This window comes from Xanthobacter aminoxidans (assembly GCF_043193615.1).
Taxonomy (GTDB): Bacteria; Pseudomonadota; Alphaproteobacteria; order Rhizobiales; family Xanthobacteraceae; genus Xanthobacter; species Xanthobacter aminoxidans.
Genome location: NZ_JBAFUS010000005.1, coordinates 56755 through 283257, shown reverse-complemented (window position 1 = coordinate 283257; position 226503 = coordinate 56755). Strand labels below are relative to the sequence as shown.

The window sequence follows — 226503 nt, the reverse complement described above, 5'->3', positions numbered from 1 at the left end:
GGAACATCACGCGAACGAATCGCGTGCGAATCGGACCGCGCCGGATCTTCCCCTTCCGTTCCTTCGGCGTGCCCCCGCCTTGCCGCCGCCCCCTTCCCCATGGCCATATGCGCCACCGGCCGCAGGGGGCCGGCTGAGGGGCGCCCCATGATCGAGATCGGTCCCAACCTGTTCGTGCTGGTGCTGCTGGTGCTGGCCGTGGCGGTGGTCTTCTCCGGCGTGAAGACGGTGCCGCAGGGCTACCAGTACACGGTGGAGCGCTTCCGCCGGTACACCAAGACGCTCATGCCCGGCCTCAACCTCATCGTCCCGTTCATCGACCGCATAGGCAACCGCGTGAACGTGATGGAGCAGGTGATCGACGTTCCGAGCCAGGAGGTCATCACCAAGGACAATGCCACCGTGACGGTGGACGGCGTGGTGTTCTTCCAGGTGTTCGACGCCGCCCGCGCCAGTTACGAGGTGGCGCGGCTCGACACCGCCATCCTCGCGCTGACCATGACCAACATCCGCACGGTCATGGGCTCCATGGACCTCGACCAGCTTCTCTCCCACCGCGACGAGATCAACGTGCGCCTGCTGACGGTGGTGGATGCGGCGGCCTCGCCCTGGGGCATCAAGATGACCCGCATCGAGATCAAGGACATCGTGCCGCCCGCCGACCTCGTGAACGCCATGGGCCGCCAGATGAAGGCGGAGCGTGAAAAGCGCGCCGTCATCCTGGAGGCCGAAGGCCTGCGCCAGTCGGAAATCCTCAAGGCGGAAGGCCAGAAGCAGGGCCAGATCCTGCAGGCCGAGGGCCGGCGCGAGGCGGCGTTCCGCGATGCGGAGGCGCGCGAGCGGCTGGCGCAGGCGGATGCCAAGGCCACCGAGATGCTGTCCGTCGCGGTGGCGAACGGCGATCCCGCCGCGCTCAACTATTACATCGCCGAGAAGTACGTGAAGGCGTTCGAGACCATGGGCGCCGCGCCGAACCAGAAGGTGGTGCTGATGCCCTATGAAGGCACGGCGCTGCTCTCCTCCCTCGCCGGCATCGGCGAGATCGCCAAGGGGGCATTTGGATCGGGCGCATTCGGGACCGAGGGCGCGCCCGCGCCGCGTTCGCCCGGCCGCCGGCCGACGGGGCCTGCGACAGTGCCGCCGCGGGAGGGCTGAGCCCGTGCCCCTTCTCTCCCAACTCGGTCCCTGGGCGTGGTTCGTGCTCGGCGGCGTGCTGCTGGTGGCGGAGATCGCGGCGCCGGGGGCCTTCCTGCTGTGGCTCGGGCTCGCGGCGCTGGTCACCGGCGCCGTCGCCTACACGGTGGCACTCGCGTGGCAGGTGGAAGTGCTGGTGTTCGCCGCCCTGGCGGTGGTGGCGGTGCTGGTTGGCCGCCGCGTCAGCCCGGCGCCGGGCAAGGCCTCCGACCGGCCGTTCCTGAACCGCCGCCCGGAAGGCTTCGTGGGGCGGGTGTTCACCCTCGATGCGCCGATCCTCGGCGGGGTCGGGCGGGTGCGCATCGACGACACGGTGTGGCGCGTGGAAGGCCCGGATATCGCCGCCGGCCATGACGTGCGCGTCACCGGCACCGATGGCGCGACACTGAAGGTGGAGCCGGTCGAGGCCTGACGCCTCCGCCCCCGCCTCAGAGCGTTTCCGAGCGAAGTGGGCACCGGTTCGCTCGGAAACGCTGAAACGCTCTAGTTCAGCCCGCGCAGCAGCCGCTCCAGATAATCGAGCTCGATCTGCGGACGCTCCGGCTGCTCCAGCCGGCGCCGCAGTTCCTCCAGCACGCGGCGGGCGCGCTGGGCGTCCACCTCGTCCGGCACCTTCACGGTGAAGTCGTCGCCATAGTCCTGGCTGCGCAGGGGGCGGCCGAGGGGATCGGTGCGCTGGGCGCTTTCCTCGCCCGGACCGCCGGGGCCCTGTCCCTCCTGCTGGCCGCGCTGCGCCTCCGCCATGGCCTGCGCACCCTGCCGGAGCGACTGGAGGGCACGGCCCTCGGCGTCGAGCGCGCCCTGGCCCTCGCCACGGCTGAGGGCTTCCTCCGCCTCGCGCATGGCCTGCTCCGCCCGGCCCATGGCCTCGCCGGCCCGGCCCATGGCGTCGCCTTCCCCGCCTTCGCCGTTCTGGCCCTGCTGACCTTGGCCCTGCTGTCCCTGTCCCTCTTGCATGCGGCGCATCTGGTCGAGCATGCGGCCGAGGCGTTTGCGCAGTTCCTGCTGTCCCTGCTGCAAGTCCGAGAAGCCGTTCTCGCCGGGCTGCTGGCCCTGACCCTGCTGTCCTTGCTGACCCTGGCCCTGTTGTCCCTGCTGGCCGCGTTGGCCTTGCTGACCCTGTTGCCCTTGCTGGCCTTCCCGGTTCTGGCGCCAGGTGCGGTCGCGCAGGCGCTGCTGCTCCTGGATCATCTTGCCGATTTCGCTCTGCTGCTGCTGTCCCTGCTGCTGGCGGCCGGCCTGACGGCTGCCGGGGCGCATGTTCTCCATCATGGCCTGGAGCTGGTCGAGCAGCTCGCGGGCCGCATCCTTGTTGCCGGAGCGGGCGAGATTCTCGATGCGGTCCAGCATCTTCTGCAGGTCCTGCGGGCGGACGATGCGGGTGTTGGGGTCGAGCGGGCGGGCGTCGGTCCCGCTGTCGCGGCGCGCCTGCTCGGCGAGCTGCCGCATCATCTTTTCCATGGCCGCGCGCAGATCCTGCGTGAGGCGCTTGATCTCCTCGTCGCTGGCGCCGCGCTCCAACGCCTCGCGCAGGGCCTCCTGGGCGGCGCGCAGCTCGCGCTCGGCGTCGGAGAGGGTGCCGTCCTCGATCAGCACCGCCACTTCCCAGAGATAATCCACCAGCGACCTGAGGTCGTCGTCGTTGCGAGCGTTCTTGGCGCGGGCCAGCGCGGTGCGCAGGCCGAGATATTCGCCGGCGCCAGGGGCGAACTGGGCGGGGGCGATGGTGAGGCCTTCCAGCACCGTGACCAGCCGGCGGCGGTTGCCGGCGTCGAAGGCGAGGCGGCGGCGCTCGTCGATGAGCGCCTTGGCGAGGGGCTTCGAGAAGGCGCGCGCCGGCAGGCGGACGGTCTTTGTCTCGCTGACGCCTTCGTTGCCCGCGTCGTCGCGGGCCTTGAGCTGGACCTCCACGCGGGCGCCGGCCCAGGGATGGGCGACAAGATCCTTTGTGGTCTGCGCCGCGCCGGTCCGACCGCCGGCCGGCAAGGTCAGCTTGAAGTCGGGCGGCGGCACCAGCGGCTGCGCCATCTTGCGCGGGGATGCGCCGGGGCGCGGGAAGAGAGGCGGCTCGGGCGGAAGGGGCGTGAACAGCGCCTCGGCTTCCTTCACCCCGTAGTCGTCCTCCATCCGGTAGGCGAGCACCAGAGCGTTGCGCTGGCCGGTCTGCGGGTCCTTGGCGAAGCTGATGGTGGGCTTCTGGTCCGCCAGCACCTTGAAGTGCCATGCGAGGCGGCGCTGGTCGGGACCGAGGAAGGTGACGTCGGAATCCTCGCGGATCACGTAGCGCTTTTCGCCGGCGGTGGTCGGCGCATCGGCCTCGGGCTTCGCCTCGACGATGCCGCCGTCGAGCTTGAGGGCGGCGGTGTCGATGCCGGAGCCACGCACCACGAGCGTGCTGCCCACCGGAACCTGCAGCGCGGCGGCATTCAGCGAGGTGGGATCATCCGAGCGCAGGCCCGGCAGCACCACGGGCGGGCGGCCGGTATAGGCGGGCGGATCAATCCAGGCATCGAGTCGGTAGGGCGGGGGCGGGACGATGGTCTTCCAGTCGAAGGCCGCGCCGATGCGGGAGAGATGCTGCCCCGGCGCCATGAAGACAGTGGCCGCCAGCGCCAGCACCGCCAGCGCGCGAACGGCGCGTGGATCGAGACGGGCGAGGCCGGGCGAGGGCGTGCCGGCCTTCAGCGAACGAGCGGCCGCCAGCGCGCGGGCGAGGTGCGCGCGCCACAGGGCGGCGCCGACCGGATCGTCCGGGCGGGTGGCGAGGCTGTCGGAAATGGCGGTGGCGGGGCGGTGGGCGAGGGCGCTCTTCGCATCGAGGCGCGCCACCGCCTCCTCCCGGCTCGGCCAGCGCAGGGCAAGCAGCGGGCGGGCGGCAAAGAGGATGGCCAGCGCGAACAGCACCACGCCGGCGATGCGCGCCCACACGGGCGCCGACACCCAGACACCGGCGAAGGAGACGGCGAGGAACAGGGCCAGGGGAACCCCGACACGCGCGAAAGCGGGCCAGGCCCGTTCCCAGAATACCGTGAGGCGGGCGCGGCCGATGGCGCGTTCGAGCAGGTCACGCGCGGTCTCTTCCGGCGTGCGGTCCTGGGGCCTGCGTGGGAGCTTTCCGTCGCGAGATACGCTCACACCCTCTCCCTTTCCTGCCCTTCGTCAGCCAGCTTAACACGGAGCAAGTTCCGGGCCAGATTGCCCCAACGGAACCCGCTTCACAAATGGGTCAGGCCTTGCTTACAGCCGTCCCGAGCTTGGCGAAGGCGACCTGATCGGCGGCGGTGCCCACGGCAACCGGATCGAGGCCGAGATGAGAAAGCGTCTCGCACATATGCGGCGGCAAAGGGGCGCTCACGTCCACCGGTGGAGCCCCCGCCTTGAGGGGAACCACCACGCGGCGGGAGTGCAGGTGCAGCTTCGGTCCGCCGGGCAGGCGCGAGGCGCCGCCATAGATGGCATCGCCGAGGATGGGCGTGCCGAGATGGGAGAGGTGCGCGCGCAGCTGGTGGGTGCGCCCCGTCACCGGCGATAGCGCGATGACCGTAAGGTCGCCGGCCCGGTGCAGCACCTGGAAATCGGTGATGGCCTCCTGCGCCCCAGGCGATCCCTTGGGCACCGCCTGCATCCACCAGCCGCGATGGGGCGAGCGTTTGGCCAGGGGCTGGTCGATCCGCCCCGCGTCCGCCGCCGGGGCGCCGAGGGTGACGGCCACATAGGTCTTGCCCACCGCGCCGCTGGCGAACAGCTTTCCGAGCTGCGCCAGCGCCTTGGTGTGGCGGCCGAGCACGAGGCAGCCGGAGGTGTCCTTGTCCAGCCGGTGCGCCAGCTCGGGCGTGCGGGGCAGGCCGAAGCGCAAAGCGTCGAGATGATCGGCCAGCGTCTCCCCGCCCTTCGGCCCGGCATGGACCGGCAGGCCGTAGGGCTTGTCGATGATGAGCATCAGCCCATCGCGGTGGAGGATGGGGAGGTCCCGCCCGGTCTCAGGGGCGGGGTGCGATGCCGTGGGCGCGGAGGGCGTCATGATGGAGGTCGGCGGAGCCTTGCGAGAAGCAGCAGAAGACCACGCGGGTCACGCTGCCGGGGCCTCCAAGATGGGCGAGGACGGCGCCGACCGCCAGTGGGGCGGCCCGCTCGGGCGGAAATCCATAGATTCCCGTGGAGATGGCGGGGAAGGCGATGGAGGCGAGACCGGCCTCGTCCGCGCGCCGCAGGCTTTCCCGGTAGCAGGAGGCGAGCAGCGCATCCTCATCCGCGCCGCCGCCTCGCCAGACGGGACCGACCGTGTGGATGACGTGGCGCGCCGGGAGCCGGAATCCCGGGGTGAGGCGCGCTTCGCCGGTGGGGCAGCCGCCCAGCGTCCGGCAATGCGCCAACAGCTCAGGCCCGGCGGCGCGATGGATGGCGCCGTCCACGCCACCGCCACCGAGCAGGGAGGCGTTGGCGGCGTTCACGATGGCGTCAGTGGCGAGGCGGGTGATGTCGGCGACGATCACCGCGCAGTCCGTGGCGCCGCGCGGCTCCGTGCGGTGAGAGGCGGGTGTCTCGTTCATGGCTGGCGGTCCTGCGGCAGTCTCACAATCCACATAATCGGCGGCCTAGCCATAGGGGTCGGAAAACAAGAAGGAGATCCGCCCCATGGCCCATCCCCGCAAGACGGAACGCCGCCTTCTCACGGATTCGGAAGTGGAGCTGGTGGAGAAGTCCCGCCAGCCCGTGGTGAGCGCACTCGGCGACGGCGAGGTGAATGACCTCGTGGCCCAGCTGCGCGAGCGCCGTGATCGCGCCGTCACCATCGCGAACAACCAGCGCCGGGCTCTGCGCGGCAAGGGCGGTCGCGGCGAGGTGACGTTCGACAAGGCTGATTCCGGCAATCGCCAGAAGGCCTCCGTCCTCACCGATGCCCTCACCCGCGCCCGCCGCGAGCAGACCCGCCGCCGCACCCAGGCGGCCCGGGCCGAGCTGGTGGAGAGTGCGCACAAGGCACTGGAGCTGAAGCGCGATTCCAAGCGTGCCAAGCGCCCGGCGAATCTGCCGCGCCCCAATACGGGCATGACCCCGAAGGAGCGCACGCGCCTTGAGCGCATCGGCTCGGCTTCCGGCGAGGCCGGCCGCGTCACCAAGTTCGTGGCGGTGGCGCAGGCCAAAAAGGATTCGCGTGGCTAAGGCCCCGCGCAGCTGAGGACGCTTTCGACAGGCCCGCTCCGGCGGGCCTGTCTCAATCCGCCAGTTCCAGCCTCAGATCCAGCGTCGAGCGACGGCCGAGGTCGTCGAAATGCTCGGCGAGGAACGTGTCCGCCGCCGCCCGTCCGAGGTCGCGCAGGTGCTGGAGGAAGGACCATTCCGCGTTGAGCTTGGAGGTGGCGTCCAGCGCCGCCAACTGGTGCTCGCCGCCGATGCGGTGCAGCCGCACCCGACGGAAGGGCGAGCCGCCCAAGGTCCAGCGGCTGATGAGCCCCTGTTCGATCAGCTTCGCCGCATTGTCGATGGCCCGCAACTGGGCGAGCAGCGAGGCATTGAAGGTGATCTCGTTGATCCGGTTCTGGATTTCGCTGGCGGTGCGGGGCGTGGTCTCGCGCACCACCGGGTTGATCTGGACCAGCAGGATGTCGTCCGCGTCCGCCATCTCGTAGAGCGGGAACAGCGGCGGATTGCCCATGTAGCCGCCGTCCCAATAGGGCACGCCATCGATCTCCACCGCCTGGAACAGGAAGGGCAGGCAGGCGGAGGCCATCACCGCGTCCGCCGTCATCTCCTCGTGCCCGAAGATGCGGGCGCGGCCGGTGTGGACGTTGGTGGCGGAGATGAACACCTTCACCTGCGCCTTCCGGATGGCCTCGAAATCCACATGGGCTTCGAGAATCTCGCGCAGCGGGTTGATGTTCAGCGGATTGAAATCGTAGGGCGACAGAAAGCGCGAGGCCACCTCGAAGGCGAGATAGACCGGGTTCTTGGCGAGCGACCAGTTGCCCATGAGCCGGTCGAAGGCCGAGCGCTGGATGGGCGACATCCGCCCGTCGCGCGACACATCCTTCCAGAACTGCGACAGGGCGTGGCGCGCCTCCTCCGGGTCGCCCTTGGCGAGCCCGGCGGCGAGCACCACCGCGTTCATGGCGCCCGCGCTGGTGCCGGTGATGCCGGCGATGGCGATTCGCTCGTCCTGCAGCAGGCGATCGAGCACACCCCAGGTGAAGGCGCCATGGGCGCCTCCCCCCTGGAGCGCGAGGCTGAGCGGCTTGACGCCGTCGCGCCGCGTCACGGCCGGAGCCCCGGCGTCACTCCGCCACCCAACCGCCGTCGATCTGCTGCATGGAGCCGGTGATGGAGCGGGCGTTGTCCGAGGCGAGGAAGACGGCATAGGCAGCCACCTCTTCCACCGTCACGAACTCCTTGGTGGGCTGGGCGGCGAGAATAACGTTCTTCTTCACCTCTTCCTCGGTGATGCCGCGCGCCTTGGCGGTGTCCGGGATCTGCTTCTCCACGAGGGGGGTCCAGACATAGCCGGGGCAGATGGCGTTCACGGTGATGCCGAAGGTCGCGGTCTCGAGCGCCGCGGTCTTGGTCAGGCCGGCGATGCCGTGCTTGGCCGCGACATAGGCGGACTTGAAGGGCGAGGCGACGAGGGCGTGGGCCGAGGCCGTGCTGATGATGCGGCCCCATTTGCGCGCCTTCATGCCGGGGATGGCCGCGCGCATGGCGAAGAAGGCCGCCGACAGGTTGATGGCGATGATGGTGTTCCAGGTGTCGATCGGGAATTCCTCGATCGGCGCCACGTGCTGGATGCCGGCGTTGTTCACGAGGATGTCGCAGGCGCCCAGCTCGGTCTCGGCGAGCTTCACCATGCCTTCGATCTCGTCCGCCTTCAGCATGTTGGCCGGCGAATAGAGCGCCTTCACGCCGAACTCGCTCTCGATGGCGGAACGCTCCTTCTCGATGGCGGCGGCGTCGCCGAGGCCGTTGATGACGACGTTCGCGCCTTCCTTGGCGAAGGCCCGGGCATAGGCAAGCCCGATTCCGCTGGTGGACCCGGTGACGACGGCGACCTTCCCCTTGAGCATGGCTATTCCCCGAAAAGGCGGCACGGCCCCTGCGGAGCCGGCGGCACGGTGTAGCGGAACGGTGTGACGCTGCTGTCACGCGGTGCCTGAGCGCCGCGCTGGCTCGCAAGACCATCACACGCAGGCGTGCCTGCGGCCGGCACATTGCAACGCCGTCCGCTGCGGTGCAATCCGGCCGGCGAGACTTCCCGTCCTCCCTTCGTTCACCCGACCCGTGGCGGAAACGGGGGACATCCACTAGATTTGCAGGGTGACCCGCACCGACGCCCATACCAAGGACCACGACCACGGCCAATGCGTGGCAGGCGCCATGTCGCGCGTGGAGGAGTGCTGCGCGCGCAAGGGCCTGCGCATGACGCCGCTGCGGCGCAACGTCATGAAGGCCTTGGCGGAGAGCCATGTGCCGCTCGGCGCCTACGAGATCGTGCAGAAGCTCTCGGCCGCCGGAGACCCGGCGCCGCCCATGTCGGTCTATCGGGTGCTCGATTTCCTGGTGGCCGAAGGCCTCGCCCACCGCATCGAGAGCCGCAATGCCTTTCTCGCCTGCGCCCATCCCCACGATGATACCGACGTGGTGGTCTTCCTCATCTGCGAGCGCTGCGGCCTGACGCGGGAGGTGGCCTCCCATGCCATCGGCCGTGATCTCGCCTGGGCGGCGCGCGCCGCCGGCTTCGAGCCCCGCCAGCGGGTGCTGGAGGTCGCCGGCACGTGCGCGGATTGCCGGGAGGCGGCGTCCGCCGCCCCTGCGCCTGCGGCCAAGGGGGCGGCCAAGGGCGCGGCCAAGGAAACCGCCGGCGGTTGATTCTTTCCTGCCCCCGGCCTACTCGAAACCCGGCCGCATCGACGTCCGTAATGCGGTCCACGCCTGCCCCGGCGCCGTACACCTGCGGATCGCCCGTCGTTCGAGGACCAGACCCATGACCAGCGCCGAAACCCTCACCAGCGCCGCGCCCGTGGTTCCCGTCGAGCTGCTTGAGGCCGGGCCGGCCCGCCGGCACATGACGGTGGGCGTTCCCGTCGGCCGGGTGATGGTTGGCGGCGGGGCGCCGGTGGTGGTCCAGTCCATGACCAACACCGATACGGCCGACATCGCCGGCACCGTGCGTCAGGTCGCGGCGCTCGCCCGCGCCGGGTCCGAGATCGTGCGCATCACGGTGGACCGCGACGAGGCGGCCGCCGCCGTGCCGCACATTCACGAGAAGCTGCTGGCGCAGGGCATCGACGTGCCCCTCGTGGGCGATTTTCACTATATCGGCCACAAGCTGCTGGCTGATCATCCCGCCTGCGCGGAAGCGCTGGCGAAATACCGCATCAATCCCGGCAATGTGGGCTTCGGCGACAAGAAGGACCGGCAGTTCGCCGCCATCGTCGAAACCGCCATCAAGCACGACAAGCCGGTGCGCATTGGCGCCAACTGGGGCTCCCTGGACGGCGAACTGCTGACCCGCTTGATGGACGAGAACGCCCGCCTGCCGAAGCCTGCGGAAGCGCGGGCGGTGACGCGCGAGGCGCTGGTGCGCTCGGCGCTGCTCTCGGCGGCGCTGGCGGAAGAGATCGGCCTCGGCCGCAACCGCATCATCCTCTCCGCCAAGGTGTCGGCGGTGCAGGACCTGATCGCGGTCTATTCCGAGCTGGCGCGCCGCTCGGACTATGCTCTCCACCTCGGCCTGACCGAGGCGGGCATGGGATCGAAGGGCATCGTCGCGTCCACGGCGGCCATGGGCGTGGTGCTCCAGCAGGGCATCGGCGACACCATCCGCGTGTCGCTGACCCCCGAGCCCAACGGCGACCGCACCCGCGAGGTGCAGGTGGCGCAGGAAATCCTGCAGACCATGGGCCTGCGCACCTTCGTGCCGCTGGTGGCCGCCTGCCCGGGCTGCGGCCGCACCACTTCCACCGTGTTCCAAGAGCTGGCGCAGAGCGTGCAGGACATGATCCGCACCCGGATGCCGGTGTGGAAGGCGCAATATCCCGGCGTCGAGACCCTGAATGTGGCGGTCATGGGCTGCATCGTGAACGGGCCGGGGGAATCCAAGCACGCCGACATCGGCATCTCGCTGCCCGGAACCGGCGAGACGCCCTCCGCCCCCGTCTTCATCGACGGCAAGAAGGTCGCGACCCTGCGCGGCGCCAACATCCAGGAAGAGTTCCGCCAGATGGTGGAAGCCTATGTGGAGAAGCGCTTCGGCTTCGGCGGCGGGGCGAGCGCGGCGGACAGCGGCACCCCGGCCGACGCGGCGGAGTGACCCTGCTCCGCTACCGCGGCGTTACAAAAATTTCATGCGGGGAGCCCTTCCCCGGCCATGCTCGTCTGCTCATATCCTCGCCATCCACTCACCGGAGGCGGAAATGACCCCCGAGGAACGTGCCCTGATCGACGGCCTGTTCGATCGCATGCGCAGTGTTGCCAGCCAGCCGCGCGATGCGGAGGCCGAGGCGCTGATCGCGCGCCGCGTCGCCGAGGCACCCCACGCCACCTATGCCCTCGCCCAGAGCGTTCTGGTGCAGGAGCACGCCCTGCAGCAGGCCTATGGCCGCGTGCAGGATCTGGAGGCCCAGCTTGCCGATGCCGAAGCCCGCGCGGCCGAGGCGCAGCAGCGTTCGTCCGGGTCGTCCGGTGGCTTCCTTGGCGGCCTGTTCGGCGGCGGGCGTTCGTCCGTTCCGTCCGCGGGCGCGCGGGACAATGGCCAGTATGCAGGCCAGCCTTCCTCCGGCCAGCCTTGGGGCCAGTCTTCGACCCAGCCGCAGCCGGGCCAGCCCATGGGATTGCCCGCCGGCTACGGCCAGCAGGGTTATTCTCAACAGGGTTACGCCCAGCAAGGCGGGTATCCGCAGCAGGGCTATCCCCAGCAGGGTGGTTACGGCCAGCAGGGCGGACCTTGGGCCCAGCAGGCCGCGCCCCAGCCGCAACGCAGCGGCGGCGGCTTCCTGCAGGGTGCGCTCGCCACGGCGGCGGGTGTCGCTGGCGGTGCGCTGCTCTATGACGGCATCAAGAACATGATGACCGGTGGTGGCGGCGCGGTGGCCCATGCGGCCGCGGCCGAGCTCGGCAAGCCCGAGACCCCCGGCACCGGCAATCTCGGCCAGGACGCCCAGGCGGCGCTGGGCGGTCAGAACGCCGGCACCGACAATTTCTGGAACGGCTCGAGCCAGCAAGAAGCGGGCTACGAGGAGGCCGGGCCCGAAGACACCGGCTATGACGACATCGGCGACGAAGCCGGCTGGGATGACGGCGGCGGCGACGACAGCAGCTGGACCTGACATCCCGACAGGATCGATGCGTGAACGAACGGCGGCGCTCTGCGCCGCCGTTTTCGTTTGCCGGCAGGCTTTCCCGTGTGCTTCCCCATGGACGAGCCGCGGGTGATGGGGCTATCCGGTCTGATGTGTGGGGCGCGGCCTTCCGGCTCGCCCCTGCACCACGAAAATGGGTGGAACCACAAGGATCCCGGCATGACGCCCTTCGGACGCCGGGTGCGCGACCTGCGCGCCCAACGCGGCGTGACCCTCACCGAGATGGCGCGGGCCATCGGCGTCACGCCCACCTATCTCTCGGCGCTGGAGACCGGAAAGCGCGGCAAGCCCACCTGGGCCCTCACCCAGCGCATCATCGCCTATTTCAACGTGATCTGGGACGAGGCGGAGGATCTCCAGCGCCTCGCGGAGCTGTCGCAGCCGCGGGTGGTGGTGGACACCGCCGATCTGTCGCCGCAGGCCACCGAGCTGGCCAATCTGCTCGCCCGCGAGATCGGCCACTTGCCGCAGGAGGCGGTGGCCGAACTGCTGGGGCGCCTCAAGATCCTGCGACGCCGGGGTTGAGCGGGTGGCGTCGCACCCTCACGGCTTGAGGCAGACCGCCACCACCTGCTTCACCGGATGAAGGCATTCCACCTCGGTCTTGTCGCCGCGTGCCGAGAAGACGGCGATATGCTGCATGCCGCGGTCCACGTTCACGCAATAGCCGCCGATCACGCTCTCGCCGGTCTCGCAGGAGGCGAGGCAGCCGGCCTCGGGACACGCCGAAGCGCGGAGCGTGATGTTGGCCGAGGCCGCGGCGCCAGCAGCGCCAGCCGGGCCGACCGGACCTTGCGCGCCCTGCGGACCGGCCGGACCTGCGGGGCCAGCCGGACCAGGCGCCCCCGCCGGGCCGGCGGGACCGGCAACGCCCGCGGGACCCTGTGCGCCCGCAGCCCCTGCGGGGCCGGCCGGGCCGGGCTTGCCCTCGAAGCAGGCGGCAAGGCTGAGGGCCAGCGCGAGACCCACCACGGCTTTCACCATCTTCATGTGTGTACCCCCCATGGACCTTTTCGTTGGTGATCCATGGTGGCGTCTTACCTTGCGGGATGCAAGCGGCCAGAGCGTCGGCGTGGCGGTGAAAAGATGATCCGGCTCAGAGGTTTGGGAGCCGCCACCGACATGGCCGAAGCCGTCGTCAGCCCCGCGCCTTCACCAGCGCGCGCGTCGTCTCCTGAAGCCGCAGCGCGAGGTCGCGCAGCACGGAACGGGCGAGGGAGGGTGTCTTGTCCAGCAGCGCGAGGAACAGGTCCGTTTCCATGCGCAGCACGCTCATGGGCTCACCCGCGCGCACCGTGGCGCTGCGGGCTTCGCCGGTGAGGACGCCCATCTCGCCCACCACCGTATCCTTGGCGAGGCGGGTGATCTCATGGGTGGCACCGCCGGCCGTCACCTCGATGACGGCGGTGCCGTCGAGGATGACATAGGCGGCGTCGGGCGCCTCGCCCTGGTGGAACAGCACGTCGCCCGGCGCCACATCGAGCCGCGTCGCGGAGAAGGCGAGCAGCCGGAGCTGGCTCGGCTCGAGATCGCGGAACATGGGGATGCGGGAGAGGACGCGGGCCTCGTCTTCAATGCTCATGACCTGATCCTTGTGGGTCCCTCACGTCCCGGTGGCGGAGAGTTCCGCCCCCTCGATGCGCTCCACCTGCCCGTGGGCGAGCACGATCACCTGCGCGAACAGTTCGAGCGGCTCGGCGGAATCGAGCACCACCAGCGTGGTGCGCCCTTCGCGGTGGGCGAGCACGGTCTCGATCAGCCGGCTCTGCTCGGACGGCGCCAGCGGGGCCAGAGCGTCGTCGATGATGAGCAGATCGGGCTCCGCCACGAGACAGCGGGCGAGGGTCAGCTTGCCGCGCTCGGCGGCCGAGAGGGGCAGGCCGCCCTCGCCCAGCGCCACGTCGAGGCTCAGGCGCTCCACCTGGGCGATGAAGCCGTCCTGTTTCAGGCATTCGCGCACCAGATCGTCCACCGTGGCGGCGGCGCCGGCGCGGTCTGCGGCGATGCGGCCGAACAGCAGATTGTCGCGCACGGTCAGCGCCCGGCAGTAGCTGTCCGGCTGGTAGCGGGCGAGGGGTGTGCCGGACACCTCCTTCAGATGGGCCAATTGCGCGCGGGTGGCGAGCGCCCGCTGCTGCCAGTCCTCATCGATGAGGCCGAAGCGGTGGCGCGGCTCGCAATAGCGTCCGGCGACACGCAGCAGCAGCGCCCGCTCGTCCGGCGCCAAACCGACGCCGGTGCCGGCATGGGCGAGGAGCGTGCGCGCGGCGGTCATCTCCTCCGCGCGCAGCAGGCCCTTGGTGTCGATGTCCGCGATGGCGTCCTGTCCGCCGGCAAGCTCGGCGAGGGTGCGCAGGGCGCTGAGCCCGAGGGCGGTCAGATCGTCGGCGACGCCGAGCCGCTCCAGCTCGGGCATCAGGCCGGGATCGGAGAGCAGCGAGGCGGCGCCGCGCGTGTCGTTCAGCGGCGCCGCGAACAGGATGTTTTCCGCCAGCGTCATGAAGCGGTTGAAGGCGGCGAAGCGGAACGGCTCGATCAGCACGCGTCCCGTCTCCTGCTGGCGGCGGGCGATAGCGTCGGTGACGGCGGCGCGGGCGGTCACGATGCGCTCGGCCAGCGCGGGGCTCGCCTCGGGATCGAGCCGGCGTTCGAGGCCGAGCCGCACCACGAGATCGCCGAGCCCCGCAAGGCTCAAGGCGGCGAGGATCGCCCGGTCGAGCTGGGCCGCATCGTCGAGGCCGGAGGGCTCGGGCTCGGTGGCGCCGGGGGCCGGCCGGCCGGGGTGGCGCTCCAGCGCGCACAGCATGTTCTCGCGCAGGGACGCGTTGAGCACGATGGGGTCGCCGCCGGCATAGGCCACGTGCCGGCCGATGACGGATTCAGGGACACTCGAAAGATCGTGCCCGCCAATGCGCACCGAGCCGCTGTAGAGCGAGATGGCACGGCCGCAGACGCGCGCCACCGCATGCTTGCCGCCGGCGTCCGGTCCCTTGAGCGCCACCGCCGTGCCGGCGGGCACATCGAGGCTCACGCCATCGAGGAGAAGACTGCCGGCGGGGTCCACCACGCCGAGGTCGGCGATCTTCAGCGCGCCGTCGAAGGGTACGCCCTCCCAGCCGGTGTCGTCCTGCGAGCCCTTGGGCCAGACTTCCTGTGTTTCGAGATAGTAGCGGGCGAAATCGTAGCGCACCTGCGCGACGACGCGCTTCTCGTCCCACTCGATCAGCTCTTTCAGCGGCTCGGGGATCTGGCCGTAGGCCGCGACCACCGCCACGAGCTGGCCGATGTTGATGGCGCCGGTCAGCGCCAGCCAGCCGCCGACGAAATAGAACACCAGCGTCGGCACGTCCGACATGAGCAGGTTCAGCACCCGGTCGGTGAAGTTCTGCCGCTTGAGATCGAGGCTCGCCTCGGACACCACGGCAAGGCGCCCGTCCACCGCCGCGCGCTCCCACGGGCTGGTGGCGAAGCCATGGACGAGGGGCAGGCGGTCGATGCCGGCCATCACCCTTTTGCCCAGCGCCACCGCCTCGCGCTGGTAGATTTGCAGCTTGTGGGCGTTGTCGCGCCGCTGGATGCCCAGCAGCACGTAGTTGAGCGCGAGGATGCCGATGGCGCAGCCGCCCAGCGTCGCATTCTGGGTGAAGATGAGCAGCGTCGCCGAGCCGATGAGGCCGGCGGACTTCAGCGGCTGCGCGAAGGCCATGCCGGCGAAGGGGGAGATGGGCCCCACCTCGAACCGCAGCATGTTGCCCACTTCCATCGCCTTGCTTTTCATCGGCGCCTCAGGGCGCAGGCGCTGGATGACGTCGAACAGCTGGCGGCGCAGCCCGACGATGATCCGCTCGCCGAGCCGGGCCTTCGCCATCTCGATGAGGCGGGAAATGTGCTGCTGGATGAGCTGCAGCGCGAACAGCAGCGCCGCAAGCCCGGCGAGCAGCCCGAAGGCGGACACCTCGAACCCGGAGAGATCGATAATGACGCCGCCGCCGAGAAAGTCGGGCCAGGCGAGATCGAAGTCGAACAGCTTGGGCACCGTCCCGCCGATGGAATCCGTCACGCCGTTGACGATGAGGCGCGGCAATTCCAGCGAGGCGTAGTTGAACGGCAGCAGCAGCAGGACGAGGGCGAACAGCTTGATGTGGGACAGCGGCTCGGCGCGCCAGAGATAGGTGAGCACGTCGCGCGGGAGCGCTTCCCGCGTCGCCGGGGTCGTTCCACCGTTCGGGGAGGCTCGATCCGTGCCGCTCATCACGACTTTTCTGCAGGCGGTCTAGCGTGTTGGCAAGGGGTAAGACTGGTGGCGGGAGCGTTCAGGCCGGGGCGGCCGGCGCATCGGTCTGGTCCGCCGCACCCCGGCACCGCTCCACGTAGAGGCCGTAGAAGCGGGCCAGCCGCGCCGGCGCGCTCGCCGCCAGCGCCTCCGCCAGCGCCTCCGCCTCTCCGAAGCTTCCCGCGCCATAGGCGGTCATCAGTGCGCCGTGCCGCTCTTCCAGTCGGGAGAAGGCGTCGGACCGCGAGAAATCCGGGTCGCCGGCGAGGAGATAGAGCTGGCTCGCCTTGGACTTGCCCTTGAGCATCAGGAGATCGGCCTCGAGGAAGGCGAGGTCGCCCGCCGCCTCGCGCGTCGCCTCGGAGACGAGGATGTCCACCCGCATGGACTTGGTGGCGCCCTCGATGCGGGAGGCGAGGTTCACGTCGTCGCCGAGGCAGGAATATTCGAGCCGTTGCGCCGAGCCGAGATTGCCGACGCAGCAGGGCCCGGTGGCGAGCCCGATGCCGCAGCGCACGGGGTGCCACGGCCGCCCCTGCGCTTCCGCCGCGCGGCGCCACTCCGCGTTCAGCGCCTCCAGCCGGGCCGACATGGCGAGGGCGCAGAGCGCGGCGTTGCGGGCGTGGGCCGCATCGTCCACCGGCGCATTCCAGAAGGCCATGATGGCGTCGCCGATGTATTTGTCGATGGTGCCGCCATGGGCGAGCACCACCTCCGTCATGGGCGTGAGATAGGCATTCATGAAGCGGGTGAGGGCCTGCGCGTCCATGGTCTCCGACAAGGAGGTGAAGTCGCGCAGGTCGCAGAACAGGATGGTGATCTCGCGCGTCTCGCCGCCCAGCACGAGGCGTTCGGGGTTCTCCGCGAGGCGCTCCACCACCTTGGGCGAGACGAAGCGGCCGAACACCGAGCGCACCCATTTCTTCTGCCGCTGCTCGTCGCGATAGAGGGCGAGCACGCCCATGCCATAGACGCCGAGCACCGCTGCCCCCGGCCCCATGGGATCGAGCAGCAGGTCGAAACGGGTGAAGGCCAGCCACGCCCCCGCGCCAAGCGCCGCCACCACGGCGAGGCCGAGCACCCCGGCGACGGGCGCGGACACGCGGGGCAATGCCAGCGCCAGCAGGAGTCCAAGAACGCCGGTGAGCACGATCTCCGCGCCGCGCGCCCAGTCCGGCCGCACGAGGCGGGCGCCGGCCACGATGTGCTCGATGAGCTGGGCCTGGATTTCCACGCCGGGCACGGCAGCATCGAGGGGTGTTGCCCGCGTGTCCATCAGCCCCGGCGCGCTGGAGCCGACGAGGATGATGCGCCCCTCCACTTCGGCGGGCGGCACCTTGCCGTCGAGCACGTCGGCCGCGGAGAGAAAGCGGCGAGGGTCGGTGGCGGTGAAGCGGACCCGTACCTCGCCCGCGGCATCGGTCGCCACATCGAGGGCGCCGATCTTCACCGCCGTGATGCCGGACTTGGTGCCGAAGGCCTGATCGCCGTTGGCGTTGGAGGCGCGCACCACATAGGTGGACGCGCCCTGCGCCACGCGCAGCGCCTCCGCCGACAGGCTCGGCACCAGCTTTCCGTCGAGGCCGAGGAGGATGGGCACGCGGCGCACCACCTGGTCGTGATCGGGCAGCCAGTTCAGCGCGCCGATGCCCCGCGCGGCGGCAGCCAGCTCCGGCAAAGGTACGACGGCGCCGGAGAAGCGCGGCACGAAGGCGCGCGGATCGTCGCCCGCGCTGGCCATGCCCCATTTCTCCGCATAGGCGCCGCCTGTGCCGTGGGTGAGGATGGCGCCGAGCACGGACGGGCTGGCCTTGAGCGTCGCAGCGAGCTGCTGGTCGGAGCTGTCGCGGCCGGCCAGCGCCGCCTCGGCCGGGGCACGGGCCTCGGCGGGCAGTAGCTTCACCACGCTCGCGGGGTCGAGCCGGTCCGGCTCGGAAAACACCATGTCGAAGGCGATGGCCGCCGCGCCGAGGGCGGCCAGCTTCTGCGTCAGCTCCGCCACCGTCGTGCGGGGCCAGGGCCATTGGCCCACGCGGGCGAGGGAGGCGTCGTCCACGTCCACCACCCGCACCGGCAGATCAGGGTCGTAGGGCCGCGGGGCGGCGCGCTGGTAGAGGTCGAACAGGCCGTTGCGCAGATCCTGCAAGGGCGCGGGATCTGCCCCCATCACCAGAAGGCCGGCTGCAAGGGGGCCGCCGACGGCGAGCCAGTAGAGGCGGGACCACATGCGGCAGGCGATTTCCGTTGCGACGACGGGAGCCTAGCGCGGCAAAAGACGAGGCGGAAGGCGGGGTGAAAGGCGGCGGCTCAGCTCGCCAGTCGCCGCTCGGCGATATAGGCGCGCAGCGCTTCCTCGGTCATGGGGCGGCCGAGATAGAAGCCCTGCACCTCGTCGCAGGAATCGGCCTTGAGGACGGCGAGCTGGCTTTCCGTCTCCACGCCTTCCGCCACCACCTGCATCCCGAGCGCCCGGCCGAGGCCGAGGATGGCCTGGACGATGGCGAGCGCGCCCTTGCTCTGGTCGAGGTCGCCGACGAAACGGCGGTCGATCTTGAGCGCGTCGAACGGGAAGGTGCGGAGATAGCCGAGCGAGGAATAGCCGGTGCCGAAATCGTCCATGGACAGGCGGACGCCGAGCTTCTTCAGCCCTTCGAGGATGTCGAGCGCCTTGTCGGTGTTCTCGATCAGCACGCTCTCGGTGATCTCCAGCTCCAGCCGGTGGGCCGGCAGGCTGGTGGCCCGGAGCGCGGATTCCACCGTGCCCACCAGTTCGCCATTGCGGAACTGGACCACGGAGACGTTCACCGAGACGTTCAGCTCGGGCAGGCGGGAGATGGTGTCGCAGGCCTTGCGCAGCACCCATTCGCCAAGCGGAATCACCAGCCCGCTTTTCTCGGCGATGGGCACGAACTCGTCCGGGGCGAGGCGGCCGAGCTGGGGGTGGTCCCAGCGGATCAGCGCCTCGACGCCGAGCAGCTCCAGCGTGCGCGCGTCGCAGCGCGGCTGGAACAGCAGCACGAATTCGTCCGAAACGATGGCGCGCCGCAGGTCGCCTTCCAGCGTGCGGCGCCCGGCCATCTCGTCGTTCATGTCGGCCGCGAAATAGCAGCAGGCGCCGGGGCCCTCGTCCTTCGCCCGGTTGAGGGCGAGTTCGGCGCAATGGATCAGGCTGTCGGGCTCGTGGGCATCGAGAGGCGCGAGGGCGATGCCCATGTCGGCCTGTGGATAGGCGACGGCCCCCGAGGGAAGCGCCACCGGCACGCTCAGCGCGGCCTGCAACCGGCGGTGGAGCCCGTCCACGGCTTTCGAATCGGCGAGGCCGGTGGCGACCAGAATGAACTCGTCGGCGCCGACGCGGGCGACGAGATCGTTGTCGCGGACGCAGCGGCGCAACCGTCGCGCGGTCTCCGCGAGGATCAGGTCACCGGAGGCGAGCCCGTACATCTCGTTGAGCTGGCGGAAATTGTCGATGTCGAGCGCAAACACGGCGAGCGTGCGCCGGCCTTCCTGCGGCGAGCTGAGCGCGCCGGCGAGGAACTCCATCATCAGAAGGCGGTTCGGCAGACTGGTTACGGGATCATGCAGCGCAAGATATTCCGATTGCCAGGGGCCTCGCGCTACTTCATTGGCATCGCTCACGATTCACTCTTGCCGGTCATGGCGACGGCGTTCCCGATCCCTGCCACCAAGGGGGTGGTCGGGCGGCCTCCGGCGCATCTTTTCCTCCCCCGAACCCTTCCAGCGCTCGTCGTCGCCGGTTGTCCGAGCTCGGAAACCAACGGCATCGTGGAGCCTCCCCCGAGCGGTGGCAATAGGGATATCGCCGTAAGGTTCACGAGCGTCAAGCTTCCTCTGGTATCTCGACACCAACATTGGACGGCACGTCAAGGTTGAGGACCACGCGCATCACCGAGGGGTCGTCACTGCCCGGCGTCGCCTTGAAGCCGAGATCCTCGGCGAGGCGCAGCATGGGGCCGTTCTCGCGCATCACGTCTCCGAACACCTGCCGCAGTCCTCTCTTTCTGGCGTGGGCGAGAATCTCGCTCATCAGCTGGAAGCCGAGGCCTTTGCCCTTGAAATCCGACCGAACCATGATCGCGTATTCGGCGGCGTCGTTGTCGGGGTCCGCGATGATGCGCACCACGCCGCAGATGTCCCCGTTGTCCTCCTGCGCCACGAAGGCCATCTCGCGATCGTAGTCGATCTGCGACAGGCGGGCGGCCATCAGGTGCGGGAAGTCCTTCACCGAGCCGAGGAAGCGCATTCGCACGTCCTGCGGGTCGGAGCGGTGCACCACGTCCACGAGGCCGGGCTCGTCCTCCGGCCGGATCGGCCGCAGCGCCACGGTCGAGCCGTCGGTCAGCTCCAGCGTCTTCGACAGGTCGGAGGGGAACGGCTTGATGGCGAAGCGGTCCGTACCTTCCACCCGCGTCGGATGCACCACGATGCGGGCGTCGAGGGCGAGGACGCCGTGCTCGTCGGCGAGCAGCGGGTTAATGTCCAGCTCGGCGATCTGCGGCAGGTCGGCGAGCAGCTCGGCCACCTTCACCAGCGTGCCGGCCACCGCATTCATGTCGGCGGGCGGATGGTCGCGATAGCCGGCGAGCAGCTTCGCCACCCGCGTGCGCTCGATCATCTCGCGGGCCAGCACCCCGTTGAGCGGCGGCAGCGCCACCGCCCGGTCGCCAATGACCTCCACCGCCGTGCCGCCCTGGCCGAACAGCACCACCGGGCCGAAGGTCTTGTCGTAGCCGATGCCGGCGATCAGCTCCTGGGCATTGGGCCGGCGGATCATCGCCTGCACCGTGAAGCCCTCGATGCGCGCGCCGGGGCGCTTCTCGGCGACGGAGGCGACGATGGCCCGGCAGGCGTCTTCGACCGCTGTGGAGGAGCGCAGGTCGAGCCGCACGCCGCCCACGTCGGACTTGTGGGTGAGGTCGTGGGACAGCACCTTCACCACCACCGGGAAGCCAATCGCCTCGGCAAGGCGCCCGGCCTCTTCGGGGGTCGTGGCGATGCGGGTGTCCACCACCGGGATGTCATAGGCGGCGAGCACCGCCTTCGCCTCCACCTCGGTCAGGGCCGAGCGGCCGGCGGCGAGAACCCCCTCCACCAGCCGGCGGGCGGCGGGGCGGTCGGGCTCATCGAAGGAGCGCGCGGGCGGCGTCTCCATGAGAAGGGTCTGGTTGCGCTGGTAGGCGACCAGATGGCCGAAGGCGCGCACCGCCTCGTCCGGCGTGTCGTAGGTGGGAATGCGGCGGCCGGCAAAGCGGCGGCGGGCGTTGGCGGCGGCGCTCTCGCCGAGCCAACAGGTGAGCACGGGCGCGCGCTGGCGCGCCTCCAGCACCGCCATCACCCCGTCGGCGGCGGCGCTGCTGTCGGAGAGGGCGTTGGGCGCGTGCAACACCAGCACGGCGTCGGAGCCCTTGTCGGCCAGAAGCGCCTTCAAGGCGGCGCCGTAGCGCGCGCCGTCCGCATCCGCCTGGATATCCACGGGATTGGAGCGCGACCACGTGCGGGGCAGCACCTTGTCGAGGGCTTCCACCGTCGCCGGCAGGAGGGTGCCGAGCCGGCCGGCGCTGCCCTCCAGCGCATCCACCGCCACCACGCCGGCCCCGCCGCCATTGGTGAGGATGGCGAGCCGCTCGCCGGTGAGACGGATGCCAGCGGAGAGCGTCGTCACCGCCTCGAACAGTTCCCGCATTTCGTGCACGCGCAGCATGCCGGCGCGGCGCAGCGCGGCGTCGAACACGAGATCGCTGCCGGCGAGGACGCCGGTGTGGGAGAGCGCGGCCTGCGCCCCGGCCACGCTGCGACCGGCCTTGATGACGATGACCGGCTTGGCGCGCGCCGCGATGCGCCCGGCCGACATGAACTTGCGGGCGTCGGCGATGCTCTCGACATAGAGCAGGATGGCGCGGGTGGTGTTGTCGAGGGCGAGATAGTCGAGCAGGTCGCCGAAATCCACGTCGGCCTTCTCGCCCAGCGCCGCCACATGGGAAAAGCCGAAGCCGCGGGCGTGGGCCCAGTCCAGCACCGCCGCGGTCATGGTGTCGGACTGGCTGACGAAGGCGACGTCGCCCTTGGCCGGCATCAGGTGGGCAATGCTGGCGTTGATGTGCGGGCGGGTGGAGATGAAACCGAGACCGTTCGGCCCGATGATGCGCAGGAGATGCGGACGCGCCGCATCCAGGAGCGCCTGACGCTGTTCCGCCCCCTCGAACTGCTCGCCCGGTCCGTAGCCGGCCGGAAGTACCACGGCGGCGCGGCAGCCCTTCTCGCCGAGCTGCGAGATCACGCGGGGCGCCTCGTCGGGCGGCGCCGCGACGACGGCGAGGTCCACCGGGATCGGCAGATCTGCCACCGAGGCGTAGTTGAGCGAGGAGCGGATGGCCCGTTCCTTCGGATTGACGGAGAGGATGGGCCCCTCGAACCCAGCCTCGAACAGGTTGCGCGCGGCCAGCGCACCGACGGTGCCGGTGCGGTTGCTGGCGCCCACCAGGGCAATGGCACGGGGATGGAAGAGGGCGTCGAGATTGCGCGTGGTCATGGCGGCCTCGATGCTTCGGACCCCGCCTCAGGTTCGGCGCGGCGGTCCGTCGGTAACGCTAGGGAAAATGGGGCAAGTGGGAAAGGCGAAATCGTCTCAGCAGGGGCGGGAGCGAACGAAGCTGTCGCGCACCGCCTCGGCCAGCTGGTTGCCGAGGAGCGGCTTCTCGATGATCGCGACCCCCTGGTCGGTGGCGCGCCGGCGCACATGCAGGGCCGGGTTGCTGGTGATGAGGAAGGCCGGCAGATGGACGTGGCGCCGGTCGAGCTCCCGCAGCAGGTCGAGACCGTTGATCCCGGGGAGATTGTAGTCCACAATCATGCAACCGCCACAGGACAGGTCGGCCGCAAGCACGTCCTCCGAGCGCGCATAGGTCTGCACGTTGAAGCCGTCCACCTCGAGGGCGAATTTCAGTGAATTGCAGACCGCCGGATCATCGTCAACGATATGGACGACGAACGCGGGCGGCTCTTCCAACGCCATCATCCCAACGATTCTCCCACGACCCGTTCGCGGGTCCGCGTGGTCGGTGCCTATAACCTACTTTGGGAGGGGGCTCCGGGGCCTTGCGTTAGATCAAGCGGGCTGAGGAGCGCAGTTCGATGCCGGAAGGGCGGTTCAGGTCGGACGCGGCGCGATACCGGCGAGCAGCGCCATGCGCACCAGTTCCGACAGGCTCTGCGCCTTCATCTTGGTCATCACGTTGGCCCGGTAGACCTCCACCGTGCGGGGGCTGATGCCGAGTTCATAGGCGATGGTCTTGTTGGCCTGTCCGGCAACCAGACACTCCAGCACCTGCCGCTCGCGCTGGGACAGGCCGCCGATGCGGTCCACCACCTGCTCGCGCAGGGCATCGTGCTGGCTGGTCTTCTGGCGGCGGTCGAGCGCCGACTTCACGGTGTCGAGGATGGCCACGTCGTCGAACGGCTTCTCCAGGAAATCGGCGGCGCCGAGCTTCATGGCCTCCACCGCCAGCGGCACGTCGCCATGGCCGGTCATGACGATGACCGGCACGCTGGACCCCTTGTCCTTCAGATGCTGGAGCAGATCAATGCCGGTCATGCCCGGCATCCGCACGTCAGTGATGATGCAGCTCGTGGCCGGGTCGGCGGCGGGCAGCCCCGCCTCCACGAACAGGCGGGCGGATGCGTGCTCGTGCACCACGTGGCCGGCGGTCGAGAGCAGGAAGGCGAGGGATTCGCGCACCGCATCGTCGTCGTCGATGACGTGGATCACCGCTGTCTCCTCAATCATGCACCGCCTCCGCATCGCCCACGGCGCGGAGGGTGAATCGGAATACGGCGCCGCCGCCGGGATTGGGCTCGGCCCAGATGCGGCCTCCGTGCGCCTCGATGATGGTGCGCGAGATGGAAAGCCCCACGCCCATGCCATGCCGCTTGGTGGTGACGAACGGCGTGAACAGCTGCGCACCCATCTCCGCTGAGATGCCGTGCCCGGTATCCGAGACGCTGATCATCACCATGTCGTCCTCTACCGCCTCCGTCCTGACCAGAAGCTGGCGACGCGGTGTCTCCATCATCGCCTCCAGGGCGTTGCGCATCAAGTTCAGCAGCACCTGCTGGACCTGCACCTTGTCGGCGAGGACGAGGTCGCATTTCGGGTCGTAGAGGAAGCGCACCTGAATGCCGTGCTCCTTCGCCCCCACCAGGGCCAGGGCGCTCGCCTCCTCCACCAGCTTGGCGAGGCTCTCCACCCGCCGCTCGCTCTCGCCGCGGGAGACGAAATCCCTGAGGCGGCGGATGATCTGGCCGGCCCGCAGGGCCTGCTCGCCGGCCTTCTCGAGCGCGCCCTGCAACAGCTCGACCCTTACCGTGCCGGCATCCAGAAGGCGGCGCGAGCCCTTGATGTAATTGGCGATTGCGGACAATGGCTGATTGAGCTCGTGGGCCAGCGTCGAGGCCATCTCGCCCATGGCGGTGAGGCGGGAGATGTGGACCAGCTCGGCCTGAAGCTCCTGCAGGCGGGCCTCGGTCTGCTGCCGCTCGGTCAGGTCGCGGATGAAGCCGGTGAAGAAGCGCTCGGAGGTGGAGCGCATCTCGCCCACCGCCAGCTCCATGGGAAAGGTGGTGCCATCCTTGCGCTCGCCCACCACCACGCGGCCGATGCCGATGATCCTGCGCTCGCCTGTGGCAAGATAGCGCGCGATATAGCCATCGTGCCCCTCGCGATGGGGCGAGGGCATGAGCACAGAGACATTCAGCCCCACCGCCTCGGTCGCGGTGTAGCCGAACAGGCGCTCCGCCGCGGTGGAGAAGGAGCGCATGATGCCGCGCTCGTCGATCACCACCATCGCGTCGGGCACGGTGTCGAGGATGGAGGAAAGGTGCGCCTCGCGGGCCAAAAGGTCGCGGTCGCGCGCCGCCGCATCGAGGCGGGTGCGGCGCAGGCGCTCGCCGAGCACCGCGATGCCGAGCCCCACCGCGAGGAACAGCGCCGGCGCGGCGAGATCGAGCCGCGCATCGATGCTGGAAAGGCCGCGCAGCGCGACGCCGCCGACAAAGGCGACGGCGACCGCCGCGCCGCCCGCCACGAGGCCGCGTCCGGACACCAGGATGATGACCGCGAGCTGCAGCAGCAGCGCTTCTCCGCTCAGCGGCTGAAGCCCGGCAAGACGGCAAAGCAGAAGGGCGACGAGCGCCGCGGCAGAGCCGCGCGCAGCGTCGCCGAGCATCTGCTTGTTCCCGTGCGCCACTGGGCCCTCCGCCGCCACCAATGCCATGCCAACCGCCACTTTATGCGACGTCCCGCCGCTACGTAATAGTACCTAAGGGGACCGACTTAAGTGTTCGATCCGAATTTTTCCCGTGCGTTCCGCCGGTTATCCCTTTCTCAACTCCGATGGAAGGGTCAACCGATGCCGAGCCCCGCAGCAGCGATCGCCCACAAGACCTACGCCCAGCCCCGGGCTTACGACAGCAAGTCTTTCGCCGAGCCCCTGTCTTCTGCACGGCCCGCCCATCGCTGGACCGAGGAGGCTGACACGCGAACCCCCACTGAAGTGGTCGCGCGCCTCGGAGTGGTTGCGAGCTATGCCCGCAACGCCGAAATCTTCGGCGAGGATCAGCCGGCCGAAAATCTCTACATCGTTCTGTCCGGCGCCGTGCGCATCTGCAAGCTGCTCGGCGACGGCCGGCGCCAGATCGAGACCTTCTGTCTCCCCGGCGACGTGTTCGGCTGGGAGATGACCGGCCGCCATCGCTTCTCCGCCGAGGCGGTGAGCGAATGCAAGATCGTGCGGGTGAAGCGCTCGATCCTGTTCTCCCGCGCCTCCGACGACGCGGAACTCGCCCATGCCCTGTGGGCTCTGACCGCGGCCGAGCTTGGCCGCGCCCAGGATCACCTTCTCGTCCTCGGCCGCAAGACCGCTCAGGAGCGGGTCGCCACCTTCCTGCTCGACATGGCCGAACGCGCCGGCGCGGGCCAGGGGCCGAACGGGATCGAGGTGACGCTGCCCATGTCGCGGCAGGACATCGCAGACTTCCTCGGCCTCACCATCGAGACGGTGTCGCGCACCCTGACCCATCTCGAAGAGATTTCCGCCATCGCCCTGCCGTCCTCGCGCCGTGTGCTGCTGCGTGACGGCGCGACGCTGAAGCGCCTGAACTCCTGAAGTTCTTCCCCCGGCACGCTGCGCTCTCTCCGATTAGCAGCGTTCCCCCTTAGGCCCGCTCCGGCCCCTGGCCTCGGCGGGCCTTTTCTTTTGTGCCCGTGCGTTTCGGTGTGTTGGCCCGGCCGGGAAGCTCAGCTTAGACGGCGGCGGCGTGCCGCTTCTTTTCCGGCGCCGCCGCCCGGCTGGCCACCAGGCGCGCGTCGAACACGGCGCACACCACCCGGGTGAACGGGCGCGCCGCCTCCGGCACTTCCACTACCGCGCCGCGCCGCACCGCCAGACCGTCGGCGATCAGGGGCTTCAGCGCCTCGATCTCGTCCGCGAACGTCTCCGGCGGGAAGCCGAAGCTCCTGCAGGCGTCGTCGAGATCGACCGCGAGGTCGCACATGAGGCGCTCGATGACATGGCGCCGCAGCCGGTCCTCGTCGCTCACCGCGATGCCGCGGGCGATGGGCAGCGCGCCGGCCTCCACCGCCTTGTGCCACTGGGGCGTGGCGGCGAGATTCTGCACATAGCCCTGGGGCAGGGCGCCGATGGCCGAGGCGCCGAAGCCGATCAGCACCGGCGCGTCGTCCGTGGTGTAGCCCTGGAAGTTGCGCTTGAGCGAGCCGTCTGCCGCGCGCTGGGCCATGGGGTCGTTCGCCTTGGCGAAATGGTCCAGCCCCACCGCCCGATAGCCGTGGCCCGCGAGGATGTCGGCCACCAGCTCCGCCTGGGCGAGGCGCTCGGCGGGGCCGGGCAAGGCGTGCTCGGGAATGAGCGCCTGATGCTTCTTCATCCACGGCACATGGGCGTAGCCGAACACGGCGATGCGGTCGGCGTCGAGCGCCAGTGCCGCTTCCACCGTGCGCCGCACGGAGGCCTGATCCTGATGCGGCAGGCCGTACATGAGATCGAGGTTCAGCGCGCAGATGCCCGCCGCCCGGAGCGCGTCGGCGACCGCCCGCGTCTCCTCCAGCGACTGGTGGCGGCCGATGGCCTCCTGCACCTTCGGGTCGAAATCCTGCACGCCGAGGCTGGCGCGGTTAAAGCCCTCGCGGGCGAGCACCGCCACCTTGTCGGCATCCATCACCCGCGGGTCGATCTCGATGGCAATCTCGGCATCGTCGGCGAAGGCGAAGACATCGCGCAGCGCCAGCATGATCGCGGCGAAGTCCTCATCCGCCAGCATGGTGGGCGTGCCGCCGCCGAAATGCAGGTGGCTCAGCTTCATCCGTCCCGGCAGGTGGCGGGCGACAAGGCCGATCTCGTCCACGAGCCGGTCGGCATAGGCCTTCACCGGCGTGCGGCTGCGCGCCACCGCGGTCTGGCAGCCGCAATAGAGGCAAAGCTCGGCGCAGAACGGAACGTGGATGTAGACCGAGACAGTGCCGTCTGGCCGCAGCTCCTTGAGCCAGCGGGCGTAGGTCGCGGCATCGACCTCCGGGGAGAAGTGCGGCGCGGTGGGGTAGCTGGTGTAGCGCGGCACCGGTTGCCCGTAGCGGGCGAGAAGGGTGTTCGTATCGGGACAGGTGATATCGGGGCAGGTCATGCCGGCGACCATGCCGTCGGCTGCCGGCCTGCGCCTTGATGTGGCGCAAGCCCTTGTTCCCTCAGGCGCTTGTTCCGTCTCTCCGCTCAGTAGGAGAGGAAGGCGCCGGCGAAGATGCCCTGGGCCCGGTCGTCGCCCGCAAGCTTCCAGCGATACTGGAGCGTGAAGTCGAGGTAGGAGCGCGGAGCGGTGTATTCGTCCTCGTTGAACCAGTAGCGGGCGGTGATGCCCGGACCGATGCCCATGGCGAACGGTGTCGCATAGGCGGTGTCGTAGCCGCCGCCGATGGCGAGGTAGGGCCACAGCACCAGATGGTCGGAGATGGCGTCCATCCGGAAGGCCTGGCCGTAGCGCCCTTCGAAGGTGGCCACCGTCTCCGGCAGGCTCACGAAGTAATTGTAGTCCGCATAGATCTGCCAGGCCCGCCAGTTGTCCACGTCGACCCGAAGATCGGTGCCCTCAGCCTTGGAATAGGCGGCGCGGAGCAGCAGATCGTTGCGGGAATACTGGCCGACCGGGAAGAGATAGGAGATTTCAAACACCAGGTTCTCGGTCGAGAACGGCTTCCAGCGTGCACCGACGGAGCCCTGGATGGTGTCGAAGCCGGTGGCTCCCCCATTGTCCGCATAGACCGTGCCGAAGCCGCGCACGAACAGCTCGAAGATCGAGCCGTCGCGATAGCCGATCCCCGGCGGGCGCCAGTAGATTTCGCCGCCGGCACCCACCGTGTGGTTGGAGCCGTTCGAGGTCTGCGGGACGAGGAAGGAACCGGGCGCCACGCCCACCGGGCCGTAGCTCACCGAAGCGTAGGCGCCCCAGGTGCGCGTCAGCTCGGCCACCTCGCGCCTGAGGCCGAAGAGATATTGCGGGTCGAGCTGAAGCTTGCCTTCGCGCGCCTCGTCGATGGCCGACTTGAAGTAATCGACCGCCTCCGCATTGTGATAGGTGCGGCGGGCATTGTACGCGGCATTGATGAGGTTGGTGCCGCGCAGCCGCCAGCGGCTGTTCGCCTCGGAGAAGTATTCATAGGCAAGCTCGTCCTCGCCCGCCTGGCTCGCCAGCACCGCGAGGTCCACCGCCTTCAGGCCGCGCAGGGCACCGCTGTTGTAGGCGCTCTGGAACAGCGCACGCGCCTCGTCCTTTCGGCCGAGCTGAGACAGCACGCCGATGCGGGCGGAGAGCATCGCCATCCGCTCCTGCGGGGTGCGCGCCCGGGCCGCGGCCCGCGTGAAGGCCGCAAGCGCCCCTTCCTTGTCGTCGAGCGCGAGGGAGGCGAAGCCGATGCGCGCCTGGACCTCGTAGCTGTCCTCGTTGGCGTAGGGCTCGAGCGCCCAGATCGCGATTTCCGGCTGCTTGGCGGACAGCGCCGCGTCGGCGAGGCCGAGGCGCACGATGCGCACCTGGGCCGGCGGCAGGTTGGGGGAGCCCAGCGCCGCCCTGTAGTCGGCGACGGCGCCAGAGAAGTCCTTGGCCTGCATGCGCAGGTTGGCCCGCTGCACCAGCAGGGTGGCATCGCGCGGGCTCGTCGCGAGCAGACGGCTCGCCACTGCCTCGGCCTCGCCGTAGCGGCCGGCCGACGACAGGGCGTTGAGGAGCAGGGTCTGGTAATTGCGGTTGCCGGGCTCGGCATTCACCGCGCGGCGCGCCTCGGCGATGGCGGTCGCATAGTCCTTGCGGCCGAACGCGGCATAGGCGGCACTGGCGGCGGCATAGCCGGGGGAGCCCGGATTGAGGCCGGCGACGCCCGGCGCCTGCATCTGCGGATTGGCGAACACCGAGCAGATGACGCCGTAGCTGGTCGGCTGGCACAGCACGGCGGGCTGCTGGAGGGACGGCTTGGTCGCGTTCGGCGCCTTCACCTGCGCCTCCGCCTGCTTGCGCAGGACGCCGACCTCCTTGTTCTTGTCGGCGTCGAGCGCTTCGAGCGCCTTCAGCGCCTCCTCGGGCTTGCCGGCCGCCATGGCGGCGTTCGCGGCGATGAGCCGGTAATTCAGCTCCTCGAGGTCGGTCAGCAGGTTGCTGTTGAGCACGGTGTCGAATTCGCGCGCCGCCTCGTCGCGCTGGCCGGTCTTCTGCAGCAGCCACGCGCGCAGGATGTGGGGCAGCGGCTCGTTCGGATTGTCCGCGACGGCGCCCGAGGCCGCCGTCTCCGCGTCCTTGAACTGGCCGGCGGCCATCAGCGCATCGATGAGGACGATGCGGAAGATGAGCGCGTCCGGCGCCCGCTCCACCGCCTGCCGCGCCGAGGTGACGGCGGTCGAGGCCTTGCCGCGGCCGATGTCCTTGATGGCCTGCACGGCCATCGGCTCGGCGAGGCGCTTGTCGTTGGCCGCGCGCAGGGCGATCAAAGAGGGGTCGTTGTCGCCCTGGCTGATGGCGTCGCGGATGGCGACGTCCAGCTCCTTGTACTTCTTGGAGCGATCGAGCGAATCGATCAGCAGGCGCCGCCACTGGGCATTGCCCGGATTTTCCTTCAGCGCTTCCCGGATGCGGGCCTCGGAGAGGTTGTCATTACCCTCGCGATAGGCGCCGAAGGCTTCGAGCGCGGCATCGTAGCCGGGGGTGTCGCTGACCCCGCCCCCGGGCGGCGTGGTCGCCGGGATGAGGCTGCAGGATGGGCCATAGGGCGTGTCGGTGCACTTCTGGAACGGCACCGGCAGCGTCTGGGTGGCGTTGGCGGGAACGATCTTCGGATTGCGCTCCTGCGCGCGGGCGACACGCAGGCGCGCCTGCACCGCCGCATCGGGCTCCACCGGTTCCAGAAGCTTGATCGCCCGCTGGGGGTGGCCGGCGGCGATGGCGGCATCCGCCATCACGAGGCGCGCATCGTGGGCGGTGGGCCCGGTGAGCACCTCGTCCTTCAATGCCGTGTCGAAATCCTGTTCCGCCTCCGCCACCTTGCCGAGGCGCAGCCGGACATAGCCGCGCAGCGTGCGCGGCAGGAAAGACTGCGGATCCACCTGGATGGCTTCGCTCGCCGCCCTGTCGGCCGCCTCCAGCTGGCCATCCGCGAGCAGCGTGTAGACGAGCAGCACGCGATAGCTGAGGTCGTCGGGCACCAGCGCGACGGCCTTGCGGGCCTGCTCGATGGCGGCCTTCGGATTGGATGCCTCCAGCGCCTTGTTCGCGGCGACAGAGGGCTCCTGCGCCAGCACGCGGCTCTGCGCGCGAACCCGGGCCGTGAGCGCCTGATCGGTGATGCCGGCGGCGATGGCCGCGTTGCCGGCGACGACCGCTTCGGCGGTCTTGCCCTGGGCATCCAGCGCATCCATCAGCAGCAGCCAGAGCCGCGGCACGTCGGGGCGCAGCTTGAGCGCCTCGCGGGCATTGGTCACAACGTCCGCATATCTCTTCTCGCGTTGGGCCGCATAGGCGCGATCCGCTGCCGCCCACGCCGCTCCGGTCAGTTCCGGTGGCTGCGGCGCCGGGGTGGCTTGCCGGGCCTGCGGCGCCTGCTGAGCCTGCGGCACTTGCTGGGCCTGCGGCGCTTGCTGGGTCTGCGGTGCTTGCGACGGCTGGGGCGACTGCGCCCATGCCGGTCCCGCCGCGAGCGTCAGCGCCGCGATCGATGTCGCCAGCACGTGGCCGAGAGCGATATCGCGCAGGAGCCTCTTCCGATCCCGGTCGAGGGTGAGCGCAGGGGAGGTGCGGAAGTGAATGGCGGTGGTCATGGGGCCACCTTGGCATCGATTACTTAAATGGCAGTTAACCTTAACAGGCAGGGTTAATAATCAGATGCCGTAAAGGGATCATTTACTTTGATGGCGCGTTTGTTGCCAAAGCGTAAACGAAAACGGCGCGCGAGGAGGCGTTCCGCGCGCGCCGTTAACACTTCGGCAGGAGACCTTAACGAAATCTCTATCGGCGAACCGCTGCCAGCATCCGGTCGCGCCAAGTCTGGGGCGGCATGATGGAGGGCACGTCCCACTGGTCCGTCGCCTGCGGGCCGCTGTGGAACGGTCCCTCGTTGAACTGCCAGAGCAGCACCTGCGGCGGGCTCTTCGCGAAGTCGGGCGAGGTCACGTATTGCAGGAAGGTCGCCCACGGGCCGACATTGCCCGGGTTCCAGGTGAGCGACACCGGCCGGTCGAGGGCGTTCGACAGCTTCTGCGGGAAGCCAAGATAGGGCTGGACGAAACTGTTGCCGATGATGTGCACCGGCGCGGGAGCCGAATCCACTAGCGAGGTCTTGGCCGGCGCCGGCGTGCGCACAGTGTAGAGGTCCGGCCCGATCTGCTTCTGCTGGTCCGGTGTGAGGAAACGCTGGGCAAGGTCACCGAGATGGCGCTGCGTGACCCATTCGCCAAGCTTGTCGCCGGGCGGGCTGCCGGCGAGCTTGCCGACCTTGGCCTTGATGGCCTGCGCCACCGCATCCGCCGCCGCCTCGGAGGCCCAGGAGGTCCAGTGGTAATCGGCGCGGTAGAAGCTGGTCTGCTTGCCTGTCTGTACCGACTTCAAGGCTGGGCGCAGGTCCACGGTGTCGATGCCGGCCTTCCTCAGCTGGTCGATGATGAAGTCGTATTGGCCGGCGACGTCGGCGGAAACCGTCGTCCCGTCCGGCAGCTTCTCCTTGTAGAACGGCGCCTTCATGGGCACGACCATGACCATCAGCGTCACGTTGCGCGTCGCAAGCGCCGCCTTTGCCTCCTGCAGCAGCGCGACGTTGGCGGTGATGCCGGCGCGGTTGAGGACGGTGATGCTCTCCCAGCCGGGAAACAACCAGCCGTCCTTGCCCGAGATGATGCCGCTGTTCTGCGCCGCCGCCGGGGTGGGCAGGCCGGCAATGCCCGCTGCTAGCAGGCCGCCCGCCAGCATGGTTCCAGCCAGGAAGCGGCGGCGGGTGAATGCGCGTCCAGCACCGGCGACCTTCGTCATTTCGCATCTCCCAGAAAGCGGCGCTCGACATCCGTCAGCGGCCGGGTGAGCGCCCGCATGGGGAATTCCCACACCACGAGGCGCGTTTCAGTCAAAATCTGCGGCTCGTCCATCAGAAGTTCGAGAAGCTGGCCGGCAAAGCCGGAGCCGTCGCGGCTCTTCTGCGCCACCTCATAACCTGAGGCGGCCTGGAGAAAGTCGAGGAAGCCGGAATTGCGCGAGAAGGACGAGCCGGCGAGCACCACCTGCGGTCCCGGTACGTCATCCAGCAGCCCACCGGTGCGGGTGATGGCGGCGGACACCTCCGGCTCCTCGTCCGGCTGCGGGCCGGACCAGCGCCAGGTGCGCTCAAGTCCGGCGAGGCGCATGAGGTCGCCGACGCGCGGCTGGGGCGGGCTCTCCGAAAGGGTGATCTTCTGCGTGCCCGCACCGATGCGCTTGCGCACCGCCTCCGCCACCCGGTTGGCGGCAAGCTTCGCGCCGGCGACGTTCCAATGGGTGTCGGTGCGCAGGAAACCGTCTGCGCCGGGGAAGCCGGGCGCGATCTCGACCTGATCGAGCCCCAGCGCGCGGCTCTGCGCCCACCATGCATCAAACCGCCACCGCGACTCGCGGGAGACCGAGGCGCCGCACAGATGATCCGCCGCCAGAAGCGCCTTGTCCGGAACGGGGAGCACCACGAGGGCGACGTTTCGCGCGGCGAACCGGTCGCGGATCTTCGCCGCGATCTTCAGCCGGGTTTCGAAATTGGCCCGCGCCTGCGGCGTCTCGATCATCTCCTCGCGGTAGAACAGCCAGCCGGGGCAGCCGGCGCGCACTAGATCACCGGCATCTCCCAGCACCTTGTAGCCGAGGCCGGAGACCACATCCTCCAGCCCCGTCAGCTTGGGGAGTGCCGCGGTGATCTGTTTGTCGAGCACCGCGGTGAAGCGGCCGGTCAGGACATTTTCGGGGGACGCCGCTGCCGCGAGCGCCGTGCGCGCCTCCTCGCCTTTCAGGTGCACGGCGACGAAGCCGAGGCCGGTCAGCATCAGCGCGAGGAAGGCGAGGGTTGCGAGGGCGCGGGCGAGATGCGGCATGGTCGCTTGATCGCCCCCTCAGAACTGGAAATAGAGGAAGGGCACCACCATCCGCCCCTGCAGCACCAGCACGGCGAACAGGAACAAAGGCAGCGCCGTCCAGGCGCGCAGCCAATGGCCGGGATTGGGCGCGGAGGGATCGATGCGCATGAGCTTCGGCAAATAGACGAGGCCGATGCCGAGCACGACCGTCGCGATCTCCACCGGCCGGATGGCCGCGCCCATGGCCGGGCTCAGTGGGATGCCGTTGGCGCCGGCGAGGCCGGAAAAGATCACCCCCGCCTCGGCCCAGCTCTGCGCGCGGAACAGCGCCCAGCCGACCATGACGAAGGCGAGCGTGAGGACATGCCCCGCAAGCGCCCCCGTTCCCGGCAGGCCGAGATTCTTCCACACCCGTCCGACCATGAGCCCGAACCCATGCCAGAGGCCCCAGACGAGGAAGGTCCAGCTCGCCCCGTGCCAGAGGCCGCCGAGGCCCATGGTGATGAGGAGGTTGGTGGACACGCGGCCCGTGGACCCGCGATTGCCCCCCAGGGGAATGTAGAGATAGTCCCGCAGCCAGCTCGACAGCGAGATGTGCCAGCGCCGCCAGAACTCGGCCAGCGAGGTGGAGAGATACGGGTTGTCGAAATTCTCCGGGAATTTCAGCCCCACCATCAGGCCGAGGCCGATGGCCATGGCGCTGTAGCCGGAGAAGTCGAAATAGAGCTGGAGCGTGTAGCCGGTGACGGAGAGTAGCACATCCGCCGTGGTGGGATGGGCGATGGCGTAGCCGGCATCCACCATGGGGGCGAGCGTATCGGCGATCAGCACCTTCTGGGCGAAGCCGAGCATGAAGCGCTCGACGCCGAACATGAATTCGGCGCGGTGGAAGGTGCGCTCCTTCAGGCGCTGCGCCACCCATTCGTAGCGCACCACCGGGCCCGCCACGAGGTGGCCGAACATGGACTGGTAGGTGGCATAGTTCACGAACGAGGGCTCGGCCTTCACCGTGCCGCGGAACACGTCCGTGGAATAGGAGATGGCGCCGAACACGAAGAAGGACAGGCCGATGGGCAGCAGCACGTCCGGCCAGCCCCAGACCGAGGCGGTGAGCACCTCGGTCGAATGCACCAGCATGTTGGCGTATTTGAACCAGATCAGCGACGCGAGCGGCCAGACGATGCCGACGAACAGCGCCCAGCCCCGGGCCCGCCCTTCGGTGCGGGAGATCCACAGGCCCGTCGCCCACGACCAGATGGCGATGGAGACGATGAGCGGCAGGAAGTCCGCCCGCCACCAAGCGTAAAACAGCCAGGAAAAGGCGAGGATGGCGACGTTGCGCGCCATGCCCGGCGTCAGCGCATAGACGATGAGGAAGACCGGGAGGAACAGGAAGAGGAAGCTGTCGGAGGCGAAGACCATGGGGCCGGATCAGTTGCCCGGCCCGCGATAGGGCTCCGTCTCGTCGCGCTGGCCCGTCAGCTTCGGCCCGTTGGCACCGGGCAGGAGGAACAGGCTGTAATGGTCGCCCGCTTTCAGGGGCGGTAGCTTCAGCGGCTGCGACACCGCCGTTCCGCAGCTTGCCGCCAGAACCGCCTCGATGGGATTGATGGCGCGCTGGCGGGTGTCGTTGGTGGCGACGCCCTCGAACACGACGGGGCCGCCATCAGCCACCGCCACGCTTGCCGTACAGCCGGGCACCAGATTGTAGACGCGCAGCTGCGCCTTGAGGTCGTTGCGGCCCTCGGTGGGGTCGGCAATCACCACGGCCGGGCCGGTGGCCGGGACGATGACGGTGGAGAAGGCATCGGCGGGCGGAACGATGCCGCCCTCGGCCGGCTTGCCGGCAATGCTGACGGCGAGCGGCGTGCCACCCTTCACGATGCGGTAGATGGTGGCGGTGTCTCCGGCGGGAACGGCCGCAGCCGCCGCGCTGCCGATTGAGATGGGCGCGCCGCTCGCGGCAAGGTCCACCACCCGGACATAAGCGGAGCCGGTGGGCGGCTTCGGCGCATAAAGACGCGTCAGCTCCTGCGCAGCCGCAGGAGCAGCAAGAGCAGCAAGCGCAAAGGTCGCCAGCGCGAACCGCCGCATGGCGCGGCCCGAAACGGTCAAAGCGGCATTGGACGCGGGCATGAGCGCGATCCCGAACTGACCGGCAGACCCTGCGCCGGTTTCACTTGGCGACAGTTAGGGGTTGCATCCCGTCAAGGCAACGGAGCGCCCCCTTCAACTGCCGTTAAGGTTACGGGATAAGGGCGACCGACGCCACCGGCTCCACCTCAGCCGGGCGTCACGCACATTTGGCCGCCAGCGCCTGCGCGACCTTGGAGGCCGGCGTGCGGCCGAGCGCTGCGGTGATCGCGCGGCCGGCGGCGGCGAGGCGGTCGAGATCGACGCCGGTCTCGATGCCGAGGCCGTTGAGCATGTAGACGAGATCCTCGGTGGCGAGATTGCCGGACGCGCCCCTGGCATAGGGACAGCCGCCGAGCCCCGCCACGGCCGAATCCACCGAGGCCACGCCGATGTCGAGGCAGGCCAGCACGTTGGCCAGCGCCTGCCCGTAGGTGTCGTGGAAATGGATGGCGGTGCGCTCAAGGCCGATGCGTTCGGCCACGGCCCCGGTCACCGCCTGCGCCTTGTCGGGCGTGCCCACGCCGATGGTGTCGCTCACCGAGACCTCGTAGCAGCCCATGGCGGTGAGGGCTTCCGACACCTCCACCACCTTCGCCACCGGCACCTCGCCCTGATAGGGGCAGCCCAGCGCGCAGCTCACATAGCCGCGCACCGCGACACCGCGCGCGCGGGCGAGATCGATGAGCGGGGTGAAGCGCTCCAGGCTCTCGGCGATGGTGCAGTTGATGTTTTTCTGCGTGAACGCCTCCGAGGCCGCGGTGAACACCGCCACCTCCTCGATGCCGCAGGCGAGCGCCAGCTCCAGCCCTTTCAGGTTGGGCGCGAGCACGGTGTAGCGCACGCCGGCCCGGCGGTTGATGGCGCCCAGCACCTCGGCGGTGTCGGCCATCTGCGGCACCCATTTGGGCGAAACGAACGAGCCGGCCTCGATCATCTTCAGCCCGGCGTCGGCGAGGGCGTCGATGAGCGCCACCTTGGCGTCGAGGGGCACGATGCCCGGTTCGTTCTGCAGCCCGTCGCGGGGGCCGACCTCGACGATGCGGACGGAAGCGGGGCGGGCCATCAGGCGTCCTCCAGAACCAGAAGCTCGGCGCCCTCGTCCACGAGGTCGCCCACGGCGAATTTCAGCGCCTTCACCTTGCCATCGCGCGGCGCGGCGACGGTATGCTCCATCTTCATCGCCTCGACCACCACCAAAGCGGCGCCCTTCGTCACCTCCTGCCCTTCCTCCACCGCGATGCGGATGATGGTGCCGGGCATGGGCGCGACGAGGCGGCCGGCGGTGCCGGTGGCGGCCTGCGAGGCGAGGCGGGGGTCGATGAAGTCCACCGCATATTCCCCACCGCGCACGAATACGGTGAGGCGGTTGCCGGTGCGGATCACCCGCGCCGACAGGGCCACCCCGTCGAGGCGGGCACGCAGGCTGCCGTCCGCTTCCGCCTCGCCCTCCACCGCCATGTCGCCGCCGGGCAAGGCCAGGATGAAGCCGTGGGGGCGGAAATGGGCGCGGATGTCGATGCGCCGTTCGCGGTCGGCAAAGGTCAGGTCCACATGGGCGTCGCGATTGAGCCGCCAGCCGGGCGCGAGGCCCCAGGGCGACCACGGATCGGCCGCATCCACCGTCTCGGCCGACTGGCGCGCCTCCTCCTTCAGGATGGAGAGGGCGGCGAGGGCCAGCACCATGTCGTCCACCGGCGCCGGGGCGGGCAGCAGCACGTCCTGGTGGCGGGCGATGAAATTGGTGTCGAGTTCGGCCGCTGCAAACGCCGGATGGGCGGCGATGGCCTTCAGGAACACCCGGTTGGTGGCGAGCCCCACCACTTCCGTGGCGGCGAGCGCCGCCTCCAGCCGCCGCACGGCTTCGAGCCGATCGGCGCCGGAGACGATGATCTTGGCGATCATCGGATCGTAGTGGATGGAGACCGTATCCCCGGCCCGCACGCCGGTATCCACCCGCGTGTGGTCGAGATGGGAGGGCAGGACGAGATGGTCGAGCCGGCCTACCTGGGGCAGGAAGTCCCGCGCCGGGTCCTCCGCATAGAGCCGCACCTCGATGGCGTGGCCCTCAAGGGGAATCTCCTCCTGCGTCAGCGGCAGGGTCTCGCCCTGCGCGACGCGGATCTGCCATTGCACCAGATCCTGCCCGGTGATGGCTTCCGTCACCGGATGCTCCACCTGCAGGCGGGTGTTCATCTCCATAAAATAGAAATGCTCGCCCTCGGCGATGAACTCCACCGTGCCGGCGCCGCGATAGCCGACTGCCTTTGCCGCATCCACTGCCGCCTTGCCCATGGCGGCGCGGCGCTCCGGCGTCATGCCGGGGGCGGGGGCTTCCTCCACCACCTTCTGGTGGCGGCGCTGGATGGAACAGTCACGCTCGTGGAGATAGACGCAATTGCCGTGGCTGTCGGCGAAGACCTGCACCTCGATGTGGCGCGGGGTGGTGAGATATTTCTCCACCAGCACCTTGTCGTCGCCGAAGGCGCTCTTCGCCTCGCGCTGGGCGGAGGCGAGGGCCTCGGGGAAGTCTTCCGCCGAGCGCACCACCTTCATGCCCTTGCCGCCGCCGCCGGCCGAGGCCTTGATGAGCACCGGGAAGCCGATGCGCTCCGCCTCGCGGGCGAGCAGGCCCGCATCCTGATCCTCACCGTGATAGCCGGGCACAAGCGGCACGCCCGCCTTCTCCATCAGCGCCTTGGCGGCGCTCTTGGAGCCCATGGCGCGGATGGCCGAGGCGGGCGGGCCGACGAAGACGATGCCGGCCTGTTCGCAGGCATCGGCGAAGGCGGCATTTTCGGAGAGGAAGCCGTAGCCGGGATGGATGGCATCCGCCCCGCTCTTCTGCGCGGCGTCGAGAATGGCGTCGATCCTGAGATAGCTCTCGCGCGCCGGCGCCGGGCCGATGGGATAGGCCTCGTCCGCCACGGCCACATGCAGCGCGTCCGCGTCGGCCTCCGAATAGACGGCGACGGTGCGCAGGCCCAGGGCCTTGGCGGTGCGCATCACGCGCACGGCGATCTCGCCGCGATTGGCGACGAGCAGGGTGCGGATCGGACGGATCATGCGGCCCCCCAATTGGGTTTTCTCTTTTCGAGGAAGGCGGTGACGCCCTCGCGTCCGTCGGCGCTGGCGCGCTGGTCGGCGATGCGATGGGCGGTGTCGGTGATGACGTGGTCGTCGAGGGGCTTGTCCACGGCGGCGACGAGCGCCTTGGTGGCGGCAAGCGCGGCGGGGCTCGCCGCCTTCAGCGCCTTGAGATGGCGGGCGATGGCGGCGTCCAGCTCCTCCGCCGGCACCACCTCATGGACGAGGCCCAGCTGCAGCGCCGTCGCGGCGGAAAACCGCTCGGCGGTGAGGAAATAGCGCCGCGCCTGACGCGCCCCCATGGCCCGCACCAGATAGGGGCTGATGACCGCCGGGATGAGGCCGATGCGCACCTCGGTGACGGCGAATTCCGCCTCCGGCACCGCCACCGCGATGTCGCTCGCCGCGATGAGGCCGGTGGCCCCGGCGAAGGCCGAACCGTGGATGCGCACGAGGGTGGGCTTGGGCGAGAGATCGATGGTGCGCATGAGCTTCGCGAGGCCCAGCGCATCGGCGAGGTTCTCCTCCTGCGAATAGGAGGCCATGCGGCGCATCCAGTTGAGATCGCCGCCGGAGCAGAAGACCGGCCCATTGGCGCGCAGCAGGATGGCGACGGCCGACGGGTCCGTGATGGCCGCCTCGTAGGCCTGCGTCAGCGCGGCAATCAGCGCGTCGTCGAAGGCGTTGCGCACCTCGGGCCGGTCGAGGGTGAGGATGGCGACGCCATCTTCGACAGTTGTGGTGAGGCCAGTGCTCGGGCTCATGGATTTCGCCTTTCGCGCCCGTCCATCACATGCGGAACACGCCGAAGCGTGTCTCCTGCTCGGGGGCGTTGAGGGCGGCGGACAAAGCGAGAGCCAGCACCATGCGGGTGTCGGCCGGGTCGATCACTCCGTCATCCCACAGCCGGGCCGAGGAATAATAGGGATGGCCCTGCACCTCGTACTGGTGGCGGATGGGCGCCTTGAAGGCTTCCTCCTCCTCTGCCGGCCACGAGCCGCCGCGACCCTCGATGCCGTCGCGCTTCACCTGCGCCAGCACCCCCGCCGCCTGCTCGCCGCCCATCACCGAGATGCGGGCATTGGGCCACATCCACAGGAAGCGCGGATCGAAAGCGCGCCCGCACATGCCGTAGTTTCCGGCGCCGAAGGAATTGCCGATCACCACCGTGAACTTCGGCACGGACGCGCAGGACACGGCGGTGACGAACTTCGCGCCATCCTTGGCGATGCCGCCCGCCTCATATTTCCGCCCCACCATGAAGCCGGTGATGTTCTGGAGGAAGACGAGGGGAATATTGCGCTGGCAGCACAATTCCACGAAGTGCGCGCCCTTCAGCGCGCTCTCGGAGAAGAGGATGCCGTTGTTGGCGATGATGCCCACGGGATAGCCGAAGATGCGGGCGAAGCCTGTCACCAGCGTCGGCCCATAGAGCGGCTTGAACTCGTCGAACTCGGAGCCGTCCACGATGCGGGCGATGATCTGCCTCACGTCGAACGGCTGCTTGGGATCGGCCGAGACGACGCCGTAAATCTCCTTCGCATCGTAGAGCGGCGCGCGCGGCTCGCGGATGTCGAGGGAATGGGCTTTCGTGGTGTTGAGGTCGGCGACGATGGCGCGGGCAATGCCGAGCGCATGGGCGTCGTTCTCCGCCATGTGGTCGGCGACGCCGGAGGTGCGGGTGTGGACGTCCGCCCCGCCCAGCTCCTCGGCGGTGACGACCTCGCCGGTGGCCGCCTTCACCAGCGGCGGGCCGCCGAGGAAGATGGTGGCCTGGTTCTTCACCATGATGGACTGGTCGGCCATGGCCGGCACATAGGCGCCGCCGGCGGTGCAGGAGCCCATCACCACCGCGATCTGCGGGATGCCGGCGGCGGACATGTTGGCCTGATTGAAGAAGATGCGGCCGAAATGCTCGCGGTCGGGGAAGACCTCGTCCTGGTTCGGCAGGTTCGCGCCGCCGGAATCCACGAGGTAGATGCACGGCAGGTGGTTTTCCTGCGCGACGCGCTGGGCGCGCAGATGCTTCTTCACCGTCATGGGGAAATAGGTGCCGCCCTTCACCGTCGCGTCGTTGGCGACGATGACGCATTCGCGGCCCGAGACGCGGCCGATGCCGGTGATGATGCCGGCGGCGGGCACCTCGTCGTCATACATGCCGTAGCCGGCGAGCTGGCTGAATTCCAGGAAGGGCGAGCCGGTGTCGAGCAGCGTGCGGATACGGTCCCGCGGCAGCAGCTTGCCGCGCTTCAGGTGCCGCTCGCGGGCGACGGCGCCGCCACCCTCCGCCACCTTCTCCACCACGGACCGAAGCTCCGCAACGGAGGCTTCCAGCGCCTCCCGGTTGCGGCGGAATGCGTCGGAGCGGCGGTCGACCGCATCCTCGATGATCGCCATGAGCGCTCTCGCCCCCAATGCCCGGGCGCGTGGCCGACCGGACCGATGATCGGCCGGAGCGCACGCCCTTTCGCCTCAAGTGAAACGACCTCCACAAGGACCGACGATCCTCGAGGAGCCCGGCTCTCGCGAACCGGCAGCGGGGCAGCCGGAGGCAAAGCGCGCCGATGCCCGCGCAGCTGGGCGCAAGGCGGCTCGGGCGTCTCCCTCGGCGCCGGTCGATGCCGGCTTGGAAACGATCGTACGTTTTTTTATTGGAGGCGCAAGGGCTTTCGCGCGGTCATTTTCGTTGGACGGCGCGCCGTCCCATCACGTCCGCGCGGCCTTGGGGAGAGAGGCGGGCCGGCGCGCGGGCTTCTCGCGCTCCGGCAGCTCGGCCGGGGCTGCGAGGGGCTGAAGCGGCGCCCCTCCGGTGACGCCGCCGATGACGAGCGCGGTGTAGGTGTCCACGATCTCGTCCTGGCTCAATCGGCCGCCGGGCAGGTACCACATGCAGATGCCGGTGAGCATGGAGATGATGGCGTAGGTGGCGACCTTGGGCTCGCGCACCTCGAACACGCCCTGCGCCGCACCTTGGCGCAGGATCCCCTCCAGCAGCCCCTCATAGCGACGGCGCAGGCCGACCACGACGGCGCGATGCGCCTCGTCGAGGCTGCGAATCTCCATATTGGCGATGAAGACGTGGGCGAGCCGCGTCATGTGGTAGCGCAGGTGGAAGGCGCAGAAGACCCTGAGACGCGCCAGCGGGTCTTCGATGCCGGCGAGGTCCGCTTCCGCCTTGCCGAGCAGATCCTCCATGTGGTCGCGCACGATGTCGAACAGCAGGGTTTGCTTGTTGTCGAAATATTTGTAGAGCGAGCCGGACTGCAGGCCCACCTCGGCCGCCAGCTGCCGCAGGCTCATGGCCTCGTAGCCATGCTTGTAGATGAGCTTGACGCCCGCCTGCCGGATGGCTTCGGCGGTGCGTGCGCCGTTGGAACCGATGGTGCGCGCCATTGCCTTTTAACGTTCGATGTCCCGGCCCTTCAAAGGCCCGGCCCGGGTGTCTTCATTGCGCGAGCGGACTGCGCGAACGCGCGATCCGGCTGCGATCCGCGTGGCAGAGTGCGAGCCCAGCCCCCGCGATGCAAGATCATCTTGCGACACGAAATGCCGCTTGACCACAATAAAAAAGAACGCTTGATTGTTTAACCAACCCGGCGAAACGACCGGGCCGAGAAATCGGACAAGGCACCCGGTCCGCCGCACAGCGCGGGGTGCCGGATAGGGAGATGACGACATGGCCACCCTGCGGGCGTGACCTCTCAATCCTTGTGCATCGAAATGGCGTGGGATGCTTCTCCGGCGTAGTGGACGCAGCCGTCTGCATCCACGTGGCCGGTATCCCCGGTGATGTAATAGTCGCGGCCGAACCGAAATCTGGCCTCAGTCGCCGTTTCATCCTGGCTGTAGGCGCGAAACCAGAAGAGCGGCGAGCGCGGAACGTGGATCGCCAGTATTCCCTCCGCGCCCACGCCCAGCTCGGAGCCCGTGTCGTCGAGGACGACGAGGGAAAATCCGGGCGCGACCCGGCCGACGGACACACGATCGAGGGAGCGGGGATCATGCGGGTCATGCTTCATGCCGACGATCATGCCCGCTTCGCGGTGGCCGTACTGGTTCACCAGCGGCACGCCGAGCTTCTGCGTGACCCAGGAGATGATGTCCTGGGGCAGGGGCTCGCCGCCCACGGTGACGATGCGCAGCGCGAGGCGATGCGATGCCGCGACAGGATCGCCGCGGCGCCAGGCCCTGATCTGTGATGGGGCGGCGGTGAGGTTGGTGACGCGGAACTTCGACAGGACACGGTAGCCCTGTGAGACGTCGTAGGGCCCGTCACAGAACAGGATGGACTTGCCGATCAGGAGCGGGCCGACGAGACCGTAGAAAACGCCGTACTCCCAACCCTGGTCGGTCATGTTCCAGAATACGTCCTCGTCACGGACGTCGAGCCCGTGGCGCATGTATTGCTCGATTTCGGCCAGGGCGCGGACGGGGGTCAGGATGCCGTATCTCGGTTCCACCACCTTGGCCGAATAGGTCATGATGAACGGGTCGTTTTCGCCATAGGTGGCGGCTTCGGCCAGCGGCTCCGCCTCGTAGATCGACGACCAGAACTGCGTGAGGCGCCCTTCTATGCGGTTGATATGGTCTCCCTCCACGAGAAAGACGGGAGTGGATGGCGTGATGTACTTGCGGGCGCGCTCGACCAGCACGCGATCTGCGACGATCGCCTTCGCGCCGCCCGCCTCCAGGCGGGCGTTCACCGCCGATGCGGAATAGGTGGAAAAGAGCGGCATGTAGACCGCGCCGACCCGCCAGATTGCGAGGGCCGCAATGATCAGTTCAACGCCCTTGGGCAGCATCACGGCGACGCGGTCGCCTTTCCTGATGCCGACGGACGTCAGGACACGGGCAAACCGCGATGAATAGTCCGACAGCCTGCCGAAGCTCAGTTCCGAGGTCTGGCCCGATACCGATTCGTGGATCATGGCCGGAAGGGCGCGCTTGCCCGGCAGGTGCCGGTCGCAGAGCAGGTGGGCGAGAGATATGGCGTTTCCGCAATATTCCGGCCGTTGGTACAGGCTCGGATGGGGCGCGGGATCAGGCTGCGGCGCGTCCGACGCGGCCGGAGGTTTCCCGGCCCGATTGCTCATCTCCAGGAAGAATTCGCCGAAGGTGTAGAACCGGCTCGCCGCGTCATAGGCCAGCAAGCCCTCGTGAACGAGAGCCGCGGCAAGACGATGGGCGGTGGCCTTGGAAAGCCCGGTGCCCTCGACGAGTTCCGCGAGGCGCGCGCCATGGGACGGCGCGCCGGCCACGGCCCGCAGGACCGAAATGGCCCGGGACAAGCTTTGGGCGCCCTTGGGGCCCGAGTCCGGATCGGAAGACGCAAGCATGTCTTATTATGTGAGACGAATTCAATTCGACCGCAATATTTTTCGCGATCGCCTTAAGTCTCGCTTGAAAGATTCAAACGGTCGCTCGATAATGAAATCAATCAGCGTCTCATAATATGAGATAGCGGCTCATAGAAGCCAACCCGCGATGCGGGATAGGGAGGGGACCATGTCGCTACCTGCCGCTTCGGCCGGAGCTGCCACGGGCGTGTCTGCCCTGCTTGATGTGCAGAACATCTCGCTCCGCTTCGGAGGCCTCAAGGCGCTGTCCGATGTGAGCTTCCATGTGCGCCCCGGCGAGCTGTTCTCCATCATCGGCCCCAACGGCGCCGGCAAGACATCCATGCTGAACTGCATCTCCGGCCGCTACACGCCGAGCGACGGACGCGTGGTGTTCGACGGCGCCGACGTGACCAAGCTGAAGCCCAATCGCCGCGCCGAGATCGGCATCGGCCGCACCTTCCAGAACCTCGCGCTGTTCAGCCACATGAGCGTGCTCGACAACATCATGGTCGGCCGTCATCACCTCCTGAAGAACAACTTCTTCACCGGCGCGCTCTACTGGATCGGCGGCGCGCAGAAGGAAGAGCTGGAGCATCGCCGCAAGGTGGAGGAGGTCATCGACTTCCTCGATATCCAGCATGTGCGCAAGGCCACCGCCGGCACCCTCTCCTACGGGCTGCGCAAGCGCGTGGAACTCGCTCGCGCGGTGGCGCTGGAGCCCAAGCTCATTCTCCTCGACGAGCCCATGGCGGGCATGAACCTCGAGGAGAAGGAGGACATGGCCCGCTACATCGTCGATCTCAACGAGGAATGGGGCATGACGATCATCATGATCGAGCATGACATGGGCGTGGTGATGGACATCTCCCACCGGGTGATGGTGCTCGATTTCGGCCGCAAGCTGGTGGAGGGCGAGCCCGCCGCCGTTCTGGCTGATCCGCACGTTCGCAAGGCCTACCTCGGCGAGGAGGATCTTGAGATCGAAGAGGCGGCGCCCGCCGCCGTGTCCGCATGATGCGGCAAGGCTGAGGCGCACCATGGCTCCCATTCCCGCCTATCCCGACGTCACGGTCCACGACACCCTGCCGAAGCTGCTGCGGCTGAACGCGAAAGCCCACGCCGGCGAGACGTGGCTGCGCGAGAAGGACCTCGGCATCTGGATTTCCTACACCTGGGGCGAGGTCGCGACCCGCGTGCGCGACATGACCCTCGGGCTCACCACGCTCGGCGTTTCCCGCGGTGACGTGATCGGCCTCATCGGCGACAACCGGCCGGAATGGCTGATGGGCGAGATCGCCGCCCATGCCATCGGCGGCATGAGCCTGGGCATCTATCGCGATGCGCTGGGCGACGAGGTGGCCTATCTCGTCACCTATGCAGATGTTGCGGTGGTCTTCGCCGAGGACGAGGAGCAGGTCGACAAGCTGCTCTCGCTCGACGAGAAGATCCCCACCGTCCGGCACATCGTCTATTCCGACCCGCGCGGCATCCGCAAATATGACGATCCCCGCCTCATCTCGCTGAAGGAGCTGGAGAAGCGCGGCGCCGAGGTGGCCGCGCGCGATGCCGGCGCCTACGACCGCCTCGTGGATGCCGGCAAGGGCGAGGATGTGGCCATCCTCTGCACCACCTCGGGCACCACCTCCCACCCCAAGCTCGCCATGCTCACCGGCGGCGCGCTTTTGAGGCATTGCCGAGCCTATCTGGACATGGACCCGCGCCTGCCCACCGACGAATACGTCAGTGTTCTGCAGATGCCGTGGATCATGGAGCAGATCTACGCCTTCGGTCAGGCGCTCATCTCCCGCATGAAGGTGAACTTCGTGGAGGAGCAGGAGACGCTGATGGCCGACATGCGGGAGATCGGCCCCTCCTTCGTGCTGTTCGCCCCCCGCGTGTGGGAGCAGATCGCCGCCGACGTGCGCTCGCGCATGATGGATTCCTCCGCCCTGAAGCGCGGCATGTTCGACCTCGGCATGAAGCTCGGCCTCAAGGCGCTGGACGAGGGGCGGCGCTCGCCGCTCGCCGACTTCATCCTGTTCCGCGCGCTCAGGGACCGCCTCGGCTTCTCGCACCTGAAATCCGCCGCTACGGGCGGCGCGGCATTAGGGCCGGACACCTTCCGCTTCTTCCTCGCGCTGGGCGTGCCCATGCGCCAGCTCTACGGCCAGACCGAACTGCTCGGCGCCTACACGCTGCACAAGGAAAAGGACGTCGATTTCGACACTGTGGGCGTGCCGTTCGAGGGCGTCGAGATCCGCATCGACGATCCCGATCCCAACGGCCTCGGCGAGGTGGTCACCCGCCACGCCAACATGTTCACCGGCTACTTCCGCAACGACGAGGAAACGAAAAAGTCCTTCGCCGAGGAAGGCTGGATGCGCACGGGTGATGCCGGCTTCTTCAACGGCAAGGGCCATCTCGTCGTCATCGACCGCATCCGCGACATGGCGAAGACCTCGCACAATGATCGCTTCTCGCCGCAATATATCGAGAACAAGCTGAAGTTTTCGCCCTACGTGGCCGAGGCGGTCGTGCTGGGCGACGGGCGCGACAGTCTCGCGGCGCTCATCTGCATCCGCTTCTCCATCGTCTCCAAGTGGGCGGAGAAGAACCGCATCTCGTTCACCACCTATACGGACCTCTCGGCGCGGCCCGAAGTCATCGCGCTTTTGAAGAAGGAAGTGGAGGGGGTGAACCGGACGCTCGCCGAGAAGCAGCGCATCGGCCGTTTCCTCCTGCTCTACAAGGAGCTGGACGCCGACGACGGCGAGCTGACCCGCACCCGCAAGGTGCGCCGCGGCGTCATCAACGAGCGCTACGGCACCATCATCGATGCCATGTACGAGGGGCAGAAGGTGATCGACGTGGACACCACCATCACCTTCCAGGACGGCACCCGCCAGCGCATCAAGACCAAGCTAGACGTCATCGACCTCGGCGCTCCGCCGCCGGTGAAGGATGACGGAAAAAGGAGGGCGGCGTGATGCAATCCCAGCTCCTGCTTCAGCTCATCATCAACGGGCTCATCATCGGCACGCTCTATGGCGTGGTCGGCATGTGCTTCGTGCTCATCTACAAGGCGTCGCAGGTGGTGAACTTCGCTCAGGGCGAGTTCCTGCTCATCGGCGCCTGGACCTGCTGGTGGCTGCTGACCGCCTGGAACATCCCCTTCTTCTGGGGCTTCCTCATCGCCGTCTGCTTCATGATGGTGTTCGGAATCGCCGTGCAAATGATCGTGCTGCGCCCGCTCATCGGCGAGCCGATCATCTCCGTCATCATGGTGACGATCGGCCTCTCCATTTTCTTCCAGGCGCTGATGAAGTGGATGTTCGGCACCTTCGCGCAGCCGTTCCCGCCCATCTTCCCGGTGGCGCAGGTGAACATCCTGGGGCTGCAGGTGCAGACGGCCTATCTCATGTCCACGGGTGTCAGCCTCGCGATCATGGCGGGCTTCGCCTGGTTCTTTAAGTATTCGCGGCTCGGCCTCGCCATGCGCGCCACCGCCTTCTCCCAGCAGGTGGCACAGTCCCTCGGCATCTCGGTGCGCCAGGTGTTCGCGCTCTCCTGGGGCATCTCGGCGGCGGTTTCAGCGGTGGCCGGCGTGGTGGTGGGCATCGTCAACGGCGTGTCGTCGGCCCTCTCCTACTTCGGCATCAAGGTGTTTCCGGCGGTGATCCTCGGCGGCCTCGACAGCGTGTTCGGCGCGGTGGTGGGCGGCCTCATCGTCGGCCTCTTGGAAAACCTCGGGCAGTACGTGGACAGCCAGTATCTGAAGTGGGGCAACCTCTACGAGATCATCCCCTTCTACGCCCTGATCATCATCCTGATGATCAAGCCCTACGGGCTGTTCGGCACCCGCGACATCGAGAGGGTCTGAGGTCATGGCGCTCACCTCGCTCCGGCCGTGCGGCGACTATCGCACCAGCTACAAGGCCGACCAGACCATCTTCCAGACGCGGCTGACGCTGATCTTCGTCATCCTCGCCATCGCGGCCCTGTGCTGCGCACCGCTGTTCGCCTCGCGCTACGTGCTGAGCCTGATGATCCAGATCGGCTATCTCGGCATCGCCGCGCTGGGACTGAACATCCTGGTCGGATTCTCCGGCCAGATCTCCATCGGCCACGCGGTGTTCTTCGGCTTCGGCGGTTTCGCTTCCGCTTATCTGGCCAACAAGGGCGTGCCGGTGCTCTTCGCCATCGTGCTGGCGGGGCTGTGGACCACGGTGGTGGGTCTCATCTTCGGTCTGCCGGCGGCACGGGTGAAGGGGCTCTACCTCGCCATCGCGACGCTCGCCGCCCAGTTCATCCTGCAGGACTTCTTCGTGCGCGCCGAATGGTTCACCGGCGGTACCCATGGCGCCATCGCCGCGCCCTTCACCCTGTTCGGCTACGACATGTCGGGCGATGCGCGTTATTTCTACGTGGTGCTGTTCTTCGTGGTCATCGGCTACATCGGCGCCACCAATCTCATGCGCAGCCGCGACGGGCGGGCGCTGATCGCCGTGCGAGACCATTATCTCTCCGCCGAGATGATGGGCGTGAACCTCACCAAGTATCGCACCATGGCGTTCGGCATCTCGTCCTTCTACGCCGGCATCGGCGGAGCGCTCTATGCGCACTATGTGGGCTTCATGTCGGTGGAGGGGCTCGACATCCTCTTCTCCATCCAGTTCCTCGGCATGATCATCATCGGCGGGCTCGGCTCCATCATGGGCTCGCTGATGGGCACCGTTTTCATGGTGCTGCTGCCCGAGGCCACCGGCTGGCTCGCATCCGCGCTGCAGGGCTCGGCCATCGACCAGGCGCTGCACCTCAAAGACGGCATCACCTACATGCGCGAGATGCTGATCGGCCTCACCATCATCCTCTTCCTCATCTTCGAGCCGGACGGCCTCGCCCACCGCTGGCGCCTTATCAAGGCCTACTGGAAGCTCTATCCCTTCTCCTATTGACGCGTTCAGGTCCCGACGAAACCCGAGCCGAGGCGGCGCAGACCGCCCGGCGCAAGAGGAAACCCAAGGAGCCACAGATGAAGCGACTGACCCTTTCCCTCGTCTCTGCGCTGGCGATTGCCGCAGCGACGCCCGCGCTCGCGCAGTCGATCAACATCGGCCATCTCGCCGATTATTCCGGCGGCACCTCGGACGTGGGCCAGCCCTACGGTCAGGGCATCCAGGACACCATCGCCTGGATCAATGCCAATGGCGGCGTCAACGGCAAGAAGATCAATTCCGACTTCAACGAATACGGCTACCAGGTGCCCCGCGCGCTGGCCGCCTTCAAGAAGTGGGTGGGCACCGACAAGGTGGTCGCCATCCAGGGCTGGGGCACCGCCGATACCGAAGCCCTCGTGGGCATGGTGACGAAGGAGGAGATCCCCTATTACTCGGGCTCCTACTCCGCCTCCCTCACCGATCCCGTGGGCAAGGTGAACGCCAAGAGCGAGCGCGCCGCGCCGTTCAACTTCTTCTACGGCCCGTCCTATTCGGACGCCGCCCGCGCCATGGTGCAGTGGGCCGCCGACGACTGGAAGAAGAAGGGCAAGCCCGGCAAGCCCAAGTGGGTCCATATGGGCGCCAACCACCCCTACCCGAACTCGCCCAAGGAAGCGGCGGCGGAATATGCCAAGTCGCTCGGCTTCGAGGTGCTCGATCCCATCACCTTCGCCCTCACGCCGGGTGACTACACGCCCCAGTGCCTGACGCTGAAGCAGTCCGGCGCCAACTACGCGTATCTCGGCAACACCGCCGGCTCCAACATCTCGGTGCTGAAGGCGTGCAAGACCGCCGGTGTGGACGTGCAGTTCCTCGGCAACGTGTGGGGCATGGACGAGAACGCCATGAAGGCCGCCGGCGAGGCCGCCAACGGCGTCGTCTTCCCGGTGCGCACCGCCGTGACCTGGAACGGCTCGGCGCCCGGCCTTGCCACCGCCAAGGAGATTTCCAAGATGTCGGATGCCTCGGGCGCGGCCTATCGCCCGGTGCACTATCTCGCGGCCATCTGCACCGCCCTCTACATGAAGGAAGCCATGGAGTGGGCGGACAAGAACGGCGGCGTGACCGGCGTGAAGATCCGCGACGGCATGTACCAGAAGAAGGACTGGGTGCCGAAGGGCATGGACGGCGTGTGCAATCCCTCCACCTGGACCGCCACCGACCACCGCCCCACCACCCGCGTGGACCTCTACCGCTCCGTGGTGACGGGCCCCACGGACGCCTCCGTGGCCGACCTCGTGAAGGCCGGCACCATCAAGCTCGAAAAGGTCGCCACCATCGACCTGCCGCGCAAGACGGAACTGCAGGGCTGGTGAGGCTTTAACAGGGCGTCATGGCCGGGCTTGTCCCGGCCATCCACGTGGGACGGCCGGGCGCATCTGGCGCGGTCGGCTCCTGCGGGACGACGTGGATGCCCGGGACAAGCCCGGGCATGACGGTGCGATGAGGATGAATGCCATGGCCGAGGCCGCACTGAAGTTCGAACCCGCCGCCGAGACCGCGCCCCCGCTCCTGTCGGTGGACAATATCGAGGTGGTCTACAACGACGTCATCCTCGTCCTGCGCGGCCTTTCCCTGAAGGTGCCGAAGGGCCAGATCGTCGCTTTGCTCGGCTCCAACGGCGCCGGCAAGTCCACCACGCTGAAGGCGATCTCCGGCCTCCTGAAGACCGAGGACGGCGAGATCACCCGTGGCGACGTGACCTTCATGGGCGAGCGCATCAACGGCATCGAGCCGGACCGGATCGTCCGCCGCGGCATCTTCCAGGTGATGGAAGGCCGCCGCATCATCGCCGACATGACCTGCCTCGAGAACCTCCGCCTCGGCGCCTTCACCCGGCGCGACAACGAGGTGAAGAGCGACATCGAGCGCGTCTACGAATACTTCCCCCGCCTGAAGGAGCGCACCGGCCTTGCCGGCTATCTCTCGGGCGGCGAGCAGCAGATGCTGGCCATCGGCCGGGCCATCATGTCCCGCCCCAAGCTCATCCTCATGGACGAGCCCTCCATGGGCCTGTCGCCGCTTCTGGTGAAGGAGGTGTTCTCCATCATCAAGAAGCTGAACCAGGACCTCGGCGTCACCATCCTCCTGGTGGAGCAGAACGCCCGCGTGGCGCTCTCCGTGGCGGACTACGGCTACATCATGGAGCAGGGCAAGATCGTGCTCGATGGCAGTGCCGAGATGCTGGCGACCAACGAGGACGTGAAGGAATTCTACCTCGGCCAGGGCGGCGGCGAGGAGCGCAAGAGCTTCAAGAACCTGAAGAGCTTCAAGCGCCGGAAACGGTGGCTCTGAGGCTAGCGGGGGCGCCGCGATCTGAACAGCACGGCGTCATGGCCGGGCTTGTCCCGGCCATCCACGTGGAGCGGCCGGGAACACTACCAACCATTTCTCCGGCGGCCCGACGTGGATGGCCGGGACGAGCCCGGCCATGACGGCACCAAAAGGGACAGGGCGCGGGACAGGAAGACACCATGACCGATCCGAACCGCCACTACGACGCCAGCGAGACCCGCGATCCCGAAGCGCGCGAGCAGGCGCTGATGCAGGCGCTCGCCGCGCAGGTTGCCCACGCCAAGGCGAAGGCTCCCTATTTCGCCGCACTGTTCAAGGACGTGGACCCGGCCGCCATCACCACGCGGGCGGCGCTGGCGCAGCTGCCCGTCACCCGCAAGTCGGATCTGCTTGAGATCCAGCCGAGGAACTATCCCTTCGGCGGGCTGAACGCGACGCCGCCCGGCAGGCTGGCCCGCATCTTCATGTCGCCCGGCCCCATCTATGACGTGGAGGGCCACGGCCCTGATTTCTGGCGCTTCGCCCGTGGCCTGTTCGCGGCCGGCTTCCGCGCCGGCGACATCGTGCACAATTCCTTCTCCTATCACCTGACCCCGGCCGGCTCGATGATCGAGAGCGGCGCCCATGCGCTGGGTTGCGCCGTGGTGCCGGCCGGCGTCGGCCAGACCGACCTGCAATTGCGCGCCATCGCCGACATCCGCCCGCAGGGCTATGGCGGCACGCCCTCCTTCCTGAAGATCCTCGTGGACAAGGCACGCGAGACCGGCACCGACATCTCCTGCCTCACCAAGGCACTGGTGTCGGGCGAGGCCTTCCTGCCGGTCCACCGGGCGGAGCTGAAGGCCGCCGGTATCTCCGCCCGCCAGTGCTACGGCACGGCGGACCTCGGCCTCGTCGCCTATGAGAGCGAGGCCGAGGACGGCATGATCGTGGACGAGGGCTGCCTCGTGGAAATTCTGCGCCCCGGCACCGGCGATCCGGTGGAGGCCGTGGGCGAGGTGGGCGAGGTGGTCGTCACCCTGTTCGAGCCGGATTATCCCCTCGTGCGCTTCGCCACCGGCGACCTCTCCGCCGTGATGCCGGGCACCAGCCCCTGCGGGCGCACCAACATCCGCCTCAAGGGCTGGATGGGCCGCGCCGACCAGACCACCAAGATCCGCGGCATGTTCGTGCATCCCGTGCAGGTTCAGGCGGCGGTGAAGAAGCATCCGGCCGTGGCGAAGGCCCGTCTCGTGGTGGATCGCGCGGGCGACCAGGACGACATGGCCCTGGAGATCGAGGTCGCCGACGCCGCCGCGCTCTCGCAGGATGCGTTGCTGGAGGACATCCGCTCCGCCACCAAGCTGCGCGGCCGGCTGGTCGTGCTCTCGCCCGGCACGCTGCCCGCCGACGCCAAGACCATCGAGGACCGTCGTCCGGTGTGAGGCGGGAACTCTTCCCTCTCCGACTTTCTTAAATTCCTCTCAGAAAAGCCCTTTTGTTTCAGATCGTTATGGACACTTCTTCCCGGCGTCGCCACAGTGGCGGCGCATCGGGCGGGGTCGCGGGCGCGGCGCCGGCCGGAGGATTTCGGGAGGAAGGCCATGCTCACGCGCCGCCGCCTGCTGGCGCTCTCGGGCGCCGCGCTGTCCGGCGCTGCCGTCGCGCTTGCCGGCGGGCCACTCTCTCCCGCGCATGCCGCGCTGCCGCCCACCCGCCTCGGCATCCTGCAATTCGGCTCGGCCGCCTGGGAAATCGCGGCCATGGGCGCGCTGGGGCTCGATGCGGCCAATGGCGTGACGCTCGATGTCACCCGCTATGCCAACAATGACGCCGGCCGCGTCGCCTTCATGGCGGGGGCGGCGGATGCCATCGTCAGCGACCTGCTCTGGGCGGCGCGGGTGAAGGCGGACGGGCGCGATCTCGTCTACATCCCCTTCTCCTCCTCGGAAGGGGCGGTGATGGTGCCCAAGGGCTCCCCCATCCGTTCCGTCGCGGACCTCGCCGGCAAGAGGCTGGGGGTCGCCGGCGGCCCGCTCGACAAAAGCTGGCTCATGCTCAAGGCGACGGCGCAGGAGAAGGCTGGCCTCGATCTCCAGACCGCCGCACAGCCGGTGTTCGCCGCGCCGCCTCTGCTCGCGGCCGAGCTGGAGGCAGGCCATCTCGACGCTGCGCTGATCTACTGGACTTTCGCCGCGCGTCTGGAGCCCAAGGGCTTCCGGCAGATGCTCACCGTCGAGGAGATGGTGAAGGGCTTCGGCCTCGCTCATGAGCCGACGCTGGTAGGCTACGTGTTCGACGGCACCTTCGCCCGTGCGAACCCCGGTACGGTCGCCGCCTTCGCCGCCGCCTCCCGCGCCACCAAGACGGCGCTGGCCGATCCTGATCCCGCCCGCTCCGGGCCCGGCTGGGCGGCGGCGCGGGCGCAGATGCAGGCGGGAGACGAAGCCACCTTCGAAGCCTTGCGCCGCGGCTTCCTCGCCGGAATCCCCCGGCTGTCGCTTGCCGAGGAGCAGACGCTTGCCGCGCAGCTTTATGCCGTTCTGGTGAAGCTCGGCGGAACGAAGCTGGTGGGCAGCGCCACGCGCCTGCCGGCGGACCTCTATTTCCAGGCGCCGGCGGCGCGATGAAGCTGCTTTCTTCGGGCACCGCGGCGCGGGCGGCCTCGCTCGTCCTGCTGCTGCTGGCATGGGAGACCACGGCCACCCTGGCGCACAGCCGGTCCCTTCCGGCGCCCCATGCGGTGTTCGCCTTCATCGCGCGGGAGGCGACCGGGGGCGATCTTGTTTCCAACATCGCCATCACGCTGGCGCGGGTCGTGGTCTCCTTTGTGGTGGCCATGGCGCTGGGCTGCGCCATCGGCGTCGCCCTCGGCCGCTCGCGCAGGCTCGATACGGCTTTCGATACCTGGGTGATCGTGCTGCTCAACACGCCCGCCCTCGTCATCACCGTGCTCTGCTACATCTGGCTCGGCCTCACCGAGGCGGCGGCGGTGCTCGCCGTGGCGCTCAACAAGATTCCGACCGTGGCGGTGCTGATGCGCGAGGGCACCCGCGCGCTCTCCCCCGAGCTCGACGAGATGGCGAATGCCTTCCGCCTGTCGCCCATGGACCGGCTGCGCCACGTGCTGATCCCGCAGTTGCAGCCGCATCTCGCGGGGGCGGCGCGCTCCGGCCTCGCGCTGGTGTGGAAGATCGTGCTCGTGGTGGAGTTGCTGGGGCGCCCCAACGGCGTCGGCTACGCCATCTCGGTCTATTTCCAGCTGTTCGACGTGACCGCCGTGCTCGGCTATTCGCTGGCCTTCATGGCGGTCATGCTGGCCATCGAATACGGCGTGCTGCAGCCCTATGAAGCCCATGTCCGACGCTGGCGCCTCTCCGCTCATTGAGGCGGTCATCCGCGCCAAGACCTACCGGCGGCCCGACGGGACCGGGATGGAGGCCGTGTGCGGCATCACGCTCGCCCTTCGCAGGGGCGAATTCGTCTGCCTCATCGGCCCCTCGGGCTGCGGCAAGACGACGACGCTGCGCATCCTCGCCGGGCTCGACCGCGCCTTCGAGGGCGAGGTGAAGCCCGATCCCGCGACCCTTTCCATCGGCGTCGCCTTCCAGGAACCGCGTCTTCTGCCGTGGCGCACGGTGGAGGAGAACATCCGCCTCGTGCTGCCGAAGGCGCGCCGGGCCATGGACCTCGCTCCGCTGATCGCGCGCTTCGGCCTCTCGGCCCATGCGGCGCGCTATCCCGGCGAGCTGTCGCTGGGCCTCGCCCGGCGGGTGTCGCTGGCGCGCGCTATGGCGCTGGAGCCGGACCTTCTGGTGCTCGACGAGCCCTTCGTCTCCCTCGATGCCCAGGCCGCCGCAGAGCTGCGCCGCTACGTGGCGCTGGCGGCGGACGGCGGGACCAGCGTGCTCATGGTGACGCACAATGTGCGCGAGGCGCTGGAGCTGGCCGACCGCGTGGTTATGCTGGCGCCACGGCCCACCCACGTCGTCGAGGAGGTGTGTCTCGCCTTGCCGCGAGCCATGCGCGATGGTCCATGGATCGAGGCTGAGCGGGCGGCGCTGGCTGCGCGCTTTCCTCTGCTGCGGGAGGGGTGAGATGGAGCGTTCCGGAGCCCATGGCTGCAAGCCCCAGATGGTGCCGCGCGTGGCCGCAGGCGTGGCGCTCGCGGCGCTGCTGGTGGGCGCGATTCCGGCTGCAGCGCAAGCGCAGCCGGAGCCGTTCGCGGTGAGCGAGATCGCCCCCGGCGTCTTCGTCCATCAGGCGCCCTATGCCCTTGCATTGCCGAAGAATCTCGGCTTCGTCGGCAATGCCGGCTTCGTCGTCGGCAAGGATGCCGTGGCGGTGATCGACACCGGCGGCAGCAAGGCGGCGGGGGAGGCGCTGAAGGCGGCCATCCGGGCTCGGACGACGCTGCCGATCCGCTATGTCATCAACACCCACATGCACCCCGATCATGTGCTCGGCGATGCTGCGTTCGTGGGGCCGGGCGTGACCTTCATCGGCCATCACAACCTGCCGGAGGCGCTCTCCGCCCGCGCCTCTTCCTACCTTTCCGCCACCGAGCGCCTCATCGGGCCGGAGGCGGCGGAGGGGACGCAGGTGATTCTGCCCGACGAGACCGTGGACAAGGTGCGCAGCATCGATCTCGGGGAGCGTCCGCTGCGTCTCGAGGCGTGGCCGACCGCCCATACCGCCACCGACCTCACGGTATTCGACGAAAAGACAAGCACCTGGTTCCTCGGCGATCTTCTCTTCCTGGGGCATGTCCCCGCCCTCGACGGCAAGGCCCTGGGCTGGATCGCCCTCCTGGAGGAGATGAAGCGCCGGCCTGCGGCCCGCGTGGTGCCGGGCCACGGTCCCGCCTCCGCCCCCTGGCCGGACGCTGCGGCGCCCACCGAGCGCTATCTCAAACGCCTCGTCGCCGACGTGCGTGCCACGGTCAAGGCCGGCGGCACCATGGCCGAGGCGGCCCGCGCGGCTGGTCGCGAGGAGGCGCCGGACTGGAAGCTGTTCGACGACTTCAACGCCCGCAACGCGACGTCGGCCTATCACGAGCTGGAATGGGAATAGGGCCGCGCAGCCGCTGCCGAACGCGAATATTGCTGCGCTGCAAAATTACGTAGGGCAACTTCGCGCTTGCAGTATAAATCGCCTCGTCAACCGGACATTTGGCGTATTGCCTTGGGCGAAAACATTGCTTACGTTCCTCACAGCTTCGGCTTCAACAGCTCCGTGCGGGGAACGCGGGGTTGGTTCGCAGGCCTGCGGGACGCACTTGTCACCGCAAGGCTTCAGGGCATCACGCCGGTCGTGACACGCTGCCGAAGTAGATGGAGTCCCCCAAGGCGAAAACAAACGCTCAGTGCGTTTCCCGCTCCACATGCGCGTGGAGGCGGACCCGCATCCATCGGAGGAAGCCCGGATGAGACGTCTTTTGGTTTTGACCGCCACGGCGGCGGCAACCGTATTTTTCGGCGCGCCCGCCAGCGCGAATGACAGTGTTCTCAAGCTTACCCAGGACCCCAACCAGTGGGTTCTCCAGACCGGCGACTACGCCAACACCCGCCATTCCAAGCTCAAGCAGATCACGACCGACAACGTGAACAAGCTCCAGGTCTCCTGGACCTTCTCCACGGGCGTGCTGCGCGGCCATGAGGGCTCTCCGCTGGTCGTGGGCGACATCATGTATGTCCACACGCCCTTCCCGAACATCGTCTATGCCCTCGACCTCAACAACGAAGGCAAGATCATCTGGAAGTACGAGCCGAAGCAGGACCCCACCGTCATTCCGGTGATGTGCTGCGATACGGTGAATCGCGGTCTCGCCTATGCCGACGGCAAGGTGTTCCTGCATCAGGCCGACACCAAGGTCGTGGCGCTCGACGCCAAGACCGGCAAGGTGGCCTGGTCGGTGGTGAACGGCGATCCCAAGAAGGGTGAGACCAACACCGCCACCGTGATGCCGGTTAAGGACAAGGTCCTCGTGGGCATCTCCGGCGGCGAGTTCGGCGTGCAGTGCCACGTCACCGCCTACGACATCAACACCGGAAAGCAGGCGTGGCGCGCCTATTCCGTCGGCCCGGACAGCCAGATCCTGTTCGACGAGAAGACCACTGCGCTCGGCAAGCCCGTGGGCAAGGATTCGTCCCTCGCCACCTGGCAGGGCGACCAGTGGAAGACCGGCGGCGGCTGCACCTGGGGCTGGTATTCGTACGACCCGCAGCTCAACCTGATCTATTACGGCTCGGGCAACCCCTCGACCTGGAACCCGAAGCAGCGCCCGGGCGACAACAAGTGGTCCATGACCATCTTCGCCCGTGACGCCGACACCGGTGTCGCCAAGTGGGTCTATCAGATGACGCCCCACGACCAGTGGGACTATGACGGCATCAACGAGATGATCCTCGCCGACCAGCAGATCGGCGGACAGACCCGCCCGACGCTGGTGCACTTCGACCGCAACGGCTTCGGCTACACGCTGGACCGCAAGACCGGCGAGCTGCTCGTGGCCGAGAAGTTCGACCCGGCGGTGAACTGGGCTTCGAAGGTGGACATGGACAAGAACAGCCCGACCTATGGTCGTCCGCTGGTCGTGGCCAAGTATTCCACCGAGCAGAACGGCGAAGATGTGAACTCCACCGGCATCTGCCCGGCGGCGCTCGGCACCAAGGACCAGCAGCCTGCGTCCTACTCGCCTGACACCGGCCTGTTCTACGTGCCCACCAACCATGTGTGCATGGACTACGAGCCGTTCCGCGTCAGCTACACCCCCGGCCAGCCCTATGTGGGTGCCACGCTCTCCATGTTCCCGGCTCCCGGCAGCCATGGCGGCATGGGCAACTTCATCGCGTGGGACGCCAAGCAGGGCAAGATCGTGTGGTCCAACCCGGAGCAGTTCTCCGTGTGGTCCGGCGCTCTCTCCACCGCCGGCGGCGTGGTGTTCTACGGCACCCTCGAAGGCTACCTGAAGGCGGTCGACGCCAAGACGGGCAAGGAACTTTACAAGTTCAAGACCCCGTCCGGCATCATCGGCAACGTCATGACCTACACCCACAAGGGCAAGCAGTACGTGGCTGTGCTCTCGGGTGTCGGTGGCTGGGCCGGCATCGGCCTCGCGGCCGGACTGACCGACCCGAACGCCGGCCTCGGCGCGGTGGGTGGCTATGCGGCCCTCAGCAACTACACCGCCCTCGGCGGTCAGCTGACGGTCTTCGCCATCCCGCAATGATCGGGCGGCGTTAAGGCCAGGCGCATCTCGCATGCGCAGTCGGGCCGGCTTGGGGAGACCCCCGCCGGCCCGATCCTTTTCACAGCAGGCAATGCCCCGCCGGCCAGAGCCGGAACGGGTACCTGCGCCCGGCGCTCGCGCCCGCCGATGCGGGATTTTCGCGGCCCGGCCCCTTGCGAAACCGGAGACGGATGCGCCCCAGCCCCCCAGGGCCCGTCTTCGCCCTTCGTCAGTCGTTTTGGAGAGATCGTGTGGTTTCCTCGCTCACCCTGACCCGCGCCGGCGCATTCTTCCTCGCCGCCTTCTCGCTCGCCCTCGGCAGCACCGCCTCGCGCGCCGAGACCACCAAGCCGGCGGACCCCAAGCCGGTGAAGGAGGAAGGCGGCCGCTATTACGATGTCGACGGCGCGCCCACCTACAACATCAAGCCCGATGGCCAGGTGGACTGGCTGACCTATTCCGGCTACCGCCGCTACCACGCCGAGTGCCACGTCTGCCACGGCCCGGACGGCATGGGCTCCACCTACGCCCCGGCCCTCGCCGACTCGCTGAAGACGATGAACTTCGACCAGTTCAGCGAAGTGGTCGTCGGCGGCCGCCAGAACCTGAGCAACGGCAACGACCGGGTGATGCCGTCGTTTGGCCTGAACAAGAACGTGATGTGCTACCTCGACGACCTCTACGTCTATCTGCGCGCACGCTCCACCGACGCTCTGGGCCGCGTCCGCCCCGCCAAGCGGGACGACAAGTCGAAGGAGATTGCCGATGCCGAGAAGGCCTGCCTCGGCGAGTAGGGAACGGTTCGCGCCCCTGCTGGCGTCGCTCGCGACGGCAGCCCTCGCCGCCATCCTGCTGCTCAGCCCTTCGGGGGCCGGTGGGCAGCAGATTCCCGACCAGGTCTCGGCGGATGCCCTCCGGGTGTGCGCCGATCCCGCCAACATGCCCTTCTCGAATTCCGCCGGTGAGGGATTCGAGAACAAGATCGCGGCCATCGTCGCCGACGAGCTCAAGCTGCCCCTGCGCTATTATCTGATGCCGCAGGGCCCCGGTTTCGTGCGCAACTCGCTGGGCCGTCGCCTGTGCGACGTCATCATCGGCTATGTGGCCGGTGCCGACCTCGTCCTGCACACCAACCCCTATTACGAATCGGTGTTCGTGCTGGTGGTGAAGGCCGGCGGTCCGCTCGACGGCGTGACCCAGTTGTCCGATCCGAAGCTCAAGACGGCGAAGCTCGGCGTCATCGCCGCGACCCCGCCGGCCGACCACCTTCTTGAACTGGGGCTCATAGGCAATGCCCGCACCTATTCGCTCCTCGTGGACCGGCGCTATGCCTCCCCGGCCGAGGAGATGCTTGCGAGCCTCAATGCCGGCGAGATCGACGGCGGCCTGCTCTGGGGGCCCTCGGCCGGCTATTTCGCGGCGCGGTCAGCGACGCCGCTCAAGGTGATCCCGCTGGTGAAGGAGGCGCCGCGCCCGGCGCTGGCCTACCGAATCACCATGGGTGTCCGCCCCACCGACCACATCTGGAAACAGACGCTCAACACCGTGCTGCGCAAGCGCGCCGACGACATCGAGAAGGTGCTCGTCGCCTATCACGTCCCGCTTCTGGACGAGGACGGCCAGCCCATCGCGCCGCACGCCGGGACGCCGGGCCAGTGAGCCGGACGATGCAGGGAGCGGGCCGGAGCAGCCACCTTGCGATCGCTGTGCTGGGCGGGCTCTGCCTGCTGGTGATGCCGGCCCTTGCTCAGCCCGTCGCCGCACCTTCGGCGCCTTCCGCCCCGACTGCGGCTCCACCGGCAGAGCCCGAGGGCTACCGGCTGGATGCCTATCGTGCGCCGGTGCCGGCGACACTCCATGGCGCCCGCGTGCTCGATGCTGCCGCTGCGGCCGAGCTGTGGCGCAAGGGCGGAGCCGCCTTCGTGGACGTGCTGCCGCGCCCGCCCAAGCCGGCGGGCCTGCCGGCGGGAACGCTGTGGCGGGACCAGCCCCACTCCACCATTCCGGGTGCCATGTGGCTGCCCAATGTGGGTTTCGGCGCGCTCAATGCGGAGACCGAAAGCTATTTCCGCGCCGGCCTTTCCGCCGTCACCCGCGGCGATGTGAATGCGCCGCTTGTGATTTTCTGCCAGCGTGATTGCTGGATGTCGTGGAACGCCGCCAAGCGCGCCCTCGCCTATGGCTACACGGACGTATCCTGGTTTCCCACCGGCGTGGACGGCTGGGGCGAAGCCGGGCTTCCGCTGGAAGCGGCGCAGCCGCGCCCCTAGGCGGAACCCGACCCGTGCGTCGCCGGCAGACGCGGCGCGGACAATAAGGCCGACACGGCCATGACCGACTCTTGGGAGGCAATGCCATGAAGCGCTTATCCCTGCGCTGTTCCGCCGGCACCACGGGAGCCGTGCTCGCAGCTCTGATCTCCGCAATGCCGTTGGCCGGGATGCTGGCCAGCCCCGCCGCCGCCGAGTCCGCGCAGGCCGACCCTGACAGGCCGGAAGCCACATGGTCGTCCATTCGCGGCGACATCTTCCCTTCGGCCAAGATCACCGACGCCGGCAATGCGGTGCGGATCGACGCACCTGGCCGGGCGGAGGATGCTGCCCTCGTGCCCCTCACCCTCGCGCTCGAACTGCCCAAGGACGATCCGCGCACGCTGAAGGCTGTGACGCTCATCATCGACGAGAACCCGTCGCCTGTGGCCGGCAGATTCGCCTTCGGCGACGGCATCCGCACTTTCTCGCTCTCCGTACGGGTGCGGGTGAATTCCTACAGCTGGGTGCGCGCCGTGGCCGAGACCAGCGACGGTGCCCTTATCATGACGAAGGCCTATGTGAAGGCAGCGGGCGGCTGCTCCGCGCCGGCCACCAAGGACACGGCGGAGAGCATCGCCAAGCTCGGGGAAATCCGATTCCGCTCCTTCGCCGATTCCGGCCGCCCGGAGGCGCAGGTGCAGATCCGCCATCCCAATTTCTCCGGCCTGCAGATGGACGAGGCGACGCGCGGCTACACGCCGGCCTGGTTCGTGCGCGAGGTTCAGGTGAAGCAGGGCGCCAAGCTCATCTTCGCCATGGAGGGCGGCATCTCCATCAGCGAGGACCCCACCTTCCGCTTCAGCTTCACCCCCTCCGCAGCCCCCGTCTCGGTCCGCGCCGAGGACACGGAGGGCAAGATCTTCGCCCGGACCTTCCCGGGCAACGGGAGCTGAGCCGCAACGTTTCAGGAATCCCGCAGCGCAGGCCCCCTCGCTCGCCTTGCCGGCGCCGCATCCCTGCTCTAGCTCCGCCGGAGCGGATGCGGAGGATCAGGTGGCTTACGGTCTCATCGGCGGGGCAGGTGTGGGATTTGCGCTGGGGGGGCCGCTCGGCGCCCTGCTCGGGGCATTGGCGGGCCATGTGATCGACCGCGTTCTGCTCGCTCCCGCGCCCAAGCCTGCTGCCTTCTCCATCGCCCTCATTGCGCTGTCCGCCAAGATGGCCAAGGCCGACGGCGTGGTGGTGCCGGCGGAGGTGGAGGCCTTCCGCGAGGTGTTCGACATCCCGCCCGAGGATCTCGACGCGGTGGCGCGCCTCTACAATCTCGCCAAACAGGATACCGCCGGCTTCGAGGCCTACGCCCATCAGGTCGCGGACCTGTTCGCCGACGCGCCGGACACGCGGGAAGACCTCATGGACGCGCTGTTCCACGTGGCGAAGGCGGACCATGCCTTGCACGAGAAGGAGCTCGTCTTCCTCGCCGAGGTCGCCCGCATCCTCGGCTTCGAGGGGCTGGCCTATGAGCGCATCGAGGCGCGCCATGTGCGGCGCCCGGGCGATCCCTATGCCGTGCTCGATCTCGACCCCGGCGCCAGCGATGACGAGGTGAAGGCGCACTGGCGCGCGCTGGTCTCGACCCACCATCCCGACCGGCTCGCCGGCCGTGGCCTGCCACCCGCCGCCATCAAGCTCGCCAACGATCGGGTGGCGGCGCTCAATGCCGCCTATTCCACCATCGCCCGACAGAGGGGCCTGTGATGGACGCGCCCGCTTCCCCCGAACTTGTCGCCTCCGATTCGGCGCTGGTGGATACGCTTGTTCCCTCCCCGAACTTCGGCGAGCGCCGCTCAAGCATCGACATGCTGGTCCTGCACTACACTGGCATGGGCAGCGCCGATGCGGCCATCGAGCTGCTGCGGACGCCGGCGGCCGAGGTCTCCTGCCATTATGTCATCCGGGAGGACGGCAGCATCGTGCAGATGGTGGCGGAGGGCGCGCGGGCCTGGCACGCGGGGCTGTCCTCGTGGGAAGGCATCACCGATACCAATTCCCGCTCTATCGGCATCGAGATCGTCAATGGCGGCCACGATTTCGGCCTGCCGCCCTTCCCGGACGTGCAGATCGCGCGGGTGATCGCCCTGTCCCAGGACATCATTGCCCGCCACGCCATCCGCGCAGACCGGGTGCTCGCCCATTCGGACATCGCCCCGGCGCGCAAGCGCGATCCCGGCGAGCGGTTTCCGTGGCAGGCACTGCACGTGGCGGGCGTCGGCCATCTGGTCCCGGAAGCGCACATCACCGGGGGGCGGTTCTTCATGCCGGGCGATGCGGGGGAGCCGGTGGCGGCGCTGAAGGCCATGCTGGCGTGGTATGGCTACGGCATTGCTCTCGATGACGCGTATGACGCCGCGACCGCCGAGGTTGTGGCCGCCTTCCAGCGCCATTTCCGTCCCTCGCAGGTGGATGGGGTGGCGGATGCCTCGACCCTGCTCACCCTGCGCAACCTCATCGCCACCCGGCCGGACAAGGCGATCCCGGTGGCCTGAGCGAGGCGGTATATTGCTTCGCTCAATCGCCGCGCGGGCTTGAACGGGCGCGTGCCCGTTCGGTCAGGCGATGCCGGTGAGCAGCAGATCGTGGATGTGCAGCACGCCCACCGGCGCCCTGTCCTCCACCACCAGCAGCGCGGTGATCTTGCGCGCGTTCAGGATGTTCAGCGCCTCGGAGGCGAGCTGGTCCGGCCGCACCGTGCGGGGCGCCGGGGTCATGATCTCGTCCACCGTGCGGGCGGCGAGGTCGTTGGCCATGTGGCGGCGCAGGTCACCGTCGGTGACGATGCCGGCGAGCGCCCCGTCCTGAGCCACCACGCCGACGCAGCCGAGACCCTTGGCGCTCATCTCCACCAGCGCCGCGCCCATCTTGGTGCCGCTCTGCACCAGCGGCAGGGCCTCTCCCGCGCGCATCACGTCGCGCACGAATTTCAGGCTGGCGCCCAGCTTGCCGCCGGGATGGAGCTGGCGGAAATCGAGCGCGGTGAAGCCGCGGCTCTGCAACAGCGCCACCGCCAGCGCATCGCCCAGCGCCAGCTGCATGAGGGTGGAGGTGGTGGGGGCGAGCCCGTGCGGGCAAGCCTCCTGCGCCACCGGCAGGTTCAGCACCACGCTGGCCGAGGAGGCGAGGGCGCTGGTGGGATTGGACGTGAAGGCGATCAGCGGCACGTCGAAGCGGCGCGAATATTCCACGAGGTCGCGCAGTTCCACCGTCTCGCCGGACCACGACAAAGCGACGATCACGTCGTCGGTGGTGATCATGCCGAGGTCGCCGTGGCTGGCCTCGGCGGGATGGACATAGTGGGCCGGCGTGCCGGTGGAGGCGAGCGTCGCGGCGATCTTGCGCGCCACGTGCCCGCTCTTGCCCATGCCGGTGATGATGACCCGGCCATGGGAATTCTGGATGGTCGCCACCGCCACGTCGAAGGCGGCGCCGAGCGGGCCGGCCATGGCCTTGGCCAGGGCCTCGAGCCCGGCCTTTTCGGCATCGAGGGTCGCCAGCGCCGAGACCACGGACGCGGGATGGATATGGGGGACGGGCGGCATGTCGGAACCGCCGGGACCCTCGGGATCGCCGTCGGCGGGAGTCTTGTTCACCGGAGAACGCATCATCGGCGATGATTAGCACCCTTCCGCGCCGAAGGGGAGCGGTGGGGCGGCGGCGGTATCGGGTTGGCCAAAGGCGCGGCCTTCAGCCCTCGTATTTCTCGAGGAAGGCCTCGATGGGGAGGCTGCGGAAATCCGGCAAGGCGGCGCGGAGCTGCGCGTGGGTCCAGTCCCACCAGCCGAGCGCCTGAAGGCGCGCGGCGATCTCCTCGGGAAACCGCCACTTCACAAGGCGCGCCGGCACGCCGGCGACGATGGCATAAGCGGGCACGTCTTTCGACACCACCGCGCCCGCCGCCACCACGGCCCCGGTGCCGATGCTGCGGCCGGCCAGCACCACCGCGCCGTGGCCGATCCACACGTCATGGCCCATGGTGAGCTGCTGGTCGCGCCGCCACTGGAAGAAATCCGTCTCGTCTTCCTCGCCGGGGAAATAGGCGGAGGCGCGATAGAGGAAATGGGATTGGGAGGCCCGCCACGTCGGGTGGTTACCGGGATTGAGGCGGGTCATGGCGGCGATGGAGCAGAACTTGCCGATGCGCGCATAAGCGATGTCGGAATCGTTCACCACGTAGGAGTAATCGCCCATCTCCACTTCGAGCAGCTTGGTGCGCGGACCGACCTCGGTGTAGCGGCCGAGGGTGGAGGCGCGGACCTGCGCCGTGGGATCGATGAGCGGTGTCTCACCGAGCTGCTTCATTGGGTGGCTCCCAGCGGATACCGCCGCAGGAGCCGGAACTGCGGCGCCCCGGGCTCCTGCACGTAGAGCGCCGTGTCCGTGATCGTCGCCGGCACGTCCGCGCCGCTGGCGGCGAAGGCGGCGGTGAGTGCGTTCAGCGCCTGAACCCGCTCCGGCTCCGGCAGCGGACCGGTCAGCGTCATGTGGAAGCGGAACTCGTCGAGCACGTAAGGGTAGCCATAGGTTTCCAGATAGCCGAGCTGGCGGGCCGAGAGCCGGTCGGGCCTGCGCCGCGCGATCTCCGAGGCCGAGAGCGGGGCGCGCAGGCCATCCAGCTCCAGCACCGCCGAGCGCGCGAGGTCTTCGAGCTTGGGCGATGGAACCGCCGGCACCAGCGCCACGAACGGCCCGATGGCGCGGACCTCCAGCGGCGGCATCTCGAAGGCATGATGGCCGGCGGCGCAGCGGGCCATCAGTTGGACCAGATCGTCCTCAGACGCGCCGTCCGCGAGCCGGAACGGCGCCTTCAGCGTGCCGTGGAAGCCATAGCGTCGGGGCTCGGCGGTCGCCTGATGCCAGGCCGCCGCGTCGAAGCCGGCGATGTCGGGAGCAGCCAGCGCGGCGCCCGTCTCCGCGTCATAGCCGAGCGCCGCCGAGCCGAAGCGCCAGAGGGCGCCATCGGAGGGCGGGGCGAGGTAGACGGCGTAGCGCCGGGCGGCAGTCACGGGCGGTCTCCTGAAGAGTGGGTGCTGGGATGGTCAGCGCAGGAAGGGATTATGCGCCTTCTCGTCGCCGATGCTCGTGACAGGACCATGACCGGGAAGGCAGACCATATTGTCGCCGAGCGGTAGCAGCTTTTCCTTGATGCCCTTGATGAGCAGATCGGGATCGCCATAGGGGAAGTCCGTGCGCCCCACCGAACCCCGGAACAAGGTATCGCCGACGATCGCGAGGCCCACCGGGCGGTGGACGAACACCATGTGTCCCGGCGTATGCCCCGGCACGTGCAGCACCTCCAGCGACACGTCGCCCACGCTCACCGTGTCGCCTTCTTTCAAATAGAGATCCGGCGTCACCGAACGGGCGCCCTCGATGCCGTATTTCTCGGCCATGCGCGGGATGTCATCGATGATGAACTGGTCCGCCGCGCCCGGGCCTTCCACCTTCACGCCGAGGCTTTCCGCCAGTTCCGCCGCTCCGGCGGCGTGATCCACATGCCCGTGGGTGAGCAGGATCTTCTCGATGGTCACGCCGGTCTCGGCGATGGCGGCGCGGATGCGGTCGAGATCGCCACCGGGGTCGATCACCGCGCCCTTCATGGTCTTGGTGCACCACAGGATGGAGCAGTTCTGCTCGAACGGCGTGACCGGCACGACGGCAATCTGGATGGGCTGCATGAAAGGTCCGTTCTGGCGTGTCGTGTTCCGGTCACTGGGAGATGGCGCGGGCCATCTCCACCAGCCGGCGCACCATGTGCGAGGAGGGATCAGCGAGCGTATCCACCACCGTGAAGTGGTTCGCGCCCGGCACGTCGAAGGCCTGCGCGGCCACGCCCTTGGCGCGCCAGCTCGCGGCGAGGTCATGGGCCTGCCGCAGGAATTCCGCGCTCTCGGCCCCGCCGACGAAGGCGTCGAAGCTGCGTCCCGCCGGCACCGGCCAGGAGGCGGGGGAGAGGCGCCGGGCCTCCTCCGCATCGAGGCGCAGCGCCTTGTTCATGGAGGTGGGGACGAGCGGCTCAAGCTCATAGACGCCGGAGATGCCGAGACCGGACGGGATCAGATTGTCCGGCGTATCCACATCGATCTCCCGCCAGGAGGTGGCGGCCAGCGCTGCGGCAAGGTGGCCGCCGGCGGAATGGCCGCACACCACCAGCGGCCGGCCGACGAGGCGGTAGAGGGTAATCGCCGCGGCCCGCGCCTGGGCGAGGATGGTGCCCACCGGCACCAGCGGCGCGAGGTCATAGCCGGCGAACGCCATGGCGACGCCATGGGCGAGGCACCCGGCCGCGGCAAAGGTGAAGTCCCGCGGGTGCAGGGACTGGAAGTAGCCGCCGTGGAGGAACAGCACCACCGGCGCCTGCCGGTCGGTACCCGGCCAGATGATGTCGAGGATCTGCCGCGGGCCGGAGCCGTAGGGTACGCCGAGGTCAGCCGCCACCGCTGCCCCGCGCATGGCGGCCGAGCTGTGCGCCCAGCGCTCGAAGATGGCGGGATGGTCCGGCACGCGGGCACGGTTGTTGTATTCGACCTCGTGGTCCATCAGCCCTCCCCCTAACCTCTTTTGGATCCCCGTCGTTCAATCCCCGTCGCCGTGGGCGCTGCGGATGCGTCGCACCACGGACCACACGCCCAGGAGCGCCAGCGGCACGGCGGCCGCCGTCACCAGCCCCACGTCGATGTGGATGCCGAGCATCCTGGCGTCGACGCCGCTCTCGTGGATGCCATCGGCGAGGTGGTGCACGAGGCTGACGACATAATAGGAAATCGCCGCGACGGACAGGCCCTCGACCGTCCGCTGCAGGCGTAGCTGCAGGCGGGTGCGGTCGTTCATGGAGGTGAGCAGGTCGCGGTTCTGCTGCTCCAGCTCCACGTCCACGCGGGTGCGCAGCAGGTCGGCGGCGTTGGCGAGCTTCTGGGCGATCTTGTCCTGCCGCTCCTCCAGCGTGAAGCAGGTGCGCATGGCCGGCGCCATGCGGCGGTCGAGGAACTGCTGCCAGGTGGGAAAGCCCGGCACCGACATCTCGCGGATGGTGGCGAGGCGCAGCCGCACGATCTCCATGTAGGCGCGGCTGGCGCCGAACCGGAACAGGGAGGCGGTGGCGCCCGCCTCAAGCTCGGCGGCGAGCGCCACCAGTTCGTCCAGCAGGCGGTTGTTGTCGGAAAGGCCCTTGGCCGACATCATCTCGGTCGCCGAGCCGGCGAGCCGCTGCTCGATGCGCGCCACCTCGGGCGCGAGGCGCTGCGCCTCCGGGAGGCCGAGAAGGGCGAGGGTGCGGTAGGTCTCGATCTCCAGCACCCGCTGCACCAGCGCGCCACACGCATCGGCGCCGAGGCCGCGGTCGCGCACCAGGATGCGCACGAAGCCGGAGGGATCGGCCATGAAGTCGGTGGCGATCTCGGCGAAGCCGTCGCTCACGTCCGCGCGGGCGAGGCTGGAGCGGTCGAACACCTTTTCGAGGAAGAAGTCCTCGGCGGTGTCCCGCAGGAGGTGCAGATCCACCGCCACCAGCAGCGGACCGGGCTGCGGCACTTCGCCGAAGGGGCTGGCGAGGGTGGTCGCCGGCGGCTGGAACGGCAGGCCCCCCTCCGCAAGGTCAAGGGAGGGCAGGTCCCAGGTGTAGGTGCAGAATTCCGCGTGGCTTTCCCAGCGCAGCTCGGCGCCGCCGAAGGAGACGTGATGATATTTCGCCCCCGGTGCCGGGGCCGGCAGCCCGCGGGCGTTGCACAGCGCCGCGAGCGCGGCGCGGTCGGACTGGGCACCCGCCGCATCCAGCAGGAAGGCGGCATGGAGCATGCGGCGCGGTGCCGAGACCGGCACGAAGGGGCGCGCGTGCAGTTCCCTCAGGATGGCCGCGCGCAAGGGGTGGGCGCCGAGCGCCCGCCCTTCGCCGATGACGAGATCCGCCTCGCCTTTGGTCATGATGGCGCTCCCCTGCCGTTTTTTCCGTGCTTGCACGGCGGCGCCGTCCGATCAAGCGTTCGGCGGCCGCCCTGTGGTCGCACCGGGCCGGAAGAGGTGCACTTGCACCGAAGTGAGGAGCAGGTCTGCCTCAGCGGCAGACGCGCACGGGGCCCCACGGGCCGGGGCGCCACCAGCAATAGCGCGGCCCCCAATACGGCCGCCAGTAGTTCGGACGACAGCCGCCCCAGGGGCCACGGTGCCAGCCGATGCCGCAGCCGCCGGCGACCGTCTGGACCGTCGCGAGCCGATCGAGCGGCTGTGGCGCCGGGAAGGCGGCGGCGACGCCGGTGCCGAGCCCGAGAAAGCCCGCAGCGGCGGCGGCGATCAGGATCTGTTTGCGCATGATGTCTCTCCTGTTGCCGAGAGCGAAGCGGCGTGCCCGCCGCCGTTTTACGACGCAATAGACAGGGCGGCGATCCAGCCGCCGCCCTGGGGAAACGCTTCAGCCGCGCTTCAGTTGCAGACGCGGACCGAGCCGTAGGGCCCGGCCCGCCACCAGCAGTGACGCACGGGCGCCACCACCACGGGGCCGGGCGCGACCACGACCGGACGGGGTGCCACGACGACCGCGTGCGGGGCCACATACACCGCGCCATTGCCGCGACAGCCGCCCCACGGGCCGCGATGGAAACCGACGCCGCAGCCGCCGGCCACGGTCTGGACGGTTGCGACCTCAGGCGCCTGCGGCAGCGGGAAGGCGGCCGCCGGAGCGGCGAGCGCGCCGAGCGCCGGGGCGGCGAGGGCGAGAAGGGTCAGCGCGCGCATCACTCCTCCTCCTCGAAGATCCACAGCTCGGAGGTGTTGGGCTGCTGGCCGTTGTCATGCACCCCGAGGAAGGTGGGGATGCGGTTGCGCTGGGCCGGGGTCAGCGAGGCGACGAAGGGCTTGGCAGCCTCGACGAAGTTGGCGAGCGCCTTGCCGCGGGCCTGTTCGGCGGTGGCGACGTTGGCGAGCACGTCCAGCACGGTGGCCGGCGGCGGGGCGGAGAGGCGCTTCTCGCGGCGTTCGATGGCGCCCTTCACCGCGTCGCGGATAGAGGCTTCCACCGGCGGCCAGAGCTTCTCCTGGTCGGGGGTCAGGCGCAGCACGGTCTTGAGCGCGGCGAGGCGGGCGTCGAGCACGGCCGCGGCGTCTTCGGCCGTGTAGGGCGCGGCGTCGGTGGGAGCGGCGGGCGCCGGCTGGGCGGCCGCGATGCCGCCCGCGAAGACCGTGCCGAGGGCCACGGCCGTCGCCGAGGCGAGGGCGAACTGACGGAAAGAGCGCATGTTCTTTTGCTCCCTGTGCGGTCCGGCGGAGTGCCGGCCGGTCTGTCCGGGATCGTGCCGGAAGCGGCGCGCATCCGGGGCCGCGCCGATTCGCGAGGCGTCGGCGCGGTGCAGTTTGGTACCATTCCTCCACGAATGCCGGTAAATATTTCGTGGAGCCGGCGAAGAATAACGTACCGTCAAATACTTGGCTAAAGGTGTCGAAGCACCCGCGCAGGGGGCGCCGAAAGTGCCCGAAGGGTACCCAGCAGCCCGACCACCAGCGTCACCGCCAGCGCCGCCACCACTGCGCCGAAGGCGGGAAGGGGGGCGAAGGTGAAGGGGATGTCCATCACCTGCGTCACCACACCCCAGGCCGCCGCCGTGCCCGCCGCAGCCGCGACGATGGCGGTGGCGAGGCCGAGGCCGGCGTATTCGAGGCCATAGGCGAGGGTCAGCCGGCCACGGGTGGCGCCCAGCGTCTTGAGGATCACCGCATCATAGATGCGCCGCTCGCGCCCGGCGGCGAGCGCCCCGGCGAGCACCAGGACGGAGGTGATGAGGGTGACGAGGCTGGCCGCGCGGATGCCCAGGGAGAGGTTGTCCAGCATCCGCTGTGCTTCCTCCAGCGTCTCCTTCACCCGCACCGTGGTGATGGCAGGGAAGCGCGCCGCCATGGCTTTCAGCAGCGCGATCTCCCGCGCCGTGTCGCCGCCATCCGGGAAGGCGAGGGTGGCGAGCACCGTATAGGGCGCGCCGGCGAAGGTCGCGGGCGAGAACACCATGACGAAATTGATGCCGAGCCGCTCCCACTTCACCTGTCGCAGGTTGGCGATGCGGGCGGTGACGCTGCGGCCCAGCACGCTCACCGTCACCGTGTCGCCGAGCTGGAGGCCGAGGCCGGTGGCCAGTTCGCTGTCGAAGGAGACGAGGGGCTCGGTCTCGTCTCCCGTCCACCACTTCCCGTCCACCACGGTGGAGCCCTCGGGCACGGTGGCGGAGGAGGAGATGCCGCGGTCGCTCTGCAGCACCCAGGCGGCATCGGGGCGGGGCTTCACTTCTTCCGCGGGGATGTCCTTCACATGGGTGATGCGCCCGCGCAGCATGGGCACCGACTTCACCACCGCCCCCGGCGCCTGCTCGGCGAGGAAGGCGCGGAATTCGGCTTCCTCGCTGTTCGGCACGTCGACGAAGAAGAAGCTCGGCGCGTTTTCGCGCACCGGGCCGTTCAGCTCGCGGTTGAGGCTCGCGTCCACCAGCGAGATGCCCACCAGCAGCGACAGGCCCAGCCCCAGCGAGAGCACGACCGAAGGCGTGAGCGCGCCGGGCCGGTGGATGTTGCCGAGGGCGAGGCGCGCTGCCGCGCCGCGTGGCCGGGGCGCCCGCCGGGCGAGGGCCATGAGGCCGGAGGCGACCAGCCGCAGCAGCACGAATACGGCGGCGGCGGCGGCGAGGAAGATCGCGGCGGCCCTTTTGTCGTCGGAGGTGAAAAGGGCGAGCACCACCAGCGCCGCCCCGAGGCCGCCGACGAGCAGCAGATAAGGCAGGGAAATGCGCCGCCGCATCTCGCCGATGCCATCCCGGAACAGCGCCGAAACCCGCGCCTCCTGCGCCCGCGCCAGCGGGATCACCGAAAACACGGCGGCAACCACCAGCCCGTAGAGCGCCGCTCGCGCCAGCGCCGCCCAATCGAGCTGCGGATCGAGGGGAAACGGCACGAGCGCGCCGATGGCGGCGGTGGCGGCGAAGGGTAGCGCCGCACCCAGAATGAGGCCGAGCACGATGCCGAAGGCGGAGATGAGGCCGATCTCCGCGCCGTAGGTGAGGAAGACGTCGCGCCGGGTCGCGCCCACCGCCTTCAGGGTGGCGATGACCTCCAGCTTGCCGGCGAGATGGCTCGATACCGCATTGGCGACGCCCACCCCGCCCACCAGCAGCGCGGTGAGGGCTACGAGGGTGAGGAACTGGCTGATGCGCCCCACATTGCGCGCAAGCTGGGGCGTCGCGCCGTCGCGGGTGCGCACCTCGAAGCCGGCGCGGCCCATGGGCTCGCGCACCTCCCCCATCACCGCCTTCAGGTTCTCGGGGGCGGGATTGTCCAGCAGCAGCCGGTAGCTCCAGCGCACGAGACTGCCGGGCTGGATGAGGCCGGTGGCCGGGAGCGCGGCCTGGGAGATGAGGAGGCGGGCGCCGAGGCCGACGCCGGAGGAGAGCTTGTCCGGCTCGCTGGTGAGCGTGGCGCGAACCTCGAAGGTGGCGTCGCCCAGCCGGATGCGATCCCCGGTCTTCACGCCGAGCCGGCCGAGCAGCACCGGATCGGCGGCGGCGCCGAACACGCCGTTCTTTTCCTTCAATGCGTCCGCAACGGGCATGGGCGGGTCGAGCCCGACCGTGCCGACGAGGGGATAGGTGCCGTCCACCGCCTTCACCTCGGCGAGGGAGGCATCGCCCGCCTCGGTCCGGGCCATGGCGCGCAGCAGGGCGACGGAGCCGAGGGTGCCGTGGCGGTCGAGGCTGGAGCGCTCATCCGCCGTCATCTCCCGCTGCACGACGCTGAAGCCGGCGTCGCCGCCGAGGATGGCGCGGCCCTCCCGCTCCAGCCCTTGGGTGAGGGCGCCGGCGAACGAGCCGATGCCGGCGATTGCGGTCACGCCCAGCACGAGGCAGCCGAGGAAGATGCCGAAGCCCCGCCGCGCGCCGCGCAATTCACGCAGGGCGAGACGCAGCGGCACGGGGAGCCGCGAGGTGGCGAGGCTCATCGGGCGGCCACCTCGAGGCCGGACTTGCTGTCCTCCTCGATCGCCCCCGAGCGCAGGCGCAGCACCCGGCTGCACCGGCGGGCGAGCGCCGCATCGTGGGTGACGAGCACCAGCGTCGTGCCGCGGGCGCGGTGGACGGAGAAGATGAGGTCCATCACCTGCCGGCCGGTGGCCTCGTCCAGATTGCCGGTGGGCTCGTCGGCGACGAGGATGGGCGGCTCGGGGGCGAGGGCGCGGGCGAGCGCCACGCGCTGCTGCTCGCCGCCGGACAGCTGGCCCGGATAATGCTGCGCCCGCTCGGCGAGGCCCACATTGGCGAGTTCCTGCCGCGCACGGTCGAAGGCGTCGGCGCGGCCGGCGAGTTCCAGCGGCACCGCCACGTTCTCCAGCGCGGTCATGGTCGGGATGAGGTGGAAGGACTGGAAGACGATGCCCACATGCCGGCCACGGAAGCGCGCCAGCGGATCCTCGCCGAGGCGCGTGATATCCGTGCCGGCGACGTTCACCTGCCCCGAATCCACCCGCTCCAGCCCGGCCATCACCATGAGCAGCGTCGACTTGCCGGACCCCGACGGCCCGACGAGGCCCACCGCCTCGCCTGCCCCGATCTCGACAGAGATGTCCTTCAGGACATGAACCCGGGCCGCCCCGGTACCGAGGGAAAGGTCCACATGCTTCAGCGCGATGGTGCGAAGCGGAGAGGAAATATCGTCCATGCCAGGGTTTGCCGTGCGTCCGGTGCTGCGTGGGGTCGGGCAGGGAGGAAAGAGAGACCTGCCGGTTGCCCCATGGGACCTGTCATTTAAGGCGGTGACGGGGCTGATCGCCGCTTTCCTCGTCTTCACGTTCGCGTCAGGGGCGGCGGCGGCGCCGCTGCGCATCGTCGCCTTTGGCGACAGCCTGACCGCCGGCTACGGCATTCCGCGCACCGCCGCCTTTCCCGCCCGGCTGGAAGCCGCGCTGAGGGCGAAGGGGCTGGATGTGAAAGTGGAGAATGCCGGCGTCTCCGGCGAGACGGCGAGCCAGGGCCTCGCCCGCCTCGACTGGTCGGTGCCCCAGGGCACGGACGCGGTGATCGTGGAGCTGGGCGCCAACGACATGCTGCGCGGGCTCGACCCGGCCGTGACGCGCAAGGCGCTCACCGAGATCGTCCAACGGCTGCGCAAGCGCGGCATCACGGTGCTCCTCGCCGGCATGAAGGCGGCGCCCAACATGGGCCGGCCCTACCGCGAGGCGTTCGACAGGATATTCCCGGACATCGCCGAAGCCGAGGGCGTGCTGCTCTATCCCTTCTTCCTCGAAGGCATCGCCGGCGACCGGGCGCTGAACCTGCCGGACGGGCTCCATCCCACGCCCGAGGGCGTGGACCGCATCGTCGCCGGCATCCTGCCCACGGCGGAGCAACTGGTGGTGCGTGCCCGGGAAACGGCGGCGCGATAACGGGCACCGATCTTTTGCTTATTATTTCATCAATTTGACCCGGGCCGATCAGGCCTTGACCAATCCATAGTCACGATTCTAGATTTCGCCGTTTTTTGGGGGTTGCCCCGCCAGTACCGTTGCGTCCCAGCGTATTTTTCAATGACAGCAGTGAGAATGAACAATGGTCCGGGAATTTGAGTATCAGGGAGAAACGTTCCGCGTCACCGCCCACGGCATCCACGGCCACGAAGAGATTTTCATCGTCCACATCGAGGACGACGGCGTGGAAGGCGGCGAGATCTCCATCGATCGCATGACCGAGGAGAACGACACCACCGCCCCCATCGAGGACATCCTGGTGATGCTCTGCGACAAGCTCATTCCCCAGAGCGAGATCAAGGTGCAGACCCCCGGCGCTCCGTTCGCCTGGCGGCAGGGCAACGTGGTGTTCGACGTCCACGACGGCCTTCAGAGCCACGACTGACGCCCGCCGGCGCCGCCCCGCTCCGATTTTCCGGCACAAAAGCAAACGGCCGCCCCGGTTTCCGGAGCGGCCGTTTCACATGAAACAGGGTTAACGGCCACCCTCGCCGGGGGCGGCCGGCACCTCACTTCTTCTTGGCGGGAGCCGGCGTCGCGGCCGGGGCAGCCTCCACCACCGTCTTGCGCGGGGGCAGCAACTGGAGCGTCTGCACCGCCTGGCCGGCGAACTGGTTGAGCAGCGCGTTCTGCTCCGCCACCGAGGTCTTCACCCCCGTCACGATCCGGCAATAGGAGGCGATGAGGGCGTTGGCGACGTCGGACGGCCGGGCCTTCGGGTTCTGCTGGTAGAGCGTGGTCGCCGCGGAGGCGATGGCCGCGCCCTGCATGGGGGGCTTCACGCCGGTGAGCAGCTTGGCCGCTCCCGCCGAGAGGTCGGTCGGCACTGCCTTGCCGTCATCGGCCGGGCAGGCCAGCTTGTCGGCGAGGCTCGCCGGCTCCTTCAGCACGAGGCCGGGACCCACCGGCAGCGCCCAGGCGATGGGCTGGCTGTCCACCGGACCGGAGATGGTGCGGCGCGACACTTCCATGGCGGCCTGAAGGGTGAAGCGGCGCAGCTCGGCGGTCTTCTGCCAGTCGGGCGCGTTGCTCTTGGCCACAACGGGGCAATAGGCGGCGGTGAGCGCATCCACGATCGTGCCCGAGCCGGACGAGCCTGAGGCGGCCTTGTAGGTGTCCACCATCATGGGAATGGAGCGCTGGCCGCCGGCCATCATGGCCGAGAGCGCGGCCACCGCCTTCGCATCCGGGCCATCCGAGCCGGGAGCACCGCCCACGTCGGGGCAGGTGAAGGCGGAGGCCGCCTGCGTGCCGTAGTCCGGCGCCGCGGCGGCGCGCCATGCCGCGACCATGGAGGGGGTCACGTTCGGCGCGGCTGTATTGCCCCACGAGGTGCGCACGTAATTGGCGAGGTCCGCCACCTGCTGGTCGTTGAGCCGGCCGGCGAAGGAGGGCATGGCACCGTAGGTGCCGCCCGCCGGCAGGCCGCCCAGCACCGCCATGATGATGTTGTAGGGCTCGGCCGCGATCACGGCCGGGTTGCCGGCGAGCGCGGGGATGGTGTCGGTGCGGCCGGCGCCCTTGTCCATGTGGCAGACGGCGCAATTGTCGATGTAGAGCTTGGACGCCCGCGCGTAGACGTCGGCGGAAAGCGGGGACGCCTTCTGCACCGCCGGCTTGTCGGCCGGGGGCGGCGCATCGAACAGGTAGGTGACGAGCGCGGCACGGTCCTGCGCGGTCATCTTGCTCACGGAATCATGGATCACCTCGGCCATGGGGCCGAACACGGAGGTCTTGCCCGGCACGGAGCCGGTGGCGAAGAAAGTGGTCAGCGTCTCCGGCGTCCAGGTCTTCTTGAGCGAGGCGGTGTCGATGTCGGGCGCCCAGAAGCCGTCGATGTCGGCGCCGAGGAACGCGGCCTTGGCCTTGGTCGCGCCCATCAGGTTGCGCGGGGTGTGGCAATCGCCGCAATGGCCCAGCGCGTTGACGAGGTAGGCGCCGCGGTTCCACTCGGCGCTCTTGCCCGCGGTCGGGTGGAAGCGGCCCTGGTCAAAGAACAGCTCGCGCCACGCCAGCATCCCGAGGCGGATGTTGAACGGGAATTCCAGCTGGTTGTCCGGCGGGGTGTTCGGGATCGGCGGGATGGCGCGCGCATAGGCCCACAGGGCCTTCATGTCGTCGTCGGTGATCTCGGTGTACGCGTCGAACGGCATGGCCGGGTAGAGATAGGCCCCGTCCTTACGGATGCCGTTGCGCACCGCGTTCACGAACTGGTCGTAGGTCCACAGGCCGATGCCGGTGGTGCGGTCGGACGTGATGTTGGGCGAGTAGATGGCGCCGAAGGGCGTGTTCAGCGCGAGGCCGCCGGCGAAGGGCTTGGACTTGTCCCCGGTGTGGCAGGGCATGCAGTCCGCCGCCTTGGCGATGTATTCGCCGCGTGCCACGAGGGCCGGATCGGCTGACGGGTCGGGGGCGAACTGCGCCAGAGCCGGCGTTGCGGCGCCGAGAAAAGTGGCGGCGGCAAGCGCCGCAAGCCGGCGCGTGTATCGGGACACCCTGACCATTTCATCCCCCATGAGATTCGCGTCGGCGTACCTTAGACATTTTTCAAGAACGCGACATTGATCGAAAACCAGACGGAGGGGATATAGCTCCTGCCCCCGCCGGCGACGGCGGACGCCTGCCGGGAACCGCCGACGATGACCAAGCCCGCTTTGCCCCTGCGCTCCCTCACCGTGGAGGACCTCTCGCCCTCCGACGCCGCCGCCGAGCACGCGGCCCTCGCCGAGGAGATCAAGGGCCACGACGCGGCCTATTATCGCGAGGACGCGCCGCTCGTCTCCGATGCCGAATACGACGCCCTGCGCCGCCGCTACGAGGCCATCGAGGCGCGCTTTCCCGGCCTCGTGGGCGAGGACAGCCTTTCCGCCAAGGTGGGCGCAGCGCCGTCGGAGAAGTTCGGCAAGGTGGTGCATGGCGTGCCCATGCTCTCGCTGCAGAACGCCTTTTCCGACAATGAGGTCGAGGAGTTTGTGGCGCGGGTGAAGCGCTTCCTCGGGCTCGGGGCGGAGGAGGAGGTGGCCTTCACCTCAGAGCCGAAGATCGACGGGCTTTCCTGCTCGCTGCGCTACGTGGCGGGTCGCCTCGAGGTGGCCGCCACCCGAGGCGACGGCACCGAGGGCGAGGACGTCACCGCCAATGTGCGCACCATCGCCGATATCCCCGACCGGCTCCATGGCCGTGGCGTGCCGGACGTCATCGACGTGCGCGGCGAGATCTACATGGCGAAGGCCGATTTCGAGGCGCTGAACGCGCGGCAGGCGGCGGCGGAAGAGAAGGTGTTCGCCAATCCGCGCAACGCCGCCGCCGGCTCGCTGCGCCAGCTCGACCCCGCCATCACGGCATCGCGGCCGCTGAAGTTCTTCGCCTATGCCTGGGGCGAGGCGACGCCGCTTCCGGCCGAAACCCAGCATGGCATGGTGGAGGCCTTCGCCCGCTGGGGCTTCTCCACCAACCCGCTCATGGTGCGCGTGACCAGCGCGGCGGAGCTGATCGCCCATTACCGCTCCATCGAGGCGCAGCGGGCGAGCCTGCCCTATGACATCGACGGCGTGGTCTACAAAGTGGACCGGCTCGACCTGCAACGGCGCCTCGGCTTCGTCTCCCGCTCGCCCCGCTGGGCCATCGCCCACAAGTTCCCGGCCGAGCAGGCGACCACGGTGCTGGAAGCCATCGACATCCAGGTGGGCCGCACCGGCGCCCTCACCCCGGTGGCGAAGCTGCTGCCGGTGACGGTGGGCGGCGTGGTGGTGGCCAACGCCACCCTGCACAACGAGGACGAGATCGCCCGCAAGGACATCCGCGTCGGCGACACGGTGGTGGTCCAGCGCGCCGGCGATGTGATCCCGCAGGTGGTGCGGGTGATCGAAGAGAAGCGGCCGGCGGAGTCGAAGCCTTACGAATTTCCCACCCTGTGCCCCGCCTGCGGCTCCCATGCGGTGCGCGAGGTGGACACCAAGACCGGCAAGATGGACGTGGTGCGCCGCTGCACCGGCGGCCTCATTTGCCCGGCGCAGATGGTGGAACGGCTACGCCACTTCGTCTCGCGCAACGCCTTCGACATTGAGGGGCTCGGCGAGAAGCAGGTGCGCGCCTTCTACGACTGGGGGCTGATCGCCTCACCGGCCGACATCTTCACGTTGGAAGCGCGCAACGCGCGCTCCCTCCAGCGGCTGGAAAACCGTGAGGGCTGGGGCAAGACCTCGGCGGCGAACCTGTTCGCGGCCATCCAGTCGCGGCGGAACGTGGCGGTGGACCGCTTCGTCTTCGCCCTCGGCATCCGCCATGTGGGCGAGACCAACGCCAAGCGCCTCATGCGCCATTACGGCACGGTGGAAGCGCTGGAAGCCGGGGCGCTCGCCGCCGTCATCCCCGGCGAGGAGCACCCCAAGGGCAATGACGCCTGGCAGGAGATGCTGGCCATCGACGGCGTGGGCGACGTGGTGGCGGAAGCCGTCATCGAGTTCTTCCACGAACCGCGCAACCGCGAGGTGGTCGCCGCCCTGCTGGCGGAGGTGACGCCCGCCCCCATGGAGCGCGTCGCCGCCGAAAGCCCGGTGGCCGGCAAAACCGTGGTCTTCACCGGCTCGCTGGAAAAGATGACCCGCGACGAGGCGAAGGCCATGGCCGAGCGGCTGGGCGCCAAGGTCGCCGGCTCCGTCTCGGCCAAGACCGACCTCGTGGTGGCCGGCCCCGGCGCGGGCTCGAAGTTGGAGAAGGCGCAGGCGCTGGGAGTGAAGGTGATTACCGAGGACGAGTGGTTCGAACTGGTGGGGTGAAGGCGTTTCGCCGGCTTACGCCCCTTGACGCCCCGGCCCTAACACCCCATTCCTCCCCCACCAGCCGGCCGGGCGGCCGCGGCATTTCGGTGTCGAGGAAAGTCCGGGCTCCACGCAGACACGGTGCCGGATAACGTCCGGCGGGGGCGACCCCAGGGAAAGTGCCACAGAAATCAAACCACCCGTGCGTGCACGGGCCAGGGTGAAACGGTGGGGTAAGAGCCCACCGCGCGACCGGCAACGGAAGCGGCACGGCAAACCCCACCGGGAGCAAAGTCGAATAGGGACGGCACGGGAAACCACCCCTGTCTACGGGGCGCCGTCCGGGTTGACTGCTAGAGGCGCCGGGCAACCGGCGTCCCAGAGGAATGGTCGCCACGCGGGCGCAAGCCCGCCGTACAGAACCCGGCTTACAGGCCGGCTGGTGTTTCCCTCGGAAGCCGGGAGAGTGACGCGGCGCCCGGCCGCGTCCCCTCACACGTCCACGCTGGCGCGCAGCGCGTTCTCCTGGATGAACTCGCGGCGGGGCTCCACCGTGTCACCCATCAGGCGGCTGAAGAGGTCGTCGGCGGCGTCCACTTCCTTCACGCGCACCTGGAGGAGGGAGCGGGCGTTGATGTCCAGCGTCGTCTCCCACAGCTGCTCGGGGTTCATCTCGCCGAGGCCTTTGTAGCGCTGGAGCGAGAGGCCCTTGCGGCCGGAATCGGTGACAGCGTCGAACAGGTCCACGGCGCCGAACAGCACCTGCTCGTCGCTGCGGCGCTTGAGGGTCGCGGCGGCGGCGAACACGCCGTCGAGGTCGCGGGCGAGGGTGTCGAGCCGGCGTGCCTCGGGGGAGGCGATGAAGGCATGGTCGAGCCGCGCCACCTCGGCGACGCCGCGCACGGTGCGGGAGAAGGCATAGCCGGTCTCGTCGCAGATGCCGGCCCAGCCGCGCTCGGTCTCGTCCGCCAGCGCATCGAGGCGGCGGGCCACCTCGGCGGCCGCGGCGGAACCGGTGGCCTCGTCTTCCAGCGCCGCCGGAGCGAAGGCGCCCGCGATAGCCGCCTGCTCCGCCACCGCGCGGTTGTAGCGGGGATGAAGGCCGCCGAGCGCGCTGCGCAGCTGGCGCGACACGTCCACCACATGGGCGAGGTCGGCGCCGGTGCGCACCTCGCCCGTGGCGAGATGGAGGGAGGCTTCCTCCAGCCCGGTGGTGATGAGGTAGTCCTCCAGCGCCTTCTCGTCCTTGAGGTAGGTCTCGGACTTGCCGCGCGCGACCTTGTAGAGCGGCGGCTGGGCGATGAAGAGGTGGCCTGCATCCACGATCTCCGGCATCTGTCGGAAGAAGAAGGTGAGCAGCAGGGTGCGGATATGGGCGCCGTCCACGTCGGCGTCCGTCATGATGATGATCTTGTGGTAGCGCAGCTTGGCGATGTCGAAATCGTCCCGGCCGATGCCGGTGCCGAGCGCGGTGATGAGCGTGCCGATCTGCTCGGACGACAGCATCTTGTCGAAGCGGGCGCGCTCCACGTTGAGGATCTTGCCGCGGAGCGGCAGCACGGCCTGGAAGGCGCGGTCGCGGCCCTGCTTGGCGGAGCCGCCGGCCGAGTCACCCTCGACGATGAAGATCTCGGACTTGGCCGGGTCCTTCTCCTGGCAGTCGGCGAGCTTGCCGGGCAGGGAGGCGACATCCAGCGGGCTCTTGCGCCGGGTGAGGTCGCGGGCCTTGCGGGCGGCCTCGCGGGCGGCGGCGGCTTCCACCACCTTGCCGATCACGTTCTTCGCCTCGACCGGGTTCTCCTCGAACCAGTTGCCGAGCGCCTCGCCGACCAGGTTCTCCACCACCGGGCGAACCTCCGAGGAGACGAGCTTGTCCTTGGTCTGGGAGGAGAATTTCGGGTCCGGCACCTTCACCGAGAGCACCGCGGTGAGGCCCTCGCGGCAATCCTCGCCCGTGGGGTCCACCTTCTCCTTCTTGGAGATGCCGGACGAGTTGGCATAGCCCAGCACCTGCCGGGTCAGCGCGGCGGCAAAGCCCGTGAAGTGGGTGCCGCGGTCGCGCTGGGGGATGTTGTTGGTGAAGCAGAGCACGTTCTCGTGGTAGCCGTCGTTCCACGAAAGCGCGGCCTCCACCGTGATGCCGTCCTTCTCGGCGCGGATCACCACGGGCTTGGCGATGAGCGCGGCCTTGTTGCGGTCGAGATACTTCACGAAGGCCTCGACGCCGCCCTCGTAATGCAGCTCCTCGCGCTTCGGCTCGGGGCCGCGCGCGTCGGTGAGCACGATGAGCACGCCGGAATTGAGGAAGGCTAGCTCGCGCAGGCGATGCTCCAGCGTCGCGTAGTCGAACTCGATGCGGGTGAAGGTCTGGGGCGAAGGCGTGAACGTCACCTTCGTGCCGCGCTTGCCGGCCGGCGCCGCGCCCACCACCTTCAGCGGCGCCTCTGCGTCGCCGTGGCGGAAGCGCATGAAGTGCTCCTTGCCGTCGCGCCAGATGGTGAGGTCAAGCGTCGTGGACAAGGCGTTCACGACCGAGACGCCCACGCCGTGCAGGCCGCCGGAGACCTTGTAGGAATTCTGGTTGAACTTACCGCCCGCATGCAGCTGGGTCATGATGACCTCGGCGGCGGAAACCCCTTCCTCGGGGTGCAGGTCGGTGGGGATGCCGCGGCCGTCGTCGGTCACGGTCACCGAGCCGTCGGCCTCCAGCGTGACGGTGACTTCCTTGGCCCAGCCGGCCAGGGCCTCGTCGATGGCGTTGTCCACCACCTCGTAGACCATGTGGTGCAGGCCCGAGCCGTCGTCCGTGTCACCGATGTACATGCCGGGACGCTTGCGGACCGCATCGAGGCCCTTGAGCACCTGGATGGACTGGGCGCCGTAGTCGTCGGGGGACTCGGCGGGCACGGGTTCGGCCATGGGGACTTCCGATTCGATTCTGCGACTTAGCGATCTGAGGTGTAGCAAATCTAACGCAACGCGGCGGCTATTTGGTGGCGGCTCGGCTTGTTTTCCTGCGTTTTCCAAGGCTCGGCGGCCATTTAGGGGCCATTCAGCCGGCGCTGTAGCGTGCAAATCCATCCGCCCGCAACTTGCAGGCGGGGCATTCGCCGCAGCCATAGCCCCAGGCGTGGCGGTGGCCGCGGTCGCCGAGATAGCAGGTGTGGGTCTCCTCGACGATGAGATCCACCAGCGGACGGCCCCCCAGATGCTCGGCGAGGCGCCAGGTCTCGGCCTTGTCGATCCACATGAGCGGCGTGTGGAGGACGAAGCGCTTCTCCATGCCGAGGTTCAGGGCCACCTGCATGGCCTTGATGGTGTCGTCTCGGCAGTCGGGATAGCCGGAGAAATCCGTCTCGCACATGCCGCCGACGATGTGGCGGAGCCCCCGGCGATAGGCGAGGGCGGCAGCGAAGGTGAGGAAGACGAGGTTGCGGCCGGGCACGAAGGTGTTCGGCAGGCCGTTCGCCTCCATGTGGACGGCGACGTCGCGGGTCAGGGCCGTGTCGGAGATCTGGCCGAGCACGGGCAGGTCCAGCACGTGGTCGGCATCGAGCCGGGCGGCCCACAGCGGGTTGAGGGCGCGGAAGGCGGCGCGCAGCACCGGGCGGCGCTCCAGTTCCACCGCGTGGCGCTGGCCATAGTCGAAGCCCAGGGTCTCCACCCGGCCGAAGCGCTCCAGCGCATAGGCGAGGCAGGTGGCGGAATCCTGCCCGCCGGAGAAGAGGACGAGCGCGCCCTCTTCCCGATGCAGCGCGGCCTCAGCCATGCGCAGGCGACCCCTTTACCGAATCCAGGCTCATTCGCCGGGGGCGGTTCATTCACCCGGCGCCTTGGCCTCGATGGCCAGGGCGTGCAGACCGCGCGCGATCTCGCCTTCCAGCAGGCCGTTGACGATGCGGTGCCGCTCCACCCGGCTCTTGCCGGTGAAGCTCGGGGAGACCACCCGCACCCTGAGGTGGGTGATGCCGCCGTCGCCGCGATTGGCGCCCTTGTGATCATGCATCACGCCGGCGTGGCCGGCATGCTTGTGGCTCTCGTCCTCAAGCTCGAGGGCGAGGGGGCTGAGGCCGGCTTCGAGCGTCTGGCGGATGTCGGAAAGGGAAGAGTGGGACATGATGAAAAGGCTTCTGTGAAAAGGAATGGACCGAAGAAAGCGGCCGGTTATGGCGCTCCCGCGTGGGCGGCATTATATGGGGCTTGTCGCGGCCTGCCACCCTCGGTCACGATGAGGCCGGCTTAGCCGCTTCCGCTCCCGACGTCACATCCCCCGCTACCCCTGTGGCATGGCGCTTTCTCCACGCGCTGCACCGCAATTCCTTGCCGCGCCGCGGAACGACGCACATAATCGATCGGCCATGAAATTCGACTCCCCCCTTTTCGACCGCATCCGGGTCAAGCCCGCCGACGACCGGCATCGCCCCCGGCTGTCGCTGACGGGCTGCCAGTGGCCGGGCTGCACGGCGGAGGGCACGCACAAGGCGCCCAAGGGGCGGCATCAGGAAGGCCAGTACTGGTCCTACTGCCTCGACCATGTGAAGGCATACAACCAGTCCTACAACTATTTCTCGGGCATGACCGACGACGCGGTGTATGCCTACCAGAAGGACGCGCTGACCGGTCATCGCCCCACCTGGAAGATGGGCATGAAGGGCGCCAGCGGCCGCCGGCCGGGCGCGGACACCGGCGACGGCATGCGCGATCCCTTCGGCTTTACCGCCGAGATGGGCGGCACCTTCCGGGCCGACCGGCCGGAGCCGGACGGCAAGATCGTGCGCACCGCGGAGCGGCGGGCGCTGGAGGTGATGGGCCTCGAAATGTCGGCCAGCGCGGTCGAGATCAAGGCCCGCTACAAGGAACTGGTGAAGCTGCACCACCCCGACGCGAACGGCGGCGACCGTTCTTCGGAGGACCGCCTGCGCAGCGTCATCCAGGCCTACAACAGCCTCAAGCAGGCAGGTTTCTGCTGAGCGGTCCTCAGGATCGCCGGCGACGCGGAGGCGGCTCCTCGGACCGCGCCGTGATGGATACGGACACGAAATGGGGCGCGCGGGGCGCGCCGACGGAGGAGTTATGAGCGGTTTGGAGACCACTGCCCCGATGCCGGACATGAAGGTGTCGGTTCGCCAGACGTTCGGCATCGATATCGACATGGAGGTTCCGGCCTACTCCGAAGCCGACTCCCACGTCCCCGAGCTGGACCCGGATTACCTGTTCGACCGGCCGACCACCCTGGCCATCCTGGCCGGCTTTGCGCGCAACCGTCGCGTGATGGTCACAGGATACCATGGAACCGGAAAGTCCACCCATATCGAGCAGGTGGCGGCGCGGCTGAACTGGCCGTGCGTGCGCATCAACCTCGACAGCCACATCTCGCGCATCGACCTCATCGGCAAGGATGCGATCGTGGTGAAGGACGGCCTGCAGGTCACCGAATTCCGCGACGGCATCCTGCCCTGGGCCTACCAGAACAACGTCGCCCTGGTGTTCGACGAATATGACGCCGGCCGCCCGGACGTGATGTTCGTGATCCAGCGCGTGCTGGAGAGCTCCGGCCGCCTGACCCTGCTCGACCAGAGCCGGGTGATCCGCCCACACGGCGCCTTCCGGTTGTTCGCCACCGCCAACACCATCGGCCTCGGCGACACCACCGGCCTCTATCACGGCACCCAGCAGATCAACCAGGCGCAGATGGACCGCTGGTCCATCGTCACCTCGCTGAACTATCTCGCCCACGACAAGGAAGTGGACATCGTCCTCGCCAAGGCGAAGCACTTCCAGAACGTGGAAGGCCGCGACACGGTGAACCGCATGGTCCGCCTCGCCGACCTTACCCGGCAGGCGTTCATGAACGGCGATCTCTCCACCGTCATGAGCCCGCGCACGGTCATCACCTGGGCCGAGAACGCGGACATCTTCCGCGACATCGCCTTCGCCCTGCGTGTCACCTTCCTCAACAAGTGCGACGAGCTGGAGCGCCCGCTGGTGGCGGAGTTCTACCAGCGCTGCTTCGGCCAGGAGCTGGCCGAGAGCACGGTGAACGTCGCTCTGTCCTGAACCGGTGCGGCTCAGCCGCGCCTTGCATTGAACGGGCTGCGCTACGGCGTGGCCTGTTTCCCCGCAGGAGGCGCCTCTTCGCGAAGCGCTTCTCAAAGACGCAAGAGCCGAAGAAGCACGCGCCATGGCCACCAACCGCACCACCGGCAAGGCCCCCAAGGAAGCGCCGTCCGAGCCGTTCAAGCGCGCCGTCACCGGCTGCTTCAAGGCCATCGCCGGCGTCTCCGAGTTCGAGGTGACCTTCGCCTCCGAGCGTCCGGCGCTCGGCCCGGACCGGGTGCGCCTGCCCGAGCCGCCGCGCCGCTTCACGCTGCAGGACGCCGCCATCGTGCGCGGCCATGCGGATTCCCTCGCCTTGCGCCGCGCCTGTCACGACCCCGGCGTCCATCGCAAGATGCTGCCCCAGGGCGAAGTCGCCCGCGGCGTGTTCGAGGCGGTGGAGCAGGCGCGGGTGGAGGCCATCGGTGGCAACCGCATGCCGGGCGTGAAGCGCAACCTCGCAGCCATGTTGCAGGACCGCTACCACCGCGCCAATTTCGCCGACATCACCGAGCGCTCCGAGGCGCCCATCGCCGACGCGGTGGCCCTCATGGTGCGCGAGCGCCTGACCGGCGAGCCCCCGCCCCCCGACGCCCGGCGCGTGGTGGACCTCTGGCGCCCCTTCATCGAGGAGCGAGCCGAGGGCGACCTCGCGCGGCTCATCGACAGCATCGAGAACCAGAAGAAGTTCGGCGAGATCGCCCGCGATCTCCTCGCCTCCCTCGACATGGGCGAGGAAAGCGGCCTCGACACCGAGCAGGAGCCCGAGGAGAACGAGAACGAGGGCGGCGCCGACGAGCAGGGCGGCGAGAACGGCGAAAGCCGCGAGGACGACAGCCAGCAGGGCGCCACCGAGATGGAGGCCGAGCTCTCCGAGGAGGAGATGCCCGACTCTGCCGCCCAGAGCGAGGCCGCGCCCCCCGCCGACGTGCCCGACGGCACCGAGATGGGCGACAGCGAGGAGCCGGCCGAACCATGGTCGCCGCGTCCACCGATGACGCACGACAATCGCGGGCCGGAATACCACGCCTTCACCACCAAGTTCGACGAGGAGACCTCGGCGGAGGACCTCTGCGATCCCGAGGAGCTGACGCGGCTCCGCTCCTATCTCGACAAGCAGCTGGCCCACCTCCAGGGCGTGGTGGCGCGTCTTGCCAACCGCCTCCAGCGCAAGCTGCTGGCGCAGCAGAACCGCGCCTGGGAATTCGACCTCGAAGAGGGCGTGCTCGATCCCGCGCGTCTGCCGCGGGTCATCATGGACCCCATGGCAGCGCTGTCCTTCAAGCGCGAGCGCGACACCGACTTCCGCGACACGGTGGTGACGCTGCTCATCGACAATTCCGGCTCCATGCGCGGCCGGCCCATCACGGTGGCCGCCACCTGCGCCGATATCCTCGCCCGCACGCTGGAGCGCTGCGGCGTGAAGGTGGAGGTGCTGGGCTTCACCACGCGCGCCTGGAAGGGCGGCCAGTCCCGCGAGGCCTGGCTCGCCGCCGGCAAGCCCGCCACCCCCGGCCGCCTCAACGATCTCAGGCACATCATCTACAAGTCGGCCGACGCCCCGTGGCGCCGGGCGCGCCGCAACCTCGGCCTGATGATGCGCGAGGGCCTCCTCAAGGAAAACATCGACGGCGAGGCGCTGGACTGGGCGCACAAGCGCCTGCTGGCCCGCACCGAGGCGCGGCGCATCCTGATGATGATTTCCGACGGCGCGCCGGTGGACGATTCCACGCTGTCGGTGAACGCCGGCAATTATCTGGAGCGGCACCTCCGCCACATCATCACCGAGATCGAGACCCGCTCGCCGGTGGAGCTGATCGCCATCGGCATCGGCCATGACGTGACGCGCTACTACCGTCGCGCCGTCACCATCGTGGACGCCGAGGAGCTGGGCGGGGTGATGACCGAGAAGCTCGCCGAGCTGTTCGAGGAAACCCCCGGCGGTGGCGGCAAGGGGGCGTCGCGGGGCGGCCGCCTGCATTGACGCGGGGCCTGCGCGCTTTAGGCATTGTCGCCGCCGGAATTCTCGGCGGCGCACTGCTGTTCAATCTCGCCTTTTCCAAGCCGGGCGCGCTGCCGCCCGAGCCCGTGGCCATCACGGTCACGGCGCAGCCCGTCGCCACCTTCAAGCGCGGGGACGAACTCACGCAGTTCGGCCCGCTGAAGTTCCTCGGCGGGCTGGTGCTGACCTCGCCCTTTCCGGGCTTCGGTGGCATCTCCGGCTTCGCGCTGGAGCAGGACGGACACTTCCTCGCCATCACCGATGCCGGCCTGTTCCTCTCCGGTCGCCTCGTCACCGAGAATGACCGCCCCACCGGCCTCGCCGATGTGACTGCCGCGGCGCTGCTCGATGCCGATGGCAAGGTGCAGGCCGAAAACGCCCGCGAGGATGTGGAATCCGTCACCCTCGCGCCCGATGCCGCCTATGTGGCGATGGAGACCATCAACGAAATCTGGCGCTATCCGCGCGATGCCCTCGGCAAGCGCGGCACGCTGGTGCCGGCGCCAGCCATCAAGGGGCTGAGGCGCAATACCGGCCTCGAAAGCCTCGCCTTCATGCCCTCCGGCCCGCTCAAGGGCGCGCTCATCGCCATCGGGGAAGAGGGGGCGAAGAAGGCGGACGACCTGCCCGGCTTCATCATCGGTGGCCCCGCGCCCGGCACCTTCACCGTGACCAAGAGCGGTCCGTTCGATGCCACCGACCTCGCGCTGGGGCCGGACGGCAATTTCTACCTTCTGGAGCGCCACTATACGCCGCTCGAAGGCGTCAACATGCAGCTCCGCCGCTTCCCGGCCAGCGAGGTGAAGCCGGGGGCGCGCATCACCGGCGAGGTGCTGGGCCGCTTCGACATGGGCTACGAGATCGACAACATGGAAGGCCTCGGCGTCACCCGCAGCGCCGCCGGCGAGATCCTGCTGACCATGATTTCCGACGACAATTTCAGCCCGCTCCAGCGCACCATCCTGCTGCGCTTCGCGGTGTCGGGGGACTGAGGCGAGGCCCTGATCGAGTGGTTCGCGCCGGTTCAGTCCAGCCAGGGCGCTGGCCGGTCGAGGGCGATCAGCGCCGCGGGATCGACCCGCGGGCGCACCACCGCCGCTTGGGGTCCACGCACCAGCACCTCAGGGACGAGGGCGCGGGTGTTGTAGGTGCCGGACTGCACGGCGCCATAGGCCCCCGCCGTCATCACCGCCAGCAGGTCGCCGGGCTTCACCTCCGGCAGCGGCCGGTCGAGGGCGAGGAAATCGCCCGTCTCGCACACCGGGCCGACCACGTCGGCGATCACCAGGGCGGCGCCGGCCGCCGGCTCGGCCACCGGCACGATGTCGTGGTGGGCCTCGTAGAGGGTGGGGCGGATGAGGTCGTTCATGGCGGCGTCCACCACCACGAAGGTCTTGCCCTCGCCCTTCTTCACATAGATCACGCGGGTGACGAGGATGCCGGCGTTAGCGACCAGCATCCGTCCCATCTCGAACACCAGCGGCAGCTTCAGGTCGCCGAGCGCCCGCCCGATCACTTCGGCATAAGCGGCGGGGGAGGGCGGTACCGGGTCGGAGGCGGCATAGGGCACGCCGAGCCCGCCGCCGAGGTCCATGTGGTGCAGCCGGTGGCCAGCGGCCATGAGGTCGCGCGCCAGCTCGGCCAGCAGCGTCACCGCGTTCTCGAACGGCGCCATGTCGGTGATCTGGCTGCCGATGTGCATGTCCACGCCGGATATGGCGAGGCCGGGCAGGCGCGCGGCGTAGTCGTACACGTCCCGCGCGCGGGAGATCGGGATGCCGAACTTGGTGGCCGACTTGCCGGTGGAGATCTTCTTGTGGGTCTTCGCGTCCACGTCCGGATTGACGCGGATGGAGACCGGCGCCGTCACGCCCTTGGACAGGGCGACCTGCGACAGGGCATCCAGCTCCGGCTCGCTCTCCACATTGAAGCAGAGGATGCCGGCGTCCAGCGCCTCACCCATTTCCTCCCGCGTCTTGCCGACGCCGGAGAAGACGATGCGCTCGCCCGGCACGCCGGCGGCGCGGGCGCGCATCAGCTCGCCGGAAGAAACGATGTCGGCCCCCGCGCCGAGGCGGGCGAGGGTGGAGATGACCGACTGGTTGGAATTGGCCTTCAGCGCGTAGCACAGCAGCACGTCGCGGCCGGCGAACGCCTCCATGAACACGCGATAGTGCCGCTCCAGCGTGGCGGTGGCGTAGCAATAGAAGGGCGTGCCCACCTCGGCGGCGAGGGACGTGAGGTCCACGTCCTCGGCATGAAGGCGGCCGTTGCGATAGTCGAAATGGTGCATCGGGGCGGCTTGTCGGAGGCTCGTTCTGCGCGCCCGGCCGGGGTGGCGCCGTCAGGCGGGCGCCGGGGAGCGAGGAAGGGGTTCTTGTACGGAAGGCCGTTCAGCGCGGCCTTCGGGCCTGCGGATCAGAGCAGGCCGTCGATGAGGAGCGGCTGGTCGGGGCGGTCGATGCCCTTCAGCAGCTTGTCCGAGCTGCTGGAGGAGCCGGAGGTCTTTTTCTTCTCCCAGGAGGCGTGCGGAACCGCGCTCTCGTTGAACTCCGCCGCCGTCTTGGGTGGTGTGTAGGAACTGCTGGAATCCGCCGCAGCCGTGGCCGTGGCGGGCTTCGGCGGGGGGGCCGCCGCATGGGCGCCGGGCGGGGGCTCCAACGGACCCTTCACGCCGCACGCCGCGAGGGCGAGGGTGCCGCAGAGGGCCATCAGGGTCGCAAGGGTTCGCATCTTCGTCCGTGCCATTGGCATCAAGGTCGGCGCCACTATAGCCCGCGCTGCGGCAAAGGCGAGCCCCTGGGCCGGCCGGGGGCTCCATCCGGCCGGCATCAGGTCGCGTCCGGGGCCGCCCCGAGGCGCTTCAGCCAGCGCCGCGCCTGGGCGCGCACGCGCTGCGGCGCGGTGCCGCCATAGCTGGTGCGGCTGCGCACCGAGCGCACCACGGACAGAACGGAGAAGACGTCGCCGGTGATGCGCTTGTCCACCGCCTGCATGTCCTCGATCGGCACCTTGTGCAGCGCAATGCCGCGGTCGGAGGCCAGCGCCACGATGCGGCCGGTAATGTGGTGCGCCTCGCGGAACGGTATGTTCAGCGCCCGGACCAGCCAATCGGCGAGGTCGGTGGCGGTGGAATAGCCCTGGCCGGCGGCTGTGGCCATGCGCTTCTCGTCCGGCGACAGGTCGCGGACCATGCCGGCGGTGGCGGCGATCACCAGGGAGAGGGCCGAGAAGGCATCGAACGCGCCTTCCTTGTCCTCCTGCATGTCCTTGGCATAGGCCAAAGGCAGGCCCTTCATCACCACGAGGATGCCGGTGAGCGCGCCGATGATGCGCCCGGCCTTGGCGCGCACCAGCTCGGCGGCGTCGGGATTGCGCTTCTGCGGCATGATGGACGAGCCGGTGGTGAAGGCATCCGACAGCTTCACCAGCGCGAAGGACGGCGAGGTCCAGATCACCACCTCTTCGGCGAAGCGCGAGAGGTGGATGGCGCAGATGGACGCGGCCGAGAGCGTCTCCATCACGAAATCGCGGTCGGAGACGGCATCGAGCGAGTTGGCGGTGGGCCGGTCGAAGCCGAGCGCGGCGGCGGTGGCCTCGCGGTCGATGGGGAAGGAGGTGCCGGCCAGCGCCGCCGAGCCCAGCGGACATTCGTTGAGGCGCGCCCGCGCGTCGGCGAAGCGGCTGCGGTCGCGCGCCATCATTTCCACATAGGCCATCAGATGGTGGCCGAAGGTCACCGGCTGGGCGGTCTGCAGATGGGTGAAGCCGGGCATGACAGTGGCGGCGTGGGCCAGCGCCTTCTCGGCCAGCGCCCGCTGGAGATCGGCGAGCTGGGCGTCGAGGGCGTCCACCGTGTCGCGCACGTAGAGGCGGAAGTCGGTAGCCACCTGATCGTTGCGCGAGCGGGCGGTGTGCAGGCGCCCGGCCGGAGCGCCGATCAGCTCGGCGAGGCGCGATTCCACGTTCATGTGGATGTCCTCCAGCTCGCGCCGGAAGGAGAACTTGCCCGCCTCGATCTCTGACAGGATCGTGTCTAGACCCTTGGTGATCTTCTGGGCATCTTTCGCCGCCACGATGCCCTGGGCGGCCAGCATGGCCGCATGCGCCTTTGAACCGGCGATATCCTGCGCATAAAGACGCTGGTCGAAGCCGATGGAGGCGTTGATCTCCTCCATGATGGCGTCGGGGGCAGTGCTGAAGCGCCCGCCCCACATCTTGTTGCTCATGACGGACCCTCCGGTGATGACCACTGCCGACGACAACCGCGCGACTGACCCTCAGGACACGGCGACCGGCCCCGCGCCGGGCGCGCCGGTGGCGAGGCGCTCTTCCGCGGTGAGGACGATCGGCGTGGTCGCGCTGGCGACGCTGGCGGGCGCCGTGGCCGGCGCGCTCGCCCTATACGGGATGAACCGCCTCCCCGGCAATGCACCGCAGGGCCAGAGCGTGGCCAGTGTGCCGGCACCAGCCCCTTCCGGGGCGGCCGCTGACCCCGCCTGCGCCGGTACGGTGGAGCGGGTGCGGGCCTTCGCGCCCCTCGCCAAGGGCGAGCTGGCCGCGATCGCGCTGGCGAGCGAGCCGCGCCGCCTGCCGCCGCTCACCTTCACCGATGCCTCCGGCAAGCCGGTGACGCTGGCGGATTTCAAGGGCCGCGTGGTGCTGCTTAATCTCTGGGCCACCTGGTGCGTGCCCTGCCGCAAGGAGATGCCGGCCCTCGACCATCTGGAAAAGCGGCTGGGCGGGCCGGATTTCGCGGTGGTGGCGGTCAATCTCGATACGCGCGACCCGGACAAGCCGCGCGCCTTCCTCTCCGAGATCGGCGTGAACAGCCTCGCCTTCTATAGCGATCCGGCGACCAAGACCTTCCAGGCCCTGCGCGGGGTGGGCCGCGGCTTCGGCCTGCCAACCACCCTCCTCGTCGATCGGGACGGCTGCGAGATGGCCTATCTGGCGGGTCCGGCGGAATGGGGCGGTGCCGATGCGGAAGCGCTGGTGAAGGCCGCCATCGGCGCCGGCCGGGCGGATGCGGCAGGTTCCAGTTCGGCAGCTTCCCGCTGAGCTGACGCTTGGCGGAATAAGATACCTGCCTCGACGGGGCCGCCGCGTTCCAATCTGCGAAAATATCGTCTCGCTTAAAGCTCTTGCAACCTTCAGGTGGCAGAGTTCTCTGCAACCAGGGGGATGGGGAAGCTAGGCGCTGCCGGGGCGACGGTGCGGCGCTGCCGTTTACCTTTCTTTCACTCCTTTTTCATTTGCGCGAAAAGAGCTGGTATATCTTGCTCTTGACAGCACGCCTGTGCGCGTTCATTCGAAGTCGAATCACCGGTGGCGACCATTGAAAATATTGTCGATTTTCGGAACGCGCCCTGAGGCGATCAAGATGGCGCCGGTGGTCCAGGCGCTGGCGCGGGAGCCGGCCATCCAGTCGCTCGTCTGTGTCACCGGCCAGCACCGGGAGATGCTGGATCAGGTTCTCCGCCTCTTCGACCTGACGCCCGACTTCGATCTTGGTCTGATGTCCCACAATCAGGGGTTGAATCGTCTTGCCGGCGGCGCGCTTTGTGCGCTCGACAGCGTGCTTGAGGATGTGAAGCCGGATCGCGTGCTGGTCCATGGCGACACCACCACCGCCATGGCTGCGGCCCTTGCCGCCTTCCATCGCCGCATTCCGGTGGGGCATGTGGAGGCGGGCCTGCGCACCTACCACCTCGGCCAGCCCTTTCCCGAGGAGATGAACCGCCGCGTCGCCGATCTGTGCAGCGACCTCCTGTTCGCGCCCACCCCCGGCTCGCGCGACAATCTTTTGTCGGAGCAGCTCGAGGGGCAAGTCTTCGTGACCGGCAACACGGTGATCGACGCGCTCCAGTCGGTCCAGCGTCGCCTCGACGCCGATCCGGACCTGCGTGCCGCCCTCGACGCCGAACTTCCGCAGCTCGATCCGCGCCGGCCCATCCTTCTGGTGACGGGGCACCGGCGCGAGAATTTCGGCGAGGGGTTCCGCAACATCTGCGAGGCGCTGGACCAGATCGCCGACCGCGGCGATGTGGAGATCGTCTATCCGGTCCACCTCAATCCCAACGTCAAGGGTCCGGTGACGGCGGCGCTCGCCGGCCGACCCAACGTGCATCTCGTGCCGCCGCTCGACTATCTGCCGTTCCAGCGGCTGATGCAGCGCTCGCACATCGTGCTCACCGATTCCGGCGGCGTACAGGAAGAGGCGCCCGCGCTGGGCAAGCCCGTCCTCGTCATGCGCGAGATGACGGAGCGGCCGGAGGCGGTGCATGCCGGCACGGTCCAGCTCGTCGGCACAAGCCGCGCCGCCATCGTCAACGCGGTGTCCCGCCTTCTCGACGATCCGGTGGCCTATGCGGCCTACGCCGGACGCATCAACCCCTACGGCGACGGGCAGGCCTGCCGCCGGATCGTGGACTGCATCTGCGGGCGGCCGATGCAGGAATTTTCCCCCCTCCAATCCCCGCCTGCCGCGTCCGCTCCTCGGCGTCCCGCCGGCCTCGACGCCCTGCTCGTGAGAGACTGACATGCGACACCTTGCCTCTTCCATCGCCCCCGGCCGGGCCGCCCGGGGCTTCACTCCCCGGCGCTTTTCCACACTGGCCGCCGCCCTCGTGCTGCCGGTGAGCCTGCTCTCGGCCTGGCCGGCGGCAGCGCAGTCACGCAACCCGGCGCCGCCGGTGGTCGCCCAGGCCCCTGTCGCCCAGGCCCCTGTTGCCCAGCAGCCGGCTTATGTGGCGCCGGCCTACGTGCCGCCGGTGGACCCGATCCTCTCGGCCATCCAGGAGCGGGCGGCGGACACCCGCGTCACGCGGTCCTTCACCCTCGGCGATCTCGGCATCGAGGGGCCGGTGGTGCTGCAGGGCATGGATGCGCGCCGCGACATCTATCTGCCGGTGCCGGCCGGCGTGCCGCTGGAGAATGCCAGCATCGCCGTCGACGGCGAGTATCTGCGGGGCGACGGCGGGCGCACCACCATGGTGCTCTCGGTGGACAGCACGCCGGTGTTCTCGCGGCGCCTCGAAGGCGACAACGGCAGCGCCAGTGCCACCATCTCGGTGGATAATCGGCCGCGGGAGACCGGCTTCGTGCGCTTCGGCACCGCCTGGTCGTCGGTGATCGGCGAGGCGCTGTGCGCCGACGAACGCGGCATCGGCAACGTGCTGAAGCTGCGCCCGTCCACCCGCTTCACCTACAGCTATGATGCCGGGCAGGTGCGCAGCCTCGCCACCGCCTGGAGCGGCATGCCCGGTTCCGGCGCGCTGCTGGTGGCCGGCGGCACCCTCTCCAAGGACACCTACGACACCGCCTGGCGGCTCGGCCTTGCGCTCGAGACCGCCGGCAAGCGCCTTGTCGTGAAGACGCTGCCCTCCATCGGCGACGAGGTGGACCTGACCAACGTCGACGTGCCGGCCTCGCTGCGCGCGGTCGCCCCCTTCTCCAGCTTCGTCGGCGTGAAGAGCTACCGCATCCGCGACGCGTCCGAGATCGGCGCGCTTCTGGTGATGCCCGGCTCCCCGCTCGGTGCCGACGTGGCGGTGGCGGATGTCTCCCTTCTGTCCGGCATCCGCGGCGCGCTCGACGCCCTCGGCGCCCGCCTGGGCACCGCCTCCGGTGCCTTCATGGAATGGCGGGCCAAGGCGGCGAGCCTCGGTTCATCCAGCATCGCCCCGGACGAGGTGAGCCTGCAGTTCCTCGCCGGACGTCCGATCATCGCGGTCGGCGGCGCCGCCGGCGGCAAGGCCACCCAGCTGTTCGACAGCTTCTGGCGGACCTCGCTGGCCACCGGCACCGTGACCATCCGCGCGGTGGATGTGGGGCCGGAGAAGCCTTCCTCCGTGCCGCTGTCCAGCCTCGGCCCGACCGACGGCAACCTCGACGTGCTCGCCCGCGGCGACTGGGTGGTGACGTTCGATCTCGCCGCCGCCACCGGTGGCCGTAGCCTGCCGAGCCGGCTGAACCTCGATGTCGCGGCCGCGCCCGGCGCCTCCTCCTCCGAACCGGTGGTGGCGGTGTTCCTCAACGACGTGCTGCTGGCCGCCAAGCGCCTCGACGCCACCGGCCACCCCGAGCATGTGACGGCCGCCGTGCCGCCCTATGCGCTCGCGGCCCGCAACGTGCTGCGCGTGACCTTCCAGCGCCAGCCGGTGAGCGACCGCTGCCGCGAGACGCCCCAGGCCTTCCCGGTCTCGGTCCTGCCCACCAGCCATTTCGAGCTGGGCGGCGCGGCGCCGGGCGGCGACTTCCTGGGCGTGATCTCGGCCATGGCCTCGGGCGGCAAGCTGCTGGTTCCCGACAGCTATCTCGCCACCGCCAAGGCCAGCCTGCCGCGCGTGGTGCGCGCCGCCGCCGCCGCCGGCATGCCGGCCGGCACCAGCACCTTCGACGTGTCCTCCGTGGGCACGCCGTTCCGCGCCACCGGCGGCTTCCTCGCCCTCGATGTGCCGGTGCAGGGCGTGGCGGTGAAGGCCAAGGTGGACGGCGACCGTCTGATCGTCGGCGCCGACGAGAAGGCCCGCATGCTGGACATCACCGGCCTGAAGAACGTGGCCCTGGTGCAGGCGGTGCGCGGCGACGACGCCCGCGGCATCCTGTGGCAGAGCATCGGACCCGTGGCCATGACCCCGGCGAAGGCCGTGCGCTTGTCGAAGGGCGACGTGGCCCTGGTGGGCGTCGACGGCACCCTGACCGAGCTCGCCGCCTCCGGCGCCGCCCCGGGCACGGTGCGCGTCGCCGACACCGACGGCCCGGCCGGCACCCTGCAGCGGCTGTGGCAGAATTCGTCGGACTGGGGCCTGCCGCTCGGCATCGGGGCCGCCGCCCTGTTCTTCCTGCTGCTGATCCGCGCCTCGCAAGTGCGCCGGCGCGGCAACTGACCGGATCGGGACCGCCCCCATGGCACTCTATTGGCCCTATCTCCTGGCCGATTACATCCGCTTCGTCGAATACGTGGCGGCCGTGGTGGCGGTCATCATCCTGATCTCGTCGCTCGACGATCTGTTCGTCGATGCCTGGTACTGGGGGCGGCGGATCTACCGCCGCTTCGTCATCGAGCCGTTCATCCGCCCGCTCACCCCGGCCGCGCTCTACCAGAAGGATGAGCAGCCGCTGGCCATCATGATTCCCGCCTGGCTCGAATCCCCCGTGATCGCGGCCATGATCGAGAACATGGTGAGCGTGCTGGACTACCGGCGCTACGTGATCTTCGTCGGCACCTATCCCAACGACCCCGACACCATCGCCGAGGTCGAGCGCATGCGCCGGCGCTACAAGCAGCTGGTGCGGGTGGAGACGCGCAATCCCGGCCCCACCAACAAGGCGGACTGCCTCAACACGGTGGTGCGCGCCATCTTCCAGCACGAGCAGATAACCGGCGTGGAATTCGCGGGTCTGGTGCTGCACGACGCCGAGGACGTGCTGCATCCGCTTGAGCTGCGCTATTTCAGCTATCTCCTGCCGCGCAAGGACCTGATCCAGGTGCCGGTGCTCTCGCTGGAGCGCCACTGGTCGGAGCTGGTGGCCGGCATCTACATGGACGAGTTCGCCGAATGGCACGCCAAGGACCTCGTGGTCCGCGAGAGCGTCGCCGGCTCGGTGCCGTCCGCGGGCGTGGGCACCTGCTTCTCGCGCAAGGCCATGCTGCACCTTCTGTCCGACGGCACGGGCGAGGTGTTCAACACCTCGAGCCTGACCGAGGACTACGACATCAGCGCCCGGCTCTCCGCGGCGCACATGCAGTCCATCATCGCCCGCCTGCCGGTGGAATACGTCGTCAAGCGCGAGAGCCTGTTCGGCTTCGGCGAGCAGAAGGAAATCCTTCTCTCCATGCCGCTGTGCGTGCGCGAGTTCTTCCCCGACACGTTCCGCACCTCCTACCGGCAGAAGGCGCGCTGGTCGCTGGGCATCGCCTTCCAGGGCTGGCGCTCCATGGGCTGGCGCGGCAACTGGGCGACCAAGTACTTCCTGTTCCGTGACCGCAAGGGCATCGTGACCTCCCTCGTGGCCGTGCTGGCCTATGTGGTCGCGGCGCACTTCCTCATTTTCATGGGGGCGGAGAAGCTCGGCCTGCTGCCGGCCCGCTACCCCTCCATCTTCGCCACCGAGACCTGGTTGCTGGCGGTGCTGACCGGCAACGCCGTCGCGTTCGCGCTACGGTTGTTGCAGCGCTATTATTTCGTCGCCAAGGTCTATGGCTGGGAACAGGGGCTGATGTCCGTTCCCCGCGTGGTGATGGCGAATTTCGTCAACTTCGCTGCCACCGTGCGCGCGTGGAAGCTGTTCATGGGCCACGTCTTCCTCGGCCGGAAGATCGTGTGGGACAAGACCACCCACGACTTCCCCGATCAGGCGGAGCTGGGCCAGCAGCGCCAGCGCCTGGGCGAGCTTCTGCTCACCTGGCAGGCAGTGCTGCCGGAGCACGTGGAGGAGGCGCTGTCGCTGCAGGCGGAGCGGCAGCAGCCGCTCGGGCGCATCCTCGTCTCCCGCGGCTGGCTCGACGAGGAGACGCTGGCCGAAGCCATGGCCTTCCAGTCCAACCTGCCGCGCACCGTCGTCACCGAGCAGATGGTGCGGCAGTTCAACGATCTCCTGCCCATCGATCTGATGGTGCGGCGGCGCGTGCTGCCCATCGGCCGCGATCCGGGCGGCCGCCTCATCGTCGCGGTGCCTTCGCCGCTCGGAGACAAGGCTCTGGAGGAACTGCGCCGCGCGGTGGGCGACGAGCCGCTCCAGCGCATTGCCCGCGAGAGCGAGATCAATGACGGCCTGCGCCTGCTGCGTGGCATGACCGGCAATGCGGAGGGCCAGAAGTCGCCGCCGCTGCTGGGCGACCTGCTGCTGGAAAAGGGGCTGATGCGGCGCGAGGCGTTCGAGGCCGCCATGGAGAACTACCGTCCCGACGAGGACGGCCGCATCGGCGAATATCTCGTGCGCTGCGGCGTGGTGACGGAAGAAGCCCTGCGCGCCACGATCCGCGAGCAGGAGCGCCGGGTCGCCGCGTCGCTCGCGCCGGTATGAGTCTCGGCAAGTCCGGCGTGGTCACGTCCGGCCCGGCCGGTCCTGGCCGGGCAACCTCCGCAACAGCGAGATCTTCGTGCCGGCCTTCCCCTCCAGGCACGCCATGGCGCGGCTGAGCCGGCGCGCCGCGCTCGGCCTTGGTGCCGCCGCGGCCGGAACGGGCCTCATCGGCCTCGATCTCGCCCTCGGCGCCCGGTCCCGCCCGCCGGGGGCCCTCATCGACGGCATCGTCTGGCAGGTCCACGGCGGCGCGCTCGATCCCCGCGGCGATTGGGACTTCATCGGCGCGCGCAGCCTGCTGGTGCAATGGCTGGTGGCCGACGGCACCGCCTTCGTGCCGCTGCCGAAGCTCGGCCTCAAGCTCATCCCCGACGCGCCCAACTGGAAGCGCATCGCCCGCGAGCCCTGGGCCAGCCAGATCATCGCCGGGCTCGCCGGCGACTTCTCCGAGCCTCGGGCCCGCGCCAACGTGGTTGAGCTGGGCGCCTTGTCGGCCAAGGTGGCGCGGCAGAAGCTGCCGTTCCGCCCGGCCGGATTCTATTTTCCCGTGGAAGCCGACCCGACCTGGAAGGACGTGGCGCGGATGCGCGAGGCGCTCGCGCCGATCCCGCGCCCGCTCTGGGTGAGCTGCTACGACAATTCAAACGTCGGCCCGGAGGCGCTCGCCGACTGGATCGATCTCTGGCTGCCGCGCGACGTGGGGCTGTTCTTCCAGGACGGCTGCGGCATCTACACCCGCGCGCCGGGAGCGGCCCGCCGCTATGCGGAGGTGATCTCCCAGCGCCTCGGCGCCCGCCGTTTCAAGATCATCGCCGAGGCCTTCCGGCCGTCCGGTGACGGCTCGTTCCGCGCGGCCACCGCGGCGGAGCTGCTGCCGCAGCTCAAGGCCTATGAGGGGTTCGAGGTGTTCGTCTTCGACGGTCCGCATTATGTGGACCGCCTCATCGTGCAGCAGCTGATGGCGGGCTGACCGCGCCGCAGGCGAGGGGGCCACCCACAGAGCCCGCGCGGCGATTGAGCGTCAGCCCCCAAAAGAGCTCGCGCGGCGATTGAGCGTAAAAACCCCAAAACTCCCGCGCGGCGCCTGAGCGAAGCCCCGTATCAGTGCCGGAAGTGGCGCACGCCGGTGAAGACCATGGCGAGGCCGGCTTCGTCGGCGGCGGCGATCACCTCGGCGTCGCGCATGGAGCCGCCCGGCTGGATCACCGCCGTGGCGCCCGCCTCCACCGCCGCCAGCAGGCCGTCGGCGAAGGGGAAGAAGGCGTCGGAGGCGACCACCGAGCCCTTGGTGAGCGGCACCGAAAGGCCCGCCGCCTCGGCCGCGTCCAGCGCCTTGCGGGCGGCGATGCGGGCACTGTCCACCCGGCTCATCTGGCCGGCGCCGATGCCCACGGTGGCGAGGTCCTTGGCATAGATGATGGTGTTGGACTTCACGTGCTTCGCCACGCGGAAGGCGAAGCGCATGTCGGTGAGTTCCTGCTCGGTGGGCGCGCGCTTGGTGACGACCTTCAGGTCGAGGTCGTCGGCGCTGGCATTGTCGCGGCCCTGCACGAGCAGGCCGCCGGCGACGGTCTTAACGGTCAGGCCGGGCGCGCGCGGGTCGGGCAGACCGCCGGTGAGGAGCAGGCGCAAATTCTTCTTGGCAGCCACCACGGCGATGGCTTCCTCGGTGGCGTCGGGGGCGACGATCACCTCTGTGAAGATTTCCACCATGGCGCGGGCGGCCTCGGCATCCAGCGTCCGGTTCACGGCGATGATGCCGCCGAAGGCCGACACGGGATCGCAGGCCAGCGCCTTCTTGTAGGCGGCGGCGAGGTCTGCGCCCTCGGCCGCGCCGCAGGGGTTGGCGTGCTTGACGATCACCACCGCCGCCGTGCGGGCGGGATGGAACTCGGCCACCGCCTCGAAGGCGGCGTCGGTGTCGTTGATGTTGTTGTAGGAGAGCTGCTTGCCCTGCACCTGCCGCGCGGTGGCGACGCCGGGACGGATCTCGTCGGAGGCGTAGAAGGCGGCGGACTGGTGCGGGTTCTCGCCGTAGCGCAGCGCCTCGATGAGCTTGCCGCCGAAGGCGCGGAAGGCCGGGGCGTCCTCCTTCAGCTCGCGGGCGAACCAGTTGGAAATGGCCGCGTCATAGGCGGCGGTGCGGGCATAGGCCTTCTGCGCCAGCTTGCGGCGCAAGGCGAGGGTGGTGCCGCCATGCTCGGCGATCTCTTTCAGGACCGCCTCATAGTCCACGGCCTCGACCACGACGGCCACGTCGTTGTGGTTCTTGGCCGCGCCACGGATCATGGAGGGGCCGCCGATGTCGATGTTCTCGATGGTCTCCTCGAAATCCGCCTTGCGGGCGACGGTCGCCTCGAACGGATAGAGGTTCACCACCACCAGATCGATGGGGGCGATGGCGTGCTCGGCAAGCGATGCCTGATGGCCGGCATCGGCACGGATGGCGAGGATGCCGCCGTGGACCTTGGGGTGGAGCGTCTTCACCCGCCCGTCCATCATCTCGGGGAAGCCGGTGAGCTCGCTCACGTCCTTCACCGGCAGGCCGGCGTCGGCGATGGCCTTGGCGGTGCCGCCGGTGGAGACCAGCTCCACGCCATGGGCGACGAGCTTGGTCGCGAACGGCACCAGCCCCGTCTTGTCGGACACCGAGAGGAGGGCGCGGGTCACGGGACGGATGTCGGCGGTCATCGATTGGCTCCGGGAAAAGATTGCCGCTCGCCTAGCACCAATGACCGCACATCGCCAGCCGCGCGGGCCGTCGTGCATGCATGGCCGGTATCGGCGGGGGGCATGAGCGGGGGGAAGGCGTCGCTGGCCCCGCTTTTCCTGTCGATGCGCGGCTCCGGCGCGCTGACAGGCGCGGCCCCGCCCGATACCGTGCGGCCATGCGCCCGACCGCCACCAAGACCGCTTCCAGCACCGCCGCCGAAGAGACGCCTCCCGAGGAGGCGTCCGCGCCTGCCAAGGCTCCGGCCGCGAAGGCCGACGACACGCGCGTGACGCCCATGATGGCGCAGTACATGGAGATCAAGGCGGCGAACCCGGATAGTCTCCTGTTCTACCGCATGGGCGACTTCTACGAGCTGTTCTTCGCCGACGCGGAGCAGGCCTCGCAGGCGCTGGGCATCGTCCTCACCAAGCGCGGCAAGCACCTCGGCGAGGACATCCCCATGTGCGGGGTGCCCATCGACCGGGCCGAGGAATATCTGCACAAGCTCATCGCCCTCGGCTTTCGCGTCGCCGTTTGCGAGCAGCTGGAAGACCCGGCCGAGGCGAAGAAGCGCGGCGGCAAGTCGGTGGTGCGACGCGACGTCACCCGCCTCGTCACCCCCGGCACCATCACCGAGGACTCCCTGCTCGACGCCCGGCGCGAGAACGTGCTGGCCGCGCTGGCGCGGGTGCGGGCCGGCTCGGGGGCGGAGGATTTCGCCTATGCGATCGCCTTCACCGACATGTCCACTGGTGCCTTCCGGGTGGCCGGCACCACGCGCGCCGCGCTTTCCGGCGATCTCGCGCGGGTGGACCCGGCGGAGCTGCTGGTTTCCGACGCGCTCATGGACGATGCCGAGCTGCGCGCCATGCTGCGCGATCTGCCGGCGGTGACGCCGCTGCCCCGCCAGTCCTTCGACGGGGCGGGGGCGGAGAAGAGGCTCGCGGACTTCTACGGGGTCGCCGCCCTCGATGCCTTCGGTGCCTTCGCCCGCGCCGAGCTGATCGCGGCTGCGGCGGTGGTCGCCTATGTGGACCGCACCCAGCTTGGGGCGAAGCCCCTCCTCACCCGCCCGGTGCGGGAGGCGGAGGGCGGCATCATGGCCATCGATGCCGGCACCCGCGCCAATCTGGAGCTGGTGCGCACCACCTCCGGCGACCGGCGCGGTTCCTTGCTCGCCGCCGTGGACCGCACGGTGACGGCGGCCGGCGCGCGGCTCCTCGCCCGCCGCATCGCCGAGCCTTTGACCGATCTTGCCGCCATCCGCGCCCGGCATGACGCGGTGGGGCATCTCGTCGAGGACGGCGCCTTGCGCCGTGCGCTCAGGGAGGCGCTCGCCCGCGCCCCCGACATGGCCCGCGCCGTCACCCGCCTCGCCTTGCAGCGGGGCGGCCCGCGCGATCTCGCGGCAGTGCGCGACGGCCTCGACGGGGCACTGGCCATCGCCGGCCTGATCGGCCCGGATGCGCCGGACGATCTGTCCCGCGCCGCCCGCGCCCTGTCCCGCGCGCCCCATGCGGTGGCGCTGGACCTCGCTTCGGCCCTCGCCGAGAACCTGCCCGTCCACCGCCGCGACGGCGGCTTCGTGCGCGAGGGCTGCGATGGTGAACTCGACGCCACCCGCGCCCTGCGCGACGAGAGCCGCCGCGTCGTCGCCGCGCTGGAGCGGCGCTATGTGGAGGAGACGGGCGTCCGCTCCCTCAAGATCCGGCACAATGCGGTGCTCGGCTATTATGTGGAGGTGACGCAGCAGAATGCGGACCGCCTGCGCGAGCCGCCGCACGATGTCGTCTTCGTCCACCGCCAGACCATGGCGGGGGCCATGCGCTTCTCCTCCGTCGAGCTGGGCGATCTCGAAAGCCGCATCTCCAGTGCCGGCGAGCGGGCTTTGGCGCTGGAGCAGGCCATCTTCGAGCGCCTGTCCGCCGCCGTGGTGGCCGAGACCGACGCCATCCGCGCCGCCGCCGATGCGCTGGCCGAACTGGATGTCTCCGCGGGCCTCGCGGAGATCGCCGCCACAGAAGCCCATGTGCGCCCACACATGGAAGAGGGCGTCGCCTTCGCCATCGTCGGCGGGCGCCACCCGGTGGTGGAGCAGGCGCTTGCCCGGGATGGCGGCCCCTTCGTGCCCAACGATTGCGACCTCTCCCCGCCGGAGGGGGACAAGGATGGCCGCATCGTCCTCGTCACCGGTCCGAACATGGCCGGTAAATCCACCTTCCTCCGCCAGAACGCGCTCATCGCCGTGCTGGCGCAGGCGGGGGCCTTCGTGCCGGCCCGGTCGGCGCGCATCGGCGTGGTGGACCGGCTGTTCTCCCGCGTCGGCGCGGCGGACGATCTGGCGCGCGGGCGCTCCACCTTCATGGTGGAGATGGTGGAGACGGCGGCCATCCTCAATCAGGCGACGCCCCGCTCCCTCGTCATCCTCGACGAGATCGGCCGCGGCACGGCGACTTTCGACGGCATGTCCATCGCTTGGGCGAGCCTTGAACACCTGCACGAGGTGAACCGCTGCCGGGCGCTGTTCGCCACCCATTTCCACGAATTGACCGCACTTTCCCAGCGCTGCCGGCGCCTCTCCAACGCCACTGTGAAGGTGACGGAATGGCATGGCGACGTGATCTTCCTGCACGAGGTGGTGCCGGGCGCGGCGGATCGCTCCTACGGCATCCAGGTGGCGAAGCTGGCCGGCCTGCCAGAGGCGGTGATCGCCCGGGCCAAGGCCGTGCTGGCGGAGCTGGAGGCGGCGGAGCGCGCGTCACCGGCGCAGAAGCTGATCGACGATTTGCCGCTGTTTGCCGTGCGGCCCAAGCCGGCGGAGAAGGCGGCGCAGGCCGATCCCGCCGCCGAGGCGGTGCTCGGCGCGCTCGATGATCTCGATCCGGATGCGCTGAGCCCGCGCGAGGCGCTGGACGCGCTCTATCGGCTCAAGGGGCTGCGGCGCGACGGCTGACGAGGGCCAGGGCCGAAACGGAAGGGCGTTCCCGCCCTGCCGTCAGTTGCTGCCGCCGTCGGATGATGCGGGTGCCGCCTGCGGGCGCTGGAGCAGCTCGCCCCAGGCGGAGAAGGCGTCGTTGAATGCCTGCTCGCCGGCCACACCCTTCTCGAAGGCGAGCACGGCCTTCTTGTTGTTGGTGTAGGTCAGGAGCACGTCGAGCCAGGGATAGGCCTGCAGCAGGGCAACGTTGCGCTGGCGGTCGGCGGTCTTTTCCGAGAGGCCCACCAGGAACAGGGTCGGGTTGACGCGCACGGCGAGGCCGGCAAGCGGCGTACCCAGCGCCTGCTGGTTCGGCTTCGCCCGCACCGCGTCCACGTTGGCGACGCCGCCGAAGGGGAAGTCTTCCGGCAGCTTGAAGCCGATCTCGATGGTGTGGGATGCCGGCAGCGTCTGGTCGGTGTTGCGCCGGAGCACGAAACTCATCGCGATCTTGCGTTCGGGAATCACGAGGTCGCCGCGCAGGCCGATATCGGGCGGCAGGCCCGGCCCGGCGTTCACGGTTTCCGTGCGCCAGGTGATGGTGCCCTCGAACGTCTGCGGCTGGGCGCTGCCGGTGGATTCCTCGATCAGCACGGCACGGGCGCTGCCCGAGGCGTTGCCGGGGCGCTGGGCCGGGGCGCGGCGCGCGGCATCACCGGACGTTTTGGTCATCCGGTCGGCCGACTTCGCCTGATCGGACGCGCTGGTGCCGGAGGCGGCCGGTGCCGCCGCCTGCTGTTCGCCCTCGCTGCCGCCGAAGAGGCGATCGCGGTTGACCACGGCGAAGGCGATTCCTCCCAGCACCACGAGCGCGAGAATCGCGATCAGGATGAATTTCTTCCAGGAGGCGCCGCCTTCCGACGCACCGCGCCGGCCACCATTGGCGGCCGCGCCGCGGCTCCGCACTTCGCCCCGCCGGTGCGGCGGGCGGCGGTCGCCCTCGGTCTCGTCCTCGCTGCGCTGGCGCGGCGGCAGGCGGCGGTCGGGCCGGGCGGGGGGCTCGGCGGACGCGCGGCTTTCGGCTTCGTCCGCGGGGGGCTCGGGTTCTTCTTCCGGAGCAGCCGGGGCAGCCGAGCTCTTCGGCGGCTCGAACCGGGCGGGGGGCGGCGGGGGCGCGGCCTCTTCCGCCTCGTCCTCGAACACCTCGTCTTCGGGCTGGGGCTCGGGCGTGTTGTCCTGCTGGGCGAACTCCGCCTCCACACGGCGGATCGCCTCTTCGAGGCCCATCCGCTCGCGGGTGATCTCGCCTTCCGGCAGCGGCGGGTCCACCCCGCGCAGCTGACGCATCAGGGCGGTGCGGGCACGATCGTAGACGGCGCGCCGGCTCTCCCCGGTCTTCTGGGGCAGACTGGAGATCGCGCGGACCAGGAGGGGATAGTAGTCAGCCATCGGAGCGGTGAGGTTCCCCTTGTGCCGTCAGATCGGAGCCGTCAGATCGGCATTATGCCTGAAACGGGTTGTGAACAAGGATCGTGTCGTCGCGTTCCGGGCTGGTCGACAGCACCGCCACCGGGCAGCCGATCAGCTCTTCCACGCGCCGCACGTATTTCACGGCCTCCGCCGGCAGATCGGCCCACGAGCGGGCGCCGGCGGTGGAATCCTGCCAGCCTTCCATGGTCTCGTAGATGGGCTCGGCCCGGGCCTGCGCGCCGCTTTCCGCCGGCAGATAGTCGATTTCCTTACCGTCAACCTTGTAGCCGACGCAGACTTTCAACTCGTTAAAGCCGTCCAGCACGTCGAGCTTGGTGAGGGCGATGCCGTGGATGCCGCAGGTGCGCACCGTCTGGCGCACCAGCACCGCATCGAACCAGCCGCAGCGGCGGGCGCGGCCGGTGACGACACCGAACTCGTGGCCCTTGGTGCCCAGCGTCTTGCCCACTTCGTCGAGAAGCTCGGTGGGGAAGGGGCCTTCGCCCACGCGGGTGGTGTAGGCCTTGGTGATGCCCAGCACGTAATCCAGCGCGCCCGGCCCGATGCCGGTGCCGCTCGCCGCCGAGCCCGCCACCGTGTTGGACGAGGTGACGTAGGGATAGGTGCCGTGGTCGATGTCGAGCAGCGCGCCCTGCGCGCCCTCGAACAGGATCTTGCGGCCCTCGCGGCGCGCCTTGTCCAAGAGCTCCCACACCCGGTCCATGAAGGGCAGGACCTTGGGGGCGAGCGCCATCAGCTCGGCGACCAGCGCCGCGCCGTCCACTTCCGCCATGCCGAGGCCGCGGCGGATGAGATTGTGGTGGGTTAGCAGGCGGTCGACCTTGGCCGGCAGGGTCGCCGGGTCGGTCAGGTCCACGAGGCGGATGGCGCGACGGCCCACCTTGTCCTCATAGGCCGGCCCGATGCCGCGCTTGGTGGTGCCGATGCGGGCACCTTCCGCCGTGGCGCTTTCACGCAGGGCGTCCAGCTCGCGGTGCAGCGGCAGGATCAGCGGCACGGTCTCGGCGATGCGGAGCCGGTCGGGACCGATTTCGATGCCCTGTGCGGCAAGGCGCGCCAGCTCGTCCACCAGCGCCTGCGGGTCGAGCACGACGCCGTTGCCGATCACCGACAGCTTGCCGGGACGCACCACGCCGGACGGCAGGAGGGACAGTTTATAGGTGACGCCGCCGACGACCAGCGTATGGCCGGCATTGTGGCCTCCCTGGAAGCGGACGACGACGTCCGCCTGCTCGGAGAGCCAATCGACGATCTTGCCCTTGCCTTCGTCGCCCCACTGAGAGCCGACCACGACCACATTGGCCACGCGGTGGTGCCTCCTGAACCCAGCGCGGGTGGTTCGGACCTCGACCGCGCGCACAAAGGAAAGCCCCGGCTCTGGTCCGGGGCGTTACCAAAGCGTCTTACGGGATCGGGGCTGGCGAGGCAAGGTTTGCGCGGCGGGCCGGCCGGCGGGCGACGTTCCGTCAACGGTAGCGGCGGAAGGTGCCGGAGGGGCCGCCCTTTGGGGGCGTTGGCGACCGGCCCCGGTTCGTGCTCTACCTTCCCCGATGAAGACTCCCCGCAGCGCTCCCGCCTCCTCCCGCCGCCCCGGCGGCAGCCCAAAGCCCGTTGCCGCCACCCCCGGATTGTCCGCCCGCGCCGTCGCCGTCGACGCGCTGGAAGCCGTGCTGCGGCAGGGCGCCGCGCTGGAAGAGGCGCTCGACGGCCCGGCGCTGGAGCCGCGCGACCGGGCGCTCGCCTATCGCATCGTCGCCACCGCTTTGCGGCGGCTCGGGACGCTCCGTGCCGTGCTCGGCAAGCTGATGGAGCGCGGCTTTCCCAAGTCGGCGCCGCGGCTGGAATCGGTGCTGCTCGCCGGGGCGACGCAGATCCTGTTCATGGATGTGCCGAGCCATGCGGCGGTGGGTCTCAGCGTGGACCTCGCCCGCGCCGACCGCTCCACCGTGGGTTTCGCCGGCCTCGTCAACGCCGTGCTGCGCCGTCTGGCGCGGGAGGGCGAGGCGCTGATGGCCGGGGTCGATCCCGATTTCGCCGATACGCCCGACTGGCTGCGCCAGCGCTGGACCAAGGCCTATGGCGCCGAAACCGCGCGCGCCATGGCCGCCATGCACCGGGTGGAGCCGCCCCTCGACATCACCGTGAAGGCCGACCCGGCCGGCTGGGCACAGAAACTTTCGGGCGAGGTACTGCCCACCGGCACGGTGCGCATCCTCCAGGCCGGTCCGGTGCGGGCGCTGCCCGGTTTCACGGAAGGCGAATGGTGGGTGCAGGACGCCGCCGCCGCTCTGCCCGCCCGGCTGCTCGGCAAAGTGGATGGGCTGAAGGTGGCGGACCTGTGCGCCGCGCCCGGCGGCAAGACGGCGCAGCTGGTCGCCGCGGGGGCGCAGGTGACGGCGGTGGACCGTTCCGGCGCACGCCTCACCCGCCTTAGGGACAATCTGGCACGGCTCGGCCTCGCTGCCACCGTGGTGGAGGGCGACGCCGTCACCTTCGCCGGCGGTCCGTTCGACGCGGTGCTGCTCGACGCGCCCTGCTCGGCCACCGGCACCCTGCGCCGGCATCCGGACATCGCGGTGTCCAAGCGGCCGGCGGACATCCCGACCCTCGCCACCTTGCAGGCGCGGCTGCTCGACCACGCCGTCGACCTCGTGAAGCCCGGCGGCCTCGTCGTCTATTCCACCTGCTCGCTGGAGCCGGAGGAGGGTGAGGCGCAGGTGGAGCGGCTTCTGGCCGCCCGCACCGACGTGGAACGGGCGCCGCTTGGTGCCGGAGAGGTGGAAGGCCTTGATTTGTTCATAACTCCTCAAGGGGATGTGCGCACTCTTCCAAGTCACTGGATGCGGGGGGAGGCGGAGCGGTCGGGACTCGACGGCTTTTACGCCGCCCGGCTGCGGCGCAGGGCAAGCCCAACGGCCTGATCCCCGCGCCTAGCCTCCCGCAAGGGCTAGAGGCTGGTGAAGACAGGCGCATGGGTATCTGGAATGGATCGGCGGGCCCGCTGCAGGCCGTGGCCAGAAATCTGGTCGGCACGCTGGCCGGGAAGGGCCACGCCCACACGCCGGGAGGCGCCGTGAGCCGAGGCGGGCTGCGAGAGCGCACGCAACTGGCGACCCTCCTGCTGGAGCTTTGGTCGCAGACGGTGCTCGCGCGCATCGGCGGCCGCGCCGTGCCGCTCGGCTACGTGCCGGTGCCGGTGCCGGAGCGCCTTCTCATCGCCCCGCAGGATCTGAGGACCGGCGACGCCACCGTCGCCAGCGAAATTTATTCCGGCCGCTTCGCCTTCGCCGGCAAGGTGATGGCGCTCGACGGCCGCACCGCGTTCGAGCTGGTGCCGCCCTCGGTGGAATGGGCCGAGGCGCTGCACGGCTTCGGCTGGCTGCGGCACCTGAAGGCCGCCAACACCACCATCGCCCGGGCCAATGCCCGCGCCCTTGTCGGCGATTTCATCCGCGATCCCGGCAAGGCCAAGGCGGTGGCGGCGCGCCCGGACGTGGCGGCCCGGCGCATCATCTCCTGGCTCACCCAGGCGACCTTCCTGCTGCAGGACGCCGACCACGATTTCTACCGCCGCTTCATGCGCTCGCTGGCGAAGCAGGTGCGCCAGCTGCGCCGCATGGCGAGCGATGCGCCGGACGGCTATCCCCGCCTCATCGCCATCGTCGCGCTGGTGTTCGCCGGGCTGTGCATGTCCGATCAGCCGCGCCTGCTGAAGGCCGCGCAGAAGCGCCTTGCGGAAGAGCTGGACCGGCAGATCCTGCCGGACGGCGGCCCGCTGACCCGCAATCCCGGCATGCTCATCGAGCTGCTGCTGGACCTTCTGCCGCTGCGCCAGGCCTTCACCGCCCGCAACCAGCAGGCCCCGGCCGCGCTGATGAATGCGGTGGACCGGATGATGCCCATGCTGCGCTTCTTCCGGCATGGCGACGGCGCCTTCGCGCATTTCCACGGCATGGGCCACACGGCGGCGGACCAGCTCGCCACCATCCTCGCCTTCGACGACGCGCGCGGCGCGCCGGTGGCGAATGCGCCCTATTCCGGCTACCAGCGGCTCGATGCCCGCTCGCTGATGCTGATCGCCGACACCGGCCCGCCGCCGCCCACCGTGGCAAGCTGGGAGGCGCACGCGAGCTGCCTCGCCTTCGAATTCTCCTCCGCCCGCCAGCGCATCGTCATCAATTGCGGCGTGCCGGAGGTGCACCGGGAGATGTGGCGGCAGGTGGCCCGCTCCACGGCGGCGCATTCCACCGCCGTGATCGCCGACACCTCGTCCTGCCGCTTCCTGCAGGGCGGTTCCATGACCCGCATCTTCGGCGCGCCCATCGTCGCCGGGCCGAAGCATGTGGAGGTGCAGCGCGGCACGCGGAACAACGCACTGCTGCTGCGCGCCAGCCATGACGGCTATGCCGAGGCGTTCAACCTGCTGCACCAACGCTCGTGGCGGCTGGCGCTGGAGGGCAACCGGCTCGACGGCGAGGACATCTTCCGGCCGGTGGAGGAAGGCGGGGCGCTGCCGGCGGAGACCTTCGCCATCCGCTTCCACCTGCACCCCTCGGTGACGGTGGAACGGCTGGACGATCCGCACACCGCCTTGCTCAGCCTGCCCAACGGCGAGGCCTGGGCCTTCGCCGCGCCCCATCTGCCGCTGGTGGTGGAGGAGAGCGTGGACCTCGCCGCGACCGGCGGGCCGCGCCGCACCTCGCAACTGGTGCTCACGGGCGAGGTCGCGCGCACGCCGCGCGTCATCTGGACCTTCGTGCGCACCCGGGAAGCGCAGAGCGTGCCGCCGGTGCGGCCGGGCCGGGGCTGAGGCCCCGACCGATCACCTTCGGCATCACCCCCACGGCCCGCGGCGCGGCTGCGCCGGGGCCGAAGCAGGTGCCGTGAAACCTCCGCCGCCCATCCGCTGCGACAGATCGCGCAGGGCCGCGATGCGGTTCTCCACCGCCGGGTGGGTGGAGAAGAGATTGTCCATCCGCGCCCCGGACAGGGGATTGATGATGAACATGTGGGCAGTCGCGGGGTTCGCTTCTGCCTCATAGTTCGGCACCTGATGGGCCTCGCCGGAGATCTTCGCCAGCGCCGAGGCGAGCGCCATGGGCCGCCCCAGTATCTCCGCACCGCCCCGGTCGGCCTCGTATTCGCGTGAGCGGGAGATGGCCATCTGCACCAGCATGGCGGCCATCGGGGCCAGGACCACCATCAATATGGTGCCGATGAAGCCGAAGGGATTGTTGTTCTCCCGATTGCCCCCACCGAACAGCAGGCCGAAGTTCGCCAGCATGGAGATGGCGCCGGCGATGGTCGCGGTGATGGTCATGGTGAGGGTATCGTAGTGCTTGATGTGCGCCAGCTCGTGCGCCATCACGCCCGCCACCTCTTCCGGCGTCAGCGTCTGCAACAGGCCGGTGGTGGCGGCGACCGCGGCGTTCTGTGGATTGCGACCGGTGGCGAAGGCGTTGGGCTGGGGGTTGTCCATGATGAACACCCGCGGCATGGGCAGGTCCGCCCGCCGCGCCAGCTCCCGCACCATGCCCACGAACTCGGGCGCGGTACGATCATCCACCTCCCGCGCGCCGTACATGCGCAGGACCATCTTGTCCGCATTCCAGTAGCTGAACAGGTTCATGCCTGCCGCCACCACGAATGCGATCATCATCCCGCCGCGTCCGCCGAGGGCGAAGCCCACGGCCATGAACAAGGCGGTCATGCCGGCGAGCAGGATCGCCGTCTTCAGGTGATTCATCCATCCCTCCCGGTGCCGCGCACAGGACGCGGACCTTGGACTAGAGGATGGGAAGGCACCGCGCCCCGTTCAAGGGCGAGCTTGCCGTTGCGGCAGTGTGGTGCTGTCCGCCGCGCGGTTCAGATGTCGCGCATGAGGCGGTCGGCGGCCACGCACTTCCAGCGGCCGATCTGCCACTGGGGATGACTCTCGCTCCACTGCGCGATGGCCTGCTGGGAGGACATCATGCAGGTCATGGGCGCGCTCGCTTCCATGGAGAAGCTGAGCTTCTCCTCCCGGCAGGTGGCCGGAGCGCTGATGAGGCAGGCGTATAGAACAATGAACATGACCAGGGTTCCCGAGATCGGCGCTGCGTGTGCCACTCCCCTGCTTCCGTCCCTCTGCGACAAACCTTCGCTAGCCATTCAAGCTGTACTGACCGGCAGGCTGCCTTCTCACGGGCAATCTGTGCAAAAATTAAGAAGCAAGCTGAGTGCCAACAGGAATGTTCGGCAAGGTATCTCGGGAAGATTGGTATTGAACAACCGCAATACTTCCCGTCACGTTCTGCCCATCGATCCCGGCACCTGGCCGGCGCTGCCGCCGCAGGGGCAGGTCGTGGCCCGGTCCTGCGAGCCGCTCGCAAGGCCGTTCGCAAGGTCGCTACCAGGCGTTTTGCCGGCCAATTTTTCACGCTGCGCCGCGGCATGGATTCGCTGTCGCGGCGGCTTGCAGGCGAGCCTCGGCGCGGCTAGGCTCCGCGCGCTATCTGGTGAACCGGTTCGGCATTCCGCGCCGAGCGCTGACAACAAGGGTAGGCGGCATAGGACCGCCGTCCGGAACTGTCTTCGGGGGCGGTCATCCCTAGTCGATCTACGAGGGAGGACAGAAGGTGGCTAAGATCAGCAAGGTTCTGGTTGGTGAGGCGCTCGTCGGTGACGGCAACGAGGTCGCCCACATCGACCTCATCATCGGCCCGCGCGGCAGCGCGGCCGAGACGGCGTTCGTCACCAGCCTGACGAACAACAAGGATGGCTTCACGTCCCTCCTCGCGGTGCTCGCGCCGAACCTGCCCTGCAAGCCCAACACCGTGATGTTCAACAAGGTGACCATCAAGGACGCCCGGCAGGCCGTGCAGATGTTCGGCCCCGCGCAGTACGGCGTCGCCAAGGCGGTGCAGGACTCCGTGGCCGAAGGCGTGATCCCGGTCGAGGAAGCCGACGACCTCTTCATCTGCGTGGGTGTGTTCATCCACTGGGAAGCGGCCGACGACGCCAAGATCCAGCAGTTCAACTACGAGGCGACCAAGCTCTCGATCGCTCGCGCCGTGGCCGGTACCCCCACCGCCAAGGAAGCGACCGACAAGCGCAACGAAGCCAAGCACCCCTTCGCGGCCTAGAGCGGAAACCACCCTGGACAGAGCGGAAACCCTCCGCCAATGCCGAAGGGTCTGCTCCAGCGGTTGGCCGCCATCTTTCTGCGATAGAGGCCAAAAGAACGACGACCGGCGGGTTTCCCGCCGGTCGTTTTCGTCTCGGGGATTTTGCGGCGGGTTCCCCGCCGGTCGTTTTCGTCTCGGGGATTTTGCGACGGGTTCCCCGCCGGTCGTTTTCGTTTTCAGGGATTTTGCGACGGGCCCCCCGCCGGTCGGCTTCGTTTGAGGGACAGAGCCGAGCGGTGCCGTCAGGGCGTCCGGCGCAGGAAGACGCCGAAGGCGCGGGGGCCGTCGCCCACCTCGAGGGTTGAGACCACCTTCAGCGTCTGCGTGTCGATCACGCTCATGGAATTGTCGAACCAGTTCACCACATAGACCGCGCGCCCGTCGTCCGAGGCGGCGATGCCTTCGGGATATTCGCCCACGGAAATGGTGGCGCGGGGCGCAAGGGTCGTGGTGTCGAACACGCTCACCGTCCCCGCATACTGGTTGGTGACGAAGGCGAGATTGCCGGCCAGCGCCACCGCATAGGGCCTGTTGCCCACCTTTACCGTGCCGACCACCTTGCGCGCGGCGACATCGATGACGCTCACATCGTTCGAGCCCACATTGGCGGTGTAGGCGGTGCGCCCATCCTCGGACAACGTGATGCCGAAGGGGCGCGTGCCGACCTTGACCACGGCGAGACGCTCCAGCGTCGCGGCATCGATGATGGAGACCTGATCGTCGTCGCGATCGGCGCTGAGCACGAGGGCGCCGTCGGGCGTCACCGCCACGCCGGAGGGGGAGGCGCCGGTGTGGGCGATGCGCTGCGCGTCGGGCGTGTCGGGATCGACCACCAGGAGCCGCGCCGCATACCAGTCCGCCACATAGACCGGCTTGCCGGAGGGCGCGACCGCCACGCCCAGCGGACCGCCGTCCACATGGATGCGCTTCTCGACCATGCGGGTCGCCGTGTCGATCACCGACAGGGCCTTGCCCTCGGGGCTGGTGACGAAGGCGCGGCGTCCGTCCCGCGACACGGCGATGCCGGCCGGCTCGCCGGGCACAGGGATGCGCCCGACGAGTTTCGGCGGGGCGGCGGCGCCATCGAGCGCCACCACCGCCACCTCATTGCCGGGCTGGTTGGTGATGAAGGCCTCCGCCGCGACCGAAGGCCGGGGCGCGACGAGGAGCGCGGCCGCCGCGGCGAGGATCGCCGGAGCCGCCGCGCGCCGCACAAGGGCCATCAGGAGCCCTTTTCGACCTTGGCCTTCAGGGCGTCGAGCCCGCCGCGATAGACCGCGGTCACGGCGGCGACGGCGGCCTCGTCGCTCAGTTCCGGCGGCGGGTCGTTGTTGGGATAGCCGCGATAGAAGGCGCCGCGCCACTCCACCTTGGTGTGGGTGGCATCGACGGGAATGACCGCGATGGTGGAGGAATAGTTCGTCACCGGCAGCACTTTCACGTCCACCGCGTTGATGCGGTAGGAATAGGTCTTCTGCTCCGGCTCGTACTTCACCAGCACCTCGTCGAGGGTGCCGCCGCCCTTGAGGGTGAGCAGGCGCGTGGCATCCACGGCGTTGCCGCCCTTGCCTTCCTGCTTGTCGACGGCGGGATGCCAGCTCATGTCCTGGAAATTGGAGATCACGGCCCAGACCTTGTCGGCCGGCGCGTTGATCTCGACGCTCTCCGTCACCTTCTTGCGGGTGGGGCCGTGCGCGTCAGCGGCGAGCGGGATCATCGCGACCGCAAGCGCCGCCGCGGCGGCAATCATCTGCCTCATGGAAACGTTCCTCCAACAGTGTTTGGTCGATGGTGAACGGGCCGGACGGCCGCGTCATTGGGAAAGCTCGGGCAGGCCCGGGGCGAAAATGCGGTTCTTCATCAAATAGCGCACGCCGCGCATCCAGGAATCGTCGGTGTTGCCACGAATATCGACCTGTCCCGCGCGCACCACCTTCGCGCTGCCTTCGACGCCCTTCAGGTCGATTTCGCGCACCTGCAGCTCGATGGACAGGATGAGATTGGACACCTTGCGCACCACGCCCACCGCCTCGAACCGCGCTCCGGCATCGGCGGCGATCTCGTTCTCGCAGGCATTGCACTTGAAGAAGGGGGAGGCCTCCTCGATGCGCGCGGCGAAGGGCTTGAGATCGACGGGTGTCACCTGCCCGGTTTCCACGAGCAGGCGCAAGAGTTCGGCATTGATGAGCTTGAGCCGCGCATCCTGTTCCGCACGGATGCTGTTGCGCTGGTCTGCCGTATCGTCAAATAACTCGAAGCCGAAGATGGCCATAGGGACGGGCGCGGCAAAGCTGCGGCCTGTCACGCTGAAAAATGTTGCGCCTGCGAAAAGAAGGGCAAAGACGAAACGAGCGCCGGACATCATCGGGAACCTTTGGCAGTCGGGAGCGTGTCACAGCCGGCCCGCCGCTGGCAAGGAGAGATCATCTTATTGTTTTCTTATGTCTATTCGGTTGCCGTTTTTGGCTGATGATGGCTACATCTTCCCCTCCCGACGACCCGGATCGACTGAGCCCCGATTGCCCATGAGCCTTCCCATGAGCCTTTCTTGGCGCCTCGACTGGCCGGGTCCTGGCTGGCCCCGCCTGCTTCTCACCGCTGCCTGCGCCATGCTGCTGGGCGCCACGGGCGGTGTCGGGACGGCGCTGGCGCAGCAACCTGCAGGTGGTGCGCCCCCGTCTGCCGAAGCCGTCCAAACGCCCGCTCCCGTGGAGCTGCGGCTCGGCCTTCTCACCCGCGAGGTCCCCCCACCGCCGCTCTACGATCTTCTCGCCGTGCCGGCGGATGATGCGGTGGCCGGTGCCGAACTCGCCATCAAGGACAACAACACGACCGGCCAGTTCACCGGCCAGAGCTATGTGCTGGAGCCGGTCACGCTGGCCGAGGACGAGGATGCGGGCGAGGCGGCGCGCAAGCTGGCGGATGGCGGTATCAAGCTTCTGGTCGTCAATTTGCCGGCGGCGGACCTTCTCAAGGTGGACGATGCGGTGAAGGGCAAGGGCGTGACCCTGTTCAACATCGGCGCCACCGACGATGCGCTGCGCGCCGAACAGTGCCGGGCGGACGTCTTCCACGTCGCGCCCAGCCGGGCGATGCTGGCGGACGCGCTGATGCAGTTCCTCGCCATGAAGCGCTGGACCAAGCTGTTCCTCATCGTCGGGCCGAACCTGGCGGATCAGCTCTATGCCGACGCGCTGCGCAAATCGGCGAAGAAGTTCGGGCTCAAGATCGTCGCCGACAAGCCGTGGACCTTCGGTCCGCTGGTGCGCGACCGCTCGGACAGCATCACCCGCTCCGACGCGCTGGTGTTCAGTCGGGGCGTGGATGCGGACGTGCTGGTGGTGGCGGACGAGGCCAACGATTTCGGCAATTACATCCCCTTCCGCACCTTCGAGCCCCGCCTTGTGGTGGGTACGCAGGGCCTGACCGCGGGCACCTGGCATCCGGCGCAGGATGCATGGGGCTCGGCCCAATTGCAGAACCGCTTCCTGCGCGCCACGGGCCGCCCCATGCGCGCGACCGACTATCAGGCGTGGCTCGCCGTGCGCATGGTCGGCGAGGCCGCGACCCGCGCCAAGACGGCGGACCCGGTGGCGCTGGCGAAGTTCATGCGCTCGCCCGACTTCAGCCTCGCCGCCTTCAAGGGCGTGCCGGTGAGCGTGCGGCCGTGGGACCAGCAGGTGCGCCAGCCCCTCCTCATCGCCCAGCCCCTCGGCATCGTCTCGGTGGCGCCGGAGGACGGCTTTCTGCACCAGCGCACCCCGCTCGATACCCTCGGCGTGGACGAGCGCGAATCCAAATGCCGGCTGAACTGAAATGCCGGGACAAAGCGCGCGACGCGAATCGCGCCACACACGCCCGAATTCTGGAGGAAACCCGATGACCCCGACCGCCCTGCGCCGGCTCGTTGCCCTTCTCGCCGGAGCCGCCGCGCTGACGGCGGCGGATGCGGCTTCGGCCTATACGGTCTACGTTTCCAACGAGCGCGGCAATTCCATCACCGTCATCGATTCGACCACGCTGGAAGCCAAGCAGACGGTGAAGATCGGCCGCCGGCCGCGTGGCATCACCATGAGCCCGGACGGCAAGGTGCTGTTCCTGTGCGCCAGCGACGACCATGCGGTGCTGGCCATCGATCCCGCCACGCTCAAGGTCATGCGCAAGCTGAAGTCCGGCCCCGACCCGGAACTGTTCGCGCTGCACCCCTCGGGCAATCCGCTCTACATCGCCAACGAGGACGACAACCAGGTCACGGTCCTCGACGTGGAGCAGAACAAGGTGGTGGCGCAGGTGCCGGTGGGCACCGAGCCGGAAGGCATGGCGGTGAGCCCGGACGGGGCGACGCTGGTGGCCACCTCCGAAACCACCAGCATGGCCCACTTCATCGACACCAAGACCAACAAGATCTTCGCCAACGTGCTGGTGGATGCGCGCCCGCGCTTCGCCGAATTCTCCAAGGACGGCAAGCGCCTGTGGGTCTCCGCCGAGGTCGGCGGCACGGTGTCCGTCATCGATCCCGAGACGCGCAAGATCATCCACAAGGTCACGTTCCAGATCCCCGGCGTGTCCAAGGAGGCGATCCAGCCCGTGGGCGTGCGCCTGACCAAGGACGGCAAGACCGCCTTCGTCGCGCTGGGCCCGGCGAACCGGGTGGCGGTGGTGAATGCCGAGACCTTCGAGGTGCAGAAGTATCTCCTCGTCGGCCAGCGGGTCTGGCAGCTCGCCTTCACGCCGGACGAGAAGCTGCTCTTCACCACCAACGGCAATTCCAACGACGTCTCGGTGATCGACGTGCAGGACCTCAAGGTGGTGAAGTCCATCAAGGTCGGCGGCGCGCCGTGGGGCGTGGTGGTCTCGCCGCAATGAGTGATGCTGCGCAAGGTCCGGCGCGCGTTCCGGCGCTCGCGATCGAGGCGGTGAGCCACGCCTTCGGCGCGCGCCGCGCGCTGGATGGTGTCTCGCTCACCGTGCCGGCCGGCTGCTTCGTCGCGCTGCTGGGGCCGAACGGCGCGGGCAAGACCACGTTGTTCTCGCTGGCGACGCGGCTCTATGCGACGCGCGAGGGGCGGGTGCGCATCTTCGGCCACGACCTCTCCCGCGCGCCCTCCGCCGCGCTGGCGGAGCTGGGCGTGGTGTTCCAGAGCCGCACGCTCGATCTCGATCTGTCGGTGCGGCAGAACCTTGCCTATCACGGCGCCCTGCACGGCATGGCGGGACGCGAGGTGAAGGCCCGCATCGCCGAGCTGCTGGCGCTGGTGGGCCTCGCCGACCGCATCGACGACAAGGTGCGCACCCTCTCGGGCGGCCAGTCGCGGCGGGTGGAGATCGCCCGCGCGCTCATCCACCGCCCCCGCCTGCTGCTGCTGGACGAGGCGACGGTGGGGCTCGATCTGCCGTCGCGCTCCGCCATCGTCGAGATCGTGCGGCGCCTCGTGGCGGAAGAGGGGCTCGCGGTGCTGTGGGCCACCCACATCTTCGACGAGGTGCGGGCCGACGATCTCATCTATGTGCTCGACAAGGGCCGCATCATCGCCCACGGCACCGCGCGCGAGGTGACTGGCGCGCATCTGCGGCCGGCGGAAGAGCGCGCGCCCGATGGCCCCACGGCGGCTTTGGAGGCCGCGTTTCGGGCCATGACGGCGGCGCGGGCGGAGGACGCGGCATGAGCGAGGGGAATCTTCGCGAGGCCAGCGTCGGCAAGACCCCCGCCGCGCCCGCGCGCCACCTTGGCCCCGCCGGCTATCTGGTGTGCATGTCCGGCATTGTCGGCCGTGAGCTGCTGCGCTTCGTGCAGCAGAAGGAGCGGTTTCTCTCGGCGCTGGTGAGGCCGCTGGTTTGGCTCTTCATCTTCGCCGCCGGCTTCCGCTCGACCCTCGGCGTCTCGATCATCCCGCCCTACGAGACCTACGTGCTCTACGAGGTCTATGTGACGCCGGGTCTCGCGGTGATGATCCAGCTGTTCAACGGCATGCAGTCCTCCCTCTCCATGGTCTACGACCGGGAGGTGGGCTCCATGCGGGTGCTGCTGACGAGCCCGTTCCCGCGCTGGTATCTGCTGTTCTCCAAGCTGGTGGCGGGGGTCAGCGTGTCGCTGGCGCAGGTCTATGTCTTCCTCGCCATCGCCCGGCTGTGGGAGGTGGACATCCCGCCCATGGGCTATCTCACCGCGCTGCCCGCCTTCATCCTCACCGGGCTGATGCTGGGGGCCATCGGGCTCGTCATCTCCTCGCTGATCCGGCAGCTGGAGAATTTCGCCAGCGTGATGAACTTCGTGATCTTCCCGATGTTCTTCGCCTCCTCGGCGCTCTACCCGCTGTGGCGCATCCGCGATGCCAGCGAGACGCTGTACATCGTCTGCCTTCTCAACCCCTTCACCCATGCCGTGGAACTGGTGCGCAACGCGCTCTACGGCGCGTTCGAGCCGCAGGCCTTCGCCGTCGTGCTCGGCACCACCATCGTCTTCTTCGCCCTCGCCGTCGTCGCCTACGATCCGGGCCGCGGCATCATGGGGCGGCGGGGCGGGCCAAAAGGAGAAGCCGCGTGATCCGTTCGCTTGCCGCCGCCTCGGCCCAAGTATCGCTCCTTTGGGTCGCCGCTGTCCTGAGCGCGGGGCCGCTGGCCGCCCAGCCGAAGAGCGATCCCGACTGGCCCTGCCCGCAGCGCAGGACGCCGGAGATCGACCTCGCGCAGGTGTGGAGCGGCCCGGACCCGGCCTCCGCCGGCAAATGGACCGACGATCAGGATGCCGCTTCCCTCGCGGTGAAGCTTGCCTCCCGCCGCACGCCGGCCAAGGAGTTCGGCCCGTTGCTGGATGGCTTCGTGAAGGAGGCCGGCGCCGAGGCGGACAAGGGCCTGCTCCGGGTGATGGCCGGGGTCTACGAGATCATCAACGACCAGCGCAGCAAGATCATCCACGGCATCGTGCGCTACGCCCACGGCCAGCAGCGCCTCGCCGACCGCATCCGCGAGGAGGCCGACGAGCTGAGCAAGGCGCAGACCTCCATCACCGCGCCCGAGACCGCCGAAAGTCGCAAGCTCGACGAGCAGCTCAACTGGGACACCCGCATCTTCGACGAGCGGGCCAAGTCCCTCATCTATGTCTGCGAGACGCCGGTGCTGCTGGAGCAGCGGGCCTTCGACATCGGCCAGCAGATCCAGTCCCGGCTGAAGGCCAAGGGCGGCTGAGACTTATGGGGTGCTGAAGGGGAGGGGGCTGAGGGCTACTCCAGCCCCTCCACATGCCCGATGAAGGGCAGCTGACGGAAGGCGTGGGCGACGTCCATGCCGTAGCCGACCACGAACACGTCCGGGCAGGTGAAGCCGACGAAATCGGCCTCGATCTGCACCGCCCTCTTGCCCGGCTTCTCCAGAAGCACGCACACCAGCACCCGCCGCGCGCCGCGCGCCATGAGCAGGTCCTTGGCGAAGGCGAGGGTGCGGCCGGATTCCAGGATGTCGTCGATGAGCAGCACGTCGCGGTCGCGCACGTCGCTCTCCACGTCCTTCAGGATCTCCACCTGGCCGGAGGAGATGGTCGCCTCGCGATAGGAGGAGAGGTGCATGAACTCCACCTCCGGCGCGAGGCCGGACGTGTGCATGGCGCGCAGGAGGTCGGCGGCGAAGATGAAGGAGCCCTTCAGCACCGCCACGGCGAGCAGCCGCTCGGGCGCATGCGCGGCGATCTCCACCGCCAGGGCGTGGTTGCGCGCGGCGATGCGGTTCTCGTCATAAAGGACGCTGACGTTCGGCAGGTTCATGGTCCCTCTTCGCCAGAGCGCGAGCGTGGCCGTCGGGGCCGCGGGCGCTCTTCCGAGATAGCCGCCGGACCCGGCGGGCGCAATGCGGGACAGCCCTTCCCCACCCCTCGGCACTCGCACGGGGCGGGCCTTCCGCGCCCCCGTGGCGACGCCTTCCGCTTCGTTTATGGTGGGGCGAGGCGCCGTGGCGCGATTCGAGCGAAGGGTTGGGGCGTGGTCCGGTTCGAGAACGTCGGCCTCAGGTACGGCATGGGCCCGGAGGTGCTGAAGGATGTGTCCTTCGGCATCGAGCCCAATTCGTTCCAGTTCCTGACCGGCCCGTCGGGGGCCGGCAAGACGACGCTCATGCGCCTCCTCTTCCTCCAGCTGAAGCCGACGCGCGGGCTCATCACCTTGTTCGGGCGGGATGTCTCTTCCCTCGATCCCGACGAGGTGGCGGTGCTGCGCCGGCGCATCGGCATCGTCTTCCAGGATTTCCGCCTGCTGGACCACCTCACCACCTACGAGAACGTCTCTTTGCCGCTGCGCGTGCTCGGCAAGGAGGAGGCGAGCTATCGCGGCGAGGTGACGGAGCTTCTGAGCTGGGTCGGCCTCGGCGACCGGATGCATGTTCTGCCGCCGGTGCTGTCGGGCGGCGAGAAGCAGCGCGCGGCCATCGCCCGCGCCCTCATCGGGCGGCCGGAATTCCTGCTGGCGGACGAGCCCACGGGCAATGTGGACCCCACCCTCGCCCGCCGCCTGCTCCGCCTGTTCATCGAACTCAACAAGTCCGGCACGTCGGTGCTGCTGGCCACCCATGACATCGCGCTCATGGACCAGTACGACGCCCGCCGCCTCGTGATCGCCGACGGCCGCCTCTATGTCTACGACTGACGCCGCCACCCAGCCCCAGAACCCGCAGCCCAAGAAGCCGTCGGCCGAGGGCGAGGCGCCGCGCGCCAAGGCGCGGGCGCTGGCTTCCATCGTGCCGTCCTCCACTATCGCCGGGCGGGCACTGGTGGCGGTGGTGGCCATCATGACCTTCCTTGCCGGCCTCACCATCGGCACGGCGGTGGCGGTGCGGGCGACCGCCAGCCAGTGGCGGTCCGACGTGACGCAGGAAGTCACCATCCAGATTCGCGCCGGCGAGAAGCAGGCCACCGACGCCCAGGTGCAGGCCGCCGCCGACATCGCCCGCAAGACGCCCGGCATCGCCGACGTGCACATCCTCACGCCGGAGGAGACCTCCCGGCTGCTGGAGCCGTGGCTCGGCTCGGGGCTGGATCTCGGCGACCTGCCGGTGCCGCGGGTGATCGTGGTGCGCCTCGACGGGGCGAGCCCGCCCGATCTCGCCAAGCTCAAGCGCACGCTCACCGACCGCATCCCCACCGCCACGCTGGACGATCATCGCGGCTGGTCGCGCCGCTTGGTGGCGGTGACGGACGGGGTGATGCTGGTGGCGGTGGTCCTGCTGGTGCTGGTGGGGCTCGCCACCGTGCTCTCGGTGGTGTTCGCCACCCGCGCGGCGGTGGCCACCAACCGCTCGGTGGTGGAGGTGCTGCACTTCGTCGGCGCGCGGGACGGCTTCATCGCCGCCCAGTTCCAGCGTCACTTCCTCAAGATCGGCGCCGAGGGCGGGTTGATCGGCGGGCTCTCGGCTGCTGCGGTGTTCGGGGCGCTGGCCGCGCTCCCGCGCCTCGGCCTCGGCGGCGATCCGGAATTGCCGACCGTGCTCGGCTGGCTCAATCCCGGCTATCTCGGCTTCTTCGGCATCGCGGTGTCGGTGGCGATCGTGGCGCTGGCGACGGCGCTCACCTCCCGCGTCACCGTTTACCGCACGTTGAGGACGATCACATGATTCGCGCCGCGGCGGTGGGGGCGGCGGTGGCCGGGGGTGCGTCACCTCGCCTCTGCCGCATTCCGGCGCCATCGTCGGCTCCATGACCATGTCGAGCACCGAGCGCAGGATGAGGGCGCAAATCGGTCCCGGGCAGTCCGATACCGGCACGGCCAGAAGCGGGGCGACCACGAACACGCGGCCATCGCCGGCACCGCGTCGCAGCCTGTTGCGCCGCCTCGCCGTTGCCGCTGTGACGCTCGGAACGCTCGGGGCCGTCGTCGCCGGTGTCGGCTTCGTTGCCTTCACCACCCAGATCGCCGGCCGCGAGCCCGCGGGCGTGAAGCCGGCCGATGCCATCGTCGTGCTCACCGGCGGGCCGTCGCGCATCATCGATGCCGTCTCCCTGCTCAATGAGGGGCTCGGCCAGCGCCTGCTCATCACCGGCGTCAATCCCGCCACCTCGTCCGACGAGATGCGGCGCGCCCTGCCGGACGGCGAGCGGCTGATGGACTGCTGCATCGATCTCGGCCACAAGGCGCTGAACACGCGCGGCAATGCGCTGGAAGCCGCGGAGTGGACGCGGGAGCGGCGGTTCCGCTCGCTGGTGGTGGTGACATCCTCCTGGCACATGCCCCGCGCCATGATGGAATTGTCGCGCGCCCTTCCCGACGTGGAGCTGGTGGCCTATCCCGTCGTCACCAGCCGCACCGAGCCGGAAAACTGGTGGACCGATACCGGAACGCTGAAGCTGCTGGTGAAGGAATATCTGAAGTACATCATGGCCACGGTGAAGATCCGTCCCGCCCAGGCGGTGGCGGGCTCCGGGGCCGCTGCCGCGCCGCCGGCCGGGGCGGCCGCCGCGTCGCACTGAACACGCGCTCCCGGCCGCCCGGCCGCGGGGCAGGGAGACCGCCTTGACCTTCCTGCGTTCGCTCGTCTTCCAGATCGCCTTCTATCTGGTGACGACCCTCTATCTGCTGGCCTTTCTTCCCGCGCTGCCGTTCCTGTCGCGCCAGGGGCTGTGGCGCACCGGTGTCCTGTGGTGGGTGGCCACCACCATGTTCCTGCTGAGGGTGATCGTCGGGACGCGCGCGGAGTTCCGCGGCACCGAGAACATCCCGGACGGCCCGCTGCTGATCGCCTCCAAGCATCAGTCGGCCTGGGAGACCCTCGCGCTGCTGCCGCTGTTCTCGGACCCGGCCTTCATCCTGAAGCGCGAACTCATGTCCATTCCGGTGTTCGGCTGGTTCGCGGCGCGGGCGCGGATGATCCCGGTGGATCGCAAGGGCGGCTCGGCGGCGCTCAAGGCCATGACGCGGCGCGCGCAGGCCGACATGGCCGAGGGCCGGCAGATCCTGATCTTCCCGGAAGGCACCCGCCGCCCGGCCGGCGCGCCGCCGGACTACAAGTTCGGCGTGGCGCACCTCTATTCCAGCCTCGGCGTGCCCTGCCTGCCCATCGCGCTCAATTCCGGCCTCTACTGGCCGCGCCGGAGCATCCTGAAGCGGCCCGGAACCATCCTCGTCGAGATCCTGCCGCCCATCCCGCCGGGGCTGCCGCGGCAGAAGATCATGGCCCGGCTCGAGGCCGACATCGAGGCCGCCAGCGACCGCCTCCTCGCCGAGGGACTGGCGGAACTTGGACCCCGCGCACCGGCCGATCTCAGGGCGCGCGCGAGCGCCGAGTCGTCCCCGTTGTCCACCCCTGTGGAAAACTCTTGATCGATCGCGGGGGATCGTTCTAGTTTCGTTCTCATGAACGCAACTGATTCGCTCCTTGTCCCCCTTGTGGACGCCGGTGGTCTCAACGGCCTCAAGCACGCCGCCCTCGGTGCGCGCTACCGTTTCTGGCGCGACGAAGACGGCCTGCGCCATGTGTTCTCGGTCTATCGGCCCGACGCCGCTCCGGACTATCCGGACGCCCTCGGGGTGGTGTCGCGGCGCACGCCCGCGGGCTCCATCGCCATGTGGGCGGGGCCGGCGAGCCATGCCCGCACGGCTGCGCTCAGGATGCGCGGCGACGAAATCCACATCCATGTGTTCGGCGAGGAGAATGCGCCTGCCCTGCGCCGCCTGATGGATCGCAGCCTCATGGGCCGCAATCCGATGGAACGCGGCGAGGTTCCGGCGCTGCCCCGCCCGGCTGTTCAGGCGCTCTGCCTGCCCGCCCGCCGCCACGCGGCGTAAGGAGCGCGGTCTCAGGGCGACCCGTCGCCCTCCGCATCATCCGGCAGGACGGGGGGCAGAGCGTGGCTCGCCGTCAGGTGCTGGGTGATGTAGGCGAGGCCCGGGTCGCGGATGCCGAGGCTCTCCAGCGCCTTCACCGTCGCCACCACATAATCCGTGTTCGGCCCCGACTTGCCGTGGGAGCGGCGCACCAGCGCCAGCTGGTCGTCGAGGGTCAGGCCCGGCGCATATTGGGGATGGGCGCGGTTGACCAGATAGGCCACCGCCGGCGCATCGCGCCCCGACCCGTCCAGCAGGCGCACGCGCCGCATGACCTCGCGATAGACCCCGGAAATCTGCTCGCGCTCGGTGAGATAGGCATGGGTCTGCGGCCACTGTGCCGCCGCCACCCGGTAGGCGATGCCCCGGCAGGAGCCGCCGAGATCCAGGCCGAGCACCAGCCCCGGCTTTTCCGGCGTGCCGCGATGGTGGAAAGAATAGACGCACAGGGTGCGGTGGGCGCCCACGAGCCGCGCCTCGCAGCGCTCGACGAAGGCGAAGCCCGGATTCCACATCAGCGAGCCGTAGGCGAACACCCAGACATCGCCGTGCTGACCTGACGCCGCGGCGGAAGGCGTGACCGATTGCCCCGCCGCCTCCGGCGCGTTGCCGCCTCCGCTCGCCGACCGCTCGTCCGCCATGGGCCCGACACACCTTCCCGGCGTTGACAGAAACGCCGGACCGTCGCCTAACAGCCGGCAAGGACCATCGCAAGCCACGGGCGACCGTGGCCAGCCGCAAGGATGTCCATGACCGCCCCTGTCCCATCCGCCCCTGTTTCGCCCGCTCCCGTTTCACCACCCCCCGAAGCGTCCGGGCGCCGGCCGAAGCCTTGGCTCGTCATCGTTCCCGTGGCCCTGGTGGTGGTCGCCGCCATCGTCTGGAGCGGCCTGTGGTTCTATGCCGCCGGGCGCGCCGAGCGGGAGATCGACGCCTGGATCGGGCGTGAGGCGAAGCTCGGCCGCATCTGGACCTGCACCGACCGCCATCTCGCCGGGTTCCCCTTCCGCTTCGAGCTGCGCTGCCTGTCGCCGAAGCTTGAGACGCGCGGCGGCGACGCCATGCGCTTCACGGCCGCCTCGGCCGAGGCGGTCGCGCAGGTGTGGGCGCCCAATCACATCGTCGCCGAGTTCGCCGGCCCGGCGCGGGTGGAGGACCTCAACACCGGACAATCCTATGTGGCGGTATGGTCCCTGCTGCAGATGAGCGGCGTCGGCGATCTCTCCGGCCGGCCGGAGCGCTTCTCCCTGCAGGCGCACGATCTGAAGCTCGAGCAGCCCGCCGCCACGGGCGCGCAGCCGGTTTCCATCCTCTCCGCCCATCTGTTCGAGTTCCACGCCCGCCGCTCGCCGGGGCAGGACGGCAAGCCCGATGGCGTCGACTATGCGTCCGGCTTCACCGGCGGCCAAAGCGCGCTCCTCAATACCCTTGGCGCGGAGGGGCCGGTGGAGATGGCGCTTCAGGGCACGGTGACGGCTTCGGCCGACCTGCGGCCCATGTCGGTGGCGCAGCGCATGCGTGCGTGGGCCAATGCGGGCGGCATCGCCAAGCTCGACCGCTTCCACATCACCTCGCCCAAGATCGCCGTGACGGCCACCGGGGCGGTGGCGCTCGACAGCCAGGGCCGGCTCAACGGCAAGCTCGACCTCGGCTTCGCCGGCATCAACGATCTGGTGCAGGGCCTCGACAAGGCCGGCGCCATCCCGCGGGAGATCGCGCCCATCGTCGGCGCCCTCGCCATGGTGGGCAAGCCGGGTCAGGTGGAGGGCCGCAAGGGCGCGATCTTCGCGCTTTCCTTCGATGCCGGAACGCTCAAGCTCGCCGGCTTCCCGGTGGGCATCGTGCCGCCGCTGTTCTGAGGCGTTGTTAGAAAGGGCCGGCGCGTCAGAAGACGCGCTCGCCTTCCGCCAGCACCTGCCGCACCACCGGCGTGCCTTCCACGATGCGGAAGCGCACCACGTCGGCCCGGAGCCCGGCTTCGAGCCGGCCGCGGTCGGCGAGGCCCGCCATCTGCGCGGGGTTGCGGGTGACGAGGGCGATGGCCTGCGGCAGCGCCATGCCGTCCATGGTGTGGAGGCGCGTCGCCGCCTGCAGCAGGCTCGCCGGCACGTAGTCGGACGCGAGGGCGTCCACGAGGCCCTCCTGCGCCAGCGCACCCATGGCGACGCCGCCGGAATGGGAGCCGCCGCGCACCACGTTCGGCGCCCCGCCGATGGTGGCGAGATCGGCCGCGCGGGCCGCCAGCGCCGCCTCGCGGGTGGTCGGGAACTCGCTGATGGTGCAGCCGGCGGCCTGCGCCTCGGCCACATGCGCCTCGGTGGTGTCGTCGTGGCTCGCCCGCACGAGGCCGGTTGAGGCCAGCATCTCCACCAGCGGCGGCATGTTGCGCGCCACGTTGGCGCGGCCGCGGGCCGTGCGCTCACCGATCTCGCGCTCGGCCTCGCGGGCGTCCTTGCCGATGCCCAGCAGGAAATTGCGCAGCGCTTCCACATTGCGCCACTGCCGGGCGCCCGGCGTGTGGTCCATCAGCGAGGCGAAGGCGAGGCTTGGCCGGGCCAGCGTCGGCTCCACCAGATCGAGCACGTTCGGGTCGGTCATCTCGCAGCGCAGGTGCACCTTGTGGTCGGCCCGGAAGAGGGGCGCCCCCTGCTCCACCGCATCCAGCATGGTTCCGAACAACTCGCGCCGCTCCGCCTTCGCCTGGTCGAAGCCGCCGGCGCAGATGGCGTCGAACACGGTGGTGATGCCGCTCGCCACCGTCTGCCCGTCATGGGCGAGGGCGGCGGCGCGCGCATCCGGCCAGAACACCTTGGGACGGGGGACGAAATGGCCCTCCAGCGCGTCCGTGTGCAGGTCGATGAGGCCGGGGGCGATGAAGTCGCCGTCGCAGTCGATGGCGGCCGGCGTGGTGGCGCGGCCCGCGTCGATGGCGAGGATGCGCCCGTCCCGGAGGGTGATGGTTCCCGCGACGACGGCATCGTCGAGGACGAGGCGGGCGTTGGTGAGAACGGTGTCCATCGGGGCTCCGGATCGAGGCAGGGCAAAAGGATACGGGCCCGGCTACCGGCCGGGCCCGCGGGAGGTTCTGCGTTGCACCCTATCGTGACACCGCGGTGACGTCGCCTGCGTCAGCCGGCGTCAGGAGCGCGGGGCGGGTGGGGCCGGCAGGGCGGGCAGGGCCGGCGGGCGGGGCACCACCTCGTACAGCTGGAAGCGCTCGCCCTCGGCGATGAGCTTGAGGTGGTCGCTGTCCGGGTTGGGCGCGCCGCGCTCGGTGAACAGGAGGTAGACGTAATCGAACTTCGACGGCCACAGGTCCCAGTAGCGCGGGCCGTCGGGCGTCGGGTCTTCCTCGGTGACGAGCAATTGCTCGATCTGGGGCGGGGTGCCGTCCTCGGTGTCCACCTGCTCGTTGAAGGGCTTGCGGGCGCGCAGGATCTGCTTGCCCTCCACCGTGAAGGCCGTGGTGACGAGGGACGACTTCTCGATCATGGCGAGGCAGGCGGCGTGCATCAGGCCCAGGTCGGTCGGATCGTTGCCGCCCTGGATGTCGGCATAGGCGACGAGCACGCGCGAGCCGGGGCGGATGCGCGTGACCGATTCGCGGAACGCCACCGTCCATTGCGACAGCCGGTCCCACACGACCTGCACCTCGCCCACGCGGACCGCCAGCATCAGGATGAGCACCACCGCGAACCCGCGCCGGGCGAAGCGGTGGCGCAGGTCCGCGCGCATGGCGGCGAGCACCATGAAGACGATGGCCGCCGGCAGGCGCTGGTCCGCCATGTAGGTGGCGAACACCACCCGTGGCATGGCGAGATAGACGAGCCCCGCCACCAGCAGCAGCGGCAGCATGAAGGAGTGGACATAGAGCAGCCGGTGCCGCGCCGCCCAGACGCCGGCCACGATGAAGATCGCCGCCACGGCGACCGCCACATGGTCGATATAGACGTTGAAGATCAGCTCGATGCCGGCGATCTTGCCCTGCGGCTCCCAGTAGTTCTGCCCGCTGAGGCCCCAGGTGGGGCTCGCCAGCAGCAGCGGCAGGATGGGCAGGAAGGGCAGGCCGCCGCTGACGAACACGCCGATGCGCGGCCAGATCGGCCCGCGGCCGAGGCGCAGGCGGTCCAGCTCGTAGGCAAGGATGCCGATGCCGTAGATGCCCGCGGTGAACAGGTGGCAGAAGAACAGCGCCACCACGAACGCCGCCGACACCAGATAGCGCCAGGGCCACCACTTGTCGCGCAGCGCCACCCAGGCGCTGAGCGCGAACAGCGCCAGCCCGATGCCGAAATAATAGTTCATCACGCCGATGAGGAAGACGCCGCTGTAGAGCAGCGGGAACGCCAGCAGCGGCAGCGCCGACCACACGCCGAACAGCGTGCGGTTGAGCGTCATGGTGCCCCCGGCGATCAGCGCGAAGCACATCAGGGTGTAGATCTCGCCGGCGGTGTAGATGCCCACCACCTTGTCGATGAGCGGGACAATGAGGTCCATCATCAGGTTCGGCAGGATCGACCATTTCAGCGTGTAGAAGCGCGCGAGGTCCTGATCCCCGGGGATCGAGGCGATCACGTGCATGCGTGCGAGATGGTTCACGTAATCCGACAGGGGCGGGATCGGATGGGTGAGGATCGGGATCGACACGAGGCCGAGGCAGGCCACGAACAGCAGCAGGATCTGCCAGGGGCGGAGATCGTGCGGCCGGCGCTCCGGCGGGTGGCCATGATGGGCGTGCGCGGAGGCGCTCGTGGAATGCTTGGCAGGCAGAATCGGAGGCGTCATGAAGGCCGGGTCTCTCTGGCGGCGGCTGGAGCTACGGCGGGGCGAGGGCTGTGGCGGGCGAACCGGTGACGGGAGTTGACGCCGCCATTGTGTCGGACGGGACTGCTTCTCATCACCTTTTCGCGAGGGAAGGAAGCCCGGCCGACGAGATTTCCGCACCGGCCTGTCCCGGCCGCGCCGCGAGCGGACCTTTCACCGCACGAGGGAAACCGCTAGAAGGGCGCCGCCCGGCGGCCCCACCGCCGTGCCCCCGCGAGCATCCATCTGCGAGCCCCCCATGACCGAGCCCCATTCCCAGTCCGTGTCGGAAGCCCAGCACGAGGCCGAAGTGCTGGCGCGGGCGCTGCCGCACATGCAGCGCTATGACGATGCGATCGTCGTGGTGAAATACGGCGGCCACGCCATGGGCAGCGAGGACGTGGCGCGCACCTTCGCCTCCGACATCGTGCTCATGGAGCAGTCGGGCATCAATCCGGTGGTGGTGCACGGCGGCGGGCCGCAGATCGGCGCCATGCTCAGCAAGCTCGGCATCAAGTCGGAATTCGCGGCGGGCCTGCGCATCACCGACAAGGCCACGGTCGAGATCGTCGAGATGGTGCTGGCCGGCTCCATCAACAAGCAGATCGTCGGCTTCATCAACGAGGCGGGCGGCAAGGCCATCGGCCTGTGCGGCAAGGACGGCAACATGGTGCGCGCCCGCAAGGCGAACCGTGTGGTGGTCTCTTCCGGCGGCGATGACGCGCAGGAGGTGGACCTCGGCTTCGTCGGCGAGCCCGACACCGTGGACACCACCGTGCTCGACCAGATCCTCGGCCGCGAGCTGATTCCCGTGCTGGCCCCGGTGGCGGCGGCGGTGGACGGTGGCACCTACAACGTGAACGCCGACACCTTCGCCGGCGCCATCGCCGGCGCGCTCGGGGCCAAGCGCTTCCTGCTGCTCACCGACGTGCCGGGCGTGCTGGACAAGAACAAGCAGCTGATCCCGCGGCTCACCATCGCCGAGGCCCATGCGCTGATCGCCGACGGCACCATCTCGGGGGGCATGATCCCCAAGGTGGAGACCTGCATCTACGCTCTGGAGAAGGGGGTGGAGGGCGTCGTGATTCTCGACGGCAAGGTGCCCCACGCGGTGCTGCTGGAGCTCCTCACCGACCACGGCGCCGGCACGCTCATCACCCGCTGACGTTCATCCCTTGAGGACGTTCACCCCTTGAGGAGGTCCGCGTCCGCCGGAATGGTGGTCGCGCCCTCCCCGAGGGCGCGCTGCATCAGGACCGTATCGATCCACCGGCCGAACTTGAGGCCGGTGGCCGGCAGGGTGCCGATGGAGCCGAAGCCGCAGGCGCGGTGCAGCGCGATGGAGCCGGCATTGCCGCTGTCGCCGATCACCGCCACCATCTGGCGGAAGCCCAACGCCTCGCACTCGGTGATGAGCGCTTCCAGCAGCCGGCGGCCGACCTTCCGGCCCCGGGCCGCCTCGTCCACATAGATGGAATTCTCCACCGTGTAGCGATAGGCGACGCGCGGACGGAAGGCGCTGGCATAGGCATAGCCCAGCACTTTCCCGTCCTCTTCCAGCACGAGATAGGGATAGCCGCCGTCCATGAGGGCGGCCTGGCGGCGGGCCATTTCCTCCGGTCCCGGCGGTTCCAGCTCGAAGGAGGCGGTGCCGTTGCGGACCGCCTCGTCATAGATGGCGGTGATGGCGGGAATATCGGAAGGGGTCGCGGGACGGATCGGCATACCCTCTTTTAAGCCGCCGCAGCGCATCCGCCAAGCTTGTCGTCCGTTCAGGCCCGCGTGATCGCGCCCGGCGCGACGGTGAAGCGCGCCGCCGTCTCCAGCGCCGCGAAGGCGGAGGGGTCGGCCCCGGTCATCCACACCTGCGCCCCGAGGCGGGCCAGCGCCTCGAACAGGCCGGCGCGGCGCTCGGCATCGAGATAGGCCACCACGTCGTCCAGCAGCAGCAGCGGGGACAGGCCCTGCATGCTCCCCACCAGACGGGCGTGGGACAGAGTGAGGCCGATCAGCAGGGATTTCTGCTCGCCGGTGGAGCAGCGCGCGGCGGGCAGGCGCTTCTCGCCATGGCTCACCGACAAATCGGTGAGATGGGGGCCCTCCAGCGTGCGCCCGGCCGCGCGATCCCGCGGGCGATTGTCGCGCAGCAGCGCCCGATAGCGGTCCTCCACCTCCAGCGCCGGATGCTGGGCGATGAGGCGCTCCACGGCGCCGTCGAGGGCGAGTTCGGCGAAGGGGAAGGGGGACGCCTCGTCGCGATGGGCGGCGATCTCGGCGGAGAGCCGCGCCACCGTCTCCAGCCGCGCGGCGGCCACCGCCACCGCCAGCTCGGCCACCTCGTGCTCCACCGCATCGAGGAAGCGGGCGGAGCCGTTCTCCTCCAGCAGCCGGTTGCGCGAGCGCAGCGCGCGTTCGAGGCCGTTGACCCTCGTGCCGTGGGAGGCGTCCACCGCCAGCACCAGCCGGTCGAGATAGCGGCGGCGGTCGCCGGGCGGGCCCAGGAACAGGCCGTCCATCTCCGGCGTCAGCCAGAGCACCTTGAGATGATCGAGGAAGGCATTGGCCGAGGGCACGGCCTCGCCGTCGATGCGGCAGCGCCGCTGCCCGCCTTCCTGCGCCGGATCATAGCCGGTGCCGAGGCGCACCTCGCCCAGCGCGCCTTCGATGAAGGCGGAGACCGCCCAGGGCGCACCGTCCGCGTCCGGCGCGTGGCTTCCGGGCGGGCGGTGGCCCACGTCGGCGAGCTGCGCCCGGCGCAGGCCGCGGCCGGGGGAGAGGAAGGAGAGGGCTTCGAGGATATTGGTCTTGCCGGCGCCGTTCGGCCCGGTGAGCACGATGGCGCGCGCCTCCACCGCCACCTGCGCCGCCGGATAGGAGCGGAAAGCGGTGAGCGACAGCTTCAGGATGGCGGCGTGGAGCATGGTGTCACGATCGCCGCGGCGTCAGGACCGCCGGGCCGGCTGCCGGACAGGCCCTTATGCGCCTCACACCCGCAGTCTCAAACGCGCATGGGCATGAGGACGTAGAGCGCATCCGTCTTGGTGGAATCGCGCACCAGGGTGGGCGAGCCGGGATCGGCGAGCTTCAGCTCGGCGGTGTCGCCTTCGAGCTGGGAGGTGATGTCCAGCAAATAGCGGGAGTTGAAGCCGATATCGAGGGGCTCGGCGGTGTAGTCCACCTCCAACTCCTCGGTGGCGCTGCCCGAATCAGGGTTGGTGACGGACAGGGTCAACTTGCCGTCGCCCAGCGACAGCTTCACCGCGCGGCCGCGCTCGCTCGACACGGTGGACACGCGGTCCACGGCGGCGGCGAACTCATCCTTGTCGACGATGAGGGTCTTGTCGTTGCCCTGGGGAATCACCCGGCCATAGTCCGGGAAGGTGCCATCGATCAGCTTGGAGGTGAGCACGATGGCGCCCACCTGCACGCGGATCTTGGTGGCGGACAGGGAGATGGTGACTTCCGCCTCCTTGTCCTCCAGCAGCTTCTGGATCTCGGCGACGGTCTTGCGCGGCACGATCACGCCCGGCAGGCCCTGCGAGCCGGCGGGAGCCTCAAGCTCCGCCTGGGCGAGGCGGTGGCCGTCGGTGGCGACGGCGCGCAGCATCGGCTTGCCGCCCGCGTCGGTCACATGCAGGTAAATGCCGTTGAGATAATAGCGCGTCTCCTCGGTGGAGATGGCGAACTGGGTCTTGTCCACGAGGCGGCGGAACTCCGCGCCCTTGACCTTGAAGGTGTGGGAGAATTCGCCCGCCGCGAGATCCGGGAAATCGGCTTCCGGCAGGGTCTGGAGCGAGAATCGGGCGCGGGAGGCGCGCACCGTGAGGGTGCCACGCTCGCCGCCGGCTTCCAGCTGCACCTGCGCGCCATCGGGCAATTTGCGCACGATGTCGTAGAGCACATGGGCCGGCACGGTGGTGGCGCCCGGCTGCCCGGTCTCGGCCGGCACGCTCTCGACCACTTCCAGGTCGAGGTCGGTGGCCTTCAGCTCCAGCGTGCCCTTGGCCGCCTTGATGAGCACGTTGGCGAGGATCGGGATGGTGTTGCGCCGCTCGACGACACGGTGCACGTGGCTGAGCGATTTCAGAAGCTCGGCGCGCTCGACGGTGACCTTCATCGTCCTGGCCCGTTCACTCTTCGCTTCCGAGCCGGCCTGCCGCGGGATCCGATGTCCCGCCGGTGGGTCCGCCTCGACATTCTAAGGATGACGCCCGCAGATCCCCTCATCCGTCATGCGGGCGAGGGGCGCGTGCGCCGGTGTGGCGTGGCGCGACGGCGCAAGCCGCCGTCTGGCACCCGATGGAACGGGCGCCGGGCCGCCGACATTGCCGCCCCGGGGGGCGCAAGGCAAGGGTTGGCGGGGAGATTTTCTGAAGCGGGGGTTTTTCGCGGGGCAGACCGGCGGCACCGGTGCGGCGCCGCCCCTTCGTCCTGCCCCTGAGGCAGACTCAGCTTTCGAGGGCGAGCCGCTTCAACACCTCGATCTCGTCGGCCAGCGCGCGGTCGGTGGCGACGAGCCCGTCGATCTTGCGCACCGCATGCAGCACGGTGGTGTGGTCGCGCCCGCCGAAGCGGCGGCCGATCTCGGGCAGGGAGCGCAGGGTGAGCGTCTTGGCGAGATACATGGCGATCTGCCGCGGCTTCACCACCGTCGCGGTGCGGCGCTGGGACAGCAGGTCGGCGCGCGAGACGTTGTAGTGCTTGGCGACCACCCGCAGGATGTCGTCCACCCGCACGCGCTTGGGATCGGTCGGGCGGATGAGGTCCTTGACCGCATTTTCCGCCATGTCGAGCGTCACCGGCTCGCCGGTAAGCTGGTTGAAGGCCAGCAGCTTGTTGAGCGCGCCGTCGAGGTCGCGGCCGGACTGGCCGACGCTGCGGGCGAGGAATTCCAGCACCGGCGCCGGCACGGCGAATCCCTGGTGCTGCTCGGCGAGGGTCTGGTAGCGCGACTTCAGGATCTGCAGGCGCAGGTCCTCCTCCAGCGGCGCAAGATCCACCACGAGACCGCCGGCAAGGCGGGAGCGCACGCGCTCGTCGAGGTGCTCAAGCTCGCCGGGAAGGCAGTCGGCCGCCAGCACCACCTGCCGCCCGCCATCCAGCAGGGCATTGAGGGTGTGGCAGAATTCCTGCTGGAGATTGTTGCCCTTCAGGAACTGGAGATCATCGATCACCAGCGTGTCGATGGTCCGCAGCGTATCCTTGAAGGCGATGGCCGAATGGGACTTCAGCGCCGACACGAAGCCGTACATGAAGCGCTCGGCGGTCAGGTACGTGGTGCGCCGGCCATGGGCGGCGCCGGCGCGGGCCACTGCCTGCAACAGGTGGGTCTTGCCGAGGCCGACGGCCGCGTGGAGATAGAGCGGATTGTAGACGGGCGCGGCGCCGGCGGGGGTCTCGGCCACCTTGCGCGCGGCGGCGAACGCCAGCGAATTGGACTTGCCGACCACGAACGATTCAAACGTCAGGCGCGGGTCGAGCGGCGATCCGGACGCGACGTCGCCGCCCGTCTCCCGGACCTCGCCGCGCGCCTCGGAGGCACGGGGGGCCGGCTTCGTCTCGACGGGACGCTCGGTGCGCTCGCTCACCACCTCGCGCGGGGCCGAGGCCTTCAGCGCCACGGGGCGCGCGAAGGCGTTGCGCACGGCGAGATCCACGCGGCGGCGCGCGCCGCTCTCTTCCGCCCAGATGTCGGCGATGCGCGGCAGATAATTCTCCTGAATCCACGACTTCAGGAATCGCGTGGGCACCGACAGGCGCACCACGTCCGACGTCAGCGCGTCGAGATCCATGCGCGCGAACCAGCTGGTGAACTTCTCTTCGCCGATCTCCTCGCGCAGCCGCTGGAGCACCCGATCCCACGGGGCCGAGGGAGCGCTGGGGTTCGACGCGCAATCCATCTCGACGGCCTCCGCAAGGGCTGACTGAAAAGGAACGGTGCGCGCGGCAACCGGCGCATGAGGCTTGAGCATAAGGATCGCGACCGCGCGAAAGGCGGTTCCCTGGTTGGAGACGCAAAAGCCGTCCGCGCCCTGGGGCGGGCAGCGCGGCCTTTGTCTCGTGGGGAGTTTCGGAAACGGGTGCTAAGGCACCCACGGCATCAGCGCAACGGGTTCAACGCACCGTCATGCGCGGTCCTTGCCGTAGCTGGGCGGCGGGGCGCAACTGGAATGGAGCACAGCGCTCCGGCAGGCTCGAACGCAACGCGTAGCCGAAGAGATCGAGGGACCTGTTCCTGTGTCCGCTGCCGCGCATGTGCCCGAAGTCATAGCCGCCCCATCTCCGACGATGCCAACCATCGACGGGTGTTGGAATGAACCAGTTTTTTGTTTGGTCTCGTAGATGCCTTTAGGCGGATCAGATGTCCGCCCTTAGCATAGCTCCAACGAATGAAGGTAACGCAGATTACGAATACGGCCGAAGACGAGGGGTACGTGAACGAATTCAGACACGATACATCCCCTCCTCATCCACGAAGAGCCGTGAAAACTTCATTCTATCGGTGAACCCCAGGGTCGCTCCCGGAGTGAGGTTGAACATACACAGCCGGTTTGGGGGGTGCAACGCCTTTGACCCCGGCGGGGGGATAGCGGGTAAAAGCCGGTGCGCCCGCGCCACACCCCCGACCTTGCGTTCAGCCGGCAAACCTCTGTCGCGACAATGAGATTCGCGAAGCCGGCGCAGGAAGTGCGGCGCCCCGCCACGTAGGGAAATACGGTTATCCAATACTCCTCCAAAGGGGCCGCTTTGGCGTGTTCCAGCCTTTGGCCTCTAAGCCGTTCTCGCGGATCGGGTTTTTCTGATCGGTCCGGATTGCCCCCGCAGCGGCCGGCCGGGCTGGAAAAAACCGCGCCCTTTGCCGAGTTTCCGGCCGCCGCGCCCTTGACGGGGTCAGAGAATCGGGGTCCGCGCGCAACAGTCTGGCTGAAGATCTCTGCGGCCGGTCCAAAGCAAAAAGGCCCGGCAGAGCCGGGCCTTCAAGATAAGTCAGTCTGCTTGATTGATCTAAATCAAGCGCTGAGCTTCTTCACGCGGGCGGCAAGGCGGGACACCTTGCGGGACGCGGTGTTCTTGTGAATGACGCCCTTGGTCACGGCGCGCATGATTTCCGGCTCGGCCGCCTTGAAGGCAGCGGAAGCGGCCGTGGCGTCGCCGGTGGCGAGCGCGTCTTCGAGCTTGCGCAGATAGGTGCGCACGCGAGACCGGCGAGACCGGTTGACCTCGGTGCGACGCTCGATCTTGCGGACCGCCTTTTTGGCGGAAGGCGTATTGGCCATCGGCCGTCCTTGCTGGTTCGCGCCCGGCGGCACGGCCATCTGGCCACTTCGCGTCGCGCATGAATGAGTGAACAAGCCGGCAGCCCATGCCGCCAGCTAGGTGGCGGGCTTATACGGTCGCGCGGCTCCCGCGTCAACACGTTGGACGGAAAAGTCGTACACGACGTGGCACCTTGGCGGCTTTACGGAACCCGCCGGCATCGCGTATGTGCTGCGCGCACTCTATATATGGCATGCCGGCACGAAGGCATGCCGGCGGCGCGCAAGGCCGAGGCCGGCGCGGCGCATCAAGGCGGGGGTTCGGCATGAGCGATGTGACGGTGACCGATCGTCCGGTGAACGACAGCCTGGTGACGGTCTTCGGCGGCTCCGGCTTTCTCGGCCGGCATGTGGTGCGAGCGCTGGCCATGCGCGGCTATCGCGTGCGCGTCGCCGTGCGCCGGCCGGAACTGGCCGGCTTTCTCCAGCCGCTGGGCTTCGTCGGCCAGATCCAGATTTCCCAGGCCAACGTGCGCTATCCCGAGAGCGTCGCCCGCGCCGTCGACGGCGCCGAGGCGGTGGTGAACCTCGTGGGCGTGCTGGCCGAGGGCGGCCGGCAGAGCTTCGATGCCGTGCACGCCTTCGGTGCCCGCGCCGTTGCCGCCGCGACCGCCGCGCAGGGCGTGCCGCTGGTGCATCTCTCGGCCATCGGCGCCGATGCCAATTCCCCCTCCGGCTACGGCCGCAGCAAGGCGGCCGGCGAGGCCGTCGTGCGCGCCACGGTGCCGGACGCGGTGATCTTCCGCCCCTCCGTGGTGTTCGGGCAGGAGGATGAGTTCTTCAACCGCTTCGCCGCCATGGCCCGCCTCTCCCCGGCGCTGCCGCTGATCGGCGGCGGCGTCACCAAGTTCCAGCCGGTGTTCGCCGGCGACGTGGCCGCCGCCGTGCTCGCCGCGGTGGACGGCAAGGCCAAGGCCGGCACCACCTACGAGCTGGGCGGTCCCGAGGTGCGCACCTTCCGCGAGCTGATGGAGCTGATGCTCGCCGAGATCGGCGCCAAGCGGGTTCTGGTGGATCTGCCGTTCGGCCTCGCCTCCTTCATGGCCAAGCTGACCCAGTGGGCCCCCGGCGCGCCGCTCACCGTCGATCAGGTGGACATGCTGCGCTCGGACAATGTGGTGTCTCAGGCTGCGATCGCCGAGGGCCGGACGCTGGCCGGCCTCGATCTCACCCCCACCTCCCTCGCGGTGGTGCTGCCGACCTATCTCTGGCGGTTCCGCAAGGCGGGGCAGTTCACCCGCGTCGAGACCTGACCGGCCCGCCGGTCCCTTCCCGACGCATCGCGAGGGCCGTTGAAATGGCGGCCCTCACCTCTACGGTGTGAAGGTTCACGACCGGCACCCTCCCAGGTTCACCCCATGGCTCGCGACGACAGGCGCTTCGAGGTCAAGATCTGCGGCATCCGCACGGCGGATGCGCTTGAGGCCGCCCTCGAGGCGGGCGCCGATCTCGTCGGCTTCGTCCATTTCCCCAAGAGCCCGCGCCACCTCGCGCTCGCCGATGCGCCGGCCCTGGTCGCCCGCGTCGCCGGCCGCGCCGGCAAGGTGGCGCTGCTGGTGGACCCGGACGACGCGCTCCTTCAGGACGTGATCGCGGCGTTTTCGCCCGACATTCTCCAGTTGCACGGCCACGAGACGCCCGCGCGCGTCGCCGACATCAAGGCGCGCTTCGGCCTGCCGGTGATGAAGGCTCTGCCGGTCGCACGCCGGGAGGATCTCGCGGTCCTGCCGGCCTATGCGGCGGTGGCGGACCGCATCCTGTTCGACGCCAAGCCCGATCCGGGGGCGCTTCTGCCCGGCGGCAACGGCCGGCCGTTCGACTGGGCGCTGGTCGCCGGCCTTGACGTCAACCGGCCTCTCATGCTTTCCGGAGGCCTTACCGCCGACAACGTGCCGCAGGCCCTCGGATTGGTCCGGATGGACGGCGTGGACGTATCGTCTGGCGTGGAGGACGCGCCCGGCGTGAAAAGTCCCGACAAGATCCGTGCCTTCGTCGCTGCGGCGAGGCGCGCCGCGTCCACCTCATCCTTGCAAGACCCCCTATCGAAGGCCCGCGCGTCGTGACCGTTCTCAATTCCTATCGCACCGGCCCCGATCACCGCGGCCATTTCGGCATCCATGGCGGCCGCTTCGTCGCCGAGACGCTGATGCCGCTCATCCTGGAGCTGGAAAAGGCCTATGAGGCGGCCAAGGTCGATCCCGCCTACCATGCGGAGATGGCCGGCTACCTCACCCATTATGTGGGCCGCCCCTCGCCGCTCTATTTCGCCGAGCGCCTCACCAACCATCTCGGCGGCGCCAAGGTCTATCTGAAGCGCGAGGAGCTGAACCACACCGGCTCCCACAAGGTGAACAACGTGCTCGGCCAGATCATGCTCGCCCGCCGCATGGGCAAGGAGCGGGTGATCGCCGAGACCGGCGCCGGCCAGCATGGCGTCGCCACCGCCACCCTGTGCGCCCGCTTCGGCCTGAAGTGCGTGGTCTACATGGGCGCGGTGGACGTGGAGCGTCAGGCCCCCAACGTGTTCCGCATGAAGATGCTGGGCGCCGAGGTGGTGCCCGTGCAGTCCGGCTCGCGCACCCTCAAGGACGCCATGAACGAGGCGCTCCGCGACTGGGTGACCAACGTCCACGACACCTTCTACTGCATCGGCACGGTGGCCGGCCCGCACCCCTATCCGGCCATGGTGCGCGATTTCCAGTCCATCATCGGCCGCGAGACCCGCGAGCAGATGCAGGAGATGGAGGGCCGCCTGCCCGACAGCCTCATCGCCTGCGTCGGCGGCGGCTCCAATGCCATGGGCCTGTTCCACCCCTTCCTCGACGATCCCGAGGTGAAGATCTACGGCGTGGAGGCGGCGGGCCGGGGCATCGACACTCACGAGCATGCGGCGTCCATCGCCGGCGGCCGCCCGGGCGTGCTGCACGGCAACCGCACCTATCTGCTCATGGACGACGACGGCCAGATCATCGAGGCCCATTCCATCTCGGCCGGCCTCGACTATCCCGGCATCGGGCCGGAGCATTCCTGGCTGAACGACGTGGGCCGCGTCACCTATCTCAACTGCACCGATCAGGAGGCGCTGGACGCCTTCCAGCTGCTGACGCGGCTCGAGGGCATCATTCCGGCGCTGGAATCGGCCCATGCCATCGCCAAGGTGATCGAACTGGCGCCCAAGCTGCCGGCGGACCACCTGATGGTCGTCAACCTTTCCGGCCGCGGGGACAAGGACGTCCCCCAGGTGGCGGAGATACTCGGGACTCGTCTGGGGGCGTGACCATGAAGAGCATCTGCGGGAAAGTCGTGTCGTCCTCGATCGCCACGGCGGCGGTCGTGCTCACCCTTGGCGGTGCGCAGGCGGCCGACCTCGAACTGACGCCGGGCAAGATCTACACCGACGCCGCCGGCGCCTATGTCTCGGTGGCGGTGAAGAACACGGGCACCGCCACGGCGGCCGAGGTGAAGGTGACCTGCGAGTTCTTCGCCGGCAAGCGCGCCCTCGGCAAGGCCTCCACCACGCTGTTCTCCATCGTCGGCGGCGTCACCGGAACCGACCAGGTGCGCTTCCTCGGCGGCACCAGCGCCACCAGCGCCACCTGCACGCTGGCCGGACAGAAATAGTCCGCGTCTCCTCTCATCCAGGCAAGCCCATGACCACCCGCATCTCCGACCGCTTCGCCGCCCTCAAGGAAGAGGGGCGGCCGGGCCTCGTCACCTTCGTCACCGCCGGCGACCCGGACGGTGAGACCTCGCTCGCCATCCTCAGGGCGCTGCCGGGCGCGGGGGCCGACGTGATCGAGCTGGGCGTGCCCTTCACCGATCCCATGGCCGACGGCCCGGCCATCCAGGCGGCGGGGCTGCGCGCGCTCAAGGGTGGGCAGACGCTGGCCAAGACGCTGGAAATGGTCGCCGCCTTCCGCGGCGAGGACCAGACCACGCCGGTGGTGCTGATGGGCTATTTCAACCCCATCTACGTCTTCGGCGTGGAGCGCTTCCTCATCGACGCCAAGGTCGCCGGGGTGGACGGTCTGATCGTGGTGGACCTGCCGCCGGAGGAGGACGACGAACTCTGCATCCCGGCGCTCAATGCCGGGCTGGACTTCATCCGCCTCGCCACCCCCACCACCGATGACAAGCGCCTGCCCACCGTGCTCGCGAACACCGCGGGCTTCGTCTACTACGTCTCAATCACCGGCATCACCGGCGCGGCGACGCCGGATGCGAACGCGGTGGCCACCGCCGTGGCGCGCATCAAGAGCCATACCGCGCTGCCCGTGGCGGTCGGCTTCGGCGTGAAGACCCCGGAACAGGCGGCCGCCATCGCGCAGGGCGCCGATGCGGTGGTCGTCGGCTCGGCGCTGGTGGAAGTGGTGCGCCGCACCCTCGACGAGGAGGGCAAGGCCACGTCCAACACCGTGATCGGCGTGGAAGCCCTCGTCAGCGAGCTGGCCGAGGCGGTGCGCGGCGTGCGGCGCTGAGCCGGCTTCGCCGCAACGGCAGCAAGGTGGTATGATCGACGGCAACAGCGGTGATCGCCGTACTTTCGCCGTGTCAGACTTGCCATTAGGGCGGAGGGGGGACTATGTGCGCCGCAGCGCGACGCCGCGCCCCTCCGTACCGGAGATGATCCCGTGAACTGGATTTCCAACGTCGTCCGCCCGAAGATCCGCGACTTCCTGGCGCGGCGCGAGGTGCCCGAAAACCTCTGGGTCAAGTGCCCGGAGACCGGGCAGATGGTGTTTCACAAGGATCTGGAGGCGAACCTCTACGTCATCCCGGCGTCCGGCTACCACATGCGCATGGACGCGGTGACGCGGCTGAAGAACACCTTCGACGACGGCGCCTATGAGGAAGTCACCCTTCCCGAGGTGGCCATCGACCCGCTCAAGTTCCGCGACGAGCGCCGCTATGTGGACCGCCTGAAGGACGCCCGCACCAAGACCGGCTACCAGGACGCGGTAAAGGTGGCGACCGGCCTGCTCACCGAGCTGCCCGTCACCATCGCCGTGCAGGATTTCGGCTTCATGGGCGGCTCGCTCGGCATGGCCGCCGGCGAGGCGGTGGTGAAGGGGCTGGAGACGGCCGCCGAGCGCGGCACGCCCTTCATCATGTTCGCGGCCTCCGGCGGCGCGCGCATGCAGGAGGGCATCCTCTCCCTCATGCAGATGCCGCGCACCACGGCGGCCATCCAGGAGCTGCGCGAGGCGAAGAAGCCCTACATCGTCGTCCTCACCAACCCGACCACGGGCGGCGTCACCGCCTCCTACGCCATGCTGGGCGACATCCAGATCGCCGAGCCCGGCGCGCTGATCGGCTTCGCCGGCCCGCGCGTGATCGAGCAGACCATCCGCGAGAAGCTGCCCGACGGCTTCCAGCGCGCCGAATATCTGCGCGAACACGGCATGCTCGACATGGTGGTGCACCGCCACGAGATGCGCGACACGCTGGGCCGCCTGTGCCGGATGCTGACCAAGGCGCCGGCTTTGCCGCCCAAGGGCCGGCTGCCGCGCCCGCAGGCGGCGTGAGGGAGGCCTGATCGCGGGCCCCTCCCGTGGGGGCTCCCGGCTCGACGCACCATGGCACTGCCCCTGCCCGCCCGCGCCACGGACGAGATTCTCTCCCGCCTCGCCGCGCTTCACCCGAAGAAGATCGACCTGTCCCTCTCGCGGATGGAGCGTCTGCTGGAGGCGCTCGGCCATCCCGAGCGGCGCCTGCCGAAGGTGATCCACGTCGCCGGCACCAACGGCAAGGGCTCCACCATCGCCTTCATGCGCGGGATGCTGGAGGCGGCCGGCCAGAGCGTGCACGTCTACACCTCGCCGCATCTGGTGCGCTTCAACGAGCGCATCCGCCTCGGCGCGCCGGGTGGCGGGCGGCTCGTCTCCGACGCGGCGCTGGCCGATGCCCTCGACCGGGCGGAGGTGGCCAATGCCGGCGCCCCCATCACCTTGTTCGAGATCACCACGGCGGCGGGCTTCCTGCTGTTCGCCGAGCATCCGGCGGACGTGCTGCTGCTGGAAGTGGGCCTCGGCGGCCGGCTGGACGCCACCAACGTGGTGGAAAAGCCGCTGGCCAGCGTCATCACGCCGGTTTCCATCGACCATGTGGACTTCCTCGGCTCCTCGGTGGAGGCCATCGCAGGGGAGAAGGCGGGCATCATCAAGCCGCGCTGCCCCGTCGTGACCGGCGCCCAGTCGCCGGAGGCGCTCGCCGTGATCGAGCGGGCGGCGGCGAAGAAGCTCGCGCCCTTGTTCGTGCGCGGCCAGCAGTGGAACGTGCAGGAGGAGGGGGGCCGGCTCGTCTATGCCGACGAGGACGGCCTGCTCGACCTGCCGCGCCCGCGCCTCGTCGGACCGCACCAGATCGACAATGCGGGCCTCGCCGTCGCCGCCCTGCGCGCGGTGAAGCTGCCCGCCGCCCATGACGCGGGCATCCTGCGGGCCGACTGGCCGGCGCGCCTCCAGCGGCTCGCGCCCGGCCCGCTCTCCGCCCGCGCACCGGCCGGCGTGGAATTGTGGCTCGACGGCGGGCACAACGCCGCCGGTGGCGCGGCCCTCGCCCATGCCCTGTGTGAGCTGGAGGAGCGCTATTCGCGGCCCCTCGTGCTCATCCTCGGCATGCTCGGCACCAAGGATGTCACCGGCTTCCTCCAGCCCTTCGCCGGCCTCGTGCGCGAGGCCATCGCGGTGCCGGTGCCCGGAGAACATGCGGGCCTGAAGCCGGAGGACGTGGCGGCCGCCGCCGTCAGCCTCGGCATGAAGGCGAGCGTGGCGCGGGACGTGGGCAGCGCCCTCGACGGCATCGCCCGCGAGGCGGTGGTGCCGCCGCCGCGGGTGCTGATTGCCGGTTCGCTCTATCTGGCGGGCGCCGTGCTCGCCGCCAACGGGACGGCGCTGGGCTGAGCGCTGGTTGGACCTGCGGACTTGACGCCGCTGGGAAAAACGCAACTTTCCGGGCGCATTTCCCGCGCCGTCATTGCCCGCCTTGTGCGGGCAATCCACCGCGGGGCCAGAGGGACGCTGCGTGTTTTCCGCGGTCGATCTTCGCGGCGGAGTGGATCCCCCGGACAAGCCGGGGGATGACGGCGCTCTATCTCCTCACACCGCCGCGAAGATCGAGGCGCCGTTCTCCGCCTCGCCCACGGCGGCGCGGAAGGGGGCGAACAATTCGCGCCCGACGCCCACATGATTGGCGGAGAGATCGGCGGTCGCGCTCGGCCGGGCCGCCCATTCGCCGGGCGGGACCAGCACCTCCAGCCGGCCCGTCACCGCATCGACCCGGATCATGTCGCCGTCGCGGATGCGGGCGATGGCACCGCCGTCCAGCGCTTCCGGCGTGACATGGATGGCCGCCGGCACCTTGCCGGACGCGCCCGAGAGGCGGCCGTCGGTGACGAGGGCCACCCTCTGCCCGCGATCCTGCAGTACGCCGAGGGGCGGCATGAGCTTGTGCAGCTCCGGCATGCCGTTGGCCTTCGGCCCCTGGAAGCGCACGACGGCGACGAGATCGCCGGTCAGTTCGCCCGCCTTGAAGGCCGCCTGAAGCTCCTCCTGCGAATGGAAGACCTTGGCCGGCGCCTCGATCACATGGCGCTCCGGGGCCACCGCCGAGGTCTTGATGACGGCCCGGCCGAGGCTGCCGTCCAGCACCTTGAGCCCGCCGGTGGCCTGGAACGGTGCCGCGACGCCGCGCAGCACCTTGTCATCGCCGCTGGTCGTCGCCCCGTCCCGCCAGTCGAGGGAACCGTCGGGCGCGAGCACCGGCTCGCGGGTATAGGCCTCAAGGCCCCGGCCGAGGATGGTCTCGGCATCGGCATGCAGCAGGCCGGCGGAGAGCAGTTCGCGCACCACGAAGGGCATGCCGCCCGCCGCATGGAAATGGTTCACGTCCGCCGAGCCGTTGGGATAGACGCGGGCGAGCAACGGCGTCACCTCGGCGAGCGCGGAGAAATCGTCCCAGCTCAAGGCGATGCCCGCCGCTGCCGCCATGGCGACGAGGTGGAGCGTGTGGTTGGTGGAGCCGCCGGTGGCGTGGAGGCCGACGATGCCATTCACGAACGCCTTCTCGTCCAGCATCCGGCCGGCGGGGATGTGATCGTTGCCCAGCGCCGTGATGGCCAGCGCGCGCTGCGCCGCCGCCTTGGTGAGGGCATCGCGCAGCGGCGTGTCCGGCGTCACGAAGGAGGCGCCGGGCAAATGCAGGCCCATGATCTCCATGAGCATCTGGTTGGTGTTGGCGGTGCCGTAGAAGGTGCAGGTGCCGGGTCCGTGGTAGGACTGGCTCTCCGCCTCCAGAAGCGCGTCCCGGCCCACCTTGCCCTCGGCATAGAGCTGGCGGATGCGGGACTTCTCGTTGTTCGGCAGCCCGCTGGTCATGGGGCCGGAGGGGATGAACACCGCCGGCAGATGGCCGAACGAGAGCGCGCCGATGACGAGGCCGGGCACGATCTTGTCGCAGATGCCGAGGAAGACCGCGGCATCGAACGTCTGGTGGGAGAGGGCCACGGCGGTGGAAAGGGCGATCACCTCGCGGGAGAAGAGCGACAGCTCCATCCCCGCCTCGCCCTGGGTGATGCCGTCGCACATGGCCGGCACGCCGCCCGCCACCAGCGCCGCGCCGCCGGCCGCGCGGGCCGCCTCGCGCAGCAGCTCGGGATAGCGCTCATAGGGCCGGTGGGCCGAGAGCATGTCGTTATAGGCGGTGACGATGCCCAGCGAAGGGCCTTCCCCCGCCCGCAGCATGGCCTTGTCGGAGGGGCCGCAGGCGGCGAAGCCGTGGGCCTGGTTGGCGCAGCCCAGGGCCTGGCGCTGGGGCCGGCGCTGGGCTGCCGCCTCGATGCGGTCGAGATAGCGGCGCCGCGCGTCTTGGCTGCGCCTGACGATGCGCTCCGTGATCTCGCCGACGCGGGCGTCGAGCATGTGCTGTGCGGCCATGGGGGCTCCTCCTTGCCGCGAGTCTTCACCCTGAGCGACGCCCGGCGCAAGGGTTGGACACCCTCTAAAGGACGAGTTCCCCGTCGTCCTCGCCGTTCCACCAGTGAAGGCGCTGCGCCTCGACCTTGATGAGCACGAGGCCCGGCGTGTCGATGCCGGCCGGGAACCAGCGGTCGAGATCGGCGGTCCAGCGCGCTTCGAAGGCGGTCTTGTCGCGGATGATCTGCGCCTTGCCTTCCACGGTGGCGAAGAAGGGGCGCTGGCCGAGGATGCCGCTGGTGCCCTGAAGGGCGAGGCCCACATTGGGATCGCGGGCGATCTCGCTCACCGCGCGGGCATCCTCCTTGGCGAAGAAGAAGCTGCTGCCGTCATAGTCCACGTCGCCGTTGTTGCTCATGGGCCGCCCGGCCAGCGCGCCGCCCTCGCTCTTGGTGAAGAGGGTGGTGAAATCGATGTCGCGCATCTTCTCCACCACTTCGTCCAGCGTCATCTCGGCCATGGCGTCGTCGCTCCCGCTTGTGTCCTGCATTCAATGCCGGCGGGGCGGTTTGGTTCAGGCGGGCGTGCGCTGGGGCGGCTGAAACCGCATTCGGCGACGTTGACAAGTTACTGACGTCATGTAACCGTAAAAATATAAATATAAAGGTTACACGGCGGTGCCGCGCGCACGCCACGAAAGGACACATCATGAAAGCAAGGACGAAGGCCGCCGCTCTCCTGCTCGTGGCAACCGGCTGGGCCGTCCCCGCCGCGGCGCAGGTGGGCTACAGCGGATATGCGCTGCCGCTTGGTCTCGCGGTCGAGGCGGCGACGGCGGCGGTGAAGGCGTGCGAGGCCAAGGGCTGGCCGGTGACGGCGACGGTGGTCGATGCGTCGGGTCTGGTGAAGGCCACGCTGAAGGCGGATCACGCCACGGTCCACACGCCGGACACCGCCTTCCGCAAGGCCTACACGGTGGCGACCCTCGGCCCGATCTTCAAGTTCGACCGGTCGAGCGCGTTCGCGGAGATCGTCGCCAAATATCCCGGCGGCGCGGGCTCCTCGCTCACCACCATTCCCAACGTCATCGCGCTGGCGGGCGGCGTGGCGGTCATGCACGGCAACGAGATCGTCGCCGCCATCGGCGTCGGCGGCGCGCCGGGCGGCGACAAGGACGAGGCCTGCGCCAGCGCCGGCCTCGCGGCCATCGCGGATCGCGCCAACACGCACTGACGGGATGAAGGGATTGGTGCGCCAGAGCGGAGCGGAGGCGAACCCGCGCGATGGGTTGGCCGGCGGCATCGCGTGAGCAAAGCGCGATGGGTTGGCGGGCGGCATCGCGCAAGCAAAGCGCGATGGGTTGGCGGGCGGCATCGCGCAAGCAAAGCGCGATGGGTTGGCCGGCGGCATCGCGCGAGGAAAGATGGTGCGGGCGGTCGGACTCGAACCGACATATCCGTGAGGACGGCGGATTTTGAGTCCGCTGCGTCTACCAGTTCCGCCACGCCCGCAGCCGAAGCCTCTTTATAGGCTTGCCGGCCGGGCGCCAACAGGAAAGCGGCGGGGATATCCCCGCCGTTCGCTTACACCTCATGCACCGCGCGGCAGAGCGCTCGATCCCCAGCCCACCGGCAGGCGCACCACGCTGCGCATTGCCGCGCGGGGCAGGGCGATGTCGCGGCGCTCCGGCTGCGGGTCGGGTTCCAGCGCCGCCAGATAGTCCTCGGCCCAGCGGTTGATGTCGTGCTCTTCGAGCACCCGCATCATCCGGCGGTGGCGCTCGCGCCGCTCCGCCAGCGGCATCTCCAGCGCCCGGCGCAGGGTGACGGCGACGCCCTCGGTGTCGTGCGGGTTGACGATCAGCGCCCCGTTCCCGAGCTCGCTCGCTGCCCCGGCGAACTGGGACAGGAGCAGCACGCCGGGATCGGCCGGGTCCTGCGCTGCCACGAATTCCTTGGCGACGAGGTTCATGCCGTCGCGCAGCGGCGTCACCAGCGCCACGTCGGCGCGGCGGTAGAAGCCGGCGAGGGCGGAGCGCGAATAGGTGCGGTTCACATAGCGCAGCGGCGTCCAGGAGACATCCGAGTAGGCGCCGTTGATCTGCCCGGCCCGGTGGGAGACGCTTCGGTCCATGTCCTGATATTCGGGCACGTCGGTGCGGCTCTTGGGCGTGATCTGCACGAAGGTCACGCGGTCGTGCCAGTCCGGCTGGGTGCGCAGGAACTGGTCGTAGGCGTCCAGCCGGTTGGGGATGCCCTTGGAATAGTCCAGCCGGTCCACGCCGATGATGAGCTTGCGGCCGGAGAGGCTCTCGTCGAACGCCTTCACGAAGCGGGTGCGGCTCGCGTGCCGCGCCCGCCGCGCAAAGGCGCCGGTCTCGATGCCCACGGGAAAGGTGCCGAGGCGCACGCGCCGGCCGCCGATGTCGCAGCCGTTGCCGTCGGGCGTCGTCTGGCCGCCGCGGGTCTCGAGATAGCGGGCGAAATTCTCCCGGTCGCCCTCGGTCTGGAAGCCGACCAGATCGTAATGGGCCAGCGCCCCCACGGTGTCGGCGTGCTGCGGAAGGGCCTGGATGATGTCCGCCGGCGGCATGGGGATGTGCAGGAAGAAGCCGATGCGGTTGTTGTGGCCGCGCTCCCGGAGATACTTGGCCAGCGGCATCATGTGGTAGTCGTGGATCCACAGGATGTCGTCCGGGCGGATGATCTTCTCCAGGTGGTCCGCGAACATCCGGTTGACGCGGATGTAGCCGGAGAGATCCGAGCGGTAGAATTCCGACAGGTCCACCCGGTAGTGCAGTACCGGCCACAGCACCCGGTTGGCGAAGCCGTTGTAATATTCCTGGTAGTCCTCGTTGGTGAGGTCCACCACGGCATAAGTGACGCCCGCGTGTTTCGTCGCCTGGGGCGTATCGGAGGGGTCCGGTGCGATGCGCCCGCTCCAGCCGAACCAGATGCCGCCGCGATCCTTGAGGGCGGCGTTGACGGCGACGGCGAGTCCCCCGGCCGGCGCACCGGACTTCTGGGGGAGGGCCACTCGGTTCGATACGACCACGATGCGGGACACTGAGGTCACCTCCTTCGTTGTCGCGGCTCGGCCGCGAGGTGGGTGATGAGGGCACGGACCGCGCGCGGGTCCGGTAAAATGGTGTGAGCACCGTCGCGCGGCGCGCCGACCGCGACGGCAATGCCGCCCGCCCGGTTCACGGCCCGGAACCCGGCCTCGTCGGTGACGTCGTCGCCGATGAAGACCGGGCGGCGGCCGGCGAAGGCCGGAGCGGCCATGAAGCGCTCGACGGCGGCGCCCTTGTCGATGCCTTTCCGGCGCACTTCGAACACGCAATGGCCGGGCATGATCTCGATGCCGCTGATCTGGCCGACCACCTCGGTCAGCGCCCGCTTCAGCACCGGCGCGACTTCCGGGTGTGCGCGGTAGTGGATGGCGACCGCGTATTCCTTGTCCTCGGCGAACACACCCTCGAACTCGGCCGCCGTCTCGCGCAATGCGTGCCTGAGGTCCTCATGGAGGGCGAGCGCGCGATCGGAGGGCCCACCGGCGGAGAGGCGAATTTCAGCGCCATGGACGCCCGCGGCGGCGAATCTGTCGGCGCCGAACAATGCGTCGAGGGAGGCGAGCGAGCGTCCGCTGACGAGCGCCAGCGCGCCATTGGCCCCCTCCGCGAGGGCCATCAGAGTCTCGGGAAGTCCGGCGGGGACCACCACGGCCTCGGGTCGCTCGGCGATATCGATCAGCGTCCCGTCCACATCGAGGAAGAAGGCGTGAGTCGCAGGATCGAGGACCACGAAGGCCCCCGGAAGTTCTGAATCCACCGCGAAAAACGGTCCCTTGAGCATTCCAAACACGGACGTGGCCTTTTCAAATTCCGGTAACGTAACGCCGCCGGGGCGCCACGGTTCCACCTCCGCTTCGACCCAATACCGCCACAGGGACCGGCGAACAGCTTGGCTCCGGCTTCGCCTGCGGAACCGGAGCGGTTCGGCAGCGTTCGTCTCGGCGTCACGGGAGACAGCATATGCTCGGCTTGCACAGGACTTCGACCGACGGGTTTTCCCGCCGCCTTTCGGCTTTGCGGGATGAACTCGACCATCTCCAGTCGTCGTTCCACAAGCGGGAGCGCGAGTGGGGCCGGATGGCCTCAGACGTCGCGTCCGATGCCCAGGACTGGGTGGCCGAGCGGGCGGAATCCCTGCCGAGCCTGTCTCTGGACAGCCTTCGCCGGCACCTGCCCGCACTGCCGCATCGCCCCTTCCGTTCCGAAACGTCGGCGGTGCCGGTGATCGTCGCGGCGGTGGCGGTGGGCGTCGGGGTGGGGTGCGTGCTATATGCCGTTACGTCGCGGGGACGTCGGTCCGCCCGCGGTCCGGCCCGCGAGGACGAGCGCAAGGCTCAGCCCGTGGTCGATTAGTGCGGCGGGCCTGACGCCACGGGCGGTCAGGCGCGCTGTTTCGCCCTCGTGCCCCGATGCGGGGCGGGGCGCAGGATGGATGTCCGGCATGCTGCCGGCAGGGCAAGGGAGAACGAGATGAAAGCGGCTCTCATGATTGGCGTGATGGCACTCGCCCTCGGCGGTTGCAGCGAATATTCGCGGCAGGATCGCGCGGTGGGTGGTGCTGCGATCGGCGCCGGCACCGGTGCGCTGATCGGTGCCGCCGCCACGGGCACCGGCACGGGCGCCCTCGTCGGCGGCCTCATCGGTGCGGGCACGGGCGCCATCATCGGCGCCGAGACCACCCCCCGCGCCTGCTGGGCGCGCGACGCCTACGGCAACCGCTATCGCGTGCAGTGCCCCTGAGCGGCACGAAACGGTACTGCTGAACAACCGAAAGGCGCCCAACCGGGCGCCTTTTTGTTTGGGGTCCCGATGGTCCGGGCGGGGGGCGTTAGCGGTGCCTTTACCTTAGCAAAGTATCACTGGAGCCATCTCCAAGTGACTTCAGGGCGGCCCGGGACCCCTCCGGACCGCCCTGTTCTTTTTGCGCCCTCGTCTGGATCAGACCGGGCCTCGACCCCGGCGCATCAGTCCCATCACCGCGGAGATGAGGAACAGGACGATCGCGACGAAGAAGATGATCTTCGCGATTTCGATGGCCGTACCCGCGATGCCGCCGAAGCCCAGGACCGCGGCGATCAGCGCGACGATGAGAAAGGTAATCGCCCAGCTCAGCATGGCCGTGTCTCCTTGCCTTTGAGTGTTCGAATGACGTGCGCCGCCCGCTGAAGACACTTTTGATATCGCTCAGCTTTTGGCGTTGAAGTGTGACGCGCATCGTCAACTGCCCAATGGCCCCGCTTGTTCCCGCACGGCGCTGATTCCCGCACACGTCGAGGGGCGGGACGTTTCGAGTCGCGGGCGTGGAACAAATCCCCACCCCTCGCGTTTTCTCGGCGATCTGGAGACGCAGGAGGAGGCGCGGATGAGCGGATTGCGAAACGAACCCCTGCCGGGCGGCTCCGCCATGCGGAACGCGGGCGCCCAGGGTAACGTACCGGAAGACGACGCGCGGGACGGCGGGGTTTTGCCCCCGGGCCTCGATGCCGCGCCGCACGGCTATGACCCAGTGGAATTCGGCCCCGGCGAGAGCCGACGCGATTTTCCCCCGCGCCGCGCGCGGGTGGTGGACGAGGAGCGGCGCCTGCTCAAGGAAATCCAGGCGGCGTTCGACGGCTCCGACAAGCGGCACGACGTGGATGACGGACCGGACGTGGACGCGGCCGGCCCGCATACCGACCCTGATACCGGACACCTGTCGCGACTCTATCGTGATTGAGGCCCGCGTTCAGAACCTTATTGCAACGCACGTGGACGTGTCCCATCTTGAGGCCGCCCGCGTCTGTCAGAAGACCCTCGCCATGCGATCGGCACGCTTCCAAGGCCCCCTCGACACCCCCATGACGACGCAGCATCAGAAAGAGGCAGGCGGCATGCGAACGCCTCACCGCCGCGACATCTCCGCCCGTCAGGATCTGCTGGGCCGCGAGCTGCGCCAACTGTTCGACGATTACACCCAGGAAGACATGCCGGACGAGCTGCAGAGCCTCGCCGCCCGTCTTCAGGCGGCCTTCGAGGGACGCGAGCCGGACGGCGCCGCCGATGGCGCCGCGCCCCCGGACGCCGACGCCAAGGCCGAGCCCAAGAAGGACTGAGGCAAGGACTGAAGTCGGGGGAGGTTTCTCCCCTTCAGGCCGCGCCAGGTTTAGCCGCGCCAGCTTCAAGGGTCCCGACCGGCCGCTCGGCCGGTCCGCGTCCATTTTCGCCCGCTTGCGAACCCCATCCCTCCGCCGCGATATCGCGTAGCGGAAGGGCGTGGGGTTCTGTCTTTTCAAGGGGCTGCGGCTCCTTTTGCGGTATTTGGCGGCGTGCTTTAACCCCTTTGCAAGGCGGCCTCCGCAAGGTGGGGCCATGTCGCGCGACACGCCCCGCATCTTCCTCGCCCTCCTCCTTCTGGCCGGCGCCCTCTCGGGCTGTCGCTTCGGCCTGGAGGAGCGCGATTCGTGGCGCTCCCAGGCCGAGGAGCAATGCCTTGCGGCCAAGGGAGTGGTCCCGTCCGTCTTCATGGAGCCGCTTCCCGCCGTCCAGGGCCCCGGCGCCTGCGGCATGGACCACCCGTTCCGCGTGAGCGCGCTCGCGCAAGGGAATGTGGTGCTGGAGCCGGCCGGCAAGCTCGCCTGCCCGGTGATCTACCAGGTGGACATGTGGGTGCAGGACGTGGTGCAGCCGGCTGCGCTGGCGTGGCTCGGCCAGCCCATCGTCGCCATCAGCCAGATGTCGGCCTATTCCTGCCGTGGCATGAACGGCGACCCCAACGCCAAGATTTCCGAGCATGCGTTCGGCAACGCCCTCGACATCGGCGGCTTCCGCACGGCGGACGGCCGCTGGATCAGCGTGAAGAACGGCTGGAAGGGCACGCCGGAGGAGCGCGGATTCCTGCTCCAGGTGCAGGCCGGCGCCTGCGAGCGCTTCACCACGGTGCTCGCGCCGGGCTCCAACATCTTCCATTACGACCACATCCATGTGGACCTGATGCGCCACGCCAAGGGGCGGACCATCTGCAAGCCGGCGCCGCGCCCGATGCCGGCCCCGCCCATGCCGACCAAGGCGCCGCCGATGGTGTCGGCCGCGCCCAGCGCGCCGGTGGCGGAAGCGGCCCCCGTCTATGCCCCGGCGCCGCAGCAGGTCTCGGCCCCGGCGGAGCAGCCCTCCTTCTTCTCCACCTTGTTCGGCGGGCCGCGGGCCGCGCCGCAGCCGGCGCCGGTCGAGGCCGAGCCGCCGCCGCCCCTGCCGCCCGCCTTGCCGCCGGTCGAGGCCGCGCGGGCGCCGATCATCGCCTCGCCGGCACCGCCCCCGTCGGCCGGATATCCGCCGTCCAGCTATCCGCCTTCGAACTATCCGCCCTCCAATTATCCCCCCGGCGCCGTGGGCGGTGCCCCGGCGCGCGCCTCAGCACCGCCGCCGGCCCCTCCGCCGTCCGCGCCGCAGAAGGGCGGCCTGCCGCCGGGCTGGCAGGTGGGGCCGCAGGGCATCCCCGTGTCGTCCGCCGCGTCCAGCAATCCCGAGACCGGCTCCATCAAGCGCAAATATTACGCGGCGCCGATCCCGCAGCCCTCCACCATCCCCCTGCCCAAGGCCAAGGCGGGCGAGGATTGAGGTCATGACCCTGCGTCTCGCCGGCATCGACGGCTGCCGCGGCGGCTGGGTGGTCGCCCGGTGGGACGGCGCCGGCCGGCTCGATCTGATCCGGGTGGCGCGGGTGGAAGCGCTGTTCGACGCGCCGGACGCTCCCGCCATCGCCTGCGTGGACATGCCCATAGGGCTGCCCGAAACCAGCGAAGTCGGCGGGCGCGCAGCAGAGCGGGCGGTGCGCCCCCTGCTGGACAAGCGGCAATCCTCTGTCTTCTCCGTCCCGGCCCGGGCGGCTGTCATGGCCGGCCTGGGGCCGGGAGACGAGCGAGAACGCTTCGCTGCCGCCTGTGCCGCGGCGCTCGCGCATTCGAGCCCGCCGCGCAAGGTCTCCATCCAATGCTTCAACCTCTTCCCCAAGATCGCCGAGCTGGACGAACTGCTGCTGCGCCGGGCGGAGCTGCGGGACCGGCTCGTCGAGTGCCACCCGGAGGTGTCGTTCCGCATCATGAACGGCGCGCCGCTCGATGTGGCGAAGAAGGTGAAGAGCCGTCCCTATCCGCCCGGTCTCGACGTGCGCATCGGCCTCCTCGCCCGTGCCGGCGTGCCAATCGATCTGCTAAATGGGAAGACCGCGGCTGCGCTGGGCGCAGGGCTCGACGATCTGGTGGATGCCTGCGCCTGCGCAGTGACCGCCAAAAGAGTGTTCGAGGGCAACGCCTTGCGCTTCCCCGATCCGCCGGAGCGCGATGGCTTCGGCCTACCAGTGGCCATTACCGCCTGAGCCGCCTTCCCTTTAAGTCGAATTCCGGTGGCCCTGCGCGCCTCGCTATGCGCAAGGGATTGTCTCCACGACGGAATTGCCGACATGCCCGAGAACCGCATCCGCCTCTCGTCCTTGCGTGACAGGATCGTCCCGGCCGAGGAGGCCGCGGCGCTCATCGGCGACGGCATGATCGTGGGCATGAGCGGCTTCACCCGCGCCGGCGAGGCGAAGGCCGTGCCCATGGCGCTGGCCGCCCGCGCCAATGCCGCCCATGCGCGCGGCGAGCCGCTGCGCATCACCCTCATCACCGGCGCCTCGCTGGGCAACGACCTCGACAAGCAGATGGCGGAAGCGCACCTGCTCTCCCGCCGCATCCCGTTCCAGTCCGACCCGGCCCTGCGCAAGGCGATCAACGCCGGCGAGGTGATGTTCGTGGACCAGCACCTGTCCGAGACGGTGGAGCACCTGCGCACCAACCAGCTCGGCCCCATCGACGTGGCGGTGATCGAGGCGGTGGGCATCACCGCGTCCGGCGGCATCATTCCCACCACCTCGGTGGGCAATTCGGCCACCTTCGCCATCCTGGCGAAGAAGGTCATCGTCGAGATCAACCTCACCCAGCCGGCGGAGCTGGAGGGGCTGCACGACATCTACATCCCCACCCGCCGCCCGTTCCGCGAGCCGATCCCGGTGGTGACGCCGGAAAGCCGGGTGGGCCTGCCCTTCATTCCCGTCGACCCGGAGAAGATCGCCGCCATCGTGGTGACGCGGAAGCTGGATTCCGCCTCCAACGTGCTGCCGCCGGACCCCGAGACTGCCGCCATCGCCGGCCATCTCATGGAATTCCTGAAGCACGAGGTGAAGCTCGGCCGCATGACGAACCGCCTGCAGCCGCTGCAGGCCGGCATCGGCACCATCGCCAACGCGGTGATGCACGGCTTCATCGAGAGCCCGTTCTCAGACCTCACCATGTATTCCGAGGTGCTCCAGGATTCGACCTTCGACCTGTTCGACGCCGGCAAGCTGAACTTCGCCTCCGGCTCGTCCATCACCCTGTCGAAGCCGAAGTACGACCAGGTGATGCCGCGCATCACCGACTACAAGTCGCGCCTCATCCTGCGGCCGCAGGAGATTTCCAACCATCCCGAGATCATCCGCCGCCTCGGCCTCATCGGCATCAACACGGCGCTGGAATTCGACATCTACGGCAACGTCAATTCCACCCATGTGGGCGGCACCCACATGATGAACGGCATCGGCGGCTCCGGCGATTTCGCCCGCAACGCCTATCTCTCGGTGTTCGTCACCAAGTCCATCGCCAAGGGTGGCGCGCTGTCCTCGGTGGTGCCCATGGTGAGCCATGTGGACCACACCGAGCATGACGTGGACATCCTCGTCACCGAGGTGGGCCTCGCCGACCTGCGCGAGCTGGCCCCCCGCGAGCGGGCGCGCGTCGTCATCGCCAATTGCGTGCATCCGCTCTATCGCGATGCGCTGTCGGACTATTTCGAGCGGGCCACGGCGCGCGGCGGGCACACCCCGCACATCATCGAGGAGGCCCTCGCCTGGCACGTGCGGGCGCGGGAAGAGGGCACCATGCTCCCGGAAATGACACGGAAGATCGCGTGACCGCCACGGCGGCGTCACCGTGCTGCCGCCGCGAGGGGAACTAATCCCAAGCGCAGCCGTTCGTTCGGTCACGAATCCGTGCTATCTCGCGACCGCGAAATTTTGCGTGCCTGCGGAGGAATGGTCCCCATGTTCCCGACGCCGAAGCCGGTCCTGACGCCCAATACCTACGCCTACGAGTCCGAGCCCATGGTGAAGCCGACCGGCTTCCGGGAGTATGACGCCCGCTGGTTGTTCCAGAAGGAAATCAACCTGATGGGCGTGCAGGCCCTCGGCATGGGCCTCGGCACCCTCATGCACGAGATGGGCGTGAAGCCCGAGATCGTCACCGGTCACGACTTCCGCTCCTATTCCTCCTCCATCAAGCTGGCGCTGGTCTCCGGCCTCATGGCGGCGGGCATCAAGGTTCATGACATCGGCCTCGCCATGTCGCCCATGGCCTATTTCGCCCAGTTCGCGCTGGACGTGCCGGCTGTGGCGATGGTCACCGCCTCGCACAACGACAACGGCTGGACCGGCGTGAAGATGGGCGTGAACCGCCCGCTCACCTTCGGCCCGGACGAAATGAGCCGGCTGAAGGACATCGTTCTGTCGGCTAAGTTCGACCTGAAGGGCGGCGGCGCCTATGTGTTCGTCGAGAACTTCCCCGAGGTCTACATCAAGGACCTCACCAACCGGCCGAAGCTGAAGCACCCCATCAAGGCGGTGGTGGCCTGCGGCAACGGCACGGCCGGCGCCTTCGCGCCGAAGATCCTCGAGGCGCTGGGCGTCGAGGTGGTGCCGCTCGATACCGAGCTGGACCACACCTTCCCCAAGTACAATCCCAACCCCGAGGACATGGAGATGCTCCATGCCATGCGGGACGCGGTGCTGGAGCACAAGGCGGACGTGGCCCTCGGCTTCGACGGCGACGGCGACCGCTGCGGCGTGGTGGACAACACCGGCGAGGAGATCTTCGCCGACAAGGTGGGCGTGCTGCTCGCCCGCGACCTCGCCAAGCTCTATCCCAACTCCACCTTCGTGGTGGACGTGAAGTCCACCGGCCTGTTCGCCACCGACCCCGAGCTGATCAAGCTCGGCGTGAAGGCGGACTACTGGAAGACCGGCCATTCCTACATGAAGCGCCGGGTGAACGAGACCGGCGCGCTGGTGGGCTTCGAGAAGTCCGGCCACTACTTCTTCAACAAGCCCGTGGGCCGCGGCTATGACGACGGCCTCGTCTCCGCCATCGCCGTGCTCGACATGCTGGACCGCAACCCCGGCAAGAAGCTCTCCGAGCTGCGCGAGGCGCTGCCCAAGACCTGGTCCTCGCCCACCATGTCCCCCCACTGCGCGGACGAAGCCAAGTACGGCGTCGTCGCCAAGGTGGTGGAGCATTACGAGAAGCTGGCGGCTGAAGGCGCGACCGTTACCGGCCAGAAGATCCGCGACCTCGTGACGGTGAACGGCGTGCGCGTCACCTGCGAGGACGGCTCCTGGGGCCTGCTGCGCGCCTCCTCCAACAAGCCCGAGCTGGTGGTGGTGGTGGAAAGCCCGGTCTCCGAAGCCCGCATGCGCGAGATGTTCAAGGAGATCGACGGCGTGCTGCGCCAGCACCCAGGCATCGGCGAATACAACCAGACCATCTGAGGCGGCGCGTCGCCTCGGACATTGGGCGGCCAGGGATCAGGCGGCCGGAGCCAACGGCTTCGCCCGCTCGATCCGCGCCCGCTCCTCCGGCGAGTTCAGCGTCTGCCAGAGATCTGTGCGGCGCTGGACGTTCAGCCAGAAATCGGCGCTGTTGCCGAACACCCGCGCCAGAATGAGCGCCGTCGCGGCCGTGACCGAGCGGCGCTCATTGCACAGCTCGTTGACGTGCTTCCTCGGAACGCCCATCGCCTCGGCCAGCGCCGCCTGGGTGAGGCCCAGCGGCTCCATGAATTCCTCCACGAGGATTTCGCCGACCCCGGCCGGCTTGCGCTTGGTCATCCGCATGAGTGGCCTCACCGATAGCTGTGGTCATCGAGGTAAAGATCGAAGGCTTCGCCGTTCTCGCCATCCCACCGGAAAATGAGCCTCCACCTGAGGTTCACGCGGATCGAGTGCAGGCCATCGAGCGTGCCGCGCAGCTTCTCGAAATGATTGCTCGGAGGCACGCGCAGATCCTGATCGGTGGTCGCGTCGTCGATCATCTGAAGCTTTCGGAACAGCCGATCCTCGATATCCGCCGGGATGTGGCGGGAGCGCGTGTCATCGACAAAGAACGCTTCCAGCCACGCATCGCGGAAGCTGACGATCATTTTGCCCCCCGGTTTAGACCCAATGTACCACTCAATGGTACATTGGGCAACTTTTCCCTCAATGCGCCGTCGCGCCCTCCTGCGCGGCGCGGGGGATGATGGCGCCGCGGTGCATGATGACCTCGGCGGCGAGGCGGTGGCCGGCCTGGGCGGCGGCTTCCGGCGTCGCGCCGGCGATGCGGGCGGCGAGATAGCCAGCATTGAAGCTGTCGCCGGCGCCGGTGGTGTCGAGGGGGGAGACGGTGCGCTCCACCGGCACCTCCACGGTGCGGCCCTCGGCATGAACCAGCGCGCCGCCGGCCCCGTTCTTCACCACCACCTCGCTCACCCCGTAGGTGCTGATGCGCTCGATGGTGGCGGCGGGGGAGGCATCGCCCCACAGGGCGGCCTCGTCCTCGAAGGTGGGCAGCGCCATGGAGGACCGCTTCAGCGCCTCGGCGAACACGGTGCGGGCGCGGGAGAGATCGCCGCCCCAGCCGCGCGGGCGGAAATTGCCGTCGAACACCCGCCAGGCCGGCGGCCCTGAGCGGCTGTCGCCGGCCCCGCCCGCCATCTCCAGCGCAGCGAGGAAGCGGCCGAGCCCCTGGTTGGAATAGAGCGACAAGGTGATGCCGGAGAAATAGACCGCGCCCGCCCCCACCAAAGCCGCCGCCACCTCCTGCCAGCCGTCCGCCTCGAACAGGGCGCGGGCGGGGGCGGTGTCGCGCCAGTAATGGAAGCTGCGCTCGCCGGCATTGTCGGTGGTGATGAGATAGAGGCCGGGCACCTTGCCGCTGACGCGCGGGATCAGGCTCATGTCCACGCCCTCCGCCGCGCCGAGGGCGAGGATGTCGCCGGAGAAGGCGTCGTCGCCGAGGGCGGTGGCGTAGGCTACGTCCACGCCGGCCCGGGCGAGATAGACGGCGGTGTTGAAGGTGTCGCCGCCGAAGGCGAGGCCGAAGCGCCCGTCGGAACCGCGGGCGAGTTCCACCATCACCTCGCCCACACAGACCACTTTCGCCACGGGTGCCTCCGTTATCGTGCCCTGCGCCGGGCGCCGGACCCTATCATAGGGAAAGGCTCAATCCACCGGCGGCGGCACCGGGTGGGTCCAGGTGCCGTCGCGCGGCGCCGGGTCAGTGGGGCCGGGCTTGGCGGCGTCGGTGGCGCCCTCGGGCTGGGGCGTGCCGTAGCGGGCGCGCAGATCGGCGGCGCGGCCGCGGTTGGCGGCGATGAGGCAGAGGGAGCGCTGCTCGAAATTGCCGATGCCGCGCGGCCCCTCGAACGGCGCGACGCCCTGGCAGTCGAGATTGCGGAACAGCAGGAAGCGCGATTGCGCCTCGTCGAGCTGGGTCTTCCAGCGGGCGCGCTGGGTGCCTTGCAGGTCGGTGCGCGCCTCGATGACGGTGAAGGCGTTGGCCAGCTCCGCCTCCAGCGCCTGCTCGGAGGTGCGGGTCACGTCATAGAGGCAGCGATTGTATTGCCCGCCGGACACCTTCTCGCGCGGGCAGGCGACGACCACCTTCCACCGCTCCGGCGTCGCCGCATCGCCGTCGGCGCGGGCAGTGGCCTGGCGCGCCTGGGATGGGCCCGACGGCAGGTCCGCATCGGCCGGAATGGCCGGCTCCGGCTCGGGCTCCGGCAGAGCGGGGGCGACCCTGGGGGCGGGACCCTCCGGCGGCGGGCGCGTCAGCACCAGCAGCACGGGCGAGAAGGCCAGCAGCACGAGGGCGAGGGCGAGAAGCGCCCGCCGGCCCGTCCACCGCCGCGCCGCCCCCACGCCTCAGGCCACCTTGCGGTTGGCGGCGAGGAAATCGCCCATGCGGCCGAGCGCGGCGGTGATGTTCTCCCGCGAGGTGGCGTAGGAGAGGCGCAAATAGCCCTCGCCATGGACGCCGAAATCCGGCCCGCCGATCACCGCCACGCCCGCCTCCTCCAGCAGGGCCGAGGCGAGCTTCTTGGCGGCGGTCCAGCCGGTGCCGGTGATGTTGGGGAAGGCATAGAAGGCGCCCTTGGGCGTCGCGCAGGTGACGCCGGGCAGCGCGTTCAGCCCCTCCACCACCATGCGGCGGCGGGCGTCGAACTCGGCGGTCATAGCGAACACCGCATCCTGCGGGCCTTCCAGCGCGGCGATACCGGCATACTGTGTCGCGGCGTTGACGCAGGACCAGCAGTTCACCGCCAGCTTGCGCACCTGGTCGTAGAGGCTCTTCGGCCAGATGGAATAGCCGAGGCGCCAGCCGGTCATGGCGTAGGTCTTGGACCAGCCGTTGAGCAGGATCAGCCGGTCGCGGATCTCGGGATAGGCGAGGAGCGTGCGGTGCTCCTCCCCGTCGAAGAGGAAGCGGTCGTAGATCTCGTCCGACATGAGCGCGACGTGGGGATGGGCGGCGAGGCCCTTCACCAATCTGTCGATCTCGGCGGCGGGGGTGACGCCGCCCGTGGGGTTGGCCGGCGAATTGATGATGAGCAGCCGCGTCTTCGGCGTGATGAGGGCGAGCGTCTCCTCCGCCGAGAAGGCGAAGCCGTTCTCCTCGCGGATTGGCACCGGGATGGGCGTCGCGCCGGTGTGCTCGATCATGGAGCGGTAGATGGGAAAGCCGGGATCGGGATAGAGGATTTCCGCGCCGGGCTCGCCGAACAGGCGGATGGCCGCATACATGGTCACCTTGCCGCCGGGCACGATCATCACGAGGTTCGGGTCCACCTCGACGCCGTAGCGGCGGTTGAGATCGCCGGCCACCGCCTCGCGCAGGGGCAGGATGCCGACCGAGGGGGTGTAGCCGTGCTGGCCGTCGCGCAGCGCCTTCACCGCCGCCTCGACGATGTGGGCCGGCGTCTGGAAGTCGGGCTGGCCGATGCCGAGGTTGAGGATGGAGCGCCCCTCCGCCTGAAGCGCCGTGGCGCGGGCGAGGACGGCGAAGGCGTTCTCCTCGCCGATGCGGTCGAAGGCGGGATTGGTGGTGAGCATGGCTGGCAGATCCTCGGGCGCGCGGCGTCTCGCGCGCCGCGTTCAAAAAGGACGCCTTGGATAGCACCGAAGGTGCGGGGTGGGGAGTGGGGGAAAACCTGCTGCAGCGCGCAAAGCGTGGCCGTGGCCAGCATGTTACGAGGGATCGAGTGCCGAATCGCGAGGAGCCCCCATGCCCGCATCGACCGCCCGTCTGCCGTTCGAGGACACCGAGATCGCCATCGTCGGCGCCGGCATCGTCGGCCTGTCGGTCGCCCACACCCTGACGCGCCTCGGCATCTCCGTGCGCTGCTTCGATGCGGGTGCGGCGGGCGGCGCCCAGTCGGCCGGGGGCTCGCGCATCATGCGCGCGGCCTACAACGATCCCCGCATGCTCTGGCTCGCCCGCAAGGCCAGCACCGGCTGGGCGCGCTGGGAGGAGGAGGCCGGCCGCCCCCTCATCGAGCGCACCGGCTCCTTCCTCATCGTCGAGCAGGCGGAGGCGGAGCTGAAGCGCCTCGCCGGGCTCGACCTGAAGGTCCGCTTCGTCTCCCCCGCCGAGCAGGAAGAACTGCTGCCGGTGCATCGGCCCTGGGCGAAGCCGGTGATCCTGGAGGAGGAGGCCGGCACCATCCGCGCCCGCGACAGCATCGAATGGCTCGCCGGCACGCTGGGCGATGCGCTGCACGAGCACACGCCGGTGCTGGGCCTCACCCAGCGGTCGGGCCATGTGCTGGTCTCCACCCGCAGCGCCATCTACCGGGCGCGGCGCGTGCTGGTGGCGGCGGGCATGCAGACGCCGGTGCTCGCCGGCGCCATGGGCGTGAAGGTGCCGCAGGTCTACAGCGTCCACCAGCGCCTGCTCTTCCCCATGAACGGCGACCTCGCGGCGCGGCCCATGGTCTCCTTCCGCGACAAGAGCGACCACCGCCACGGCGTGCTCTACACCTACGGCCTGCCGGCGCTGCATGACGGCCTGTTCGCCGTGGGCCTGGAGCCGAGCGACGCCGACCGCAGCGGCGGCGGCCATCCCGACCAGGTGATCGAGCACACGCTGGCGCTGGCGGCGCAGACGCTGCCTGGCCTCGACACGTCGCGCTTCACCATCGAGAGCTGCGTCTCCACCTCGCTGGAGCATCCCGACGACGGCGCGCCATGGGAATCCGAGCGCCTCGAGGTGGTCAGGCGTGGCGCGGTGGACTTCTTCGCCGGCGGCCACCTCTTCAAGTTCGCTCCTGCGCTGGGCGAGATGCTCGCCGGCATGGTGCTGGGCGAGGAGGTGCCGGCTATGCTGCGGCCGGAATAAGCTTCGCCGATAAGAATCCCCCGAAGGAAACGCCATGCAACTGCCCGAGAACCCGTTCAAGCGCGCGCTCCATGCCGGCACCCAGCAGATCGGCCTGTGGTGCGCCGTGCCCTCCAATTATGTCTCGGAGATTCTCGCCGGCGCGGGCTTCGACTGGCTGGTGCTGGACACCGAGCATGCGCCCAACGAGCTGCCCAACGTGTTCAACCAGCTCCAGTCCATGGTGGGCTACGGCACCCAGCCGGTGGTGCGGGTGCCGTGGAACGATGCGGTGACGCTGAAGCGCTTCCTCGACATCGGCACCCAGAGCTTCCTCATCCCCATGGTCCAGAATGCCGAGGAGGCCCGCGCGGCGGTGGCGGCGACGCGCTATCCGCCGGATGGCATCCGCGGCTATGCGGTGGCCTCCCGCGCCACCCGCTTCGGCCGCATCGGTGATTACTTCACCCGCTATGCCGACGAGATGTGCGTGCTGGTGCAGGTGGAGACCATGGAAGCGCTGGAGAAGGTGGAGGAGATCGCCGCCGTGCCGGGCGTGGACGGCATCTTCATCGGCCCCGGCGACCTCTCCGCCTCCATGGGCCTCTTGCACCAGCCCACCCACCCGAAGGTGGTGGACGCCATCGAGGACGGGCTGAGGCGCATCCGCGCCGCCGGCAATCGCGGCGGCGTGCTGGTGGTGGGCGACGAGGCTTTGGCCCGTCGCTACATGGCGGCCGGCTCGGTGTTCACCGCCGTGGGGGTGGATGCCGCTCTGTTCGCCCGCAGCGCCGAGGCGCTGGCCAAGCAGTACAAGGCATAGGCGTTAGTCGCGCAGCATCCGGCGGATGACCTTGCCGGTGGTGGTGAGCGGCAGCTCGTCCACGAACTGGATCTCGCGGGGATATTCGTAGGCCGCGAGGCGCGTGCGCACGAAGTCGCGAATCTCCGCCTCCAGCTCCGGCGTGGGCTCCACGCCGGGCATGGGCACGATGACCGCCTTGACGATCTCCGTGCGCAGCGGGTCCTTCTTGCCCACCGCGGCGGCCATGGCGACGGCGGGGTGCTTCAGCAGCACGTCCTCGATCTCCGCTGGGCCGATGCGGTAGCCGGCCGAGGTGATGACGTCGTCGTCCCGGCCGAGGAAGTGGAAATAGCCCTCCTCGTCCCGCGTCGCGAGATCGCCGGTGAGCAGCCAGCCGTCCTTCACTTTGTCGGCGGTGGCTTCGGGGCGGTTCCAGTAGGTGAGGAACATCACCGGGTCGGGCGTGCGCACGGCGATCTGGCCCATCTGGCCGGGCGGCAGAATGCGCCCGTCCTCGCCCAGCACCGCCACCTCATGGCCGGGCACCGCCTTGCCGGTGGCGCCGGCCTTGGCCACGCCCAGCGCGGCCGAGGAGCCGATGACGTAGTTGCATTCGGTCTGGCCGTAGAATTCGTTCACCGGCACGCCGAGGGCCTCGCGACCCCAGTCGAACGTCTCGGCGCCCAGAGCCTCGCCGGCCGAGCCCACCGTGCGCAGCGCGAAGCCGAACTTTTCGCGCGGGTTCTGCACCTGCCGCATCATGCGCAGCGCGGTGGGCGGGATGAAGACGTTGCGCACCTCGGCGCGCTTCATCAGAGCGAAGGCGGCTTCGGGATCGAACTTGCCCCGCGGCTGCGCCACCACAGGCACGCCCAGCGCCAGCGCCGGCAGCACGGTGTTCAGGAGCCCGCCGGCCCAGGCCCAGTCGGAGGGCGTCCACATGCGGTCGCCCGCCTGCCCGATGCCCTCATGGGTGAAGGTGACGCCGCTCACATGGGCGAACAGCACCCGGTGGCCGTGCAGCGCGCCCTTGGGCTGGCCGGTGGTGCCGGAGGTGTAGATCATCAGCGCCGGATCGTCCGGGCCGGAGGATATGGGAAGCGGGCGGTCGGAGGCCGCCTCCACCAGAGCGGAGAAGCCGACGGCGCCGTCGCGCGGGCCGTCCACATTGACCACGAGATCCAGCGCCTCGGGCCGCGCGAGCAGCTTGGCGAGGCCGGCATCGTCGGTGACGAGGGCGCGGGCGCCGGAATCCAGAAGGCGGTAGGCGATGGCATCCACGCCGAACGCGCCGGCCAGAGGCACCGCGATGGCGCCCATCTTGTAGACGGCGAGATGGGTGACGAGCACTTCCAGCGACTGGGGGAGCAGAATGGCCACCCGGTCGCCGGGCCGGATGCCGGAGGCGACGAGCGCATGGGCCAGCCGGTTGGAGAGCCGCGCCAGCGCGCCGTAGGAGACCGGGGAGAAGCCGTCGCCCGAGGGCAGGAAGAGCGCGGGACGGTCCGGATGCTGCGCCGCGATCGCATCGCAGGCGTGCACCGCCATATTGTAGCGCTCCGGCACCATCCAGAGGAAAGCGCGGCGCCGGCGCTCATAGGCGCTGGAACGCTCGTATTCGCTGGAAACTGCGCCTGATCCCGATGCGCCCGTGCTGTGCGCCAGCATCCCGACCCGTGCCTTTCCGCCCCGCCCTTTTGTTGCGGTGCACGCTACAGGCTCGCGCGGCCAAGGTCCACCCGGCCGTTAGCCGGGGCAACTCGCAGCGGATTCGGGGAGGATCAGGGACCGGCGGCCGGACGGCTCAGCGCCGCACGCCTTCTTCCTGCATGAGGGCTTCGGTGGCCGCGATGGCCCCTTCCAGCTCGGAAATCTTGCGCAGCATGCCATCGGAGGGAAGGGTGGAGCCCTTGGCTGCGGTGAGGACCAGCTCGCGCTGGGCCGCCTTGAGGCGATCGAGAAGGCTTGCGAGGTCAGCCTCGGCCTGTTGCGCCATGGTGGTATTGAACTCCGGCATCGCTCCCAGGCTGCGCCTGCGGAACGGAAACTGCAAAAACGGAAACGGCGCCGCGCTTGCGCCCGGCACCGCTGGTTGCATTGCTCTTCACCGCCGCCCGGACGAACCGGCCGGCGGCAAAGGGATCTGCGAGATCAGTCGGCGAGCTCGATGCCGCGGGCTTCGGGACCCTTGGGGCCCTGACCCACCTGCACCACAACGCGCTGGCCTTCGGCGAGGTCGCTGAGGCCGGAACGGGAGATGACGGTGACGTGCACGAACACGTCCTTGCCGCCGCCCTCAACCGCGATGAAGCCGAAGCCCTTCTCGGGGTTGTACCACTTCACGGTGCCCACGCGCTCTTCGGTGGGGCCGGTCGCGGCACGGGGGCCACCACCCGCGCGGGGGGCGCCGCCGAAGCCGCCGCCACCGCCGAAACCACCGCCGCCGGCACGGTCGCCGAAGCTGCGGCGGGCCGGAGCGGCTTCCGCGGTCGAGGTGTCGACTTCGAGCACTTCAGTGACCTGACGGCCCTTCTGGCCCTGGCCGACGCGCACCGACAGCTTGGAGCCGGGGGGCACGCTTTCCTGGCCGGCGGCCTCGAGGGCGCGGGCGTGCAGGAACACGTCACCCGAACCGTCGGACAGCTCGACGAAGCCGAAACCCTTCTCAGGGTTGAACCACTTCACCGTGGCGTCGATGGTCGGGCCGGAGGGGGCGGGGGCGCTGAAGCTGCTGCTGGGCGAGGAAAAAGGACGATCCCCTCCGAAGCCGCGGTCACGCGGCGGCGCAAAGTCGTCATCAAAGCCACGGCGGCGCGGCTCTCGGAAGTCTCGGTTACGGCTCATGTGTATTTCCGTTGAGGTCAGTCGCCAATTTTGGCTTAGGGCCATCCACCACTGCCGGACAATGATGCGTTTCTTCGTGCCACACTTTAACTTGCACGCTTCGGGCGTATTAAATTCCGCCTTCGCACAACGCCTGTTCCAGCCACCCGCGTCTCGCCTCGCAGCCTATATGACAGGTCGGAAAACATGCCCACGCACTCGGGCGCACGGCTCCGACCAACATCCAGACTAACACATCTCTCCCGCTTTGGTACATGAATGTTGGGCGATGGCGCGGCGAGATTGTTGCGCAGCATCTCGCGCGGGGGTCCCGTCCGTCCGGACCCGCCCGTTCGGCAGGTGATGGGCGCCCCCGGCGGCGACGCGAAGACTTCTAGTTTGATTGTACCTCGTTCTATTTTGCGGCGGTGCATCTATTCATGGGGACTCAAGTGGGCGCCCCATTGGCCGTTCCCGCGCCTGCCCTTCAGGAGGCCGCCATGGCCGAAGCCGTCGAATCCCGATCCCCCGGCCGTGAGGCCGCATCGCCCCCGCACGGCCATGGCGCGGCGGCGGCCTACCAGACGCCGCTGGCGGATGTGCCGGTCTTTCCCGGGACGCTGGATCTGCTGGAGACACGCCGTTCCCTGCCGTTGCGGGCGCTGCTGGACCCCGGCCCGACGCCGCAGGAGCTGGACCGCATGCTCGCCATCGCCGCGCGGGTGCCGGACCATGGCCGGCTGGTGCCGTGGCGCTTCATCGTCATCGAGGGGGCGGCGAGCGAAGCGGCCGGGGCGCGGCTCGATGCGCTCTATGCCGCGCAGAATCCGGGCCTCGCGCCTGACAAGGCGCGCATGTGGCGGGACTATCTGATGCGGGCGCCCGTCACCGTGGTGGTGGTGAGCCGGGCGGACCCGGCCGCCAAGATCCCCGAGCTGAACCAGATTCTCTCCGCCGGGGCGGCCGCGATGAATCTGGTGGTGGCGGCGACGGCGCTGGGCTTTTCCGCGCTGTGGCTGCTGAAGTGGCCGGGGCGTGACCCTGCGGCGGCGGCGCTGCTGGGGGTCGGGGCGGGGGAGAAGGTGGCCGGCTTCATCCATATCGGCCGACCGGCGACGCGTCCGGACGACCGCCCGCGCCCGGCGCTCGCCGACGTGGTGACGCGCTGGCAGCCGTGAGACGGCTCAGTTCAGCGACATCTCCACCTGATAGGCGCGGCGGAAGTACTTCACCGAGATATAGAGCGCGACGAGGCCGAACAGCGCCATCAGGGCGTATTCGCCGATATCGCCGAGGTGCATCAGGCCGGCCAGGGCCCAGCCGGCGGCGATGGCGGTGGCAATGGCCTGGGTGGCGACCAGCGTCGTGGCGCTCACCACGGTGAACAGGCTGCCGCCCCCCGTCTTGCCCAAACCCGCCATTCCAGTCTCCCGATACCGTCCGGCGCAATCACGCCAAACCGCGCGGCGGGCGTCGGACACTGGAGTCTTTCGCCGGCCGCTGCTCTATAAGGGGCGGAAACTGCGCTGGGCGCGGCGCCGGGTCAAGTCCGCCGATCCCGTCCGCACGCCTGTCCTCCCTCCCGTCCTGCCCCCGAGGAGCCTCATGCTGGCCGCTGAAGAGTATGAAAGCACCCACGCCGCCCGCGGTATCGTTGCCGCGCCCCATCACCTGGCCGCCGCGGCGGGGCAGGAGGTGCTGGCCGAAGGCGGCAACGCCGTCGAGGCCATGATCGCGGCGGCGGCGGCCATCGCCGTGGTCTATCCGCACATGAACCATGTGGGCGGCGACGGCTTCTGGCTCATCCGCGAGCCGTCCGGGCGGGTGCGCTATATCGAGGCGTGCGGCTTCGCCGGTAGCCTCGCCACCATCGCCCGCTACCACGACCTCGGCTTCGAGACGATCCCCACCCGCGGCCCGAACGCCGCTGTCACCGTGCCCGGCGCGGTGGGCGGCTGGGCGCTGGCGCTGGATGCGGCGCGCGGCCATGGCGGGCGGATGACCCTGCGCCGGCTGCTGGAGCCGGCCATCCGCTTCGCCCGCGAGGGCGTGCCGGTGACGCGCTCCCAGACGCGGCTCACCCGCGAGAAGCGGGCGGAACTGGAGAATGCTCCGGGCTTCGCCGAGGTGTTCCTGCCCGGCGGCGAAGTGCCGGAGGAGGGATCGCTGCAGCGCCAGCCGCGCCTCGCCGACACGCTGGACCACCTCGCCGCCGCCGGCCTCGCCGATTTCTATCGGGGCGATGTGGGTCGCGAGATGGCGTCGGACCTGGAGCGCATCGGCAGCCCCGTCACCCGCGCCGATCTCGAGCGCTATAGCGCCCGCGAGCGCCCGCCGCTGGAGATGAAGATCGGCGGCGCCCGCCTGTTCAACGCCCCGCCGCCGACGCAGGGCCTCGCCTCCCTCCTCATCCTCGGCCTGTTCGACCAGCTCAAGGTGGCGCGGGCGGAGACGTTCGAGCACATCCATGGGCTGGTGGAGGCCACCAAGCGCGCGTTTCTGGTGCGCCAGCAGGTGGTGTGCGATCCCGAGCACCTGCCGCACGATCCCGCCGCCTTCCTCGATCCCAAGGCGCTGGCGCAGCGGGCGGCGAAGATCGACATGGGGCGGGCGCTGGCCTGGCCGCACGAGGCGAAGCCCGGCGATACCATCTGGATGGGCACGGCCGATTCCTCGGGGCTGGCGGTGTCCTACATCCAGTCCATCTATTTCGAGTTCGGCTCGGGCTGCGTGCTGCCGTCCACCGGCGTGCTGATGCAGAACCGTGGTTGCAGCTTCGTGCTTGATCCGAAGGCGCTCAACCCGCTGCTGCCCGGCCGGCGGCCGTTCCACACCCTCAACCCCGCCCTCGCAGAACTCGCCGATGGGCGCATCCTCGCCTATGGCACCATGGGCGGGGAGGGCCAGCCGCAGACGCAGGCGGCGGTGTTCACCCGCCACGCGCTGTTCGGCGTGCCGCTGGGCGAGGCCATCGCCCGGCCGCGCTGGCTGCTGGGCCGCACCTGGGGCGACCAGGAGACCAATCTGAAGCTCGAATCCCGCTTCGACGGCAATCTCGTCGATCGCCTGCTGTCGGTGGGGCACGAGCTGGTGGTGCTGCCGGAAGCCTACTCCGACACCATGGGCCATGCCGGTGGTGTGGTGATCCACCCCAGCGGACAGCTTGAAGGCGCCCACGATCCGCGCGCGGATGGCGGGGCGGCGGGCGTCTGACGGCTTGAGCTTGACGCCCGGCGCGGCGCGCGCCGACCATGCCGCCAACACCAACACTGGGGGGCGGCGCCAATGACCGGGCAGGGCAGGATCGGGCAGGGCGTGATCGGACGGCGGTCCGTCGTGAAGGGCATGGCCGGGCTCGGCCTGGCGGCGCTGGCCGCCGGCCGTGCCCGCGCGGCGGGCGAGCAGTCATCCACCGGCGAGCCGCCCACCCATGGCCCCATCCAGCTCACCTCCGAGCGGGTGCTGGGGCAGAGCGCCATCCCCGTCTACCGCTACCGGGTGGTGAAGGTGCATCCGCACGACACCTCCTCCTATACGGAGGGTTTCGTGCTGGAGGGCGGCACCATCTATGAGGGCACCGGCCTCTACGGCCGCTCGCGGCTGATCGCGTGGGATCTCAAGAGCGGGCAGGTGCTGCGCGAGCGGGCGCTGGACCCCAACGTCTTCGGCGAGGGCGTGACGGTGATGGGCGAGCGCATCTACCAGCTCACCTATCTCGACAATCACGCCTACGTCTACGACCGCAAGACGTTCGAGCGGATCGGCGCCTTCCGCTACACCGAGCAGGGGTGGGGGATGACCCATGACGGCACCCACCTCATCACCAGCAACGGCTCGTCCTCCATCGTCTTCCGCGATCCCGCCACCTTCGAGCGGGTGCGCACCATCTTCGTCTCCGACGCGGTGGCGCCGCTGGGCTTCCTGAACGAGCTGGAATATGCGGACGGCAAGCTCTACGCCAATGTCTGGCAGAGCCATTTCATCGCCATCATCGATCCGGCGGACGGGAAGATGCTCGGCTGGATCGACCTGTCGGGCCTCAATCCCGACCCGGCGAAGCTGGTCTATCCCTATGTGCTGAACGGCATCGCCTTCGATCCCGCCACTGGCCACCTGCTCGTCACGGGCAAGTGCTGGCCGCATGTGTGGGAGATCGCGCTGGAACCGCGCTGAGCTGGCCCCGACATGAATCCGGCTGCCGTCCGGGGAAGACGACAGCCGGGGAGCTTCGGCCGCGCCGGCGGGGGAGCCCCGCCGCGCCGCACGGGTCACAGCCCGACGCAGATCGCGCCGCTGCTGGGTCTTGGCGTCAAGTCGACCTCCTTGCTCGGTGCCGCGCGCGCAGCCCGGCCTCCGCGCCCGCAGGTGCAGACGCGCCGGACCCCGGCGGGGCTTTCTTGATCTTGTTTGGGATGTTGCCGATCGCGGACGTGAGGGAGCATGAAACGTCTCCATGCCGGCGCCCCCGCCTGCTCAGCGCTGCCATCATAGCGTGCCGGAAGGCCGCGTACACCCCGGCGGGGCGGCCGCGCGAAAACTTGATCCGGCCGCCGCGGCGCTCCCGCCCGGGCAAAAAAGAACCCGGCTTGAGGCCGGGTGCGTCATCCCAAAAAAGAACCCGGCTCGAGGCCGGGTGCGTCATTCCAAAAAAAGAACCCGGCTTGACGCCGGGTTCCTGTCGCTCGCCGTGTAAAACTGGACCCAGAACGCCAGATGCTGGACGCTCAGGCGGCCTCTTCGGCTTCCATGTCCTGGTCGATGTCGGCTTCCTCGGCCACCTTGGCGGCGCCGCGGCGCGGACCCTTGAGGAGGTTCTGCTCGATGAGCTTCACCGCCTCGGTCTCGGTGATGTTCTGCACGGCCGACAGCTCGCGGGCCATGCGGTCAAGGGCGGCCTCGTAGAGCTGGCGCTCGGAATAGGACTGCTCGGGCTGGGCCTCGGAGCGGTAGAGGTCGCGCACCACCTCGGAGATGGCGACGAGGTCGCCGGAATTGATCTTCGCTTCGTATTCCTGCGCGCGGCGGCTCCACATGGTGCGCTTGACGCGGGCGCGGCCCTGCAGGGTCTCGAGCGACTTCTCGACGATGTTGGTCTCGGAAAGCTTGCGCATGCCGACGCTGGCGATCTTGGCGAGGGGCACCCGCAGCGTCATCTTGTCCTTTTCAAACGAGATCACGAAGAGTTCGAGCTTGAAACCGGCGACTTCCTGTTCCTCGATGGCCATGATACGGCCAACACCATGGGACGGGTAAACAATGTGCTCGCCCGTCTTGAAGCCGAGACGGGCCTGCGCGTTCTTCTTTGCCGACATGCTCTTGACACTCCTGATCCGGCCCTGGAAAACCGGGGCCGAACCTGTTGGTGCGCCGGCCGGCCGGTCCGGTCCCGGCAACGGCGCGCACCTTCAGCTGCGGATATGGGTCGCGGCCGGAACGCCCGCCACCCCGCTCTGCCAGACGATATACAGACAGCCTTTGCGCCGCGCCGCAGGAAGACGGCCGGCACCTATTCTCGCCCCTTTGTTCCCGAGAATGCGCCCTGGAATATGCGCGAACACATTGCGGACGCGATGTGGCTGGATGTGGAAGCAATCGACTGTAAAGTCACGTATATCACATTTTTTGTCGGAATCAAAGCGCGTGTGTCGCCAACCTTACCTTGGCCGGCGGCAGGCGGCGACTTGGGGCACGACTGGAGGTCTGCTGGGCGCCGACTTGCGAGGCGTTGCGCGGCGCCGCTTTGCGCAGCGTCGTGACAGGGTCATATAAGCATTTCTTTATATCCTTATTGCCCGTCCGGACCCGCCATGCTAAAGGGCGCGCCATGACCGGCGGCCCGGACCGTGCCGCCCCGAGCCGATCTCAAGCGGAGCGATCCATGAGCAACGATTACGTGGTGAAGGACATCAACCTCGCGGACTGGGGCCGCAAGGAACTGGACATCGCCGAGATCGAGATGCCCGGCCTCATGGCCACCCGCGCGGAATACGGTCCCTCGCAGCCGCTCAAGGGCGCCCGCATCGCCGGCTCGCTGCACATGACCATCCAGACCGGCGTGCTCATCGAGACGCTGAAGGCGCTCGGCGCCGACGTGCGCTGGGCCTCGTGCAACATCTACTCCACCCAGGACCATGCCGCGGCCGCCATCGCCGCCGCCGGCACCCCCGTCTTCGCCATCAAGGGCGAGTCGCTGGAGGAGTACTGGGAGTACACCCACCGCATCTTCGAGTGGGCGGACGGCGGCACCCCCAACATGATCCTCGACGACGGCGGCGACGCGACGCTGCTCGTCCACCTCGGCAAGCGCGCGGAAGAGGGCGACACCGCCTTCCTCGACGGCGCCACCAACGAGGAGGAGGAAGTCCTCTTCGCCGCCATCAAGCGCCGCCTGAAGCACAAGCACGGCTGGTACTCGCAGCTCGCCAAGAACATCCAGGGCGTGACGGAAGAGACCACCACGGGCGTGCATCGCCTCTACGAGATGCAGAAGAAGGGCACGCTGCTGTGGCCCGCCATCAACGTGAACGACAGCGTCACCAAGTCGAAGTTCGACAACCTGTACGGCTGCCGTGAATCGCTGGTGGACGGCATCCGCCGCGGCACCGACGTGATGATGGCCGGAAAGGTGGCCATGGTTGCCGGCTTCGGCGACGTGGGCAAGGGCTCGGCCGCCTCGCTGCGCAATGCCGGCTGCCGCGTGATGGTCTCCGAGGTCGATCCCATCTGCGCCCTGCAGGCGGCGATGGAAGGCTATGAGGTCACCACCATGGAGGATGCCGCCACGCGCGCCGACATCTTCGTGACCGCCACCGGCAATCTGGACGTGATCACCGTGGACCACATGCGGGCCATGAAGGACCGCGCCATCGTCTGCAACATCGGCCACTTCGACAGCGAGATCCAGGTCGCCGGCCTCAAGAACCTGAAGTGGCACAACGTGAAGCCGCAGGTGGACGAGGTCGAGTTCGCCGACGGCAAGCGCATCATCCTCCTGTCCGAGGGGCGCCTCGTGAACCTCGGCAACGCCACCGGCCATCCGAGCTTCGTGATGTCGGCGTCGTTCACCAACCAGACGCTGGCGCAGATCGAGCTGTTCACCAAGCCCGGCCAGTACGACAAGAAGGTCTATACCCTGCCGAAGTCGCTGGACGAGAAGGTGGCGGCGCTGCACCTCGACAAGATCGGCGTGAAGCTCACCAAGCTCACCGACCAGCAGTCGGCCTATATCGGCGTGGCGCAGAAGGGCCCGTTCAAGCCCGAGCACTACCGCTACTGATTGCGCGACGGAACGCGGCGCGCCGCGTCTGTCCTGATGTTCGCGAACGCCGGCCCTCGGGCCGGCGTTCTGCGTTTGGGGGCCGCGCGCGGGGTCCGTGTGGCACCGCATTGTGTTCACCTGCGAACGGGGATAGGTGTTGGGAACCCGCAACGCGCGGGAAGCCGGTTCCGCGATCGCCATGCGGCGGGGTGTCGGAACGGATCGATCCGGGGCATACCGCGCTCCGGGGCGAAGGCTTCCGGTGCCGAGCGGGGGCGGGTTCGGGCCTCGGGACGACCGGGGCGGAGACCTGCAGCGGGGCATGTGCGGGGGCTGGTTGCGGGGGCTTGGCCTTGGACGGTTACGTGCGACGCTCGCGAGGCGCCTTCCTGCGCGATGCATCCGGTTGCGATGCGCATTCTCCCGCCGGCCGGAGCGCCGGTCGCGGTTCGTCACGCTCACCCCTGACGTTCGCGCCCGGCTGAGAGGCAGCCGCCCTTCATGTCCACGAGCTTTTCCCGCGACCGTTCGCGCACCCTGCCGTTCGCTGCGGAGATCGGCGCCCTCGGCGTCGTCTTCGGCGACATCGGCACCAGCCCCCTCTACGCCCTCAAGCAGGGCGTGCTGGCGGTGGGCGGCACCAATTTCATCGGCGCCGACGTGCTCGGCCTGCTCTCCCTCATCACCTGGAGCATCATCCTCTCCGTCACGGTGAAGTACGTCTTCCTCGTGCTCAGGGCGGACAATGACGGCGAAGGCGGCATCCTCGCCCTTGTGACGCTGCTCGATCTCCATCGCAGCGCCATCGGCCTCAGATGGTATTTGCTTGCAGCCGGCCTCCTCGGCGCCGCCATGCTCATCGGCGACGGCGTGCTCACGCCGGCCATGTCGGTGCTCTCCGCCATCGAGGGCCTGCAGGTCATCGCGCCGGAGCTGGAGCATTGGGTGGTGGCGCTCACCTGCCTCGTGCTCGCGGCCATCTTCTTCTCCCAGCGCCTCGGCACCGAGCGCATCGCCTCTTTCTTCGGCCCGGTGATGCTGCTGTGGTTCGGCTCGCTGGCGGCGCTCGGCGTCTACGGCATCCTCCAGGCGCCGCAGGTGATCGCGGGCCTCGATCCGCGCCACGGCATCATGCTGATGGTCCAGCACCCCGGCCTTGCCGGCGTCATCCTCGGCGCCTGCTTCCTGGCGGTGACGGGCGGCGAGGCGCTTTATGCGGACCTCGGGCATTTCGGCCGGCCGGTGATCGCGCGGGCCTGGCTGTTCGTGGCCATGCCGGCGCTGCTGCTCAACTATTTCGGGCAGGGCGCCATCCTGCTGGTGGACCCGAGCGCGGTCCGCAATCCCTTCTACGACCTCTGCCCCGACATGTTCGACATTCCGCTGCTGTTCCTCGCGACGGCGGCGACCGTGATCGCCTCGCAATCCATCATCACCGGCGTGTTCTCGCTGGCGAAGCAGGCCATCGAGCTCGGCTATCTGCCGCCCATGCGCATCCGCTACACCTCGGAGCACAACGAGCAGCACATCTATGTGGGCCGGCTGAACTGGCTGCTGATGATCGCCTGCATCGCCGTGGTGCTGGGCTTCGAGGCGTCCGACCGGCTGGCGTCGGCCTACGGCATCGCGGTGGCGTTCGCCATGGTGACGACCTCCATCCTGTTCATCGCCCAGGTGAAGCGGGCGTGGGGCTGGCCCTCGTTCGCGGTGTGGGCGATGGCGGCGGGCCTGCTGACGGTGGATTTCGCCTTCGCCTCCGCCAACATGACCAAGATCCACGACGGCGGCTGGCTGCCGCTCTCCATTGCGGCGGTCATCATCTTCGTGATGGTCAGCTGGCGCCGCGGCCTCGAGGCGGTGGTGGCCCAGCAGGTGCGCTTTACCGAGCCTCTGGACAATTTCGTCGCCCGCAAGGACCGGGTGAACGATGTGGAGGCGCCGCGCACTGCCATCTTTCTGTCTCGTGCAGGTGCGATGACGCCCGTGGCGCTTTCCCGGATGGCAGACCTGCTGAAGGTCCGGTTCGAGAAGGCGGTTATCGTCTCGGTCTGGATCGCCGCCCGCCCCAGGGTGTCGGTGGAAGACCGGGTCAAGGTGACCACCCTCAATGAGGGGTTCGTGCGGGTCGATCTGCGCTTCGGCTACATGCAGCAGATCGACGTGCCGTCTGTGCTGGGTCCGGCGCTGAGCGCGCGGGGCATCGATCCGGACGCGGCGATCTACGTGATCGGCCACGAGCGGATCATCCCGCCTGACGAGGTCATCAAGCTGAGGGACGTGGTCGCCCACGTCTTCGCGTTCCTCGCGCGCAATGCCGAGCGTTCGGTGGACCGGTTCGGCCTGCCGCGTGCCCGGACGGTGGAGATCGGCTATCCGGTGAAGCTCTGAGCATCCGCTCCGGCACCGGCGGCCAGTCCGATCCCAGCCTTAGGCAGGGCTTACAGTGTATCACGAACCCCAAGACGGCCTGGCTTCGAACGATGCTCCGCAAAAAAAGGCTCCCCATAGGGCAGGGGAGCAAACTACAACAGGGGCGTCCGAGGTCGTCGCGGGCGGGGGGAACGGTGACGATATGGGTACGCGCACTCTGGCGGTGAGAGTATCGACGTTCTTCAAGGAGCGGGTGGGTCTGCACGGCCTCGGCTTCATCCTGAGCCTGATCGTGATCGCCTTCGCGGCGACCGTGCTCTACCGGATGCTGCACAACCTCAAGTGGTCGGACGTGCTCGACGCCCTGCGCGAGAAGAACCCGCGCGACGTCGCCATCGCCTTCTTCCTGGTGGCCGGCGCCTATCTGACGCTCACCTTCTATGACTGGTTCGCCCTGCGCACCATCGGCAAGGACCACGTGCCCTATCGCGTCGCGGCGCTGTCCGGCTTCTGCTCCTATTCGGTGGGGCACAATGTGGGCTTCACCGTCTTCACCGGCGGCTCGGTGCGCTACCGCATCTATTCGGCCTGGGGGCTCGGCGCCATTGATGTGGCGAAGATCTGCTTCGTGGCCGGCCTCACCTTCTGGCTCGGCAACATCGCCGTGCTCGGCCTCGGCATCACGCTGCACCCCGAGGCGGCCACCGCCGTGGACCAGCTGCCGCCCTTCATCAACCGGCTCATCGGCGTCGCGGCCCTGAGCGCGCTGGTGGCCTACATCACCTGGGTGTCGCTGGCGCCGCGCACCATCGGCCGCTCCACCTGGTTCGTCACGCTGCCGCGCGGCCGCACCACGCTGCTGCAGGTGGGCATCGGCATCCTCGACCTCAGCCTGTGCGCCGCCGCCATGTACATGCTGATGCCGGCGTCGCCCTATATCGACCCCATCAGCCTGTCGGTCATCTTCGTCACCGCCACCCTGCTGGGCTTCGCCAGCCACGCGCCGGGCGGGCTCGGGGTGTTCGATGCGGCGCTCCTCGTCGCCCTGCCGCAGTTCGACAAGGCGGAGCTTCTGGGCGCGCTGCTGGTGTTCCGGCTGTTCTACTACATCGTGCCCTTCGCCTTCGCCTTGACCCTGCTCGGCGCCCGCGAACTCAGCCTGCGCATCGCCGGCAAGGAGCAGGCGGCGGCCGAGAAGGCCGAGGCCAAGGCCCGCGCGGCGGCGTCCAAAACGCCGGCGGAATAAGACCCCGCGGAATAAGGTTTCCTCGGAACACGGCTCCGGCGCGACGGCGGCGGAGCGGGAAACGCCGGAGCGCCTGTTGCGGCAGGTCGCCGGGCACGGCAGCATGACGGCCCACCCCTTCGAGTGAGCCTTGGGGCGAAGCCATGATCGACGACCAGAAGGCCGTTGCCCGCGCCTGCCTTGCCGCCGCGGAGGGCGACACCATGATCTTCCCGGAGATCGTGGGCGCGCTCATCGCCGCCGGCTTCGAGAGCTATGCGGTGGATCTGCGCCGCGCCACCGCCACCTATTATCTGCCCGACGGCGACAGCCTGGAGCTGCCCTCCCACCGTGTCGCGACGGACATCGCGCCCGCCTTCGACATCGGCCGCCTTAAGGCCGCGATCCGCGAGGCGCAGCAGCAGGTGCCGGGCTACACCTATCGCGGCTTCTGCGAGACGGCGGCGGCGGCCGGCTGCGCCGGCTACATCGTCTCCTTCCCCGGCCGCCGCGCCCTCTATTTCGGCCGGACCGCGGAGACACATGTGGAGCTGTTTCCGGGCTCTTGAGGGGCGTCCTCCGGATCGGGTCCGTCTTCCTCCCTTGCACCGCCGCAGCCGTCATGGCACAGGCGAAAGGAGCCCGAGCCCCAAGCCCCGCCCCGAGCCCCAAGCCCCGAGCCCCAGGACCCAGAGGCATGTTCCGCACCCTCTCCGACTTCATCTCCGACATCACCGGAGGCCACCGCGAGGCCGCCGCCTTCGACGAGACCGACTATCGCCTCGCCGCCGCGGCGCTGCTGGTGCATGTCATGTCCATCGACGGGGCGGTGACGCCGGAAGAGCGGGCGGTGCTCAAGACCATCCTCGCCGGCCGCTTCGCCCTCGACGAGGTCGAGACCGAGCAGCTGGTGGAGCTGGCCATCGCCAAGGACGCCGAGGCGGTGGACCTCTACGCCTTCACCAGCGTGCTCAACCGGGCGCTGGACGAGGAAGGGCGCCTGCGCATCGTCGAGATGATGTTCGAGGTGGCCTATGCGGACGGCGGCCTCTCCGAGTTCGAGGACAATCTCGTCTGGCGCGCCGCCGAGCTTCTGAACGTCGGCTCCCGCGACCGCATCCGCATCCGCCGCGAGGTGCGCGAGGAGACCGAAGGCGGCGACACGCCGGCCTGAGGGGGCGCGTCGTGGCCGCACCGGAAGACGACCCGCGCACCCTTTTGGTGGTGCTCCATCAGGAGCGCTCCACGCCCGGCCGCGTGGGCGAGCGCCTGAAGGCGCGCGGGTTCGCGCTGGACGTGCGCCGTCCGGCGCTGGGCGATCCCCTACCGGACACCTTCGCGCACCACGCCGGCCTCCTCGTCTTCGGCGGCCCCATGAGCGCCAATGACGACAGCGACTTCATCCGCGCCGAGACCCGGCTGATGGAGCGGGCGCTGGCCGCGGACCTCCCCACCCTCGGCATCTGCCTCGGCGCGCAGATCCTCGCCCGGGCGCTGGGCGGACAGGTGGCGCCCCACGCCGAGGGCATCTGCGAGATGGGCTATTACCCGCTCCGCGCCACCGCGGCCGGCGCTGCCTTGATGCCCTGGCCGGGCCATGTCTACCACTGGCACACCGAAGGCTTCGACGTGCCTGCCGGCGCCGAGCTGCTCGCCACCGGCACCGTCTTCCCCAACCAGGCCTTCCGGGCGGGGGCCGCCTGGGGCGTCCAGTTCCATCCCGAGGTGACGCGGGAGATGATGGTGACCTGGATCGAGCGCGGCGCCCACCGCTTCAGCCGGAAGGGCGCCCAGCCGGGGGAGGCCCATCTCGCCGGATGGGCGCTCCACGACGGCGCGGTGGTGAGCTGGCTCGATGCCTTCCTCGCCACCATCTTCGCCACGGAGGAAGAGGACGGGCGCGCGATCGCGCTCGACGAGAATGGTGGTATCTGAGGGGGTGTTAGGGGCTGACAGTGCCTGATGGCACCGATACCCCACCTGAATCGATGCTGAACCCCGCCGATTCTTCTGTACAGTTCGATCAGCCGGCCGGCTGTCACAGGCGTCTCATTTCTCTTCGCTAGCCTGAGGCGAAAAATCCCCGAGGGAGCATCGCCCATGGACGCGCGCACGCCTTTTCCCGCCATCCGGGGCATCGGATATTCCATCCGAACCACGTCGCCGGACTTCGACGACCTGCCCGCCGCCCTCGATGAGGCCGAGCGCCAGGGCGTTGATTTCGTTGAGCTTCCCGTCTTCGCCTGGACGCTGGTGGTGGACGGCCGGGTGCTGCAGGACCGCCTCGATCGTCTCGTCGCCGCCACCCGCGACCGCCCCTTCGGCTACACCGTGCACGGGCCGCTCGCCATCAATCTCATGTCCCCGAAGGAGCGCCTCCCCCGTCACGAGGCCTTCCTGGACGCCATGATCGCCATAGCCGGCGCACTTTCCGCCCCCCACCTCGTCCTCCACTCCGGCTGCGTCCGGGGGGACGATGATGTGGCGATGGCCTATGAGCGGCAGCGCAACGCCTTGCTCAAGGCCGGCGACAAGGCCGGCGTGGCGGGCGTAACCCTTTGCGTGGAAAACATCTTCCGCTACGAGACCATGCGCGAGACGGCGCTGCCCTCGCGCCTCGCAGGAGAGCTGGACGCCATCGATCATCCCCACGTCCGCGCCACCCTGGACGTGAGCCACGCCCTCCTGCGGTCCACCGACGCCCGGGTGGATTTCGCCGCCGAAATCGCCGCTCTGGCCCCCTATGCCCGCCACGTCCATGTCCACGAAAGCTTTGGCAGGCCTCAGGAAAGCTGGGCCATCGACGATGCCGAGCGGGCCGGCCTCGGCGAAGGCGATCTGCATCTGCCGCTGGGCTGGGGCGGCATCGACTGGGACCTCGTCGCCCGCCGCTGCGCCTTCCCGGCCGGCACCATCGTCAATCTGGAGCTGAACCGCCGCTACTGGCGCGAGCTGCCTGACCAGATCGTGCGCCTGCGCGCCCTCGCCGACAGCTTCGCCAGCCACGCCGACGCCCCGGCCTGAGACGCGTGCGGTGCGGCGGACGGTGGACCGCCAATGCCGCACCGCACATTCATGCCTTTGATTCGACGCGTCTTTTTTATCGCGCCGGTGCTCCCCTCCGGCGCCAAATCGACTAGCTTGGCGGCGAAGGAGACTGCCCATGCCCGTCGCCCCCCAGCCCGAATACAAGTCCGCCCCCCAGCCCGAAGGCGGTGCGGATGGCCTGTTCATGTCCTCCAGCGCCCGCGGGTTGCTGCGGCGATGGAGCGTGTTCATCGCCGTGACGGTGATCGCGCTCGTCAGCCTCCTGCTCTCCTTCACTTCCCACCAGGCGTGGCTGATCGTCTTCTGCGTGCTCTTTCCCCTTGTTCTGGTTGGGATTTTCGACGTCACACAGTCCGAGCACTCGCTCCTGCGCAACTACCCGGTGATCGGCTCGGTGCGCTGGATCTTCGAGGCGATGCGCCCTTATCTCCGGCAGTATCTGATGGAGGACGACCAGTCCGAGCGGCCCTACAACCGCGAGGATCGGTCCATCATCTACGCCCGGGCCAAGAACGAGGAAGACCGCCAGCCCTTCGGCACCGAGCTCGACACCTATGCGGCCGAGTATGAGTGGATGACCCACTCCCTCGCCCCCGCGCCGGTGGCGCACGAGCCGTTCCGGGTGACGGTGGGCGGCAGCGCCTGCGCAAAGCCTTATTCCGCTTCAGTTCTCAATGTCTCCGCCATGAGCTTCGGCTCGCTGGGACGCAACGCCATCGAGGCGCTGAACCTCGGGGCGAAGACCGCCGGCTGCTATCACGACACGGGCGAGGGCGGACTGTCGCCCTATCACCGCATCCACGGCGGCGACATCGTGTGGGAGCTGGGCTCCGGCTATTTCGGCGCCCGCAACCGCGATGGCACCTTCTCGCCCGAGCGCTTCGCCGAGCGCGCGACCGACCCCCAGGTGAAGATGGTGGAGATCAAGCTCTCCCAAGGCGCCAAGCCGGGTCACGGCGGCGTGCTGCCGGCCGCCAAGGTGACGCCGGAGATCGCCGAGATCCGGGGAATCCCGCTGGGCGAGGACTGCATCTCGCCGTCGCGTCATTCCGCCTTTTCGACGCCGGCGCAGATGATGGAATTCGTCGCGCAATTGCGGGAGCTGTCCGGCGGCAAGCCGGTGGGCATCAAGCTCTGCGTCGGCCATCCCAGCGAGGTGTTCGCCCTCGCCAAGGCCATGGTGAAGACGGGCATCCAGCCCGATTTCGTCGTGGTGGACGGGGCGGAGGGCGGCACCGGCGCCGCGCCGCACGAGCTCGCGGACCATCTGGGCATGCCGCTGCGCGAAGGGCTCATTCTGATGCGCAACGCACTGGTGGGCACCGGGCTCCGGCAGAATGTGCGCCTCGCCGCCTCAGGCAAGGTCACATCCGGCTTCTCCATGGCGGCGAACATGGCCATCGGTGCCGACTGGTGCAACGCGGCCCGCGCCTTCATGTTCTCGCTCGGCTGCGTCATGTCCATGCGCTGCCATACCGGCACCTGCCCGACGGGCGTCACCACCAACGATCCTCACCTGCAACGCGGCCTCGTCGTGGACGAGAAGGCGGAGCGGGTGGCGAGCTTCCACCGGCATACGGTGCACGCGCTGGCGGAACTGATCGCGGCGGCGGGGCTGGAGCATCCCGGCGACCTCTTGCCCCATCACGTCTGGCACCGGGTGAGCCCCATCGAGGTCAAGGCGCTCGACCGCATCTACACCTTCCTTGAGGCGGGTTCCCTTCTGGATGCGCCGGACGAGACACCCTATGCCGCCGAGTGGCATGCGGCCGACGCCGACAGCTTCGCCCCGCGCCAGACCGTGGGCCCGCGCCGCGCCGCCTGAGTCCGCCCGCGGCATCGAGCCTTGCGGGGGGATGGGGTGCCCCCCATATGCACCCTTGTCGGGATGCCGAGAGGGTCCCGGCGGGCATGGCCGGATAGGTGCATGCCCGGCAATGCAAAGTCGCTTGACGAGGACTTTGGCTGATGTCGCGGATGTCTTCCCTGTCGTCCCCCTTTCTTCTGGGGTTCGACGAGGTCGAGCGGGCGCTCGACCGGGTGGCCAAGAGCGCGGACGGGTATCCTCCCTACAATGTGGAGAGGATCGAAGCCGCCGGTGAGCCGCTGCGCCTCAGGATCACCCTGGCGGTGGCGGGCTTCACGGCGGAGCAGCTTGAGGTCGTGCTGGAGGAAAAGGAGCTGACCATTCGGGGCCGTCAGGTCGAGGATGGACAGGGCCGGACTTTCCTGCACCGGGGGATCGCCGCCCGGCAGTTCCAGCGCACCTTCGTGCTCGCTGAAGGCATGAATGTGCTGGGTGCCGAATTGAAGCACGGCCTCCTGTCCGTGGATCTGGTTCGCCCCGAGCCGGCCCGCCACGCCAAGCGAATCGACATCGTCTCCCGCTCCTGAAGGGGAGAGGTGCCGGATTTGCCAGGAGTAGAGGAGTAGATTGATGACCCACGATACCGAACACGAAGTCCTGGCGGACATCACCCCGGAGGCTCTGGCTGTCCTGGGCGGCGGCGAAATCGCCTACGTGCGTAGCATCAAGTCGGAGGACGTGCCGTCCCTGTTCCCGCAGGCGCCGGAGATCGCGCCCGGCATGACTTTGTTCACGCTGCACGCAGCCGATGGCACGCCCATCATGCTGACAGACAGCCGCGAGGCCGCGCTGGCCAATGCCATGCAGCACGAGCTGGTGACCGTCAGCGTGCACTGACGGCGGAGGACCGGCCAACGGGCAAAGGTTCTAATTTTCCCGCCGGGTCGGCAACGACCCGGCTTTTTTGTTGCCGCCCGTGCTCAGGCGGCGTTTGAGGCCGAGGTGGCGGTCAGCAGTGCGTGCATCGCGCCAGCATCGCGCGTGGCCCGGAGCTTTTCCACAACATCGGGGTCTCGCAGCATTCGGGCAACCCGTGCCAACGCCTTGAGGTGATCCGCGCCGGCGGCTTCAGGGGCCAGAAGCAGGAACACGAGGTCCACCGGCGCGCCGTCCAGCGATTCGAAATCGATGGGCTTCTCCAGCCGCGCGAACAGGCCGAACAGCTTGGTGAGACCCGGGAGCTTGCCGTGCGGAATGGCGATGCCGTTGCCGACGCCGGTCGAGCCCAGGCGCTCGCGCTGCAGCAGCGTATCGAAGATGTCCCGCTGGTCGCGGCCCATCAGCAGGGCCGCATGGTGGGAGAGTTCCTGCAGGGCCTGTTTCTTGCTGCTCGCCCGCAGCATCGGAAACACTGCGTCCGGGGCAAGGAGGTCGGCGAGCGGCATCGATCAGGTCCCTGGGGCGAGCGGCCGAGGCTCGGTAAAGCGGCGGACGCAAGGAACGGATCAAAGGCGGCGGCGCCCCCAAAGCGCCGATGCATTGCTCCGTCCCCATTCAAAACGCGGGAGGGTTGTCCCTCCCGGAGGTCTTCATGCGGCCTCCATCTAGCGTTAACCAGCCTCCGGCTCAAGCCGGGGCGGTATGCGCAGAGATTCGTTGGTGCGGGTCGGCGCTGTTCCGAAGCGTCCCGGCCCGCCCGCTTGGCAAGGCTCCGGCACGGCTTTCAGCATCTGCCCCCCGGCATTGCCATGACCCGAGAGGGCACCGTTCCCGCCCGGGCTCGACTTCCAAGATCTTCGGCGCGCATCGGGGAGCCTGCGAGCAGGCCCCCCGCGCGTGGTTCTAGTGCAATTCCTCGGAGCCCGGGTCGATCCACCCCACGTGGCCGTCGGGCCGGCGGTAGACGACGCTGACCCGGCCATGGCCGGCGTGGCGGAAGACGACGACGGGAGCACCGGTGATGTCGAGCTCCACGACGGCATCCGCCACCGAGAGCGTGCGCAGGCGCGTCACCTGCTCCGCCACCACGGTCGGGCTCCAGCCGACGAGTTCTTCCTCGGTCTCGGTTTCGGGCGCAGCGCTGAGGATGTAGCTCTGGGCGGCATGATCGACACCATTGCCGTTGCCATGTCCGTGACGATCCTTGAGGCGCTGCTTGTAGCGGCGGAGGCGCTTCTCGATCTTCTCGACCGCCACGTCGGCGCAGGCATTCGGGTCCTGCGCATTACCGTGCGCCTGAAGGTTCACGCCCGAATCAAGATGAAGCATGCATTCGGAGCGGTAGCCGGAGCCGTCCCTGGTGACGGTCACGTGCCCTGACCATCCACCGTCGAAGTATTTTTCGAGGACTTCCGAGACCCGCTCGGTCAAACGCTGGCGAAGAGCTTCGCCGACGTCGAGATTCTTTCCGGACACGCGTAGGGCCATGCGATTTGATCCCCTATGAACGGTCCCGCGAGGGACCGTCTCATGCATTGCAAACCGGCCGGCTATCTAAAGAGGTAGGAGTGCTTCGCCGGCATGTCAACGGAAACAGCGGCCGGAAACCGAACGGTTTTTTGGGATCGCCAATCGTTAACGGAACGCGGCGCCTCAGCTCCTCGATCAGCGCGACAGGCCCGGCCACATGCGCGAGAGCACGCCGTCGCGCAGGATGACGCCATGCCAAAGGCCCGCCCCCGCGTGCATGATCACCAGCGCGGTCATGACGAAGCCGAGCCGCGCGTGCCAGTCGCCGAAGAGATCGGCGAGGGCGTCGTTCTTGGCAATGATGTTGGGCAGCGTGAACAGCCCGAAGATGCTCACCGCGCTGCCGAAGGCGTTGGAGGCCAGCCACCCGAGCACGGGCATGACGAAGATCAGCACATAGAGCGCGTAATGCACCGTATTGGCGACGATCCAGAGTGCCTTCGGCATGCCCTCGGGCGGGGCAGGAGGCGGATTGAGGATGCGAATCAGCACGCGGATCACCGCGAGGCAGAGGATGGTGAAGCCGATGGAGCGGTGGAGATCGAACAGCCGGTCCTGCGTGGGGCCGGAATCCATGTTCATCATGGCAAATCCCAGCGGGATCACGAGGATCACCAGGACCGCCATGATCCAGTGGATACGCCTAGCCGGCGGCGCGTAGGGCTCGGGATGAGACGTGCTGTTCATCGGGGGGATTGGCCTCCACTGGCGAAGGCGCGTCCCGCGAACCGGCACCGCGGGCGCTCTCCCGCAGATCGCACCGGAACAGGACGTCGCCATCGGCGAATACATGCACCTGCGCCTTCGGGCGCAGCGCGTGAGCCAGAGTGTCGCATGCCTTGCGGGACAAGCCGATGCGGCCGGCTCCCAGGATGACCGGGGACACGAAAACGTGAAGCTGGTCCACGAGGTCGGCTTCGAGGAAGGCTGAGAGGGTGGTGGGACCTCCCTCCACGAGGATGCGCCTGAATCCGTGTTGCACAAGGGACTGAAGGACTGCGGACGGATCGAAGGCGGGAGCGTCGTCCATGGGCACTACTTCGACGCCGTCCGGCAGCGGAGGGGCAACGACACTCCGCCGCCGAACCACGAGCCGGCGCACGCCATCCTCGGCGAAACAGCGCGCATTTGGATCGACACGGCCCGACGGATCGATCACCACCCGCGCCGGACTCACACCGGCGATGCGGCGCACCGTCAGCAGCGGATCGTCCGCGCAGACCGTTCCCACCCCCACCACCACAGCGTCAACGGAGGCCCGCAACGCGTGCAGGTGGTCGAGGGCATGGGGACCGTTGATGTATTTCGACTCGCCCGATGTGGTGGCGATGCGCCCGTCCAGCGATTGGCCGAGCTGGGCGATGACGTGCGGGCGCGGATTTGCCGCCGCTTCCTGGTCCTGCACCGGATATCCACTCACTCGCTTGTGCGACCGGAGCCGCAGGGTCGTGTCATCCATCGGTCCTCGCCCGGCGTAAGCAGACAGTTCGATCAGGAACGCGTCATCATGCCGTTTGTTACGCTCCTGCCGATACGACAGATCGTTCGCGCCGTCGGCTGGTCGCGTTTCCCGCTGTGAGAGGTCAAAATGGCGTCCATCGTTGAAGGTCTTGGGTTTGCGCCGGACGCGGGGCGGCTTTCCGTGGAGCGCGCCATTGCCGAGGTCCGGTCCGCTCGCGCCGTTGTGATCGCGGCGGGTGACGTCCGTTTGGTGGTCGTGGCGGCGGAGGCGTTTGACGCGACGATGGCCGGAGTGCTCGAGGGCGCTGGCGCCGGCGATGCCAGCCTCGTGCTGGCGGCCCCGCGGTTGAATCGGTTGGGATCGCCTCGTGCCCAGGCGGGCGCGGTTGCCCTTCCGCATCTCGATATCGCCCGAGTGACGAGTCTGGCGCTCAAGCCCGAGACGCGGCTCGACGCGCCGGTCGCCCCGGCGACGCCGGCCCAAGTCGCGGCCCTGGAACTGCTCGCGCTCGCTTTGGTTTTGCCGGCGGCGGTGGTCTGCTCGGTACCGGAGGGGATGGCTGCCGGGCTGGTGACGGTGGAGGCGCACGACATCATGGCCTTCCGGGCCGCAGAGGTTGCGCGGCTCACCATTGTCGGGCGCGCGCCGGTGCCGCTCGAAGGTGCTCCGGAAACCGAGTTCGTCGTCTTTCGCGGTGGCGATGGACTGCGCGACCAGGTGGCGATCATCGTCGGCCGTCCGGACCTGTCGCGGGCGGTGGCGGTGCGGCTGCATTCCGCGTGCCTGACCGGCGATCTCTTCGGCTCGCTGAAGTGCGATTGCGGAGATCAGCTGCGCGACACGGTGCGACGGATGGCGCAAGGCGAGGGCGGCATCCTGCTCTATCTGGACCAGGAGGGCCGCGGGAACGGCATCTCCAACAAGATGCGCGCCTATGCCCTGCAGGCACAGGGCTTTGACACCTACGATGCGGACGCTGCGCTCGGCTTCGACCTCGATCAGCGCCGGTTCGATTTCGCCGCCGCCATGCTCCGCCAGCTCGGCGTGTCCGCGGTTCGGGTGTTCACCAACAACCCGCAGAAGATCGAGGCGCTGAACGCGGCCGGGCTGGAGGTGGTTGCCGACCAGCGGGTGCTCGGCCGCCCGACGGCGGAAAATGTCCGCTATCTCGCCTCCAAGCGCGACCGCGCGGGCCACTACATCGATTTCGAGGCCCTCGCCGCCCGCGCGCCGGACTGAGATTGGCGCCTACCATCCGATCTGCCTTGTCGACGAGCTTCGAAACGATTTAGAACCGCCCGGCAAAAAGGCGGGAGGAAGCAAATGAGCAAGGCAGGACGAAAGGTCGCCATCGTGACCGGAGCCGGCTCGGGTGTCGGTCGGGCGGTGGCCGTGGGGTTGGCCGAAGCGGGCTATGCGGTGGCCCTCGCCGGACGCAGGCTGGATGCTCTGGAAGAGACCGTGGCGGCTCTCGGCGATGCGCCGAGCCTCGCCGTCCCGACCGATGTGACCGATCCGGATGCCGTGCGCGCCCTGTTCGCGGCGACTGTCGAGACGTTCGGGCGCCTCGACCTTCTGTTCAACAACGCTGGCACCGGCGCCCCGGCGATCCCGCTGGAGGATCTCACCTTTGCCCAGTGGCAGCAGGTGGTTTCCACGAACCTCACCGGCCCCTTCCTGTGTACCCAGGAGGCGTTCCGGGTGATGAAGGCGCAGGAGCCGCGCGGCGGGCGGATCATCAACAACGGTTCCATCTCGGCGACGGCACCCCGGCCGTTCTCGGCGCCCTACACCTCCACGAAGCACGCCATCACCGGGCTCACCAAGTCCACGTCGCTGGACGGGCGCGCCTACGACATCGCCTGTGGCCAGATCGACATCGGCAATGCCGACACGCCCATGGCGCAGAAGATGAAGGCGGGCGTGCCCCAGGCGGACCTTTCCATCAAGGTGGAGCCGGTGATGGATGTCGCCCATGTGGCGAGCGCGGTGGTCTACATGGCGAGCCTGCCGCTGGACGCCAACGTGCAGTTCATGACGGTGATGGCCACCAAGATGCCCTTCATCGGCCGCGGCTGACCCGTCGTCCGATCTCCGCGCTCAAGAAAAAGGCCCCGGCAATGCCGGGGCCTTCCTGTTTCGGGCGAGCCCCCGAGGGGGCGTCGCGTCAGTTGTTGCGGTTGCCGAAAAGCTGCAACAGCATCATGAACATGTTGATGAAGTCCAGGTAGAGCGCGAGCGCGCCCATGATGGCCTTCTTCCCCGCGACGGCGACATCGTCGCCAGCGAAGTACATTTCCTTGATGCGCTGCGTGTCGTAGGCGGTGAGGCCCGCGAAAACCAGCACGCCGACCACGGACACGATGAACTGAAGCATCGTGGAGCCGAGGAAGATGTTCACCAGCGAGGCGATGATGATGCCGAACAGGCCCATCATCAGGAAGGAACCCATGCCGGACAGGTCACGCTTCGTGGTGTAGCCGTAGAGGCTCAGCGCACCGAACGAGGCGGCGGTGATGAAGAACACCCGCACGACGCTCTCGTGGGTGTACACGAGGAAGATCGTCGAGAGCGAGATGCCCACCAGCGCCGCATAGACCCAGAAGGTCAGCTGGGCGGCCGATACGCTCATGCGCTCGATGCGGAAGCTCAGGAAGAAGACCGCCGCGAGGGGGGCCAGCATCACCACCCACTTCAGCGGGCTCACGAACAGCGCGTAGCCGAACTGCGTCAGCATGATGCCGCCCGCGATCCGGCCCGCGGCGGACGCGGGATCGGTGGTCACCGACAGCATGTAGATGCCGAGCGCAGCAGCACCCGTGATGGCGAGGCCGAGCGCCATATAGTTGTACACGCTGAGCATGTACGTGCGCAGCCCCTGGTCGATCGCGGCCTGCGAGCGTGCCACCGACGGGTTGAAACGCCCGGCGACGTTGCGATCATAATCGGACATCGTCGTTCCCCTTGAAGAAATCTCAAACGTCCAAGACCGGCCGAGGCCGCGCCTGTACGTTCGCCGTCAATATGGTGGGTTCGCGTTGGGGCGGCAAGACAAGGCTGGATGAAATTTACGCAAGGTCACTTTACGTCAGGCGTGCCCTTACGCGGCGTTAAGGTATAGTTTCAACCCGCATGGGGTCAGGGCATGCGGATGGGGGATTATCTCAAGCACCGGATCACGGCCGGGCGGGCATGTCTTGCCGCCGGCGGACTGGCGTGCGGAAAAATCCACTTCGGCAAATCGGTTTGCGATTGGTCCGGGTTCGGCCCCGTGCTCATCGCCTCGATCCTCCTCGCCGTTCCCGCGCCGGCGCTTGCTGGCGCCTGGACGCAGGAGGAGGGGCACGGGCAGGTGATCCTGCAAAGCTCGGCGGCCTATTCCGCGACCGAGTTCGGCCCGTCCTACGATCTCTATGCCAGCCGTCCCTACGACAAGGTGGAGGTCACCCTCGTCTTCGAGTATGGCGCGACCGACTGGCTGACGCTGATCGCGGCGCCGCAATTCCTCTATGTCTCGTTCGGCGAGCCGTCGCCCTCGTCCTATACCGGGCCGGGCTATCAGGACGTGGGCGCGCGCATGCGCTTGTGGCGGGACGAGGCGAGCGTGGTCTCGGCGCAGGTCGTCGGACGCTTTCCGGGCACGGGCAATTCTGAGAGCGCCGCAGCGGTGGGCTATGAGGACCCAGAGCTCGATCTCCGTCTGCTCTACGGCTTGTCTTTCACCATGTTCGGAAAGGCTGCCTTCCTCGATGTCCAGCTGGCCCAGCGCATGCGCTTCGGTCCGCCGCCGGACGAACTGCATCTCGATGTCACGCTGGGCTGGCGCGTCGCGGAGCGCTGGCAGCTGCTTGCCCAGTCGTTCAACGTGATCTCGGAGGGGGCGGGCACGGGGCCGTACTTCGGCGACTCCTATGAGTATTACAAGTTGCAGTTCGGGGCGGCCTACGATCTCTCGGCGGCCGTCACCGTGCAGTTGTCCGTGGTCAGCACCGTTTTCGCCCGCAACGCGCCGCAGGAGAACGGCCTGGTACTCGCCGTCTATTACCGTTTCTGAGCCGATGGCGTTGTCGTCACGAGGCGGATGCCGAGGGCGATCGGCACGATGCCGACGAGGTCGAGCGGCGGCACCGGTTCGCCCAGCAGCAGCCATCCGAACATCAGCCCGAGCGGCGGCATCAGGAAGTGCAGGGCGCTCGCGCGGGTGGCGCTGGTGCGGCCGAGGATGAAGAACCACAGGCTGAACGCTCCGACCGAGCCCGCCAGCGTGAGCCAGGCGAAGGAGAGGCCGAGCGAGAGCGTGGGATGGATGGACGCCACGTCCTCCCGCCACAGCGCCACCGGCAGCAGCGCGATCCCGCCCGCCAAAGACTGGATGCCGCTGCCGACGAACAGGGAGGCAGAGGTGCGCACCTTCTTGAACATGAGCGTCGCGGCGGTGAGTGCCATCAGGGCCCCGACCACATAGGCGGTGCCGAGCGGATCCTCATGCCCCGAGACGATGCGCGAGCGCACCACGATGGCCACGCCGATCATGCCCAGAACGAGCCCGAGCAGTTTGCGGCCCGTCAGCCGCTCCCCCAACAGCACCGCCGCGCCGAGCGCCGTCAGCAGCGGGTTGGCGGAGACGAGGACGGCCGTGAAGCCCGCCGACACATGGGTCATGCCCACGTAGCTCAGGCCCAGATAGACCGCGTTGTTGAGGATGCCCATCGCCGCGAGCGCCGCGATATCGCGCATGTTCAGGCGGCGGAAATGGGAGGCGGGCAGGAACAGCACGCAGCCGACGAGCACAAGCAGCCCGGCCGCAAGGAAGCGCCCGGAGAGGAGCAGCAAGGGCGGACAATCCGCCAGCGCCACCTTGGCGACCGCAAAGGCCGAGCTCCAGATGATGCAGAACGCTGCGATGAAGACGGGCAGCAGCGCGTCTGTCCGGCGCGAGGCGACGAGGGGAAGGGGCGTGGCGGTCATGACATCTCCTGAACCGCAGAGAAGCACGCCGAGGCAACATTGAAAAATTGAATGATTTGATGTTGGCTAGTGGAAATTCAAATGTCAGGTGCTGCCATGTTGGACATGGATCTTCTCAAGGCGTTCGTCAGCGTGGTGGATGCAGGCGGCTTCACCCGTGCGGGAGAGCGCGTCCATCGCACCCAATCCACCGTGAGCCAGCAGGTGCGGCGGCTGGAGGATCAGCTCGGCCACCAGCTTTTGAACCGCGACGCCCGTGGCGTCAGCCTGACGGCCGAAGGCGAGCGCCTGCTCGGCTATGCCCGGCGGATCCTCGCGCTTGGTGCGGAGGCGCGCGCGGCCCTGTCGGGTGTGGCGCCGGCGCGGGTGGTGCGGCTCGGCATTCCGGACGATTTCGCCCTGGCCGCCCTGACCTCCGTGGTGGCCGAGTTCGCACGCAGCCGGCCCGCGGTGCGTCTCGCGGTGGAGTGCGGGCTGAGCTGCGATCTCGATGCCGGCTTCGCCCGCGGCGAGCTAGACGTGGTGCTGCTGAAGCGCGAGCCGGGGGCCGGCCCCGCGGTGGAGGCCTGGCCGGAGCGGCTGGTATGGGTCTGCGGGGCGGGCTTCGAGCCGGACGAGGCGGTGGTGAGCCTCGCGGCCTTCCGGCAGGGCTGCCTCTACCGCAACCGGGCCGTCCACGCCCTGGAAAAGGCCGGTCGTTCCTGGCGCGTGGCCTATGAATGCCCGAGCCTGATCGGCATCGAGGCGGCGCTTGCGGGCGGGCTGGGGGTGACGGTCCTGAGCGATCTCGCGCTCAACCCGAAGCTCCGGGAATTGCGCACATCGGACCTTTGGCCGGCGATCCCGCCGACGGAACTCGCGCTACGGGCTGCGAGCGACGCGTGTTCCGCCTCGCGGGAGCTTGCCGGCCTAATCGCCGCCTTCTGCGGCCGGGAGGCCCGCGCCGCAGCCTGAGCGGTTGGGTCAGCACTCCACCAGCAGGCGGCGGCCGATCTCGCCGATGCCCACGAGGCCGGGGGTCGCGTGCATCACCACATGGATGGGGATCTGCGCGAGGCGGTCGTGATAGGGCGGGTGCTCCTCGAACGCGGTGCGGAACGGGCTCTCGGCGAAAAGATGCGCCATGGCCCGACCCACGCCGCCGCCCACATAGACGCCGCCCTTGGCATCCACGGCGAGCGCGAGGTCGCCCAGCACCCGGCCGAGCAGGCGCAGGAAGATGTGGCAGCTTTCCTTTTCCTGCCGCTGGCCGTCCAGCGCCGCCTTGATGATGGCGTGGGAGGACAGGCTCTCGCCGGAGAGGATGCGGTGCAGGCGCACAAGTCCGGGACCGGAGAGCACGTGCTCCACCGACACCGGGCCGAGGTCGCGCACCAGATGGGCGACGATGCGGGCTTCGTCGGTCGTCACCGCGCCGAGACGCATGTGCCCGGCCTCGCTGGCCAGCACCTCGTAGCCGGCCTCGCGCGGCAGGATGAGGGCGGTGCCGAGCCCGGTTCCGGGGCCGGACAGCAGCATGGGCGCGCCGGCGACCGCACGGCCGGTGCCCACCTCCAGCAAATCGTCGCGGGTGAGCAGCGGCAGCCCGTGGGCGAACGCCTCGAAATCGTTGAGCACCGAGAGCCGGCGAAAGGAGAGATCGGCCGCGAGCTTCTCGGTCGAGAAGCGCCAGTTGCGGTTGGTCAGCCGCACGTCGTCGCCGTCGATGGGGCCGGCGACCGCCAGTGCCCCGCAGCTCGGGGCCTCCCCGCTCACGGACGCGAGGTAGGTGCCCAGCAGATCCTCGAGCGAGGCATAGGAATCGTTGGCTTCGAGCCGGACATCGAACGGGATGCCGTCGGCACCGGCCCGGGCGACCCGGGTGGTTGTACCGCCGATATCCGCAAGCAGGACTGTGGGAGCCATTGGAGAGTCCGATGATGGAGAGCTTCTACTGCGCCAAGCGTGGCCGCGACGCAAGCGTGCCGGCTTCGCCTTTGCCGGCAGGACCTCAAGCCCGGCGGAGCCGATGCGGTTCCCCGATGCCTCAGGCCACGGACGCGCGCCGTCGCTTTAGCGCCCCCCAGATGGGCAGGCAGAAGATCAGCAGCGTCAGCACGCCGAGCCCGCCCGCGATGGGTCGCTCGAAGAAGGCGAGGAGGTTTCCGTCCGCCTTGATCATGGAGGTGACGAAGCTCTCCTCCAGCATCTTGCCGAGCACGATGCCCAGCACGCACGGGGCAATGGGGATGTCGTGCTCCTCCATGAGGAAGCCGAGCACGCCGAACACCAGCATCAGCACCACGCCATAGGCCGAGTTGTTCACCGCATAGGCACCGACGATGCAGAACAGCAGGATGAGCGGGATGAGAATGCGCCGGGGGAAACGCAGCAGGGCGGTTCCCGCCTTCAGCGCGGCGAGGCCGAGCGGGATCATCGCGAGGTTGGCGATGATGAAGATGATGAAGACCGCGTAGATGGATTCCGGGTTGTTCAGGAACAGCGTCGGACCCGGATTGAGGCCCTTGAGATAGAGCACTCCGATGACGATGGCGGTGATGCTGTCTCCCGGAATGCCGAACACCAGCGCCGGCACCCAGGCGCCGGCCAGGGCCGCATTGTTGGCGGATGTGCTCTCGATGATGCCTTCCACATGGCCGGTGCCGAACTTTTCCGGTGTCTTCGAGAACTTCCGGCTCATGGCGTAGGACACCCAGGCGGCGATGTCCGCGCCGGCTCCCGGCAGGATGCCGATGGCGGTGCCCGTGATGTTGCCGCGGATCTGCTGCGGCCAGTATTTCACTATGAGGTGGCCCCAGCCTTTCAGCGGATTGCCGAGGGAGGTCTGACGCACCGACCAGTCGGGCGCGCCGGCCGCCATGGTGCGGATCACTTCCGACATGGCGAACAGGCCGATCATGGCCGGGATGAAGTCCACCCCGCCGAGCAGGTTGGAATTGCCGAAGGTGAAGCGCGGTACCCCGGCCGGATTGTCGATGCCGATCTGCGACACGAACAGCCCGAGGAACAGCGACACCAGCCCCTTCACCGGCGAGCCCGAGCCGATGAAGATGGCGCAGGCCAGCCCCATCAGCGCCAGCCAGAAATATTCGAACGACGAGAAGCCCAGCGCGATCTCCGCGAGCAGCGGCGCGGAGACGATGAGGATGGCCGTGCCGAACAGGCCGCCCAGCGCCGAGAACAGCACGTTGGCACCGAGCGCCACTTCCGCCTCACCCTTGCGGGTCATGGCGTAGCACTCGTCGGAATAGGCGGCCGAGGCCGGCGTGCCGGGCATGCGCATCAGCGTTGCCGGGATGTCGCCGGCGAAGATCGCCATGGCCGAGCAGGAGATCATGGCGCCCACGGCGGGGATGGGGTCCATGAAGAAGGTGATCGGGACGAGGAGGGCGATGGCCATCGTCGCCGTCAGGCCCGGTATGGCGCCGACCACGAGGCCGAAGGCCGACGCGACGAGGATGGTGAGCATCACGTCCCAGCGCAGGACGAGGTCGAGGCCGGCGAGCACGGCGTTCATGGCAGGAAGCCTTCCACGAGGCCGCGCGGTAGCGGGACGCGCAGGAACATGTTGAAGGAGAGGTAGGTGAAGAGGGCCGTCGCCAGTGCAATTCCGATCGCCTGCGCCACCGGCACCCGCACCACCAGGAAAAGGCCGGTCAGGACCACGGTCGCCGTGGCGACGAAGCCGATGAGCGGCGTCAGCACGATATAGGCGAGGACAAGCGCGATCGTCGCCGCCGCCCTGAAGCTGGCGCCGGGCGTGCGCACCCATGTGGTCTGCGCGAGCGGGAAGGGGCCGGCGCGAACCGAGCCCACCGTCAGGATGAAGCCGCAGGCGGCAAGGCCTGCGGCCGTCAGAACGGGGAAGACATCCGCGCCGTAGGCCTGCCCCGGAATGGGTGGCAGCCCGGATGCGGCCGAGAACAAGACGGCGGCCCCCGCGAGCAGCAGCAGGCCGAGGATCAGGTCACTGAAGCGCATGATGCGGCTCCGGCGTCGCAGGGAGGAAGCGGCGGTCCGGGCCGCCGCGTTCAGGAGCCGTCGCTATTTGGCGAGGCCGACTTCCTTCATGACGGCGCCGAGGGAGGCATCCGCCTTGGCCATGAACTCGGCGAAGCCGGGGCCGTCCGCATAGCGCCCGCCGAACCCGCGATTGGTGAGGAACTCCTGATATTCCTTGCTGTCGTAGACCTTCTTGAGGGCCGCCTGGAGCTTGTCCGAGGCCGCCTTGTCGAGGCCCTTGGGGGCGGCGAAGCCGCGCCATGCGCCGATGGTCCAGCTGCTGCCGGTGGCTTCCTTCAGGGTGGGAATATCGGGCATCAGCTTGGAGCGTTCGCTCGCCATGATGGCGAGGCTCTTCACGCGCTTGGCGTCGATGAGCGAGCGCGCCTCGGGGATGGAGCAGGTGACGACCTGCACGCCGCCCGCCACGAGGTCCTGCAGTCCGGGCGCCGCGCCGTTGGAGGGCACCCACGGCACGCTCTTCGGATCGAGCTTCAGGGACGAGAGCATGCCGGCAAGGGCGAGGTGCCAGATGCCGCCCTGACCGGTGCCGGAGGCCTTGAACTTGCCGGGGTTGGCCTTGATGTCGGCGATCAGGTCGTCGAGCGTCTTGTAGGAGGCGTCCGTACGCACCTGCACGCCGGCGGGGTCCTCGTTCATGAGGGCGAGGGGGGTGTAGGAGGCGCCGGTAAGTTGGGTCAGGCCCTGCCAGTGCATCATCCCGATCTCGACGGTGATGATGCCGATGGTGTAGCCGTCCGGGGCCGCATCGGCGATGGCCTGATGACCCACCACGCCCTGCCCGCCGGTGCGATTCACCACCGCGATGGGCTGCCCCAGATCCTTCTCAAGAAGAGAGGCGACGATGCGCGCGACCGCATCGGTTCCGCCGCCGGCGTTCCACGGCACGATGAGCGTGATGGGGCGGTCGGGGTAGGCCGCCGTCGCGGCGTTCGGTGCAAGGGCGGCAATAGACGATACGGCGAGGGCGAGCCCCGCCATCAGAAACCGGCGCATGGTGTCTCTCTCCCAGACATTCGGCTTCTTTGGCCGAAATCTAATCGTTTTGAATGACCGTAGGTCAGTGCCTCCCTGAGGTCAAGGTGATGACAGCCTCCGCGATCTGCCGGCGGGAGGTGGCGCATGCGGCCCCGGTGGCTTAAGCTTCCTTGGAAAATGTGAGCTTCTGAGGCGCAGGGGCTGGCGATACGTCAGCTTCGACGTACATAAGCTGATGGGCAGGAAGCGCACGCGGCGGGGCGCGCGCAACCGGTCGAGGCAACCCGGCGGGCCGAAGATCGGCGCGCCCGAGAGGCATGGCGAAGCGCAGTGCTGGACATCTACACGATCATCTTCCTGGCCCTTGCGGTCTTCATCTTCGTCCGGCTGCGCAGCGTTCTGGGGCAGAGGACGGGGCGTGAGCGCCCGCCTTATGATCCCTATTCTCGCGATACCGCACGTCCGCCGCAGCCGGCCCCCGAGGGCAAGGTGGTGACGCTGCCCGAGCGCAACGGACCGCCGCCCGGCGCCGCAGGCCCGGCCGAGGTCGAGGCGCCGGCCTTCCGCTGGGAGGGTGTTGCGGCGGAAGGATCTGCCACCGCCACCGCACTCGACGAGATCGCCCGTATCGAGCCGGACTTCGACGCCAAGCACTTCCTGACCGGCGCCCGCGCAGCCTACGAGATGATCGTCACCGCCTTCGCCACGGGGGACCGTCGCCAGCTCAAGGATCTGCTCGCCAAGGACGTCTATGACGGCTTCGTCTCCGCCATTGCCGACCGCGAGAGCCGCAAGGAGACGATGGAATCGCGCTTCGTCTCCATCGAATCGGCGGACCTGCAAGACGTCACCGTGCGCGGGACCAATGCGCAGCTGACCGTTCGGTTTGTGTCGAAGCTCATTTCCGTCACCCGCGGCCCGGACGGCTCGGTGGTGGATGGCAGCCCGGACACGGTGGCCGATGTGACCGACGTGTGGACCTTCGCCCGCGATCTCGGCACGCGGGACCCCAACTGGAAGCTGGTGGCGACGGAAGCCGCCCAGTAGCCCATGGCACAGGCGCGCGCCGTCACAGCCGGCGTGCGGCGCTTCGCTCCTGGCGTTGCCGCACGATGCGCGAGCCTCACCGGGATGGTGGTGGCGCTCTTCGCGGCCACCTCATCCTGCGTCGCCGCCCCGGCCTCCCGACCCATCCCAGCACCGGCCATGTCGCTCCAGCCCATCGTTCCCGTCGTGGCCGGCGCGCGGCTCGAGCCCGTCGCCTTCACGGACCTCGACGGCTGGATCGCCGACGACCACGCCGCGGCTTTCGCCACCTTCCGCGTCAGCTGTGCGGCTTTGAAGTCGCCGCCGAAAGATGTGGGGCCGGCCTCCGCGCCAACGCTCCGGCAGGGACTGCGCCACGCCTGCGCCGCGGCCGCGCGGCTTGGTCCGGACGCACCGTCGCCCCTTCTCGCCCGCCTGTTCTTCGAGGCCAATTTCCGCGCGTGGCGGGTGATCCCGGACGGCGGTTCAGGGGGCTACTATACCGGCTATTACGAGCCGGAGGTGGAGGGCGCGCTCCAGCCCGGCAACGGCTTCGATGTTCCAGTCTATGGACGTCCCGGTGATCTCGTCATGACCGGGCCCGGTGCCACGCCCAATTCCGGCTCCGCCTTCCGGCGGGAGGGCGACGCCCTCGTGCCGTATCACGATCGCGCCGCCATCGAGGATGGCGCCTTGGCGGGACGCGGGCTGGAGATTGTCTGGCTCAAGGATCCCGTTGATCTGTTCTTCATGCAGATCCAGGGCTCCGCCCGCGTGCGCCTCCCGGATGGCCGGATTCTTCGGCTGGGTTATGACGGCTTCAACGGCCAGCCCTATGTGGCGGTTGGGCGTCTCCTGGTCCAGCGGGGGCTGGTGCCGCGGGAAGAGATGTCCATGGCGCGCATCCGCGCCTTCATGGAGGCTGATCCCGCGGCGGGCCGCGCCTTGCGGCGGGAGAACCCGACCTTCACCTTCTTCAAGGCCCTGACGCTTGGTGCCGATGCGGGTGCCATGGGCGCGCAGGGCGTTTCGCTCACGGCGGGGCGCTCGCTGGCGGTGGATCGCAAGCTCCACACCTACGGCACGCCCATCTTCGTGGAGGCCGACCTGCCGCTCTCCGCTCCCGGCACGGCCGAGCCGTTCCGTCGGCTGATGATCGCGCAGGACACGGGGTCGGCCATCGTCGGGCCGGCGCGGGCGGACGTGTTCTTCGGTGCGGGCGATGCAGCGGGCGCGGTAGCGGGCCGCATCCGGCATTCGGGCAAGTTCACCATGCTGGTGCCGCGCTTCGCCAAGGTGGACTCCGGAGGCACGCCATGAGCCGCCGGGGCCGGCGCCGGATACTTGACGCGGAAGAGCGCGCGCTGTGGGACCATGTGGTGCGCTCGGTGAAGCGCCTGCGGCCTGAGAAGCCCGTTGTCGCGCCGCCTCTGGTCCCCGCCCCCGAGCCGCCCCCCGTCGTCGCGCCGACGCCCGAGTCGAAGGCGAAAGCGAAAGCCAAGGCCGGAACCCCGCCCAAGGTCGTCGCCCCCACGTCCCCGCCGCCCCCGCCTCTGGCTGCGCTGGAGCCGAAGACCCGCCGCCGCCTCACCCGCGGGGCTGAGGTGGATGCGCGCCTCGACCTGCACGGCCTCACCCAGGCGGCCGCCCATCGCCGCCTGCGCCTGTTCCTCATGGAGGCACAGGCGAGCGGCCATGCGCTGGTGCTGGTCATCACCGGCAAGGGCGATCCCGAGCGCCTGATGAGTTCGGGGCCGGCCTTCGGCGAGGGCCGGGGCGTGCTCAAGCGGGCGGTGCCGCTGTGGCTTGCCGAGCCGGACCTGCGGGCGGTGGTGGTGGGGTTTGAGTCCGCCGGACGCCGCCATGGCGGGGAGGGCGCGCTCTATGTCCGCATCCGCCGCCGGCGCTGAGCGTCCTTAATTCAGATACAGGCGGACGCGGGCATCCCATAGGTGCGCCCCGCCCCCAGCAGGTGGGCGGTAAAGCGCCGCGCCGGGAACAGCCGCGCGATGGCGGGATCGGCGACGCTCAGGCCGCCGGCATAGGCGCCGAACGCCGGCAGGATCATCCGGCTGCCATCGGTGACGAAGCAGCGCCGCCGCACGCCCCGTCCACGCGTCACCACCCGCGCCGCGGGGTGGAGATGACCGCACACCTCGCCCGGCGCCGGCCCCTCTTGCGGTTCGTGGCGGAAGAGCAGCGGGCCAAGGGCCAGCATGGCCGTACCCTCGCCGCCGAGGTCGTGGGGCAGGGGATCGTGGTTGCCGGCGATCCAGATGAAGGTGCGGCCGGTCTGGATGCGGCGGATCTCGTCGCGGAGCGGGTCGGTCATGCGCTCGCCGGCCCAGCGGTCGTGCAGGCTGTCGCCCAGCGCGATCACCATGCGCGGCTGGTGCAGGGCGACCACGGCCGAGAGGCGCTTCAACGTGTCCAGGGTGTCGTAGGGCGGCAGCATCTGGCCGCGCCGGGCGAAGGCGGAACCCTTCTCCAGGTGCAGGTCCGCCACCACCATCAGCCGCTCGTCCGGCCAGAGCAGGGCACCGGACGGGTCAAGCTCAAGCTCCGCACCGCGGAGGTCGATCCGCGCGAGGGAGAGGTCCGCTGATTCGGCGAGAGCGAGCATGGCGGCGGATTGTGCCCAACGGCGCGCGGCGAGCAAGCGGGACAGTGGCGCCGGCATCGACGCACCATCAGGGCCAGACGCCGGCCTCTGCGAGCATCACGAAAATATCCTCCGGCCACACCTGCTCCGCGAGAGAGGCCAGCGCATCCCGCGTCCACCAGGCGTGATGCACGAGCGTCTTGCGCTCATCGTCCGACCAGCCGGCCGACGAGACCATGAGGCCCGGTGCGCGCACGAGGAAATAGAACTCCCGCGAGCGCACCCGCTGCCCGTCCGGCATCGTGAACGAGACCTCGCGCTGGGCGACGGCCGGGCCGGGATGGGCAATGCGGAGGCCGGTTTCTTCCAGAAGCTCGCGGCAGGTGGCGGCCTCATAGGTCTCGCCCGGCTCCAGCCCGCCGCCGGGCGGTGCCCAGAAGACGTTTCCGGCCAGCGCGCCTTCGGCATAGGCGAAGCGGAACAGCAGCAGCCGGTCCTCCCCATCGAGCACGAGGATCCGGGCGGCGGGGCGGTCGATGGCGTTGCTCACAGGAAGCTCTGGGGGTCCACGTCGATGGCCACCTTGATGTTGCCCCTGATCTTCGGTGCCACGGCCCGCCATTCCCTGAGATAGGCCGGCAGGTCGAAGTTGCGCGGCGATCGCACCAGCAGGCGCCAGCGGTGGCGGCCGCGTAGCAGGGCGAGCGGCGCCTCCGCCGGGCCGAGGATGCGCACGTCGGGCAGGATGGGCGCGGAGGCGGCGAGGCGCCGGGCATGGCCTTCGGCCACATGGGCCTCGCTGGCGGAGACGATGAGCGCCGCCATGCGGCCGAAGGGGGGCAGGTGCGCCTCCTCGCGGGCGGCGATCTCCACGTCGTAAAAGGCGTCGCGATCGCCGGTCACGAGCGCGCGCATCACCGGATGCTCGGGCATGTGGGTCTGGATGAAGCCGCGCCCCTCCGCCTTGCCGCGCCCGGCACGCCCGGCCACCTGGTGCACCAGCTGGAACGTCCGCTCGGCGGCGCGCGGGTCGCCATGGCCGAGGCCCACGTCCGCATCCACCACGCCGACCAGCGCGAGGCCGGGGAAATTGTGGCCCTTGGCGACGAGCTGGGTGCCCACCACCACATCCACGTCGCCCTTCGCCACGGCATCGAGTTCGGCGCGCATCCGCTCCACCCCGCCGAGCAGGTCCGAGGAGAGGACGAGGGCGCGGGCATTGGGGAAGAGGGTCTGCACCTCCTCCTGCAGCCGCTCCACGCCGGGCCCGACCGGAACGAGGCTGTCCGGCGCGCCGCAGGCGGGGCATTTCTCCGGCACCGGCGCCTGATAGCCGCAATGGTGGCAGGTGAGGCGGCGGCGGAAGCGGTGCTCCACCAGCCAGGCGGTGCAGGAGGGGCAGCGCATCCGGTGGCCGCAGGAGCGGCACAACGTGAGCGGCGCATACCCCCGGCGGTTGAGGAAGAGCAGCGCCTGTTCGCCCGCCTCCAGCGTCGTGTTGATCTCGGCTTCCAGCCGCGGCGCGATCCAGCGGCCGCGCGGCGGGCCTTCCTTGCGCAGATCGATGGGGGAGAGGCCCGGCACCTTGGCGCCGCCGAAGCGCACGGGGAGGGCGAGTCGCCGATAGCGCCCGCGCCGGGCATTCACCTCGGTCTCGATGGAGGGCGTCGCCGAGGCCAGCACGATGGGCGCGGAGGCGAGGCGCGCCCGCACCACCGCCATGTCGCGCGCGTGGTAGCAGACGCCGTCCTCCTGCTTGTAGGCGGGGTCGTGCTCTTCATCGACGATGATGAGGCCGAGGTCGCGGAAGGGCAGGAACAAAGCGGAGCGTGCCCCCGCCACCACCTTCACCTGTCCCGAAGCGACCTCGTTCAGCACCTTGGCGCGGCGCCGGGTGGAGACGCCCGAGTGCCATTCCGCCGGCTTCACGCCGAAGCGCTCGGTGAAGCGATCGAGAAAGGCCTGGGTGAGGGCGATTTCCGGCAGCAGGATCAGCGCCTGCCGTCCGGCGCGGATCGCCTCAGCCACCGCTTCGAAATAGGTCTCCGTCTTGCCGGAGCCGGTCACGCCGTCGAGCAGGTGGACGGCGAACGTCTTGGCCTTCACCGCCGCGACCATGGCCGCCGCCGCCTCAGCCTGCGGTTGCGACAGTTCGGGCACCGCGTGGTCGGGATCGGGCGGGTAGGCGGCGGGCTCAGGCGGCAGCACCACGGCTTCCAGCGTGCCGTCATCTACCAGCCCGTCCACCACGGAGGGCGAGACGCCGGCCTCCCGCGCCGCTTCGGTCTTCCCGCGCACGAAGCCATCCGCGAGCGTATCCAGAAGCCGCGCACGGGCGGCTGTCATGCGCGCCGGCGCCGTGCCGGTGAGCCGTACGCCGACCCGTTCGCGCGCCGCACCGGGGCTTTCGCCGTGCCGCAGGGCCATGCGCAGCACCATGCCGCGCGGCGCCAGCGTGTAGTCGGCCATCCAGTCGATGAGCCCGATGAGGTCAGGCGGCAGCGGAACATAGTCCAGCTTCGCCTTGACCGCCTTGAGCTTGCTGGCCTCCACCGCCTTCCCACCCACGGCCTGCGCGCGCGGCCAGACCACGCCGATGACGCTCTTGGTGCCCAGCGGGACATGAACGAGGTCGCCGGGCGCTACCTCCATCCCCTCGGGCAGGAGGTAGGAATAGGCGGCGTCGAGGCCGAGGGGGAGCAGGACGTCGACGGTGCGCGGGCTCATGTTCGTCTTTTGGTCCGGCGCGCGGGAAAGGTCAAAGGGCGGGGTGGCTCTGACAGGGGATCGGAGGAGCCCAACCCATTTTCTTTGAAAGCTCGGAGGGGTTGCGAAGCTTGGCTGTAATGGTAGGGTGGAACCTCATTCCGGGGGGAAAATGATGCGAATTCTGATGACGGCGGCCGCCTTCTGCTGTGTGCTGGTGGGCGGGGCAAGTGCGGGCGAACTGCGGCCGGGCCATGCGAGCAACCTCTGCCTCGACGTCAAGGGCGGCCTTGACCAGCCCAATGGCACGTCGATTATCGTCTTTCCGTGCAACGGCGGCGACAATCAGTCCTTCACCTTCATGGGTGACGGGACGATCCGGGCCGGCAGGCGTTGTGTCGACATTTCGGGCGGTGCGGCGCGCGCCGGGGATCGGGTCATCATCTATTCGTGCAACGGCGGCGCCAATCAGCAGTGGCGGGTCGGCGCGAACGGCGAAATCATCGGCCAGAACAATATGTGCCTTGATGTGCCGCGTTTCGGCGGGGCCGGAACGGGCGTGGTTGCCTGGCCGTGCAAGAGCGGCGGTGAAGACCGTTCCAACCAGCAGTGGGGCACGCGCTGAGGCAGGGAAGGGCGGATGGCCCGGCCGCATCGGGGCTGCATCTGCGGCCCTGATGGCGGGTTTCGTGCCTCCTCGTGCGTCGGCGGCCTTGCTTTGTGGGCCGTCGGCCTCTACCTCGAACCCATGAAATTCCTCGATCAGGCCAAGGTCTATGTGCGCTCCGGAGACGGCGGGGCAGGGTGCGTCTCGTTCCGGCGCGAGAAGTTCATCGAGTTCGGCGGTCCCGATGGCGGCGACGGCGGACGCGGCGGTGACGTGTGGATCGAGTGCGTCGACGGTCTCAACACGCTGATCGATTACCGCTACCAGCAGCATTTCAAGGCCAAGAAGGGCGACCACGGCAGGGGCGCCAGATGCACCGGCGCCAAGGGTGCCGACGTGGTGCTGAAGGTGCCGGCCGGTACCCAGATCCTCGACGAGGACGAGGAGACCATCCTCGCCGACATGACCGAGGTGGGGCAGCGCATCAAGCTCCTCGAAGGCGGCAATGGCGGCTTCGGCAACGCCCAGTTCAAGACCTCCACCAACCAGGCTCCCCGCCGCGCCAATCCCGGCCTCGAAGGTCAGGAGCGGTGGATCTGGCTGCGGCTGAAGCTGATTGCCGACGCCGGTCTCGTCGGCCTGCCCAATGCCGGCAAGTCCACTTTCCTCGCGGCGACCACGGCAGCGAAGCCCAAGATCGCCGATTATCCCTTCACCACACTGCATCCCGGCCTCGGCGTCGTGCGGGTGGACGGGCGCGAGTTCGTGCTGGCCGACATTCCCGGCCTGATCGAGGGCGCCCACGAGGGCATCGGCATCGGCGACCGCTTCCTTGGCCATGTGGAGCGCTGCCGCGCGCTGCTGCATCTGGTGGACGGCACCTCCGAGCATGCCGGCAAGGCCTACAAGACCGTCCGCGCCGAGCTTGCCGCCTATGGCCACGGTCTCGACGAGAAGCCGGAGATCGTCGCTCTCTCCAAGGTGGATGCCCTCTCGCCCGAACTGCTCAAGCAGCAGAAGGAGCGCCTCCAGCGCGCGGCGAAGAAGAAGCCTTTGCTCCTCTCCGCCACCTCGGGCCAGGGCGTGCCGGAGGCGCTGAGGGCGCTTCTCGAGGTCGTGGAGGAGGCGCGCGGCGTCGAGAAGGAAGAGGCGGCACCGCGAGATGGGTGGCGGCCTTAGGCCGGGCTCCCGTCTCCATTCCGTTTCGCCATGTGCCGGCGGGCTTGAACTTGAGCAGCCCGATGGCCTATGCCGTGGCCAAGGCGCATGACGTGCCGCTCCTCTTCAAGGGGGATGACTTCTCCCGCACCGACGTGCGCCGCCCGCACGCCTGAAGTGCCCTGCCGGTTCGCATGTCCATGGCTTCTCCCGAGTCTGCATCCTTCGAAGCGTCCTCCGATGCGCAGGCGAAGACGCCCGCCTTCGCCGATTTCCGCCGCATCGTCATCAAGGTGGGCTCGGCCCTGCTGGTGGACCGGGCGCAGGGCCGGGTCCGCCTCGCCTGGCTGACCTCGCTGGTGGAGGACATCGCGGCCCTGCACGCCAGGGGCTGCGAGGTGATGGTGGTATCGTCCGGCGCCATTGCGCTGGGGCGCACCGTGCTCGGCCTGCCGTCTGGGCCGCTGAAGCTGGAGGACAGCCAGGCCGCCGCCGCGGTGGGGCAGATCGCACTCTCCAAGACCTGGGCGGACATCCTCGGCCATTACAACATCACCGCCGGGCAGGTGCTGCTGACCCTTGGCGACACCGAGGAACGCCGCCGCTACCTCAACGCGCGCTCCACCCTCGGCCGGCTGATGGAGCTGCGCTCCGTGCCGATCATCAACGAGAACGACACGGTCGCCACCACCGAGATCCGCTACGGCGACAACGACCGCCTCGCCGCCCGCGTTGCCACCATGGCGAGCGCCGACCTGCTGGTGCTGCTCTCCGACATCGACGGCCTCTACACCGCCCCGCCGGCGCAGGACCCCAATGCGACGCTGATCCCGGTGGTGCCGCGCATCGGCGCCGAGATCGAGGCCATCGCGGGGGATGCCGGCTCCGAGCTGTCGCGCGGCGGCATGCGTACCAAGATCGAGGCCGGCAAGATCGCCACCTCCGCCGGCACCCACATGGTGATTGCCTCCGGCCACGTGAAGAATCCGCTCAAGCGCATCATGGAGGGCGGGCGCTGCACCTGGTTCCTCACGTCCGCCAATCCCGTGCGCGCCCGCAAGAGCTGGATCGCCGGGGCGCTGGAGCCGCGCGGCACGCTGCATCTCGATGACGGTGCCGTCGCCGCGCTGCGCCGTGGCGCGAGCCTGCTGCCGGCCGGGGTGAAGCGCATTGACGGCCAGTTCGACCGCGGCGACGCCGTGGTGCTGCGCGGTCCCGACGGTGCCGAAGTGGGGCGCGGCCTTGTCGCCTACGATTCCACCCACGCAGCCCGGATCATGGGGCACTCCACCTCGGAGATCGAGGCGCTGCTGGGCGTGAAGGGCCGCTCCGAGATGGTGCACCGAGACGATCTGGCGCTTGGGGTGGAGTGAAGGTCATAAGCACAACGCGATACCGCTAGGTAAGGCGCTGAAACCGCTCGACAGGTTGTGTACGGCGGGATAGCGGTTGTGATCGCGGGGGCGAGGGGCGCGCCGTCGTCCGTCGTCCGCGTCGCCTCCCACAGGCGCCTCGTAATGGCCCAGCGCGTGAAGTTTCCCGTCTTCGAGGCGCTCAAATTCACCTATCGGTGGACACTGACGGTTCTGCGCAAGCACTGGATCGTGGCGCTGATCTATGCGGTTGGAACGCTGGCCTGGAACTATGCGGGCCTGATCCTGCTGGGGGATGTTGTCGAGGCCGAACGACCGCCCACTGCGATGGCGTTCGTGAAGATCTACGGGCTGAACGCAATAGAGGGATTCGCCTTCATCTATCTGGCGTTGCTGACCCATAACGAAATCCTGCGTGGATCAGGCGGCTTCAATGCTGCGACCATGGGCCCGCTCGGCATTCGCGGCCTCACCTACCTGTTCGATTCCCTTGTCTTGCTTCTGGCAACTCTCATTCTGGCGATGCTCTCCGTCGCCGGGATCACTGCCGTCGTCGCCCTGGCGCGAATCGGAAGCTGGTCGACATTCGCTATCTTCATCGGCGCGCTTGCCGTTTGGCTTGCTGCGATCGGTGTGATCACCCGGCTGAGCCTCAGGCTGCCGTCCCGGTCGATCGGCCAGCCGATGCCATGGAACGACGTCTGGCGTCTGGGGCGCGGAAATACCCTGCGGCTGGTCGGCGGCACGTTGCTCCTTTCGCTCGCCATGCTGGCGGTCGTTATCGTCGTGGTGCTCCCCGTGCAGTTCCTCTTCGGCTCGTTCTCGGCGACGGACATGCACGTCGTATCGCAGACGAAATCCACGCCGCTTGGGCCGCTTCACCTAGAGATGCGGTCTTTTGAGACGCCCGGCACGCCGCTCATCCCGGCCCTCATCAACGGGCTCCTCTCCAGCATCCTGTCGGTCATTGGCGCGATCGCTCTCGCCGCCTACGTTTCGCTCGCCTTCGCCTATCTCCGCCAGGTCGCCGAGGACGCCCCGTCCGCTCCGCTCATGGATCGGGACCCCAACGAGCCGCCCGAGGACTTCTGACCCTCCGCGCCCACCTGTCGCACCCGGCGGGCAATGTGCTAGGGAGGAAACGCGCCCCCATATGAGGGCCAACGTCCTGTCCTGCTTTCGAGAGTCATCCCATGTCCACCGCCTCCGCCCTCCGCACCGATGCCGCCGCCACTGCGGGCCGGCCCGTGCCGCCGGCGGAGCTGGAGGGGGTGATGCTGGCCATGGGCAAGCGCGCCCGTGCCGCTGCCCGGAGCCTCGCCCTCGCTGCGCCCGAGGTGAAGACGCAGGCGCTCAAGGCCGCCGCCGCCGCGATCCGTGAAGCGGCTGACGACATCCTCGCCGCCAATGCCATCGACGTCGCCAAGGCGAAGGCGGACGGCATGACCGGTTCCTTCCTCGACCGGCTCACCCTCACCGCCGCGCGGGTGGAGGCCATGGCCGAGGGCGTGGAGCAGGTGGCCGAGCTGGCCGATCCCGTCGGCCTCGTCACCGAGCGCTGGACCCGCCCCAACGGCCTCATCATCGAGCGCGTGCGCACGCCGCTGGGCGTCATCGGCGTCATCTACGAGAGCCGGCCGAACGTGACGGCGGACGCCGCGGCCCTGTGCCTGCGCGCCGGCAACGCTGTCATCCTGCGCGGCGGGTCGGACAGCCTGAATTCCTCCGGTGCCATCCATCGCGCCTTCGTCGCCGGGTTCACCGCCGCCGGCCTGCCCGAGGATGCGGTGCAGTTCGTCAACGTGCCCGACCGCGCAGCGGTGGGCCACATGCTGGCCGGCCTCGGCAACACCGTGGACGTGATCGTGCCCCGTGGCGGCAAGAGCCTCGTCGCGCGGGTGCAGAGCGATGCGCGGGTGCCGGTGTTCGCCCATCTCGACGGCATCAACCACGTCTATGTGGACAAGGCCGCCGACCTCGACATGGCCAAGACCGTGGTGCTGAACGCCAAGATGCGCCGCACCGGCGTCTGCGGCGCCGCCGAGACGCTGCTGATCGACCGCGCGGTGGCCGGAACGCACCTCAAGCCGCTGGTGGAGATGCTGATCGACGCCGGCTGCGAGATCCGTGGCGATGCCGATGTGCAGGCGGTGGATGCGCGCGTGAAGCCGGCAACGGCCGAGGATTGGGACACTGAATATCTCGACGCCATCATCGCCGCGAAGGTGGTGGATGGGGTGGGCGACGCCATCGCCCATATCGAGGCGCACGGCTCCCACCACACCGATTCCATCGTCACCGAGGATGCGGCGGCGGCCGACCGCTTCCTCGCCGAGGTGGACAGCGCCATCGTGCTGCACAACGCCTCCACCCAGTTCGCCGATGGCGGCGAGTTCGGCTTTGGCGCGGAGATTGGCATCGCCACCGGGCGCATGCATGCGCGGGGGCCGGTGGGGGCCGAGCAGCTCACCTCCTTCAAATACCGCATCCACGGGTCGGGACAGACCCGTCCGTGATGTCATCCGGCCCCGTCGTGGAGCCCGTGACGTCGCGTGCCGCGCGGCGCCTGCCCTTCGTCACGCAGGGGCTGCGCGTCGGGCTGTTCGGCGGCAGCTTCAATCCCGCCCACGGCGCGCACCGGGCGGCGAGCCTCCTCGCTTTGCGCCGGCTCGGCCTCGACCGGGTGTGGTGGCTGGTGACGCCGGGCAACCCCCTGAAGGACAACCGCGCCCTGCCGCCACTGGAGGAGCGCATCGCCATCGCCCGCGCGGTGGCGCGCCATCCGCGCATCGACGTCACCGGCTTCGAGGCCGGCATCGGCACCCGCTACACCTACGAGACGCTGGCCTATCTGGTGCGACGCCTGCCGGGCGTGCGCTTCGTCTGGATCATGGGGGCGGACAATCTCGCCCATTTCGACCGCTGGCAGCACTGGCGCGGCATCGCCGACCTCGTGCCCATCGCGGTGGTGGACCGCATGGGGCAAAGCCTTGCCGCGACCGCCTCGCCGGCGGCGCAGGCGCTGGCACGCTATCGTCTCGGCGAGCATGAGGCCCGCCTCCTGGCGGATTGCGCGCCACCCGCCTGGGTGTTCCTCCACGGGCTGAAATCTCCCCTCTCCTCAACGGGAATCCGGGCCGCACGCGGGGGGCAGGGAGGGCACGAGATCGAGGCCGCCCGCCATACGTCTTGAAAATTCATTGATTTGCAGGCATTCTGAGGCGGTGCGACGGTTTGGACCGTCGCCTTGAGCGAGAGGATTTGGACCCCTGTCCACGATGGCACTTCAGGCGGCCGCTGAGATGACACCGCCCGCCACGGTTTCAGACGCCAAGGTTTCCGAGGCGCTTCCCGACGCTGCGGAAATTCTCGCCCTCATCCAAGCCCGGCTGGATGACGACAAGTCCGAGGACATCGTCTCCATCGACCTGCGCGGCAAGACCTCCATCGCCGACTACATGGTGATTGCCTCCGGCCGCTCGCAGCGGCACGTGGGCGCCATCGCCGAGCACCTCATCGAGGCGCTCAAGGCGGCGGGGATCAAGCACGTGCGCGTGGAAGGCCAGCCGGCCTGCGACTGGGTGCTCATTGATGCGAACGACGTGATCGTCCACGTCTTCCAGCCCGAGGTCCGCACCTTCTACAATATCGAGAAGATGTGGTCCGGGACGCCCCGCTCCTGATGGCGTTTCCGGTTCCGGCGGGCCTGTAGACGACGTGCGCCTCGTCCTCGCCTGTGTCGGCCGGCTCAAAGCCGGCGCCGAGCGGGAACTCGTGACCCGCTACGTGGATCGCATCCGCCCCGCCGGCCGGCCTCTGGGCCTCGGCCCGTGCGACATGATCGAGATCGCCGAATCCGCCGCCCGCCGCGCCGAGGACCGCATGGCCGAGGAAGCGGCGGCGCTTCTCGCGGCGCTGCCTGCGGGGGCTGGACTCGTGGTTCTCGATCCGCGCGGGCGCAATTTCTCCAGCGAGGACTTCGCCCGCCGCATCGCGTCCGACCGGGATGGCGGTCTCTCCGCCCTCGCTTTCGTCATCGGCGGTGCGGACGGGCTCGGGGAAGAGGTGCGGGCGCGGGCGTCCCTGATGATCGCCTATGGCACGGCCACGTTTCCCCACCAGCTGGTGCGGGTCATGCTGGCGGAGCAGATCTATCGGGCGGTCACCATCCTCGCCGGGCATCCCTACCATCGCGCGTGAGCGCGGCGCGGGAATTGGCTGCTTGCATTGACATCCGGGTCCCGGCCCCTTATCACGCCGGCTCCGATCCAATTCCCGGTGTCGATAGGCCGCGCGGCAAGCGCGCCGCGGTCGGCTCCGAACTTCGACACGAGCGAGTTTGTCATGAAGATCCGCAATTCCCTGAAGTCGCTGCTCGGCCGCCACCGCGAGAACCGTCTCGTGCGCCGCAAGGGCCGCGTCTACATCATCAACAAGACCCAGAAGCGCTACAAGGCCCGCCAGGGCTGAGCGCTCAGGCTGGACTTCTGGTCCGGTCCTTCGATCTTGAGCAAACGTGATCTGCTGCGCCGGCCCGGGGCTCCCCTGTGGCCGGCGCAGTTGTTGACGGCGGGTGCATCGCGGCGGACACTTCGCCGATGATCTTCCGCGCGATGCCTCCCCGCCTTGCCGACCGCACTCTGCGTGCGCCGCGTCTCTTGCTTGCCGCCGTGATCACGGTGGTGATCTCCGGCGGTCTCGCGCAGGCGCAGCAATTGCGCGGCGACAAGGCCATGCCGCAGCCCGGTCCCCCGTCCGCCAGCCCATCCGAGTCCGCCCCGGCGCGTCCGCGCCTGCCGAGGGACAAGCGGACCCAGGTGGAAGGCCTGTTCGCCGCCCTGAAGGTCGCGCCCGACGATCGCAGCGCCAAGATGATCGCCGATCGGCTCGACCAGATCTTCGGCGATTCCGGCAGTCCCAGCGCCGATCTCCTCATGGCCCGCGCGGCGGCGGCAGCCGAGGCGAAGGAGACGGACCTTGCCGTGCAGCTGCTGGACGAGGTGATCGAGATCGAGCCCGATTATATCGGCGCGCTCAGCCGCCGGGCGACGATCTTCTACATGCGCGACGACTATGGCGCGGCCCTTGCGGACATCCGGGAGGTGCTGGCGCGCGAGCCGCGCCATTTCGCCATGCTCTACGGCCTGGCCTTGATCATGCGGGACCTCGGCGACGACAAGCGCGCGCTGCAGGCCGTACGGCAGGCGCTCGCCGTCAATCCGCATCTCGATGGGGCGGGCGAGCTGGAGAGCCAGCTCACCATCAAGGTCGAAGGCCGGGGAATCTGATCAGCTTCAGGGCTTCGCGCGGGGCGGCGGCAGCGGAGCGGCGGCCGGACTTGGCTTGCTCTGGCTCGATTCCGTGAGCTGCACCGTCCAGGACTTCTGCTCCTGGGTGTCCACCTCGAAGAAGCCGGTGCGGTCGAAGCCGCGGGCGAGGCAGTCCTCGGCGCCCTTGATGGTGAATTCCTTTTCCCGGGTGCACATGTAGGCCTTGCCGGCCCACTCCCCGCCCTGGTCGTAATCCACGGCATAGAGGTAATAGAAGCGCGCCGCGAGGTCGCCGCGCAGCAGCGTCTCGCAGCTGTTGGCCGCGACGTTCCACCAGCCTTCGGTGGCCCAGGCGTCGCCGTCCTTGTAGCCGAGCGCGATGCCGACCCGGCTCTGGGTGCGGTTGCACAGCCGGAATTCGGCGGCAGCGGGCGTGGGGATGAGGCTGATGCCGAGCCCAAGCGCGAAGGCGGCGCTGAGCGCGAGCGCAAGGCTCCGTGGCGCGGAGTTCACCCGCCGGGCCGGCGCAAGCGCCGCGCAGGGTTCGGGCATGCCGTCGAAGCGGAGGGGCGTGGCGGCGAAGGGCATGATGGTGTGTTGTGTGCCCCGTGGGGACCGGGGCGTCAATGCCTGCCCTCCCGGTAGCCGGTGGCGGAATTGTCCTTCCCGGCCTCTCCCGTGCGTGGCGGACGTGCGCGCGGACGGGCCACCACGATGCCGGCGAGGATCAGCGCGCCGCCCGCCGCCTGAAGCCCGGTGATGGGCTCATCCAGGAGCATGGCGCCCAGCGCGGCGGCGGACGCCACCTCCAGGAAGAAAACCAGTGCGCCGAACGCCGGTGGCACGGAGGCAAGGCCCACCGCCATCAGCCCCTGCCCGCCCACCTGCGAGACGAGGGCCAGCGCCACCAGCGCCGCAAGGCCGCCGGCGCTGGCGGGCCACAGGGTCGGCTCTGCAATGAGGGCGACCGCCAGCAGGATCAGCGCGGTGGTGGCAGTGGAGACGAGGGTGATCGCCGCCGCCCCGCGCGAGGCACGGGCCCGGCTGACGGCGAGGAAATAGCCGGCGAAGAATATGGCCGTCGCCAGCCCTGCGGCGTCCCCCGGCAGATGCTGCGGATCGAACTGCCATGAGCGCCCCACCAGTGCCAGCGCCCCGGCGATGCACAGGCCAAGCCCGAGGAGGCCGGCACGGGACACCTTCTGCCGCAGCACCAGCACGGCGAAGGCGGTGATCCACAGGGGCGACGTGGTGGCGAGCACCGTGGCGTTGGCGACGGTCGTGCCGAGGATGGCGAGGTGCCAGAAGAACAGGTCCCCGGCGAAGAAGGCGCCGGCGAGCAGCGACAGCCGGTCGGGCCGGAAGGCGCGTGTCCCCTCGGCGAGGGCGGCCCAGAGCGCCAGCGGTGGCAAGGCCAGCGCCACGCGCCAGAAGGCGCTGGCGAACGGCCCCACATCTGCGAGGCGGACGAACAGCACCGAGGCGCCCATGGCCAGCGCCCCGAGCGTCAGCATCAAGGTACCGAACGCCAAGGTAAAGGAGGGGTTCTTGCTCACGAAAACCTGTCCCGCCGCGGGTCCCAGGCCGGTTGTGGATCACCGGCGGGGTGGAAAGCGGGGACGCATCCTTGACGCGCGGCTTTCCGCCCGCCTCTATCAGCTTTCCCTCCGGAGCCATCAAGGCTCCACCCTTTGACCCGCGCGCCGGCCCGGCATGGCCTCGACGGACGCGCGGCGGAACCCAAGGAGACCGTCCAGGTGGCGGAAGACGCTTCAGATTCCCCCGCGGGCTTTGCCAAGGAACAGCTCAAGTCCTTCATCGAGCGCATCGAGCGCCTCGAGGAGGAGAAGAAGGCCATTGCCGACGACATCAAGGACGTGTTCGCCGAAGCCAAGGCCAACGGCTTCGACGTCAAGGCGCTGCGCACCATCCTGAAAATCCGCAAGGAAGACGTCGACGAGCGCAAGGAGCACGAGGCCATCGTCGATCTCTATATGCAGGCGCTGGGCATCTTCGTCTGAGACGGCAGCGGGCGGAGGGACCGCCCGCGCGGATCACATGCGCTGGCTGTTGTAGGCCACCTGGGGCGCACGGAACACGTAAGTCGGCAGGTCCGCCACGGCGGTGCCGGCGAAGCTGGCCTTCAGGCCGAACGAGCCGTCCCGCGAGAAGGCCGTCGCCACCACTTCACGCGGCGGCGCCATGAAAGTCGCCAGCTGCCGCATCTCCGGCACGCGCAGATACAGCTCGTTGGAGAGGCTCGGCGACAGGAACAGCCGCCCGAAGGCGATTTCGGAAAGCTTGGTGCGCGGGCGTGCGCTCGCCGGAGCGCTTGTCGCGGTCACTGGCGCCGTTGCGACGGCAGCCGGATGTCCGTGCGCGCCGGCCATGAAGCCGCCCGTCAGCGGCATGCGCTGATCCATCATGGAGCCGGCGGCGGCGTAGCCGAGAACCGGCCCGGTCTCCCCTTCGGTGCCGCGGGTGATGACCGAGGGCAGCGGCACGGGCGTCGAGGTGAGGCTGGCGGTGCGGGTGTTGCGGTCGGCCTCCGCCGGGCGGGGCAGGGGCAGCGGCGCGAGGAAGCCGTTGCGCGTCGCCTGCGCGCTGACCATGGCGCCGGCGACGATTTCGGCTGGCCGGGTCGGGGGAATGGGCATGGTGGCGGACGCGGTCCGCACCGCGCGGGCGGGCGCGGAAGCCGGCGTCTCGCGGCTGGCCGTGTCTTCGGCGGACGCGACCGTGGAGGAGGCGGCGGTCGGGGCCTCGCCGCCCTCGTCGTCGTCCGCATCCTTCTTGCCGAACAGGCTGGCGAAGAAGTTCTTGCCCTTGCCGGCGCTTGCCACGCCCACACCGGGCTTGGAGCCGCGCGCCTGGATCTCGGCCAGCGCCACGTCGTATTTCGCCAGCGGACGCCCGTCGGTGGGCACATGCACCGTCTTGCCGTCCGGGAAGACGCGGGCGAGCTGGTCGTGGGTCATGCGCGGCCAGTGGCGCACGTTGCCGGTGTCCATGTGGACGAAGGGCGAGCCGGAGGTGGGGTAGAAGCCGACGCCGCCGCGCTGGAGCCGCAGGCCGGCGACGCGCAGGTCGGTGAGGTTCACGCCCGGAATGTAGAAGTCCATCGCCTTGCCCAGCATGTGCTGGGAGAATTTCGCCACGCCGCTGGAGCGGGCGCGCAGCATGGAGTTGGTCTCCGGCGAGCGGTAGGACGAGACGATCTGGATCGGCGCACTGGCGTCCACCTCCCGGTAGACCTCCCAGACGATGTCGAACAGCTGGGGGTCCATCTGGGTCGACTTCTGGTTGCGCCAGTCGCGCAGGAAGTGATTCAGCTGGGCGAGCACCGCCTGGTCGTAGCGGCCGTCCTTCTTGAAGGTGAAGCTGCCGCTCTCGCCGGAATGGGTGTGGTGCAGGGTGATGGTGCGGGTATCGCCGTTGGCCACCGCATTCTGCAGCGAGGTGGTGCCGGCGAGGATGAGACTTCCCGCCATGGCGAGGGCTGGCAGGATCGCCTGAAAGGCGGACCGGCCGCGCTGGCCGCTGGGGCGGCGCGTGTGGCGGACGGTTTCAGGCGTGGTGCGGATGGCCAATGTCTCGAACCCGAGGCTCAGATTTCAAGGACTTCGCGATGTGTTGCCGCGAAGCGATGGAGACGGAGTCTTGTCGGGTTCGGTTAAGGGTGCGTTGACACCCGGCTCCCCCAGCTCACCGAGGGCGGCAGATGGCCTTGCCTCGGGTCACGGTCCCGTGAGTAGCGGCGGAGTATGGCGAAAACGTGCCAGACGTTGCGTCGGGCTGTGGCCTCCATGCATCAGGCAAGGGGCAGTAGTGCTGACTTTCCGGCCAGAATCGCGGCAGGTTGTCGCGGTGTAAATGGCGGTAGGCAGCTAAGCTATTGATAAAAAAGAAGGCCCGCCGGAGCGGGCCTTCGCGATCGACCAGGGATCAACGGGCGCGGGGCGCCGTCTTGGGCGTCGCGCTGTCAGCGATTCGCTGCTTGCCGTCGAGGCCCAGATAGGTCTTGGTCGCGGCATTGATGCCGTAAAGATCCTCGCGCATCACGAGGCGGCCGGCCCCATCCACGAAGGCGTTGAAATAGACGATGTGGACCGGGAAACGCTGCTTCAGGTTGATGTAGCGCTCCGAGCCCCCGAACATCTTCGAGATGCGCTGCTCGGTCCAGTTGTCGCCCGGCAGGCCGGCGTTGAAGATGACTTCGCCGAACTTCAGCGGCTCGTAAACGCGCACGCAGCCGTGGCTGTAGGCGCGGCGGTCGTTCTGGAACAGCGCCTTGGACGGCGTGTCGTGCAGATAGACCGAGTGGTCGTTGGGGAACATGAACTTGATGCGGCCGAGGGCATTCCGCTCGCCCGGGTCCTGGCGGAACGAGTAGCCGCCCGAGCCGTTGCGCACCACCTGGATGCCGCGACGGGCGAGGGCGCTGGGGTCGCTGCGCAGCAGCGGCATCATCTCGTTGCGGGCGATGCTCGGCGGGATGTTCCAGGCCGGATTCACCACGATGTACTGCATTTCGCGGGTGAGCAGCGGGGTCGGCGTCTCCGGCTTGCCCACCACCACGCGGGTCTCGTGGATCACCCGGCCGTCCTGATAGATCCGCACCATGAACTCGGGGATGTTGACCATCACGAACTTTTCGCCGAGGTCGCGCGGCAGCCAGCGCCAGCGCTCCATGTTGGCGATGACGTCGTTGCGCAGGCTGCCGCTGGAGCTGGTGGCGCCCACATTGAGGGCGGCGAGGGTCGCCGGGCCGATGATGCCGGTCGGCTTGATCTTCGAAGCTTCCTGGAAGGCCTTCACCGCCTCCACCAGCGCCGGATCGTAGACGAGATCATCGCCCGGCTTGCCGACGATGCCGAGGCGGGCGCGCAGGGTGGGCATGCGCGGGTCGCTGGCGCCGGGCTTCACCTGCGGGCCGGGCGGAATGGCGGGGATGGTGGGCGCGCTTCCGTTCGCCTTGGCGAGCTGCGCCTTCAGCGCCTTGTAGCCCGGGTGGGGCGGGTTGAAGGCGGCGAGGGCGGCGTTGGCGTCGGGGGCATAGGCGATCTTGGTCAGGGTGGCGGTCGGGTCCGGGATGTCGCGCACCGGGGTGACCAGCGAAGAGATGCGGCCGGGATCGAAGCGGCCGGACTGCGCATGGCGCGCATAGGTCATGGCGGCGACGGCGATCTTCAGCTCCGTGCGGGCGAGATCGGCGGCGGTGGCGCCCTTCTTCGGCAGGGGCACCTGATAGTCGGCGGGATCGAGACCGTCCTCGCCGGCGGCGTCGAGGCGCGCGATCACGGCCTTGCCGCGCGCGTCGAGCCCGGTGTCGGTCACGAAGACCGGCATGGTCTGGCGCGCGCCATAGAAGGTCGCGAGCGCCTCCTGCTCCTTCTTGGAAGGGGTGATGCTCTCGGGCGTGGAGAGGAGCGCGGCAATGGCCTCGCTCACCGGCGCGAGCGGACTGGCGGCGACGACGGGCTGCGGCACGGGAGCGGGCGTTGCCGCCTGGGCCGGAGCCGGCTGGGCGGGGGCGACCGGAGCGGGATTGAATTGGGCTGCGGCGGGCGTTTGAACCGGGGCGGGGGCCGGGCTGTCGCCAGCCGAATCGACGCCGCCGCGAACGGGGCTCGCAACGGAGGCGGGAGCGGCGGCACGGGGCGCGGGCGCCGGGGCAGCGGCCGCCGGGGGCAGGGGCGTAGTGAGCGGAACCGCGGCATTGCCGGCGCCGTCGATACCACCGGTCGCGCGGGCGCCGGAGGGGGCGGCATCGCTTGGGCCCATATCCCCAGTGCCCATGCCGGCATTGGCGGTGACGGGAATGTCGCCCGTTGCTGCGGCGGCCGGGGCGACGCCGAGGGAGAGGCCCACCAGGCCAGCGCTCATCAGCCGGCACAACGTGCCCGCGACGCTAACCTCACGCTGCGCGATACCCATTGTGCTCTCCTCGCCTCCACCCGCTGTGTTGGTGCCGTGCCGGGAGGCTTCAATCAACTCACAAGCTTGGGCGAATGCCGGGTTTGTGGTGTCTTGTCACTCGGCTGCAACAAATTGTGCCGCCGACGGTTCCATCTGATGGTTGGTCTCTACCTCTGTCTCGCCCAGCTCGGCGAGCTTGCGGTAGAGCGTCGAGCGGCCGATGCCGAGACGGCGCGCCACCTCGGCCATCCGCCCGCCATAGAGATGGCAAGCGAAACGGATGGCTTCGGCCTCGATCTGGTCCAGTCTGCGGGTGTGGCCGGAGGCATCGAGCCGGGCAAACGCGGTACCGATCATCTCTTCCGTCCCACGCTCTGGGCGAGCCTGAGTCGCGGCCGAGGGGAAGGCGATCACATTGTCCTGAGCGACGGGCGTGGGAGCCCGTAGCGGGGCGGGGCGGCTGCCCGAAGCAGCCCGCGCGAGGGCTACTGCATTGCCGAGTGCCACCTCCAGGCGCAGCGCGCCGGCGGGCTTCACGACGAAATCGCGCGCGCCGGCGCGGATGGCGCCGCCGGCCGCATCGAGGCCGGCCGGGGTCACCTGAACCACGACCGGGGTCTCGTTGCCGCCTGCCGCGAGGGCGGACAGCACGCCCATGCCGTCGAGGCCGGGCAGCACGAGATCGAGCAGCACCGCGTCGAATTGCTCGGCCGCAAGACGGGCGAGAGCCGCGTCGCCGTCATGGGCGATGGTGCAGCGGTAGCCCATTCGGGTGAGCGCCTGTTCGAGGCGGCGCGCCTCGTCGGAATCGTCTTCGACGATCAGAAGGGAAGAAGACATGGAAGGGCGGGCGACTCGGTCGGGTGAGATTCGTCCCCGACATTGGGCGGCGATGGTTAAGAACCCCTCACCCTGATGCCGTACGCTCTCCCGCGGTCCGACCGCGCCCTTGCCGACCGCGCCTTCGCCGACCCGGCTTGCGGCGCGGGGCCATTGCGGCGATTTTGTCCGCCACGATCGAGTGCAAGAGCGGGTGCGGCCCAAACGGACCGCGCCGCCCGTTTCCGGAGGTTCCATGCCGCACACTCTTCCGCACGCCATTGCCCGCGTTTCGGCGATGCCCGTTCGTTCGCACGATTTCGAAAGCGCCTTTTCCGCCGCCCGTCACGCCGCCCAGACCGCCGTCGCCTCCGCCGCAGCCACCGAGACGCTGCCGGAATGGAACCTCACCGACCTCTATGCCGCCATGGACGCGCCGGAGCTGGCGGCGGACATCGCCAAGGCCGATGCCGAGTGCAACGCGTTCGAGGAGGCCTACAAGGGCAAGCTCGCCGCCATGCTCGCCGCGCCCGGCGCCGGTGCGGCGCTGGCCGAGGCGGTGAAGCGCTACGAGGCGGTGGACGACCTCCTCGGCCGCATCGCCTCCTATGGCAGCCTCATCTATGCCGGTGACACCTCGGACCCGGCCCGCGCCAAGTTCTACGGCGACATCCAGGAGAAGCTGACCGATTCGTCCACGCACCTCCTGTTCTTCACGCTGGAGCTGAACCGCCTCGACGATGCGGCGCTGGAAGCCGCCATGGCCGATCCGGCGCTCGGTTACTACCGGCCGTGGATCGAGGACCTGCGGAAGGACAAGCCCTATCAGCTCGACGACAAGATCGAGCAGCTGTTCCACGAGAAGTCGAGCCCCTCGCGCAGCGCCTGGAGCCGGCTGTTCGACGAGACGATCTCCTCGCTGCGGTTCAACGTGGACGGGCAGGAGCTCGCCATCGAGCCGACGCTGAACCTGATGCAGGACCCCAAGGAGGAGGTGCGCCGCACCGCCGGCCTCGCCTTGGCCGATACCTTCTCGAAGAATTTGCGCCTGTTCACCCTCGTCACCAACACGCTGGCGAAGGACAAGGAGATTTCCGACCGCTGGCGCGGCTTCCCCGATGTCGCCTCCTCCCGCCACCTCGCCAACCGGGTGGAAAAGGAGGTGGTGGATGCCATGGTCTCGTCCATCCGCGAGGCCTATCCGCGCCTCTCGCACCGCTATTACGCGCTGAAGGCCCGCTGGTTCGGCAAGGACAAGCTGGAGTTCTGGGACCGCAACGCGCCTCTGCCCAAGGTGGAGAGCCGCGACATCGGCTGGGGCGAGGCGAAGGACACGGTGCTCACCGCCTACGGCAACTTCTCGCCGAAGATGGCCGACATCGCCCGCACCTTCTTCGACAAGTCCTGGATCGACGCGCCCGTCCGCCCCGGCAAGTCGCCCGGCGCCTTCGCCCATCCCACTGTGCCGTCCGCCCACCCCTACGTGCTTCTCAACTACCAGGGCAAGCCGCGGGACGTGATGACGCTCGCCCATGAGCTGGGCCACGGCGTCCACCAGGTGCTCGCTGCACGCCAGGGCGCGCTGATGGCGCCCACCCCGCTGACGCTGGCGGAAACCGCCTCGGTGTTCGGGGAGATGCTGACCTTCCGCAAGCTGCTGGATTCGGCGGAGAATCCGCGGATGCGCAAGATCATGCTCGCCCAGAAGGTGGAGGACATGATCAACACGGTGGTCCGCCAGACCGCCTTCTACACCTTCGAGCGCAACGTCCATTCCGAGCGCCGCCAGGGCGAGCTGACCTCCGAGAAGATCGGCGAGATCTGGATGCAGGTGCAGAGCGAGAGCCTCGGCCCGGCCATCCATCTGGGCGCGGGCTACGAGACCTTCTGGACCTACATCCCGCACTTCATCCACTCGCCCTTCTACGTCTACGCCTATGCCTTCGGCGACTGCCTCGTGAACTCGCTCTATGCGGTCTACGAGAAGGCTTCCGATGGCTTCGCGGAGCGGTATCTGGAAATGCTCGCCGCCGGCGGCACCAAGCACCATGCGGAGCTGCTCGCCCCGTTCGGCCTTGATGCGCGCGATCCGGCCTTCTGGCAGACAGGCCTCAACCTCATCGACCGCATGATCTCCGAGCTGGAGAGCATGGAGGGCTGAGCGGGTACGTGAACCTGCGCGCCGCCTGAGAAAGCCGCTTGCGGACGTCTTGGGCTTTACCGATCCTCAACCCTGTTCGTTGAGGATCGGTTCATGAAGCCGCGGTCGGTCCTGATCCTCCTGACGCTGGCCGCGACCCTCCTGGCCGCGGCCCCGTGGCTGCGTGTTCCCCAGGCTCTCGTTTCCCGGGCCTTCGCCCAGCCGGGCGCGTCCCCGCCGGCGGTGCCGCTGCCGCCGCCCGTCCCCAACCGCACCGGCATCGACACCGATGCGCTGAAGGCCGACGTGAAGGGCTCCGAGGAGGCCCAGCGCAAGCTCCGCGCCGACCTCGAAGCGGCGAAGGGCGATCGCGGCCGTCTCAATCAGATGCTGCTCGACACGGCGGCCCGCACCCGCGCGGTGGAGCAGCAGCTCATCGATGTGGAAGGCCGCATCGCCCAGCTGGACCGTTCCGCCGCAGACCTCAACACCTCCCTCGGCAAGCGCCGGGGTGTCCTCGCCCAGGTGCTGGCGGCCCTGATGCGCATGGGGCGCGAGCCGCCGCCCGCCATCCTCATGCGCCCGGACGATGCGCTGGATGCGGTGCGCTCGGCCATCCTCCTCGGCGCCCTCCTGCCGGAACTAAGAGTAGAGGCGGAGACATTGGCCTCCGACCTGTCCGAGCTGGCCCGCGTGCGCACCGAACTGGCGTCCGCCCGCGATAGCCTGACCGGCCTGCGCGCCGACCTCGACGAGGACAGCCGCCGCCTTGCCGTGCTGGTGGGCGAGCGCCAGAAGCGGCAGGCGGAGGAGCATCCGGTCGCTTCCAGCGACAAGGCGCAGGCGGAAAGCGTCGCCAAGGCCACGGGGGACGTGCACGATCTCGTGACGAGGCTGGAGAACGAGGTTGGTCCTTCCGCTAGGGCAGCGGACGCCGCGCAGGCGGTGACGCGCCCGCAGGAACCCGGGCGGCCCGACCTGACCGCGCTCAAGGACCCGGCGCGCCTGACGCCGGCCATCGCTTTCCCGCAGGCCAAAGGCTTGCTGCCGCTTCCGGTGGCCGGCGTGACGCTGCGGAATTTCGGGGCGGCGGACGGGGTGGGAGGTACCGAGAAGGGCATCACCATCGCCACCCGCGCGGGCGCGCCGGTGAGCGCGCCGGCCGACGGCTGGGTGGTCTACGCCGGACCCTTCCGCAGCTATGGCCAACTCTTGATTATCAACGCGGGCGGTGGCTACCATATTCTGATGGCAGGCATGGAACGGATCACCGTGGATCTCGGCCAGTTCGTCCTCGCGGGCGAGCCGGTGGGGGTCATGGGGGGGCTGTCCCGTACCGTGGCCAATACGGTGCAGCGCGGTCCGGGGGGCATCGGTCCCGGGGGGAGTGGCGCATCCGCCCAAAACGGCTCACCGTCGCCCGCAACGGCCACGGGACAGCCCCAATTGTATGTCGAGTTCCGAAAAGACGGGCTCTCGATCGACCCCACGCCATGGTGGGCGGCAACGGACAGTCAGAAGGTACGTGGATAATGCGTCGGACGTCTCTCTTTCTATTTGGCGTGGCGGCTGGCGCCCTCGTGGCGGTTGCAGCGGTCCAGCCACGGCTGATCCTCGGGACCGCGGCAGAGGCCGCGTCGTCCGATACCTACAAGCAGCTCAATCTGTTCGGCGACGTCTTCGAGCGCGTGCGCTCCGACTATGTCGAGAAGCCCGATGACGCCAAGCTGATCGAGGCGGCTATCAACGGCATGCTGCAGTCGCTCGATCCGCACTCCTCCTACATGGACGCGAAGAATCACCGCGACATGCAGGTGCAGACCCGCGGCGAGTTCGGCGGCCTCGGCATCGAGGTCATCATGGAAGATGGCCTGGTGAAGGTCGTCACCCCCATGGAGGGCACCCCCGCGGCCAAGGCCGGTGTGCTCTCCGGCGACCTCATCGCCAAGCTCGACGGCGACCAGGTTCAGGGCATGACCCTGAACGAGGCGGTGGACAAGATGCGTGGGCCGGTCAACACCCCCATCACGCTCACCATCCTGCGCAAGGGCGCCGAGAAGCCCATCGAAGTGAAGCTGGTGCGCGACACCATCAAGCTTCAGACGGTGCGCTCGCGCGTCGAGGCGGATGACATCGCCTATATCCGCATCAATTCCTTCACCAACGAGCAGACCTTCGAGACCTTGAAGAAGGCCATCGACGACCTGACCGCGAAGATCGGCCCGGACAAGATCAAGGGCTACATCATCGACCTGCGCAACAACCCCGGCGGCCTGCTCGATCAGGCGGTGGCGGTGTCCGATGCGTTCCTGGAGCGTGGCGAGATCGTCTCCACCCGCGGCCGTAACCCGGAAGAGACGCAGCGCTTCAACGCCCGCGGCGGCGACCTCACCAAGGGCAAGCCGGTGATCGTGATGGTGAACGGCGGCTCCGCCTCGGCCTCCGAGATCGTCGCCGGCGCGCTGCAGGATCACAAGCGGGCGACGATCCTTGGCTCGCGCACCTTCGGCAAGGCCTCGGTGCAGACCATCATCCCGCTCGGCCAGCAGGGCGCCCTGCGGCTCACCACGGCGCGCTACTACACGCCGTCGGGCCGCTCCATCCAGGCCAAGGGCATCGAGCCCGACATCGTCCTGGTGCAGGACCTGCCCGACGAGATGAAGCAGAAGCTCGGCGTTTCCACGGACTCGACCCGCGGCGAAGCCTCGCTGAAGGGCCACCTGAAGAACGGCGACGACGAGCAGACCGGCTCGCCCTCCTACGTGCCGCCGGACCCGAAGGACGACACCCAGCTGAAGCTCGCCGTTGAGCTGATGAAGGGCACCGTGAAGAACGCCGCCTTCCCGGCGACGCCGAACAAGTCCTCGCAGGCCAATTGATGCCCTGACGGAAGCCGAACGGCGCGCCGTTCGGCATCTGCTTAGACTTTAGGCAAATGCCCCGTCCGAATGCTCGGGCGGGGCATTTTTCGTTTTAGGGCACTGGCGGCGACCCACCGCCATCAAGGGTTGGTCCGATCGCGCCGCTCGCGGCGGTATTGTATGCACGCTGGCATACCGCTTGCTCCTCAGGGGTCGATGGCGCGATCGCGCCGCCCACGGAGTTTCGGTCCCGCCATGCAGGCAACCCGCAGATCTTTCCTCTCCCGGACCCTGGCCGGCGCCGCCCTCGGCAGCGCGATGGTCCTCGGCCTTGCCGCGGCCCCCGCGCATGCGGAAGCCCTTGATGACATCCTCAAGGCCGGCGTCATCAAGATCGCCGTGCCGCAGGACTTCCCCCCGTTCGGCTCGGTGGGCACTGACCTCAAGCCCGTGGGCTACGACATCGACGTCGCCAACCTTATCGCCAAGGGCCTCGGCGTGAAGGCGGAGCTGGTGCCCGTGTCGAGCGCGAACCGCATCCCCTACCTCCAGACCAAGAAGGTCGACCTCGTCATCTCCAGCCTGGGCAAGAACCCCGACCGCGAGAAGGTGATCGATTTCTCGGTGGCCTACGCCCCCTTCTTCAACGGCATCTTCGGCCCGGCCGACGTGAAGGTGGAGAAGGTGGAGGACATCGCCGGCATGACGGTCGGCGTCACCCGCGGCTCGGTGGAGGATCTGGAGCTGACCAAGGTCGCCCCGCCCACCGCCGACATCAAGCGCTACGAGGACAACAATTCCACCATCTCGGCCTTCCTCTCCGGCCAGGTGAAGGTGGTGGCGACCGGCAACGTGGTGGCCGCCGCCATCCTCGCCCGCAACCCGCCGAAGAAGCCCACCGTGAAGGTGCTGATCAAGAACTCGCCCTGCTACGTCGGCCTGAACAAGGACGAGCCGAAGCTGCTGGAGAAGGTCAACGCCATTCTCACCGCGGCCAAGGCCGACGGCGCGCTGGAGAAGATCTCGCAGAAGTGGCTCGGCGCCCCGCTGCCGAAGGACCTCTGAGGACGCCGCTCCCTGTCCGGTGACGGGGCAGGGAGCGATCCACGGGCACTGCGCCATCGGGGGACCAGCCGGACATGGCCTACAGTTTCGATTTCTCATCCCTGGCCGACTACGGGCCGGTGCTGGCGAAGGGTGTCGCCATCACCGTGGAGCTGATCGTGGTCGGCGGTGCCCTTGGGGTCGGGCTCGGCATCGCCTGCGCCTGGGCGAAGGCGCTGGGGCCGCGCTGGCTCCGGCCCATCGTCTCGGCCTATGTGGAGCTGATCCGCAACACGCCGTTCCTGATCCAGCTGTTCTTCATCTTCTTCGGCCTGCCGGCGGTCGGCGTGGGGCTCACCGAGATGCAGGCGGCCATCCTCGCCATGGTCATCAATCTGGGTGCCTATGCCTGCGAGATCATCCGCGCCGGTATCGAGGCGACGCCGCGCGGCCAGTTCGAGGCCGGTGCCAGCCTCGCCATGAGCCCCATCCAGACCTTCCGCCACGTGGTGCTGGTGCCGGCACTGCAAAAAATCTGGCCGGCGCTGACCTCGCAGATCGTCATCGTCATGTTCGGCTCGGCGGTGTGCTCGCAGATCTCGGTGGAGGAGCTGACGTTCGCCGCAAACTTCATCCAGTCGCGGACCTTCCGCGCCTTCGAGTCCTACATCGTCGCCACCGTCCTCTACCTCCTGCTGGCGGTGCTGCTGCGCCAGGTCATGCGGGGGCTCGGGCTGTTTCTCTTTCCGCGCCGGAGGAAGACGACATGACCCAATTCTCCACCTGGGACATCGTCTCCAACCTGCTTCTGGCGGCACGCTGGACCGTGCTGCTCTCCATCCTCGCCTTCATCGGCGGCGGCGCGGTGGGGCTCGTGGTGCTCTACTGCCGCATCGCCCGCAAACCGTGGTTGCAGCGGGCCGCCAATCTCTACATCGAGCTGTTTCAGGGCACTCCGCTGCTGATGCAGCTGTTCCTCATCTTCTTCGGCCTGCCGCTGATGGGTCTCGACGTCTCGCCCTGGGCGGCGGCCTTCGTCTCGCTGACCCTGTGGACCTCCGCCTTCCTCGCCGAGATCTGGCGCGGCTGCGTCGAATCGATCCCGAAGGGGCAGTGGGAGGCCTCCTCGTCGCTGGCCATGAGCTTCTTCGAGCAGTTGCGCTACGTGGTGCTGCCCCAGGCCCTGCGCATCGCCGTGCCGCCCACGGTGGGCTTCTCGGTGCAGGTGGTGAAGGGGACGGCACTGACCTCCATCATCGGCTTCGTGGAACTCTCCAAGGCCGCCACCATCATCACCAACGCCACGTTCGAGCCGTTCACCGTCTACGGCTTCGCCGCCCTCATCTATTTCGTGCTGTGCTGGCCTCTGTCGAAGAGCAGCCAGCTTCTCGAAAGGAAGCTGAATGTCGCTCATCACCATCACTGAGGTCCGCAAGAGCTTCGGCCAGAACGAGGTCCTGAAGGGAATCAACCTCGATGTGGCGGCCGGCGAGGTGATCGCCATCATCGGCAAGTCGGGCTCGGGCAAATCGACCCTTCTGCGCTGCATCAACGGGCTTGAGACCATCAACGACGGTTCCATCACCGTCGCCGGCGCCCAGCTGGCGCCGGACGAGGTGCATCTGCGTGCGCTCCGGCTGAAGGTCGGGATGATCTTCCAGGGCTTCAACCTGTTTCCCCACCTCACCGCCGGGCGCAACGTGATGCTCTCGCCCATGGTGGTGAAGAAGGTGTCGCAGAAGGAGGCCGAGGCCGAGGCGCGGGTGCGGTTGGAGCAGGTGGGCCTCGCCCACAAGTTCGACGCCTATCCCGACGAGCTGTCCGGCGGCCAGCAACAGCGCGTCGCCATCGCCCGCGCCCTGGCCATGAAGCCGCTGGCGCTGCTGTGCGATGAGATCACCTCCGCCCTCGACCCCGAACTCGTCAACGAGGTGCTGGCGGTGGTGAAGAAGCTGGCCGAGGAGGGCATGACCCTCCTCATGGTCACGCACGAGATGCGCTTCGCACGGGAAGTGTGTGACCGGGTGGTGTTCATGCACCAGGGGCGGGTGCATGAGATCGGTCCGCCGGAAGAAGTATTTGCGAATCCTCAAACGGCGGAGCTCAGGCAGTTTCTCGGCCAAAGCTGAGGCCGCTGTGGGCGTTGCGTTACGGTCAAGCCTGTCGCGGTGCGGCAATGCGGCCTATGCGCCATCCTCCCGTCATGTTGCCGCCTTGATCTGCCTGTGTTAGGCACTCCGGGATTTCGAGGGACGGGTTAAGCCCCCTCGCGAGGTCGCACAATTATATTCCCAACAGATCAAGGGCTTGGGGAGAGGTGACGCAAGGTGCGTGACCGGCCCTGGAAGTCCGAGAGAGGTGCGGGGTGGCGGATACGATCGTGTCAGGCATGGCGGGGCGCTATGCGACCGCGCTGTTCGAACTGGCGAGCGAGGCCGGCGCCGTCGATTCCGTTAAGGCGGATCTCGATCGCCTGTCGGCTCTGATTGCTGAAAACGCGGATCTGGCGCGGCTGGTGAAAAGCCCGGTCTTTTCGGCCGAGGAGCAGCTGAAGGCCATCTCCGCGGTTCTTGGTCAGGTGGGCATTTCCGGCCTGGCCGGAAATTTCGTGAAGCTGGTGGCGCAGAACCGCCGCCTGTTCGCGCTGCCCAGGATGATTTCCGACTATGCCGCCCTCGTGGCCGCCCAGCGCGGTGAGACGACGGCGGAAGTGACGGTGGCTGCTCCCCTGAGCGACACCCACTTCGCCGCGCTCAAGGACGCGTTGGCGCAGCAGACGGGTAAGGACGTGAACCTCGACGTCACCGTCGATCCGTCCATCCTCGGTGGTCTCATCGTGAAGCTCGGCTCCCGCATGGTCGACGCCTCGCTCAAGACCAAACTCAATTCTATCCGGCATGCGATGAAAGAGGTCCGCTGATGGACATTCGAGCCGCTGAAATCTCCGCCATCCTCAAGGAGCAGATCCAGGGCTTCGGCCAGGAGGCTGAAGTCTCCGAGGTCGGCCAGGTCCTCTCCGTCGGTGACGGCATCGCCCGCGTCTATGGCCTCGACAACGTCCAGGCCGGCGAGATGGTCGAGTTCGAGAACGGCACGCGCGGCATGGCGCTGAACCTCGAAATCGACAACGTCGGTATCGTGATCTTCGGTTCGGACCGCGAGATCAAGGAAGGCCAGACCGTCAAGCGGACCGGCGCCATCGTGGACGCCCCGGTCGGCAAGGGCCTGCTCGGCCGCGTCGTGGATGCCCTCGGCAACCCGATCGACGGCAAGGGTCCGATCATGTTCACCGAGCGTCGCCGCGTCGACGTGAAGGCGCCGGGCATCATCCCGCGCAAGTCGGTGCATGAGCCCATGCAGACCGGCCTCAAGGCCATCGACGCGCTGATCCCGATCGGCCGCGGCCAGCGTGAGCTGATCATCGGCGACCGCCAGACCGGCAAGACCGCCGTGGCGCTCGACGCCATCCTGAACCAGAAGCCCCTGAACGCCGGCGACGCCCCCGAGAGCCAGAAGCTCTACTGCGTCTACGTCGCGGTGGGCCAGAAGCGCTCCACCGTCGCGCAGTTCGTGAAGGTGCTCGAGGAGCAGGGCGCGCTCGAATATTCGGTCGTCGTCGCCGCCACTGCCTCGGACGCCGCGCCGATGCAGTTCCTGGCGCCGTTCACCGGCACCGCCATGGGCGAGTATTTCCGTGACAACGGCATGCACGCGCTCATCATCCACGACGACCTGTCCAAGCAGGCCGTGGCCTACCGCCAGATGTCGCTGCTGCTGCGCCGCCCGCCGGGCCGCGAAGCCTATCCCGGCGACGTGTTCTATCTCCACTCCCGCCTGCTGGAGCGCGCGGCCAAGCTGAACGACGCCCACGGCGCCGGCTCGCTCACCGC

The 226503-nt window shown here is 68.9% G+C and carries 207 protein-coding genes, 1 tRNA gene and 1 other RNA gene (1 of these 209 only partly in view); 114 read left to right on the top strand and 95 right to left on the bottom strand.

Annotation, left to right across the window (positions count from 1 at the left end; translation table 11 throughout):
• The first annotated feature begins 147 nt into the window (after positions 1–147).
• Positions 148–1155: an SPFH domain-containing protein gene (locus V5F74_RS21810; RefSeq protein ID WP_029556310.1), complete on the top strand. Its 1008-nt coding sequence runs from the start codon at positions 148–150 to the stop codon at positions 1153–1155.
• Positions 1156–1159: 4 nt separating this feature from the next.
• Positions 1160–1606 carry an NfeD family protein gene (locus V5F74_RS21805; RefSeq protein WP_029556309.1) on the top strand — a complete coding sequence of 149 codons (447 nt, stop codon included), beginning with the start codon at positions 1160–1162 and terminating at the stop codon, positions 1604–1606.
• Positions 1607–1677: 71 nt separating this feature from the next.
• Here the strand turns inward: V5F74_RS21805 and V5F74_RS21800 are convergent, their stop codons facing one another.
• From V5F74_RS21800 to V5F74_RS21790, 3 genes are all read right to left on the bottom strand, one after another.
• Positions 1678–4329 carry a TIGR02302 family protein gene (locus tag V5F74_RS21800; RefSeq protein ID WP_029556308.1) on the bottom strand — a complete coding sequence of 884 codons (2652 nt, stop codon included), beginning with the start codon at positions 4327–4329 and terminating at the stop codon, positions 1678–1680.
• Positions 4330–4420: 91 nt separating this feature from the next.
• Positions 4421–5215: an RluA family pseudouridine synthase gene (locus V5F74_RS21795; protein WP_394009962.1), complete on the bottom strand. Its 795-nt coding sequence runs from the start codon at positions 5213–5215 to the stop codon at positions 4421–4423.
• Entirely contained in the window at positions 5175–5744 is a 570-nt protein-coding gene (locus V5F74_RS21790) for an O-acetyl-ADP-ribose deacetylase (protein WP_394009961.1), read from the bottom strand. The genes V5F74_RS21795 and V5F74_RS21790 overlap by 41 nt, the downstream gene beginning before the upstream one ends.
• A gap of 85 nt (positions 5745–5829) precedes the next feature.
• Here V5F74_RS21790 and V5F74_RS21785 point away from each other — a divergent pair, with 85 nt between their 5' ends.
• On the top strand, positions 5830–6357 hold the full coding sequence (locus V5F74_RS21785; protein WP_374251863.1) for a hypothetical protein: 528 nt from the start codon (positions 5830–5832) through the stop codon (positions 6355–6357).
• Between the two features lie 52 nt (positions 6358–6409).
• Here the strand turns inward: V5F74_RS21785 and V5F74_RS21780 are convergent, their stop codons facing one another.
• On the bottom strand, positions 6410–7450 hold the full coding sequence (locus V5F74_RS21780; protein WP_029556304.1) for a patatin-like phospholipase family protein: 1041 nt from the start codon (positions 7448–7450) through the stop codon (positions 6410–6412).
• A 16-nt stretch (positions 7451–7466) separates the two neighbouring features.
• A complete protein-coding gene (locus tag V5F74_RS21775) occupies positions 7467–8249 on the bottom strand; it encodes a 3-hydroxybutyrate dehydrogenase (RefSeq protein ID WP_024276557.1) in 783 nt (260 codons plus the stop codon).
• Between the two features lie 310 nt (positions 8250–8559).
• On the opposite strand from V5F74_RS21775, the gene V5F74_RS21770 reads away from it, so the two are divergent.
• The 4 genes from V5F74_RS21770 to V5F74_RS21755 all read left to right on the top strand — a co-directional run bounded on the left by V5F74_RS21770 (position 8560) and on the right by V5F74_RS21755 (position 12068).
• Positions 8560–9051: a Fur family transcriptional regulator gene (locus V5F74_RS21770; protein WP_081837798.1), complete on the top strand. Its 492-nt coding sequence runs from the start codon at positions 8560–8562 to the stop codon at positions 9049–9051.
• A gap of 115 nt (positions 9052–9166) precedes the next feature.
• Complete coding sequence (gene ispG / locus V5F74_RS21765) at positions 9167–10495, top strand: flavodoxin-dependent (E)-4-hydroxy-3-methylbut-2-enyl-diphosphate synthase (RefSeq protein WP_394009960.1); 1329 nt, start codon at positions 9167–9169, stop codon at positions 10493–10495.
• Positions 10496–10598: 103 nt separating this feature from the next.
• Complete coding sequence (locus V5F74_RS21760; RefSeq protein ID WP_250165478.1) at positions 10599–11510, top strand: DUF2076 domain-containing protein; 912 nt, start codon at positions 10599–10601, stop codon at positions 11508–11510.
• 192 nt (positions 11511–11702) lie between these two features.
• On the top strand, positions 11703–12068 hold the full coding sequence (locus tag V5F74_RS21755; RefSeq protein ID WP_024276561.1) for a helix-turn-helix domain-containing protein: 366 nt from the start codon (positions 11703–11705) through the stop codon (positions 12066–12068).
• Positions 12069–12086: 18 nt separating this feature from the next.
• Here the strand turns inward: V5F74_RS21755 and V5F74_RS21750 are convergent, their stop codons facing one another.
• The 9 genes from V5F74_RS21750 to V5F74_RS21710 all read right to left on the bottom strand — a co-directional run bounded on the left by V5F74_RS21750 (position 12087) and on the right by V5F74_RS21710 (position 25058).
• The gene (locus V5F74_RS21750) at positions 12087–12533 is read right to left on the bottom strand and encodes a hypothetical protein (RefSeq protein WP_024276562.1); all 447 of its coding nucleotides are present in this window, start codon (positions 12531–12533) and stop codon (positions 12087–12089) included.
• Positions 12534–12681: 148 nt separating this feature from the next.
• The gene (locus V5F74_RS21745) at positions 12682–13125 is read right to left on the bottom strand and encodes a Crp/Fnr family transcriptional regulator (RefSeq protein WP_029556300.1); all 444 of its coding nucleotides are present in this window, start codon (positions 13123–13125) and stop codon (positions 12682–12684) included.
• A gap of 21 nt (positions 13126–13146) precedes the next feature.
• Positions 13147–15795 carry a hypothetical protein gene (locus V5F74_RS21740; protein ID WP_394009959.1) on the bottom strand — a complete coding sequence of 883 codons (2649 nt, stop codon included), beginning with the start codon at positions 15793–15795 and terminating at the stop codon, positions 13147–13149.
• 61 nt (positions 15796–15856) lie between these two features.
• On the bottom strand, positions 15857–18043 hold the full coding sequence (locus V5F74_RS21735; protein ID WP_394009958.1) for a CHASE2 domain-containing protein: 2187 nt from the start codon (positions 18041–18043) through the stop codon (positions 15857–15859).
• A gap of 80 nt (positions 18044–18123) precedes the next feature.
• Positions 18124–19455, bottom strand: coding sequence for a putative bifunctional diguanylate cyclase/phosphodiesterase (locus tag V5F74_RS21730; protein WP_024276566.1), 1332 nt, complete (start codon positions 19453–19455; stop codon positions 18124–18126).
• 202 nt (positions 19456–19657) lie between these two features.
• A complete protein-coding gene (locus tag V5F74_RS21725; protein ID WP_394009957.1) occupies positions 19658–22366 on the bottom strand; it encodes a bifunctional acetate--CoA ligase family protein/GNAT family N-acetyltransferase in 2709 nt (902 codons plus the stop codon).
• A 96-nt stretch (positions 22367–22462) separates the two neighbouring features.
• Complete coding sequence (locus V5F74_RS21720; RefSeq protein ID WP_024276568.1) at positions 22463–22852, bottom strand: response regulator transcription factor; 390 nt, start codon at positions 22850–22852, stop codon at positions 22463–22465.
• 132 nt (positions 22853–22984) lie between these two features.
• Positions 22985–23620, bottom strand: a complete 636-nt coding sequence (gene fixJ / locus V5F74_RS21715) for a response regulator FixJ (RefSeq protein ID WP_029556294.1) — start codon at positions 23618–23620, stop codon at positions 22985–22987.
• Entirely contained in the window at positions 23613–25058 is a 1446-nt protein-coding gene (locus V5F74_RS21710; RefSeq protein ID WP_250165563.1) for a sensor histidine kinase, read from the bottom strand. The genes fixJ and V5F74_RS21710 overlap by 8 nt, the downstream gene beginning before the upstream one ends.
• Before the next feature lie 183 nt (positions 25059–25241).
• On the opposite strand from V5F74_RS21710, the gene V5F74_RS21705 reads away from it, so the two are divergent.
• Complete coding sequence (locus tag V5F74_RS21705; RefSeq protein ID WP_024276571.1) at positions 25242–25997, top strand: helix-turn-helix domain-containing protein; 756 nt, start codon at positions 25242–25244, stop codon at positions 25995–25997.
• A gap of 136 nt (positions 25998–26133) precedes the next feature.
• Here V5F74_RS21705 and hemN read toward each other — a convergent pair whose 3' ends face one another.
• From hemN to V5F74_RS21645, 12 genes are all read right to left on the bottom strand, one after another.
• Positions 26134–27528 (bottom strand): oxygen-independent coproporphyrinogen III oxidase, encoded by a 1395-nt coding sequence (hemN, locus tag V5F74_RS21700; protein WP_394009956.1) that lies wholly within the window; start codon positions 27526–27528, stop codon positions 26134–26136.
• Positions 27529–27614: 86 nt separating this feature from the next.
• Positions 27615–31199: a bacteriophage N4 adsorption protein A gene (locus V5F74_RS21695; protein WP_394009955.1), complete on the bottom strand. Its 3585-nt coding sequence runs from the start codon at positions 31197–31199 to the stop codon at positions 27615–27617.
• Between the two features lie 187 nt (positions 31200–31386).
• Positions 31387–32403 (bottom strand): alginate O-acetyltransferase AlgX-related protein, encoded by a 1017-nt coding sequence (locus V5F74_RS21690; RefSeq protein ID WP_029556290.1) that lies wholly within the window; start codon positions 32401–32403, stop codon positions 31387–31389.
• Positions 32400–33482: an alginate O-acetyltransferase AlgX-related protein gene (locus V5F74_RS21685; protein ID WP_394009954.1), complete on the bottom strand. Its 1083-nt coding sequence runs from the start codon at positions 33480–33482 to the stop codon at positions 32400–32402. The genes V5F74_RS21690 and V5F74_RS21685 overlap by 4 nt, the downstream gene beginning before the upstream one ends.
• Before the next feature lie 18 nt (positions 33483–33500).
• Positions 33501–34886 (bottom strand): MBOAT family O-acyltransferase, encoded by a 1386-nt coding sequence (locus V5F74_RS21680; RefSeq protein ID WP_394009953.1) that lies wholly within the window; start codon positions 34884–34886, stop codon positions 33501–33503.
• 9 nt (positions 34887–34895) lie between these two features.
• A complete protein-coding gene (locus tag V5F74_RS21675) occupies positions 34896–35600 on the bottom strand; it encodes an alginate O-acetyltransferase AlgF (RefSeq protein WP_394009952.1) in 705 nt (234 codons plus the stop codon).
• A gap of 157 nt (positions 35601–35757) precedes the next feature.
• Entirely contained in the window at positions 35758–36663 is a 906-nt protein-coding gene (locus V5F74_RS21670) for a hydroxymethylglutaryl-CoA lyase (protein ID WP_394009951.1), read from the bottom strand.
• Complete coding sequence (locus V5F74_RS21665) at positions 36663–38663, bottom strand: acetyl/propionyl/methylcrotonyl-CoA carboxylase subunit alpha (protein ID WP_029556285.1); 2001 nt, start codon at positions 38661–38663, stop codon at positions 36663–36665. Before V5F74_RS21665 ends, V5F74_RS21670 begins: the two co-directional genes overlap by 1 nt.
• The gene (locus V5F74_RS21660; protein ID WP_029556284.1) at positions 38660–39448 is read right to left on the bottom strand and encodes an enoyl-CoA hydratase-related protein; all 789 of its coding nucleotides are present in this window, start codon (positions 39446–39448) and stop codon (positions 38660–38662) included. The genes V5F74_RS21665 and V5F74_RS21660 overlap by 4 nt, the downstream gene beginning before the upstream one ends.
• A gap of 25 nt (positions 39449–39473) precedes the next feature.
• Positions 39474–41081 carry a carboxyl transferase domain-containing protein gene (locus V5F74_RS21655; protein ID WP_029556283.1) on the bottom strand — a complete coding sequence of 536 codons (1608 nt, stop codon included), beginning with the start codon at positions 41079–41081 and terminating at the stop codon, positions 39474–39476.
• Positions 41082–41390: 309 nt separating this feature from the next.
• On the bottom strand, positions 41391–42077 hold the full coding sequence (locus V5F74_RS21650) for a TetR/AcrR family transcriptional regulator (protein WP_081837523.1): 687 nt from the start codon (positions 42075–42077) through the stop codon (positions 41391–41393).
• Between the two features lie 308 nt (positions 42078–42385).
• Positions 42386–43972, bottom strand: coding sequence for an AMP-binding protein (locus V5F74_RS21645; protein ID WP_394009950.1), 1587 nt, complete (start codon positions 43970–43972; stop codon positions 42386–42388).
• Between the two features lie 217 nt (positions 43973–44189).
• On the opposite strand from V5F74_RS21645, the gene V5F74_RS21640 reads away from it, so the two are divergent.
• The 18 genes from V5F74_RS21640 to V5F74_RS21555 all read left to right on the top strand — a co-directional run bounded on the left by V5F74_RS21640 (position 44190) and on the right by V5F74_RS21555 (position 63323).
• Positions 44190–45038, top strand: coding sequence for an ABC transporter ATP-binding protein (locus tag V5F74_RS21640; RefSeq protein WP_245279297.1), 849 nt, complete (start codon positions 44190–44192; stop codon positions 45036–45038).
• Between the two features lie 22 nt (positions 45039–45060).
• Positions 45061–47010, top strand: coding sequence for a long-chain fatty acid--CoA ligase (locus tag V5F74_RS21635; protein ID WP_250165460.1), 1950 nt, complete (start codon positions 45061–45063; stop codon positions 47008–47010).
• Complete coding sequence (locus V5F74_RS21630) at positions 47010–47903, top strand: branched-chain amino acid ABC transporter permease (RefSeq protein ID WP_024276586.1); 894 nt, start codon at positions 47010–47012, stop codon at positions 47901–47903. Before V5F74_RS21635 ends, V5F74_RS21630 begins: the two co-directional genes overlap by 1 nt.
• Before the next feature lie 4 nt (positions 47904–47907).
• Positions 47908–48978, top strand: coding sequence for a branched-chain amino acid ABC transporter permease (locus tag V5F74_RS21625; protein ID WP_394009949.1), 1071 nt, complete (start codon positions 47908–47910; stop codon positions 48976–48978).
• Positions 48979–49055: 77 nt separating this feature from the next.
• Positions 49056–50336 carry an ABC transporter substrate-binding protein gene (locus V5F74_RS21620; RefSeq protein ID WP_029556278.1) on the top strand — a complete coding sequence of 427 codons (1281 nt, stop codon included), beginning with the start codon at positions 49056–49058 and terminating at the stop codon, positions 50334–50336.
• A gap of 133 nt (positions 50337–50469) precedes the next feature.
• Positions 50470–51315 carry an ABC transporter ATP-binding protein gene (locus V5F74_RS21615; protein ID WP_029556277.1) on the top strand — a complete coding sequence of 282 codons (846 nt, stop codon included), beginning with the start codon at positions 50470–50472 and terminating at the stop codon, positions 51313–51315.
• A 179-nt stretch (positions 51316–51494) separates the two neighbouring features.
• A complete protein-coding gene (locus V5F74_RS21610) occupies positions 51495–52739 on the top strand; it encodes a phenylacetate--CoA ligase family protein (RefSeq protein WP_394009948.1) in 1245 nt (414 codons plus the stop codon).
• Between the two features lie 159 nt (positions 52740–52898).
• Positions 52899–53924: an ABC transporter substrate-binding protein gene (locus tag V5F74_RS21605; RefSeq protein WP_029556275.1), complete on the top strand. Its 1026-nt coding sequence runs from the start codon at positions 52899–52901 to the stop codon at positions 53922–53924.
• Entirely contained in the window at positions 53921–54682 is a 762-nt protein-coding gene (locus V5F74_RS21600; RefSeq protein WP_029556274.1) for an ABC transporter permease, read from the top strand. The genes V5F74_RS21605 and V5F74_RS21600 overlap by 4 nt, the downstream gene beginning before the upstream one ends.
• Positions 54651–55391, top strand: a complete 741-nt coding sequence (locus V5F74_RS21595) for an ABC transporter ATP-binding protein (RefSeq protein WP_029556273.1) — start codon at positions 54651–54653, stop codon at positions 55389–55391. The genes V5F74_RS21600 and V5F74_RS21595 overlap by 32 nt, the downstream gene beginning before the upstream one ends.
• Before the next feature lies 1 nt (position 55392).
• Positions 55393–56367 carry a quinoprotein relay system zinc metallohydrolase 2 gene (locus tag V5F74_RS21590; RefSeq protein WP_245279295.1) on the top strand — a complete coding sequence of 325 codons (975 nt, stop codon included), beginning with the start codon at positions 55393–55395 and terminating at the stop codon, positions 56365–56367.
• 352 nt (positions 56368–56719) lie between these two features.
• Positions 56720–58525 carry a lanthanide-dependent methanol dehydrogenase XoxF5 gene (gene xoxF5 / locus V5F74_RS21585; protein WP_029556271.1) on the top strand — a complete coding sequence of 602 codons (1806 nt, stop codon included), beginning with the start codon at positions 56720–56722 and terminating at the stop codon, positions 58523–58525.
• Positions 58526–58776: 251 nt separating this feature from the next.
• A complete protein-coding gene (locus V5F74_RS21580; protein WP_029556270.1) occupies positions 58777–59319 on the top strand; it encodes a c-type cytochrome, methanol metabolism-related in 543 nt (180 codons plus the stop codon).
• Positions 59291–60184 (top strand): substrate-binding domain-containing protein, encoded by an 894-nt coding sequence (locus V5F74_RS21575; protein WP_051678893.1) that lies wholly within the window; start codon positions 59291–59293, stop codon positions 60182–60184. The genes V5F74_RS21580 and V5F74_RS21575 overlap by 29 nt, the downstream gene beginning before the upstream one ends.
• A gap of 74 nt (positions 60185–60258) precedes the next feature.
• Positions 60259–60795, top strand: coding sequence for a PQQ-dependent catabolism-associated CXXCW motif protein (locus V5F74_RS21570; protein WP_029556268.1), 537 nt, complete (start codon positions 60259–60261; stop codon positions 60793–60795).
• An 86-nt stretch (positions 60796–60881) separates the two neighbouring features.
• Positions 60882–61730: a quinoprotein dehydrogenase-associated SoxYZ-like carrier gene (locus V5F74_RS21565; protein WP_051678892.1), complete on the top strand. Its 849-nt coding sequence runs from the start codon at positions 60882–60884 to the stop codon at positions 61728–61730.
• A gap of 100 nt (positions 61731–61830) precedes the next feature.
• Entirely contained in the window at positions 61831–62535 is a 705-nt protein-coding gene (locus tag V5F74_RS21560) for a molecular chaperone DjiA (protein WP_029556266.1), read from the top strand.
• Positions 62535–63323, top strand: a complete 789-nt coding sequence (locus tag V5F74_RS21555) for an N-acetylmuramoyl-L-alanine amidase (RefSeq protein ID WP_029556265.1) — start codon at positions 62535–62537, stop codon at positions 63321–63323. The genes V5F74_RS21560 and V5F74_RS21555 overlap by 1 nt, the downstream gene beginning before the upstream one ends.
• Positions 63324–63386: 63 nt before the next feature.
• Here the strand turns inward: V5F74_RS21555 and V5F74_RS21550 are convergent, their stop codons facing one another.
• From V5F74_RS21550 to V5F74_RS21500, 11 genes are all read right to left on the bottom strand, one after another.
• Positions 63387–64373 carry a KpsF/GutQ family sugar-phosphate isomerase gene (locus tag V5F74_RS21550; protein WP_029556264.1) on the bottom strand — a complete coding sequence of 329 codons (987 nt, stop codon included), beginning with the start codon at positions 64371–64373 and terminating at the stop codon, positions 63387–63389.
• A 145-nt stretch (positions 64374–64518) separates the two neighbouring features.
• Positions 64519–65133 (bottom strand): LbetaH domain-containing protein, encoded by a 615-nt coding sequence (locus V5F74_RS21545; protein WP_029556263.1) that lies wholly within the window; start codon positions 65131–65133, stop codon positions 64519–64521.
• On the bottom strand, positions 65130–65837 hold the full coding sequence (locus tag V5F74_RS21540; RefSeq protein WP_029556262.1) for a DUF1045 domain-containing protein: 708 nt from the start codon (positions 65835–65837) through the stop codon (positions 65130–65132). Before V5F74_RS21540 ends, V5F74_RS21545 begins: the two co-directional genes overlap by 4 nt.
• 33 nt (positions 65838–65870) lie before the next feature.
• On the bottom strand, positions 65871–66509 hold the full coding sequence (locus tag V5F74_RS21535; RefSeq protein WP_029556261.1) for an MBL fold metallo-hydrolase: 639 nt from the start codon (positions 66507–66509) through the stop codon (positions 65871–65873).
• 31 nt (positions 66510–66540) lie between these two features.
• Positions 66541–67371 (bottom strand): alpha/beta hydrolase, encoded by an 831-nt coding sequence (locus tag V5F74_RS21530; RefSeq protein WP_029556260.1) that lies wholly within the window; start codon positions 67369–67371, stop codon positions 66541–66543.
• 36 nt (positions 67372–67407) lie between these two features.
• Positions 67408–68751, bottom strand: coding sequence for a DUF3422 family protein (locus V5F74_RS21525; RefSeq protein ID WP_394009947.1), 1344 nt, complete (start codon positions 68749–68751; stop codon positions 67408–67410).
• Positions 68752–68881: 130 nt separating this feature from the next.
• The gene (locus V5F74_RS21520; RefSeq protein ID WP_250165448.1) at positions 68882–69136 is read right to left on the bottom strand and encodes a GCG_CRPN prefix-to-repeats domain-containing protein; all 255 of its coding nucleotides are present in this window, start codon (positions 69134–69136) and stop codon (positions 68882–68884) included.
• A gap of 110 nt (positions 69137–69246) precedes the next feature.
• Complete coding sequence (locus V5F74_RS21515; protein ID WP_394009946.1) at positions 69247–69558, bottom strand: GCG_CRPN prefix-to-repeats domain-containing protein; 312 nt, start codon at positions 69556–69558, stop codon at positions 69247–69249.
• A complete protein-coding gene (locus tag V5F74_RS21510; protein WP_250165447.1) occupies positions 69558–70058 on the bottom strand; it encodes a Spy/CpxP family protein refolding chaperone in 501 nt (166 codons plus the stop codon). Before V5F74_RS21510 ends, V5F74_RS21515 begins: the two co-directional genes overlap by 1 nt.
• 191 nt (positions 70059–70249) lie before the next feature.
• Positions 70250–72796 (bottom strand): ABC transporter permease, encoded by a 2547-nt coding sequence (locus V5F74_RS21505; protein WP_394009945.1) that lies wholly within the window; start codon positions 72794–72796, stop codon positions 70250–70252.
• Positions 72793–73512: an ABC transporter ATP-binding protein gene (locus V5F74_RS21500; protein ID WP_394009944.1), complete on the bottom strand. Its 720-nt coding sequence runs from the start codon at positions 73510–73512 to the stop codon at positions 72793–72795. The genes V5F74_RS21505 and V5F74_RS21500 overlap by 4 nt, the downstream gene beginning before the upstream one ends.
• On the opposite strand from V5F74_RS21500, the gene V5F74_RS21495 reads away from it, so the two are divergent.
• Entirely contained in the window at positions 73511–74236 is a 726-nt protein-coding gene (locus V5F74_RS21495) for an arylesterase (protein WP_081837521.1), read from the top strand. The genes V5F74_RS21500 and V5F74_RS21495 overlap by 2 nt on opposite strands.
• Positions 74237–74399: 163 nt before the next feature.
• Positions 74400–74702, top strand: a complete 303-nt coding sequence (locus V5F74_RS21490; protein ID WP_394009943.1) for a hypothetical protein — start codon at positions 74400–74402, stop codon at positions 74700–74702.
• A gap of 124 nt (positions 74703–74826) precedes the next feature.
• Here V5F74_RS21490 and V5F74_RS21485 read toward each other — a convergent pair whose 3' ends face one another.
• Positions 74827–76821: a c-type cytochrome gene (locus V5F74_RS21485; RefSeq protein WP_394009942.1), complete on the bottom strand. Its 1995-nt coding sequence runs from the start codon at positions 76819–76821 to the stop codon at positions 74827–74829.
• A gap of 135 nt (positions 76822–76956) precedes the next feature.
• Between V5F74_RS21485 and ligA the strand changes: the two genes are divergently transcribed.
• On the top strand, positions 76957–79095 hold the full coding sequence (gene ligA / locus V5F74_RS21480) for an NAD-dependent DNA ligase LigA (RefSeq protein WP_394009941.1): 2139 nt from the start codon (positions 76957–76959) through the stop codon (positions 79093–79095).
• Between the two features lie 60 nt (positions 79096–79155).
• An RNA gene (rnpB, locus tag V5F74_RS21475) (RNase P RNA component class A) lies at positions 79156–79524 on the top strand.
• Between the two features lie 45 nt (positions 79525–79569).
• On the opposite strand, the gene gyrB is transcribed toward rnpB, so the two are convergent.
• The 3 genes from gyrB to V5F74_RS21460 all read right to left on the bottom strand — a co-directional run bounded on the left by gyrB (position 79570) and on the right by V5F74_RS21460 (position 83194).
• Positions 79570–81996: a DNA topoisomerase (ATP-hydrolyzing) subunit B gene (gyrB, locus tag V5F74_RS21470; protein WP_394009940.1), complete on the bottom strand. Its 2427-nt coding sequence runs from the start codon at positions 81994–81996 to the stop codon at positions 79570–79572.
• Positions 81997–82129: 133 nt separating this feature from the next.
• Positions 82130–82846, bottom strand: coding sequence for a 7-cyano-7-deazaguanine synthase QueC (queC, locus tag V5F74_RS21465; protein ID WP_394009939.1), 717 nt, complete (start codon positions 82844–82846; stop codon positions 82130–82132).
• 48 nt (positions 82847–82894) lie between these two features.
• On the bottom strand, positions 82895–83194 hold the full coding sequence (locus V5F74_RS21460; protein WP_029556247.1) for a BolA family protein: 300 nt from the start codon (positions 83192–83194) through the stop codon (positions 82895–82897).
• A 241-nt stretch (positions 83195–83435) separates the two neighbouring features.
• On the opposite strand from V5F74_RS21460, the gene V5F74_RS21455 reads away from it, so the two are divergent.
• The 4 genes from V5F74_RS21455 to V5F74_RS21440 all read left to right on the top strand — a co-directional run bounded on the left by V5F74_RS21455 (position 83436) and on the right by V5F74_RS21440 (position 88167).
• Positions 83436–84047: a J domain-containing protein gene (locus V5F74_RS21455; protein ID WP_024276620.1), complete on the top strand. Its 612-nt coding sequence runs from the start codon at positions 83436–83438 to the stop codon at positions 84045–84047.
• Between the two features lie 103 nt (positions 84048–84150).
• On the top strand, positions 84151–85134 hold the full coding sequence (gene cobS / locus V5F74_RS21450) for a cobaltochelatase subunit CobS (protein ID WP_394009938.1): 984 nt from the start codon (positions 84151–84153) through the stop codon (positions 85132–85134).
• A gap of 124 nt (positions 85135–85258) precedes the next feature.
• Positions 85259–87157, top strand: a complete 1899-nt coding sequence (gene cobT, locus V5F74_RS21445) for a cobaltochelatase subunit CobT (protein WP_394009937.1) — start codon at positions 85259–85261, stop codon at positions 87155–87157.
• Complete coding sequence (locus V5F74_RS21440) at positions 87154–88167, top strand: esterase-like activity of phytase family protein (protein ID WP_394009936.1); 1014 nt, start codon at positions 87154–87156, stop codon at positions 88165–88167. Before cobT ends, V5F74_RS21440 begins: the two co-directional genes overlap by 4 nt.
• Before the next feature lie 32 nt (positions 88168–88199).
• Here the strand turns inward: V5F74_RS21440 and lysA are convergent, their stop codons facing one another.
• The 3 genes from lysA to argH all read right to left on the bottom strand — a co-directional run bounded on the left by lysA (position 88200) and on the right by argH (position 91404).
• Complete coding sequence (lysA, locus tag V5F74_RS21435; RefSeq protein WP_250165438.1) at positions 88200–89468, bottom strand: diaminopimelate decarboxylase; 1269 nt, start codon at positions 89466–89468, stop codon at positions 88200–88202.
• A 125-nt stretch (positions 89469–89593) separates the two neighbouring features.
• Positions 89594–89908, bottom strand: coding sequence for an LPS translocon maturation chaperone LptM (lptM, locus tag V5F74_RS21430; RefSeq protein WP_155982181.1), 315 nt, complete (start codon positions 89906–89908; stop codon positions 89594–89596).
• Between the two features lie 98 nt (positions 89909–90006).
• Positions 90007–91404: an argininosuccinate lyase gene (gene argH, locus V5F74_RS21425; RefSeq protein ID WP_394009935.1), complete on the bottom strand. Its 1398-nt coding sequence runs from the start codon at positions 91402–91404 to the stop codon at positions 90007–90009.
• Between the two features lie 16 nt (positions 91405–91420).
• On the opposite strand from argH, the gene tlpA reads away from it, so the two are divergent.
• From tlpA to V5F74_RS21400, 5 genes are all read left to right on the top strand, one after another.
• Complete coding sequence (gene tlpA, locus V5F74_RS21420) at positions 91421–92236, top strand: thiol:disulfide interchange protein TlpA (protein WP_394009934.1); 816 nt, start codon at positions 91421–91423, stop codon at positions 92234–92236.
• A 277-nt stretch (positions 92237–92513) separates the two neighbouring features.
• A complete protein-coding gene (gene wecB / locus V5F74_RS21415) occupies positions 92514–93716 on the top strand; it encodes a non-hydrolyzing UDP-N-acetylglucosamine 2-epimerase (RefSeq protein WP_029556239.1) in 1203 nt (400 codons plus the stop codon).
• Between the two features lies 1 nt (position 93717).
• Positions 93718–96066, top strand: coding sequence for a cellulose biosynthesis cyclic di-GMP-binding regulatory protein BcsB (locus V5F74_RS21410; protein WP_051678888.1), 2349 nt, complete (start codon positions 93718–93720; stop codon positions 96064–96066).
• Between the two features lie 19 nt (positions 96067–96085).
• Positions 96086–98206, top strand: coding sequence for a glycosyl transferase family protein (locus V5F74_RS21405; RefSeq protein WP_394009933.1), 2121 nt, complete (start codon positions 96086–96088; stop codon positions 98204–98206).
• A gap of 76 nt (positions 98207–98282) precedes the next feature.
• Entirely contained in the window at positions 98283–99176 is an 894-nt protein-coding gene (locus V5F74_RS21400; protein ID WP_394009932.1) for a hypothetical protein, read from the top strand.
• 131 nt (positions 99177–99307) lie between these two features.
• On the opposite strand, the gene purH is transcribed toward V5F74_RS21400, so the two are convergent.
• Entirely contained in the window at positions 99308–100897 is a 1590-nt protein-coding gene (gene purH / locus V5F74_RS21395) for a bifunctional phosphoribosylaminoimidazolecarboxamide formyltransferase/IMP cyclohydrolase (protein ID WP_029556235.1), read from the bottom strand.
• A gap of 197 nt (positions 100898–101094) precedes the next feature.
• On the opposite strand from purH, the gene mutS reads away from it, so the two are divergent.
• Positions 101095–103872 carry a DNA mismatch repair protein MutS gene (mutS, locus tag V5F74_RS21390; protein WP_394009931.1) on the top strand — a complete coding sequence of 926 codons (2778 nt, stop codon included), beginning with the start codon at positions 101095–101097 and terminating at the stop codon, positions 103870–103872.
• 42 nt (positions 103873–103914) lie between these two features.
• Here mutS and V5F74_RS21385 read toward each other — a convergent pair whose 3' ends face one another.
• Positions 103915–105285 carry a hypothetical protein gene (locus V5F74_RS21385; RefSeq protein ID WP_394009930.1) on the bottom strand — a complete coding sequence of 457 codons (1371 nt, stop codon included), beginning with the start codon at positions 105283–105285 and terminating at the stop codon, positions 103915–103917.
• 52 nt (positions 105286–105337) lie between these two features.
• On the bottom strand, positions 105338–106633 hold the full coding sequence (locus V5F74_RS21380; protein WP_024276637.1) for an adenylosuccinate synthase: 1296 nt from the start codon (positions 106631–106633) through the stop codon (positions 105338–105340).
• Positions 106634–106877: 244 nt separating this feature from the next.
• Here V5F74_RS21380 and rsmB point away from each other — a divergent pair, with 244 nt between their 5' ends.
• Positions 106878–108248 carry a 16S rRNA (cytosine(967)-C(5))-methyltransferase RsmB gene (gene rsmB / locus V5F74_RS21375; RefSeq protein ID WP_394009929.1) on the top strand — a complete coding sequence of 457 codons (1371 nt, stop codon included), beginning with the start codon at positions 106878–106880 and terminating at the stop codon, positions 108246–108248.
• A gap of 50 nt (positions 108249–108298) precedes the next feature.
• Positions 108299–110137 (top strand): heparinase II/III family protein, encoded by a 1839-nt coding sequence (locus V5F74_RS21370; protein ID WP_081837518.1) that lies wholly within the window; start codon positions 108299–108301, stop codon positions 110135–110137.
• Positions 110138–110161: 24 nt separating this feature from the next.
• Here V5F74_RS21370 and htpX read toward each other — a convergent pair whose 3' ends face one another.
• Both htpX and V5F74_RS21360 read right to left on the bottom strand, forming a co-directional pair.
• Positions 110162–111073, bottom strand: coding sequence for a zinc metalloprotease HtpX (gene htpX / locus V5F74_RS21365; RefSeq protein WP_029556229.1), 912 nt, complete (start codon positions 111071–111073; stop codon positions 110162–110164).
• Between the two features lie 119 nt (positions 111074–111192).
• Positions 111193–111399, bottom strand: coding sequence for a hypothetical protein (locus V5F74_RS21360; RefSeq protein WP_024276641.1), 207 nt, complete (start codon positions 111397–111399; stop codon positions 111193–111195).
• 545 nt (positions 111400–111944) lie between these two features.
• Here V5F74_RS21360 and fae point away from each other — a divergent pair.
• Positions 111945–112451: a formaldehyde-activating enzyme gene (fae, locus tag V5F74_RS21355; RefSeq protein WP_024276642.1), complete on the top strand. Its 507-nt coding sequence runs from the start codon at positions 111945–111947 to the stop codon at positions 112449–112451.
• Between the two features lie 284 nt (positions 112452–112735).
• On the opposite strand, the gene V5F74_RS21350 is transcribed toward fae, so the two are convergent.
• From V5F74_RS21350 to V5F74_RS21340, 3 genes are read right to left on the bottom strand one after another with little or no spacing between them, the layout of a single operon-like run.
• Complete coding sequence (locus V5F74_RS21350) at positions 112736–113716, bottom strand: YVTN family beta-propeller repeat protein (protein ID WP_394009928.1); 981 nt, start codon at positions 113714–113716, stop codon at positions 112736–112738.
• Positions 113716–114252: an SRPBCC family protein gene (locus tag V5F74_RS21345; protein ID WP_024276644.1), complete on the bottom strand. Its 537-nt coding sequence runs from the start codon at positions 114250–114252 to the stop codon at positions 113716–113718. The genes V5F74_RS21350 and V5F74_RS21345 overlap by 1 nt, the downstream gene beginning before the upstream one ends.
• 54 nt (positions 114253–114306) lie before the next feature.
• Positions 114307–114765 (bottom strand): DUF3280 domain-containing protein, encoded by a 459-nt coding sequence (locus V5F74_RS21340; RefSeq protein ID WP_394009927.1) that lies wholly within the window; start codon positions 114763–114765, stop codon positions 114307–114309.
• A 265-nt stretch (positions 114766–115030) separates the two neighbouring features.
• Here V5F74_RS21340 and V5F74_RS21335 point away from each other — a divergent pair, with 265 nt between their 5' ends.
• From V5F74_RS21335 to V5F74_RS21315, 5 genes are all read left to right on the top strand, one after another.
• Positions 115031–116308, top strand: coding sequence for an ABC transporter substrate-binding protein (locus V5F74_RS21335; RefSeq protein WP_394009926.1), 1278 nt, complete (start codon positions 115031–115033; stop codon positions 116306–116308).
• A 64-nt stretch (positions 116309–116372) separates the two neighbouring features.
• Entirely contained in the window at positions 116373–117359 is a 987-nt protein-coding gene (locus V5F74_RS21330) for a YVTN family beta-propeller repeat protein (RefSeq protein WP_024276647.1), read from the top strand.
• Complete coding sequence (locus V5F74_RS21325; RefSeq protein ID WP_394009925.1) at positions 117356–118159, top strand: ABC transporter ATP-binding protein; 804 nt, start codon at positions 117356–117358, stop codon at positions 118157–118159. Before V5F74_RS21330 ends, V5F74_RS21325 begins: the two co-directional genes overlap by 4 nt.
• Complete coding sequence (locus V5F74_RS21320; protein WP_250165426.1) at positions 118156–119037, top strand: ABC transporter permease; 882 nt, start codon at positions 118156–118158, stop codon at positions 119035–119037. Before V5F74_RS21325 ends, V5F74_RS21320 begins: the two co-directional genes overlap by 4 nt.
• On the top strand, positions 119034–119678 hold the full coding sequence (locus V5F74_RS21315) for a hypothetical protein (RefSeq protein ID WP_029556223.1): 645 nt from the start codon (positions 119034–119036) through the stop codon (positions 119676–119678). The genes V5F74_RS21320 and V5F74_RS21315 overlap by 4 nt, the downstream gene beginning before the upstream one ends.
• A 35-nt stretch (positions 119679–119713) precedes the next feature.
• Here V5F74_RS21315 and hpt read toward each other — a convergent pair whose 3' ends face one another.
• Positions 119714–120250 (bottom strand): hypoxanthine phosphoribosyltransferase, encoded by a 537-nt coding sequence (hpt, locus tag V5F74_RS21310; protein ID WP_024276651.1) that lies wholly within the window; start codon positions 120248–120250, stop codon positions 119714–119716.
• 213 nt (positions 120251–120463) lie between these two features.
• Here hpt and ftsE point away from each other — a divergent pair, with 213 nt between their 5' ends.
• The 5 genes from ftsE (at position 120464) to V5F74_RS21285 (ending at position 124255) form a co-directional block, all read left to right on the top strand.
• Positions 120464–121123 carry a cell division ATP-binding protein FtsE gene (ftsE, locus tag V5F74_RS21305; protein ID WP_024276652.1) on the top strand — a complete coding sequence of 220 codons (660 nt, stop codon included), beginning with the start codon at positions 120464–120466 and terminating at the stop codon, positions 121121–121123.
• Positions 121110–122087, top strand: a complete 978-nt coding sequence (locus V5F74_RS21300; RefSeq protein ID WP_394009924.1) for a cell division protein FtsX — start codon at positions 121110–121112, stop codon at positions 122085–122087. Before ftsE ends, V5F74_RS21300 begins: the two co-directional genes overlap by 14 nt.
• 109 nt (positions 122088–122196) lie before the next feature.
• On the top strand, positions 122197–122940 hold the full coding sequence (locus tag V5F74_RS21295) for a YdcF family protein (RefSeq protein WP_081837517.1): 744 nt from the start codon (positions 122197–122199) through the stop codon (positions 122938–122940).
• Positions 122941–122983: 43 nt separating this feature from the next.
• Complete coding sequence (locus V5F74_RS21290; protein WP_029556220.1) at positions 122984–123790, top strand: lysophospholipid acyltransferase family protein; 807 nt, start codon at positions 122984–122986, stop codon at positions 123788–123790.
• A gap of 33 nt (positions 123791–123823) precedes the next feature.
• Positions 123824–124255, top strand: coding sequence for a hypothetical protein (locus V5F74_RS21285; RefSeq protein ID WP_394009923.1), 432 nt, complete (start codon positions 123824–123826; stop codon positions 124253–124255).
• Between the two features lie 11 nt (positions 124256–124266).
• Here the strand turns inward: V5F74_RS21285 and V5F74_RS21280 are convergent, their stop codons facing one another.
• Positions 124267–124935 carry a gamma-glutamylcyclotransferase gene (locus tag V5F74_RS21280; protein ID WP_374252415.1) on the bottom strand — a complete coding sequence of 223 codons (669 nt, stop codon included), beginning with the start codon at positions 124933–124935 and terminating at the stop codon, positions 124267–124269.
• A gap of 108 nt (positions 124936–125043) precedes the next feature.
• Between V5F74_RS21280 and V5F74_RS21275 the strand changes: the two genes are divergently transcribed.
• Positions 125044–126153, top strand: coding sequence for a DUF2125 domain-containing protein (locus tag V5F74_RS21275; RefSeq protein ID WP_394009922.1), 1110 nt, complete (start codon positions 125044–125046; stop codon positions 126151–126153).
• 25 nt (positions 126154–126178) lie between these two features.
• Here the strand turns inward: V5F74_RS21275 and V5F74_RS21270 are convergent, their stop codons facing one another.
• Together V5F74_RS21270 and V5F74_RS21265 are read right to left on the bottom strand one after the other, a co-directional pair.
• The gene (locus V5F74_RS21270) at positions 126179–127312 is read right to left on the bottom strand and encodes an alpha-D-ribose 1-methylphosphonate 5-triphosphate diphosphatase (protein ID WP_394009921.1); all 1134 of its coding nucleotides are present in this window, start codon (positions 127310–127312) and stop codon (positions 126179–126181) included.
• A gap of 120 nt (positions 127313–127432) precedes the next feature.
• On the bottom strand, positions 127433–129079 hold the full coding sequence (locus V5F74_RS21265; protein ID WP_394009920.1) for a hypothetical protein: 1647 nt from the start codon (positions 129077–129079) through the stop codon (positions 127433–127435).
• 277 nt (positions 129080–129356) lie between these two features.
• Here V5F74_RS21265 and argB point away from each other — a divergent pair, with 277 nt between their 5' ends.
• Positions 129357–130262 carry an acetylglutamate kinase gene (gene argB, locus V5F74_RS21260; RefSeq protein WP_029876530.1) on the top strand — a complete coding sequence of 302 codons (906 nt, stop codon included), beginning with the start codon at positions 129357–129359 and terminating at the stop codon, positions 130260–130262.
• 20 nt (positions 130263–130282) lie between these two features.
• Here argB and V5F74_RS21255 read toward each other — a convergent pair whose 3' ends face one another.
• The 5 genes from V5F74_RS21255 to rpsT form a co-directional block, all read right to left on the bottom strand.
• Positions 130283–130822, bottom strand: coding sequence for a GNAT family N-acetyltransferase (locus V5F74_RS21255; RefSeq protein WP_024276662.1), 540 nt, complete (start codon positions 130820–130822; stop codon positions 130283–130285).
• Between the two features lie 47 nt (positions 130823–130869).
• Positions 130870–132018, bottom strand: coding sequence for a DNA replication/repair protein RecF (gene recF / locus V5F74_RS21250; protein WP_250165418.1), 1149 nt, complete (start codon positions 132016–132018; stop codon positions 130870–130872).
• 77 nt (positions 132019–132095) lie between these two features.
• Positions 132096–133214, bottom strand: coding sequence for a DNA polymerase III subunit beta (dnaN, locus tag V5F74_RS21245; RefSeq protein WP_029556212.1), 1119 nt, complete (start codon positions 133212–133214; stop codon positions 132096–132098).
• Positions 133215–133545: 331 nt separating this feature from the next.
• Positions 133546–134997, bottom strand: coding sequence for a chromosomal replication initiator protein DnaA (gene dnaA, locus V5F74_RS21240; protein WP_051679397.1), 1452 nt, complete (start codon positions 134995–134997; stop codon positions 133546–133548).
• Positions 134998–136107: 1110 nt separating this feature from the next.
• Positions 136108–136374, bottom strand: a complete 267-nt coding sequence (rpsT, locus tag V5F74_RS21235; protein ID WP_024276666.1) for a 30S ribosomal protein S20 — start codon at positions 136372–136374, stop codon at positions 136108–136110.
• 305 nt (positions 136375–136679) lie between these two features.
• Here rpsT and V5F74_RS21230 point away from each other — a divergent pair, with 305 nt between their 5' ends.
• The 7 genes from V5F74_RS21230 to V5F74_RS21200 all read left to right on the top strand — a co-directional run bounded on the left by V5F74_RS21230 (position 136680) and on the right by V5F74_RS21200 (position 143315).
• Positions 136680–137666, top strand: a complete 987-nt coding sequence (locus tag V5F74_RS21230; protein ID WP_029556210.1) for a complex I NDUFA9 subunit family protein — start codon at positions 136680–136682, stop codon at positions 137664–137666.
• A 105-nt stretch (positions 137667–137771) separates the two neighbouring features.
• Positions 137772–138476, top strand: coding sequence for a phosphoribosylanthranilate isomerase (locus tag V5F74_RS21225; protein WP_051678882.1), 705 nt, complete (start codon positions 137772–137774; stop codon positions 138474–138476).
• Positions 138473–139690: a tryptophan synthase subunit beta gene (gene trpB / locus V5F74_RS21220; RefSeq protein ID WP_029556208.1), complete on the top strand. Its 1218-nt coding sequence runs from the start codon at positions 138473–138475 to the stop codon at positions 139688–139690. Before V5F74_RS21225 ends, trpB begins: the two co-directional genes overlap by 4 nt.
• 2 nt (positions 139691–139692) lie before the next feature.
• Positions 139693–140034 (top strand): hypothetical protein, encoded by a 342-nt coding sequence (locus V5F74_RS21215; protein WP_394009919.1) that lies wholly within the window; start codon positions 139693–139695, stop codon positions 140032–140034.
• A gap of 29 nt (positions 140035–140063) precedes the next feature.
• Positions 140064–140891: a tryptophan synthase subunit alpha gene (gene trpA / locus V5F74_RS21210; protein ID WP_029556206.1), complete on the top strand. Its 828-nt coding sequence runs from the start codon at positions 140064–140066 to the stop codon at positions 140889–140891.
• Positions 140892–141044: 153 nt separating this feature from the next.
• Complete coding sequence (gene accD / locus V5F74_RS21205; protein ID WP_024276672.1) at positions 141045–141938, top strand: acetyl-CoA carboxylase, carboxyltransferase subunit beta; 894 nt, start codon at positions 141045–141047, stop codon at positions 141936–141938.
• Between the two features lie 51 nt (positions 141939–141989).
• On the top strand, positions 141990–143315 hold the full coding sequence (locus V5F74_RS21200) for a bifunctional folylpolyglutamate synthase/dihydrofolate synthase (protein WP_029556205.1): 1326 nt from the start codon (positions 141990–141992) through the stop codon (positions 143313–143315).
• Positions 143316–143510: 195 nt separating this feature from the next.
• On the opposite strand, the gene edd is transcribed toward V5F74_RS21200, so the two are convergent.
• Together edd and V5F74_RS21190 are read right to left on the bottom strand one after the other, a co-directional pair.
• Positions 143511–145346 (bottom strand): phosphogluconate dehydratase, encoded by a 1836-nt coding sequence (edd, locus tag V5F74_RS21195; protein WP_394009918.1) that lies wholly within the window; start codon positions 145344–145346, stop codon positions 143511–143513.
• Positions 145347–145410: 64 nt separating this feature from the next.
• Positions 145411–145845, bottom strand: coding sequence for a pyridoxamine 5'-phosphate oxidase family protein (locus tag V5F74_RS21190; protein WP_029556203.1), 435 nt, complete (start codon positions 145843–145845; stop codon positions 145411–145413).
• A gap of 188 nt (positions 145846–146033) precedes the next feature.
• Between V5F74_RS21190 and V5F74_RS21185 the strand changes: the two genes are divergently transcribed.
• On the top strand, positions 146034–146558 hold the full coding sequence (locus V5F74_RS21185) for a GlcG/HbpS family heme-binding protein (RefSeq protein ID WP_394009917.1): 525 nt from the start codon (positions 146034–146036) through the stop codon (positions 146556–146558).
• Between the two features lie 191 nt (positions 146559–146749).
• Here the strand turns inward: V5F74_RS21185 and V5F74_RS21180 are convergent.
• The 3 genes from V5F74_RS21180 to otsB form a co-directional block, all read right to left on the bottom strand.
• Positions 146750–146836, bottom strand: a tRNA-Leu gene (locus V5F74_RS21180).
• Between the two features lie 79 nt (positions 146837–146915).
• Complete coding sequence (gene otsA / locus V5F74_RS21175) at positions 146916–148391, bottom strand: alpha,alpha-trehalose-phosphate synthase (UDP-forming) (RefSeq protein WP_029556201.1); 1476 nt, start codon at positions 148389–148391, stop codon at positions 146916–146918.
• Between the two features lie 5 nt (positions 148392–148396).
• Positions 148397–149128, bottom strand: a complete 732-nt coding sequence (gene otsB, locus V5F74_RS21170) for a trehalose-phosphatase (protein ID WP_394009916.1) — start codon at positions 149126–149128, stop codon at positions 148397–148399.
• Positions 149129–149475: 347 nt separating this feature from the next.
• Between otsB and V5F74_RS21165 the strand changes: the two genes are divergently transcribed.
• Together V5F74_RS21165 and V5F74_RS21160 are read left to right on the top strand one after the other, a co-directional pair.
• Entirely contained in the window at positions 149476–149751 is a 276-nt protein-coding gene (locus V5F74_RS21165) for a hypothetical protein (protein ID WP_374252384.1), read from the top strand.
• A gap of 117 nt (positions 149752–149868) precedes the next feature.
• Positions 149869–150138 (top strand): YMGG-like glycine zipper-containing protein, encoded by a 270-nt coding sequence (locus tag V5F74_RS21160; RefSeq protein WP_024276680.1) that lies wholly within the window; start codon positions 149869–149871, stop codon positions 150136–150138.
• 198 nt (positions 150139–150336) lie between these two features.
• On the opposite strand, the gene V5F74_RS21155 is transcribed toward V5F74_RS21160, so the two are convergent.
• Positions 150337–150513, bottom strand: coding sequence for a DUF1328 domain-containing protein (locus V5F74_RS21155; RefSeq protein WP_024276681.1), 177 nt, complete (start codon positions 150511–150513; stop codon positions 150337–150339).
• Between the two features lie 247 nt (positions 150514–150760).
• On the opposite strand from V5F74_RS21155, the gene V5F74_RS21150 reads away from it, so the two are divergent.
• The 6 genes from V5F74_RS21150 (at position 150761) to V5F74_RS21125 (ending at position 156988) form a co-directional block, all read left to right on the top strand.
• Positions 150761–151114, top strand: coding sequence for a hypothetical protein (locus V5F74_RS21150; protein WP_024276682.1), 354 nt, complete (start codon positions 150761–150763; stop codon positions 151112–151114).
• A 154-nt stretch (positions 151115–151268) separates the two neighbouring features.
• A complete protein-coding gene (locus V5F74_RS21145; RefSeq protein WP_156026267.1) occupies positions 151269–151490 on the top strand; it encodes a hypothetical protein in 222 nt (73 codons plus the stop codon).
• Positions 151491–151746: 256 nt separating this feature from the next.
• Complete coding sequence (locus V5F74_RS21140; protein WP_394009915.1) at positions 151747–152991, top strand: extensin-like domain-containing protein; 1245 nt, start codon at positions 151747–151749, stop codon at positions 152989–152991.
• Positions 152992–152995: 4 nt separating this feature from the next.
• The gene (locus tag V5F74_RS21135) at positions 152996–153748 is read left to right on the top strand and encodes a DUF429 domain-containing protein (RefSeq protein ID WP_394009914.1); all 753 of its coding nucleotides are present in this window, start codon (positions 152996–152998) and stop codon (positions 153746–153748) included.
• A gap of 84 nt (positions 153749–153832) precedes the next feature.
• Complete coding sequence (locus V5F74_RS21130) at positions 153833–155359, top strand: acetyl-CoA hydrolase/transferase family protein (protein ID WP_250165407.1); 1527 nt, start codon at positions 153833–153835, stop codon at positions 155357–155359.
• 129 nt (positions 155360–155488) lie between these two features.
• Entirely contained in the window at positions 155489–156988 is a 1500-nt protein-coding gene (locus tag V5F74_RS21125; RefSeq protein WP_250165406.1) for a phosphomannomutase/phosphoglucomutase, read from the top strand.
• 36 nt (positions 156989–157024) lie between these two features.
• Here V5F74_RS21125 and V5F74_RS21120 read toward each other — a convergent pair whose 3' ends face one another.
• From V5F74_RS21120 to V5F74_RS21100, 5 genes are read right to left on the bottom strand one after another with little or no spacing between them, the layout of a single operon-like run.
• Positions 157025–157333 carry a HigA family addiction module antitoxin gene (locus V5F74_RS21120; protein WP_250165405.1) on the bottom strand — a complete coding sequence of 103 codons (309 nt, stop codon included), beginning with the start codon at positions 157331–157333 and terminating at the stop codon, positions 157025–157027.
• 8 nt (positions 157334–157341) lie between these two features.
• Complete coding sequence (locus V5F74_RS21115; protein ID WP_394009913.1) at positions 157342–157638, bottom strand: type II toxin-antitoxin system RelE/ParE family toxin; 297 nt, start codon at positions 157636–157638, stop codon at positions 157342–157344.
• Positions 157639–157696: 58 nt separating this feature from the next.
• Positions 157697–158641, bottom strand: a complete 945-nt coding sequence (locus V5F74_RS21110; RefSeq protein ID WP_394009912.1) for a sugar kinase — start codon at positions 158639–158641, stop codon at positions 157697–157699.
• Positions 158642–158698: 57 nt separating this feature from the next.
• Positions 158699–159397 (bottom strand): lysozyme inhibitor LprI family protein, encoded by a 699-nt coding sequence (locus V5F74_RS21105; RefSeq protein ID WP_394009911.1) that lies wholly within the window; start codon positions 159395–159397, stop codon positions 158699–158701.
• A 3-nt stretch (positions 159398–159400) separates the two neighbouring features.
• Positions 159401–160588: a pyridoxal phosphate-dependent aminotransferase gene (locus tag V5F74_RS21100; RefSeq protein ID WP_394009910.1), complete on the bottom strand. Its 1188-nt coding sequence runs from the start codon at positions 160586–160588 to the stop codon at positions 159401–159403.
• Between the two features lie 172 nt (positions 160589–160760).
• Here V5F74_RS21100 and V5F74_RS21095 point away from each other — a divergent pair, with 172 nt between their 5' ends.
• Together V5F74_RS21095 and V5F74_RS21090 are read left to right on the top strand one after the other, a co-directional pair.
• Positions 160761–161873, top strand: coding sequence for an NAD(P)/FAD-dependent oxidoreductase (locus V5F74_RS21095; RefSeq protein WP_394009909.1), 1113 nt, complete (start codon positions 160761–160763; stop codon positions 161871–161873).
• A gap of 34 nt (positions 161874–161907) precedes the next feature.
• Positions 161908–162675, top strand: coding sequence for an aldolase/citrate lyase family protein (locus tag V5F74_RS21090; protein ID WP_394009908.1), 768 nt, complete (start codon positions 161908–161910; stop codon positions 162673–162675).
• A gap of 3 nt (positions 162676–162678) precedes the next feature.
• On the opposite strand, the gene V5F74_RS21085 is transcribed toward V5F74_RS21090, so the two are convergent.
• From V5F74_RS21085 to V5F74_RS21075, 3 genes are all read right to left on the bottom strand, one after another.
• Complete coding sequence (locus V5F74_RS21085; RefSeq protein WP_394010008.1) at positions 162679–164226, bottom strand: AMP-binding protein; 1548 nt, start codon at positions 164224–164226, stop codon at positions 162679–162681.
• A 235-nt stretch (positions 164227–164461) separates the two neighbouring features.
• Complete coding sequence (locus tag V5F74_RS21080) at positions 164462–164755, bottom strand: hypothetical protein (RefSeq protein WP_245272188.1); 294 nt, start codon at positions 164753–164755, stop codon at positions 164462–164464.
• Between the two features lie 53 nt (positions 164756–164808).
• Positions 164809–165501: a cold-shock protein gene (locus tag V5F74_RS21075; protein WP_029556186.1), complete on the bottom strand. Its 693-nt coding sequence runs from the start codon at positions 165499–165501 to the stop codon at positions 164809–164811.
• A 479-nt stretch (positions 165502–165980) separates the two neighbouring features.
• On the opposite strand from V5F74_RS21075, the gene V5F74_RS21070 reads away from it, so the two are divergent.
• Positions 165981–166658, top strand: coding sequence for a nitroreductase family protein (locus V5F74_RS21070; RefSeq protein WP_081837512.1), 678 nt, complete (start codon positions 165981–165983; stop codon positions 166656–166658).
• A gap of 6 nt (positions 166659–166664) precedes the next feature.
• Here V5F74_RS21070 and V5F74_RS21065 read toward each other — a convergent pair whose 3' ends face one another.
• Positions 166665–166901, bottom strand: coding sequence for a hypothetical protein (locus V5F74_RS21065; protein ID WP_029556184.1), 237 nt, complete (start codon positions 166899–166901; stop codon positions 166665–166667).
• Positions 166902–167085: 184 nt separating this feature from the next.
• On the opposite strand from V5F74_RS21065, the gene V5F74_RS21060 reads away from it, so the two are divergent.
• Together V5F74_RS21060 and V5F74_RS21055 are read left to right on the top strand one after the other, a co-directional pair.
• Positions 167086–168693 carry a gamma-glutamyltransferase family protein gene (locus tag V5F74_RS21060; RefSeq protein ID WP_029556183.1) on the top strand — a complete coding sequence of 536 codons (1608 nt, stop codon included), beginning with the start codon at positions 167086–167088 and terminating at the stop codon, positions 168691–168693.
• Positions 168694–168765: 72 nt separating this feature from the next.
• The gene (locus tag V5F74_RS21055; protein WP_394009907.1) at positions 168766–169653 is read left to right on the top strand and encodes a glutaminyl-peptide cyclotransferase; all 888 of its coding nucleotides are present in this window, start codon (positions 168766–168768) and stop codon (positions 169651–169653) included.
• 551 nt (positions 169654–170204) lie between these two features.
• On the opposite strand, the gene V5F74_RS21050 is transcribed toward V5F74_RS21055, so the two are convergent.
• On the bottom strand, positions 170205–170792 hold the full coding sequence (locus V5F74_RS21050) for a CarD family transcriptional regulator (RefSeq protein WP_024276699.1): 588 nt from the start codon (positions 170790–170792) through the stop codon (positions 170205–170207).
• Positions 170793–171358: 566 nt separating this feature from the next.
• On the opposite strand from V5F74_RS21050, the gene ahcY reads away from it, so the two are divergent.
• The 10 genes from ahcY (at position 171359) to V5F74_RS21000 (ending at position 182085) form a co-directional block, all read left to right on the top strand.
• On the top strand, positions 171359–172756 hold the full coding sequence (ahcY, locus tag V5F74_RS21045; RefSeq protein ID WP_029556181.1) for an adenosylhomocysteinase: 1398 nt from the start codon (positions 171359–171361) through the stop codon (positions 172754–172756).
• A 483-nt stretch (positions 172757–173239) separates the two neighbouring features.
• Positions 173240–175126 (top strand): potassium transporter Kup, encoded by a 1887-nt coding sequence (locus V5F74_RS21040; protein ID WP_394009906.1) that lies wholly within the window; start codon positions 173240–173242, stop codon positions 175124–175126.
• Positions 175127–175310: 184 nt separating this feature from the next.
• A complete protein-coding gene (locus V5F74_RS21035; RefSeq protein WP_029556179.1) occupies positions 175311–176354 on the top strand; it encodes a lysylphosphatidylglycerol synthase domain-containing protein in 1044 nt (347 codons plus the stop codon).
• A 143-nt stretch (positions 176355–176497) separates the two neighbouring features.
• Positions 176498–176902 (top strand): DUF1398 domain-containing protein, encoded by a 405-nt coding sequence (locus V5F74_RS21030; RefSeq protein WP_394009905.1) that lies wholly within the window; start codon positions 176498–176500, stop codon positions 176900–176902.
• A 128-nt stretch (positions 176903–177030) separates the two neighbouring features.
• On the top strand, positions 177031–177507 hold the full coding sequence (locus tag V5F74_RS21025; protein ID WP_029556177.1) for a tellurite resistance TerB family protein: 477 nt from the start codon (positions 177031–177033) through the stop codon (positions 177505–177507).
• Positions 177508–177518: 11 nt separating this feature from the next.
• Positions 177519–178268 carry a glutamine amidotransferase gene (locus V5F74_RS21020; RefSeq protein WP_394009904.1) on the top strand — a complete coding sequence of 250 codons (750 nt, stop codon included), beginning with the start codon at positions 177519–177521 and terminating at the stop codon, positions 178266–178268.
• Between the two features lie 165 nt (positions 178269–178433).
• Positions 178434–179357 carry a sugar phosphate isomerase/epimerase family protein gene (locus V5F74_RS21015; protein ID WP_394009903.1) on the top strand — a complete coding sequence of 308 codons (924 nt, stop codon included), beginning with the start codon at positions 178434–178436 and terminating at the stop codon, positions 179355–179357.
• A gap of 139 nt (positions 179358–179496) precedes the next feature.
• On the top strand, positions 179497–181206 hold the full coding sequence (locus V5F74_RS21010; RefSeq protein ID WP_394009902.1) for an FMN-binding glutamate synthase family protein: 1710 nt from the start codon (positions 179497–179499) through the stop codon (positions 181204–181206).
• 143 nt (positions 181207–181349) lie between these two features.
• Positions 181350–181775, top strand: coding sequence for an Hsp20 family protein (locus V5F74_RS21005; RefSeq protein WP_024276707.1), 426 nt, complete (start codon positions 181350–181352; stop codon positions 181773–181775).
• Positions 181776–181818: 43 nt separating this feature from the next.
• Entirely contained in the window at positions 181819–182085 is a 267-nt protein-coding gene (locus V5F74_RS21000) for a BQ00720 family protein (protein WP_024276708.1), read from the top strand.
• An 83-nt stretch (positions 182086–182168) separates the two neighbouring features.
• Here the strand turns inward: V5F74_RS21000 and ptsN are convergent, their stop codons facing one another.
• From ptsN to V5F74_RS20980, 4 genes are all read right to left on the bottom strand, one after another.
• The gene (ptsN, locus tag V5F74_RS20995) at positions 182169–182633 is read right to left on the bottom strand and encodes a PTS IIA-like nitrogen regulatory protein PtsN (protein ID WP_029556172.1); all 465 of its coding nucleotides are present in this window, start codon (positions 182631–182633) and stop codon (positions 182169–182171) included.
• A gap of 397 nt (positions 182634–183030) precedes the next feature.
• The gene (hpf, locus tag V5F74_RS20990) at positions 183031–183615 is read right to left on the bottom strand and encodes a ribosome hibernation-promoting factor, HPF/YfiA family (protein WP_250165387.1); all 585 of its coding nucleotides are present in this window, start codon (positions 183613–183615) and stop codon (positions 183031–183033) included.
• Positions 183616–183792: 177 nt separating this feature from the next.
• Positions 183793–184344, bottom strand: a complete 552-nt coding sequence (locus V5F74_RS20985; RefSeq protein WP_029556170.1) for a cytochrome b — start codon at positions 184342–184344, stop codon at positions 183793–183795.
• Positions 184301–185116, bottom strand: coding sequence for a RibD family protein (locus V5F74_RS20980; protein ID WP_394009901.1), 816 nt, complete (start codon positions 185114–185116; stop codon positions 184301–184303). The genes V5F74_RS20985 and V5F74_RS20980 overlap by 44 nt, the downstream gene beginning before the upstream one ends.
• A gap of 129 nt (positions 185117–185245) precedes the next feature.
• Between V5F74_RS20980 and ribA the strand changes: the two genes are divergently transcribed.
• The gene (gene ribA / locus V5F74_RS20975; RefSeq protein WP_394009900.1) at positions 185246–186358 is read left to right on the top strand and encodes a GTP cyclohydrolase II RibA; all 1113 of its coding nucleotides are present in this window, start codon (positions 185246–185248) and stop codon (positions 186356–186358) included.
• Positions 186359–186442: 84 nt separating this feature from the next.
• Positions 186443–187198, top strand: a complete 756-nt coding sequence (locus tag V5F74_RS20970; RefSeq protein WP_029556167.1) for an SDR family oxidoreductase — start codon at positions 186443–186445, stop codon at positions 187196–187198.
• Between the two features lie 88 nt (positions 187199–187286).
• Here V5F74_RS20970 and V5F74_RS20965 read toward each other — a convergent pair whose 3' ends face one another.
• Entirely contained in the window at positions 187287–188072 is a 786-nt protein-coding gene (locus tag V5F74_RS20965; RefSeq protein ID WP_029556166.1) for a Bax inhibitor-1/YccA family protein, read from the bottom strand.
• 318 nt (positions 188073–188390) lie between these two features.
• On the opposite strand from V5F74_RS20965, the gene V5F74_RS20960 reads away from it, so the two are divergent.
• Positions 188391–189173, top strand: coding sequence for a hypothetical protein (locus V5F74_RS20960; protein WP_029556165.1), 783 nt, complete (start codon positions 188391–188393; stop codon positions 189171–189173).
• Here the strand turns inward: V5F74_RS20960 and V5F74_RS20955 are convergent.
• Positions 189161–190087, bottom strand: coding sequence for a DMT family transporter (locus V5F74_RS20955; protein ID WP_051678876.1), 927 nt, complete (start codon positions 190085–190087; stop codon positions 189161–189163). The two genes, V5F74_RS20960 and V5F74_RS20955, sit on opposite strands and share 13 nt — an antisense overlap.
• A 96-nt stretch (positions 190088–190183) precedes the next feature.
• Here V5F74_RS20955 and V5F74_RS20950 point away from each other — a divergent pair, with 96 nt between their 5' ends.
• Positions 190184–191041, top strand: coding sequence for a LysR family transcriptional regulator (locus tag V5F74_RS20950; protein ID WP_029556164.1), 858 nt, complete (start codon positions 190184–190186; stop codon positions 191039–191041).
• 9 nt (positions 191042–191050) lie between these two features.
• Here V5F74_RS20950 and V5F74_RS20945 read toward each other — a convergent pair whose 3' ends face one another.
• From V5F74_RS20945 to V5F74_RS20930, 4 genes are all read right to left on the bottom strand, one after another.
• A complete protein-coding gene (locus V5F74_RS20945) occupies positions 191051–191992 on the bottom strand; it encodes a glucokinase (RefSeq protein ID WP_024276719.1) in 942 nt (313 codons plus the stop codon).
• Positions 191993–192113: 121 nt separating this feature from the next.
• Positions 192114–193604, bottom strand: a complete 1491-nt coding sequence (locus tag V5F74_RS20940; protein ID WP_029556162.1) for a tripartite tricarboxylate transporter permease — start codon at positions 193602–193604, stop codon at positions 192114–192116.
• Positions 193601–194068: a tripartite tricarboxylate transporter TctB family protein gene (locus tag V5F74_RS20935; RefSeq protein ID WP_029556161.1), complete on the bottom strand. Its 468-nt coding sequence runs from the start codon at positions 194066–194068 to the stop codon at positions 193601–193603. Before V5F74_RS20935 ends, V5F74_RS20940 begins: the two co-directional genes overlap by 4 nt.
• 63 nt (positions 194069–194131) lie before the next feature.
• A complete protein-coding gene (locus V5F74_RS20930; protein ID WP_029556160.1) occupies positions 194132–195106 on the bottom strand; it encodes a tripartite tricarboxylate transporter substrate binding protein in 975 nt (324 codons plus the stop codon).
• A gap of 315 nt (positions 195107–195421) precedes the next feature.
• Between V5F74_RS20930 and V5F74_RS20925 the strand changes: the two genes are divergently transcribed.
• The 3 genes from V5F74_RS20925 to V5F74_RS20915 are packed head-to-tail and all read left to right on the top strand — an operon-like array spanning position 195422 to position 198024.
• Entirely contained in the window at positions 195422–196135 is a 714-nt protein-coding gene (locus tag V5F74_RS20925; protein WP_197024095.1) for a Tim44/TimA family putative adaptor protein, read from the top strand.
• Positions 196136–196138: 3 nt separating this feature from the next.
• Complete coding sequence (gene mltA, locus V5F74_RS20920; RefSeq protein WP_374252861.1) at positions 196139–197434, top strand: murein transglycosylase A; 1296 nt, start codon at positions 196139–196141, stop codon at positions 197432–197434.
• Positions 197431–198024: a Smr/MutS family protein gene (locus tag V5F74_RS20915; protein ID WP_374252859.1), complete on the top strand. Its 594-nt coding sequence runs from the start codon at positions 197431–197433 to the stop codon at positions 198022–198024. Before mltA ends, V5F74_RS20915 begins: the two co-directional genes overlap by 4 nt.
• Before the next feature lie 11 nt (positions 198025–198035).
• Here the strand turns inward: V5F74_RS20915 and pdeM are convergent, their stop codons facing one another.
• From pdeM to V5F74_RS20900, 3 genes are all read right to left on the bottom strand, one after another.
• Positions 198036–198737 carry a ligase-associated DNA damage response endonuclease PdeM gene (gene pdeM, locus V5F74_RS20910; RefSeq protein WP_394009899.1) on the bottom strand — a complete coding sequence of 234 codons (702 nt, stop codon included), beginning with the start codon at positions 198735–198737 and terminating at the stop codon, positions 198036–198038.
• Positions 198738–198804: 67 nt separating this feature from the next.
• The gene (locus V5F74_RS20905; protein WP_394009898.1) at positions 198805–199266 is read right to left on the bottom strand and encodes an NUDIX hydrolase; all 462 of its coding nucleotides are present in this window, start codon (positions 199264–199266) and stop codon (positions 198805–198807) included.
• On the bottom strand, positions 199263–201443 hold the full coding sequence (locus V5F74_RS20900) for a primosomal protein N' (RefSeq protein ID WP_394009897.1): 2181 nt from the start codon (positions 201441–201443) through the stop codon (positions 199263–199265). Before V5F74_RS20900 ends, V5F74_RS20905 begins: the two co-directional genes overlap by 4 nt.
• A 151-nt stretch (positions 201444–201594) precedes the next feature.
• Between V5F74_RS20900 and V5F74_RS20895 the strand changes: the two genes are divergently transcribed.
• From V5F74_RS20895 to V5F74_RS20845, 11 genes are all read left to right on the top strand, one after another.
• Positions 201595–202047 carry an RICIN domain-containing protein gene (locus V5F74_RS20895; RefSeq protein ID WP_394009896.1) on the top strand — a complete coding sequence of 151 codons (453 nt, stop codon included), beginning with the start codon at positions 201595–201597 and terminating at the stop codon, positions 202045–202047.
• Between the two features lie 123 nt (positions 202048–202170).
• Positions 202171–203208, top strand: a complete 1038-nt coding sequence (gene obgE / locus V5F74_RS20890; protein WP_024276730.1) for a GTPase ObgE — start codon at positions 202171–202173, stop codon at positions 203206–203208.
• A 62-nt stretch (positions 203209–203270) separates the two neighbouring features.
• Positions 203271–203363, top strand: a complete 93-nt coding sequence (locus V5F74_RS20885) for a type II toxin-antitoxin system VapC family toxin (RefSeq protein WP_374252851.1) — start codon at positions 203271–203273, stop codon at positions 203361–203363.
• Positions 203364–203387: 24 nt separating this feature from the next.
• On the top strand, positions 203388–204560 hold the full coding sequence (proB, locus tag V5F74_RS20880; RefSeq protein ID WP_250165374.1) for a glutamate 5-kinase: 1173 nt from the start codon (positions 203388–203390) through the stop codon (positions 204558–204560).
• Positions 204561–204704: 144 nt separating this feature from the next.
• Entirely contained in the window at positions 204705–205652 is a 948-nt protein-coding gene (locus V5F74_RS20875; protein ID WP_394009895.1) for a hypothetical protein, read from the top strand.
• Positions 205653–205834: 182 nt separating this feature from the next.
• Positions 205835–207076 carry a glutamate-5-semialdehyde dehydrogenase gene (locus tag V5F74_RS20870; protein ID WP_394010007.1) on the top strand — a complete coding sequence of 414 codons (1242 nt, stop codon included), beginning with the start codon at positions 205835–205837 and terminating at the stop codon, positions 207074–207076.
• Positions 207076–207753, top strand: coding sequence for a nicotinate-nucleotide adenylyltransferase (locus V5F74_RS20865; protein ID WP_394010006.1), 678 nt, complete (start codon positions 207076–207078; stop codon positions 207751–207753). Before V5F74_RS20870 ends, V5F74_RS20865 begins: the two co-directional genes overlap by 1 nt.
• Positions 207754–207838: 85 nt before the next feature.
• Positions 207839–208243: a ribosome silencing factor gene (gene rsfS / locus V5F74_RS20860; protein ID WP_024276735.1), complete on the top strand. Its 405-nt coding sequence runs from the start codon at positions 207839–207841 to the stop codon at positions 208241–208243.
• Positions 208244–208277: 34 nt separating this feature from the next.
• Positions 208278–208760, top strand: coding sequence for a 23S rRNA (pseudouridine(1915)-N(3))-methyltransferase RlmH (gene rlmH, locus V5F74_RS20855; protein WP_029556148.1), 483 nt, complete (start codon positions 208278–208280; stop codon positions 208758–208760).
• A gap of 144 nt (positions 208761–208904) precedes the next feature.
• Positions 208905–209030: a type B 50S ribosomal protein L36 gene (gene ykgO / locus V5F74_RS20850; RefSeq protein ID WP_024276737.1), complete on the top strand. Its 126-nt coding sequence runs from the start codon at positions 208905–208907 to the stop codon at positions 209028–209030.
• 128 nt (positions 209031–209158) lie between these two features.
• The gene (locus V5F74_RS20845) at positions 209159–209848 is read left to right on the top strand and encodes a tetratricopeptide repeat protein (RefSeq protein WP_245279292.1); all 690 of its coding nucleotides are present in this window, start codon (positions 209159–209161) and stop codon (positions 209846–209848) included.
• A 6-nt stretch (positions 209849–209854) separates the two neighbouring features.
• On the opposite strand, the gene V5F74_RS20840 is transcribed toward V5F74_RS20845, so the two are convergent.
• Positions 209855–210382, bottom strand: coding sequence for a DUF1036 domain-containing protein (locus V5F74_RS20840; protein WP_029556146.1), 528 nt, complete (start codon positions 210380–210382; stop codon positions 209855–209857).
• A 71-nt stretch (positions 210383–210453) separates the two neighbouring features.
• Entirely contained in the window at positions 210454–211386 is a 933-nt protein-coding gene (locus V5F74_RS20835; RefSeq protein WP_394009894.1) for a DMT family transporter, read from the bottom strand.
• Positions 211387–211587: 201 nt separating this feature from the next.
• Here V5F74_RS20835 and V5F74_RS20830 point away from each other — a divergent pair, with 201 nt between their 5' ends.
• Positions 211588–211851 (top strand): DUF2312 domain-containing protein, encoded by a 264-nt coding sequence (locus V5F74_RS20830; RefSeq protein ID WP_029556144.1) that lies wholly within the window; start codon positions 211588–211590, stop codon positions 211849–211851.
• A 33-nt stretch (positions 211852–211884) separates the two neighbouring features.
• Here V5F74_RS20830 and V5F74_RS20825 read toward each other — a convergent pair whose 3' ends face one another.
• The 3 genes from V5F74_RS20825 to V5F74_RS20815 all read right to left on the bottom strand — a co-directional run bounded on the left by V5F74_RS20825 (position 211885) and on the right by V5F74_RS20815 (position 216589).
• The gene (locus tag V5F74_RS20825; protein WP_394009893.1) at positions 211885–213420 is read right to left on the bottom strand and encodes a DUF882 domain-containing protein; all 1536 of its coding nucleotides are present in this window, start codon (positions 213418–213420) and stop codon (positions 211885–211887) included.
• A gap of 355 nt (positions 213421–213775) precedes the next feature.
• The gene (locus tag V5F74_RS20820) at positions 213776–215767 is read right to left on the bottom strand and encodes a L,D-transpeptidase family protein (protein WP_374252840.1); all 1992 of its coding nucleotides are present in this window, start codon (positions 215765–215767) and stop codon (positions 213776–213778) included.
• Positions 215768–215863: 96 nt separating this feature from the next.
• Positions 215864–216589 (bottom strand): response regulator, encoded by a 726-nt coding sequence (locus V5F74_RS20815; RefSeq protein WP_394009892.1) that lies wholly within the window; start codon positions 216587–216589, stop codon positions 215864–215866.
• 277 nt (positions 216590–216866) lie between these two features.
• On the opposite strand from V5F74_RS20815, the gene V5F74_RS20810 reads away from it, so the two are divergent.
• From V5F74_RS20810 to atpA, 9 genes are all read left to right on the top strand, one after another.
• On the top strand, positions 216867–218729 hold the full coding sequence (locus V5F74_RS20810; protein ID WP_394010005.1) for a M3 family oligoendopeptidase: 1863 nt from the start codon (positions 216867–216869) through the stop codon (positions 218727–218729).
• A 93-nt stretch (positions 218730–218822) separates the two neighbouring features.
• The gene (locus V5F74_RS20805; RefSeq protein WP_394009891.1) at positions 218823–220241 is read left to right on the top strand and encodes a murein hydrolase activator EnvC family protein; all 1419 of its coding nucleotides are present in this window, start codon (positions 218823–218825) and stop codon (positions 220239–220241) included.
• Positions 220238–221587 carry a S41 family peptidase gene (locus tag V5F74_RS20800; RefSeq protein ID WP_029556138.1) on the top strand — a complete coding sequence of 450 codons (1350 nt, stop codon included), beginning with the start codon at positions 220238–220240 and terminating at the stop codon, positions 221585–221587. The genes V5F74_RS20805 and V5F74_RS20800 overlap by 4 nt, the downstream gene beginning before the upstream one ends.
• 237 nt (positions 221588–221824) lie before the next feature.
• Positions 221825–222634, top strand: coding sequence for a transporter substrate-binding domain-containing protein (locus V5F74_RS20795; protein ID WP_394009890.1), 810 nt, complete (start codon positions 221825–221827; stop codon positions 222632–222634).
• Between the two features lie 74 nt (positions 222635–222708).
• A complete protein-coding gene (locus V5F74_RS20790) occupies positions 222709–223383 on the top strand; it encodes an amino acid ABC transporter permease (RefSeq protein WP_374252832.1) in 675 nt (224 codons plus the stop codon).
• The gene (locus V5F74_RS20785; protein ID WP_029556135.1) at positions 223380–224039 is read left to right on the top strand and encodes an amino acid ABC transporter permease; all 660 of its coding nucleotides are present in this window, start codon (positions 223380–223382) and stop codon (positions 224037–224039) included. The genes V5F74_RS20790 and V5F74_RS20785 overlap by 4 nt, the downstream gene beginning before the upstream one ends.
• Positions 224017–224742, top strand: a complete 726-nt coding sequence (locus V5F74_RS20780) for an amino acid ABC transporter ATP-binding protein (RefSeq protein ID WP_024276750.1) — start codon at positions 224017–224019, stop codon at positions 224740–224742. Before V5F74_RS20785 ends, V5F74_RS20780 begins: the two co-directional genes overlap by 23 nt.
• A 236-nt stretch (positions 224743–224978) precedes the next feature.
• Entirely contained in the window at positions 224979–225533 is a 555-nt protein-coding gene (locus V5F74_RS20775) for a F0F1 ATP synthase subunit delta (RefSeq protein ID WP_347881300.1), read from the top strand.
• Positions 225533–226503, top strand: partial view of a F0F1 ATP synthase subunit alpha gene (gene atpA, locus V5F74_RS20770; protein WP_250165366.1) — the 5' portion only. 562 nt of this gene lie beyond the right edge of the window; the window shows 971 of its 1533 coding nt (coding positions 1–971); the start codon lies at positions 225533–225535; its stop codon lies beyond the right edge, outside the window. The genes V5F74_RS20775 and atpA overlap by 1 nt, the downstream gene beginning before the upstream one ends.

Coding starts and splice junctions, on each gene's coding strand:
- mutS (WP_394009931.1), top strand. CDS start 101,095: ATGCGCCCGACCGCCACCAAGACCGCTTCCAGCACCGCCGCCGAAGAG.
- V5F74_RS21325 (WP_394009925.1), top strand. CDS start 117,356: ATGAGTGATGCTGCGCAAGGTCCGGCGCGCGTTCCGGCGCTCGCGATC.
- V5F74_RS21665 (WP_029556285.1), bottom strand. CDS start 38,663: ATGATCCGTCCGATCCGCACCCTGCTCGTCGCCAATCGCGGCGAGATC.
- V5F74_RS21505 (WP_394009945.1), bottom strand. CDS start 72,796: ATGAGCCTCGCCACCTCGCGGCTCCCCGTGCCGCTGCGTCTCGCCCTG.
- V5F74_RS21510 (WP_250165447.1), bottom strand. CDS start 70,058: ATGCGCTCTTTCCGTCAGTTCGCCCTCGCCTCGGCGACGGCCGTGGCC.
- V5F74_RS21620 (WP_029556278.1), top strand. CDS start 49,056: ATGAAGCGACTGACCCTTTCCCTCGTCTCTGCGCTGGCGATTGCCGCA.
- V5F74_RS21410 (WP_051678888.1), top strand. CDS start 93,718: ATGCGACACCTTGCCTCTTCCATCGCCCCCGGCCGGGCCGCCCGGGGC.
- obgE (WP_024276730.1), top strand. CDS start 202,171: ATGAAATTCCTCGATCAGGCCAAGGTCTATGTGCGCTCCGGAGACGGC.
- cobS (WP_394009938.1), top strand. CDS start 84,151: ATGAGCGGTTTGGAGACCACTGCCCCGATGCCGGACATGAAGGTGTCG.
- V5F74_RS21360 (WP_024276641.1), bottom strand. CDS start 111,399: ATGTTCATTGTTCTATACGCCTGCCTCATCAGCGCTCCGGCCACCTGC.
- ligA (WP_394009941.1), top strand. CDS start 76,957: ATGACCAAGCCCGCTTTGCCCCTGCGCTCCCTCACCGTGGAGGACCTC.
- V5F74_RS21370 (WP_081837518.1), top strand. CDS start 108,299: ATGGGTATCTGGAATGGATCGGCGGGCCCGCTGCAGGCCGTGGCCAGA.
- V5F74_RS21025 (WP_029556177.1), top strand. CDS start 177,031: ATGTTCCGCACCCTCTCCGACTTCATCTCCGACATCACCGGAGGCCAC.
- V5F74_RS21520 (WP_250165448.1), bottom strand. CDS start 69,136: ATGCGCAAACAGATCCTGATCGCCGCCGCCGCTGCGGGCTTTCTCGGG.
- ahcY (WP_029556181.1), top strand. CDS start 171,359: ATGAGCAACGATTACGTGGTGAAGGACATCAACCTCGCGGACTGGGGC.
- cobT (WP_394009937.1), top strand. CDS start 85,259: ATGGCCACCAACCGCACCACCGGCAAGGCCCCCAAGGAAGCGCCGTCC.
- V5F74_RS20875 (WP_394009895.1), top strand. CDS start 204,705: ATGGCCCAGCGCGTGAAGTTTCCCGTCTTCGAGGCGCTCAAATTCACC.
- V5F74_RS21000 (WP_024276708.1), top strand. CDS start 181,819: ATGACCCACGATACCGAACACGAAGTCCTGGCGGACATCACCCCGGAG.
- hpt (WP_024276651.1), bottom strand. CDS start 120,250: ATGAACCTGCCGAACGTCAGCGTCCTTTATGACGAGAACCGCATCGCC.
- V5F74_RS21005 (WP_024276707.1), top strand. CDS start 181,350: ATGTCGCGGATGTCTTCCCTGTCGTCCCCCTTTCTTCTGGGGTTCGAC.
- V5F74_RS20915 (WP_374252859.1), top strand. CDS start 197,431: ATGAGCCGCCGGGGCCGGCGCCGGATACTTGACGCGGAAGAGCGCGCG.
- ispG (WP_394009960.1), top strand. CDS start 9,167: ATGACCAGCGCCGAAACCCTCACCAGCGCCGCGCCCGTGGTTCCCGTC.
- V5F74_RS21610 (WP_394009948.1), top strand. CDS start 51,495: ATGACCGATCCGAACCGCCACTACGACGCCAGCGAGACCCGCGATCCC.
- hpf (WP_250165387.1), bottom strand. CDS start 183,615: ATGGCCCTACGCGTGTCCGGAAAGAATCTCGACGTCGGCGAAGCTCTT.
- V5F74_RS21125 (WP_250165406.1), top strand. CDS start 155,489: ATGTTCCCGACGCCGAAGCCGGTCCTGACGCCCAATACCTACGCCTAC.
- V5F74_RS21655 (WP_029556283.1), bottom strand. CDS start 41,081: ATGGCGATCATCGAGGATGCGGTCGACCGCCGCTCCGACGCATTCCGC.
- V5F74_RS21545 (WP_029556263.1), bottom strand. CDS start 65,133: ATGAAGCAGCTCGGTGAGACACCGCTCATCGATCCCACGGCGCAGGTC.
- V5F74_RS21160 (WP_024276680.1), top strand. CDS start 149,869: ATGAAAGCGGCTCTCATGATTGGCGTGATGGCACTCGCCCTCGGCGGT.
- rpsT (WP_024276666.1), bottom strand. CDS start 136,374: ATGGCCAATACGCCTTCCGCCAAAAAGGCGGTCCGCAAGATCGAGCGT.
- V5F74_RS21690 (WP_029556290.1), bottom strand. CDS start 32,403: ATGACGAAGGTCGCCGGTGCTGGACGCGCATTCACCCGCCGCCGCTTC.
- V5F74_RS21255 (WP_024276662.1), bottom strand. CDS start 130,822: ATGCCGATCCGTCCCGCGACCCCTTCCGATATTCCCGCCATCACCGCC.
- V5F74_RS21335 (WP_394009926.1), top strand. CDS start 115,031: ATGAGCCTTTCTTGGCGCCTCGACTGGCCGGGTCCTGGCTGGCCCCGC.
- ptsN (WP_029556172.1), bottom strand. CDS start 182,633: ATGCCGCTCGCCGACCTCCTTGCCCCGGACGCAGTGTTTCCGATGCTG.
- purH (WP_029556235.1), bottom strand. CDS start 100,897: ATGACCGCCGACATCCGTCCCGTGACCCGCGCCCTCCTCTCGGTGTCC.
- V5F74_RS21755 (WP_024276561.1), top strand. CDS start 11,703: ATGACGCCCTTCGGACGCCGGGTGCGCGACCTGCGCGCCCAACGCGGC.
- V5F74_RS21155 (WP_024276681.1), bottom strand. CDS start 150,513: ATGCTGAGCTGGGCGATTACCTTTCTCATCGTCGCGCTGATCGCCGCG.
- V5F74_RS21185 (WP_394009917.1), top strand. CDS start 146,034: ATGAAAGCAAGGACGAAGGCCGCCGCTCTCCTGCTCGTGGCAACCGGC.
- V5F74_RS20900 (WP_394009897.1), bottom strand. CDS start 201,443: ATGAGCCCGCGCACCGTCGACGTCCTGCTCCCCCTCGGCCTCGACGCC.
- dnaN (WP_029556212.1), bottom strand. CDS start 133,214: ATGAAGGTCACCGTCGAGCGCGCCGAGCTTCTGAAATCGCTCAGCCAC.
- V5F74_RS21685 (WP_394009954.1), bottom strand. CDS start 33,482: ATGCCGCATCTCGCCCGCGCCCTCGCAACCCTCGCCTTCCTCGCGCTG.
- V5F74_RS21285 (WP_394009923.1), top strand. CDS start 123,824: ATGAACGCAACTGATTCGCTCCTTGTCCCCCTTGTGGACGCCGGTGGT.
- V5F74_RS20820 (WP_374252840.1), bottom strand. CDS start 215,767: ATGGGTATCGCGCAGCGTGAGGTTAGCGTCGCGGGCACGTTGTGCCGG.
- V5F74_RS21635 (WP_250165460.1), top strand. CDS start 45,061: ATGGCTCCCATTCCCGCCTATCCCGACGTCACGGTCCACGACACCCTG.
- V5F74_RS21810 (WP_029556310.1), top strand. CDS start 148: ATGATCGAGATCGGTCCCAACCTGTTCGTGCTGGTGCTGCTGGTGCTG.
- V5F74_RS21275 (WP_394009922.1), top strand. CDS start 125,044: ATGACCGCCCCTGTCCCATCCGCCCCTGTTTCGCCCGCTCCCGTTTCA.
- V5F74_RS21735 (WP_394009958.1), bottom strand. CDS start 18,043: ATGTGGTCCCGCCTCTACTGGCTCGCCGTCGGCGGCCCCCTTGCAGCC.
- V5F74_RS21740 (WP_394009959.1), bottom strand. CDS start 15,795: ATGAGCGGCACGGATCGAGCCTCCCCGAACGGTGGAACGACCCCGGCG.
- V5F74_RS21340 (WP_394009927.1), bottom strand. CDS start 114,765: ATGGCCATCTTCGGCTTCGAGTTATTTGACGATACGGCAGACCAGCGC.
- V5F74_RS21270 (WP_394009921.1), bottom strand. CDS start 127,312: ATGGACACCGTTCTCACCAACGCCCGCCTCGTCCTCGACGATGCCGTC.
- V5F74_RS21530 (WP_029556260.1), bottom strand. CDS start 67,371: ATGGACCACGAGGTCGAATACAACAACCGTGCCCGCGTGCCGGACCAT.
- V5F74_RS21085 (WP_394010008.1), bottom strand. CDS start 164,226: ATGGTGCCGGAGCGCTACAATATGGCGGTGCACGCCTGCGATGCGATC.
- xoxF5 (WP_029556271.1), top strand. CDS start 56,720: ATGAGACGTCTTTTGGTTTTGACCGCCACGGCGGCGGCAACCGTATTT.
- V5F74_RS20805 (WP_394009891.1), top strand. CDS start 218,823: ATGAAGCCGCGGTCGGTCCTGATCCTCCTGACGCTGGCCGCGACCCTC.
- V5F74_RS21535 (WP_029556261.1), bottom strand. CDS start 66,509: ATGCAGCCCATCCAGATTGCCGTCGTGCCGGTCACGCCGTTCGAGCAG.
- V5F74_RS20970 (WP_029556167.1), top strand. CDS start 186,443: ATGAGCAAGGCAGGACGAAAGGTCGCCATCGTGACCGGAGCCGGCTCG.
- argB (WP_029876530.1), top strand. CDS start 129,357: ATGACCGAGCCCCATTCCCAGTCCGTGTCGGAAGCCCAGCACGAGGCC.
- V5F74_RS21550 (WP_029556264.1), bottom strand. CDS start 64,373: ATGCCGCCCGTCCCCCATATCCATCCCGCGTCCGTGGTCTCGGCGCTG.
- V5F74_RS21575 (WP_051678893.1), top strand. CDS start 59,291: ATGCCGAGAAGGCCTGCCTCGGCGAGTAGGGAACGGTTCGCGCCCCTG.
- V5F74_RS21500 (WP_394009944.1), bottom strand. CDS start 73,512: ATGGACGATATTTCCTCTCCGCTTCGCACCATCGCGCTGAAGCATGTG.
- V5F74_RS21590 (WP_245279295.1), top strand. CDS start 55,393: ATGGAGCGTTCCGGAGCCCATGGCTGCAAGCCCCAGATGGTGCCGCGC.
- lysA (WP_250165438.1), bottom strand. CDS start 89,468: ATGCACCATTTCGACTATCGCAACGGCCGCCTTCATGCCGAGGACGTG.
- V5F74_RS21010 (WP_394009902.1), top strand. CDS start 179,497: ATGCCCGTCGCCCCCCAGCCCGAATACAAGTCCGCCCCCCAGCCCGAA.
- V5F74_RS21455 (WP_024276620.1), top strand. CDS start 83,436: ATGAAATTCGACTCCCCCCTTTTCGACCGCATCCGGGTCAAGCCCGCC.
- V5F74_RS21065 (WP_029556184.1), bottom strand. CDS start 166,901: ATGGCGGGTTTGGGCAAGACGGGGGGCGGCAGCCTGTTCACCGTGGTG.
- V5F74_RS21775 (WP_024276557.1), bottom strand. CDS start 8,249: ATGCTCAAGGGGAAGGTCGCCGTCGTCACCGGGTCCACCAGCGGAATC.
- V5F74_RS21200 (WP_029556205.1), top strand. CDS start 141,990: ATGGCACTGCCCCTGCCCGCCCGCGCCACGGACGAGATTCTCTCCCGC.
- proB (WP_250165374.1), top strand. CDS start 203,388: ATGGCTTCTCCCGAGTCTGCATCCTTCGAAGCGTCCTCCGATGCGCAG.
- V5F74_RS21040 (WP_394009906.1), top strand. CDS start 173,240: ATGTCCACGAGCTTTTCCCGCGACCGTTCGCGCACCCTGCCGTTCGCT.
- ykgO (WP_024276737.1), top strand. CDS start 208,905: ATGAAGATCCGCAATTCCCTGAAGTCGCTGCTCGGCCGCCACCGCGAG.
- V5F74_RS21350 (WP_394009928.1), bottom strand. CDS start 113,716: ATGGCCCTTGTGCGGCGCGCGGCGGCTCCGGCGATCCTCGCCGCGGCG.
- V5F74_RS20810 (WP_394010005.1), top strand. CDS start 216,867: ATGCCCGTTCGTTCGCACGATTTCGAAAGCGCCTTTTCCGCCGCCCGT.
- V5F74_RS21675 (WP_394009952.1), bottom strand. CDS start 35,600: ATGCCCGCGTCCAATGCCGCTTTGACCGTTTCGGGCCGCGCCATGCGG.
- dnaA (WP_051679397.1), bottom strand. CDS start 134,997: ATGGATTGCGCGTCGAACCCCAGCGCTCCCTCGGCCCCGTGGGATCGG.
- V5F74_RS21100 (WP_394009910.1), bottom strand. CDS start 160,588: ATGCTCACCACCAATCCCGCCTTCGACCGCATCGGCGAGGAGAACGCC.
- V5F74_RS21795 (WP_394009962.1), bottom strand. CDS start 5,215: ATGACGCCCTCCGCGCCCACGGCATCGCACCCCGCCCCTGAGACCGGG.
- V5F74_RS21190 (WP_029556203.1), bottom strand. CDS start 145,845: ATGGCCGAGATGACGCTGGACGAAGTGGTGGAGAAGATGCGCGACATC.
- V5F74_RS21695 (WP_394009955.1), bottom strand. CDS start 31,199: ATGACCACCGCCATTCACTTCCGCACCTCCCCTGCGCTCACCCTCGAC.
- V5F74_RS20940 (WP_029556162.1), bottom strand. CDS start 193,604: ATGAACGCCGTGCTCGCCGGCCTCGACCTCGTCCTGCGCTGGGACGTG.
- V5F74_RS21565 (WP_051678892.1), top strand. CDS start 60,882: ATGAAGCGCTTATCCCTGCGCTGTTCCGCCGGCACCACGGGAGCCGTG.
- V5F74_RS21385 (WP_394009930.1), bottom strand. CDS start 105,285: ATGGCTGACTACTATCCCCTCCTGGTCCGCGCGATCTCCAGTCTGCCC.
- V5F74_RS21760 (WP_250165478.1), top strand. CDS start 10,599: ATGACCCCCGAGGAACGTGCCCTGATCGACGGCCTGTTCGATCGCATG.
- V5F74_RS20865 (WP_394010006.1), top strand. CDS start 207,076: ATGTCATCCGGCCCCGTCGTGGAGCCCGTGACGTCGCGTGCCGCGCGG.
- V5F74_RS21095 (WP_394009909.1), top strand. CDS start 160,761: ATGCCCGCATCGACCGCCCGTCTGCCGTTCGAGGACACCGAGATCGCC.
- V5F74_RS21265 (WP_394009920.1), bottom strand. CDS start 129,079: ATGACGCCTCCGATTCTGCCTGCCAAGCATTCCACGAGCGCCTCCGCG.
- V5F74_RS20965 (WP_029556166.1), bottom strand. CDS start 188,072: ATGTCCGATTATGATCGCAACGTCGCCGGGCGTTTCAACCCGTCGGTG.
- V5F74_RS21320 (WP_250165426.1), top strand. CDS start 118,156: ATGAGCGAGGGGAATCTTCGCGAGGCCAGCGTCGGCAAGACCCCCGCC.
- V5F74_RS20815 (WP_394009892.1), bottom strand. CDS start 216,589: ATGTCTTCTTCCCTTCTGATCGTCGAAGACGATTCCGACGAGGCGCGC.
- V5F74_RS21525 (WP_394009947.1), bottom strand. CDS start 68,751: ATGACCAAAGGCGAGGCGGATCTCGTCATCGGCGAAGGGCGGGCGCTC.
- V5F74_RS21405 (WP_394009933.1), top strand. CDS start 96,086: ATGGCACTCTATTGGCCCTATCTCCTGGCCGATTACATCCGCTTCGTC.
- V5F74_RS21670 (WP_394009951.1), bottom strand. CDS start 36,663: ATGGCCCGCCCCGCTTCCGTCCGCATCGTCGAGGTCGGCCCCCGCGAC.
- lptM (WP_155982181.1), bottom strand. CDS start 89,908: ATGCGAACCCTTGCGACCCTGATGGCCCTCTGCGGCACCCTCGCCCTC.
- V5F74_RS20780 (WP_024276750.1), top strand. CDS start 224,017: ATGTCGCTCATCACCATCACTGAGGTCCGCAAGAGCTTCGGCCAGAAC.
- V5F74_RS21555 (WP_029556265.1), top strand. CDS start 62,535: ATGGACGCGCCCGCTTCCCCCGAACTTGTCGCCTCCGATTCGGCGCTG.
- V5F74_RS21225 (WP_051678882.1), top strand. CDS start 137,772: ATGGCTCGCGACGACAGGCGCTTCGAGGTCAAGATCTGCGGCATCCGC.
- V5F74_RS21075 (WP_029556186.1), bottom strand. CDS start 165,501: ATGAGCCGTAACCGAGACTTCCGAGAGCCGCGCCGCCGTGGCTTTGAT.
- queC (WP_394009939.1), bottom strand. CDS start 82,846: ATGGCTGAGGCCGCGCTGCATCGGGAAGAGGGCGCGCTCGTCCTCTTC.
- V5F74_RS21660 (WP_029556284.1), bottom strand. CDS start 39,448: ATGAGCCCGAGCACTGGCCTCACCACAACTGTCGAAGATGGCGTCGCC.
- V5F74_RS21680 (WP_394009953.1), bottom strand. CDS start 34,886: ATGGTCTTCGCCTCCGACAGCTTCCTCTTCCTGTTCCTCCCGGTCTTC.
- V5F74_RS21050 (WP_024276699.1), bottom strand. CDS start 170,792: ATGTCGGCAAAGAAGAACGCGCAGGCCCGTCTCGGCTTCAAGACGGGC.
- V5F74_RS20885 (WP_374252851.1), top strand. CDS start 203,271: ATGGCCTATGCCGTGGCCAAGGCGCATGACGTGCCGCTCCTCTTCAAG.
- V5F74_RS21215 (WP_394009919.1), top strand. CDS start 139,693: ATGAAGAGCATCTGCGGGAAAGTCGTGTCGTCCTCGATCGCCACGGCG.
- V5F74_RS21165 (WP_374252384.1), top strand. CDS start 149,476: ATGGCCTCAGACGTCGCGTCCGATGCCCAGGACTGGGTGGCCGAGCGG.
- V5F74_RS21725 (WP_394009957.1), bottom strand. CDS start 22,366: ATGACCACGCGCAATCTCGACGCCCTCTTCCATCCCCGTGCCATTGCC.
- trpA (WP_029556206.1), top strand. CDS start 140,064: ATGACCACCCGCATCTCCGACCGCTTCGCCGCCCTCAAGGAAGAGGGG.
- V5F74_RS21770 (WP_081837798.1), top strand. CDS start 8,560: ATGTCGCGCGTGGAGGAGTGCTGCGCGCGCAAGGGCCTGCGCATGACG.
- V5F74_RS20930 (WP_029556160.1), bottom strand. CDS start 195,106: ATGCGCCGGTTTCTGATGGCGGGGCTCGCCCTCGCCGTATCGTCTATT.
- V5F74_RS21650 (WP_081837523.1), bottom strand. CDS start 42,077: ATGGCGCGCACCATCGGTTCCAACGGCGCACGCACCGCCGAAGCCATC.
- V5F74_RS21140 (WP_394009915.1), top strand. CDS start 151,747: ATGTCGCGCGACACGCCCCGCATCTTCCTCGCCCTCCTCCTTCTGGCC.
- V5F74_RS21750 (WP_024276562.1), bottom strand. CDS start 12,533: ATGAAGATGGTGAAAGCCGTGGTGGGTCTCGCGCTGGCCCTCAGCCTT.
- gyrB (WP_394009940.1), bottom strand. CDS start 81,996: ATGGCCGAACCCGTGCCCGCCGAGTCCCCCGACGACTACGGCGCCCAG.
- V5F74_RS20840 (WP_029556146.1), bottom strand. CDS start 210,382: ATGCCCGAACCCTGCGCGGCGCTTGCGCCGGCCCGGCGGGTGAACTCC.
- hemN (WP_394009956.1), bottom strand. CDS start 27,528: ATGACCTGCCCCGATATCACCTGTCCCGATACGAACACCCTTCTCGCC.
- V5F74_RS21035 (WP_029556179.1), top strand. CDS start 175,311: ATGGGTACGCGCACTCTGGCGGTGAGAGTATCGACGTTCTTCAAGGAG.
- V5F74_RS21135 (WP_394009914.1), top strand. CDS start 152,996: ATGACCCTGCGTCTCGCCGGCATCGACGGCTGCCGCGGCGGCTGGGTG.
- rsfS (WP_024276735.1), top strand. CDS start 207,839: ATGGCACTTCAGGCGGCCGCTGAGATGACACCGCCCGCCACGGTTTCA.
- pdeM (WP_394009899.1), bottom strand. CDS start 198,737: ATGCTCGCTCTCGCCGAATCAGCGGACCTCTCCCTCGCGCGGATCGAC.
- V5F74_RS21330 (WP_024276647.1), top strand. CDS start 116,373: ATGACCCCGACCGCCCTGCGCCGGCTCGTTGCCCTTCTCGCCGGAGCC.
- V5F74_RS21490 (WP_394009943.1), top strand. CDS start 74,400: ATGGTCCGGGAATTTGAGTATCAGGGAGAAACGTTCCGCGTCACCGCC.
- recF (WP_250165418.1), bottom strand. CDS start 132,018: ATGCTCCACGCCGCCATCCTGAAGCTGTCGCTCACCGCTTTCCGCTCC.
- V5F74_RS21710 (WP_250165563.1), bottom strand. CDS start 25,058: ATGCTCGGCGACGCTGCGCGCGGCTCTGCCGCGGCGCTCGTCGCCCTT.
- V5F74_RS21295 (WP_081837517.1), top strand. CDS start 122,197: ATGAGGGCGCAAATCGGTCCCGGGCAGTCCGATACCGGCACGGCCAGA.
- V5F74_RS20950 (WP_029556164.1), top strand. CDS start 190,184: ATGTTGGACATGGATCTTCTCAAGGCGTTCGTCAGCGTGGTGGATGCA.
- V5F74_RS21345 (WP_024276644.1), bottom strand. CDS start 114,252: ATGAGGCAGATGATTGCCGCCGCGGCGGCGCTTGCGGTCGCGATGATC.
- V5F74_RS21705 (WP_024276571.1), top strand. CDS start 25,242: ATGCCGAGCCCCGCAGCAGCGATCGCCCACAAGACCTACGCCCAGCCC.
- V5F74_RS20870 (WP_394010007.1), top strand. CDS start 205,835: ATGCTGGCCATGGGCAAGCGCGCCCGTGCCGCTGCCCGGAGCCTCGCC.
- V5F74_RS21280 (WP_374252415.1), bottom strand. CDS start 124,935: ATGGCGGACGAGCGGTCGGCGAGCGGAGGCGGCAACGCGCCGGAGGCG.
- V5F74_RS21625 (WP_394009949.1), top strand. CDS start 47,908: ATGGCGCTCACCTCGCTCCGGCCGTGCGGCGACTATCGCACCAGCTAC.
- V5F74_RS20845 (WP_245279292.1), top strand. CDS start 209,159: ATGATCTTCCGCGCGATGCCTCCCCGCCTTGCCGACCGCACTCTGCGT.
- V5F74_RS20945 (WP_024276719.1), bottom strand. CDS start 191,992: ATGGCTCCCACAGTCCTGCTTGCGGATATCGGCGGTACAACCACCCGG.
- V5F74_RS21600 (WP_029556274.1), top strand. CDS start 53,921: ATGAAGCTGCTTTCTTCGGGCACCGCGGCGCGGGCGGCCTCGCTCGTC.
- V5F74_RS21055 (WP_394009907.1), top strand. CDS start 168,766: ATGACCGGGCAGGGCAGGATCGGGCAGGGCGTGATCGGACGGCGGTCC.
- argH (WP_394009935.1), bottom strand. CDS start 91,404: ATGAGCAACAAGATGTGGGGCGGGCGCTTCAGCACTGCCCCCGACGCC.
- V5F74_RS21460 (WP_029556247.1), bottom strand. CDS start 83,194: ATGTCCCACTCTTCCCTTTCCGACATCCGCCAGACGCTCGAAGCCGGC.
- V5F74_RS21745 (WP_029556300.1), bottom strand. CDS start 13,125: ATGAGCATTGAAGACGAGGCCCGCGTCCTCTCCCGCATCCCCATGTTC.
- V5F74_RS21615 (WP_029556277.1), top strand. CDS start 50,470: ATGAATGCCATGGCCGAGGCCGCACTGAAGTTCGAACCCGCCGCCGAG.
- V5F74_RS21485 (WP_394009942.1), bottom strand. CDS start 76,821: ATGGTCAGGGTGTCCCGATACACGCGCCGGCTTGCGGCGCTTGCCGCC.
- V5F74_RS21720 (WP_024276568.1), bottom strand. CDS start 22,852: ATGATGGCGTTGGAAGAGCCGCCCGCGTTCGTCGTCCATATCGTTGAC.
- V5F74_RS21595 (WP_029556273.1), top strand. CDS start 54,651: ATGTCCGACGCTGGCGCCTCTCCGCTCATTGAGGCGGTCATCCGCGCC.
- rsmB (WP_394009929.1), top strand. CDS start 106,878: ATGAAGACTCCCCGCAGCGCTCCCGCCTCCTCCCGCCGCCCCGGCGGC.
- V5F74_RS21090 (WP_394009908.1), top strand. CDS start 161,908: ATGCAACTGCCCGAGAACCCGTTCAAGCGCGCGCTCCATGCCGGCACC.
- V5F74_RS20895 (WP_394009896.1), top strand. CDS start 201,595: ATGATGCGAATTCTGATGACGGCGGCCGCCTTCTGCTGTGTGCTGGTG.
- V5F74_RS20955 (WP_051678876.1), bottom strand. CDS start 190,087: ATGACCGCCACGCCCCTTCCCCTCGTCGCCTCGCGCCGGACAGACGCG.
- edd (WP_394009918.1), bottom strand. CDS start 145,346: ATGGCCGCACAGCACATGCTCGACGCCCGCGTCGGCGAGATCACGGAG.
- V5F74_RS20980 (WP_394009901.1), bottom strand. CDS start 185,116: ATGGATGACACGACCCTGCGGCTCCGGTCGCACAAGCGAGTGAGTGGA.
- V5F74_RS21120 (WP_250165405.1), bottom strand. CDS start 157,333: ATGCGGATGACCAAGCGCAAGCCGGCCGGGGTCGGCGAAATCCTCGTG.
- V5F74_RS21570 (WP_029556268.1), top strand. CDS start 60,259: ATGCCGGCCCTTGCTCAGCCCGTCGCCGCACCTTCGGCGCCTTCCGCC.
- V5F74_RS21015 (WP_394009903.1), top strand. CDS start 178,434: ATGGACGCGCGCACGCCTTTTCCCGCCATCCGGGGCATCGGATATTCC.
- V5F74_RS21640 (WP_245279297.1), top strand. CDS start 44,190: ATGTCGCTACCTGCCGCTTCGGCCGGAGCTGCCACGGGCGTGTCTGCC.
- htpX (WP_029556229.1), bottom strand. CDS start 111,073: ATGAATCACCTGAAGACGGCGATCCTGCTCGCCGGCATGACCGCCTTG.
- V5F74_RS21130 (WP_250165407.1), top strand. CDS start 153,833: ATGCCCGAGAACCGCATCCGCCTCTCGTCCTTGCGTGACAGGATCGTC.
- V5F74_RS20795 (WP_394009890.1), top strand. CDS start 221,825: ATGCAGGCAACCCGCAGATCTTTCCTCTCCCGGACCCTGGCCGGCGCC.
- V5F74_RS21605 (WP_029556275.1), top strand. CDS start 52,899: ATGCTCACGCGCCGCCGCCTGCTGGCGCTCTCGGGCGCCGCGCTGTCC.
- V5F74_RS21785 (WP_374251863.1), top strand. CDS start 5,830: ATGGCCCATCCCCGCAAGACGGAACGCCGCCTTCTCACGGATTCGGAA.
- V5F74_RS21070 (WP_081837512.1), top strand. CDS start 165,981: ATGGCCGAAGCCGTCGAATCCCGATCCCCCGGCCGTGAGGCCGCATCG.
- V5F74_RS21790 (WP_394009961.1), bottom strand. CDS start 5,744: ATGAACGAGACACCCGCCTCTCACCGCACGGAGCCGCGCGGCGCCACG.
- V5F74_RS21060 (WP_029556183.1), top strand. CDS start 167,086: ATGCTGGCCGCTGAAGAGTATGAAAGCACCCACGCCGCCCGCGGTATC.
- V5F74_RS21515 (WP_394009946.1), bottom strand. CDS start 69,558: ATGCGCGCGCTGACCCTTCTCGCCCTCGCCGCCCCGGCGCTCGGCGCG.
- V5F74_RS21145 (WP_156026267.1), top strand. CDS start 151,269: ATGCGAACGCCTCACCGCCGCGACATCTCCGCCCGTCAGGATCTGCTG.
- V5F74_RS20785 (WP_029556135.1), top strand. CDS start 223,380: ATGACCCAATTCTCCACCTGGGACATCGTCTCCAACCTGCTTCTGGCG.
- V5F74_RS21230 (WP_029556210.1), top strand. CDS start 136,680: ATGAGCGATGTGACGGTGACCGATCGTCCGGTGAACGACAGCCTGGTG.
- V5F74_RS21080 (WP_245272188.1), bottom strand. CDS start 164,755: ATGCAACCAGCGGTGCCGGGCGCAAGCGCGGCGCCGTTTCCGTTTTTG.
- V5F74_RS21300 (WP_394009924.1), top strand. CDS start 121,110: ATGTCTACGACTGACGCCGCCACCCAGCCCCAGAACCCGCAGCCCAAG.
- V5F74_RS20985 (WP_029556170.1), bottom strand. CDS start 184,344: ATGAACAGCACGTCTCATCCCGAGCCCTACGCGCCGCCGGCTAGGCGT.
- V5F74_RS21115 (WP_394009913.1), bottom strand. CDS start 157,638: ATGATCGTCAGCTTCCGCGATGCGTGGCTGGAAGCGTTCTTTGTCGAT.
- tlpA (WP_394009934.1), top strand. CDS start 91,421: ATGACCACTGCCGACGACAACCGCGCGACTGACCCTCAGGACACGGCG.
- mltA (WP_374252861.1), top strand. CDS start 196,139: ATGGCACAGGCGCGCGCCGTCACAGCCGGCGTGCGGCGCTTCGCTCCT.
- V5F74_RS21630 (WP_024276586.1), top strand. CDS start 47,010: ATGCAATCCCAGCTCCTGCTTCAGCTCATCATCAACGGGCTCATCATC.
- fixJ (WP_029556294.1), bottom strand. CDS start 23,620: ATGATTGAGGAGACAGCGGTGATCCACGTCATCGACGACGACGATGCG.
- V5F74_RS20790 (WP_374252832.1), top strand. CDS start 222,709: ATGGCCTACAGTTTCGATTTCTCATCCCTGGCCGACTACGGGCCGGTG.
- V5F74_RS21150 (WP_024276682.1), top strand. CDS start 150,761: ATGAGCGGATTGCGAAACGAACCCCTGCCGGGCGGCTCCGCCATGCGG.
- V5F74_RS21030 (WP_394009905.1), top strand. CDS start 176,498: ATGATCGACGACCAGAAGGCCGTTGCCCGCGCCTGCCTTGCCGCCGCG.
- V5F74_RS20935 (WP_029556161.1), bottom strand. CDS start 194,068: ATGCGCTTCAGTGACCTGATCCTCGGCCTGCTGCTGCTCGCGGGGGCC.
- V5F74_RS21495 (WP_081837521.1), top strand. CDS start 73,511: ATGCCAGGGTTTGCCGTGCGTCCGGTGCTGCGTGGGGTCGGGCAGGGA.
- ribA (WP_394009900.1), top strand. CDS start 185,246: ATGGCGTCCATCGTTGAAGGTCTTGGGTTTGCGCCGGACGCGGGGCGG.